The organism is Stenotrophomonas sp. 2619 (assembly GCF_040548725.1).
Lineage (GTDB): Bacteria > Pseudomonadota > Gammaproteobacteria > Xanthomonadales > Xanthomonadaceae > Stenotrophomonas > Stenotrophomonas maltophilia_AP.
Genome location: NZ_JBEPSF010000001.1, coordinates 173,015 through 395,726, shown reverse-complemented (window position 1 = coordinate 395,726; position 222,712 = coordinate 173,015). Strand labels below are relative to the sequence as shown.

The window sequence follows — 222,712 nt, the reverse complement described above, 5'->3', positions numbered from 1 at the left end:
CCGGCCAGCAGCGTGGCCTGGCCCAGTGCGGGCACGGCGTACAGGTCGGCGCGGCAGGCGGCTTCGATCGGGCCGAGCGCCGCCGCCGGAATCACCGCGCAGCGCACCTGGGCACGTGCGAGCGCGGCTTCCACGTCGAGCATCGCCTGCAGGCGTGCGGTGTCGGTGAACACCGCGTCCACCTCCGGCGCACCGAACAGGCCGCCAAGCAGCGCGTGGGAATCGCTCATCAAACGCCATCCAGTCAAAGGAGGATCCAGCTTACCCGCGCACCGTCAGGCTGCGCGTGCAGGCCGGCCTCAGTAGTCGAAGAACACGGTTTCCAACTCGCCCTGCATGCGCACGTCCCAGTGGTACAGGTCGTTGCCCTGCGCCTGGGCGATGAGCGTGGCGCGGCGTTCGGCCGGCACCAGGGCCAGGATCGGGTCATCGGCGTTGCCCGGCGCGTCGCTGAAGTACAACCGCGCACTGGCCGCGCGCAGCAACCCGCGCATGAACACCAGCACCATCAGGTGCGGCGCCTGCGGCTGCCCCCTGGGACCGGCCACGCTGCCCGGGCGCACGGTGGTGAAGGCGAAGCGGCCCTGCGCATCGGTCGGCACCCGGCCCCAGCCATCGAAGGCCGGGTCATGCTCGGCGTGGCGCGGGTCTTCGGGGTGCGCGTAGATGCCCTGCGCATCGGCCTGCCAGATTTCCAGCACGGCATCGGACACTGGCACGCCCAGGCCGTCGAACACCTGGCCCTGCACCTGCACGCGCTCGCCCTGCGCCTGGGCGGGCGCGATGTCGGTGCGGTACAGCGGTTCCAGGCCCAGCCGGTAGTACGGGCCCACGGTCTGCCACGGAGTGGATTGGAAACTCATCTGCTTACTCCCACACGGTCATCTTGCGACCGCGCAACACGATGTCGAAACGGTAGCCGAGGGCGAATTCGTTGGCGGTGTTTTCCCAGTCGAACGAGGACACCATGCGTGCGCGGGCCTTGGCGTCGTCCACGCAGTTGTAGATCGGGTCGTAGTCCAGCAGCGGGTCGCCGGGGAAATACATCTGCGTCACCAGGCGTTGCCCGATGCCGTCGCCATGCAGCGAAAAATGGATGTGCGCCGGTCGCCACGCGTTGTAGTGGTTGCGCCACGGATAGGCGCCGGGCTTGATGGTGGTGAAGCGGTAATGGCCGTGGTCGTCGGTCAGCACCTGGCCGGTACCGGTGAAGTTGGGGTCCAGTGGCGCGTCGTGCTGGTCGCCCTTGTGCAGGTAGCGGCCCGCGGCGTTGCACTGCCACACCTCCACCACGGTGTTGCGCACCGGGCGGCCGTTCTCGTCCAGCACCCGGCCGCTGACCACGATGCGCTCACCCAGCGGCTGGCCCTTGAAGCCGGCGGTCAGGTCGGCGGCGTGTTCGCCCAGGGTGATGCGGTCCAGGGTGGGCCCAGTCACTTCGGACAGGGTGGCCGGGATCTGGATCGGGTCACGCCCGGGGCCGCGCAGGCGGGTGGAGGCATACGGCAGGTGGATGCGGTCCGGCTGGGTGCCGGGATAGGGCCTGCGGTAGCCGCGCAGGTCAGTGGGATCGCTCATGGCGTACTCCGGTTGGCGGGCGGCCGGTGGGGCCGCGGCTGAAAGGCAGTGGCACGCTGCCATGCGAAGGCGGCAGCGGCCGTGAAGCAGGACAAAACACGGGCGGTCACACGCGCTCGATGGCCAGCGCGACCCCTTGGCCCACGCCGATGCACATGGTGGCCAGGCCACGCCGGCCACCGCTGGCTTCCAGCTGGCGCAGCAGGGTCAGCGCCAGGCGCGCGCCGCTCATGCCCAGCGGATGACCCAGCGCGATGGCGCCGCCATTGGCGTTGACGTGCGCGGCATCGTCGGCGACACCGAGCTGGCGCAGGCACGCCAGCCCCTGCGAGGCGAACGCTTCGTTGAGCTCGATCGCATCGAAGTCGGCAATGGACAACCCGAGCCGCGCCAACAGGCGCTGGGTGGCCGGCACCGGGCCCATACCCATCACCGCCGGTTCGACCCCGGCACTGGCAAACCCCAGGATGCGTGCGCGCGGGGTCAGCCCCAGTGCGCGTGCCTGTGCGCCCGACGCCAGCAGCAACGCAGCGGCGCCGTCGTTGATGCCCGAGGCATTGCCGGCGGTCACGCTGCCGGGCTGGCGGAACAACGGCTTGAGTGCGGCCAATGCGGCCAGCGTGGTGTCCGCGCGCGGGTGTTCATCGCGCGCCACGCACACGGTTTCGCCGCGCTTGCGCCCGGGCGCATCGACCGCCACGATCTCGCCGTCGAAGAACCCACGTTGCTGGGCAGCGGCGGCGCGCTGCTGGCTGCGCAGCGCGAACGCGTCCTGGTCCGCGCGCGACACCGCGTAACGCTCGGCCACGTTCTCGGCGGTCTGGCCCATGGTCTCCACGCCGTACAGCGCGCGCAGCTGCGGGTTGATGAAGCGCCAGCCCATGGTGGTGTCTTCCATCACTTGGTCGCGTGCGAACGGCGTGCCTGCCTTGCCCATCACGTAGGGCGCGCGCGACATCGATTCCACGCCGCCGGCAATGGCCAGGCCAAGTTCACCGGCGGCGATGCCGCGCGCCACCGTACCGATCGCGTCCAGCCCCGAGCCGCACAGCCGGTTGACGGTGCTGCCCGGCACGCTCACCGGCAGGCCGGCCAGCAGCAGGCTCATGCGGGCCACATTGCGGTTGTCTTCGCCGGCCTGGTTGGCGCAGCCCAGGTAGACCTCTTCGATCAGCGCCGGGTCCAGCTGCGGATGGCGCGCCAGCAGCGCCTTGAGCGGGATCGCGCCGAGATCATCGGCACGCACGCCGGCCAGCGCGCCGCCGTAGCGGCCAATCGGGGTACGGATGCCATCGATGATGTAGGTGTCATGCAGGCTCATGTCAGGTTCCTTCGCCCATCTGCAGCGGCAGGCCGGTGAGCTCGCGCAGCTGCGCCAGGCTGACCCCGTCCACCATTTCCAGTACGCGCGCGCCCTCCTCGCCCAGGTCGAACACGGCCACGTCGGTGTACACGCGCGACACGCAGCGCAGCCCGGTGAGCGGGTAGCTGCAGGTGTCCACCAGCTTGCTCTGCCCCTGCTTGGTCAGCAGGTCCATCATCACGAACACCTGCTTGGCGCCGATGGCCAGGTCCATCGCCCCACCGACGGCGGGGATGGCATCGGCCGCACCGGTGCTCCAGTTGGCCAGGTCGCCCTGTGCCGACACCTGGAAGGCACCCAGCACGCAGATGTCCAGGTGACCGCCGCGCATCATCGCGAACGAATCGGCATGGTGGAAATAGCAGCCGCCGGTGAGCAGCGTCACCGGCTGCTTGCCGGCGTTGATCAGGTCCGGGTCCTCCTCGCCTGCGGCCGGTGCCGGGCCCATGCCGAGCAGGCCGTTCTCCGACTGCAGGAAGATCTCCTTGTCGGCGGGCAGGAAGTTGGCCACCGTGGTGGGCAGGCCGATGCCCAGATTGACGTAGGCACCTTCGGGAATATCGCGCGCCACGCGCGCGGCCATCTGTTCGCGGCTCAGGCGGTTCATGCGCGGGCTCCAGCAGTAGCGGTGGCATCCAGGGCAACCACGCGCTGCACGAAGATGCCGGGCGTCACCACGGCCTCCGGGTCCAGGTCGCCCAGCGGCACCACGGCGTCCACCTGCACGATCGCACAGCGCGCGGCCATCGCCATCAGCGGGCCGAAGTTGCGCGCGGTCTTGCGATACACCAGGTTGCCCCAGCGGTCGCCGTGGTGGGCCTTGATCAGCGCGAAGTCGGCGTGCAGCGGGTACTCCAGCACGTAATGGCGCCCGTCGATCTCGCGGGTTTCCTTGCCCTGCGCCAGTTCGGTGCCGTAACCGGTGGGGGTGAAGATCGCGCCCAGGCCCGAGCCGGCGGCATGGATGCGCGCGGCCAGGTTGCCCTGCGGCACCAGTTCCAGCTCGATCTCGCCGGCGCGGTACGCCGTATCGAAATGCTGCGAGTCGGCCTGGCGCGGGAACGAGCAGACGATGCGGCGCACGCGCTTGTGCCGGATCAGCGCGGCCAGCCCGGTGTCGCCGTTGCCGGCGTTGTTGTTGATGATGGTCAGCCCGCGCGCGCCCTGCGCGATCAGGGCGTCGATCAGGGCGTCGGGCATGCCGGCGGTACCGAACCCGCCGATCATCACCGTCGCCCCGTCGTGGATGTCGGCCACCGCTGCGTCAGCGTTGGCCACGGTCTTGTCGATCACTGCGTTGCTCCTTGCCGTGCCCTGCAGGCGGCGGCGACATACGGGGGAAAACGGGACCCGGACATGGTGCGCAGCGGCGACGACGCGGTCAATCCGATAATCGGACTCATGATGCGATAATCGCACAAGCGGCTATTCATGCCCGGCGACTCAGTTGCGCGTCTGGCCAACGCCGACGCGCAGGCCCAGGCAGGCCCACGCCGCCAGTGCCAACGGCAGCGCACACAGCACGTACAGCGCGGTGGGCGACCAGCCCGCATCGACCAGCAGGCCGACGGTGAGCGGCGACAGGATCGCGCCGACCCGGCCAATGCCGATCGCCCAGCCCAGCCCGGTGGTGCGCACGTCGGCGGCAAACACCACCGGCGCGGCGGCGTACAACCCGGCCATGGCACCGAACAACGCCGCACCGATCACGAACGCCACCGGGAACGCGATGCCCAGCTGGGTGTTGAAACCGGCGAAGGCCAGCATCGCCACCATCGCCAGCAGCAGGCTGGCCGCGGTCAGCCGCGACAACGCCCAGCGCGAGGCCAGCCAACCGAACAGGCTGCCACCGACAATCCCGCCCAGGTTGAGCAGCACGCCCCCGGTGATGCCCTGCTGCGCCGACACGCCGGCCGACACCAGCAGCTTCGGCGTCCAGCTCAGCACGAAATAGAACGCGAACATGTGCAGGAAAAACGCCAGCGCGATCAGCACCGAGACCCGGCGCAGGTCGCCGACGAACAGCGCGGCGTAGCCTTTACGGCCATCGGGGCGCAGCGGTGCCGGCGGCAGTGCCTGCAGCGCGGGCATGTGCATGCGCGCCAGCAACGCGTTGAGCCGCGGCAAGGCATCCGGGGGACGCCGGGCCACCAGGAAATCCAGCGATTCGGGCAGGCACTTGAGTACCAGCGGGATGCACAGCAACGACGCGCCGGCCCCGATCAGGAACACGCTGTGCCAGCTGAAATGCTGCAGCATCCAGGCCGCCAGCACCCCGCCCAGGGTGGCGCCGATGGGGTAGCCGGTGGCCTGCAGCGCCACCGCGGTGCTGCGCCATTTGGGGTTGGCGTACTCGGCGGTGATCACGCCCACGCCGGCCAGCATGCCGCCGATGCCCACGCCGGTGAACACGCGCAGCGCGCCCAGTTGCCACGCATTGCCGGCCAGTGCCGACAACGCCATGCCCACGGTCAGGATCACCAGGCACAGCATGATCATCGGCCGCCGGCCCCAGCGGTCGGCCAGCGGCGCAAGCAGGAACGAGCCCAATGCCATGCCGACCAGGCCGGCGCTGAGCATGATGCCCAGCAGCTTGCCCGACAGCGCCCAGTCGGCCGACACGTGTGGCGCGGTGAACGCCATGACCATCACGTCGAAACCATCGAGCATGTTCAACAGCACGCAGATGGCGATCGCCGTCCACTGGAAAGGACTCATCCGCTCAAGCACGAGCGGGGACGCGGCGGCGGTGACATGGCTCATACGGGAATCCTGCGACGACGTAGTGCGGGGGGCGTTCGGCGGGGAGGTCTCAACGACCGGCCTGGCTGGACGCATGGATGACCTGGAGCACCTGCTGCAGCTGCTCGACCTCGACCTGGCCCGGCGCCGACGGGGTGCCGATCATGCCGAAGGTCAGCGCCTGCCCGAACGTTTCCCCGGCCAGCCGCGAGACCACGCCGGTACCGCCCATGGACATGGTCAGCAGCGGCTTGCGGCTGCGCTGGCGCACCTGCCAGGTCGCATCCAGCAGCGCCAGCACGTCGCCGGCGTCGCGCGGCATCACCGCGATCTTCAACACGTCGGCCCCCATCGCTTCCTGGCGCAGCAGCCGCGCAACGATCTCCTCGCGCGCCGGGGTGGCGTGGAAGTCATGGCTGGACATCACCACCTTCACCCCGGCCGCGTGCGCCTGCGCGACCAGTGCCGCCACCCGCTCCGGATCGCGGAACATCTCCACGTCGATCAGCTGGGTGAAGCCGCCGCGCAGCAGCGTGGCGTACAGCGCGGCGTAGTCGGCGTCGCTGATCGGCTTGCTGCCACCCTCGGCCTGGGTGCGGAAGGTGAGGATCATCGGCTTGCCATCCAGCGTGCGCGCGATGCGCTTGCCGAGGGTTACCAGCGCCTTGCCGTCGGTAGCGATGTCCAGATAATCGATGCGCCATTCGGCCAGGTCGGTGGCCGGGCTGGCGGCGATCACGGCGGCCTGCTGCAGCGCCTGTTCGGCGGTGGCACCGGTGATCGGCACGATGGTGCGCGGCGCGCCCTCACCGATGCGCAGTGTGCCTACCTGCAAGGGCGTGACCGGTACCGGTGCGGCGTGGGCAACGGCCGCGGCGCCGCCGAGCACGGCGGCCAGCATGAAGGGAGTGAGCGGACGCATGCGGTTCACCAGGAACGAGGGAAGGAAGGCGCGCATCAGAAGGTCACCTTGGCCTGCACGCCCACGGCCCACGTGTTGTCGGTGCGGGTGTAGGCGAACGTGCCGGGGTTGACGATGTACTGCACGTCGGGGCGGACCATCAGCCAGGGATTCACCTGGATGCTGTAGGACAGTTCGAACAGTTCTTCGGCCTGGCTCAGCTGGTACAGCGGCGAGCCGGGCGGCACCCCCATGTCGGCCAGGGTGGCGCGGCGTGCGTCGACCAGGCGGCGGTTGATGTCCGCGCCCACGTAGCCGAGCGCGATGCTGTCCTGCGCACGCGTGCCGATGCCCTGGTAGACACCGCCCAGTGCATACCAGCGGCGGATCTGCGCGGTGTCGGTGTCCGAGACCATGTACTGCGCGAAGGCGGTCAGGCCGCGCTGCGGGTCGCCGGCTTCGCGGGTGAGGCGCTGTTCGGCAAGTACATACGCACCGTGGCGTCCGGTGGTGGGCGAGGTATCCAGCCCGCGCTGGTCCACGCGCGAGGTGTCGTAGTAACCGCCGAACTTGTACACGCCCGGGTGCGCCCCGCCCTTGTCCGGGGTCCAGGTCACCTCCAGCGGAATCAGCGAGCCGGTGGTGCCCGACACGAACGGGCGGAACGCATTGCGTTCGATGTTGCCGCCCAGGTTCGGGTTGACCTGGAACCAGCCGGTGCGCACGTTCAGTGCCGGGCTCACCTGCTGGGCCACTTCACCGCCCCAGCGCGCCGTGGGGTAGTTGTACCAGCCACTGTTGCCCGACATCGCCAGCGGATGGGCGCAGAAGGCGGCGTTGACGAAATGGGTCAGCAGGCTGTGCAGGCCGAACTGGTTGCCCATCGCGTAGTAGCCCAGCTTGAAATACGACTGCCCACCGTTGAAGGTCTGGTCATAGCTGGCCTCGGTGAGCCGGGTGTACTGGCCGCCGTAGGCTTCCTGGATCGGGAAGCGGTTGCCGACCAGGTCGGCCGAGGTGCTGTTGCCGCGGCGGTCGTTGAGGGTGACGTGGAAGGCACCGCCGTCCCAACCGGCCAGGCGGCCCATGTCCAGGTCCACGCCGACCCGCACCTGCTGTGCATAGCGCGCGCCGGTGCGGCCGTAGCCGCCGTCGACCACGCCCATCGCCTCGCCCACGTAGTCGCCCCGGAAGCGGATGCCCCGTTCCTCCAGCGCGGTACGTGTGCCGCCCCAGTCGCCGGTCAGGGTCTTGCCGTCGTAACGGTTGCTGTCCTGCGCGTGGGCCAGCGCGGGCGCCAGCACGGCCGCGGACAGCAGCAGGGTCAACGGAGTGGGGTTCGGAAATCGCATCGGAATCTCTCGGGGTCGACGGGTCAGCGCAGCGACAGCGGCGCGCTCAACGGGGAGGTGGCGCCCAGCGCGGAGGTCGCGGTGGCAGTGAGCGTGGCCATACCGGCAGCCTCGCCGGTGGCCGGCAGCGCCAGCGTGAAGCGGCCCTGCCCCTGCGCATCGGTGACGGCGTCGACGGTGCCGAGCAGGTACTCGGCTTCGTTACCGCCGGCCGCACGGTTGCCGAACACGTCCAGCTGGTAGCGCTGCCGCGGCGGGCCCTGGAATACGCCGTGCACGGTGCGCGCGCTGCCGCGGCCCTGCACCGCCTGCAACACCGGCGCGGCCTGACCGAGGTTGGGGGCCGGCTGGCACCCGGTGGTATCGGCGCCGCTGCAGATGCGCGCGCGCTTGGCCGGGTCGGTCTCCACCCCACGTCCGCGCGAGCCCACGAAACTGGCATGTTCCAGCCCCGGCACGCCGAACACGATCGCCCCGCGCGGCTGGCCGATGGCACAGGCGCCGCCGGCTTCGCAGCGCGCGATCTTCAGCCCGTTGCCGACCATCTGGTTGGCGCTGAACCGGTTCGGTGCGCTTACCGGCTGCGGACGCACCGCGATGCCGATCCCGTTGCCGGTGATCGTGTTGCCGTCCACCACGTTGTCGCTGCCGGTGACGCTGACCCCGATCGAGTTGCCGGTGAAGGTGTTGGCCGCGATGTAGTTGCGGTTGCCCCAGTTGATCTGCAGGCCATCGGAGTAGTCGACGAAGCGGTTGCGCACCACCGTGTTGTCGTTGCCCCACAGAATTTCGATGCCCTGCGACGGCTCCGGGTTGGCGGCGGTGGACTGGAACAGGTTGTCGGCCACCAGGTTCCAGGCCGCGCCGCGGGTCAATTCCAACCCGTCGCCGTTGTCGACGAACTGGTTGCGCACGATGCGGTTGTGCACGGTGGTGGTGGCGGTGGACTGGCCCTTGCCGTCGTCGCCGGTGAGCATGATGCCGGCGCCGCCCTTGTTGGCCACGATGCGGTTGTCGTGGATGTCGCTGTGGCTGCTGCGGTTGATCAGCATGCCGATGCAGAAGTTGCGGATCTCAAGACCGCTCAGCGCCACGCCGGTGGTGTCGCGCAGGACCAGGCCCGGCAGCGTGGTGGTGCGCACGTTGGTGCCGGACTGGCCCGGCTCGGCACCCGGGCAGGCATCGGTGCCGGTGCCGGTGACGTAGCCGGCGCCGTCGATGGCGACGTACTGGCCGGCGCTCGCCCATGGGGTGCCGACGATCTGCACCGGGCCGACGATCTCCGGCAGCGGCGAGGCCGGGCGGATCACATACGGCGCGCTGCCCACCGCGTCAATCTCGATGCGGTAGCGGCCCGGGGCCTGGTTGGCGGTGGTGATCGCCCAGCGCAGCGACCCGGGTGCGGCGTCGTCGGCGTAGCGGTCCACGTGCAGGACCTGAAGCGCCTCGCGCGGCGGCTCGGCCTGGTAGGCCAGCGCCAGCGACGGCAGCACCGCAAGCAGGGTCAGGGGAAGAACAGACAGACGGCAACGCATGCGCAGGCTCCGCACAGGGAAAGGGACTCCGGCGGTCTTTCCCCTGTACCTGGCTTCAGTACCGTGTGGGCACTGCCCTCGCCCGCCAGAGGTGGATCGCTTGGAACGGGATTGAAAGTAGGTTTATCGCACTGCACCATTCAAGTGCGTTTATCGACTACGTGTGCGATTATCGGATTTCACTACTACGACCATTGTCGTAGGCGCAGGCACGCCAACGGCCACCGCAGGCGCTGCGGCGTGCGATGGTGTGTCCGTCAGGAGACTCGCGGTGCAGGCGCGGCATGCCGCGCAGCCGGGCTCAGGAGCTGCAGGACAGCATCGAACAGCCGGCCTTGTCGCGCGCCCAGTCGGGGCGCTTGCCGGCGAAGTGCGCGCGGCCCGGTTGCACCTCGTAGGGGGTGCGCAGCACCTCCAGCAGCGTGTGCACACCGCTCATGTCGCCCTGCTCGGCCTGTTCGATGGCTTCCTGCGCCAGCCAGTTGCGCAACACATACACCGGATTGGCACCGGCCATCCGCTGCTGGCGCGTGGCCGCATCCAGCGGATCGGCGCGCAGACGCGCGGCGTACTGCTGCAGCCAGACCTGCAACGCGGGCAGCACGGCCTCGCGCCGCGCGTCGCTGTAGAAGGCCTCGGCCAGCACCTGCACCGACGGTGCCTGCGGATCGAGCGCCATCAAGCCGCGGAAGGCGAGCGTCATGTCCATTTCGCCGTCCTGCAGGATCTGCCGCCAGGCCGCCATCATCGCCACGTCGTCGTCGCTGCAGTGGGCCAGGCCGAACTTGGCGGCGATGTCCGCACGCTCGCGCTCGGCGTGCACGGCCTGGAAACGGGCCAGCCCGTCGTGCAGCGGCGCGACATCGTCAAACAGCGGCGAAAGTGCCTGCGCCAGCCGGGTCAGGTTCCAGTACGCCACCTGCGGCTGGGTGCCGAAGCGGTAGCGGCGGCCCTGCGCGTCGGTGGTGTTCGGGGTCCAGTCGGGGTCGTAGTCGTCCACCCAGCCATACGGGCCGTAGTCGATGGTCAGGCCCAGGATGGACATGTTGTCGGTGTTCATCACCCCATGCACGAAGCCGACCCGCATCCAGTGCGCCACCATGACCGCGGTGCGCTCGCAGATCTGCGCGAACCACTGCGCATGCCGCTGCGCGCCGGCATCTGCCAGCGCCGGGAAATCACGCGCGATGCAGGCGTCGGCCAACTGCCGCAGCAGCGCCACGTCGCCGCGCGAGGCTGGCAGTTCGAAGGTGCCGAAACGGATGAACGACGGTGCCACCCGGCACACCACCGCGCCGGGTTCGGCCTTCGGGTGGCCGTCGTAGAACATGTCGCGCACCACCGCATCGCCGGTGCCCACCAGGCTCAATGCACGCGTGGTCGGCACACCCAGGTGGTGCATCGCTTCGCTGCACAGGAATTCGCGGATGGACGAGCGCAGCACCGCGCGACCGTCGGCGCCGCGCGAATACGGGGTACGCCCGGCCCCTTTCAACTGCAGTTCCCAGCGCGCGCCGTCCGGGGCCAGTAGCTCGCCCAGTGAAATGGCGCGGCCATCGCCGAGCTGCCCGGCCCAGTGCCCGAACTGATGGCCCCCGTAGTTGGCCGCCCACGGCTGCATGCCGGCGTACAGCGCGTTGCCGCCGAACACCCGCGCGAAATCCGGGCTGCCGGTGAGGACCGGGCCAAGGCCCAGCAGGTCGGCAACGTCGGTGGAAAGCGCCAGCAACTGTGGCGCGGCCACCGGCGTGGGCATCACCGACGACCACGCGGCACCGCGCACCTCGCGCACGCGCGGGCCGGTTTCCTCGTCGCCGGGAAGGTCGCCGATGAATCGGTTGTCGAAGCGCAGGGGTTGGGTATCCATGCTCACCAGATGGGGGCGCGGCCACGCCCCCGCAAGTTCATGCCGCGCCCGCGCCCAGGTCCAGCGCCCCGCCGCGCTCGGTGGCGCGCTGGTAGGCCGGGCGCTGTTCGATGCGCTGCAGGAAGCCCTGCAGTTTCGGGTACGCGTCCATGCTGCCTGCGCGCGAGGCGGCCGCCTGGATCGGGAAGCTCATCTGGATGTCGGCGGCGGTGAAGCGTTCGCCGGCGAACCACGGCGACTGGCCCAGCTCGCGCTCCATCCACTGCAGGTGCAGCTTGAGCTGCGGGCCCACGAACCCCTTTATCACCTTGTCGGCGATGCCACGGGCAATCGGCTTGGCGAAGAACGGCATGGGTGCCTTGCGCACGCGTGCGAACACCAGGCTCAACAGCAACGGCGGCATCGCCGAGCCCTCGGCGTAGTGCATCCAGTAGCGGTAGCGCAGGCGCTCGGCGGCCTGGGCCGGCAGCAGTTCGGGCGACAGCTGGCGAGCGCTGTCGTAGCGGTCGGCGAGGTATTCCAGGATGGCCCCGGACTCGGCCAACACCAGGGTGTCGTCCTGCAGCACTGGCGATTTGCCCAGCGGGTGGATCTCGCGCAGCGCCTGCGGCGCCAGCCAGGTGGTGGGATCGCGCTGGTAGTTGACCAGCTGGTACGGCAGGCCCAGCTCTTCGAGCATCCACAACACGCGCTGCGAGCGCGAGTGGTCCAGATGGTGCACCTTGATCATTGACGGGTCCGCAGGTTCAAAGCGACATCGTAACGAGGTACGCGCCCTGCCGATGTCATTGGCCGCCCACGGATGAAAAAACACCACGCATAAAAAACGCCGGAAGCTTTCGCTCCCGGCGTTTCATTGCAACCTGACGGTAGCGGGGGGTCGATTAGACCGCCTGCACCTGATCAGCCTGCATACCCTTCTGGCCCTGCACGGCGACGAAGGTCACCTTCTGGCCTTCCTGCAGCGACTTGAAGCCGGTGCCCTGGATGGCGCGGAAGTGCACGAAAAGGTCCGGGCCGCTTTCCGGGGTGATGAAGCCGAAGCCCTTGGCGTCGTTGAACCACTTCACGGTGCCCTGCTGACGATCAGACATGTACTAACTCCTGAAACAATAGTTGAAATAATCGCGGCCGCCGCTTATCGGAGCCGAGACTGAGTTGCAGGCGTTGGTAAAGCGGATCGATGAGCAGATCGTGAGATCAACTGCACCAGGCCACGATTCACGGTGACCCTAGCAAACACAGTGTGGGTGACGATACTCGTGTTTTACCTAAAAAGCGATAGCTGGTTTATTCAGCCATCCCCCCGTCACGCCTGACGGGACAAGGGATTGGCGCATCCTACACGATTTCGCGCGCCCCATTCAGACTTTTCCTACCTTAAGATCAGCCAAATGCCCGATTCAAGTTCCGCCACATGCCGCATCTGGGTTGATGCGGACGCCTGCCCCGGGGTGATCAAGGAGATCCTGTTCCGGGCGGCCGAGCGCGTAAAGGTGCCGCTGACCCTGGTGGCCAACCACTGGCTGCGCACCCCGCCCTCGCGGGTGATCGAGTTCCTCCAGGTGCCGTCCGGGCTGGACGTGGCCGACAGCGCCATCGTCGAGCGGGTGGCCGCCGGCGACCTGGTGGTCACCCAGGACATCCCGCTGGCGGCGCTGGTGATTGCCAAGCACGCGGTGGCCCTGAACCCGCGCGGGCAGCTGTATACCCCCGACAACATGGCCGAGCGGTTGTCGATGCGCAATTTCATGGAGGAGCTGCGCGGTGCCGGCGTGCAGACCGGCGGCCCGCCGCCACTGGGCCCGCGCGAACGGCAGGCGTTCGCGGCCGAACTGGATCGCTGGCTGGCGAAGCGTTCAGGGCGCTGAACGGCACGCAGGTAAACGCATAATCCACACAGGTAGTGCCGGCCGCTGGCCGGCTCCCCATGAAAACCCGAGCGCCCCCGGTAGTGCCGGCCGCTGGCCGGCTCCCCATGAAAATCCGAGCGCCCCTGGTAGTGCCGGCCGCTGGCCGGCTCCCCATGAAATCCCGGCATCACGGGGAGCCGGCCAGCGGCCGGCACTACCGGGTTGGGCATCGCGGGGAGCCGGCCAACGGCCGGACCGGTTCGGGCATCGCGGGAGCCGGCCAGCGGCCGGACCGGTTCGGGCATCACGGAGAGCCGGCCAACGGCCGGACCGGTTCGGGCATCGCGGGAGCCGGCCAGAGGCCGGCGTTACCCGGCTCCTGTCAACGGTGGGTACCCACCGCGCCCCACCCGGCGTCCAGCTGCCGGCCGCTGCTGAAATGACGCGGTTCGCCGGTCAGCGGGTCGATGAAGGCCAGCGCCTGGGCCAGCAACTGCAAAGGTGGCTCGGCAGCGCCCTCGCCCACCGGGCGCAGGGTCGGGTACAGGTCGTCGCCGACGATCGGGGCGCCCAGCGCGGCCATGTGCACGCGCAACTGGTGCTTGCGGCCGGACTCGGGGTGCAGCCGGTAGCGCCAGATCGGGCCTTCGGCGTCGATGACCTCGACCCGGGTGCGCGCGTTCGGCTCGCCGGGGACCTCGGCCATGCGGAAGAACGGTTCACCTGCTACCAACCGGGTATGCCGCTCCAGCGGGAACGCCTGGCCGGGCAGCGCCGGCGCCAGCGCCTCGTACGTTTTGCCGATGCGCCGCTCGCGGAACAGCCGCTGGTAGGCGTCACGGGTGCCGGGGTGGGTGGAAAACAGCACCAGGCCGGCCGTGAGGCGGTCCAGCCGGTGCAGCGGCACCAGATCCGCATTGCCGGTGCGCGCCACCAGCCGCGCCAGCAGGGTTTCACGCACATGCGCCCCGGCCGGGGTTACCGGCAGGAAATGCGGCTTGTCGGCCACCAATAGATGCGCATCCTCATGCAGCACGGTTTCCAGGTACGGAATCACCGGTTCCTCGGCCACCTCACGAAAATACTGGATCTCCAGCCCCACCTGCCACGCCCGGTCCGGCGCCAAGGCCTTGCCCTGCGCGTCCAGCACCCGCCCACGCGCGAAGCGGCTTTCCCATTGCGCCCGGTCGATCCGCGGGAAACGCGCGCACAGGCCGTCGAGCAGCGTTGCCCACGTCCCCGGCGGCAATTGCAGTCGACTGGGCGGGGTCATGCCGCGCCCCCGCTGCGCGCGTCGGCGTCGGCGTCGGCAGGCAGCGCGGCCACCGCCAGCAGCGCCCAGCCATCACGCTCATCGCCCCGCGCATCGACGGCAGCCATTCCGGCGTCGATCAGCGCCCGCATCACCGCCGGCCGATAGAGGTTGATCCACTGACCGGCGGCGCTGCGCACGCTCCCCGTGGCCAGCCCTGCATCCCCTGACAGGCGACCGTTTGCCGGGTCGGCGTCGAAGCGGATACGCAGGCGGCGCCCGGCACCGTAGGCCGACAGCACCGTCCAGGCGGGGTCGGCGCTGACCGGCCCACGCCGGATGCTGCAGATGAAGGGCGCACCGTCGATGACCAGACGGCGTGGCGGAGAACGTGACATGCAGGGCGTACAACCGGACCGCGAAGTGCCCAGCGTGCCACCAAACGCCCTGCTTCAGAAGCATCGTCCCGGACACCCCCGGGGCAAACCACTATCATGGTCCTCTTTGCTCCCGGTATCCCCATGGCTCTCACCGCCACCATCCGCAAGGCCGAACTGCAGATCAGCGACATGGATCGCGGCTACTACGCGACCCATAACCTGACCCTGGCCCAGCACCCGTCGGAGAACGATGAGCGCCTGATGGTGCGCCTGCTGGCCTTCGCGCTGAATGCCGAGGACCGCCTGGAGTTTGGCCGCGGCCTGAGCACCGACGACGAGCCGGACCTGTGGCACCGCGACTACACCGGCGACATCCTGCAGTGGATCGACCTGGGCCAGCCCGACGAATCGCGCATCCGCAAGGCCTGCAACCGCAGCCGGCAGGTTCAGGTGATCACCTTCGCCGGGCACGCCGCCGATATCTGGTGGAGCAAGCAGGCCAAGGGACTGGAGCGCTTCGACAACCTCTCGGTGCTGGATCTGGACAGCACCTTCGTGGAACGCTGGGCCGAGCAGATCCAGCGCGCCATGCGCTGGAATGTGCTGATCCAGGATGGCGAAGTGCAGCTGATCAACGACCAGATGCAGCTGGACGTGATCCCGACCTGGCGTAAGCGCATCAAGGAATGAGCCAGGCGATGAAGCCCATTGCATGCGACGTGCTGGTGATCGGCGCCGGCGCGGCCGGGCTGATGTGTGCGCTCACCGCCGGCCAACGCGGCCGCATGGTGCAGGTGATCGACCATGCCAACAAGGTTGGCAAGAAGATCCTGATGTCCGGCGGCGGGCGCTGCAACTTCACCAACACCGGCACCACGCCGGCCAATTTCCTTTCGGCCAACCCGCACTTCTGCAAGTCGGCGCTGGCCCGGTATACCCCGTGGCACTTCATCGAGATGGTCGAACGCCACGGCATCGCCTACCACGAGAAGGAACTGGGCCAGCTGTTCTGCGACGTCTCCTCCAAGCAGATCGTGCGCATGCTGATGGACGAGTGCCAGGCCGCCGGCGTGCAGGTGCGCACCGACTGCGGGGTGACCCGGGTCGAGCGCGGCAGCGACGGTTTCCATGTCACCACCGCACAAGGGCAGTTCCATGCCGCCTCGTTGGTGGTGGCCACCGGCGGCCTGTCCATTCCCAGCCTGGGCGCCAGCGGCTTCGGCTACGAGCTGGCCCGCCAGTTCGGCCATGAGGTGCTGCCCACCCGCGCCGGGCTGGTCCCGCTGACCCTGAGCGGCAAGCACCAGGAACGCTTCAACGATCTCAGCGGGGTGGCCTTGCCGGTGACGGCGCGCTGCAACGACGTGGCCTTCAGTAACTCCATGCTGATCACCCACCGCGGCATCAGCGGCCCGGCGATCCTGCAGATCTCCTCGTTCTGGCAGCCCGGCGACGACCTGCGCCTGGACCTGTTGCCGGGCCAGGACGCGGAAGGCTGGCTGCGCGCGATGAAGCGCGACCGCGGCGCGGCGGAACTGCGCACGGTGTTGTCCGAGGTGCTGCCGCGGCGGCTGGCGCTGCGCCTGTGCGAGCACTGGCTGCCCGACCGCCCGGTCAAGCAGATCGACGAACCGCAGCTGCGCGAGGCCGCCGCATTGCTGCAGGGCTTCCCGCTGGTGGCCAGCGGCACCGAGGGGTACCGTACCGCCGAGGTCACCCTGGGCGGCGTGGACACCCACAAGGTGTCGTCCAGTACGTTTGAATCGCAGTTGGTCCCTGGCCTGCACTTCGTGGGGGAAGTGCTGGACGTGACCGGCTGGTTGGGCGGGTACAACTTCCAGTGGGCCTGGGCCAGCGGCCATGCGGCAGGCCAGGTGGTGTAAGCCGGCGGCGGATTCGTGACCGGCTACCGTTTGCCGCATGGACGTATCCACAGCCATCGTGTATCAAGTTTGCAGTCCGGGGAGTAGTGAATGCAGAACACGAATGACATGACCGTGCGCCTGCTGATCGTGGATGACAGCGGTGAAAACGCTGAAACCATCGTCAGCACGCTGCGCAACAGCGGCATCGCGGTGCGCCCGGCGCGCCCGCAGCACGCCGAGGAGCTGGCCCAGATCCTGGGCGCCCAGCCGATCGACCTGGTGCTGGCCGCGCCTGCGCAGAGCATTCCGCTGCTGCTGGTCACCCAGCAGATCGCGGCCAGCGGCAAGGACATCCCGATGATCCTGCTGGCCGAATCGATCAACGAGAACGAGTGGGTGGAAGCCGGGGCCAACGGCATCCGCGCCATCGCCCTGCGCAACCGCCCCGAGCACCTGCTGGCGGTGGTGCGCAATGAGTGGACCGACCTGCACGCGCGCCGCGGGCTGCGCCGCATCGAAGCGCAGATGCGCGAAACCGAACGCCGCTGCGATGCCCTGATCTCCTCCTCGCGCGACCCCATCGCCTATGTCCACGAAGGCATGCACATCCGTGCCAACGAGGCCTACCTGGAGATGTTCGGCTACGAATCCTTCGACGACGTCGAAGGCATCTCGCTGCTGGACATGGTGGCCCCGCAGCACGTGGACGGCTTCAAGCAGCTGCTCAAGTCGATGAGCAAGGGTGAGGCGCCGCCGCCGCAGTACCAGGTGGATGCGCGCAACCAGGATGGCGCGGTGTTCCCGGCCACCATGGAATTCACCCAGGCCAGCTACGAAGGCGAATCCTGCCTGCAGGTGGTGTTCCGCCGCCGGCGGATGGAGTTCGATCCGGAGCTGGCCCGCGAGGTCGAAGACCTGCGCCAGCGCGACCAGGTCACCGGCCTGCTCAACCGCCCCACCTTCATGCTGCACGTGGAAAACGCGGTGGCCCAGGCCGGCCGCAGCGAAGGCCAGTTCGGCCTGCTGCTGATCGAGCCGGACCACTACGCGCGCCTGCTGCCGGACATCGGACTGGATTCGGCCGATGCCCTGATCGGCGCGCTGGGCCAGGTACTGGCCGCCAGTGTCGGCGATGCGGCCCAGGTGGCCCGCTTTGGCGAGCACAGCTTCGCGGTCCTGACCGAAGGCGCCTATGCGCAGACGGTGGCCCTGGCCGACCAGATCCGCGATGCGTTCGCCGGCCAGGTGTTCAGCATCGGCGAGCGCTCGGCCACGGTCACGGTCAGCATCGGCGGCGTGCAGGTGGGTGAGAAGATCGCCAGCATCGGCCAGGTCCTGGCGCGCGCCACCGAATGCCAGCAGGCCGCCTCGGAACTGGGCAACACCACGCGCATCTTCGATCCGGCCGCGATCGACCGGGTGGAAGAAGAGCGCATCCAGCGCTGGGTCACCCGCATCCGCGAGGCGCTGGGCGGCGACGGCTTCCAGTTGCACTACCAGCCGGTGCTGAGCCTGCAGGGCGAGCCGCTGGAGCTGTACGAGGCGTACCTGCGCCTGGACAACAACGGCGAGCTGCTCAGCCCCACCGCGTTCCTGGGCATTGCCGAGGAACACGGGCTGCTGGCCGACATCAACCGCTGGGTGGTGGCGCACGCCATCGGCGTGCTGGGCGAGCGCGCGCGCGCCGGCCACGCCACCCACATGATGGTCAAGATCACCCCCGAATCGTTCAACGACCCGCAGATGGTGGCCACGTTGCGCCGCGAACTGCAGGCCCAGGGCGTCCCGGGCGAACGGCTGTGGCTGCATGCGCCGGAAGCGAAGGTGTTCACCCACCTGCGCAATGCCCAGCAGTTCCTGGCCGAGGTGGCGCCGCTGGGCTGCCGCATCGGCCTGGAGCAGTTCGGCTCGGGGCTGGATTCGTTCCAGCTGCTGGCGCACTTCCAGCCGCAGTTCCTCAAGCTGGACCGCGATTTCACCCGCGATGTGGCCAGCACCCGCGAGCACAGCGAGAAGATCAGCGAAATCACCGCGCGCGCGCAGTCGGCCAACATCCGCACGATCGCCGAGTTCGTCGCCGATGCCAACTCGATGAGCCTGTTGTTCAGTGCCGGCGTGGACTACGTGCAGGGCGACTTTGTCGGCCCTGCCGGGCCAGTGATGAATTTCGATTTCGCGTAAGGGACGTCACGACCAACGGTCGTGACCTACGCCGCCCACCGGACCCCCAGCGCCGCCCGTTATCGGGTGGCCAGCAGGCCGCGCAGCAGCAGATCCAGCGCGGCCTGTGCCTGGCCCAGGCGCTCCGTCCCCTCGGGCGCTTCGGCGATCCAGAACGCCGCTTCAGCCAGGCTGCCGTAAATCAACGAGGCCAGCGCCTGGGGGTTGGCGTCGGCCACCACGCCCAGGCGCATGAGGTTCTCGATCAGGCCCTGCATCGAGGCGACGCAATGGCGCTGCGCCTCCGGTGACGCCCCGCCCAGCACCGCGCGCGCATCGCGCAGCACGATGCGCTGGATGTCCGGCTCCAGGGCCATCTGCAGATAGGCATGGCAGCGACTGCGGAACCCGTCCCAGGGATCGGCGGCGGTCGCCGAGATCGTCTGCAGCCGGGCATCCATGGCGGCGTCCAGCTGCGCCACCAGGGCCTGCAGCAATCCCTTCTTGTCACCGAAGTGGTGATACAGCGCGCCACGGGTGAGCCCCGCCTGCGCGGTCAGATCGTCCATTGAGGCGTCCGCGTAGCCCTGCGCGGTGAACACCGCATGCGCCGTGGCCAGCAGGGCGGCGCGGGTTTCTTCCATCTCGGCACGGGTACGGCGGGCCATCCGGTCAGCTCCTTACATACGATGCGTATGATTATTTACATTCACGCCGTATGTATATAGGATTTTATTCATACGTGCCGTATGTATGTTCGTCAGCCCGTGCCAACCCACGGCAGAATCCTGGAGATCCCCCCCGATGCTTACCCCGTACCGAACCCTGTTCGCCGCCCCCGGAAACCGACGCTTCGCCCTGGCTGGGCTGCTGGCGCGCCTGCCCCTGCCGATGACCGGCATCGGCATCATCACCCTGCTCGCGCAGCTGCGTGGCAGCTATGCATTAGCCGGTGCGGTGGCTGCTACGTTCGTGGTTACCTACGCGCTGCTGTCGCCACAGATCTCGCGCCTGGTCGACCGCCATGGGCAATCGCGCGTGCTGCCGGTCGCCACGGCGGTCAGTGTGTTCGGCATGGCGCTTCTACTCGCCGCCGCCGCATGGCAGGCGCCGGCAGGCGTGCTGTTTGCCGGGGCGGTGCTGGCCGGCTGCATGCCGAGCATGTCGGCGATGGTGCGTGCGCGCTGGGCCACGCTGTACCGGGGGCAGCCGCGCCTGCAGACCGCCTACGCACTGGAAACCGTGCTGGACGAAGTGACCTTCATTGCCGGTCCGCCACTGGCGGTGGGACTGGCGGTGATGCTCGATCCCCTGGCCGGCCTGTTTACCGCCGCCGTGCTGTTGGCCCTGGGCGTGGCCGCGCTGGTCGTGCAACGCGGCAGCGAACCGCCGCTGCAGCCCATCGATGCGGGCAACCGCCACGGGTCAGCGATCGGCGTGGCGAACGTGCGTCTGCTGGCGCTGCTGATGGTGGCCATGGGCGTGATTGTGGGGACCGTGGACATCACCAATGTCGCCTTCGCCGCGCAGCGCGGCGTGCCCGGCGCCGCCAGCGTGGTGCTGTCCGCCTATGCACTGGGCTCATGCGTGGCCGGGCTGGTATTCGGTGCCGTGTCGCTGCGGTGGCCGCTGCGGCGGCTGCTGTTGCTGGGTGGCATGGCAACCGCGCTGTCCACCCTGCCCCTGCTGCAGGTGGATAGCATCGCCGCGCTTGCGGTGGCCGTGCTGGTGGCCGGGATGTTCTTCGCCCCGACCATGATCGTGGCGATGTCGATCGTGGAGCGGCTGGTGCCTGCGCATCGGCTGACGGAAGGCATGACCTGGCTGCTGGCGGGGCTCAACGTGGGCGTGGCGATGGGTGCGGCCGCTGCCGGCCAGGTCGTGGATATCGCCGGGGCACGCGCGGGGTTCGGGGTCGCCGCAACCGGCGCTGCGCTGGTGGTGCTCACCACGCTGTGGGTGCACCAGCGACTGCCCGCGAAGACAGGCGCCGCACCCGCTGCGGCCGACGCGCCCGCCTCCCTTGCTGCAGGATCCGACCGATGAGCCGCGTTGCCGTTGCCCCCGCCGGCGCACCGCGTCCCTGGCTGGCGGTGGTTGCCGCCGGCCTGGCCACGTTCTCGGTGGTCACCACCGAGATGCTGCCGGTGGGCCTGTTGTCCAGCATCGCCGAACAGTTGGACACCCGCACCGGTACGGTGGGCCTGACGCTCTCGCTGCCGGCGCTGCTGGCCGCGCTGTTCGCCCCGATCGCGGTGATCGGCGCCGGTGGTGTTGACCGCCGCGGGATCCTGGCGGGCCTGCTCGCCTTGCTGGTGGTCGCCAACATGGCCTCGGCGCTGGCGGTGGACATTTACTGGCTGCTCGCCGCGCGGGTGCTGGTGGGATTCTGCATGGGCGGCATCTGGGCCATCGCCGGTGGTCTGGCTGCGCGGCTGGTGCCGGCCGAGGGCGTGGGGCTGGCCACGTCGATCATCTTCGGCGGTGTCGCGGCGGCGTCGGTGCTGGGCGTACCGTTGGGCACCTGGATCGGCGACCTGGCCGGCTGGCGCTGGGCCTTCGCCGGGATGGCGCTGTTCAGCGCGGCGGTACTGGTGCTGCATCTTCTGGCGATGCCGGCGCTGCCGGTGGCGTCTTCGCCCACGCTGCGCCAGTTGCGTGGGCAGCTGGGCAACCGGGCGTTGCAGGCGGCGCTGCTGCTGACGCTGCTGCTGGTCGGCGCTCACTTCATGACCTTCACCTTCGTGCGGCCGCTGCTGGTCAGCGTGGCCGGCATCGATCCGCGCTGGATGGGGGCCGTGCTGTTCGGCTACGGCATCGCGGGCATCGGCGGCAATTTCCTCGCGGGCACCGCGGCTGCCCGTCGCACTGCACCGACGGTTGCTGCCATTGCGTTGGGCCTGCTGCTCACGCCGGTGCTGTTCGTCACCGTCGGCGATGGCCCGGTAGCCGGCACCGCCGTGCTGCTGCTCTGGGGGCTGGCCTATGGCGGGGTGTCGGTGGGGCTGATGACCTGGGTGATGCGGGCCGCGCCGCACGCGGTTGAAATGGCCAGCGCGTTGTATGTCGGCGTGTTCAACGTGGGCATCGCGCTGGGCTCATGGAGCGGCGGCCAGCTGATGGACGGGCCGGGGCTGACCGCCATGCTGTGGTCGTCGGCGGGCTGTGCCGGCGCCGCGCTGGCCTTGGCACTGGCGCTGACGGCACGCGGGCAACCGCCGCGGACAGAAACGACAAACGCCGGGTAATCCCGGCGTTTGCAGTGCACCTCAGGCGTGCCCCTGGTGGGGCGCCCCGGCTCAGGCCATGTCGACCAGGTTCGGGATCTGCACGTCGGTGGCCACGTCGGCGTCGTAATCCACGCCGTCCACGCCGAACCCGAACAGGCGCAGGAAGTCGGCCTTGTAGCCGGCCAGGTCGCTGATCTCGTACAGGTTCTCGTTGGTCACCTGCGGCCACAGGGCCACTACTTCGCCCTGCACGTCCGGCGCCATTTCCTTGTAGTCCGCACGCAGGCGGCCGGCGTCGTCGATCAGTTCCACCTGGCGGTCGCCGTCGGTGAGTTCATGGCGCAGGCGCTCGGTTGCGGTGCCGGTGGCCTTGCCGCCGTAGACGATGTCGTACAGCGTATCGAGCTGTTCGATGCAGCCTTCGTGGGTGCCCTTGGCCTTCATCACCTTGAACAGCAGCGACAGGTACAGCGGCATGGTCGGGATGGCCGAGCTGGCCTGGGTGACCACCGCCTTGAGCACCGACACGCGCGCATCGCCGCCGATCGCCTGCAGCTTCTCGCGCAGGCCCAGCACCTTGTTGTCCAGGTCCTTCTTGGCCGCGCCGATCGAGCCGTTCCAGTAGATGGCCTGGGTGATCTCTTCGCCGACATAGGTGAAGGCGGTGGTGGTGGCGCCGTCGGCCAGCACGCCTGCTTCCAGCAGCGCGTCGATCCACATCTGCCAGTCTTCGCCGCCCATCACCGCAACCGTGCCGGCCACTTCTTCCGGGGTCGCCGGTTCAATGGTGGTCTGGGTGATCACTTCCTTGTCGGTGTCCAGGCCGCGCAGGGTGATCGGCGCGCCGATCGGCTTGAGGGTAGAGCTGATGATCTCGCCGGTCTTGGGATGCTTGCGGCGCGGCGCGGCCAGGCTGTACACCACCTGGTCGACCTGGCCCAGGTCCTGCTTGATCAGTTCGATGACCTTGGCCTTCACTTCATCGGAGAAGGCATCGCCGTTGACGCTCTTGGCGTACAGGCCGGCCTGGTCGGCGTACTTGTGGAAGGCGGCGGTGTTGTACCAGCCGGCGGTGCCGGGCTTGGTTTCGGTGCCCGGACGCTCGAAGAACACGCCCAGCGTGGCGGCATCGCTGCCGAAGGCGGCGGTGATGCGCGCGGCCAGGCCGTAACCGGTGGAGGCGCCGAGCACCAGTACCTTCTTGGGGCCGTTGGCGATCTTCGGCTTGGACTGGATGTACTCGATCTGCTGCTTGACGGCCGCATCGCAGCCGACGGGATGGGTGGTGACGCAGATGAAGCCGCGCACACGCGGTTTGATGACCATGGAAACCTCGTTTGGACTGGCGCAGGCCGGGCCTGCGCGATGAAAAGGGGCGGTGCGCGCCACCGGGGCGGCTGCGCGGAACGCATGGGATCGTAGTGTGCGGGGCGGTGTTTCACAACCGACGGGGGTGTATGGCGCGTTGCTTGCCCCGGTGTTGCGAGGGGCGGGATGGGAGTGGCGGGACACGCCGTAAACCCATCCCTGGGGGCTCGTGGTCCGCATCCATGCGGCCCAACGGTCCCGCCACTCCCATCCCGCCCCTCGCCCGACAGTGGGCTGCGCGCGGAGAGAAAAGCAGCCGGGCAGAGCCCGGCTCTACGAGCTGTTGCGCCGCGTAGAGCCGGGCTCTGCCCGGCTGCCAAACATCCCGTAGCGCCGGGCTCTGCCCGGCTGCCGTACATCCCGTAGCGCCGGGCTCTGCCCGGCTGGGCGGTGCGGCCGCCCAAAAGAAAAGCCGCGCAGGGCGCGGCTTTTCAGGTACTTCATGCAGCCGGTGGCTTACGGGCGACGCTCGAGCGCCTCAATGTCCTTGGCCTTGGGCAGCAGGTCCTGCTTGGTCACGCGCAGGGCGCCGATGGTCAGCATCGGCACGGCCACCAGGATCGAGGACAACACAACGATCACCGCGCCCACCATGTGGGTTTCGGCCAGGCCTTCCATCGAGGTGCCGCCGTACATGTACAGCGCCAGTGCCGACAGGAAGAACATCACCGCGGTGATCACCGTACGCGACAGCGTCTGGTTGATCGACCGGTTCAGCACTTCCAGCGGCTCCACGCGCAGGCTGCGGAAGTTTTCGCGGACGCGGTCGAACACCACGATGATGTCGTTGATGGCAAAGCCCATCACCGACAGCAGGCCGGCCAGCACGGTCAGGTCGAACTCGCGGCCGGTGGCCGAGATGTAGGCCACCGTCACCAGCAGGTCGAACAGGGCCACGATGCTGGCGGTGATCGCGAACTTCCACTCGAAGCGGAACGCGATGTAGATCAGGAAGCCCACCAGCATGAACAGCGTGGCGTACAGCCCGTTCATCGCCAGGTCCTTGCCAACCTGCGGGCCAACGAACTCGTTGCGCTGGATGGTGGCCTGGTTGTCGCTCAGCGAGATCGCCTTGACCACCGCAGCGGCGGTGCGCTGGTCACTGGCCGAATTGCCGGTGCCCGGTGCGTGCTCGCCCTGCGGCGCCAGACGGATCAGCAGGTCGGTGTTGCCACCGAAGCTCTGCACCTGGGCACCTTCGAAGCCGTTGGCTTCGAGCTTGGCGCGGACGTCTTCGACGTCCACCTTGCGCTCGAAACGGGCCTCGATCAGGGTGCCGCCGGTGAAATCCAGCGCGTAGTTGAAGCCCTTGGTGGCGATCAGTGCGATCGAACCGATGAACAGCAGCAGGGTGACCACCATGGCGGCATGACGCCAGCGCATGAAGTCGATCTTGGTGTCGTTCGGGAGGATGTGCAGCGGAAACAGTTTCATTGTGCGAGTCGTCCCGTCAGATGGCCACGTTCTGGAGCTTCTTGCGACGGCCGTAGATCAGCGTCGCCAGGGCGCGCGATACGGTGATCGCAGTGAACATCGAGGCGAAAATACCGATGATCATGGTCAGCGCGAAGCCCTTCAGCGGACCGGTACCGAATGCGTACAGGGCCACGCCGACGATCAGGCCGGTCAGGTTGGCGTCGAGGATGGTGCCGCTGGCGCGGTCGTAACCGGTCACGATGGCGGTCTTGCCCGGCATGCCGGCCCGCAGCTCTTCACGGATACGCTCGTTGATCAGCACGTTGGCGTCGACCGACAGGCCCACCGACAACGCCAGGCCGGCGAAGCCCGGCAGGGTCATGGTGGCACCGAACATCGACATTACCGCCACCACGATCAGCAGGTTGAACAGCATGGCCAGCGAGGTGATCACGCCGAACATGCGGTAGTACACGCTGAAGAACACCAGGGTGAACAGGAACGCGTAGACCACGGCGGTGATGCCGTTCTGCACGTTCTCGGCACCCAGGCTCGGGCCGACCACGCGCTCTTCCACGAAGTCCATCGGCGCGGCGAGCGAGCCGGACTTCAGCAGCTTGGCCAGGTCTTCGGCTTCCTTCTTCTCCAGGCCGGTGGTCTGGAAGTTCTTGCCGAACACGCCATTGATGTTGGCCACCGAGATGACCTCTTCCTTGACGCGGAAGCTGCGCACTTCCTTGCCATCGACCATGGTCACGGTCGGGATGCGCTCGGTGTAGACCACCGCCATCGGCTTGTTCACGTTGGCGCTGGTGAAGTCGAACATGCGCTGGCCGCCGACGTTGTTCAACGTCACGCTGACCGCAGCCGAGCCGTTCTGGTCGGTGGTGGCCTGCGCGGCAACCATCTGGTCACCGGTAACGATCACGCGTTTGTTGAGCAGCACCGGGCCGCCGTTGTCACGGCGCTGGTAGACCTTGGCTTCCGGCGGGATGCGGCCACTGGTGATGGCGTCCTGCGCGTTGCCATCGACCACGGCGCGGTATTCCAGCGTCGCGGTGGCACCGATCATGCGCTTGGCTTCGGCGGTGTCCTGCACGCCCGGCAGCTGCACCACCACGCGGTCGGCACCCTGGCGCTGGATGATCGGCTCGGCCACGCCGAGCTGGTTGACGCGGTTGCGCAGCGTATTGATGTTCTGCTCGATCGCGCCGTTGGCGATCTGGTTCAGCTCGGTTTCCGGCACGGTGATGGCGATGCGGTTGCCGGTGACGTTGTAGCCCAGGGTGGGCTGCGCCTTGGCCATCACATCACGCGCCTTGGTGACCGCTTCTTCGCCGGCCGACGGGCTGATGGTGGCCACGATGCTGTTGTCCGGGCGACGCTCGACCGACTGGTAGGCCACGCGGGCATCGCGCAGGCTGGTCCGCACGTCTTCGGCGTAGGCATCCAGGCGCTTGTCCAGCGCGGCCTTCTGGTCGACCTGCAGCACGAAGTGCACACCGCCCTGCAGATCCAGGCCCAGCACCATCGGGCGACCGCCCAGCTTGGCCAGCCACTCGGGCACGGTCGAGGCCAGGTTCAGGGCCACCACGTAGTTTTCACCCACGCTGTCGCGCAGCGTGTCGCTGGCGGCGGCCTGCGCCTGCAGGTCCGGCAGGCGGACGATCAGGCTGTCGCCTTCCTTTTCCGCGCCCATGGTGGTGATGCCGGCCTTCTTGAGGTCGGCCAGCACCTTGTCACGCAGCGCGTCGTCGATCTGGCCGCCACGGTTGGCGGTGATCTGGACGGCCGGGTCCTTCTGATAGACGTTGGGCAGCGCATACAGGGTACTGAGCGCCAGCACGATCAGGATGAGGAAATACTTCCAGCGTGGAAATTCGAGCATTGCTTGGGTCCCGCGCGGCGCCCATCCCGGCGCCGCGGTTGTGCTTCGGAAAGGAGTGGCTTAGTTGGCCGACTTCAGCGTGCCGGTGGGCAGCACGTTGCCGACGGCGCCCTTCTGCACGCGGATGCGCACGTTGTCGGCCACTTCCAGGGTGATGAAGTTGTCGCCGATGTCGGTGACCGTGCCGGCGATGCCGCCGTTGGTCAGCACTTCGTCGCCGCGCTTGATCTTCTCCAGCATCGCCTTGTGTTCCTTCTGGCGCTTCATCTGCGGGCGGATCATCAGGAAGTACATGATCGCGATCAGGATGATCGGGAACAGCAGCGTGGTCAGACCCATGCCGCCCTGCGGTTGGCCGCCGGCAGCTTGGGCGTGGGCGGCGGGAATCAGGAAAGCGATCAGGTTCATGTTGTGTCCTTGGGTTGGGAGGCGCCCCGCCCAGGTGGGCCGGGGAGTCGCCGCGAAACGGGGGTCAGCCACGAAGTATGCCATGGCCCCGGGAGTTCGTCCTTGGGCCGTTTGGCAGGGTTTGCGCGCCGATTTGAACTGCGCCGGGCCCTTACAGCGCCGGTGTGGCCATGCCACGGGCCGCGTAGAAGGACTCACGGAAGGCGGCAAAGGTTCCCGCCTCGATGGCCGCGCGCATGTCGGCCATCAGTTTCTCGTAGTAATACAGGTTGTGGATGGTGCCCAGCATCGGGGCCAGCATTTCGTTGCAGCGGTCCAGGTGGCGCAGATAGGAACGCGTGTAGCCACTGGTGCAGGCGTGGCAGCCGCAGCCCGGCTCGATGGTGTCCATGTCGCGCTGGTAGCGCGCGTTGCGGATGCGGATGGTGCCGGCCGAGGTGAAATAGTGGCCGTTGCGGGCATTGCGGGTGGGCATCACGCAATCGAACATGTCCACGCCACGGGCGACGCCTTCGACCAGATCCTCCGGGCGGCCCACCCCCATCAGGTAGCGCGGGCGGTCGGCCGGCAGGATCGGGTGCATGTGGTCGAGCATGGCATTGCGCTCGTGCTCGGGCTCGCCCACGGCCAGCCCGCCGATGGCGTAGCCGTCGAAGCCGATCTTCTGCAGGCCCTCGGCCGACCGGCTGCGCAGGTCGTGGTGCACCCCGCCCTGGACGATGCCGAACAGCGCGGCGTCGTTGCCCAGTTCGTCATGCGCGTTGCGGCTGCGCTGGGCCCAGCGCAGGCTGAGCTCCATCGAGGTGCGCGCCACCGGCACGGTGGCCGGGTACGGGGTGCACTCGTCGAAGATCATCACCACGTCCGAGTCGAGCACCTTCTGGATGCGCATGCTTTCTTCCGGCCCGAGGAAGACGCGTGCGCCGTCGTTCGGCGAGGAGAAGGTGACGCCCTGTTCGGTGATCTTGCGGCGATGGGCCAGCGAGAACACCTGGAAACCGCCCGAGTCGGTCAGGATCGGGCCATCCCAGCGCGCGAAACCGTGCAGGCCACCGTGGTCGGCGATGACGTCCAGGCCCGGCCGCAGGTACAGGTGGAAGGTGTTGCCCAGGATGATTTCCGCGCCCAGCGCCCGGATCTGCTCCGGCAGGATGCCCTTGACCGAGCCATAGGTGCCCACCGGCATGAAGGCCGGGGTTTCCACGGTGCCACGGGGGAAGGTCAGGCGGCCCCGGCGGGCACGGCCGTCGGTGGTCTGGAGCTGGAACTGGAGTCGGGACATGGAGCGGGATTCGGGCAAATAATTGCCGATTATCGCCGAAAAGCGGCCGACATGGCCGACGGGGCCCGGACGAAGACGGATCGACCCGCCAACCGTACCGGCCAGCGGCCGGTACCTACCCGTCCCCGTGGACCTGGCCGTTGGCCGGTCGCCCACCCACGCACGTGGACCTGGCCGTTGGTCGGTCGATCGGCCGCTCGCCCACGCACGCGCACCTGACCGTTGGTGGGTCGCGCGCCCACCGACGTAGAGCCGACCGTTGGTCGGCTGCCGGTTGGTCGGCTGCCGGTCGGCCGGCTGCCCTCAGCTCACGCCTGCGGGAACAACAACATCGCATCGCCATAGCTGAAGAAGCGGTACTTCTCGGCGATGGCGGCCCGGTACGCCTCGAACACCCGCTCCTGCCCGGCAAATGCCGAAATCATCATCAGCAACGTGCTTTCCGGCAGGTGGAAGTTGGTCACCATCGCGTCCACGCTGCGGATGCGGTACCCGGGCGTGATGAAAATCTGGGTCTCGCCGGCGTACGGCAGCAGCTCGCCGTCGCGCATCGCGCTTTCCAGCGCGCGCACCACCGTGGTGCCCACCCCGATCACCCGCCCACCGGCAGCGCGTGTGCGGCGGACCTGCTGGACCAGCTCGGCGCCGACGTTCAGCCATTCGCGGTGCATCACATGGTCGGTCAGGTCATCCACCCGCACCGGCTGGAAGGTGCCGGCACCCACGTGCAGGGTCACGTGGCCGAAGTCGACCCCCTTGGCCTTCAACGCCGCCAGCAGCGCTTCGTCGAAATGCAGGCCGGCCGTCGGCGCGGCCACCGCGCCCACTTCACGGGCGAACACGGTCTGGTAGCGCTCGCGGTCGTCCAGCCCCGGCTCACGCTGGATGTACGGCGGCAACGGCAGCCGACCGGCATGCAGCAGCCACTGCTCCAGTGCCTCGGGCACATGGAACTGCAGCACATAGAACTCGCCGTCGCGCCCCAGCACTTCGGCCTCGCCGCCCGCGTCCAGCGCGATCCGGCTGCCGGGCTTGGGCGACTTGCTGGCGCCCACCTGGGCACGGGCCTGCTGCGCGCCCAGCAGGCGCTCGATCAGGATTTCGACGCGGCCACCACTGGCCTTCTGCCCGAACAGGCGCGCCGGAATCACCCGGGTGTCGTTGAACACGAGCAGGTCGCCCGGGTTGAGCAGGTCCGGCAGGTCGCGCACGTGGCGGTGGTCGAAGGCGGTCGGCGCCTGCGGCACCAGCATCAGGCGGCTGGCGGAGCGTTCGGCCAGGGGCGCCTGGGCGATCAGCTCGGGCGGCAGTTCGTAGTTGAAATCGGACTTCTTCAAGGCAGCGCACGGCAACGTGTAGGCAATGTCGGCCATTGTACGACTGGCCCTCGGTGGCAACGCAGCTTTTACCGAACGTCGCGCAAAATGCTGCTATGCAACAGTTTTTGACGGGGTTATCGCGCGAAAAACCGCGTGATAGCATCGGGCTGGAAGTCAGATGCACGAGCAGGAATACCCCGAGCGCGCGCGAATAGACGCGCGTTTTGCGTTTTGCGCCGTGCCGCCAATTGTTTCAGGAGATCTGCAATGAGCTTCATCGAACGCCTCGCCCCCCTTCGCGCCCAGCCCGGCACCCGCCTCACCGCCGGCCTGGATGACGCCACGCTGGAACGCCTGGCCGCTGGCCACCCGCACCTGGTTGCCGCGATCGACGCTGCCGCCGCCGAATTCGAGCGCGTGCGCGCCGACTTGGGCGCGCTGCTGGCCGCTGACGAACGCGCCCAGATCGATGCGATGCAGGACGGTTTCGTCAATTTCTATGCCGACGACGCGGTAACCCCGTATGTCGCCCTCGCCGCCCGCGGTTCCTGGGTGGTCACGCTGAAGGGTGCGGTGCTGTATGACGCCGGCGGCTACGGCATGCTCGGTTTCGGGCATACCCCCGAGGCGGTGATGGAGGCGATGGCCGCCCCGCAGGTGATGGCCAACGTGATGACCCCCAGCCTGTCCCAGCAGCGCTTCATCCAGGCCCTGCGCAAGGAAATCGGCCACCGCCGCGGCGGCTGTCCGTTCAGCCACTTCATGTGCCTGAACTCCGGCTCCGAGGCCGTTGGCCTGGCCGCGCGCATCGCCGACGTCAACGCCAAGCTGCAGACCGACCCGGGCGCCCGCCATGCCGGCGCGAAGATCAAGCGGGTGGTGATCAAGGGCAGCTTCCACGGCCGCACCGATCGCCCCGGCCTGTACTCCGATTCCAGCCGCAAGACCTACACCCAGCACCTGGCCAGCTACCGCGGCGAAGACAGCGTCATCGCCCTGGCCCCGTATGACGAGGAAGCGCTCAAGCGCGTCTTCGCCGAGGCCGAGCAGAACCACTGGTTCATCGAGGCGGTGTTCCTGGAGCCGGTGATGGGCGAAGGCGACCCGGGCCGTTCGGTGCCGCCGTCGTTCTACGCGCTGGCCCGTGAGCTGACCCGCCAGCACGGCAGCCTGCTGCTGATCGACTCGATCCAGGCCGGCCTGCGTGCGCATGGCGTGCTGTCGCTGGTGGACTACCCCGGCTTCGAGGGCCTGGACGCGCCTGACATGGAAACCTACTCCAAGGCGCTCAACGCGGCGCAGTTCCCGCTGTCGGTCCTGGCTGTTACCGAGCATGCCGCGCAGCTGTACCGCAAGGGCATCTACGGCAACACCATGACCTCCAACCCGCGGGCGCTGGACGTGGCCTGCGCCACCCTGTCGCTGCTGACCCCGCAGGTGCGCGAGAACATCCGCGAGCGCGGCGCCGAAGCCGTGCGCAAGCTGGAACAGCTGAAAACCGACCTGGGCGGGCTGATCACCAAGGTGCAGGGCACCGGCCTGCTGTTCTCCTGCGAGCTGGCCCCGCAGTTCAAGTGCTACGGCGCCGGTTCCACCGAGGAATGGCTGCGCAACCACGGCATCAACGTCATCCACGGCGGCGAGAACTCGCTGCGCTTCACCCCGCATTTCGGCATGGACAGCGAAGAGCTGGACCTGCTGGTGGGCCTGGTGGGCCGGGCGTTGAAGGAAGGCCCGCGCCGGGAGCAGTCGCAGGCGGCGTGAGGCCCGTGGCCGTGCGGGTGTGAACCCGCATGGCCGGTTCCGCGAGACGGCAGCCGACCAACGGTCGGCTCTACCGGCGATGGGCCGATTGGCCTCCGCGCTGGGAACGCGCGATAATCCCCTCCCGCATTCGCGGAACGAACCCCGTCACGAGGCCGGAACATCGGTCATCGGCGGGGCTTTTTCGTTTCCGCCGCACCCGTTCCCGAACACAGGAAGATCCAATGAAGTCGATTTGCGTTTACTGTGGCTCCAATCCCGGCAGCAAGCCGATCTACACCGAACGCGCCATTGCGCTGGGCGACCGCATCGCCCGCGACGGCCTGCGCCTGGTCTATGGCGGCGGCAACGTCGGCCTGATGGGCACGGTGGCCAATGCCGTGCTGGCCGGCGGCGGCGAAGTGACCGGCGTGATCCCGCAGCAGCTGGCCGACTGGGAAGTGGCCCACCGCGGCCTGACCGAGCTGGAGATCGTTGGCTCGATGCACGAGCGCAAGTCGCGCATGTTCGAGCTGTCCGACGCGTTCGTGGCCCTGCCCGGTGGCTTCGGCACCATGGAAGAAATCTTCGAGATGCTCACCTGGCGCCAGCTCGGCATCGGCAACAAGCCGTGCGCGTTCCTGGACGTCGACGGTTTCTACGCACCGCTGATCGGCATGATCGACCGCATGGTCGAAGAGCGCTTCCTGCACCCGGAACAGCGCGCCGACCTCTGGTACGGCTCGGACATCGACGCCATGCTGGACTGGATGCGCGCGTATGAGCCGGCGCAGGCATCCAAGTGGATCGACGAGAAGCGTCGCGCTGCGTTGGTGTGACCGTGTGATGCGTTGATGTGGGGGTGCCGGCCAGCGGCCGGCATCACCGCGCGAAGGTGTCCATGGGCGCGGGGCGGCCCAGCAGGTAGCCCTGTCCGTAGTCGCAGCCCAGCTGCAGCAGGGTCTGGCGTTGGGCATCGTTTTCGATGCCCTCGCCCACCGTCTCGATGCCCAGTGTGCGGGCCAGCGACAGCACGCCCTGCACCAGTGCGTAGGTGCTCTGCATGTCCTGGCCGTGCAGGCCGGCGATGAAGCTCTGGTCGATCTTCAACGTCGAAATCGGGAACCGGTGCAGGTAGGACAGCGCCGAGAAGCCCGTACCGAAATCATCCAGCTGCACCAGCACGCCGCGCTCGCGCAGCGCCTGCAGGATGCGCAGCGTGCGCGGGCCGTCGTCGAGCAGCGCCACTTCGGTGATCTCCAGGCGCAGGCGGTGTGGGTCGGCACCGGCCGCCTCGATCAGCCCGAACAGGCGCGCGCTGAAATCGGCCGAACGGAAATGCCGCGGTGACACGTTCACCGACAGATAGCCCTCGCCCCCCTTCGCGAGCTGCCCGATCACGTCTTCGTACAGCAGCCAGTCCACCTGCTCGATCAGCCCGCTCTCCTCGCCCAGGTCGAGGAACGCGCTGGGCAGCAACAGCCCACGGCGTTCGTGGCGCCAGCGCAGCAAGGCTTCATAGCCCACCACCGCGCCGTCGGACAGCCGCACGATCGGCTGGTAATACGGCAGGAAGTCGCGGTTGATGATCGCCCGGCGCAGATCCGCTTCCAGGTCCAGGCTGCGCAGGGCTTCCTCGCGCATGGCCTCGTCGAACACCGCGCAGCGGTCCTTGCCCTGGGCCTTGGCCCGGTACATCGCCGCGTCGGCATCGCGGACCAGTTCCTCGCCATTGCGGTAGCGCGGGTTCCACATCGCGATGCCCAGGCTGCCGGACGGAAACAGTTCGCGCCCCTTCACCCACATCGATTCTTCCAGCGCCACCAGCATCCGCTGCGCGAACTCGCGGGCCGAATCCAGGCCGTGGTCGCACTGCAGCACGATGGCGAACTCATCGCCGCCCAGCCGCGCCACCACGTCGCCGGGACCGATCATCGACACGATCCGCTTGGCCACCTCGACCAGCATCTGGTCGCCGGCCGCGTGGCCGATGCTGTCGTTGACCAGCTTGAAGCGGTCCAGGTCCAGGAACAGCACCGCAAAGCGCGGGCCGTCGGGCACTCGCGCGCGCGCGATGGCATCTTCCAGCCGGTCCAGCAGGTGCAGGCGGTTGGGCAACCCGGTCAGCGCGTCATGCATGGCCTGGTGGGTCAGGCGCTGCTCGGCGCGCAGGCGTTCGCCGATCTGCCCAAGCAGTTTGTCGTTCACTTCGGCCAACTCGCGGGTACGCTCGTCCACGCGTTTTTCCAGCTCGGCGTGCGCGTTGCGCAGGCGCTCCTGGTCGCGCTGGCGGGCCAGGCCGTTGCCGATGTTCTGCGCCACGAAGGTGAGCAGGCGCTGGTCGTGCGCGGTGAAACTCACCTCCGGCGAGTAGCTCTGCACCACGATCACCCCGACCACGTCGTCGTCGCTCAGCAGCGGCACGCCCAGCCAGCAATGCGAGCGGGCGCCGAACTCGCGCACCCGCCCGGCATCACGCAGGGCGTCGATGTGTTCGCGCGAGGCCAGCAGCGGCTGCCGGTTGCGCACGATGAATTCGGTCAGGCCCTGGCTGAACGGACGCGGCGCGCGCGACGCGTTGTACTCATCCACCGAGTACACGAAATCCAGCCCGTCCCCGACTTCGTTGACCAGCGCGATGTAGAAATTGCGCGCATCCAGCAGCGTTCCCACCACGCCATGCACCTGCACGTAGAACTGGGCCAGGCTTTCGGCGCTCATCGCCATTTCGGCGATGTTGAACAGCGCCAGCTGCAGCTTCTCGGCGCGGCGGCGTTCCACCACCTCGTCCTGCAGGCTGCGGTTGGCGCGCTGCAGTTCCAGGGTGCGCCGCTCCACCTGGCGCTCCAGTTGCACCTGGGCCTGGCGGCGGTCCATCGCGGTGAGGATGTGCTGGGCCACGTAGCCCAGCAGGGTGCGATCGGCCTCGTTGTAGCGCACCCGCTGCTCGTAGCTCTGCACCACGATGGCGCCGCACACGCGGCCCTCGCGCAGCATCGGCACGCCCAGCCAGTCCAGGCTTTCCGGCCCGCGGCTGGGGTCGTATTCGTCGTTCATCGCCGCCAGCAGCTCGTTGGACGGCCCGCTGAGCGGCTGGCCGTGGCGCAGCAGCGCGAAGGTCAGGCTGCGCGGCATTTCGTGTTCTTCGTAGCTGCGGTCCGGGTCGGCCACGAAGCTGTCGCGCTGGTCGGCGAAGTACAGGAAGCGCACCCGTCGGCGCACGTCGTCGTACTCGACGATGTAGCAGTTCTGCGCGTACATCAGCGAATTGAGCACGCGGTGGAAGTGGCGCAGCATGTCGGCCATTTCCAGGTCCGCGCCGGCCAGGTCGGCAATCTCGTACAGGGCCTGCTGCAGTCGTTTGGAGGTTTCCAGCGAGCGGATCTGCGCCCGCTGCCGGGCCAGCGCCACCGCGTCCTGCAGCGACTGCCGGGCGATGTCCCACCAGGCCTGGTCGGGCACGCCACCGTCGGCGGTCAGCGCCTGGACGGCCAGTTCGCTGCCGTGGTCCTGCCAGCGGCGCAGCGCGGTCTCGGCTCCGCTGGCACCGCCCAGCAGCAGCTCCAGCAGCTCGGCGGGGTCCTGCGCGGGGGCGGGATCGGCCTGGCAGCCTTCACCCAGGCCCGGGTCGGACCAGGCCAGCGCCACCTGCGCATCGCCGGGCAGCAGCGCGCCCAACGCCTGCGCAAGCGCAGCGGAAACCACCGCGTCATGATCGGAATGCCGCACGGATGTCGCTACCTGGCTGGACACGATGCTGATCTCTTCTGGCGCCGGATGCCCGGCACCTCCCCTGTGCCCTGAGCATAACGCGGCGGGCGGGGGGCAATGGAAGCCCACAACCCCGTTCAGCGCTTTCGGACGTTGAACAGGTCATGCCCCCCGTGCCCGCGCCCCTGTTGTCGCCTGCCGTCGCCGCCCCGCCCCGCTATGCGGACGGCCGCCCAGCGCTTACCCTGTGCGCCGTGGACGCCGCTGCCCTGCCAACCGACGAATCGCTGATGCTGGCCTGGGCAGGCGGGGAGCTGCGCGCGTTTGAAACCCTGTATGCGCGTCACCGCAGCCGCCTGTACAGCTTCCTGCTGCGCCAGCTGCGCGATGCCGCGCTGGCCGACGAGATGTTCCAGGACGTCTGGCAGCGGGTGATCGCCGCGCGCGCCGGCTGGCAGCCCGATGCCGCCTTCACCACGTGGCTGTTCCGGATCGCCCACAATCGGCTCAACGATCACTGGCGCGCCGCGCGCCACCGTCCACCCGCGCCCGGCGACGCCGACGAGCGGGTGGCACGGATGAGCGACACGCGCACCCCGGAAACCCAGCTGTCCGAGTTTGAAGAGCGCCGGCGCCTGCAGCTGGCGATGGAACAGCTGCCGGATGAACAGCGCGAGGTATTGCAGTTGCGGCTGGAGCAGGAACTGAGCCTGGAAGAGATCGCACAGATCACCGGGGTTGGCCGCGAAACGGTCAAATCACGGTTGCGTTACGCGATGGACAAACTGCGCGCGGGGCTGTCGGAATGAACCGCTCCGATCCGCTGACGCCCGAAGAACGCGCGCTGGCCCGCCTGCTCGGCCGTGCCGCGCCCAGCGCACCGTCGGCCGCGCTGGACGAAGCGGTGCTGGCCGCCGCACGGGCGGCCGTGCAGTCCGCACCGGTGGCCACGGCGGTCCCTGCCGGCGACCCGGACCTTGCACCGTCCCTGCCCAAGGCTGCCGCCCCCGTCACGCGCCGGCCGCGGTCGCGCCTGCCCGCCGCGCTGGGCCTGGCCGCGTCGGTGGTGTTTGCGGTGGGCATCGCCTGGCAGCTCAAGCCCGACGCCCCGACCCCGCCCGCGCTGGCAGAGGTCGCTCCCGCACCTGCCGCCGATGCTGCACAGGCACCGGCCGCCGAGGATGCCGCACCCGCGATGGCGGCCGCCGATGCGGTCGCCGCGCCGATGGCCCAGCCGCAGGCCAGGCAACGATCCGTGGCTGCCGCGCCGGCGCCCGCGCCCGCCCAGGACGTGCAACGGCAGGTGGCGGCGCAGCCCGCGCCGTCGGTGGTGACCCCGCCCATGCCGCCCGCTCCGCCGGCACCCGCGTCGGCCCCGATCCCGAGCGCCGCTGCCCCGCGTGCGGAGGCATATGTGATGGACAGTGCAGACGCGCGCCCCATCGACAGCGTGACCCCCACCGGCGAGCGGGCCCAGGCGCTCACCGCCGCACCCGCACCGATGGCGAACGACGCGGCGCGCACGATGAAGGGCGCACCCGGGGTGATGCGACGGGCCGCACCGTCTGCCGCGGCCGGCGCGTTGTCGGCCAGTGCGGTCGATGCCGCCGTAGCGGCCGATGCCATGCTGCCGCGCAAGCAGTGGCTCAAACGCATCCGCGAGCGTCGCGATGCCGGCGACCGCGATACCGCGCGGGCCAGCCTGGAACGTTACCTGCAGCAGTACCCGGAAGCGCGCGTGCCGCGCGACGTACGCCAGCTGCTGGACAACTGAGGGCGCGTGACGACCAACGGTCGTCACCTACAATGGTGGGAATGCCCGATACGCTCGCCACCGTCGTCAGCCACAGCCTGGAGATCAAGCACAGCCGCTTCACCGCACATGCGGCGCCGATCGACACGGCGGCAGGCGCGCTGGCGTTCCTGCAGCAGGTGGCGATCCCCGATGCCACCCACAACTGCTGGGCCTACCGGTACGGCAGCGAATACCGCTCCAGTGACGATGGCGAACCCGCCGGCACCGCCGGTCGGCCGATCCTGGCCGCCATCGACGGCCAGGGTTTCGATCGGATAATGGTGGTGGTGATCCGCTGGTACGGCGGGATCAAGCTGGGCGCCGGCGGCCTTGTCCGGGCCTATGGGGGCACGGCAGCCGAATGCCTGCGCACCGCGCCCCGCCTGCCACTGGGGGCCTTGGCGCAGTTGCACGTGCAGGCCGCGTTCGAGGACCTGGGCGCATTGCATGCCGCACTCGCCAGCCATGCTGCCGAGAAACTGGATGAATCCTTTACCCCGTCCGGGGTGGAACTGCGGATCGAATTGCCGGCCGACCAGGCCGAGCCGTTGAAAAACCGCCTCCGCGACGCCACCCGTGATCGTATCCGCATCCAACGATGCACCGAACCAGGCCCCCTTGATGACTGAGACCACCCCCGCCCCGACCCCCGCGCTGCGCCGCCTGGGCAGTCTGGGCACGCTGTGGCCGTTCGTCCGTCGCCATTCGGGGCTGTTCACCGCGTGGCTGGTCGCCTTGGCGATCTCGTCGGCGGCTACGCTGAGCCTGCCGCCGGCGGTCAAGCTGATGATCGACCATGGCTTCAACAACAACGGCCAGATCAATCGCGCGTTCGGCCTGCTGTTCCTGGTCGCGGTGGTGATGGGGCTGGCCACCGCCGCGCGCTTCTTCTTCGTGTCGTTGCTGGGCGAAAAGGTGGTGGCCGATCTGCGCAGCCAGCTCTACACGCACCTGATCACCCTGGGCGCCGGCTTCCACGACCGCAGCCGCAGCGGCGAACTGGTGTCGCGGCTGACCGCCGACAGCGAGCTGCTGCGCAGCGTGATCGGTTCCACCATGTCGGTGGCCCTGCGCAGCAGCGTGACCGTGGTGGGCAGCCTGGTGATGTTGTTCGTCACCAGTCCACGGCTGGCGGTGTGGTCGCTGCTGGGCATTCCCCTGGCCGTGTTGCCGGTGATCATCGGTGCACGCCGCCTGCGCAACATCGCCCGCGCCAGCCAGGACCGCGTCGCCGACGCCAACAGCCTGGCCGCCGAAACCCTGGGCGCGGTGCGTACCGTGCAGGCGCATGCGCGCGAGCCCTATGAACGCGGCCGCTTCAACGTCGCGCTGGGCGAATCGATCAAGGCCGCGCGTCGTCGCATCGGCGCGCAGTCGATCGTCACCGCCACCGCCATCGTGCTGGTGTTCGGGGCCATCGTGGGGGTGCTGTGGCTGGGCGCGCACGATGTCAACGACGGCCGGATGACGGCAGGCACGCTCGGCCAGTTCGTGCTGTACGCCATGATCGGCGGCGGCTCGGTCGGGGCGCTGGCAGAGGTATGGAACGAGCTGCAACGCGCCTCCGGCGGCATGGGGCGGATCGCCGAACTGCTGCAGGAAGACATCGAGATCACCGCACCGGCCAACCCGGTGCCGATGCCCCTGCCGCTGCGGGGCGAGATCCGCTTCGACAACGTGGTGTTCCACTACCCGCAGCGCCCGGACACCGCGGCACTGGAAGGGTTCGACCTGCATGTACGGCCCGGCGAGACCGTTGCCCTAGTCGGCCCGTCCGGCGCCGGCAAGAGCACGGTGCTGTCGATGCTGCTGCGCTTCCACGACCCGGCCACGGGCAGCATCCTGGTCGACGGCGTCGATGTGCGCCACGTCGACCCGGCCCAACTACGCGCGCAGATGGCGCTGGTACCGCAGCAACCCACGCTGTTTGCCGCTACCGCGCTGGACAACATCCGGTACGGCCGATTGGAGGCCAGCGATGAGGACGTGCAGCGCGCCGCCGAAGCGGCCGAAGCCGACGAGTTCCTGCAGGCCCTGCCCGACGGTTACCTGAGCGAGCTGGGTGAACGCGGTGCACGCCTGTCCGGCGGCCAGCAGCAGCGCATCGCGATCGCACGGGCGCTGCTGAAGGATGCGCCGATCCTGCTGCTCGACGAGGCCACCAGCGCGCTCGACGCGCAGAGCGAGCGCGCGGTGCAGCAGGCGCTGGAGCGTTTGATGGCCGGGCGTACCACGCTGGTGATCGCCCACCGGCTGGCCACCGTACTCAAGGCCGACCGCATCGTGGTGATGGACCACGGCCGCATCATCGCCCAGGGCACCCACGCACAACTGCTGGCCGAGGGCGGGCTGTACGCGGAGCTGGCACGCCTGCAGTTCATCGATTGATGACGCACCGCTAACGCGGTCGGTTGCATGGTGCGCACGTCACAGGTCCATGCCACTGCAGGAGGTGCTTCATGTCGTTTCGACAGTTTCCCGCAACCGACGCCACGGGCGAAAGCTACGTCATCATCGAATTCAAGCAGGACCCGGCGTCTGCCGACGCGTCGGCTGCGCCCGCAGACGGAAACGTGCGTTACGAGCTGGCCGATGGCCGCCACCTGGTCCGCGATGGCCGTCAGTTCCGCACCGCCGGCGGTGAGTTGACCCTGACCACCTGAGCGCGCAACGCGGCTGGTCGGGGCCACTGAAAAAAGTTTGCGACAGGCTGGTCATTTTATGACCAGCCATCTTGACAGCCTTTGCCTGCAACGGCTGCGCGCGGTTATCCACATGTTTGTGCGCAACTCATCCACACCCCCTGTGGATGAATGCGGCGTTGCAGCACGTCAGCGCGGCAGGACCCGGCCGATGCCCGTGGCATCAATTTCCACGGCAGCGCGCTGCAGGGCCTGCACATCGCTGCCGGCCACGAAGCCGACACGGAAATGCACTTCCCCACCCGGCGTGCGCGAGGAATGGATCGAGGCCAGGCTCACCGCATGCCGCTCGAAGACGTGCAGCAGTTCGCGCAGCGAACCGGGCCGGTCTTCGGGCAGGTGCACGCTGATCGCATTGCGCTCGGTCAGGTCGGCCAGCAGATAGCCCACCCGCTCGAAGGTGTAGTTGCCCTCGGCCAACACCGCCTCGCCCTGGCTGTCACGGTTGTCCAGCAACAGCTGCTGGCGGAACGCCGCACGCGCGGCGTCGTCGCCCTGCCCGACCTGCGCGCGCAGCTGCTGCAGCTGGGCCAACAACCGGTCCAGCATGGGCGCCACGTGCGGGTTGCCGAACTGGATGTCCTCGTAGATCGCCGGGTTCAGCGACAGGATCCGCGCGATGATCGCCGTGTCCAGCTCGAACGACGCCGAACGGTACGGCATCAACGCGGGCAGCGCGGCCAGCAGCGGCGCGTATTCGCGCAGGACGCCGGCCTGGGCCAGGTGAGTGGCATGCACCATCGCCTGCACCAGCGCCATCACCTGGTCATGGTGCTCGGGCGTGGCGCGTACGCATTCGGCTTCCAGGGCGTCGCAGAGTTGCTGCACCCACGGCTGCCAGCGTGACAGGCGCGCCTCGCAGACCACCATTACCCGGCCTTTGAGGGTTGGCGCCTTGGGCGGCGCGGTCATCGGATGCAGGCCCACCACGTCGGCCTGCGAAGCCAGCATCGCGCCCACCGGCGCGCTTTTCACCGAGGTCACGTCCAGCCACAGGCGGCCCGCTTCGCGCCCGGCCGACCGCGCGACGTAGTCGGCGATCAACGCCGGCGTATGCCGGATCGGCGCGGAGAAGACCAGCACGTCGGCCTGCTCCAGCAGCTGTTCGGGCGTGTGCGACTGCGGGTCAGCCGGATCGTGGCCGATCACCTCTACGCCCATGCGCTGCTGCAGGAAATCCCGCAGCCAACGCCCATACGCGCCGGCGCTGCCGACGATGCCGACTACCCGTGCGCTCACGCGATGCGCTCGGGCACGAAGCGCTGCGGCAGTGCCAGTGCAGCCGGTGCGGCGGCCAGCACGTCGAACTCCTCGTGGCCATTGGCCAGCGTGGTTTCCAGCGCGACGTGGACGCCGGCGATGGCGCGCGAAATCGACTGTTCGAAGGATTCGCCGCGCAGCAGGAACGCCACCAGCAGCGACATCAGCACGTCACCGGTGCCAGCCACGTCCACCGGCAGGTGCGGCGAGGACCAGCGCCAGATCGCCTCGCGGCTGACCGCCAGCGTGACCAGCTGGCCGGGCTCGCCGCCCACGCTGTGCGCAAGCACCCACTGCGGACCACGCGCCAGCAGCGCCTGCGCGGCGGCAATGGCATCGTCCTCGGCCAGGCTGGGCATGCCGGTCAGGCGGCCCAGCTCGAACGCATTGGGGGTCACCAGCCACGCATGCGGCAGCAGCCGCTCGGCGAAGATGGTTTCCAGCCCGGGTTCCACATAGGGGCCGGTGTGGGTGTCGCCGATCACCGGGTCCAGGCAGTAGCGCAGCTGCGGCGCGGTGGGCAGCACCTGGTCGAGCCAGTCGGCGAACGCCGCGCCATTGCCGACGCTGCCGAAGTAGCCGGACACCAGCATGCGCGCGCGCTGCGGCAGGCCGCGCTCACTGGCGCCCAGCAGCAGCTCGGCAAACCAGTCGGCCGGCAGCACGCGACCGCGCGTGGTCGGATAGAACGGCGCATTGCTGAGCAGCGTGGTGGGCACTTCAGCCACGCGCACGCCCAGCGCGCGCAGCGGCGGCACCGCCGCGCTGTTGCCGGCATAGCCGTACACCAGCTGCGACTGCACCGAGATGACGTCGACCGGCGACGGACCGTCCGGACGCTGGCGGCGGCCGTGGACCAGGTGGCTTTCGAGGGATTCGTTCATGGGACCGGCACTGTGGGGGCTCTATTGCCATTATCCCCCAACCGCCACGCCGCATCCCGCCCGTTTACTCTGCCGAATCTGCCCGTTCCGGGATGTGGGGGTGACGCTGCAACACGAACTCCCAGGTATCGTTAAAGACCAACGGGTAATGCAGCGGTCGGCGATCGGCGAACCGTTGCGCGTGGATGGGCTCCCCTTCCACTCGGCAGCTTCCCGGCGATTCGAAGGCTACCAGCTCTGTGACGATGACATCGCGGGAGTTGCCCTCTGCCGAGAGATAGAGGGCATACGACGGATGCGCGGTGATGCTGCGCTTAAGCACTACCCGCCCCATGGCAGGCACGTACCAGCTGATACTGCGCTCCAGTCCCTCGACGGCCTCCCGCCCCTGCCAGCGCATGCCGGTCATATCATTCGACCTGGGGTTGGACTTTCGCCAGTGTGCACTCCTCTCGATGCGGTACGCACGGACGTTGCCGACCCCAATTTTGATTGTCTCCATGGCCACCACACGACTGCTGCCTTTCTCTTCGTAGTCGTAGCGGTAGCCCCAATTCTCGCTCACGACTGCACCGGGTTCGGCGAACTCATCGTTCCACGCTGCACCCACCGCAAGTGGGAACCGCAGGATTTCCTTTCGCCCCTGACGAAGCGGATTTACATCCGCATAGGTGTCGGCGTGTTCCACTCGCTGCAGACCGTGCCCCACCGTCAGCCGCGTCAGACTCTCCGCCATCCCATCCAGGCGAAGGGTCGACACAGGATGGTCGGCACCCACCGAATACGTCCATCGCGTGCCAGGCGCCAACTGCAGAGGACGCTCGATCGTCCCGTCAATCGCATCCAGCTTGCATGCATCCAATGTCTTGGCGGACACCGCTCCTGCAGTGAGAGAGGCAGCCACCAGGGCCACCGACAATGCGCAGCGTACAGCGGAAGGCAGTGGTCGAGCGGCGGCGTGGGCGATACGGGTGGGTTTATTCATCCAGACAGGGTAGTGATCGCTGCAGGCGCGGTCACCCACACCTGTCGAGATCAACACCAGAAGCAAGCGTCTTGTATCGGACGGCGATGCGATGCTCTTCGCAGATGCCGGGATGCCCTCATTTGCAATTGGCCCTCCGCGTCACAACGACGGGAACGACAAAAAAGGCCCGCTGTTGCCAGCGGGCCTTGGGTACATCGCAGCAACCGGCCTCGCTTACGAGGTCATCCGGTCCCAGAAGCCCTTCACGCCGTCGATGAACGTCGCCGACTTCGGCGAGTGCTTGCGCGCTTCTTCGCCGGTGAAGGTGGTTTCAAACTGTTCCAGCAGCTTGCGCTGTTCGGTGGTCAGGTTGACCGGCGTCTCCACCACCACGCGGCAGTAGAGGTCGCCTTCGCTGCGGCTGCGCACCGAACGCACGCCCTTGCCACGCAGGCGGAACAGCTTGCCGGTCTGGGTTTCGGCCGGAATGCGGATCTCCGCATACCCGCCCAGGGTCGCCACGCGCACGGTATCGCCCAGTGCGGCCTGCGAAATCCGGATCGGCACCTCGCAGTGCAGGTCGTCGCCGTCGCGCTGGAAGATCGCGTGCTCGCGCACCCGCACTTCCACGTACAGGTCGCCCGGCGGCGTGCCGGCCGGACCAGCCTCGCCTTCGCCCGACAGGCGGATGCGGTCGCCGGTATCGACGCCCGCAGGCACCTTCACCGACAACACCTTGTCTTCCTCCACACGGCCATTGCCGTGGCAGGTCTTGCACGGGGTCTGGATGATCTTGCCGCGCCCGTTGCAGTTGTGGCACGCCTGCTGCATGGCGAAGATGCCACGCTGGATGCGCACCTGGCCGTGGCCATGGCACACGCTGCAGGTGTCCACCTTGCCGTCTTCGGACCCACTGCCATCGCAGTCGTCGCACTCGGCCAGGGTCGGAATCTCGATGCGGCGCTCCACGCCCATCACCGCTTCTTCCAGGTCCAGTTCCATCACGTAGCCGACATCGGCGCCGCGACGCGCCTGGCGCTGGCCACCGCCGGCGGCACCGCCGAAGATGTTGCCGAAGATGTCACCGAAGATGTCGCCCATGTCCGGACCACCGGGGCCACCGCCGCCGCCCATGCCGTGCTCGAACGCAGCGTGGCCGTGGGCGTCGTACATGCGGCGCTTGTTGGTGTCAGACAGGGTTTCGTAGGCTTCCTTGCACTCCTTGAAGGAGGCTTCGGCCGCCGCATCGCCCGGATTGCGGTCCGGGTGGTACTTCATCGCACAGCGGCGATAGGACTTCTTCAGCTCTTCTTCGCTGGCGGTGCGGGACACGCCCAGCACTTCGTAATAGTCGCGCTTGCTCATAACTTGAATCGGTATCCGGAGGTCGGGATTCGTCAAAGCGGAAGAGCGGAACCACGTCCGCTCTTTCGTCGGGCGCCCCGACAAACCGTGCTACGGCTGCCAGGACCCAGGGGAAACGACAACGGGACGTTGCCTGCGCAACGCCCCGTGTCTGGGCCGGATCAGGACTTCTTGTCGTCCTTGACTTCGGTGAACTCGGCATCGACCACATCGTCGTGCGCGCCGTTGTTGGCACCGGCGTCCGGGCCCGGGGCGGCACCGCCCTGGTCGGCCGCGGCCGAGGCAGCGAACAGCGACTGGCCGGCTTCTTCAAGCACCTTCGACTTGGCTTCGATCTGCGCCTTGTCGTCGCCCTTCATGGCGGTTTCCAGGTCGGCCAGGGCCGACTCGACCTTGCCGATCACATCGCCACCGACCTTGCTGCCGTGTTCGGTGATCGCGGTACGGGTACCGTGGATCAGCGCGTCGGCCTGGTTGCGGGCCTGGACCAGCTCATGGAACTTCTTGTCTTCTTCGCGGTTGGCTTCGGCGTCGGCGACCATGCGCGCGATCTCGTCCTCGGACAGACCCGAACCGGCCTTGATCTCGACCTTCTGTTCCTTGTTGGTCTTCTTGTCCTTGGCCGACACGTGCAGGATGCCGTTGGCGTCGATGTCGAAGGACACTTCCACCTGCGGCATGCCGCGCGGCGACGGCTCGATGCCGGACAGGTCGAACTTGGCCAGCGACTTGTTGAAGCGGGCCTGCTCGCGCTCACCCTGCAGCACGTGCACGGTCACGGCCGACTGGTTGTCCTCGGCGGTGGAGAACACCTGCGAGGCCTTGGTCGGGATGGTGGTGTTCTTTTCGATGATCTTGGTGAACACACCGCCCATGGTTTCGATACCCAGCGACAGCGGGGTCACGTCCAGCAGCAGCACGTCCTTGACGTCGCCGCCCAGCACGCCGCCCTGGATCGCCGCACCCAGTGCCACGGCTTCGTCGGGGTTGACGTCCTTGCGCGGTTCCTTGCCGAAGAACTCGGTGACGGCCTGCTGCACCTTCGGCATGCGGGTCTGGCCGCCGACCAGGATCACTTCGCTGATGTCGCTCGAGCGCAGGCCGGCGTCGTTCAACGCCACGCGGCACGGCTCGATCGACTTCTTGATCAGCTCTTCCACCAGCGCTTCCAGCTTAGCGCGGGTCAGCTTGATGTTGAGGTGCTTCGGGCCCGACGCGTCCGCGGTGACGTACGGCAGGTTCACTTCGGTCTGCTGGGCGCTGGACAGCTCGATCTTGGCGCGCTCAGCGGCGTCCTTCAGGCGCTGCAGGGCCAGCGGATCCTTGCGCAGGTCGATGCCCTGGTCCTTGTTGAACTCGTCCACCAGGTACTCGATGACGCGGTTGTCGAAGTCTTCGCCGCCCAGGAAGGTGTCGCCGTTGGTGGCCAGCACTTCGAACTGCTTCTCACCGTCGACGTTGGCGATTTCGATCACCGACACGTCGAAGGTGCCGCCGCCCAGGTCGTACACCACGATCTTGCGATCCTTGTTGTCGCCCTTGTCCAGGCCATAGGCCAGCGCCGCGGCGGTCGGCTCGTTGATGATGCGCTTGACGTCCAGGCCCGCGATGCGGCCGGCGTCCTTGGTGGCCTGGCGCTGGCTGTCGTTGAAGTAGGCCGGCACGGTGATCACCGCCTCGGTGACGGTCTCACCCAGGAAGGCTTCGGCGGTCTTCTTCATCTTCTCCAGCACGCGGGCGGAGATTTCCTGCGGGGCCATCTTCTTGGCGTCGCTGGTCTGCACCCAGGCGTCGCCATTGTCGTGGGCCAGGATGCCGTAAGGCACGTGCGCGATGTCCTTCTGGACTTCAGCGTCGGTGAACTTGCGGCCGATCAGGCGCTTGACGGCGTAGAAGGTGTTCTTCGGGTTGGTCACGGCCTGGCGCTTGGCCGAGGCGCCGACCAGCACTTCGCCGTCCTTGGTGTAGGCGACGATGGACGGGGTGGTGCGGTCACCCTCGGCGTTTTCGATGACGCGGGCCTTGCCGCCGTCCATGATCGCCACACACGAGTTGGTGGTGCCGAGGTCGATACCAATGATCTTGCCCATGAGGGAGACTCCTGAAATGTCGGGGAACATCCGGCAGTTGCCGGGTTATGAATGGGATGTGTGGGACGCCGGGAGAACTTTCAAGCCATCCACCAAACACAGTGTCCGATGGCGGCCCAACGTGTTCAGCGTCGGTAGAGCCGGGCTCTGCCCGGCTGACCGATACCCGGCTGGCCGACGACCGGCTGGCCGAAGACCGGCTGGCCATCGCCCAGATCAGTCGCGGGCCACAACCACCAGGGCCGGGCGCAGCAGACGATCGTTGAGCAGGTAGCCCTTCTGGAACACCTGGACCACGCTGCCGGGCGCCGCGCCGGGCGCGTCGACCTGGCTGATGGCCTGGTGGTGGTCGGGGTTGAAGGCCTGGCCGGTCGGGTCCAGCAGGGTCAGGCCGTTGTCGGCGGCGACCTTGAGCAGCTGCTTGTAGGTCAGCTCCAGGCCTTCGCGCAGCGGGCTGGGCTCGGCACCGGCGCTGTTGAGGCCGGCGTCCAGGCTGTCGAACACCGGCAGCAGCTCGCCCAGCAGTTTTTCGTTGGCGAAGCGGCGCGCCTGTTCGACGTCGCGGGCCACGCGCTTGCGCTGGTTGTCCAGGTCGGCACGCTCGCGCAGCGATTCGGCGCGCAGCAGGGCCACTTCATTGTGCAGGCTGTCCAGCTGCTGCTGCAGGGACGGCTCGGCAGCCGGTTCACCGGCGGGATTCTGGGATGCGATATCAGGCTGATCTTGGTTCATTTCCGGATCCTTGGCGGTGACTCTCCGCCTCCACCCACCCCTATGTGGGCGCGGGGTGCCGTTTCAAGAGTCCAGTCGCGGGTTTTATGCGCGATCGCGGGACAATCCACCGCCGGCCGGGTCGGCCAGCGCCGCGCCCAGCACCTGGGCGGTGGCCTCCACCAGCGGAATCATGCGGTCGTACGCCATGCGCTTGGGTCCGATCACCCCCAGCACGCCCAGCACCTGGCCGCCGGCCGAATACGGCGCAGTGACCAGCGACACGCCTTCCAGCGGCATCACCCCGGTCTCCTCGCCAATGAAGATGCGTACCCCCGGCGCCTGGATGGTGCGCTCGAGCAGCTGCAGGATCTCGCGCTTGCTGGCGAACACCTCGAACAGCTCGCGCAACCGCTCCAGGTCGGACAGGTCCTGCACGCCCATCAGCCGGGTCGCGCCGGCCAGCACCATGTCGTCGGCCGGCGGCACCAGCGCCTGTTCGGCCAGTTCGATGCCATGGGCCAGCAGCTGTTCCATTTCCGACTGCGCGTCGCGCAGCTCCAGCAGCAGCCGCTGGCGGATCTCCGACAGGGGCCGCCCGGCGCAGTTGGCGTTGAGGTAGTTGGCCACCTGTTCCAGCTCGCCGGGGCCGAAGCTGCGGCGGGGCTCGATCACCCGGTTCTGCACTTCGTTGTCGGCAAACACCAGGATGGCCAGCACCCGGCGCGCGTCCAGCGCCACGAAATCGATATGCCGGAAGGCGAACTGCTCGCGCCGCGGCGCGCTGACCACGCCGACGAAGTGGCTCATCGCCGACAGCAGCTCCGAGGCACTGCCCAGCAGGGCCTGGGTGCCGCTGCCGCTGGCCAGTTCGGTGCGCAGCCGGCTCAGCTCGCCCTCGCCGGGCGGCTGCATCTTGACCAGGCTGTCCACGAACACCCGGTAGCCGTGCGCGGTAGGCACCCGCCCGGCCGAGGTATGCGGGGAGCTGAGCAGGCCCAAGTCTTCCAGGTCGCCCAGGATGTTGCGGATGGTGGCCGGGCTGACATCCAGCCCAGCCAGCCGCGCCAGTGTCTGCGAGCCCACCGGCTCGCCGTCCTGGATGTGGCGGGCGATCAGCGTCCGCAGCAGGTGGCGGGCGCGGGGCGCAAGATGTGACGCAGTGGGATGCATGGAATCAGCCTGTGAGACGCCATCCTAGATAATGGCTCCGGGGACCGAAGGCAAGTTATTGGAGCTGTCCCCGCCCCATGCTAGCGTTGCGCGGCTCAAGAACAGACAACCATGCTCAAACATCTATCGATCAAGGATTTTGCCGTCGTCCGTGCTACCGAACTCGAATTCGGGCCGGGCATGACCGTGGTGTCCGGCGAAACCGGCGCCGGCAAGTCGCTGATGGTGGACGCCCTCGGCTTCCTGTCCGGGCTGCGCGCCGACAGCGGCGTGGTCCGCCACGGCGCCGCCCGCGCCGAACTGTCGGCCGAATTCGCCCCCGGCGAGGACGCCCCGGCGCGGCGCTGGCTGCGCGAGAACGAACTGGACGACGAGGACCAGTGCCAGCTGCGCCGGATCATCCGCGCCGACGGCGGCTCCCGCGCCTGGATCAACGGGCGCCCGGTCACCCTCACCCAGCTGACCGAACTGGCCTCGACCCTGGTCGAAATCCACGGCCAGCACGAACAGCAGGCCCTGCTGGCGCGGCCCTCGCAGCTGGCGCTGCTGGATGCGTTCGCGCGCAACGACGCCGAGCGCGGCCAGGTCCGCCAGGCCGCCGCACGCTGGCAGGCGCTGGTGGACGAAGCCGAAGCGCTGTCGCGCCAGGGCGATGTGAGCGACCGCATCGGCTACCTGGAACACCAGTTGGGCGAGCTGCAGCGCGAAGACCTGGAGCCGGCCTCGATCGCCCAGCTGGGCAGCAGCCACCGCCGCCAGGCCCATGCCAGCGCCCTGATCGCCGCCTGCGATGTCGCCGTGGCCCGCCTCAATGGCGACGAGGACACCTCGGCACTGCAACTGCTGCAGCAGACCCGCCACGAACTGGCCCGCGTGGCCGAACACGACCCGCGCCTGGGCGAGGTGGACGCCCTGCTCGACAGCGCGGCCATCCAGCTGGACGAGGCCTTGGCGTTGCTGGACCGGGTGCATGACGACCTGGACGCCGACCCCGAGCAGTTCGAGGATATCGAACGCCGGCTGGGCCGCCTGCATGATCTGGCGCGCAAGCACCGGGTGCCGATGGAGACGCTGGGCGAGCACCGCGACGCCATGGAAGCCGAGGTCGAGCAGCTGCGCGGTGCCGACACCCGCCTGCAGGCGCTGGCCGGGCAGATCGAGCGCGCCGCCGGCCAGTGGCAGACCGTGGCCGACACGCTCAGCGCCAGCCGGCGCAAGGCGGCCAAGGCGCTGTCGGACACCACCACCACCCTGATCGGCGAGCTCGGCATGGGCGGCGGCCAGTTCCTGATCGATATCGAGCCGCAGGCCGTGGCCAAGCCCGACCCGAACGGCGCCGAGCGCGTGGAGTTCCTGGTGGCGGCCAACGCCGGCCAGCCACCGCGCGCCCTGCGCAAGGTCGCCTCGGGCGGTGAACTGTCGCGTATTTCACTGGCCATCGAGGTGGCGGCGCTGGGCCTGGACGCAGTGCCGACCATGGTCTTCGACGAAGTGGATTCGGGCATCGGTGGCGCGGTGGCCGACATCGTCGGGCACAAGCTGCGCGCCCTGGGCGAGAAACGTCAGGTGCTGTGCGTCACCCATCTCCCGCAGGTCGCCTCCAAGGGCCACGCCCATTACCGGGTCAGCAAGGCCCCGGTGGACGGCATGACCCAAAGCGCCGTGGAAAAACTGGACCCTAAGGCCCGCGAGGAAGAACTGGCGCGGATGCTGGGCGGCGTGGAAGTCAGCAAGGAAGCCCGCGCGGCAGCCCGCAAGCTGCTGCAGGTTTGAGGCGGGGTACCGACCACCGGTCGGCATCTACCGGCGCGACCCGGTAGTGCCGGCCGCTGGCCGGCTCCCCGCGATGCCGGCTCCCCGCGGACCCGGCTCCGCCCGCTGCCCCCTACCCCCTCACCCCAACGGCTTGGCCAGATCCACCCGTTCCACCAGGTAATCCAGCAGCGCACGCACCCGCAGCGGCAGGTACCCGCCCTGCCCCTGGAACACCGCATGCACCTCTTCCAGATCGCCCGGATTGGCCGGCTCCAGCACCGGCAGCAACCGCCCGGCCGCGACATCGGCCTGCACCTGGAACGCCGCCAGCCGCGCCAGCCCCACGCCCCCCAGCACCAGCCGGCGCAACGCCTCGCCGTCGCTGGCACGCGCACTGCCGCCGGTCTGCACCACCCGCCGCTCGCCGTCGACCAGCAGCGGCCAGCCGGACTGCGCACGCGGGTGGGCGATATCCAGCCGGTTATGCACCAGCAGGGCCTCCACGTCCTGCGGCATCCCGTGCCGCGCCACGTAGGCGGGCGCGGCCACGATCATCATGCGGGTCGCCCCAAGCCGCCGCGCCACCAGGCTGGAGCTCTTCAAGGGTCCGGCGCGCACGGCCACGTCGGTGCGCTGCTCCAGCAGGTCGATCACCTCGTCGGTCAGCACCACGTCCACACCCACCTGCGGATGCGCGGCCAGGAAACCGGGTAGCAACGGCAGCAGAAAGTGGTGCCCGAACGGCACATTCGCATTGACCCGCAGGCGCCCGCGCGGCGCGGCATGGGCACTGGCGCAGCGTTCGGCCTCGTCCAGGTCGGCCAGCACGCGCAGTCCGCGCTCATAAAAGGCACAGCCTTCGGGGGTCAGCTGCAGCTGCCGGGTGGATCGCTGCAGCAACCGCGTGCCCAGCCGCTGTTCCAACCGGGACACCAGCTTGCTGACCGCCGAAGGGCTCAGTTCCAGCGAGCGCGCCGCGGCCGAGAAGCCGCCGGTTTCGATGACCCGGACGAACACTTCCAGTTCGCCAGAACGGTTGATGTCGGTTCCTGCCATGAGGTGAATCCAGTTCACAGATGATTGTCCGCGAGCAGTCTAGTTCACAGATGCAGCGAAGATCACGATGGCCGTCCCCTCCAATGGATTGCCCGATGAACGCCCTCACCCGCCTCACCGCCGCCGCCCTGCTCGCCGCATCGACCCCGGCGTTCGCCCAGGCACCCGCCCCCTGGGTGGCCAGCTGGCAGGCCAGCCCGCAGCCGGTCTGGGACGCGTCGTTCCTGTTTCCCACCCTGATCCCGGCCGCCCTGGAAGCGCAGACCGTCCGCCAGACCGCCCGCCTCAGCCTCGGCGGCAACCAGTTGCGGATTCGCCTGAGCAACGCCTACGGCACCACGCCGCTGCGGATCGGCGCGGCCAGCGTGGCCGGTGCCGACGGCCAGGCACCGCTTGCGCTGACCTTCGAGGGCCACGCCGGCACGCAGATCGCCCCGGGCCAGGCGCGCCTGAGCGACCCCGTGACGCTGCCCACCCACGACCTGCAGGCGGTACAGGTCAGTGTCTACGTGCCCGCGCACACGCCGCTGCACACCTTCCATTGGGATGGCCGCCAGACCGCGTTGATCGGGGTCGGCGACCAGACCCTGGCGCCGCGGATGGACACGGCGTCCACCACCACCGCGCGCCTGTTCGTGACCGGAATCGAGGTGCAGGCCGCCGCCGCTGCCCGCAGCGTGGTGGTGATCGGCGACTCCATCACCGATGGCGCCACCGCCAGCCTGGACCGCGACCAGCGCTGGACCGACCACCTGGCCGCACGGCTGGCCCCGCGGGGCGTGGCGGTGGTCAACGCCGGCATTTCCGGCGGACGGCTGCTGCGCGATGGCATGGGCGATGCGGCCACAACCCGCTTCCAGCGCGACGTACTGGACGTGCCCGGCGTTGCCAGCGTGATCGTGCTGATCGGCATCAACGACATCGCCTGGCCGGGTACCGCGTTTGCCCGCGGTCAGGCCCGGCCCGGCCTGGACGAGCTGCAGGCGGGCTACCGCACGCTGGTCGAACAGGCCCATCGCCGGGGGTTGCGCATCCTGGGCGCTACCCTGCCGCCCTTCGCCGGCGCCCTGCCCGGCACGCCGTTGGACGACTACTACCAGCCGGGCAAGGACGCCCTGCGCCAGCAGCTCAACGACTGGCTGCGCACGGACAGCCCGTTCGATGCGGTGATCGACCTGGACGCGGCGCTGCGTGATCCGGCCGATCCCTCACGGATCGCGGCGGCCTACGACTCCGGCGACCACCTGCACCCGGGCGACGCGGGCAACCGGGCGATGGCCGAGGCGGTGGATCTGCAGGAACTGCTTCCCTGGGCGCAGCCTGTGGCACCGCGCTGACAACGAAAAACCCCGGGGCAGCAACGAAAAACCCCGGGCTAGGGCCCGGGGTTCGATCACGCACAGTGCCTGGCAAGGGTGGCCTCACGGCCACCCAACGGGCCGTTACTTGCGCTTCTTGCGCACGTACAGCACCAGCGAGTGCTCTTCCAGCTCGTAACCGTGGTCAGCCGCGATCTTGCGCTGCAGCTCCTCGATTTCGTGGCTTTCAAATTCGATGATCTTGCCGCTGTCCACGTCCACCATGTGGTCGTGGTGGCCGCCGCGGTCCAGCTCGTAGACGGCCTGGCCGCCCTCGAAGTTGTGCTTCAGCACCAGGCCGGCGGCCTCGAACTGGGTCAGCACCCGGTAGACCGTGGCCAGGCCGATCTCGTCACCGTGCTCCAGGAGCTGGCGGTAGATGTCTTCGGCGGTCATGTGGTGCTGATGATTCTGGGCATTGCGCTGCTCAAGCAACGCCAGGATCCGCATCCGCGGATGGGTCACCTTCAGGCCGACTTTGCGCAGGTCGTGGGTTTCCATAGTTCTCCGTTCATTGGCGATTTAGCGCCAGCTGCCTCGGATTGGGTCGCGGCGACGCGTCGTGAGTGTATCATCGACTGGATTTCCCCAAACGCCATTCCCGATGCGCAATCTCCTGCTGGTCGCCGCCGTTGCCCTGTCCACCACGGGCTGCGGCATCATCTATAAGCAACCCATCTATCAGGGCAACCTGATCCGGGAGCAGGCCGTCGGTCAGCTGCAGGTGGGCCAGAGCAAGCAGCAGGTCAACGCTCTGCTCGGCACCCCCTCGATCCCGGACCCGTTCCACGCCCAGCGCTGGGACTACACCGCCAGCGAGCGGGTCAACCGCCTCGGCCAGACCGAAGTGAAGAACTTCACGGTCTACTTCGAGAATGACCAGGTCACCCGCTGGGACGGCGAGTACTTCCCCAACCGGGATGCCGAGCTTGCCAAGTCCAGCGTGCGCCAGTTCGGCCGCAACCTGGCCAAGGACAAGAAGAAGCGCGGCCGCTGAGCCAACCTGACCCGGCGTCAGCTGCTGGCGCGGGCGCGCCGGCGGCGGTTGTCCTTGGGGTCGGCCAGCAGCGGGCGCAACAGCTCGACCCGGTCTCCATCGCGGAGCAGCTGGGTCGGTTGCGCCAGCACCCCATGCACGGCCACCGCCGGGCACAGCGCACTGCCCTCCAGCGCAGCGGCAGCGATGGCCTCGCCCACCGTGGCCGTCGCGGGCAACTGCAGCGGCCGCGACAGCACCCGGTCTGGCCAGGCCAGCACCACCTCCACCGCAATCACGGCTCAGTCCTGCGCATCGGCGACGCTGACGAAGTCGTTGACCATGCGGTCGGCCAGGCCCTGGAAGCCCAGCGCCAGCGCCGGCCCCAGCAGGCGCGAGGTGGGTTCGAACTCCAGGGTCAGGCTGACCTTGCAGGCATCCTCGGCCAACGCATGGAATTCCCAGCGCCCGTGCAGGCGCTTGAACGGCCCGTCGCGCAGCTGCATATCAATGCTGCTCGGGCGCTGCAGGGTGTTTTCGGTCATGAACCAGGTCGAGAACGCGCCCAACCCCAGGTCCAGGCGCGCCACCAGGCGGTCCGGTCCGGATTCCAGGATCTGCGCAGCCGAACACCAGCGGAAGCGGCGCGGATAGGCATCGATATCATTGACCAGGTCAAACATGCGGGCAGCCGAATGTTCGACCAGGGCACTACGGCGGATAGTTGGCATTTCGATTACTGATTGCTGATGAATCGACCGGGGAGGCCCGAATCGGAGACAATACGGACATGAGCAAGAACAGCGGCAAGGATAAAGCAAAGAGCGCGACGGCCAACAAAACCATCGCGCTCAACAAGCGTGCCCGCCACGAGTACCACATCGAAGATCGCTTCGAGGCCGGCCTGGCCCTGCAGGGCTGGGAGGTCAAGTCGATCCGCGCCGGGCGCGGCAACATCGTCGATGCATACGCCTACGTGCGTGACGGCGAGATCTTCCTGATCGGGGCGCAGATCACCCCGTTGATCCAGGCCTCCACCCACGTGGTGGCCAACGACCGCCGCGAGCGCAAGCTGCTCCTGCATCGCAGCGAGATCGACAAGCTGATCGGCCGGGTCCAGCGCGACGGGTACACGATCGTGCCGACGGCCATGTACTGGAGCAAGAACAAGATCAAGCTTGAGGTCGCGCTGGCCAAGGGCAAGCAGACCCACGACAAGCGCGACGCCGAGAAGGACCGCGACTGGGCCCGCGAGAAGTCCCGCACCATGCGCCGCCACAACCGCGACGCGTGACCGCCCCTGCCCCGCCACCCCGTATCGAACCGGCCACGGCCGACGACGCGGCGGCGGTGTTTGCGGGGCTTCGCGCGTTCAACGACGCCGCCTGCGGCAGTGCACTGGACGACCGCCCCCTGCATCGGGTGATCCGCGACGCGGACGGGCAGCCCTGTGCCGGCCTGGTGGCCGATGTCTACGGCGGCTGGCTGATGGTGCACGCCCTGTGGGTGGACGCCAGCCAGCGCGGCCGTCGGCTGGGCCAGGCCCTGCTCGCCGATGCCGAGCAGCAGGCGGCCGCGATGGGAGCGCATTCGGTCATGCTCGATACGTTCTCGTGGCAGGCCGAGGGCTTCTACCTCAAGCAGGGCTATGAGGTGTTCGGGCGGCTGGAGGACTTCCCGCCGGGGCATCATCGAAGCTACCTGCGCAAGCGGCTGGCCAGCGCCTGAGCGCACCCGGCCGGGCGCCGTGCGCACTGCATTTTCCCGCAGCGCACCCACAAGTGTCAGAATCCCCGCTTATTACCCAGGCTGGAGCGTTGCGTGACACAGGAAATCCCCCAGGAAACCACCGCGAGCGCGGACCCGATCGACGAAATCAAGGCCGATATCGCCGCCTATGAGTCGATCTTCGCCGAGCTGACCCGCGCGATGGATCCGGCCGCCCTGCTCAAGGTGCTGACCTACCTGGGTCGCAATGCCAAGCGTGACGCGTCGGAAAAGCAGACCTTCGACACCCTGGAGCACCGCCGCCTGATCGCGCGCGTGGACGCGCTGATGGCGCAGGTCCAGCCGGAAGCCCGCAAGCAGGCCATTTCCCAGCGCAACGAGCAGAACCACCAGCGCAAGCTGAAGGCCAAGCACCAGGCCGACAGCAAGCGCCAGCGCGAAGGCAAGCGCTGAACCAGCGCGGCAAGCAGACAAGACAGGAACGGACCCCTGCCGGCACCCCATGGAAAAGAGTTACTTCGCCACGCTGCTGGCCCTGATCGCGCACCAGATCGACGCCGCCTACTGGCATGAGTGGGACCTGTTCCACCTGCCGGGCGGCGTGCAGGGCTACCTGCTGTTCAACCTGCTGGCCCTGCCGGTGCTGCTGCTCGGTTACCGGCATGTCGTGCTGGGCAGCCCGCAGGCGCGGATGTACGCGCGGACCTGCGCCGCGCTCGGGATCGCCACCTTCCTGATCCACGCCAGCTTCGCCGCGGCCGGCGAGCGCAGTTTCCACCTTCCCCTGTCCATCGCGATCATTGCCGCCTGCCTGCTGGCCGGCCTATGGCTCGGGTGGCGCAGCCGGCGCACCGCGTCGGCCTGAGCCAGACCACGCCCCCCCCCGGCAACGGCAGGCGCTGTACGAACTACCGGTGGCCCTTTCGGGATGCACCCCATGCCGCAAAGGACATTCACGATGCGCACGTTGACCCCACTGCTGTTGTTCTGTGCGTTGGCCGCCACGGCGACCGCGGCGACGGCCGCCAAGCCCGCCGCCATCCCCGCGATGCACGCCTGCACGGCCGACGAAGCGGACCGCCGACGCATTGGGGACGACCGCATGGAAGCCCCCGATGACGCCGCCAGCATGAAAGGCACGGCCCTGCAGGAACCCGACGGCGCCCTGGCCGAGGCCCATCTGTTCGGACGGGGCACGCCGCCCGACCTGACCCGCGCGATCACCCTGTACCGCCAGGCCGCAGCGCAGGGCAATGCGGAGGCGATGCGCCGGCTGGGTGACATCCACGCCATCGGCGGCCCCATCAACCGCTACAACCGCTACCCCGCCGGCGCCCAATGCATCGCGGTCGACCTTCCCGAAGCGGCGCGGTGGTACGTGAAGGCGGCCGAGGCGGGCGACGCACTCGCACAGGAACAGCTGGCCATCGCCTACCTCGCCGGGCTGGGCGTCGACCCCGATCCGGTGCAGGCCGAACGCTGGCTGGAGGCGATCGGCAAAGAGCGCCGCGCCCATGCGGTGTTCTACCTGGCCGACCAGTACCTGTATGGCCGCGGCGATGTCGTGCCACGGGACCTGGCCAAGGGCGCGCATTACACGTTGATCGCCGCCGAACTGGGCCACCCGCCCGGTCTGGCGCAGCTCGGCGCGCTGCACGAGCACGGCACGGGCGTCGAGCAGGACGACGTGAAGGCCTACGCCTACGCGCTGGCGGCGCACGACCAGGGGCTTCCGATCGAGGACCACCAGTTCGCCAACCAGGTGGCCACGTTCCAGGCCCGCATGACCGAGGCCCAGCAGGCCGAAGCGCTACAGCTGTTCCGCAGCATCCGCCAACTGCTGCACAGCGACGGGACCTACCTGTAAGCCCACCCCGCGCGCACCGACGTGCTCGCGTGACTGTTCAGCTGGAGTGGAGTAGCATTGGCCCCGTCAAGTAGCGTCTGGGTCGCCAGATGTCTTGCGGTTCTTGAAGAAACCGGGGGTGCATTGGTTTCGACGGGGGTTGTGAAGTTACTTGGTGCATGCCGAGGGGGCAGCTTTCCTCGTTAATCCAGCAGCAAACTTTTAGTTGCCAACGACGACAACTACGGTTCGGACTTCGCAATCGCCGCCTAAACAGCAGCAGTTGCTTTAGTTCTACAGCCGCCTAAGGCGAACCCCCGAACCTACTTGTGCCCGTGCTCGTAGATGTAGGGTCATTATCACGGAACCGGTTGTGATGGCTGCCTGTCAGTCACGACTTAACTAAAGCAGGCTGGTCCTGGGGTGCGCTTTGCACGCCGTGCTGCCACAGGGCGAGATTCAACGGCGAGCTAAGCATGTAGTACCGGGGATGGAGTGCCTTCGGACGGCGGTTCAATTCCGCCCACCTCCACCATTAGACGGTCCCACAAGGACCACAGAAAGCCGGAACTTCCCGTCAAACAGGGGTTCCGGCTTTTTTGTTGTCCGATCGCAAATATGACGAACTTGGCAGTCTGAACGTAGAAAACACGTACAGCGCCAATTTCTCTACCTTTTATGCAGTCGCGCGTGCCACGCCCTTCCCCGCGCCCTGACGACACCAAGGCAATGCTGCTGGCCAGCGAGCCGCAGGAGACGGAGGCCTACCGCCTCAGCCGCGGGGTGAACACGCCGCGGAACGACGCCGAGGAACTGCTGGACACAGCAGCCTGACATTCGGCTCCTGGAGACGCGTTGGGTCCTCGCCCAGGCAGCAGGGGAAGTTCGGCGATAAGCTTGAGTTGTGCGAACCACAACACAAGGAGAGCGTTATGCGCGCATTTCTGTTGACCGTACTTGCTGGCGTTGCCACCGCATTTTTTGCCCCAGCGTGGGCTCAGCAGCCGACTTCCGTGCCGCAAGCCCGACACCCGGACCCCGACGCCTTCAACGATGCACATGCTCGGTTCGAAGCGGAAGACGCGGCTCGGGGAAAGCCGGAGAAAACCTGGCTCTATACAGAAGTATCCATCCCTGGCGAGAGAGTTGATGCGTTCGTCATCCGGGTGGCGCCTCGCGCACTAAAGGCGTCGCAGTCAGCCAAGGCGACGCTGTGTGGCGAAATCATAGGAGCCCGTCTTTTTCAGATCTACTTCAAAACTGATGGATACGTGAGCACCTGCGATGTGCCGAAGAGTACCCTGCCCTACGTACTGGTGAACGGAACTGCTGCCGACGCACGCGAGAATCACTTTTCCCAGGAGAACTGGACGCGCCCCGGATACCTGATCACCCCGTGGTCGGTGGAGTATCAGGACGGCGTCAGCAAGCGGCCGCGCGCCCTGCGCTAGTGGTTGCGCCTGTCCAGGATGAGCGCTGCCGGCGAGCACGTTGGCCATCTGCAGCGCACGCAGGTACTTGTATCGCGAGTCGAATATCACCCGGTCATTGGCGGGGTTGCGGAGCAATGGTCCGGGCTTCATCGCCAGACACTCCCAGCCGGGGTCGATCTGATCAACGATCCGCCTTCACCCCGAATGCGTGCACCGATGGCGATGTTTCAGTACCTCCCATAGACCAACGTGCCGCTCCGACTATAAAAGGGGGTTCGCCAATGAATAAGATCAAGTGATCGTGTTTCCATCGTCTGAGAACACAGGCGAGGCGTTGTAATCCGGTTCTGTCGTCGAACCATTGAACCGGGAGCGCGCCCTTTCGCCCGCAGCCTCAACACCCCGCACGCCCTCCATCAGGTCCAATCAAACGAGAACAACACAGTGCGGCTGTCCGGCTCATACAGCATCACGATGGCATCCGGGCCGGTGGCACACCAGTTGTAACCGGCAACCGTGGCGACCGCAAAGAACGGCCTGCCCGCTCGGGTGATCCGCACATTCTCTGCATCGGCCGCTTGATCACGTTCGTACATCAACGGATCCAGCCACAGCTCGAACGCAGACGGAATGGGCGAGGTCTCGGTCCAGTTCCCGTCGGGGATCTGTCCACCGAGCGTGTCCAGGTAGGCCTGCTCGTTCGGCCCGCCGTCACCAAAGTGCGAATAGCTGGCCAGGCGCCCATGCTCCTTGAAGTAGGCCTTCGCCCTTGCGTAGCTGTCGCGCATTTCGCCGATGTGCTCCACCAGTTCTGGGTCCTGCACCTTGTCCCCCAGGAAGTAGCCCGCTTCGCCAAGGAAACGCATACGGTTGTCGGTCGTCAGCTCGAACGCGATCCAGTTGGTGCCGATGCACGCGTTGTGATGCGCCTCGGTCTCTTCGCCGAGGCATCCTTCATAGGGTTCGACCGGGCACAGCATCGTGGCCACGGTACCCGTCAGTTCCGGACGCAGAATGCCCAGGTCCACGGAGATCAGCGGCAGTAAATGCGCCGCCAACCAGGCCTGCCCCGGAACGAATACGTCGACAGGAAATGGGGTGAGGCCCGGCTGGAGCTCGCGGATATCGGTCTGGTAGAACATGGCGGTCCCTGCATGAGAAAAAGGCGAACGATACGTCGTAGTGTGCACCCTGCCGGCGAGCGCCGGAAACGCGGCGGCTGTGACTGCGCGAAAAGCACCGGGCCGCGCAGCCCGATGGTGTGGCGTCCGAAGATGGCGAGCAGCACCCGCCGCATCGCATCAGGATGGGGTCACACCAGGAGACCCCCATGCACCGTTGGCATCTGAGCGGCCTTGACCACCGCCAATTCGAACACCTCTTTGAGGGGAATGACCGCGACCTCGCAGCGCGCGGGATCGTGCGCTGCGTGGCCACGCAGGACCACGGATTTCCCTGCCGCATCAGCCTGGTCGACGCGCGCGTTGGCGAAGAGCTGTTGCTGCTTCCCTACACGCACCTGGCATCCAACTCGCCCTACCGCGCATCGGGACCGGTGTTCATCCGGCGCCAGGCAGTACGCTGCGTATTGCCACCCGGTGTGGTGCCGCCCTATGTGCACCGCCGGCAGATGTCGGTACGCGCCTACGACGTCCGTGCGTTCATGCTCAGCGGGCAGATCTGCGACGGCAGCGAGGTAGCCGCGGCGCTGGACCAGCTGTTCGATGATCCCCACGTGCATCAGGTCCATCTGCACAACGCCGGGCGCGGCTGTTTTTCCTGCCGCGCCGAACGCAGCGATACCGAGGATCAGCGCGACTCGATGCCACCGTCGGCCGCGATCAACCCATAAACGTCGAAGTCACGGGCAACACCCCGTACCTGCCGGAAGTGGCGCAGCCGGCCTTCGTGCTGGAAAACACAGCGGCGCAGCACGGCGGCGGAAGCCATGTTGGTGTCCAGCACGCAGGCCTGTATGCGATGCCAGCCGAAGGCCGCCAACGCCCATCGGCTGACCGACTGGCACAGTGCGCTGGCGATCCCACGCCCCCAATACGCAGGGCAGAGTTCGTAGGCGATTTCTGCGGTGCCATGCGGCCACTGGATGCTGTGGAAGCCGATGCTGCCCACCAAGGCACCGGCGCGGTCCACGACTGCCATGCGAATCTGGGTGGGCGCGCGGGGTGTTTCCAGCGCGTCGAACAGCGGCGCCAGATCGTCTACGGAGGAGAGCTGCCAGCTGGTATGTTCCAGTACGCCCGGTTGCGTCAGGCAGGCATACCAGTCGTCGGCGTCGCCCCGCACCAGGGGACGCAGGCTGACCTCGGGGTGTCCGGAAGGTGGAATGCGGTTGCACATGATGCGGAGTGCCGATGCGGTGTCCCTCAATCTGCCCTCGACACACCCAATGGGTCAACCGGCAGCGGCGCTCAGGTGCTTGTGGAACAGCCGCATTTCTTCCGCGTGCGGCACGTGCTCCAACAGCGCCTGGTAGCGCGCCTGCAGCGCGTCGTGCGCTGAGCGGCGGTTCAACAGATACAGCGCGGGATAATCGGTATTGGCTTCAATCCAGTCCACTGCGTCGACGCTGCGAAACCAATGCAGCGACAGCGTGACGCTCGCCGACAGCTGCGCCTGCCAATCGGACAGTTCCTCGAGGCTGTCGAACGCACGCAACCAGATCCCGAAACGTGCGTTGAAGGCCTCCAGCGTCTCCGCGTCATCCCGGAGGCTCCGCCAATCGGTCAGCTCCGCCACCACCGGGTTGGACACACGCGCCTTGATCGTGGATTCGACGAGTGCGGGCGGCCAAGTCTCCGGATAGTGGAATGCCTCGTCGCGCAGCGCCTGCTCCAGCACGGCGTTCACCCCCGCCATCAGCCCGCGATCGAGCAGGCCAAGGGTGAGGTGGAGTGAGTACCACCCTTTCTGTTTGGACAACCCCACCGTGTAGCGGTGAGTCCGGCCGGACGCACTGACGCGCTCGAAATGCCGCCCGCGCTTCAGCACGAATCCCGCGGCGGCGAACTCGGCGGCGACGGCATCGGTCAGCGTCTTCAACATAGCCTGGGGGGCCTGGGTCACGCGTTACGCGCCTTGTGACGACGCCGACGCTTGCTCATGGCAGGGTGAACTTCCGGGCCATGCGCAGCGGCCACACCGAGGTGAACTGCGCGCCGCCCACCAGCCGGTAGGCCGCCGAGACGCTGTGCAGCACCCCAAGCCGGTCCAGCACGTCCTTGGCCCGCCGGAAGACCGAGCGCGGGTCATCGGTGAACATGAACAGGTTGATCTCTTTGGCGCTGATGTCGTGGCCGTCCAGCGCCGCCGTCGCGCCCAGAACCTGGCTGAGTTCGGCCTCCAGGGTGGCCAGGAAGGCCTCGTCGTCCAGCGACTTTCTCCAGAACTTGATCACAAGCTGGTAATCCATCGGGGGCCTGCCGTTCAAGAAGGGAACCGCCAAGGTTACCCTCCCTGGCGTCATCGACAACACCTTGATGTGCGGGCGATCATGCTCCGGTCATCCCCTCCCGGACAGCGAAGATTGCCATGGCCCCCTTCCGTTCGATTCTGTTGACCGCCCTGCTCGCACTGACCCCGGCCCTGGCCGGCGCGGCCGACAAGGTGACCACCACGCCCGTGCAGTTCGCCAAGGGCACCAGCAGCGCCACGCTGCGCGGCACCGTTGCCGGCTACGACACCGTCCGCTACACAGTCGTCGCACGCGCCGGCCAGACCATGACCGTCACGCTGGCGGGCAGCGCCAACGCCAATCTCAACGTGTACGCGCCGGGCGTGGTGCCCGGCCAGGGCGAGGCACTGGGCAGCACCGATGAGACGCGCCGCTGGACCGGCACCCTGCCCGCCTCCGGCACCTATGTGGTCCAGGTTTACCAGATGCGTGCGCAGGCACGACGCGGCGAGAAGGCACCGCATACGTTGACCATTACCATCCGCTGACCATGGATTTCCTGAAACTGCTCCGGTCGCTGGAAGAGTTTCTGTACGAACTCTGCACGTGGTTTCTGTTCTTTCCGCGCACGTTGTACCGGGTAATCGTGCACCCGCGGCGCATGGCGCAGTACGTCAACACCGAACTGACCCAGAAGCTGGACAAGCAGTTCGACGATGCGATCAGCCCGCCGATGTTCCTGATGCTGGCGGTGCTGGTCGCGCACGGCGTGGAGCTGCTGATGCACCAGCAGGTCACCGGTACCGGGCAACTGTCGCGCACGGTGTTCGGCAATGAGGAAAGCCTGCTGCTGTACCGCTCGATCACCTTTGCGGTGTGGCCGCTGATCAGCAGCGTGCACCTGCTGCGGCGCAAGAAGGTGGCCATGACCCGTGAATCGCTGCGCCGTCCATTCTTCATGCAGTGCTACCTGACCGCGCCGTTCGCGGTGGCGCTGTCCACCAGCATGGTGTTCGTGCGGCTGCCCGGCGCGCTGTCCACCCAGATCGGCATCGCGGTGTCGGTGCTGTCGCTGGTCTGGTATGCGGTGGTGCAGGCCGGCTGGCTCAAGGTGGCCCTGCAGCGGTCGTGGCCGAACACGGTGCTGTCGACCGTCTGGGTGCTGATGCTGGGGGTGGCCATCAACAGTCTGATTGGCTGGATCCTGCTGGCCAACTGAATGTGCGGCAGCGCGAACGGAGGGTTTCGCGCGCTCACCCACTGCAGGCGCAGGGCCCCACCCAGCTGAGGCCCTGCCGCGACCTATCCGCCGCAGCTTTCGGTGCAGCGCTCGCGCGCTTCAGCGCACACTGCGGCATTCTCGCCGCTGTCCATGCAGGCAAAATACGCGCGGGTGCACCCCCAGTTGCACGGGTTCGCCGGAAGGGCGTAGGCCGTGGCGCCAAGACAGGCGGAAGAGAACACAGCGACGGCGACCAGACGTTTGAATCTGCGCATTGCGTATCACTCCTTGATAGGCCCAATGGTTGAGCGAATCAAAACTAGCGCATCGCGCTGACCGCATATGGAATGGGCGTCACGAAAGGTTGTAAGTAACTTCCTACCCCAGCCCTCGACGGGCGCCGCGGGCCTCGCCCTTCACGCGCGACGCGGACGCCGGTTGATGAGCGCACTGCCACGGGGTAGCCTCGACCTTGCCCAAGGAGGGCGGACAACGGAAGAGCGCATGAAAATTGGACTCAGGCTGTCTGTTGCGATTGCTTCAATTGCATTTACGTTGGGAATGGCCACGGCCACGGCCCAGCCCTATCCGTGCAGTATCTGCTACACCAACTACCGGGCCTGCCAGGCCGCGGGAACCGGTGAAGGCATCTGTTTCGGCACATTTTCTCGCTGCATGAGGGGCGCCGGGTGCGCGCTTCCGTAAGGGATTGATACGCCGTCACGCCAGCCCTCGTCTGAGAGGGCTGGCGTCAGTTATCACTCCTGCTCATCCACCGCTCTGCAGCCTGGCCTTCGCACATGGATTGCCCCGCCCGTAGCTGCATGCTAAACAGCGCAGGCGCATGTGCGCTGCAGAAGCAAGGATGATGCTGATGAAACTGCATTTGGCCGCGATGGCCACATTGGTAATCACGTTGGCCGCCAGCGGCACCGTGGGCATGGCCGACGCCTCGGCACAGGATGGGTATTTCACCGAGTGCGTCCCGTTCATGGTTGCCAAGTATGTCTACCACCAGCGATGCACTACGTATTATCTGGACGAGAATGGCAATCGCCAGGTAGCCAGCGTCTACCACATCGACCAGGACGGGCAGTGGTACGTGCCCAACGAGTAAGACGGCGGCGTTGAGCCGCACGGGGCAGGCGCACGCTGCCTGCCCCTCCAGCCGCCAACAGGTGCAATTCCCCCGCGGCCCCGTTCCATGCGACCCTTCGGGGAAACGTTTTCATGGGATGGAGGGATTCCAATGTTGTCTCGTTTTCGTCGTACCGCGCTGCTGGCCCTGATGGCCCTGTCATTGCCCGCTGGCCACGCACTGGCCGAAACGGCCGCCCCGTTGCGGGTGATGTCATTCAACGTGCGCACCCCTGTGGATACCGAGCCCGGCCGCCGCTGGGACGACCGCCGCGATGCGATGGTCAGCCTGCTGCGCGAGCAGCACCCGGCGGTGTTCGGCACTCAGGAGCTGGTGCAGAAGCAGGCCGACTATCTGGTTGAACACCTGCCCGGCTACCGCTGGTTCGGCAAGGACCGTCGCGGCGGCACGGGCGATGAACACATGGGCGTGTTCTACGACAGCGCGCAGCTGACGGTGATTGAATCGGGGGATTTCTGGTTGTCCGATACGCCCGATGTGCCGGCCAGCATCACCTGGGGCAACCTCATGCCGCGCATGGTCACCTGGGCGTTGTTCCAGCGCCAGGCCGACGGCAAGCGCTTCTACCTGCTCAACACCCACCTGCCCTACCGCGACGAGGACGAACCGCGCCGCGTGCTGGGCGCCAAGCTGATCGCCACGCGCCTGGCCACCCTGCCCAAGGACATTCCGGTGGTGGTCACCGGTGACTTCAACAGCGAACCGGGCAGCACTACCTACCAGGCATTCACCGCGGTATTGGGCGATGCCCGCAAGATGGCCGCCAAGGTCGAGGGCCCGCGCCTGACCTTCCACGACTTCACCGGCAAGCCGACCGTGGAACTGGACTGGATCCTGGTGCGCGGCTTCAAGGTCGACCGTTTCCAGACGCTCGACGATGCGCCCGGCGGCGTGCTGCCCTCGGATCATTATCCGGTGCAGGCCGAACTGGTCTTCCCGGCAACGACGGCGCGCTGAGCCGCCCCCCCTCTGGCCACGCCGCACGCCGCGGCGCGGCCAGGTCGTCGCGGCAGCGGCAGCGGCGTGAAACGACGCGGGCGGGGCTACGTCACGCCACGTCGATGCCAGCGGTGCGATACCGGCAGCCTCGCACCCTCGGAGCTTTCCACCATGGCACACCGCAGCCGCCTGGCCGGTTTCATCATCGATTGCCACAACACCGCCGCCGACGAAGCCGCCGCCTTCTGGTCGGCCGCACTGGGCTACCGCGCCCAACCGGCCTACAGCGAAGAAGGGGCCGAGTACGCCGATCTTGTTGGCGCACCGGCCGGTCTGAATGTGGAGGTGCAACGCGTCGAGCACGCGTCACGCGTGCACCTGGATATCGAAAGCGACGACATCGACGCCGAGGCCTCGCGCCTGGAGGCGCTGGGCGCGCGCCGGATCGGCTTCGTCAAACGCTGGTGGGTGATGGAAGCCCCCACCGGACACCGGTTCTGCATCGTGCGCATGCGCGATGGGCAGGAGGGCGCGGCGGTCAACCACTGGGACTGATTCACGGCCTGCGGTGGCTGGCGTGCTCCCCCAGCAGTCGGCACACCGCCAGATGCTGGTCGCGCGCCTGGCAGATCCTCGCCACGACGGCGATGAACACGCCGATCACGAGCACGCCGATGTCCAGCAGCGTGTCGGGCAGCCTGGCAAAGCCCAGTGCCACCATCAGGGCGGCCAGCACCAGCAACGTGATCGCGCCGGGCGACAGTGCCGCCTGCCCGTTCTGGGCGGGGGTGGCGTCGCCCCGCCACGGGTTGGGTTTGATCATGGGAGCGTTCCCGGCAGAAGGGGACGCTTTGTATCATCTGCACTGATGTGTGCGGCAGTGGCAACGCCGCCAATGGCCGCTTTTTGGGCTCCCATCGCGGCAAACTCTGACGCTGCGCACATGTGAGGGCGGCCAGGCCGCCCTCACCTGCCAGGTCAGCGGAGTGTGCCGGCCACTGCCGGCGGTGCTGCATCCTGCTGCTGGCCCCAGCCGCCCAAGGCCTTGTATACCCCGACCACGCTGACGTTGACCGTGGATTCGGCCGCCGCCAGTGCGTCATCCGCCGCCAGCTGGGTGCGTTGCGCATCCAGCAGGGTCAGGAAGTCTTCGGAACCTTCCCGATAGCGGATCTGCGCCAGCTGTTCTGCACGCCGCGCGGCCTGCGCCTGCTCGGCCACGATGGCCAGCCGCGACTGCTGCTTGGCATACCGGGTGAGCGCATTCTCGGTGTCTTCCAGCGCCAACAGCACCGCCTTTTCATACTCGGCCGCTACGCCGTCGGCCTGCGCCTTGCTGGCACGCAGGCGCGCCCGCACGGTTCCGAAATCGAACGCGGCCCAGCTGATCGACGGGGTCACCGACCACGCCTTGTTGGCACCGTTGACCAGGCCGCTGGCGTCGCCGGACAGGAAGCCGACGAAGCCGGTCAGGCTGATCCGCGGGAACAGGTCGGCCGTGGCCACGCCCACGCGGGCAGTAGCGGCGGCCAGGCGGCGTTCGGCACTGCGTACGTCGGCACGCTGGCGCAGCAGGTCGGTGGTGTCACCCAACGGCAGCTGCTTGGCGTAGGCCGGTACCTCGCGCGGCTGCAGCAGTTCGTCCAGCGCATCCGGACGCTGCCCCAGCAACACCGCCAGCCGGTGCCGCGACTGCACTTCGGCCACTTCCAGCAGCGGGATGTCGGCCTCGATCGCCTTCAGGCGTGCGCGGCTGCTCTGCACATCCAGCTCGCTGCCGGCACCCAGTTCCCAGCGTGCCTCGGTCAGGCGCTGGGTATCGCGCAGGTTGACCAGGGTGCGCTTGGCCACGTCGATGCGCTTCTGCGAGCCACGCAGTTCGAAGTAGTTGCGCGCCACTTCGGCGGCCACGGTGACCTGGGCGTCGGCCAGGTTGTCCTGCTCGGCACCCAGGTCTGCGCGCGCCGCTTCGGCGGCACGCCGCTGGCGACCGAACAGATCCAGCTCCCAGCCGGCGTCGAAGCCGAGCTGGTAGGTTTCGCTGAAGACGCGCTCGCCGCCCACGGTGGCATCGGGCTGCTTGCGGCGGTCGTAGCTGCCGCCGGCGGTGACGTGCGGCAACTGGTCCAGGCGCTGTTCGACGAACACCGCGCGCGCTTCCCGCACGCGGGCCATCGCAATGCGCAGGTCCAGGTTGGTGCCGAGTGCGTCATGTACCAGCTGTTCCAGCACCGGGTCATCGAACTGCGCCCACCAGCTGGCGACCGGCGAGGCAGAGGTGAATACCGGCGCGGCGGCGCCCTGCAGGGTCACCGGCGTAGCCGGTGGCGCCTGGTAGTTGGGGCCGACGCTGACGCAGCCGGCCAGCAGCGCGCTGGTCACGGCCACGGTCAACAGGCGGATCACCATGGCAGCACCTCGCCGAGGTAGGTGAAGCTGCCGTTCGGGCCGTCGGCGCCGATCAGCGCCATGCCCACGCTGGAGCGTGCGCCTTCGCTGATCTCGATCTCGCCTTCGCCACCGTTCATGTCGGTTTTGACGTAGCCGGGGTGCACGGTGTTGACCTTGGTGGTGCCGTCGCGCAGCTCGTAGGCCAGCTGCACGGTCCAGGCATTCACCGCGCTCTTGGAGGCGTTGTAGGCCGGCACGGCGAAGCCATAGATCGGCGATCCCGGCTGGCTGTGCAGGGTGAGCGAACCGAGGATGCTGGACACGTTGACGATGCGGCCCGCCGGCGAAGCGGTGATCAGCGGCAGGAACGCCTGGGTCACGGCGATGACCGCGAACACGTTGGTGTCGAAGGTGTCGCGCCAGGTCTGCAGGGTCTGCGCCGACGGGGCCAGCTTGATGTCATCGAGCAGGATGCCGGCGTTGTTGACCAGGATGTCCAGGCGACCGTGACGTTCGGTCACGGTCTGCACGGCGGCGGCGATGCTGGCGGCATCACCCACGTCCAGCTGGATCGCCTCGACCGGCAGGCCTTCGGCCTGCAGCTTCAGTGCCTCGGCCACGGCGACGTCGCGCTTGCGCCCGGCCAGCAGCGTATGCACGCCGGCCTGGGCCAGCTGGCGGACGGTTTCCAGGCCGATGCCGCGGGTGGCACCGGTGACCAGGGCGATCGTTTGGGTAGCGGTATTCATGTACGAAACCTCGCGGGGGATGGGATCAATGGTGGATGGTGGGTTCGCCGTGGGTCACCAGCTGCCCGCCGCCGTTACGGCTGACGAACTTGCGCAGGGCCACGTAGAACACCGGGGTCAGGAACAGGCCGAACAGGGTCACGCCCAGCATGCCGGCGAACACCGTGATGCCGGTGACAGAGCGCACCTCGGCGCCAGCGCCATGCGAGAGCACCAGCGGGATGGTGCCGGCGATGAAGGCGATGGAGGTCATCACGATCGGGCGCAGACGCAGGCGGCAGGCTTCCAGCGCGGCCTCCACGATGCCCTTGCCGCCCATCTCCAGCTCCCGGGCGAATTCGACGATCAGGATCGCGTTCTTGCACGCCAGGCCCATCAGCACCACCAGGCCGACCTGCACGAACACGTTGTTGTCGCCACCGGTCATCCACACGCCGAACAACGCCGACAGCAGGGTCATCGGCACGATCAGGATCACCGCCAGCGGCAGCGACCAGCTTTCATACAGCGCAGCCAGCACCAGGAACGCCAGCAGGATGGCCACCGGGAACACGATGAAGGCGGCCTTGCCCTGGGTGGCCTGCTGGTAGCTCAGGTCGGTCCATTCGGTGGCCATGCCAACCGGCAGCACCTTGGCGGCGATGGCGGTGAGGTTGGTCATCGCTTCAGCCGACGACAGCATGCGCGGATCGGCTTCACCGGCCAGGTCGGCGGCCGGGTAGCCGTTGAAGCGCAGCACCGGGTCCGGACCGAAGGTTTCCTTGACGGTCACCATCGAGCCGATCGGCACCATCTCACCGCGGTCGTTGCGGGTACGCAGCTTGCCGATGTCCTCGACGCTGTCACGGAACTGCCCGTCGGCCTGGGCGATCACCTGCCAGGTACGACCGAACTGGTTGAAGTCGTTGACGTAAGACGACCCCAGGTAGGTCTGCAGGGTGTCGAACAGCTCGGTGAGCTGCACGCCCTGCGCCTTGGCCTTGACCCGGTCCACTTCGGCATCCAGCTGCGGCACGTTGGCCTGGTAGCTGGTGATCGGGAACGCCATGCCCGGCGTCTGCGCGACCGCACCCTGCATCGACTGCACCGCGTTCTGCAACGCGCCGTAGCCCAGGTTGCCACGGTCCTGGATGAACATCTGGTAGCCGTTGCCGTTACCCAGGCCGAGGATCGGCGGCGGCATCATCGCGAAGGCAAAGCCTTCCTGCAGCCCGGCGATCTTCTGGTTGATCTCGGCATTGATCTGCGCAGCGGTGCGGCCATGCCGCTCGTTGAACGGCTTGAGCGGAATGAACGCCACGCCGGTGTTGGGCGTGTTGGTGAACTGCAGCGCGTTCAGGCCGGGGAACGAGATGGTGTGCGCCACGCCATCGGTTTCCTGGGCGATCTTGGCCACCTTGCGCAGCATTTCATCGGTACGCGCGATCGACGAGCCTTCCGGCAGCTTCACGCCGGCGATCAGGTACAGCTTGTCCTGGGTCGGGATGAAGCCCGGCGGGACCAGCTTGAAGATGAAACCGGTACCCACCAGCAGCACCGCATACACCACGAACACCGCACCGCGGCGACCGAGGATCTTCGACACGCCGCGCTCGTACTTTTCCGAGCTGGACTTGAAGAAGCGGTTGAACGGACGGAACACCCAGCCGAACAGACGGTCGATGATGCGGGTCGGGGCATCCTTCGGCGCGCCGTGCGGCTTGAGCAGGCGGGCGGCCAGGGCCGGCGACAGGGTCAGCGAGTTGATCGCCGAGATCACCGTGGAGATGGCGATGGTGACCGCGAACTGCTTGTAGAACTGGCCGGTGACGCCCGACAGGAATGCCATCGGCACGAACACGGCACACAGCACCAGCGCGATGGCGATGATCGGGCCGGACACTTCGCGCATCGCCTGATGCGCAGCGGCCAGCGGGGTCAGGCCTTCTTCGATGTTGCGCTCAACGTTTTCCACCACCACGATCGCGTCATCGACCACGATGCCGATGGCCAGCACCAGGCCGAACAGGCTCAGCGTATTGATCGAGAAGCCCAGCAGGTACAGCGCACCGAACGTGCCCACGATGGACACCGGCACGGCGATCAACGGAATGATCGAGGCGCGCCAGGTCTGCAGGAACAGGATCACTACCAGCACCACCAGCGCGATGGCTTCCAGCAGGGTGGAGACCACCGCCTTGACCGAGTCGCGCACGAAGATGGTGGTGTCATACACCGCTTCGTACTTCACATCGGCGGGCATGGTCTTCTGCATTTCGTCCATGCTGGCCATCACCGCATCGCGGATCTCCAGCGCGTTGGCGCCGGGGGCCTGGAAGATACCGATGCCCACCGCGTTCTTGCCGTCCAGCTGCGAGCGCAGGGTGTAGTCGCCGGCGCCCAGTTCCACGCGGGCCACGTCCGACAGGCGCACCACTTCACCGTCGGTACCACTCTTGAGCACGATGTCGCCGAACTCCTTCTCGCTGCGCAGGCGGCCCTGGGCATTGATCAGGGTCAGGAACTGGCTGTTGGGCATCGGCTCGGCGCCGAGCTGGCCGGCCGAGACCTGCACGTTCTGCTCGCGCATGGCACCGACCACGTCGCTGGCGGTCAGGCCGCGCGCGGCCACCTTGTCCGGGTCCAGCCAGGCGCGCATGGCGTAGTCACCACCGCCGAAGATCTGCGCGTCGCCCACGCCCTGGATACGCGCCAGCGCGTCCTTGACGTGCAGGCGGGCGTAGTTGCGCAGGTACAGGGTGTCGTACTTGCCCTTGGGCGAGGTCAGGTGCACCACCATCAGGAAGGTGGGCGACTGCTTCTGGGTGGTCACGCCCTGGCGGCGGACGTCCTCGGGCAGGCGCGCCTGGGCCTGGGCGACGCGGTTCTGCACCTTCACCGCCGCTTCGTCCGGATCGGTACCCGGGCGGAAGGTGATGGTCATCTGCAGTACGCCGTCAGAGCCGGCCACCGACTTGAGGTAGATCATGCCTTCGACGCCGTTGATGGCTTCTTCCAGCGGGGTGGCCACGGTTTCGGCGATCACCTTCGGGTTGGCACCCGGGTACACGGTGCGCACCACCACCGACGGCGGCACCACTTCCGGGTACTCGCCGATGGGCAGCATCGGAATGGAGATCAGGCCGGCGGCGAAGATCACGATCGACAACACCGCCGCGAAAATCGGCCTGTCGATGAAGAAACGGGAAAAGTCCATGGGTGGATTCCTGGGGTTTCACCAGCGCCGGCGTGCACGACCCCGGCCGCTGTCGCAGGCGACAGCGGTGGCGGGTTCCCCTGCACGGGGCGATGGCAGTCACGGTAGAGCCGACCGTTGGCCGGCTCCTACGTAGAGCCGACGGTCAGTCGGCTGCTCTTCAGTTCTTTGCAACAACCGGCGCGGCTACCGGGGCGGCAACCGGCTGCATGGCCACGGCCTTGGCCTGCACCGGCATGCCGGGCATGAAGACCTTCTGCACGCCGTCGATGATCACGCGGTCGCCGGCCTTCAGACCCTGCTGCACGATGCGCAGGCCGTCGGCGTTGCGGCCCAGCGTGATGTCCTGGCGCTGTGCCTTGCCGTCCTTGTCGACCACGTACACATACTTGCGGTCCTGGTCGGTCAGCACGGCCTTCTCGTCGATCAGCATGGCCTGGAACTGGCCGCTGCCCAGCAGTTGCACGCGCGCGAACAGGCCCGGGGTGAAGGTGCGGTCGGCATTGTCCAGCAGCGCGCGAACGCGGATGGTGCCGGTGCTGCGGGTGACCTGGTTGTCGAGGAAGTCGACCTTGCCTTCATGCGGGAAGCCGTCCTCGCCCGACAGGCCCACCTTCACCGGCAGGTCGCTGTCACGCTCGCTCGGGCGCTCGCCCTTGCGGGCCATCTGTGCGTACCGCAGGAAGGTCGCTTCGTCGGCATCGAAGTACACGAACACCGTGTCCAGCGACACCAGCGTGGTCAGCACGCTGGCGCTGTCGCCGGCGGTGACCAGGTTGCCGGCGGTCACCATCGCGCGGCCGGCGCGGCCGTTGATCGGGGCGCGGACCTTGGTGAACTCCAGGTTCAACGCGGCAGCATCCAGCGCGGCCTGCGCGGCCTGCACGCTGGCACCGGCCTGGTCGGCCGCGGCGCGCCGCTGCTCCCAGGTTTCGGTGGAGATGGCCTGCTGATCGGACAGCTTCTTGGCGCGCTCGGATTCGCTGCGGGCCAGGGTGAACTGGGTGCGGGCACGCGCCAGTTCGGCGCGGGCGCGGTCGTACTCGGCCTGGTAGCTGCGGGCGTCGATGGTGAACAGCACGTCACCCTTCTTCACCTCGTCGCCTTCGACATAGTTGACCTTGTCGATGTAGCCGGACACACGCGGACGCAGCTCCACGCTCTGCACGGCTTCAACGCGGCCGCTGAAGTCGTCCCACTGGCTGACCGGCTTGATCAGCACCGGCGCTGCGCTCACCTGCGGCGGCGGCGGCATGCCGGCTTCTTCTGCGTGGCCACCGCTGCAGGCAGCCAGCACGGCGGCGGCGAGGATCGAGACGCCGGCCATGGCCAGCCGTCGGGTAAGACGATGCGGAGTGGAATTGGGGGAGGTCATGACATGCATCCGTACGGAGGGGTGGTATTCGAAAATCGGGGTAGTGCAGAACGTGGGTGGCGCATCCTGAGACCTCAACCTTGGTAAAGGTCAAGCAGCGCCAGCGGTGTCGCGCGACATCGGGGGAGGCCAATCCCGGTGCAGCAGGCCGCGCGGCAGTTCGGCATCGCGCGCGTCGCAGCGGACGATGGCGCGGTTGTCGGTACAGGTGTCCAGCAGCGAGACCAGGCGGCGGCCCACCAGCAAGGCGCTGGGCCACTCGATGCAGGCATTGGCTGCATTGGCCGGGGTGCAGACCGGGTTGCACACTTCCAGCATCTGCGCGCGCACGCCCAGCGCCTGCGCTTCCTGGTGCAGCACCTGCGCGTACATGCGCGTGGCAGACATGGTGATGGACGATTCACCGTGGCCGGCCCACGGCTTGAAGCCGGCCGGACCGCCGATCAACACGTAGCGCTGCGGATGGCTGCCACCGCGCAGCATCGGCAACAGGTGGCGACCGGCATGCACGTGCGGCATCACGTCGGCCTGCAGCGCCTGCAGCAGCGCGTCGCCACTGCGATCGGTCACCCGGCCGCGGTGGTACGGGCCGCCCATCGCATCGACCACCGCCGACAACGCGCGCCGGCGCGGCGCGATGCGCTCGGCCACCGTCTGCGCCGAGGCGTCGTCGCCGAAGGAACCCAGCAGGGTCTCCAGACCGGGCTCATCGGCGAACTGTTCCTGCAGGGCCGCCAGCCGACCGGGGTCGCGGCCGACCACCAGGACCGGGCTGCCGGCCTCCAGCAGCGCAGCCACGATGCCCTGGCCGACACTGCCGGTGCCGCCCAGGACAAGGACCTCGGGGGCCAGCGTCCCACTCATGGGACTTTCACTCCCGCCGCCGGGATAATCCCAATCCGGCCCAGTCGGCCCAGATCACGATTGCCCAGGCGCAGGCTGCCGCCGCGCTGCATCTTGGCGGGCGGGGTGAACTCTCTGAAAGCCTTGTAGGACAACGACGAGGGCCGCTTCTCAACGGTCATCGCCAGGTCCAGCGGGGCTGTGCGGCCGGTCAGTACGCGGCCAAGAATGTTCCGCAACCACATGGCGGAGGTCCTTCAATTCGGGAATGGCGCCAGATTAGTCCTCAAACTCCCACTTGATTAGTCCGGATTAAGGGGAATAATCGTCCCGTACCCGGCACAATCTTTCGGGCACCCTATCCCCTCCCCCGACTTCGGACCCGTCATGGCCCACGATCTCAACGACACGCTGATCTTCGTCAAGGTGGTCGAGCAAGGCAGCTTCATTGCCGCCGCCACTGCGCTTGGCCTGCCCAAGACCACGGTCAGCCGCAAGGTGCAGGAACTGGAGACGCGCCTGGGCGCGCGCCTGCTGCACCGGACCACGCGCCGGCTGGGCCTGACCGAGGCCGGGTCGGTGTACCACGAACATTGCCAGCGCATCGCGCGCGAACTGGAAGAAGCCGAAGGTGCGGTCAACCAGCTGCAGTCCGGCCCGCGCGGCTGGCTGCGTTTCACCGTGCCCTACTCCATCGGCATCACCTGGATCGCACCGCTGCTGGGCGAGTTCCATGCGCAGTACCCGGAAATCCAGCTGGACATGCACCTGGGCAACGAGAAGCTGGACCTGATTGCCGGCGAAGCCGATCTGGCGTTGCGCGTGGGCACCCTGCCCGACTCCAACCTGGTGGCGCGCAAGCTGGGCAGCCTGCGCACCCAGGTATTCGCCAGCCCGGCCTACATCGAACGCTACGGCGAGCCGCTGCATCCGGACGAACTGCAGTTCCATCGCATCCTGGCGATGCGCAAGGCACGCAATCTCAACAACAACCGGTTCTTCTGGCAGCTCGGCGAAAACGGGGGCGACCTGCGCGACTTCCCGGTCAATCCGCTGCTGGTGGCCAATGATCCGTCCGCGCTCAATGGCGCACTGGTCTGTGGCGAAGGCTTGCTGCTGACCGGTGACGTGATGGCCAAGCCGTTCGTCGAATCGGGCATGGTGCGCCGCGTACTGGCCGGCTGGACCGGCCCGGAAGTGGACTTCAACGCGGTGTTCGCCGGCGGCCGGCTGGTCTCGCCGAAGGTGCGTGCGTTCGTCGACTTCCTGGTGGCCAAGCTCGACTTCGACGCCAACTACATGCTGGCGCAGTGCCCGAACGCGAAGTTCGCCAAGCAGCAGAGCGCGCAGGCCGAAGAGGAACTGCAGGCCACCGGCAAGCGGATTCTGGAAACCGTGACCGCGCCCTGACAGCGCGCTGTCCCACCGGTGGATTAACGATCCACTTCCACGCATGGCCGCCTTCGGGCGGCCATGTCGTATCTGGCCCTGTCTGCGCGAATTGTCGTCATTGACGTCCTTGCGCACTGCATCCATTGCACTCCTGCCGATGCGTTCACCGCGATCTGCATCACGTCTTTGATCATTCCAATCGCTGTTTCTCCGACCCCCGTCACATTGGAGCGCACTGCCGCGAACCACTGCGCACTTCCACTGTCTACGCGGCGTTAGGTTCCGCCCTCGCGACCTGGCCAGCCCGGCCGGATGCACTGGAGGCGAACCATGCACCACCCGTTCCGCGCACCGATCCAACCGCGCAAGACCCCCCTCTCCCTGTTGCTGGTGGCCCTGCTGTCGCCGCTGCCGGCGTTGGCACAGAGCACGGTCGGCGACATCCTCGGCCATGTTCCCGGTGCCACCCAGGGCACGGTGCAGATCCGGCACCTGGACGCCGGCACCACGCGTGAGACCCGGATCAACCCTGACGGCCGGTTCCGCCTGCCGGCACTGTCCACCGGCCCATACGAGGTCCGCATCACCCGCGCCGATGGCAGCACCGAGCAACGCCAGGTGACCGTGGTGGCGGGCCAGACCACGCAGGCGGACTTCGCCCGGGCGGCCACGCTGGAGACGGTCACAGTGCGCGCCAGCGGTGCCTCGCCGATCGATCTGGGCAGCGTGGAAACGCGCACCACCTTCACCGCCGAGCAACTCAACGCGCTGCCGGTGGCACGCGACATCACCAGCATTTCGCTGCTGACACCGGGCACGGTGGCCAGCAGCAGCTTCTTCGGCCCGGCCTCGTTCGGCGGCGCATCGGCTGCTGAGAACAGCTACTACGTCAACGGCTTCAACGTCACCAACCTATTCGACAGCCTGTCCTTCGCCGAAGTGCCGTTCCAGGCCATCGACCAGTTGGACGTGCAGACCGGTGGCTATGGCGCGCGCTACGGGTTTTCCACCGGCGGGGTGACCAGCGTCAACGTCAAACGCGGCACCAACACCTGGAAAGGCGGCTTCAGCTGGACCACCGTGCCCTCGTCGCTGCGCGAGAATGCACCCGATACGCTGCGCAGCGACGGCAGCATCCTGCGCTCATACGACAACAACAGCAGTTCCAGCGACGTGGCCAGTGCCTGGGCCGGTGGCCCGCTGATCGAGGACAAACTGTTCGTGTTCGCGCTGGGCAGCCTGTCCCGGTCGGACAGCACGACGTTCGGCGGACGGACGGCCAGCGGCCCGCGTCGTGCCGGCGATCCAGACACCCCGGTAGCTCCCGCCTCACTGTCGGCGTCGTCGCAGGACTACCGCTCGCGCGACCCGTACTGGCTGTTGAAGCTGGACTGGTACCTCAATGATCGCAACCACCTGGAATACACGGGTTTCGACAACCGCCAACGCTACCGCTACGACTATTACGACGCCGAGTACAGCAGCGACCAGCCCGATGGCGAGCCCGGCAAGCGCGACTACCGCGGGCGCAAGGAAGGCCGTGCCGGCGGTACCACCCACGTCTTCAAGTGGACCAGCCAGCTCACCGACGACCTCACCGCCAGCGTGCAGCACGGCCGCATGCGCAATCACACCGGCGAGTACACGATCAGCCCGGATGGCAAGCGCGGCGACTACGACGGCGATATCAACGCCCCCGACGGCGAATGCCCGTACGTGGTTGACCGCGTGCTCGGCAAGCAGGTCGGTTGCGCGGTCGCCAGTCAGCTGGGCCTGGGTAGCGGCAGCAACGAGCGCCGCAACACCCAGGCCGACCTGGTCTGGCAGGTGGGCAACCACCAGCTGGGCGGCGGCTACAGCAAGGAAGACTGGACCTCGGTCCAAGGCACGGCGTATTCCAGCGGTGCCTACTGGAACCTCTATCCGAATTACGCCCAGCGCATCAATTTCCGCACCGGCGGCACGATCGGCGTCAAGCAGGCGTCGTGGTACCTGGAAGACCACTGGCAGGTCAACGACCGGCTGATGCTGTACGCCGGGCTGCGCAATGACTCCTTCGACAACCGCAACGGCAGCGGCGCCACGTTCGTCAAACAGGACAACATCTGGCAGCCGCGGCTGGGCCTGTCGTGGGATCCCACGGGCACCGGCGACAGCAAGCTGTATGCCTCGCTCGGCCGCTACTCGTTGCCGATCGCGGCCAACGTGGCGCTGCGTGCGGCCACGGCCTCGTACTACACCATGGACTACTTCACCTACGACGGGTATGACCCGGTGACCGGCAAGCCGAACATCACCGGCTCCTACCGCGACGGCAGCGCCGACGGCGTGGTCAACGGGGCCGATGGCAGCACGCCCAACCCGCGTGCGGTCGCCTCGCAGGGTCTCAAGCCGTACACCCAGGACGAACTCATCCTCGGCTATCAGAAGCAGCTGCGCTCGGATACCGACTGGGTGGACGGCTGGACCCTGGGCGCCAAGCTCACCCTGCGCCGGATCAACCAGGTGATCGATGACACCTGCGATTCGCGTGCGCTGTACAACGCTGCCAAGGCGGCCGGCTATGACGTCTCGCATTGGGACAGCCAATGGGAGGTGCCCAGCGGCCTGCCCGGCTGCTGGCTGTACAACCCGGGCAGCGACCTGGTGCTGGACATCGACGTGGACGGCGACGGCACGCCCGACAGCATCCGGGTTCCAGGCGAGGACCTGGGGCCGAAGGCCAAGCGTCGCTACACCGCGTTGACCCTGTCGGCGGAAAAGCGCACCGACCGGTGGTATGCCAGCGCCAGCTACACCTGGGCCAAGCTGCACGGCAACTACGAAGGGTTGGTGAAGAGCACCAACGGCCAGGATGACACCGGCACCACGTCTGACTTCGATTTCAAGGAGCTGTCCTACGGCGCCGACGGCTACCTGTTCAACGACCGCCGCCACAGCATCAAACTGTTCGGCAGCTACCAGCTGAGTCCGCAGTGGCAGGTGGGCGCCAACCTGCTGGTGCAGTCGGGCACGCCGATCAGCTGCCTGGGCGGCGGCAACGGCACCTTCGGTACCGACTTTGGCTACCGCGGGGTGTTCCACACCTGCAACGTGGGTGAGGACGACATCGCCAGGCTGGGCAGCAGCGGCCGTACCCCGTGGACGATGACGTTCAACCCGAACGTGGTGTATTCGCCGGCGGCGCTGCCGGGGCTGAGCGTACAGCTGTCGGTGATCAACCTGTTCAACGCGGTCAAGCCGGTGCAGGTGTACGAGCGGCGCTACGACGTCAATGCCGCCGGGACAATCACCGACTACTTCGACTACGGCAAGGCGCGCTACAACACCACGCCGCGTTACGCACGGTTGCAGGTGCAGTACGACTGGTGAGGGATGCGCAGGTAGATGCGCGTGATGTACCGGCCAGCGGCCGGCACCCACAAAAATGCCGCCTGCAAGGGCGGCATTCTGCTCCGGCCTTCAGCCGGACCCGTCAACAACGCGTTCCGCGTTATTGACGCAGCGGAATCACCCGGATTTCCACGCGGCGGTTCTGCGCGCGGCCGGCGTCAGTGCTGTTGTCGGCGATCGGGTAGGCCTTGCCGGCACCCAGCGTTTCGATGCGGGCACCCTGAACGCCCTGGGCGGTCAGGTAGGCGGCCACCGAATCGGCACGCTCCTTGGACAGGCGGTTGTTGACCGCATCGCTGCCGATGCTGTCGGTATGGCCCACCACTTCGATCATGGTCTGGTTGTACTCGGCCAGGGTGCTGGCCACGCCATTGAGCGAGCTGTAGAACTGCGGCTTCAGCGTGGACTTGCCGAAGTCGAAGGTGATGCCGTCCGGCAGGTTCAGGGTCAGGTTGTCGCCGTCGCGGGATACGTCGATACCGGTGTTGGCGGTACGTTCGCGCAGGGCGCGTTCCTGACGGTCCTGGTACTGGCCGATGGCCGCACCGCTGAGCGCGCCGATACCGGCACCGATCATTGCGTGCTGGCGGCGCTCGGTGGCGCTGTTGCCACTGAGCAGGCCGGCGGCCACGCCCACGGCAGTACCGATCAGCGCGTTGCGGCCGGTCTTGTTCTGCTGCTGGGTGGGGTTGCCGTACTGATCGGACTGGGTATACGAGCCGCCGGTGGCGCAGGCCGTCAAGGCAGCGGCGGTCATCAGGGCCAGGGCCACGTTACGGGTTGCGGGTCGAATCATGGTGTTCTCCTTGGTTACCGGTCTACCGGCTTGCGAGCGCCCAAAGGATAAACACGCAGACGCGATGCCGGCATGACGATGCGAACGCCTGCCGGCTCCCCGTTCAGCTTTCTGAGCGGGGCCCGCGCGGCCGGGTTTACACGCTGCCGGTGTGACGGTAGGCGGCCAGTGCGGCATCGCGTCCCGCGGCCAGGTCGACCAGTGGCAGCGTGGGATAGGTCGGCGCGTGCTCGGCCAGCAGGTGCGGATGCTGCCACGGCGCAAAGCGGGCCTTGAGCGGCAGGGAGGCCAGCTCGGGCACCCAGCGGGTGATGTAGCGCGCCTGCGGATCGAACTTCTCCGACTGGGTGACCGGGTTGAAGATGCGGAAATACGGCGCGGCGTCGGCACCGGTACCGGCCACCCATTGCCAGCCCATCGTGTTGTTGGCCAGGTCGGCATCCACCAGGGTGTCCCAGAACCAGCGCGCGCCGTCGCGCCAGTGCTGGCGCAGGTGCTTGCACAGGAAGCTGGCCACCAGCATGCGCACCCGGTTGTGCATGTAGCCGGTGGCCCACAGTTCGCGCATGCCCGCATCGATGATCGGAATGCCGGTACGGCCCTGCTGCCAGGCCTGCAGCTGTGTGGCGTTGGGCGGCGCCCAACCGAACCCGTCGAAACGCGGGTTGAGGTTGTGGTCCGGGGTCTGCGGGAAGTGGTGCAGCAGGTGGTAGGAGAACTCGCGCCAGCCCAGCTCGCGGATGTAACCGTCGATGTCGGCATCACGGCTGGCACTGCGCTCGTCCTGCAGCCGGCGCACGATCTGCCAGGGCGCGATCTCACCGAAATGCAGGTGCGGCGACAACAGCGAGGTGCCCACCCGGTCGGGCAGGTCACGTTGCTGGCGGTACCCGTTGAGCGCGCCGTCGATGAACACCGTCAGTGCCTCGTGCGCGCCGGCTTCACCGGGCTGCCAGTGGTCCCAGAACTGCGCGTCCCATGGCAGCAGCGCGGCCAGCTGCAGCGCGTCCAGTGCAACGCCCTGCACCGCGTGCGCGGGCAAGGTTGCCGGCAGCGGCGTGGGGGACGGCACCTGCAGGCGGGTCAGCGCGTTGCGCCAGAACGGGGTGAACACCTTGTACGGGTTGCCCTGGAGCGTGGCGATATCCCACGGCTCCAGCAGCAGGCTGCCGTTGTGGCTTTCGGCGTTGATGCCCTGCTCGCGCAGCGCGCGCTTGATGGCCGCATCACGCGGCTGGGTGGCCGGTTCGTACTTGCGGTTCCAGTACACGGCCACCGCCCCGGTCTGCGCGATCAGGCGCTCCAGCTCGGCTTGGCTGTCGCCCTGGCACAGCACCAGCGCCGAGCCGCGGGCGCGCAGGTCGGCGTCCAGTGCCGCCAGCGAACGGTGCAGCCAGGCATTGGATGCGCCGCCCGGCGCCCAGTCGCCTTCTTCGTGCGGCGCATGGATGTAGACCGGTACCGGCACATGGCCGGCATCCAGCGCGGCCTGCAGGGCCGGGTTGTCCTGCAGCCGCAGATCACGGCGAAACCACACCAGCGCTACCGTCACAACCATCACCCAGGCGAAAAAACCGTGGCCATGATAGCCAGCAGCGGTGAAGAACACGCACTGGCCGGGCGCCACGCAGGGTTTGTGTGCCGCATCGATGCTGGCTAGTCTTCGCAGTCCCGCTCCGGATGGACCCGCACCATGCACGCACTGCACGCTTCGTTTGCCCGCTTCGGCCCACTGAAGGCGCAATCGCCCGACCTCTGGCAAGGCGACGTCGCGCTGCCGCCGGCGCTGGCCGCGTTCTATGCGCAGGTCGGTCCGTGGGGCGAGACGGTGCATGCAAGCGTGGGACCGGTCGGCATCAGCGTGCCCGGCGTGAACGTCGAATTCCCGCCGCTGCATCGCTTGTGGGCGTTGCAGGCGGGCTATCGCTGGGAAGGCGATACCGGAGCGCGCATCGCGGACTGGCCCGAACAGTGGCTGGTGTTCGCCGACCAGAACGCCGATCCCTTCATCCTCGACACCCGGACCGGCCAGGTCCTCTTCGCCTTCCACGGTGCAGGGACGTGGGACGCCGCGGTGCTGGCCGATGACCTGCCCACCTTCCTGGCCGTCCTCGCCTCGGTGGGAAACGTGTACCAGGCGGCCGGAGAGGCGCTGGAAGACGACGACGGCGAGCTTCGCCCCGAGCATCGCGACGCGGCCCTGCAGGCAGCGGCGGCCGTCCTGGGCGACGACGAGGCGGCCGGTACCTTCTTCGACACGCTGGAGTGGTGATTCCAGCAGGGGGCGCCGGGTAACGGGCCGCGTCCTTCGCACGGCAGCCATGCGCCGTGCACCGCCCTTGCACGCGGCGGCGTCCAAGGTGGCGGCATCCCATGCCCCAGCCGGCTGCTGCCAGGGCGTCATCCATGGTCACGCCAGCCGGCACCTCCTCCCGTTGCCAGGATGCCGCCCCATGACCCCGTTCGCGCCCGCCGTTGCCTACTCGCCCGACGTTGAACATCGCGCACCGGACGAAGAAGAGACCATCACTGCCCTGGCCAAGCTGTTCACCGACATGGCCAGCACGGTCGCCGAGCATGAAGGCCATGCGCATCGGGCGGTGCACGCCAAGGGCCACGCGCTGCTGCGCGCCCGCTTCCAGGTGGCGCACGACCTGCCCGCTGACCTTGCCCACGGGCTGTTCGCCCGCCCCGGCGCGTATGACGCCCTGGTGCGGCTGTCATCGCCGCCGGCCGAGCAGCTGCCCGACAGCGTGTCCACGCCGCGCGCGATGGCAGTGAAGATCCTGGGCGTGCAGGGCGAGCGCGTGGAGGGTGGCGATGAGCAGCACAGCCAGGACTTCCTGATGGTCAACGGACCGGCGTTCACCACACCGGGCGTGCAGGGCTTCCTGCGCTCGGCGAAACTGCTGGCCGCCACCACCGAGCGCATGCCGCGCACCAAGCAGGTGCTGTCGGCCACGTTGCGCGGCGCCGAGGCCGCATTGGAAGCGGTGGGCGGGAAAAGCGCCACCCTGAAGGCACTGGGTGGCGAACCGCAGCATCATCCGCTGGGCGAAACCTTCTTCACCCAAGTGCCGTTCCTGTACGGGCCGTACATGGCCAAATTTTCCTGGGCCCCGGTGTCGCCCGCCCTGCTGGCGCTGACCGGGCAACCGCTGCCGTCCGGCGAGGACGCCCAGCGCGACGCCATTGCCGCGTTCTTCGCCACTCTGACCGCACCGGTAGCATGGGAACTGCGCGTGCAGTTGTGTCGCGACCTGGCACAGATGCCGATTGAAGATGCGTCCGTGGTCTGGCCGGAAAGCGTCAGCCCGTTCGTTCCGGTGGGGCGCCTGTTGATCGATGCACAGCCGGCGTGGAGCGCCGACGCAGCCGCGCGCGAGGATGCCCTGGCCTTCGCCCCGTGGCACGCGCTCGCTGCGCACCGGCCGCTGGGCAGCCTCAACCGCGCGCGCCGGGTGGTGATGGCGGCTTCGCGGCAGTTCCGTTCGCAGTTCAACCGTTGTCCTATCCACGAACCGTGACCGGCCACGGCACCGGCACCGGCGACCCACCGATGGCTGAATCCCTGCGCCAGCACGCTTGACCTCAACCGCGCTTGAGGTCCGAAGATGCCGCCTCCCCTCACGGAGTTGTCTCGATGCCCTACACCCTGCCCGCCCTGCCCTACGCCTACGACGCCCTGGAGCCGCACTTCGACGCGCAGACGATGGAGATCCACCACGCGCGCCATCACCAGACCTACGTCAACAACCTCAACGCCGCGCTGGCCGACGCCGGCATCGCGGCGATGCCGGTGGAACAGCTGATCGCCGATATCGAGGCGCTGCCGGAAAGCGTCCGCACCGCCGTGCGCAACAACGGCGGCGGGCATGCCAACCACAGCCTGTTCTGGACCGTGCTCAGCGCCGACGGCGGCACGCCCAGCGGCGCGCTGGCCACAGCGATCGAGCGTGATCTGGGCGGCTACGATGCCTTCAAGGATGCGTTCACCAAGGCCGCGCAGACCCGCTTCGGCAGCGGCTGGGCCTGGTTGACGCTGGGGCGCGACGGTCGCCTGCTGGTGGAAAGCAGCCCCAACCAGGACAGCCCGTTGATGGGCGCGTACGCCAACCTGTCCGGCGGCACCCCGATCCTGGGCCTGGACGTGTGGGAGCACGCCTACTACCTGCACTACCAGAACCGCCGCCCCGACTACATCGGCGCGTTCTTCAACCTGATCAACTGGGCCGACGTGGCACGTCGCTTCGAGGCGGCGGGCGGGCGCTGATGCGCACCGGCCCGGCATTGGACGCGGCGGCCATCGCCGACGCCGCCGACGGGACCGGGCCGGAACCGGCGGCGTTGCGCCACGTCTTCGGACAGTACCCGACCGGCGTGGCGGTGGTCGCCGTGCATGGGGCGGCGGGCAATCCGGTGGCGATGACGATCAACTCGTTCACCACGCTGTCGCTGCGGCCACCGTTGGTGGCATGGAGCATCGGCGAACACGCCGTCGACCTGCCGAGGTTCCGCGACGCGCCGCACTTCGGCATCAGTGTCTTGTCTTCAGCGCAGGAAGCCGTGGCGCGCCACTTCGCCGATCCGCGGCGTCGCCGCACGCCAACCGGGACGGACGTGCTCGACATGGGGGGTGCCGCCCCCCGGGTGCGCGACGCGGTCGGCTGGCTGCTGTGCACGGTGGAGCGCAGCGTGCCGGTGGGCGACCACCTGTTGATCCTGGGCCGGGTGGTCTGCGTGGAGGCGGCACCGGGCGCGGCGCTGGCCTACCACCGCAGCCGCTATACCCCTATCGATGGCCGCGCCGACGTGGAGGCTTCGCCATGGACATGACGGCCCTGCAGCGCATGCTCGACGCCGGCCGCGACAGTGCACTGCTGCGCTTCAGCCTGGGCAAGGGCCTGCTGGATGCGGGCGAGCCTGCCCAGGCGGCCGCGCACCTGCAGCGCTGCGTGGCACAGGACCCGGCCTATTCGGCGGGCTGGAAACTGCTGGGCAAGGCCTGGCTGGCTGCCGGCGATGCCGATGCGGCGGCGCGGGCGTGGCAGGAAGGCATCGCCGTGGCGCAGCGCAACGGCGACAAGCAGGCGGAGAAGGAAATGACGGTATTCAAACGCCGTGCGGACAAGGCGGTCGCCGCGCGCGGTTGAGCGCGGCTAGGGCAGCGGCGGGGGCGTGGGCACGCGCTGGGATACCACCAGCATGTGACCCAGCGGCACCATCACCGGCAGGCCAAGCACACCGACGAAGGCCAGCGCGTTGAGCCGGTTGAAGAGGCTGGCCACCAGCAACGCTCCCAGGCACAGCAACACGCCGGTGCCGGTGCACCAGCGTGCCCAGCGCGGTGCACCGCGCAGGGTCAGGCCATCGAGCAGGAAGCCGAACGCAAGTCGCCAGAAGCCGACCAATGCCACGCTGGCCAGCAGCACGCCAACCAGCATCGGTGCGTAATCCGGGTGGCCGGTGGGGCGCGACAGGAACAGCAGGCCGATGCCATCGAGCACGGTCACGGGCAAGGCCAGCACCAGCAGTTCGAGTATCAGCAAGGTCACGCCACACCCGTCTGCCCACTGCGACTTGCCCATCATCCGCCCCCCGGCCATAGAGCGCCGAGCATACAACGGCTGAGATGCCTCAATCGCCCTTGCGGCGCTGCTGCTGCAGGTCGAAGCGCTGCATCGAGGCGCGGATCAGCGCCTTGGCCTCGGCGGCATTGCCCCAGCCATCCAGCTGCACCGGATTGCGCCCTTCGGGCAGGTCCTTGTACACGCGGAAAAAGGCTTCGATGCGCTGGCGTTCGATCAGCGGCAGGTCCTGCAGGTCGCGGATGCCGGCGTAGGTGGGGTCGAGCTTATCGGTGGGTACGCCGATGACCTTCTCGTCATGTTCGCCGTTGTCGAGCATCTTCAGGAACCCGATCGGACGGAACCGCACGATCACACCGGGATGCAGCGGCTCGCGGGTCAGCACCAGCGCGTCGAGCGGGTCGTTGTCGCCGGCCAGTGTGCGTGGCATCGACCCATAGTTGGCCGGGTACGCCACCGGCATCGACTGGAAGCGGTCCACGTGGACCAGACCGTCTTCCTTGATCTCGTACTTGGTGAAACTGCCGGCCGGGATTTCCACGGCCAGGTTGGCCTCGTCCGGGGCCTCCCTGGGCTGGGCGGCCAGGAACGGGTGCAGCACGGCATTGGTGGCGCCGCCGGCGCCGGCCAGCAGCAGCAAGGCGGCGGCGATGGCGGCCAGGGGCAGAACGCGTCGGGGGGTCATCTTCTTCTCCAGCAGCGGCCGGGCGCGTCGCAACGGCCCGGACCGGGGGTCATTCCCAGCAACGGTCGGCGCGGCCCTTCAGGGTCTGTGCGCGCGTGCAGTCGCGGGGGGCGATGCGTCCCTGCGTCAGTTCGGTCTTGCGCTTGCGTCCATCGGCAGCACGGGTCAGTTCGAAGCCGTCGTACAGCTGGCCGGTGACCGTGCGTGCTTCGTAGCGCAGGTGCTGCGGGTCGATCTTCAGCACCTGGTAGAGCTGGGTGTCTTCGCCCACCGGCGCCATCGTGGCGCGCGCTTCGTCCGACAGGCGGTACTGCTTGGGACCGGCCACGGTGACCACGAACTGCGGGGTGGCGCCCTGCCCCTCGCCGCGACGGCCATAGGTGTGATCATGGCCCTGCAGCACCAGGTCCACCTGGTGGCGGCGCACCACCGGCAGCAGCACGTCACGCAGCTCGGTGTTCTCGCGGCCCTCGCGCGGTGAATAGAACGGCTGGTGCAGCAGCACGATGCTCCACGGGTGCGGGTTGTCGGCCAGCACCGTGTCCAGCCAGGCGGCCTGCGCCTGCGCGGTGCCCAGGTCCAGTGCCGAGGTGCCATCAAGCACGGCGATGCGCACGCCCTGGTAGTCGAACCAGTAGGTGCTGGTGTCGGCCGCGTCCACGCCATTGCGCGGCAGCGCGAAGGTCACCGGCCAGTGCCGACCCAGCACGCGCCGTTCCTGCGGGGTGTCTTCGAACTCCTCGACGTACTCGTGGTTGCCGATGGCCGGGGCCACGGCGGTTTCCTGCGGCAGCCAGCCGGCGGCGGCGAACCACTCGCCCCACTCGCTGTCGTCCTGGCCGTCGCCACCGCTGACCAGGTCGCCGGCGAACAGGCTCAGGCGCGCATCCGGTGCGGCCTTGATGCCCGCACGCAGCACGCGCGAGACGTGGCTGAGGTTCTTGTTCTGGGTGTCGCCGAAATACAGCAACGTCAGCGGCTGCCGGGCGGTGCCTGCGGTGCGCAGCTGGTGCCACGCGCTCCAGGTGCTGTTGCCCTGCACGCGCCAGAGATACAGCGTGTCCGGCTGCAGCCCGGCCACGTCGGCGCGATGGTAGTGCGCCGTGCCGTTCTCGGTCTCCAGCACGCGCGTGGCCGCCGTGATGCGGGTGGGCGTGCCCACGTCCGGCGAATCGCCCGCGACCACCCACTCCAGCGTGGGCGTACTGACCGACGCATCGGTGCGCCAGGACACCCCGAAGCCGCGCGCGGCGTCCTGCGCCGGCGAGGCCACCATGCGGTCCGGGAAGCCGGTGGCCGCGTAGTGGCGGTTGCCAACCGGCACCTGGGTGTTGGGTTCGGCGGCGCTGTCCGGTGTGTTTGCCGCGGCCGGGCCGTTGCCCAGTAGCAGCACCACCAGCAGCGCCGCCGCGGCGAGCATGGCGCGGGTCATGGCGCGCACTCCAGCGGCAACGACAGCTGCCGGGCGACGTTGGCCCAGTCGAACGCCACCACGCCCTGGTCGTCATGCACGGCATACAGCACGCCGTGCGGGAACCGCGCAGAGGCTCCCTGGTCGAGCCAGATGCCGTCGGTGTTGGCCACCGTGTTGCCCTGGAAGGCGCCGACGTGCTTCAAGGTGTGGCGGTCGAACAGGTGGAACACGCTACGCTGCTTGCCCTGCTCGGTGGTGATCCACCAGCCGTCCTTGCCGCAGGTTTTCAGCATCACGCCTTCGGCCTGCGCCTTGAAGGCATCGCGGCCGAAGGTCGTGCCGGTGAAGCGGCCTTCCAGTGTGTACACCTTGATCTCGCTGGCGTAGGTCTCGTCTTCCTCGGCAATCAACAGGCGGTCGTTGGCCGGATCGCCCCAGATCGATTCGACCACGCGCAGGGCGCCGGCTTCGCTGGTGTCACCGATGCTGCCCACCAGCGTTGCGTTCAGCGCGTTCCCTTTCAGCGTGAGTGCGTAGCGACGCACGCGCTTGTCCAGTTCGGACAGGGGCGGCAGCACGTCATTGCCCTGCGCATCTTCGCCGGCATCGTAGGAGTCGGTGACGTAGACGTCGTAGCCTTCGCGCTGTTTGTTCACCCAGAGCCCATAGGGCTTGCGCAGGTCGTCGGCGGCGAACACCCCCAGCGGAGCGAAATCGGGCAGGTGCAGCACCTGCACGCGATGGTTGTCGCGCTCCACCACCAGCACCAGGTCGTCGATCACGGCGATGCCGTTGGGGCGGTCGAACTGGCCCGGCGCGGTGCCCTGGCTGCCGACGTCACGCAGGTGCGCACCGGTCTGGCCGTCATAGACCACCAGCTTGTGGGTGGTCTTGGCGGTGGCGATCAGCCACTGCTTGCCGTCAGGCGCGGTCCAGCTGGCCGGCGAGTCGATGTTGTCGGCCGGGGTCATCGGGGTAAGGAAGGCTTCGGCCACGGTGGCTATCGAACGGGCTGCGGCGGCGCTGGCGGGCGCATCGGCGGTCGGGGCGGACGCCGGTTTGCACGCCGCCAGCAGGGCCAGGCTCACCACCGCCACGGCATGACGTGCGCGCATCACAGCGCCACCTTCAGGCCCAGCGCATAGGTGCGGCCGTACTCTTCCATCTGCAGGGTGCGCGCGCGCGTGCCCTGGTACAGCTCCAGCGGCTTGTCGAGCAGGTTCTGCGCTTCCAGGTACACGCTCACGTTGGCGGTGATCTTGTAGTCCAGGCTGAAATCCAGCTGGGTGTTGGGTGCCACGTAGATGTCGTAGGCCGCGTTGTCACCCAGCGTGTCCAGGTACTCGCTGCGGTACACCGCTGCCACGCGGGTGCTGAAACCGGCCTTCTCATAGCCGACATGCGCGGTGTAGACGTGCTTGGAGGCGCGCGGCAGCATGAAGTCGTCGCGCTCGCGCCCGGCCAGGCCCGGGTCGAAATCGGTATCCAGCCAGGTTCCGCTGGCGCCCACCAGCAGGCCGTCCCAGCCGGCCGGCAGGAACGCCAGCTGCTGCTGCCAGTTGAACTCGGCGCCCTTGACGGTGGCCTTGTTGCCGTTGATCACGCGGGTGACCGTGAAGTCCGGGTAGGCCGGGTCGGAGGTGCTCACCGTGTTGACGATGTAGCCGTCGATCGACTTGTGGAACAGGCCCAGCGACAGGATGCCGGTGGTGCCGATGTACTTTTCGATCGACAGGTCGATGTTCTTCGATTCGTACGGGTCCAGCTGCGGGTTGCCGATGCGCACTTCCTCGTCGCCCCGGCTCAGGCCGACGCGCGGGGCGATGTCGCCGAACGACGGACGCGACACGGTCTTGTTGGCCGCCGCGCGCAGCACCCAGGCATCACCGGCGTCGTAACGCAGGTGCAGGCCGGGCAGTACGTTGCTGTAGCTGCGACTGACGGTGAGCGGGGTCACGGTGTAGGTGCGGCCGTTGCTGGCCACGTCCACGCTGTTGCCGGTGGCGCTGAACTGGGTGTTCTCCACGCGCACGCCGCCGATGATGCGCAGCGCGCCGATGTCCCAGGTGCCCATCGCGTAGCTGGCGAAGATGTCCTCGCGGGCGGTGTAGTCTTCTTCCAGCGAGGCCAGCGCATTGCCGCCGGCATCCTGCGGGCGCGCACTGTACTGGCCGCCGAACTGCGCCCAGTAGCGGCGCATCGCGTCCGAGCTCATGCCCTGCCCCAGCGTGCCGCCGCGGTGCTCGGGCGTGCCGGTGGTCCAGTCGGACAGGGCGATGTCCGGTCCAACCCGCAGTTCACGCTCGTTGCTGTCCACGTCGCGGTCGCGCCAGCGGCCGAGCAGGCCGAACTTGTAGCTGGCGTTGTCGCCGTCGAAGCGCAGGTTGACCTGCGCGCTGTGTTCCTTGTCGTCCACCCGCTTGGGCGACAGCACCACGCGGTCGAAGTCGTAGTTGCCGTTGTCCATCCAGCCCGCATCGCTGAGCGCGATGCGCGGCACCCGGCTGTTCTGGTCGACGGTGGCGGACAGTTCGTCGCCGGCGTACTCGAAACGCGCTTCCATCTCGTCGTTGACGCGCTCTTCAGTGCGCGTATAGCCCACCTTGTAGTCGACCACAGCGCCGCTCAGGCGGTTCTCACCGCCGACGCTGGCGGCGAAAGTGTTTTCCTTCTTGGTGCGGTAGCGCATGCGCTTCTGGATGCTGTCGGCGGACAGGTCGTCCACGCGGTACTGGTTGCCGCCCAGCGCGGTGATGCCTTCGTCACCGAAATCGAAAATGGTGCGCTGGCGCGTTTCGGCGTCGTCGAACTGGCTGTACAGCGTGCGCAGGTAGTAGCGGTTGTCCTCGTCGGGATGCCAGTCCAGGTTGAGGTTGGCACCGATGCGCTTGCGTTCGATCTCGTACTTGCGGCGCTGCAGGCTGGTGGCGAACAGGTCGTCGTCGGCACCGCCCTCGAAATTGCCGTACTCCACCTCGGTATTGTCCGATTCGAAGGTGCGCTTCTGGTAGTTCACGCCCACCGCCACGCCGAAGGTATCGGCGAACACCTCGCTGTAGTTGAAGGCCGCCTTCGGGCTGGTCTGGCCGGACAGCTGCTGGTGGCTGGCTTCGATCTTGCCGCGCAGGCTGCGCCCGTCGCGGTCGAAGGCCGAGGCCGACTCCACCAGGATCGCGCCGCCGATGGCGTCGCCGGGCATGTCCGGGGTGGGCGACTTGACCACGCGCAGGCGCTCGGTCGAATCGGAGGGGATCACGTCCAGCGGCGCGGCGCGGCTGGAATCTTCCGGGGTGCCGATGGCAATGCCGTCGACGCTGACGCTGTTGAGGTTGGCGTCCAGGCCACGGATCACCACGAACCGGCCCTCGCCCTGGTCACGGGTGACGCTGACGCCGGGCAGGCGCTGCAGCGACTCGGCCACGTTCTTGTCCGGGTACACGCCCATGGCGTCGGACGATACCGCGTCTTCGATGGCGTCGCTGCTGCGCTTGAGGTCGACCGCGCGGGTCTGCGACTCCAGCTGCGGGCGCACTTCGACCCGGTCCAGGTCGACGGCCCCGGCGCCGCTGGCCCCGGCGCCCACCGCGGTCTCGGCGGCGAATACCGACGGACTGGCCATCACCAGCAACGACAGGCTGATCGCCCGGCCCAACACGCTCTTGTTCTGCACGGCATTCCCCAGCGGCGTAAAGATTGGGTCAGCACGGTATGTCCGGGAGGTTGCATGGGCGTGACACGCGGGCGGCCGGGAGGGTCGCTGGCCCCGGATGGGCTTTGGCTTCGGGTGGGGTTGCGGCACACTAGCGGCCTTCCTGCTTCCCTTGCCTTTCCCCATGAAAATCGTCGAAGTGCGCCATCCGCTGGTGCAGCACAAGATCGGCCTGATGCGCGATGCGTCCCTGAGCACCAAGGATTTCCGCGAACTGGCCAACGAGCTCGGCGGCCTGCTGGCCTATGAGGCCACCGCCGACCTGGACACCGAAGCCCACACCATGGCCGGCTGGGCCGGTCCGGTGACGGTGCAGCGCATCGCCGGGGCCAAGATCACCGTGGTGCCGATCCTGCGTGCCGGGCTGGGCATGCTCAGCGGCGTGCTGTCGCTGATCCCGGCCGCGCGGGTCAGCGTGGTGGGCCTGCAGCGCGATGAGGAAACCCTGCAGCCGGTGCCCTACTTCGAGCGCCTGACCGGTCGCCTGGAAGAGCGTGATGCGTTGATCCTGGACCCGATGCTGGCCACCGGCGGCACCCTGATCGCCACCATCGACATGCTCAAGCGTGCCGGCGCGCGCCGCATCAAGGGCATTTTCCTGGTGGCTGCGCCCGAAGGCATCGCCGCGGTGCAGGCCGTGCACCCGGACGTGGAGATCTTCACTGCCGCCATCGACGCCCAGCTCAACGAAAAGGGCTACATCCTACCGGGCCTGGGCGACGCGGGTGATCGCATCTTCGGTACCCGCGTAGTCGGCTGATCCACAGGTTCGTCGGCGGCCATCCACGGCCGCCGGCCTCTTCACGCGGCCTGCTCATCGGTGGGCAGAAGCTGCGCGCAACCCTACCCATGCGTGGAGTGTTGCCATGAAGACTGTGTCCCTGCTGGCCTGCCTGCTGCTGATTGGCAGCCCCGTGCTGGCCCAAGCGGCTACTCCGCAGCAGCAGCGCATGGCCGACTGTTCGGCCAAGAACAAGGGCAAGACTGGCGAGGCCTACAAGTCCGCGCAGAAGGCGTGCCTGAGCGGGCCGGCCCCGGTGGCGACCACGCCGCAGGAACGCATGAAAACCTGCAATGCCGATGCCGCCGCGAAGAAGCTGGCCGGCGATGCACGCAAGACCTTCATGAGCGGGTGCCTGAAGGCGCATTGAGGATTACGCCGGGGCGGCCCGCTGCGTGGATCGGGGTGCCGTGCCGACCAACGGTCGGCACCCACCGGCGCGGTTGGACGGATTGCGCCCGATGGTAGTGCCGGCCGCTGGCCGGCTCGTCATGAGCGTCGGTGGTGTCGCGGGGAGCCGGCCAGCGGCCGGCACTACCTGTATCGGCACCGGTGCCCGACGGCTCAGGCCAGCGCGCGGGCCTTCAGTTCGCCCTGCTCGTGGACGGTGCCGAAGCGGCCTTTGTCGTCGCGCACGACCTGCGCCAGCGCGCACTGCGGGTCGTGGGTAAAGAACAGGTGCACGTTGCGCGCCAGTTTGTCTTCCAGGAAGCTGCGCTTCTCGTCGATCAGCAGTTCGGCGTTGCGGTCGTAGCCCATGGTGATCGGCACGTGCACCCACGACCGCCCGGGAATCAGGTCGGCACAGAACACGACGCCGCCCCGCGACTCGCCATCGACCTGCTCGGGGCCGACAATTTCGGCCAGCATCAGGCCCGGGGTATGCCCGTCGCTGAAGCTGAAGCGCACGCTGTTGCCCAGCGCCTTGGAATAGGGCCCGTCCACAATCTCCAGGCGCCCGCTGGCCTGCAGCAGGCCGGGCAGCTCGGGAATGAAGCTGGCGCGGTCGCGCGGGTGCGGGTGCAGCGCCCGCTGCCAGTGCTCGGCGCCCACCAGGAAGGTGGCATTGGGAAACAGCAGCTCCAGCTCGCGCCCCTCGCTCCACTGTGCCAGCAGGCCACCGGCGTGGTCGAAGTGCAGGTGGCTCAGCACCACAACGTCGATATCCTCATGCTCGAAGCCGGCCTCGCGCAGCGATTCCATCAGCACGTGGCGCGGTTCCTGCACCCCGTAACGGTCGCGCAGCTTCGGCTCGAAGAACGCGCCGATACCGGTTTCAAACAGCACCGTCTTACCGGCCAACGGACTGGCCAGCAGCGCGCGGCATGCCAGCTCGATCCGGTTCAGATCATCCGGTGCCGCCCATTTTTCCCAGACCGCGCGCGGTGCATTGCCGAACATCGCACCGCCGTCGAGCTTCTGTGAGTTACCGCGTATCGACCATAGTTTCATGCGCAAATTATCCGGCGCGACGCGTTAAATATTCGCTAGGCGCATCGGTTCATACAACGAAAAACCCCGCCGGCGGGCGGGGTTTTCGCGAGAACGGTGACGCCGGCTCAGCGCGCGGCGGCAGGGGTTACCGCCGCACTGCCCACCGGGTTGCGCGGGTCGCTGCCGCCACTGAGCACGTTGGTCGCGCGGTTCCATTCCACGGTCTGCAGGTTGCCCCACACATGGCTGGAGCCACGACCGCCTTCGGCGCTGTCGCCGGGCAGTTCGATCTTGTGGCCCATCGCCTGCAGCTGCTTGATGGTGTCCACCGACAGCGCGCCGGTTTCGGCCGAGATCTCGTCGGGCAGCCACTGGTGGTGGTAACGCGGCAAGGCGGCGACCTGCTGAGCACTCAGGCCGTCGTCGTAGCCCAAGATGCCCAGCAGCACCATGGTGATGATGCGGCTGCCGCCCGGGGTACCCAGCACCACCACCTTGTCGGGCGATTCCATGAAGGTCGGGGTCATCGAGCTGAGCATGCGCTTGCCCGGCTTGGGCGCGTTGGCTGCATAGCCCATCACGCCGAAGGCATTGGGCGTGCCCGGCTTCAGCGCGAAATCGTCCATTTCGTTGTTGAGCAGCACGCCGGTGCCCTTGGGAATCAGGCCCGAGCCGTACAGCAGGTTCACCGTCTGGGTGGCGCCCACGCGGTTGCCGTCGCGGTCGATGATCGAGAAGTGCGTGGTTTCGTCGTCTTCCAGCGGGGTCGGGTTGCCCGACAGCAGGTCGCTCGGGGTGGCCTTCTCCGGGTGGATCGTGGCGCGCAGGCCCTGAGCGTAGTCCTTGCTGGTCAGCACCTTCTGCGGAATCTGCACGAAGTCCGGGTCGCCCAGGAAGAACGTGCGGTCACGGTAGGCGCGGCGCATCGCTTCCACCACCAGGTGGGCGCGGTGGGCCTGGTCCATCGATTTGAGATCCCAGCCTTCCAGGATCTGCAGCATCGACGCCAGCGCGATGCCACCGGACGACGGCGGCGAGGCGGTGGTGATGGTCCAGTCGCGGTACTTGAACACGATCGGTTCGCGCAGCTTGACCCGGTAGCCGGCCAGTTCGTCGGCGGTCCACTTGCCGCCGGCCTGCTTCACGCCGGCCAGCAGCGCCTTGCCGGTCTGGCCGCGGTAGAAGCCGTCGAAGCCCTTGTCGGCCAACCGTTCCAGCGTGGCAGCCAGTTCGGGCTGGCGGAACAGGTCGCCTTCGGCGATCGGCTTGCCGTTGCGCAGGTACACCTCGCGCGTGCCGGGGTAGCGTTCCATCACTTCGCGGCGCGATGCATAGCCCTTGGCCATGCGCGCATACACCGGGAAGCCTTCGCTGGCGATCCGCATCGCCGGGCCCAGCGACGTGCGCAGCGGCAGCTTGCCGTGCTTGGACGACAGCTCCACCAGCGCCGCCGGCAGGCCGGGGATGCCGGCCGACCACGGGCCGTTGACCGAGCGGTCGCGGTCCAGTTCGCCCTTGCTGTCCAGGAAGGCGGCCTCGGTGCCGGCCTGCGGCGCGGTTTCGCGCGCGTCCAGCATCACGTCCTTGCCGGTGCGGGCGTCATGCAGCAGGAAGAACCCGCCGCCGCCCAGCCCCGAGCTGATCGGCTCGACCACCGCCAGGGTGGACGACACCGCCACCGCCGCATCGAACGCATTGCCGCCCTTGGCCAGGATCTCCATGCCGGCCTCGGTGGCCAGGTGGTGGCCGCTGGCAATGGCCGCGCCGTCCGGATGGCTGGCCAGGGAACCCTGTGCGGGTGCGGCGGACCATGCCACCGGGGACCACAACAGGACGAGCAGCAACCAACGACGCGACAACATGTTCATTCGGATGGGGGCTCCGCATAAAGTTCGGGATGGTCGCGCTGCAGCCCGAACAACTTGGCCAGCAGGGCGTCCTGGGTTTCCGGGATGTCCGGATCGGGATCGATGCATTCCACCGGGCAGACGACCACGCACTGGGGTTCGTCGAAATGTCCCACGCACTCGGTGCAGCGGGCCGGATCGATCACGTAGATGGTTTCACCCATCGAGATGGCCTGGTTGGGACAGGCCGGCTCACACACGTCACAGTTGACGCAGAGCTCATTGATTTTCAGCGACATGGCGTTACTCCACGCCCGCGCCGGCGGATGAAGACCGGCCAGCGCACGGGCGCCGGCCGGTCATCGGCAGCTTCCTCGCAGAAGCCGCCCGGGCCACGCGGAACGCGCGGCCGCCACTGCACGGGTTACTTGGCTTCTACGAAGATGTACTCGGCGCCGGTCGGCTGGATGATCGACTGCACGCGGGCGTTGTCAGCGGCCTTGCCGATGAACACCACGCGCACGTTCTTCATCGAGTCCGCCGGCACGTCCTTGAACACGGCCTGGATCATGTCGGCCATCTTCGAGGACGCCGACGAACCGAAGGCCAGCATGTTGCCCGGCTGGATGCCGCGCGCGACGGCCTGGGTGGCGCTCTCGACCTGACGCTCGTACTTGGCGGCGAACTCCGGGTCCGATTCCGGGGACAGGTAGTACAGGAACGGGCTGTTGGTGATGTTGCCCATGTTCTGCACGGCCACGGCCTGCAGGTACTTCTTCCAGCCGGCGTCGTCATTGGCGTCCGGGGCGACCAGCGCCTGCTGGGCCTCGGCGACCGGAGCAGCCTCTTCCTTCTTGCAGGCGGTGAAGGCCAGCGCGAACGACGCGATCAACATGGCACGCATGGTGTTGTTCATGGAATTCCTCCCTTGGTGATTCTTGGTATGTGTGGATCTGACAGGTGGTTACGACTGGCCCGACTTCGCTTCACGGACCTTGCGCAGCGCCTCGAGGACCGAGGCGGGCACGAAGCCGGACACGTCGCCGCCCAGACGGGCGATCTCGCGGACCAGCGAAGACGAAATGAAGCTGTGCTGCTCGGCCGGGGTCAGGAACAGGGTCTCGACCTCCGGGATCAGGTGGCGGTTCATGCTCGCCATCTGGAATTCGTACTCGAAATCGGAGACCGCGCGCAGGCCGCGCAGCAGCACCCCGCCCTGCACCGAGCGCACGAAATGCGCCAGCAGGGTATCGAAGCCGATCACCTCCACGTTGCGGTTGTGGCCCAGCGCATCGCGCGCCAGCTGCACGCGCAGCTCCAGCGGCAGCGTCGGGCCCTTGGACGGGCTCTGCGCCACGCCAACCACGACCTTCTCGAACAGCGGCGCGGCCCGGTTCACCAGGTCGATGTGACCGTTGGTGATCGGATCGAAGGTGCCCGGGTAAACGGCAATGCGGCGGTTGGCCACGGTCATACGTCAGCTACACGTTGTGATCTGGTGAAAGTGTAGCAGTGGCGCGGCGGTACAGGGCAAAACGCACCTCCCGGGTACCGCCCTCGCGGTGCAGCAGCCACGGCGCGGGCACCCGCGGCGCCTGCTCGGCCGGTGCCTCCAGGTACAGCCAGGCATCGGCGGCCAGGTGCGGCCCCAGCCCGGCCAGCACCTGCTCCCACAGCCCGGCGGCGAACGGCGGGTCCACGAACACGATATCGGCCTGCCCCGCCGGCGGCTGCGCCAGCCACTGCAGCGCATCGGCCTGCACGACCGCCACCTGCCCCTGCGCGCCCAGCTTGGCCACCGATTCGCGCAGCTGGCGGGCCAATGCGGCATCGCGCTCCACCAACGTCGCCTGCCCGGCCCCACGCGACACCGCCTCCAGCCCCAGCGCCCCGCTCCCGGCAAACAGGTCCAGCACCCGCGCCCCGCCAATCCGCGGCATCAGCCAGTTGAACAGCGTCTCCCGGACCCGGTCGCTGCTGGGCCGCAGCCCCGGCGACAGCGGCACCGGCAACTTCGTCCCGCGCCATTTGCCGCCAATGATCCGCACCTGGCCCACGGCCGCCGCCACCGGCGGGCGCGGCTTCATGCGGGGCACCGGAAGGAACACACGGACGTGTCGAACGGAAGGAAGCAGGTCATGGGCACAGGGATCAGGCGATTCAGGGCGCCATTCTAGGCGGTCCAGCCACCCTCACCACACACATGCCAATGGCGGAACGAAAAGCAGCCACGCATGGCGTGGCTCTACCGGACGCTACCAACACCCCTGCCCCGTGAGAGCAGCCACGCATGGCGTGGCTCTACCGGCATCGCAGGCATCGCAGGCGTCACGAGCGTCGCAGGCGTCGCAGGCGTCGGAGGCGTCGGAGGCTTCGCAGACATCATCCGCGCCACCCGGAACGTCTGCCAGAGGTTGGCGGGGGCGCGGTCCCGGGACCGTTGGGCAACATGGATGTTGCCCACGAGGCTCCAGGGATGGATTTACGCCGTGTCCCGGGACCGCGCCCCCGCCAACCTCCCACGCAGACAGGCAGGCGCCGCGATCCAGGCTTCATGCTTCATGCTTCGGCTTCGGCTTCGGCTCCGGCTCCGGCTCTTGAAAACCACCCCCACCACCCCTACCCCTTGAGCCAGCCGCCGCGCCGGGCGCGGCATCGTCCAAGGAGCATCGTCACCGTGACCGAGCAGACCCAAAAACAAACCCTGGGCTTCCAGACCGAAGTCAAACAGCTGCTGCAGCTGATGATCCACTCGCTGTACTCCAACAAGGAAATCTTCCTTCGCGAGCTCATCTCCAACGCCGCCGATGCCTCCGACAAACTGCGCTTCGAAGCGCTGACCCAGCCGGCCCTGCTCGAAAACGACGGCGACCTGCGCATCCGCGTCAGCGTCGATGCCGACGCCCATACCCTCACCATCGACGACAACGGCATCGGCATGAGCCGCGAGGATGCCATCGCGCACCTCGGCACCATCGCCAAGTCCGGCACCGGTGACTTCCTGCGCCAGCTCTCCGGCGACCAGAAGAAGGACTCCCAGCTCATCGGCCAGTTCGGCGTCGGCTTCTACAGCGCCTTCATCGTCGCCGACCAGGTCGACGTCTACTCCCGCCGCGCCGGCCTGCCCGCCAGCGAGGGCGTGCACTGGTCCTCGCGCGGTGAAGGCGAGTTCGACGTCGAAGCCATCGACAAGCCCGAGCGCGGCACCCGCATCGTCCTGCACCTCAAGGACGACCAGCACGACTTCGCCGATGCCTGGCGCCTGCGCGGCATCATCAAGAAGTACTCCGACCACATCGGCCTGCCGATCCAGATGGTCAAGGAACACCACGGCGACGACGCCCCGGCCGAGGTTGAATGGGAAACCGTCAACCGCGCCAGCGCCCTGTGGACCCGCCCGCGCACCGAGATCAGCGACGCCGAGTACCAGGAGTTCTACAAGCACGCCGCCCATGACCACCAGGATGCGCTGGCATGGAGCCATAACAAGGTTGAAGGCAAGCTCGAGTACACCTCGCTGCTGTACGTGCCCGGCCACGCCCCGTTCGACCTGTACCACCGCGACGCCCCCAAGGGCCTGAAGCTCTACGTGCAGCGCGTGTTCGTCATGGACCAGGCCGAACAGTTCCTGCCGATGTACCTGCGTTTCATCAAGGGCGTGGTCGATTCCAACGACCTGTCGTTGAATGTCTCGCGCGAAATCCTGCAGTCCGGCCCGGTCATCGACTCCATGAAGTCGGCCCTGACCAAGCGTTCGCTGGACATGCTCGACAAGCTGGCCACCGACAAGCCCGAGGTCTATGCCAGCTTCTGGAAGCAGTTTGGCCAGGTGCTCAAGGAAGGCCCCGCCGAAGACTTCAACAACCGCGAAAAGATCGCCGGCCTGCTGCGCTTTGCCTCCACCCATGACGCCAGCGGCGAGCAGAGCGTGTCGCTGGCCGATTACGTGGGCCGCATGATCGAGGGCCAGGACAAGATCTACTACCTGACCGGCGACAGCTACACCCAGGTCAAGGACAGCCCGCACCTGGAAGTGTTCCGCAAGAAGGGCGTCGAAGTGCTGTTGTTCACCGACCGCATCGACGAATGGCTGATGGGCTACCTGACCGAGTTCGACGGCAAGTCGTTCGTCGACGTCGCCCGCGGCGACCTGGACCTGGGCGCGCTGGAAAGCGCCGAAGACAAGCAGGCACAGGAGGAAGCCGCCAAGGACAAGCAGGGCCTGGTCGATCGCATCAAGGCCGCGCTCGGTGAGGATGTGGCCGACGTGCGCGTGTCGCACCGCCTCACCGACTCCCCGGCGATCCTGGCCATCGGCGAACAGGACCTGGGCCTGCAGATGCGCCAGATCCTGGAAGCCAGCGGCCAGAAGGTACCCGACAGCAAGCCGGTGTTCGAGTTCAACCCCGGCCACCCGCTGATCGGCAAGCTGGACCAGGAAGCCGACAGCGCCCGCTTCGACGACCTCAGTCGCGTGCTGTTCGAACAGGCCGCGCTGGCCGCCGGTGACACGCTGAAGGACCCGGCCGCCTACGTACGCCGGCTCAACAAGCTGCTGCTGGAATTGTCGGCGTAAGGCGACCGCTGCCGGACGGGTGCGTGCCGACCAACGGTCGGCATTCGCCCACCCGGTTGATGGCTGCAATCGCACCCGGTAGTGCTGGCCGCTGGCCGGCTCCCAGGAAACCATGCCGGTGCGAGGAGCCGGCCAGCGGCCGGCACTACCGTGCAGTTCGGGGTCAGGCGCGCTCGTCCAGCAACGCGCCCAGCATCTGGTCGTTGCGGCGAATCATCGTGGCATTGGCAGCAAAGGCCAGCACCGCCTCCTTCGCGGCGAGCAGGTCCGCCACCGGCGCAGCGGGATCGGCCGCCACCTCGACCAGGCGGGCGTCCACCCCGCCCCCGGCCGCCGCGGCCCCGGACACGCCGATCCGGGTGGCATCGGCCACCGGCAGGCGCGCCACGTTCGACGCGGCCGCCTGCACCCCGAGGGTGGCGGCGCGCAGGCCTGAGCTGGCGATGGACATCACGTTCATGGTCCTGCACTCCACGATGTATGACTGCGTCTGACTGACGCAGTGCTTCACAGCTGTTAGCGGCTGCCGTGTTGCGGGCTTTAGGAGCCGATCAGCGGCAGCCGACCAACGGTCGGCTCTACCCGCAACCGATCCGTGGCAGCCGGGCAGAGCCCGGCTCTACGCGGGTGGCGGGCGGCGGCCCGTAGGGCCGACCGTTGGTCGGCTGCCCATAACAACGCCCACCGCCGACGTTCGCACTGCCGTCCAAGGGCGCAGTGGTAGCATATCCCCCTGATTTCAGCGCCGAATCCAATGCTCAGTTTCTTCCGTCGCAAAAAGACCCAGGACGCTCCCCAGGACGCGCCCAAGACCCAGCACTATTCGGCCGAAGAACTGGCCGCAGCGTTCCCGCAGGCCAGCCAGGACGGTCCGACCGCCCCGGCACCGATCGAGACGCCCGCTGCTGTCGAGGTGCCTGCTGCCGAGGCACCCGTTGCGCCGCCCGCCGCGCCGCTGCCGCCGGTTGTACCGGTTGCACCTGCCGCGACCGTGTCGCCATCGCCGGTCGCGCCCGAAGCGCCGCTGGCCGCCCCTGTCGCCGCACCGGCCGTAGTCCCCGCCGCCGTGCCCGACACGGCCGCTGCCGTGGCGCCCGCCGTGCCCGCACCAACCGTCGCGGCCCCGCTGGTGGTGGCCGAACCCATCGCCGCGCCGTTGCCGCCGCCGGTACTGGTCGCCAACCAGATCACCCAGGAGGCCGCACAGCCCCTGGCCACCGAGCCGGCCGAAGGCACCGCGGCCGCGGCGCCGGGCAAGCTGGGCTGGCGTGACCGCCTGCGCAACAGCGTCATCGCGCGCAGCTTCGGCGGCCTGTTCTCGCGCAACCCCAAACTCGACGACGACCTGCTGGACGAACTGGAAACCGCGCTGATCACCGCCGATGTCGGCGTGGGCGCCACCACCGCACTGGTCGAAGGCCTGCGCAAGCGCATGAAGGCGCGCGAGTTCGCCGACGCCAATGCGCTGCTGGCGGCGCTGCGCAGCGACCTGATCGCCATCCTGCAACCGGTCTCCAAGCCGCTGGTCATCGACCGCAGCGCCAAGCCGTTCGTGGTCCTCACCGTCGGCGTCAACGGCGTCGGCAAGACCACCACCATCGGCAAGCTGGCCAAGCGCTTCAAGGACGATGGCCACAGCCTGATGCTGGCCGCCGGCGATACGTTCCGCGCCGCCGCCGTGGCCCAGCTGCAGATCTGGGGCGAACGCAATGGCGTCACCGTGGTCGCACAGGGCCAGAACGCCGATGCCGCCTCGGTGGCATTCGACGCCCTGCAGGCCGGCAAGGCCCGTGGCACCGAAGTGCTGATCGCCGACACCGCCGGCCGCCTGCACACCCAGGGCGGGCTGATGAACGAACTGGGCAAGATCCGCCGCGTGCTGGGCAAGATCGACCCGGCCGCACCGCACGAGGTGCTGATGGTGATCGACGGCACCACCGGGCAGAACGCGCTGTCGCAGCTGCGCCAGTTCCACGCCGCGGTCAACGTGACCGGACTGGTGGTGACCAAGCTGGACGGCACCGCCAAGGGTGGCGTGGTATTTGCCCTGGCCCGCGAATTCGGCATTCCGATCCGCTTCGCCGGCATCGGCGAGCGCCCGGAAGACCTGCGCGTGTTCGACCCGGAAGCCTTCGTCGACGCATTGCTGCCCGAAGCACTGGGCAGCTGATCGAACGGCGCGGCGGGCATCCCGCCGCACGCCGCCGGTGAATGCATCGCCGCACCCGGGCGGGTAGAGCCACCCCATGGGTGGCTGCGCGATCCGGACGGGTAGAGCCACCCCATGGGTGGCTGCGCGATCCGGCCGGGACAGCGCAAGCTGCCGACGACGCATCCCCGTCCGATACAGCCACCCATGGGGTGGCTCTACCCCATTTGCGGACCTCCCCATGCCACGCCAGCCCATCGCCAGCGCCCCTGTCCCCGCCGACGATGCCTTCGTCGCGCGGCTGCTGCCGTGGTTCGACGGCCATGGTCGGCACGATCTGCCGTGGCAGCATCCGCGTTCGCCGTATCGGGTGTGGCTGTCGGAAATCATGCTGCAGCAGACCCAGGTGGCCACGGTCATTCCGTACTTCCTGGCGTTCCTGCGCGTGTTCCCCACCCTGCCCGACCTCGCTGCGGCCAGCAACGATGCGGTGATGGCGCAGTGGGCCGGGCTGGGCTACTACGCCCGCGCCCGCAACCTGCATGCCGCCGCGCAGCGCTGCGTTGAACGGCACGACGGCGCGCTGCCACGCGATGTCGAGGCGTTGAACGCGCTGCCCGGCATCGGCCGCAGCACCGCCGCGGCGATCCTGAGCCAGGCCTGGAACGACCGTTTTGCGATCCTCGACGGCAACGTCAAGCGCGTGCTGACGCGCTACCACGGCATCGACGGGTTCCCCGGCCTGCCCAAGGTAGAGAAGGCGCTGTGGGCCCTGGCCGACGCGCACGTAGCGCACGTGCCGGACGGGCGCATGGCCGACTACACCCAGGCGCAGATGGACCTGGGCGCCACGGTCTGCACCCGCAGCCGGCCGGCCTGCGTGATCTGCCCGCTGCAGGCGGACTGCGTGGCGCGCCGCGAAGGCCGAACAGACCAGCTGCCCACGCCCAAGCCGTCCAAGACCCTGCCCGAACGCGAGGCCACCGCGCTGCTGCTGCGCGACGGTCAGGGCCGCGTGCTGCTGCAGAAGCGCCCGGACACCGGGATCTGGGCGCAGCTGTGGACGCTGCCGCAGGCCGACACCGGCAGCGACCTGCAGGACTGGTTCGATGCCCATGTGCAGGGCGCGCTGGATGACGCCACTGCGTTGCCGGTGCTGGAACACACCTTCAGCCACTACCGCTTGCACCTGCAGGTGCTGGTGCAGCGCGTGGACGGCCTGCTGCGGGATGACCCCACGCTGCGCTGGGTGGCCGCGGCGGACCTGCCCAGCCTCGGCCTGCCCGCGCCGATCCGCAAGCTGCTGGACACCGGTACGCCGCCGGCCCGGCCCAAGCGCCGTACAATGCGGGGCGCACCACCTTCACCCGAGTCCGAGTAAGCCATGCCCCGCACCGTTTTCTGCCAGTACGAACAACGCGACACCGAAGGCCTGGACTTCGTGCCCTACCCCGGCGAGCTGGGCCAGCGCATCTTCAACGGCATCGGCAAGAGCGCCTGGAGCGCCTGGCTGGCGCACCAGACCATGCTGATCAACGAAAACCGGCTGTCGCCGCGCGACCCGAAGCACCGCGCCTTCCTGGAAACCGAACTGGTGAAATACCTGTTCGAGAAGGATGCCGAAAAGCCGGCCGGTTTCGTCCCCGAAGCGTGATTGCGGCCTGCCGGCCAACGGCCGGCAGCTACCGGGATGGTCGACCGTTTCCCTACGCCATCATTTCGCCGGTACGTCCTGGGCGTCCTGGCGTTCCTGCACCTGTGCCTGGCGCAGTTCCTTCTCGGTCGAACGCAAGGCCTGCACATCCAGCTTGCGGATGCTGCCGATGAAGCACGGCAGGGTGGGCCCGGGCGTCGGGTCACGCACCAGCACCTTGTCGAAGCGCGCTGACACCCGCCCCATCTGGCTGGTCAGGCCGATGGCCGCGGCGTAGTCCAGGCCCTGGCACGGACCACGCAGTTCCAGCAGATACGCCTCGCTGGGCCGGGTCCAGACCGCCAGCGCACTGTCGCCCAGCTCGGTCCAGCCATTCAACGATCCGAAGTTCTGCAGGCTGTCCTGCGGCGGGCCGGCGTGGGCCCGGTACAGCTCCAGCCGCTGCTGGCTGGACAGGCGCCCGGTGGTGGCGCACGCCACCAGGGCAAGGCACACCGCCGCTGCGCCGATCAGGGTCTTCATGGCACCACCTTCAAGGATGAACATGCCGATGATGCACCTGTCAGGTGAGGCCGGCCAGACGCCCGCGCCGGCCATTCAGCGGCCAGCTCAGACCTCGCTGTTGGCCAGCTCGTGCAGGCGTCCTTCGCGCAGCTCCAACACGCGGTCCAGCTTGCGCGCCAGGCTGCGGTCGTGGGTCACCAGCACCAGGCTGGTGTGGTGCGCGCGGTTCAGTTCGAGCATCAGCTCGAACACCGTCGCAGCCGTCTTGTCATCCAGGTTGCCGGTGGGTTCGTCGCCCAGCACGCAGGCCGGCTTGTTGACCAGCGCGCGCGCTACGGCCGCACGCTGGCGCTCGCCGCCGGACAGTTCGCCCGGCTTGTGCTCAAGCCGATGGCCCAGGCCAACCGACTCCAGCAACAGCTGCGCGCGCTCCTTGGCGGCCGCTACCTCCTGGCCGCCCAGCAGCACGGGCATCATCACGTTTTCCAGCGCGGTGAACTCCGGCAACAGGTGGTGGAACTGGTACACAAAGCCCAGTGCCCGGTTGCGCAGCAGACCGCGCTGGCCGTCGGTGAGACCGGACATGCGATGCCCGATCACGAACACCTCGCCTGCCGTGGGCGTGTCCAACCCGCCCAGCAGGTGCAGCAGCGTGCTCTTGCCGGCGCCCGACGCGCCAATGATGGCCACCGTCTCGCCGGCCGACACCGTCAGGTCCAGCCCGTTGAACACCGGGGTGTGCATCCGGCCTTCGGCGTACACCTTGGCCAGCCCCTGGGCACGGATCACTTCGTCGCCGCGATAGATCGGCTCATTCATAGCGCAGGGCCTCCGCCGGCTGGGTGCGGGCAGCACGCCACGCGGGATACAAGGTGGCCAGGAAACTCATGGCCAGCGCGATGAGCGTAATGACGATGATGTCCGGTGCCTGCATGTCGGTGGGCAGGCCGGTGATGTAGTAGACGTCTTCGGGGAGCAGCTTGACGTTGAACACCGTCTCGATCGCACCGAGGATGCGTTCCAGGTTCAAGGTAAGGGTGATGCCGCCGATCACGCCGGCGACCGTGCCGATGATGCCGATCAGCGAGCCCTGCACCATGAACACCTGCATCACCCCGCCCGGGGTCAGGCCGAGGGTGCGCAGGATGGCGATGTCGGCCTGCTTGTCGGTCACCAGCATCACCTGCGAAGACACCAGGTTGAACGCGCCCATGGCGATGATCAGCGAGAGCAGGATGCCCATCACCACTTTTTCCATGCGCAGCGAGTGGTACAGGTTGGCGTTCTGCTGGGTCCAGTCACTGACCCGGTACGCGCCGCCCAGACCGTGGGCCAGGTCCACGCCGACGTCCAGCGCCTTGTCCATGTCATGCAGCTTGAGCCGCACCCCGGTGACACCGTCCATGCGCAGCACGCGTTCCATGTCAGTCATGTTGGCGAAGGCCACGCCCTTGTCGATTTCGTTGTAGCCCGCCTCGAAGATGCCGCTGACGGTGAAGCGCTTCAGCCGTGGCATCGCGCCCACCGGGGTGCCCTGCACTTCGGCCAGGGTGACCAGCACGGTGTCGCCGACATCCACGCCCAGCCAGAGCGCCAGTTCCTTGCCCACCAGCAGGTTGTAGCTGCCCGGGGTGAGGCTGTCGAAACTGCCCTTGACCAGCTTCTGGTTGATCACCGACACGCCCGGCTCCAGCGCCGGGTCGATGCCCTGCACGATCGCGCCCTGCACGCGCGGACCGCTGAGCATGGCCTGGATCTCGATGTACGGCGCGGCGCCGGCCACGCGCGGATCCTTCTTGGCCGCGTCCACCGCACGCTGCCAGTCCGACATCGGCGCGCCATCGCTGGTGATGGTGGTATGGGCGGTCATCTGCAGCAGGCGGTCGCGGATCTCCTTCTGGAAGCCGCTCATTACCGCCAGCGTGGTGATCAGCACGGTCACGCCCAGCGCGATGCCGAGGATGGAGGCCATCGAAATGAAGGAGATGAAGCCGTTGCGGCGCTTGGCGCGCAGATAGCGCAGACCGATCGAAACAGGTATGGGTTTGAACATGCAGGTGCGCCGGACAATTCAGGCTATGGTGCCACTGCTGGACGTGAACGGGAAATGCAGCGTGCGCGCACGGCCAGTCGCAGTTCACGTCGTTGCGCCGGGGTGAGCGTATCGGGCCAGAACAGCCGCCAACGGCGGCGCCCCTGCTGGCGCCAGGCCAGTTGCAGCAACACGCCACGATCGGACAGCTGCAGGTCGTCAACCGGCTGCCCATCCACCTGCACCAGGGCGTCACCGGGCGGTATCACGATCGCCTGGGCGGGCATGCGCCCGTAGCGCCACGCCCCGGTTGCGCCGATGGCCACGGCCAGCAGGGCGGTCGGCCAGTGCCAGCGGTCGGCCAGGTCCGTGCTGCACACCGCCCAGGGCAGCAGCGCGGTGATCAGCCAGTGCGCAGCGCACTGCCAGCGCGAGGGCCGCCACTCAAGCCGGCAGGGCGCGGATCCGGGCGATGAGCGCGGCAGGCTGGGCATGCGGGCACTCCTCGTAACCCATGAACCAGCGCCACAACCTATCGTCTTCACTTTCCAGCAGGAACAGGAAAACCTCCCGCTCTTCAGTGGGTGCCTGCAGCCAGCAACGGTCCAGGTAACGCCCGAACAGCTGGTCCAGTTCACGCATGCCACGCCGGCACCGCCAGCGCAGCTTCTTCAGTTCAGTGGCTTCGTCCATCGACATCGCATTCCTCAAGGTGCCGGCCACCCAGGGCCGGAAACAACAGCGGCACCGGACCTTCCGGTCGGTGCCGCCGCAATCGTCGCCGCAGTGGCGGCGACAACATGAACCGCAGGATCAGGCGCGACGCGCCATCATCAGCTTCTTGATCTCGGCAATGGCCAATGCCGGGTTCAGGCCCTTCGGGCAGGTGCGCGAGCAGTTCATGATGGTGTGGCAGCGGTACAGCTTGAACGGATCTTCCAGTTCGTCCAGGCGCGCACCGGTGTCTTCATCGCGCGAGTCGACGATCCAGCGGTAGGCCTGCAGCAGGATGGCCGGGCCCAGGTAACGCTCGCCATTCCACCAGTAGCTCGGGCAGCTGGTCGAGCAGCACGCGCACAGGATGCACTCGTACAGGCCGTCCAGCTTCTTGCGGTCTTCCGGCGACTGCAGGCGCTCGCGATCCGGCGGCGGCGGGGTCTGCGTGCGGATCCACGGCTTGATCGAGGCGTACTGCGCGTAGAAGTGGGTCAGGTCCGGCACCAGGTCCTTGACCACGCTCATGTGCGGCAGCGGGTAGATCGGCACTTCGGCCTTGCCGCAGTCGGCAATGGCGCGGGTGCAGGCCAGCGTATTGGTGCCGTCGATGTTCATCGCGCACGAACCGCAGATGCCTTCGCGGCACGAACGACGGAAGGTCAGGGTCGGATCGACTTCGTTCTTGATCTTGATCAGCGCGTCCAGGACCATCGGGCCGCAGGCGTCCAGATCGATCTCATACGTATCGGTCCGCGGGTTGCTGTCGTCGTCGGGACTCCAGCGGTAGATCTTGAACGTACGGGTGTTCTTCGCACCGCTCTTGGCGGGGAAGTGCTTGCCCTTTCCGATCTTGGAATTCTTGGGGAGGGAAAACTCGGCCATGGCTGTTCTCGTTGGCTCAGGCGGCTCGCGCTGCGGTGCAGGCGCGGGTAGCACGGAAGATGAGGAAGTCGACACCACCGGCCAGCGGCGCACGCGCCCCCCCACCCATGCGGGTGGCGGTGGTCGCGGGCGCTGCGTGGACGGAGGTCATGCCGCAGGTCTCTTAGTAAACGCGCGGCTTGGGCGGGACGACGTCCACGTCCTTGCTCAGCGTGTACATGTGGACCGGGCGGTAGTCGAACTCGCACTTGCCGTTCTCGTCGACGTTCACCAGCGTGTGCTTCTGCCAGTTGACGTCGTCGCGGTCCGGGAAGTCCTCATGCGCATGCGCGCCACGGCTTTCCTTGCGCTGTTCGGCCGAGTTGATGGTCGCCACCGCGTTGAGCAGCAGGTTGTTCAACTCGTAGGTTTCGATCAGGTCTGAGTTCCACACCAGCGAACGGTCGGTGACCTTGACGTCCTGGAAGGAGTCGAAGATCTCGGCCATCTTGCTGCAGCCCTCTTCCAGGGTCTTGCTGGTCCGGAACACCGCCGCGTCGTTCTGCATGGTGCGCTGCATGCGATCGCGGATGACCGAGGTCGGGGTGTCGCCGTTGGCGTAGCGCAGCTTGTCCAGCAGGCCCAGCGCCTTGTCGCACGCATCGGACGGCAGGGTCTTGTGCGGCGCGCCGGACTTGATGGTCTCGGCGCAGCGGTTGGCCACCGCACGACCGAACACCACCAGGTCGAGCAGCGAGTTGGAGCCCAGGCGGTTGGCGCCGTGCACCGACACGCAGGCCGCTTCGCCGATGGCGTACAGGCCCGGCACGACGGCATCGGGGTTGTCGCCGACCTTGCGCACGACTTCGCCGTGGTAGTTGGTCGGGATGCCACCCATGTTGTAGTGCACGGTCGGAATGACCGGGATCGGCTGCTTGTGCACGTCCACGCCGGCGAAGATGCGGGCGCTTTCGGCGATGCCCGGCAGCTTGTCGTCGATGACGCCCGGGCCGAGGTGGGTCAGGTCGAGCAGGATGTGATCCTTGTGCTCGCCGACGCCGCGGCCTTCGCGGATTTCGATGGTCATCGAACGCGACACCACGTCGCGCGAGGCCAGGTCCTTGTAGTGCGGTGCGTAGCGCTCCATGAAGCGCTCGCCGTTGCTGTTGCGCAGGATGCCGCCTTCGCCACGCACGCCTTCGGTGATCAGGCAGCCCGCGCCGTAGATACCGGTCGGGTGGAACTGCACGAACTCCATGTCCTGCATCGGCAGGCCGGCACGCATGACCAGACCGCCGCCGTCGCCGGTGCAGGTGTGGGCCGAGGTGGCGCTGAAGTAGGCGCGGCCGTAACCGCCGGTGGCCAGCACCACGCCGTGGGCGCGGAACAGGTGCAGCGAGCCGTCGGCCATGTCCAGCGCGAGCACGCCGCGGCAGACGCCTTCATCATCGAAGATCAGGTCGAGCGCGAAGTACTCGATCATGAAGCGCGCGTTGTGCGCCAGCGACTGCTGGTACAGCGTGTGCAGCATGGCGTGGCCGGTACGGTCGGCCGCGGCGCAGGTGCGCTGCGCGGACGGGCCTTCGCCGTACTTGGTGGTCATGCCACCGAACGGGCGCTGGTAGATCTTGCCCTCTTCGGTACGGCTGAACGGCACGCCGTAGTGTTCCAGCTCGATGATGGCCGGAATCGCTTCGCGGCACATGTACTCGATGGCGTCCTGGTCACCCAGCCAATCCGAGCCCTTGATGGTGTCGAAGAAGTGGTAGCGCCAGTCGTCTTCGCCCATGTTGCCCAGCGCGGCGGAAATACCGCCCTGCGCGGCCACGGTGTGCGAACGGGTCGGGAAGACCTTGGTCAGGCAGACGGTCTGCAGGCCCTTGGCGGCAAGACCGAACGTAGCGCGCAGGCCAGCGCCACCGGCGCCGACCACGACCATGTCGTACTTGTGTTCCGTAATCTTGTAAGCGGACATCTAATCTGGATTCCTGTCTTGGTGCCTGGACTCAGGCAACGCCGAGCGCAATGCGGGCGACCGCAAAAACACTGACGATCGCGCCGAGCACGGCGATGAACTTCACCGTGGTCTGCAGCGCCAGGGCCAGCAGCGAGTTGTGGATGTAGTCTTCCAGCACGACCTGCAGGCCGAGCTGGGCGTGCCAGAACATCGCGACCAGGAAGCCGACCAGCAGCACCGCGTTCCACGGCTTGGACACCGCGTCGGTGGCGGTCACGTAATCGGCGCCGATCAGGCTCAGCACGAAGACCAGGAACCACACGGTCAGGCCGACCAGCGCGGTGGCGGTCAGGCGCTGCATCACGAAGTGTTCGGTACCGGTCTTGGCCGCGCCAAGGCCGCGCACGTTCTTCAGCGGGGTACGGTACTTGTTCATGCGGCGGCTCCGGCGAAGACGTAGGCCCAGACCAGGGCGGTGATCACCAGGCTGGCGAAGACCGAGATCCAGCTGCTGCGCACGAAGGCAGGAATGGAGAAGCCGATGGCGAAGTCCTGCACGATGTGGCGGATGCCGTTGCACAGGTGGTAGGCGAAGGCCCACGTCCATGCAAACAGGAACAACTTGCCGTACCAGCTACCGGCGTGGCCGGTGAAGCAGTTCCAGGATTCAGGACCCATCATCAGGGCGAGCAGGCCGCCGGCGATGATCAGGGCTCCAACAGACAGAAAGATGCCGGAGGCTCGATGCAGGATCGAGGTGGCCATCTGAATCTGCCAGCGATACACCTGAAGGTGCGGGGAAAGGGGACGTTCTCTGGCGGCCATTCGCTGGGCTCGTTGTCTCGGCTGGGCGGCGCAATGCCGCGTTGGCTCAATGCTGATCAAAAATCGATGCAGCGTCCGTTTTTCTCCCAGTCTCCATACCGCACCGGATCGAGTCCGCCGCGGCCACCAATCTCCACGGGCACCACAGGGGTCTGCGGAAGCGGCTGCTTCTCATCGACCTGCGGGGCTTCGGAGTCGGAATCTGGAGTGGGGGTTGTTTGGCCTATCATGGGTGGTCTCGCAACGCACAAATTTTAGACCCCGTTCACGTGCCTGACAACCTGCCCATGGATTTCAACGGTTTTCCGCGCCTCTCCGGTCACCAGCTGCTCAGTCTGGATGGTCCCGATGCGGCCACGTTCGCCCACGCCCAATTTTCCAGCGACGTTACCGCCCTGCCCGTCCGGCATTGGCAGTGGAGCGCCTGGCTGAGCGCCAAAGGCCGCACCATTGCTGTGTTCCAGCTGATCCGGGTGGACGAAGAACGGATCGTGCTGGTGCTCGCCGACGGCGACGCCGATGCGATTGCGTCGCAATTGCAGCGTTTTGTGTTCCGCCGGAAGGTCACGATCGCGGTGCGCGAAGACCGGATCGTGGCCGGCAGCTTCACCGCGCCAGAAGCCGCATCAGGTGCCGCAATCGCGGTGCATGGTGAGACGCTGGAGCTGGATGTGGGCAGCGACGCCCTGCCGCGGACGCTGCGGATCGCGCCGCTGGACGATCACCCGGCCAGCGACGATGCCGGCTTCGTGCTGGCCTGGCGCCAGTCGGACCTGCGCTTCGGCGTGCCGCGCCTGGCCGCCGACCAGCGCGAACAATGGACGCCGCAGCAGCTCGGGCTGGACCGGTTGAACGGCTACAGCGTCAAGAAGGGCTGCTATCCCGGCCAGGAAATCGTGGCGCGCACGCATTTCCTGGGCAAGGCCAAGCGTGCCTTGCAGTTGCTGCGGGTGGGCGATGGCACGCCCAGCGGTGCACAGGTGCAGCAGAACGGCGCGGCGATCGGCACCGTGGCCAGCGTGGCCGGTGACCTGGCGCTGGCGGTGCTGCCGTTGGAGATCGCCAGCGATCCGTTGTCGGTGGACGGCGTTGAAGCCGTGCACCTGCCGCTGCTGGATGGTCTGGCCCGGTAGGCATCGGATCACGCGGCACCGGGAGTGCCGGCCGCTGGCCGGCACTCCCGGACACCCGCCCGCCACCTCAGGCCGCGTTCAACCGCTCGCCGCTCTCTGCGTCGAAGAAATGCAGGCCCTGCGGGTGGATCGCCACGCGGATGGTCTCGCCCACCGCCGGCAACGCCTGCGGCGCCACGCGCATCACCAGCGGCTGGCCGCCGCCGGTCATGTTGACGAAGATTTCGTTGCCTACCGGCTCGATGCCATCGATGGTCGCCACGAACGCGGTGGCATCGTCGGCGGCGGCCGGCTGCAGGTGCTCCGGGCGCACGCCCACGGCCACGGTACGGCCAATCCAGGTCGAATCGATCGCGGCCTGGCCCAGCGGCGCGGTCAGCTGTGCGTCCTGCACCACCACGCCACTGTCGTTGCGCTGCAGGGTGCCGCGCAGCACGTTCATCGCCGGGCTGCCCAGGAAGCCGGCCACGAACAGGTTGGCCGGGCGGTCGTACAGCGCCATGGGCGTGTCGATCTGCTGGATCACCCCGTCCTTGAGGACCACGATGCGCTGGCCCAGGGTCATCGCCTCGACCTGGTCGTGGGTGACGTAGATCATGGTGGTGCCCAGCTTGCGGTGCAGCTGCGCGATTTCCGTCCGCACGCTGTGGCGCAGCTTGGCGTCCAGGTTGGACAGCGGCTCGTCGAGCAGGAACACCGCCGGCTCGCGCACCAGCGCACGGCCCAGTGCCACGCGCTGACGCTGGCCGCCGGACATCGCCTTGGGCAGCTTGTCGAGCATGTCGGTCAGGCCCAGCGTCTCGGCCGCCTCGGTCACCCGCTTGCTGATCGTGGCCTTGTCGTGGCCGCGCAGCTTCAGGCCGAAGGCCAGGTTCTCGGCCACGGTCATGTGCGGGTACAGCGCATAGCTCTGGAACACCATGGCGATGTCGCGGTCTTTCGGCGCCACGTCGTTGACCACCCGGTCGCCGATCGTCAGCGTGCCGCCACTGATTTCTTCCAGGCCGGCCACCATGCGCAGCAAGGTCGACTTGCCACACCCCGACGGCCCCACCAGCACCATCAATTCGCCATCGGCCACTTCGAAGGTCGCGCCCTGGACGGCCACCTGGCCGTTGTCGTAGACCTTGCGAACGCCCTGCAACTGCACTTTTGCCATATCACCCATTCCAGTCCGCCCGCTGCCGGGCTGTTGATGCGGAACTGCCTTCGGCCCTCCCGATGGCAGGTCGATGGCGTGGTGCCGCATGACGGCGACCACTGCAATCGAATACAGTCTGCTCATTCTGCCATGTAAACGTTTTCACGTGGCAGTATCCGTTGGTCGGTCATGACCGCGACGCATCGGGAGCTGCACAGTCTCCCGATTCGCCCCGTGCATGCCCCATGATGCGCTGGCCCGGTGCCTGTTCATGTTGCATCTGCAGCACTGGACACCATGCCCAGCTGGACCCCCGAGAACATAGACGAGAAGCGATTGACAACGATGTCACCCGGATCTGAAACTCGAGCGATGCACGACACCCTCTTCCTGTTCGGCGCCACCGGCGACCTTGCCCAGCGCTACCTGTTCCCTTCGTTGCTGCGCCTGCTCGGCGACGGCCTGCTGCCGGAGGATTTCAAGATCCGGGCGCTGGCCTTGAGCCCGCACGACACCGAGGGTTTCCGCGACATCCTGCGCCCGCGCCTGCAGCAGGCCATGCCGATGGCCAGCCAGGACGACATCCAGTCGCTGCTGTCGCGCATCGACTACCGCTCGGTGGACCTGCGCAACCCGGACTCGGTGGCCGAGTCGGTCAGTGACCTGGTCAACCGCCACTGCGTGAGCTACCTGGCCATCCCGCCGGGCCTGTACATCTCCACCTGCGAAGGCCTGGCCAAGGGCGGCGCCCTGGCCGCACCGCACCGCCTGATGCTGGAGAAGCCGATCGGCAGCGACAGCGCCAGCGCCGAGGAGATCATCTCCACCATCGGCCAGTGGATCGACGAAGACCGCGTGTTCCGCCTGGATCACTACCTGGGCAAGGCCGCGGTACAGAACCTGATCGCGCTGCGCTTCGGCAACACGCTGCTGGAAGCAGTGTGGAACCGCAACTACATCGAGTCGGTGCACATCCTGGTGGCCGAGAGCGAAGGCGTGGACGGCCGTGACGCCTACTACGCCCGCTCCGGCGCGCTGCGCGACATGGTCCAGAGCCACATCCTGCAGCTGCTGTGCCTGGTGGCGATGGAGCCGCCGGCCTCGCTGGAAGCCGACCGCATCCGCGACGAGAAGGTCAAGGTGCTGCGCGCCCTGCGCCCGCTGGACGCCAAGCACGCCGCCCGCGACAGCGTGCGCGGCCGCTACACCGCCGGCACCATCAACGGCCAGCCGGCCCAGGCCTACCAGCCGCCGGAAGGCAGCGACGTGGAAACCTTCGCCGGGGTCACCGCGCACATCGACAACTGGCGCTGGTCCGGGGTGCCGTTCCACCTGGTCACCGGCAAGCGCCTGGCCGAGCGCACCACCCGCGTGGTGGTCACGCTCAAGCCGGTCACCCACTGGCTGTTCGAGCGGCCGCATCGCCGCAATGCCACGCCCAACCGCATCGTCTTCCAGCTGCAGCCGCAGGAAAACATCGAGCTGGGCCTGATGAGTTCGCTGGCCGGCCCCGAATGGGGCGCGCTGGAACTGCATCCGCTGGAACTGGAACTGTCCGTGCCGACCGGCCTGCACCGTCGCATCGCCTACGAACGCCTGTTCCTGGATGCGTTCAACGGCAACCACGCGCTGTTCGTGCGTGACGACGAAGTCCGCGCCGCCTGGGCCTGGATCGACAGCGTCAGCGATGCCTGGAAGGCCGCGAGCCTGCCGCTGCAGCCCTACCCGGCCGGCGAATGGGGTCCGGCCGAAGCGGCCGGCTTCCTGCCTGCCGAAGTGGATGCCGACGCCGGCCGCAAGGACGGCGACGCATGACGCTGCAGAACCAACCGGTCCTGGTTGCCGACATCGGTGGCACCAACGCCCGCTTCGCCCTCGCCGACACCAGTCTCGAGGCCCCGCTGCAGCAGGACAGCATCCGCGAATTCGCGGTCGCCGATTTCCCCTCGCTCGGCGACGCGGCGCGGCACTACCTGGAACAGGTCGGCGCCTCGGCCAAGCGCGGCGTGTTCGCCGTGGCAGGCCGCGTGGACGGCGATGAAGCGCGCATCACCAACCACCCGTGGGTGATCTCGCGCAGCCGCACCGCGCACATGCTCGGCTTCGACGAACTGCACCTGATCAACGACTTCGCTGCCCAGGCAATGGCCATTTCGCTGCTGCAGCCGCAGGACGTGGTCCAGGTTGGCGGTGCGGCATGGGTGCCGGGCAAGCCCGGCCAGCCGCGCAACTACGCGGTGATCGGCCCGGGTACCGGGCTGGGCGTCGGTGGTCTGATCCTGCGCCACGGCCGCTGCTATCCGCTGGAAACCGAAGGCGGCCATGTCAGCTTCCCGCCGGGGACGCCGGAGGAAATCCGCATCCTGGAAATCCTTTCCGAGCAGTTCGGCCGCGTCTCCAACGAGCGCCTGATCTGTGGCCCGGGCCTGGTCAACATCCATCGCGCGGTCTGCGAGATGGCCGACATCGATCCGGGCCAGCCGCAGCCGGTGGACGTGACCGCCCGTGCGCTGCACGGCGACCCGCAGGCCATGCGCGCGGTGGATGTGTTCTGCGCGGTGTTCGGCGCCATCGCCGGCGACCTGGTGCTGATGCAGGGCGCCTGGGACGGCGTGTTCCTGACCGGCGGGCTGACCCCGAAGATGCTCGATTCGCTGCAGCACTCCGGGTTCCGCCAGCGCTTCGAGCACAAGGGGCGCTTCTCTTCGATCATGGCGCGCGTGCCCTCGCTGGCGGTGATGCACCCGCATGCCGGCCTGCTGGGCTCGGCTGCCTACGCCGCCGATGTTGAACGCGACCTGCAAGGAAACAACGCATGAACAGCCTGGATACGTCCGATCGCTTCACCCTGATCCGCCACGGCGACGCCGATGCCTGGATCGAAGCCATCGCCGCCGAAATGGCGCAGGCGTTGAACAACGACATCGCCACCTTCGGCCGCGCGCGCATGCTGCTGTCCGGCGGCACCACGCCGGCGCCGGTGTACCAGGCGCTGGCCGAACTGGACGTGCACTGGGACCGGGTGGAAGTCAGCCTGGTCGATGAGCGCTGGCTGTCGCCGCAGGACCGCGACAGCAACGCGTGGCTGGTGCGCGAGAGTTTCCTCGGCCGCGCCGACGGTGCGCATTTCGATCCGCTGGTGCGGGTCGGCAAGCCGCTGCCGGAATGCGTGTATACCGCCAACCTGCAGGCCCAGCACAGCCAGGCGCCGTGCCTGAGCGTGCTGGGCATGGGCAACGACGGCCACACTGCGTCGCTGTTCCCCGGTTCCAAGGACCTGGCCCGGGCGCTGGAAAGCACCCTGCCCTACGCCGCCCTGGACGCCACCGGTTGCCCGGGCGCGAACCAGTGGCCGCTGCGCATCACGCTGACCCCGCACGGGCTCAGGCAGAGCGGCCAGCGCCTGCTGCTGCTGCGTGGCAAGCAGAAGCTGGAAGTGCTCAAACAGGCACTGGAAAGCAACAACCCGCAGCTGTATCCCATCCTCAACGCGATCGATCTCGACGGCGCGAAACTGCGCGTCCACTGGTGTGACTGACCTGTCCCCGGTGTTGTTCGTCCGCCCTCTCATAGCCGGTAGCCAATGAGCCTGCATCCCCAACTTCATGCCATCACCCAGCGCATCGTCCAGCGCAGCGTCGCCTCGCGCGCGGCCTACCTGGCCGGGATCGATGCCGCGCTGCGCGACGGACCGTTCCGTTCGCGCCTGAGCTGCGGCAACCTGGCCCACGGGTTCGCCGCGTGCGGCCCGACCGACAAGTCGCGCCTGCGCGGCGGGGTCACCCCGAACCTGGGCATCATCACCGCCTACAACGACATGCTGTCGGCGCACCAGCCGTTCGAGTCGTACCCGGAGATCCTGCGCGCCGTTGCGCGCGAGATGGGCGCCACCGCGCAGGTGGCCGGCGGCGTGCCGGCGATGTGCGACGGCGTCACCCAGGGCCGCGGCGGCATGGAGCTGTCGCTGTTCTCGCGCGATGTGATCGCGCAGTCCACGGCGATCGGCCTGAGCCATGACATGTTCGACGCCACCGTGTACCTCGGGGTGTGCGACAAGATCGTGCCGGGCCTGCTGATCGGCGCGCTGGCGTTCGGCCACCTGCCGGCGATCTTCCTGCCGGCCGGGCCGATGACGCCGGGCATTCCGAACAAGCAGAAGGCCGAAGTGCGCGAGCGCTACGCGGCCGGTCTGGCCAGCCGCGAAGAGCTGCTGGAAGCCGAAGCGGCGTCGTACCACGGTGCAGGCACCTGCACGTTCTACGGCACGGCCAACTCCAACCAGACGCTGCTGGAAGCAATGGGCGTGCAGTTGCCGGGCGCGTCGTTCGTCAATCCCGATACGCCGCTGCGCGATGCACTGACCCGCCGCGCCGGCGAGCGTGCGCTGGAGATCTGCGCGCTGGGGGACGATTTCCGTCCGCTGGGCCGGCTGATCGACGAGCGTGCGATCGTCAATGCGGTGGTGACGTTGATGGCCACGGGTGGGTCGACCAACCATACGATCCACTGGATTGCGGTGGCGCGGGCGGCCGGCATCGTGCTGACCTGGGACGACATGGACGAGCTGTCGCAGCTGATTCCGCTGCTGGCGCGGGTGTATCCGAACGGCGAGGCCGACGTGAACCGCTTCGCGGCCGCCGGCGGTACGGCGTTCGTGTTCCGCGAGCTGATGGAGGCCGGGCTGATGCACGCCGACCTGCAGACGGTGGCCGAGGGCGGGATGGCGCAGTACGGGCAGGAGCCGGCGCTGCGCGATGGCGCGCTGGCCTATTTCGACGGGCTGCGCGAGAGCGCGGACCCGGACGTGGTGCGCGGTGTGGCCGCTCCGTTCGAGGCACAGGGTGGGCTGCGGTTGCTGCGCGGCAACCTGGGCCGTTCGTTGATCAAGCTGTCGGCGGTGAAGCCGCAGTTCCGTACGATCGAGGCGCCGGCGGTGGTGGTGGATGCGCCGCAGGTGTTGAACAAGCTGCATGCCGCAGGTGTGCTGCCGCACGATTTCGTGGCGGTGGTGCGTTTCCAGGGGCCGCGCGCGAACGGGATGCCGGAGCTGCATTCGCTGGCGCCGTTGTTGGGGCTGCTGCAGAACCAGGGACGCCGGGTGGCGCTGGTGACCGATGGTCGTCTGTCGGGCGCGTCGGGCAAGTTCCCGGCGGCGATCCACATGACGCCGGAAGCGTCGCGCGGCGGTCCGCTGGCGCGTGTGCGCGAGGGCGACATGATCCGTCTGGATGGCGAGGCGGGCACGCTGGAGCTGCTGGTGGACGCGGCGGAGTTCGCGGCGCGCGCGCCGGCACCGAACACGGCACCGGCGGCGCACGACATGGGGCGCAATCTGTTCGCGCTGAACCGGCGCGTGGTCGGTCCGGCCGACCAGGGCGCGATTTCGATTTCGTGCGGGCCGGCAACGGCCGATGGCGATATCTGGAATTACGACGCGGAGTACGACCTGGGGCGTGATGCGGCGGCGGCCGAAGCGCCGCATGAAGCCAAGGACGCCTGAAGCGGACAGCAACCGCAGCGGCGGGTACACGGCGCGGAGGGAGCGGCTGGCCCCCTTCGCGACACGCCGTAAACCCATCCATGGGGGCTCGGCCAAAACATCCTGTTTTGGACGGTCCCGAAGGGGGCCAACCGCTCCCTCCCGACATATCGCGGCGCCTTGCGGGCGTCGCCCGACATCAGATAAGGAAGAGCAACGATGAGCATCGAACAACACCAGAAGCGCGCAGCCGAGCTGCTGCATGCTGCCGGCATCCTGCCGGTGGTGACCGTGCATACGCTCGACCAGGCCCGCGCGGTCAGTGCGGCGTTGCTGGAAGGTGGGTTGCCGGCGATCGAGTTGACGCTGCGTACGCCGGTGGCAATGGAGGCGCTGGCGATGCTCAAGCGTGAGCTGCCCGATGTGGTGGTGGGTGCCGGCACGGTGCTGACCGTGGAGCAGATGCAGCAGTCGATCGATGCGGGCGCGGATTTCCTGGTGACGCCGGGTACGCCGGCGCACATGGCCGATGCATTGGCGCAGGCGGCACTGCCGGTGGTGCCGGGTGCGGCCTCGCCGACCGAGATGCTGGCGCTCTACGCGCGCGGCTTCCGGGTGTGCAAGCTGTTCCCGGCCTCGGCAGTCGGCGGGCTGGCGATGATCAAGGGTCTGGCCGGTCCGATTCCGGATCTGAAGCTGTGCCCCACCGGTGGCATCACCGAGGATACGGCGGCCGAGTACCTGGAGCAGAAGAACGTGGTCTGCATCGGCGGCTCGTGGATGGTGCCGGGCAGCTGGATCGAACACGGTCAGTGGGACAAGGTGCGCGACAGTGCCGCGCAGGCGGCGAAGATCGTGGCGCGGGTGCGCGCGCACTGAGGCAGTGTCGGCGGAGCCCGCCACGCGTGGCGTGGCTCTACCGGTAGGATGGCGCACCGAAAAAGGCCCGGCTTGCCCGGGCTTTTTTTTGCAAAAACGGCGACCACCTTTACGTCCGGCGCGCGGGGCCCATGAAGGTCAAACAGCAAAAGTCCTGACTAGTGGGCCCCGAGTCACTTCGGAGCGATCTTCGTGAATGAAGGTCCATAGCTCCGACGGAACTGGTCATCCCTCAATCAGCAGCGACCACGCTGCTGGCGGAACGCCGAACTCTTCTTCGGCCTGCTCCATCGCCTCTTCCAATGATTGATGCCACGTGTCAGCCAGGTGCGACATATCCATGCCGAACCTGTGAAGAAAATAGCCGACCGACTCTTCTTCGATCCGAAGAATCCTCGTATAAACATCTGCATCTAGGTTCACGATACCCGCGCCACCCGATGTGTCGGCTCCGAAATGCGCGACATTGAGAGACCTGCCGCCAAAATTACTGAAGTCCGTCTGCCAAATTCTCACGGCGTCACACCCAGATGTAAGTTCTCCGTGACCTTGCCAGCCTGCCTGACGACACTTCCCTGATCGACATCGCTCTTATCCTCAGAACAACCAAATTCCTTGTTGACTGCTTCAGACTTACCGAGTGCATCAATTCAACGCAAGTGTGGCGCTTCCGGACGCACACCGTCAGACTTGTCACGGTTCAGCCACCGGTAAAGATCTCACCGACAACGCGTTACATCGGCCGTGCCGGATCCACCAGACCGTACTGGCTGGCCATGCGGGCCAGCGCGATGTTGTCGTGGATGCCCATCTTCTCGAACAGGCGCGCCTTGTGCGTGTTGACGGTTTTGGCGCTCAGGCTCAAGCGCTTGGCGATGTCTTCCTGGCGCAGGCCCTGGGTGAGCAGCAGGGCCACTTCCAGTTCGCGCGGGGACAGGGCGTCGAACGGCGACTGGGTGCCTTCCACGTTGGACAGCGCCAGGTTCTGCGCGATGCTGCTGCCCAGGTAGCGCCGGCCCAGCGCGGCGTCGCGCACGGCACGCAGCAGTTCCTGTGCATCGCAGCCCTTGCCGATGTAGCCGGAGGCACCCGCTTCGAGCAGGCGCTTGGGCATCGGGCCGTCTTCGAGCACCGAGACGATCACCACGCGGGTGCCGTGGTCGCCACGCACCACCCGCTCGGTGACTTCCATGCCGCTGACGCCCGGCAGGTGCAGATCGCACAGCACCACGTCCGGTCGCAGCTGACGGATGTCAGGCAACGCGTCTTCGCCGGAGTCCGCTTCACCGACTACCTCGATATCGGTCTCGTTGGACAGGATCATCTTCATGCCGGTTCGCACCAGCGCATGATCGTCCACCAGATACACTCGAATCGTCATCCACGTACCTCTTCAAACGCTGCGAACGGGGGCAAGCCTAGCGGCGGGATGTTGCGATAACAAGGAAGAAACCTTCCTGTCGGCGCATTCTGGTGCCCGCATCACAACCACGCCGGATTGCCCCTCCCCCTAAGCCTTTCACCCCAGGCCATATCGGTTTACTACGCCTATTACTGTACGCCTATACCCCGTCGCGATCGGCCTGTGCTGCCGATACCCCGGCGCGGGGTCGGTGGCGCCAGGGATGCCGGCGCCGGAACATGACAAGGAAGCACCCTACCACCCAAACCAGGGCGGCACACCAACCGGCCAGGATGTCGGAGGGATAGTGCACCCCCAGGTACACCCGGGATACGCTGACCAGCACGCTGAACCCGGGGGCCAGCACCAGCACCGGCCAGCGCCAGCGGGTGTTCCAGGCCAGCAGGGCCACCGTGACCGCCAGGGTCATCGAGCCCATCGCGTGGCCGCTGGGGAAGCTGAACGTGCTTTCCGGGGCGATCGATTCCCACAAGCTGGGCCGGTCGCGCTGGAAGAACTGCTTGCTGCCCAGGTTCAACAACGCCGAACCGACGAAGCTGATGGCCACGAAACTCGCCTCGCGCCACCGTTTGCGCCACAGCAGCGCCAGCACGATCAGTACATCGGCCGGGATCAGGAACCACTCGTAGCCGAGCTTGGAGAGCAGCGTGAAGAACTGGTCCAGCCCCGGCGAATGCAGGCCATGCATCTTCCACAGCAGCGGCGCGTCGAAGTGGAACGATTCAAATTCGTGCACTTCATCGGCCAATGCCACGAAGCCGGCCAGCGGCAGCAGCACGCCGGCGAAGAGCAGGACGAACCGCCACGCGTTGTGCGCCATCCAATGGCGGAACCCGGCGACCGGCTCCTGGCCGGCCAGAACGTCGGGCTTATCCGACGCTGCGGACATACTTTCGCTCGACGTACTCGTCGATGAGCGCCACGAAATCCTGGGCGATGTTGTCGCCGCGCAGGGTCACGGCCTTCTCGCCATCGACGAACACCGGCGCAGCCGGGGTTTCACCCGTACCGGGCAACGAAATGCCGATGTTGGCGTGGCGCGACTCGCCCGGGCCGTTCACGATGCAGCCCATCACCGCCAGCGTCATGTTCTCGGCACCCGGGTGGCTGACCTTCCAGACCGGCATCTTCTCGCGCACATGGTTCTGCACCACCTTGGCCAGCTCCTGGAAGAACTCGGAGGTGGTGCGGCCGCAGCCCGGGCAGGCGGTGACCAGCGGGGTGAAGGCACGCTGCCCGGTGGTCTGCAGCAGTTCCTGGGCCACGATCACCTCGGCGGTGCGCGACTGGCCTGGCTCGGGGGTAAGCGAAATGCGGATGGTGTCGCCGATGCCTTCCTGCAGCAGCACGGCCAGCGCCGCCGACGAGGCCACGATGCCCTTGCTGCCGATACCGGCCTCGGTCAGGCCCAGGTGCAACGCGAAATCCGAGCGCTGCGCCAGGTCGCGGTAGACCGCGATCAGTTCCTGCACGCCGCTGACCTTGGCCGACAGCACGATGCGATCGCGCGGCAGGCCCAGTTCGACCGCGGTATGCGCCGAATCCAGCGCCGAACGGATCAGCGCCTCGCGCAGCACCCGGCCGGCGTCCCAAGGCTGGGCGCGCTGGCTGTTCTCATCCATCAGGCGGGCCGCCAGCGACTGGTCCAGCGAGCCCCAGTTGGCGCCGATGCGGACCGGCTTGCCGTAGCGGATCGCGAACTCGATCAGCTGCGCGAACTGGGTGTCCTTCTTCTTGCCGAACCCCACGTTGCCGGGGTTGATCCGGTACTTGGCCAGGGCTTCGGCACAGGCCGGCTCCTGGGTCAGCAGCTGGTGGCCGTTGTAGTGGAAGTCGCCGATCAGGGGCACATCGATGCCCATCATCTGCAGCTTTTCCACGATCCGCGGAATGGCCGCGGCCGACTCCGGGTTGTTGACCGTCAGGCGCACCATCTCCGACCCGGCCCGCCACAGTTCGGCCACCTGCTTGACGCTGGCGGCGATGTCGGCGGTGTCGGTATTGGTCATCGACTGCACCACCACGGGGCTGCCCCCGCCCACGACCACGCCGCCGATGCGGACGGCCTGGGTCTGGCGGCGGGCCCACACGGTGGTGTCGGACGGTTGGGTCGGTTGGGTCACGGCGTCATGCATTCCCCATTTTAGCGCGCCACGCGTGTTCACGCGCGCGGGGTGGGTGCCGGCCGTTGGTCGGTGCTCATTCAACCGATGCGGCCGATTGTCGCAGGCAGGCCAGCCCCCGAGCGCATAGGATGTGCGCAATGACCGGCACCGACGCCCCCTTCCTCCGAACCCTGTGCAGCCTGCGCTGGCTGGCCGTGGCCGGCCAGGCCGCCACGATCCTGGTGGCCACCTCGGTGCTGGGGCTGGAACTGCCGCAGCTGCCGCTGTGGGCCGGCGTGGCCGCGCTGACCCTGTTCAACCTGTACGCGCAGCTGCGGGTGAACGACGCCGACACCGCGCCGGTGACCGCCTTCGGCCACATCCTGGTGGACGTCTGCGTGCTCACCTGGATGGTGGGCTGGAGCGGCGGCATCGGCAATCCGTTCGGCTCCCTGTTCCTGATCCTGATCGCCCTGGCCGCGCTCGCCCTGCCCCTGCGCTGGACCCTGGCGGTGGCCGCGACCTGCCTGATCGGCTACGCGGTCAGTGGCATCTTCGGGCTGCCCCTGCCGGCCGGCTACTTCACCGCCATGCAGATGCACCAATGGGGCGTGGTCTGCAACTTCCTGTTGTCGGCCACGGTAGTGCTGGTGTTCGCCACCCGCCTGGCGATCGCCCTGCGCCACCGCGAGCATGAGCTGGCCCTGCTGCGCGAACGCTTCGTGCGCAATGAAGGCATCGTGGCCCTGGCCACCCACGCCGCGTCGGTAGCCCATGAGCTCAACACCCCGCTGGCCACCATGACCCTGCTGGCCGACGACATTGCCGACCAGACCAACAGCAGCGAAGTGCGCGACGACGTGGACACCCTGCGCGAACTGCTGGTGCAGTGCCGCGAGCGGGTGTTGGCGCTGGCCCGCCCGGCCGCCGGCGATGCCCCCGGGCGCGACGTGGTGACGCTGCCGCAGGTGCTGGAACAGTGGCGGCTGGTGCGCCCGACCATCACCCTCAAGCGCAACGACGACGCACCGTTGAAACTGCCGCTGGACCCGGGCATCGGCCACCTGCTGATGGTGCTGCTCAACAACGCCGCCGACGCCGGCGAGAAAGCCGAGCGCCCGCAGGTGGACCTGACGCTGCGCATCGAAGGGGACACCCTGATCGGCGAAGTGCGCGACTACGGCCACGGCTTCGATGCCCGCCAGGCGGTCCTGCCCGGCACCCTGTTCAACAGCGGTAAGGCGCAGGGCATGGGCGTGGGCCTGGCCCTGTCGCACGCCACCATTGAACGCCTGGACGGCGAACTGTGGATGCGCCCGGCCAATGGTGCCGGCACCCGCGTCGGCTTCCGCCTGCCTTTGACGTCTTCGGAGACTTCCGCATGAACATTCCCGCCCTGCCCGCTGCCAGCCATGGCCTGCTGGTCGACGACGACGAGCTGTACCTGCGCACCCTGCAGCGCAGCCTGGGCCGCAAGGGCCTGGAAACGGTGACCGCCAGCGACATCGCCTCGGCGCTGTTGCTGGCCCGGCAGAACCCGCCGGCGTATGCGCTGATCGACCTGAAGCTGGGCGCCGAATCCGGCCTGTCGCTGATCCAGCCGCTGCGGGCCCTGCGCGAAGACATGCGGATCCTGCTGGTCACCGGCTACGCCAGCATCGCCACCGCGGTGGAGGCGATCAAGCTGGGGGCCGACGACTACCTGCCCAAGCCGGCCACCGTGCCGATGATCCTGCGCGCGCTGGGCGAAGAAGACGATGGCCCGGCCGACGATGGCGACCTGGAGCCGCCGGACGCGATGACCCCGATCAGCCGGCTGCAGTGGGAACACATCCAGCAGGCCATGCACGAAACCGGCGGCAACGTATCCGCCGCCGCGCGCCTGCTCGGCATGCACCGCCGCTCGCTGCAGCGCAAGCTGGCCAAACGCCCGAGCCCGGAACGCGACCCCAGCCGGTAACGCCGGGCGCAAGAACCGGTAGAGCCGACCGCTGGTCGGCTGCTCGTCATCGAGATAATCAACCCCGCGCGCCGCGCGCGACAGCCGACCAACGGTCGGTTCTACCTGCCCATTAGCCGACCGACGGTCGGCTCTACCGCCCTTCAGCCGACCGACGGTCGGCTCTACCGCCCTTCAGCCGACCGACGGTCGGCTCTACGCGACGGTCAGGCCGTCAACCGCCCCAGCAGCTCCAGCGTCACCGCATCGGTGATCGCATGCGCTTCACCCTGCAGCGCCGGCAGCAACTGGCTGGCCAGCTGCTTGCCCAGCTCCACGCCGAACTGGTCGAAGGCGTTGATGTTCCAGATGATCGACTGCACGTACACGGCGTGTTCGTACATGGCGATCAGCGCGCCAAGCGCCTGCGGGGTGAGCGCGTCGAGCAGGATCAGCGTGCTCGGGCGGCCACCGGGATACGCACGGTGCGGGTCGTCGCTGCCCTGGCCGTTGGCCAGCGCTTCGGTCTGCGCCAGCAGGTTGGCCATCAGCGCCTGGTGGTTGACCACGTAGGGGTCATCGTTGCGCACGCAGCCGATGAAATCGGCCGGGATCACGCTGGTGCCCTGGTGCAGCGCCTGGAAGAAGCTGTGCTGCACATCGGTGCCCGCCCCGCCCCACCACACCGGCACGGTGTCGCTGGCCACCGGGCTGCCATCGAGCTGCACGCGCTTGCCCAGGCTTTCCATCACCAGCTGCTGCAGGTAGGCCGGCAGCAGCGCCAGGCGCTGGTCGTAGGTCATCACCGCATGGGTGGCATGGCCCAGCAGGTTGCGGTTCCAGATGTCGGTCAGGGCATGCAGGACCGGCAGATTCTGTGCGAGCGGCGCGGTGAGCGCGTGTTCGTCCATCTGCGCGGCACCGGCCAGCAGCTGCTCGAAACGCTCGAAGCCGATCGCCAGCGCGATCGGGAAGCCGACCGCCGACCACAGCGAATAGCGCCCGCCCACCCAGTCCCACATCGGCAGCACGCGGCCGGCGGCGATCGAGAACGCCTTGGCCGCCCGCTCCGGGTTGGCGCTGACCGCATACAGGCGCTCGCTGCCGCCCAGCCAGTCATGCAGGATCTGCCCGTTGAGCAGGGTCTCCTGGGTACCGAAGGTCTTGGAAATCAGCACGCCGGCGGTGGTGGCCGGGTCGAGCGTAGCCAGCGTGCGCTGCATGGCGGCGCCGTCCACGTTGGAGACGAAATGCACGCGGAAGCGCGCGCCACTGACCGGACGCAGCGCGTCGGCCACCAGGCGCGGACCGAGGTCCGAGCCACCGATGCCGACACTGACGATGTCGGTGACGTTGGTCTTTTCCAGCGCGGCGATCAGTTCGCCCATCTGCGCGCGGACCTGGGCGGCGGTGGCGAAGGCTTCGCCGGCCACCGGTGCGCCGCTGAGGTCGCCACGCAATGCGGTATGCAGCGCCGCGCGACCTTCGGTCAGGTTGACCGTTTCACCGCGGAACAGGCGCTGGAAGCCGCCGGCGACATCGCGCTCGGCGGCCAGCTGCAGCAGTGCGTCCAAGGCCGCGCGGTCGTACTTCTGCCGCGCGAAATTGACGTACAACGGACCGACCCGCAGCCCCAGCGATTGTGCGCGGCCCGGTTCGGCGGCGATCAACGCGGGAATGCTTGCGCCACGCAGGCGCTGGGCATGGGAGTGGAGCGGGTCGAATCCGTTGTGCTGTGTCATGCGGCCTGGGTCGGGATGCTGTCGTTGGTGTGGGAGATCTGGTTCTTGCCGTCCACATATACCAACTTCGGCTTGAAGCTGTCAGCTTCTTCTTCGCTCATGCTGGCGAACGCCGCGATGATGATGATGTCGCCGACCTGCACGTGGCGCGCCGCGCCGCCGTTGAGCGACACCACGCCACTGCCGGCCTCGGCACGGATGGCATAGGTGGAGAAACGCGCACCGTTGGTGACGTCCCAGATGTGCACCTGTTCGAACTCACGGATGCCGGTGGCCTGCAGCAGGTTGTCATCGATGGCGATGGAACCTTCGTAGTTCAGCTCGGAGTGGGTGACGGTGGCGCGGTGGATCTTGGTCTTGAGCAGGGACAGATGCATGGCAACGGGACAACGGTAAAGGAAAGGGAAATTCTAGCACCCGCCGGATCGGCGGCAGGGCAAGGCGCACGCGCCCGCCCCGGAGGCTGCCAGCGGTTCAGCATCGTCATGGCCCACCCCCGGCCCGGAGGTAGAGCCACCCCATGGGTGGCCGCGCGGGATCGCGGGCTTCATCCCCGGGACGGTGGGCGCCCCGGGGGGGTAGAGCCACCCCATGGGTGGCTACACGATCATCTCGGCACACCCGCAGGATGGTGGACGCCCCAGGGTAGAGCCACCCCATGGGTGGCTACACGGTCATCTCGGCACACCCGCAGAATGGTGGGCGCCCTGCAGCAGCCACCCGTGGGGTGGCTCTACCCGCCTCACCCCCAGGGGTGCCGCCTCAGAACTCCAGGTTGTCGATCAACCGGGTGTTGCCGATGCGCGCGGCGATCAGGGCCACACGGGTGCCGTCGTTGGCGTCGGCCGGCTCGGACAGGTCCGGCTTGCGCACCACGGCATAGTCCACCTGGAACCCGGCCGCCTGCAGGGCGGCGGTGGCCTCGGCCTCGATCAGGCTGCGGGTCTTGCCGGCAATGAAGCCCTCGCGCATGCCCAGCAGCACCTGGTGGATGGTGGTCGAGACCGGGCGCTGCTCGGCGTTGAGGTACTGGTTGCGCGAGCTCATGGCCAGGCCATCGCTTTCACGCACGATGTCCCCGCCCACGATCTGGATCGGGAAGGCCAGGTCTTCCACCATCTGGCGGATCACTGCCAGCTGCTGGTAGTCCTTCTTGCCGAAGGCGGCCACGTCCGGCTGTACCTGGTTGAACAGGCGCGAGACCACCGTGCAGACGCCATCGAAATGGCCGGGGCGGTGGGCGCCTTCCAGCAGGCCACTGATGCCGGGCACGTTGACGCTGGCCGCCAGTTCGATGCCGAACGGGTACATCGATTCAACCGTGGGCAGCCACAGCACATCGCAGCCGGCCTGCTCCAACCCGGAGGTGTCGGCTTCCGGGGTGCGCGGGTAGCGGGTGAAGTCTTCGTTGGGGCCGAACTGGGTCGGATTGACGAAGACACTGGAGACCACGCGGTCGGCGTACTGCCGCGCCAGCGTGACCAGCGAATAGTGGCCCGCATGCAGGTTGCCCATGGTGGGGACCAGCGCGACGCGCAGGCCCTCACGCTTCCAGCCGTTGACGACGGCGCGCAGGCGGGACAGTTCGGTGACGGTTTCGATCATGAGGCGTAGGCGTGTTCTGCGTCGGGGAAGGAGCCGTCGCGCACGGCGTCGGCGTAGGCACGGACAGCACCGGCAACCGACCCGCCGTCGGCAAGGAAATCCTTGACGAACTTGGGTCGGCGATGGCCGCTGTCCAGGCCAAGGAAGTCATGCAGCACCAGCACCTGGCCGTCGCAGCCGGGGCCGGCGCCGATACCGATGGTGGGCACGGACACATCGGCGGTGACCTGGGTGGCGACCGGGGTGGGCACGCACTCCAGCACGATCAGGGTGGCACCGGCGTCGACCGCGGCCTTGGCGTCGTCACGCAGCTGCTGGGCAGCGTCGCCCCGGCCCTGCACGCGGTAACCGCCGAGGCGCAGCACCGACTGCGGGGTCAGGCCCAGGTGCGAGCAGACCGGGATCTCGCGCTCCACCAGGTAGCGGATGATGTCCAGCTTGAACCCGGCGCCTTCGATCTTGACCATCTCCGCGCCGGCCTGCAGCAGGCGCAGCGAGGCATCCAGCGCGCGCTCGGGGGTGGCGTCGGCACCGAACGGCAGGTCCGCCACCAGCAGCGCACGCTGCAGCACGCGAGCCACGGCGCGGGTGTGGTAGACCATGTCGTCGGTGGTGACCGGGAGGGTCGAATCATGCCCCTGCACCACCATGCCGAGCGAGTCGCCGATCAGGATCAGGTCCACGCCGTTGGCGTCGAACGCACGTGCGAACCCGGCGTCATAGGCGGTCAACATCACCAGCTTCTGGCCGTTGCGCTTGGCCTCGGCCAAGGCGGGAACGGTCCAGGGCTTGCTGTCTGCGTGGGTACTCATGAGCTGATAACCGGTGGCGATAAGCCCCGCATTATCCCCCTATTGGCGCGATCCCGCAGGCCTCGACCCGCATCACAGCATCCCGCACACGGCCGTGACCGGGAATCACCGCGTCGGCGGCGATATCGGCCAGCGGCAGCAGCGCGAACGCACGCTCGTGCAGGTGGGGATGCGGGACCTTGAGCTGTGGCAGGTCGATGATGTCCTCGCCGAACAGCAGCAGGTCCAGGTCCAGCGTCCGCGGCCCCCAGTGCACGCCCGGCTCGCGGACCCGGCCGAAATCACGCTCGATGCCCAGCAGCGCCTCCAGCAGTTCCGGACCGTCCAGCGCGGTGTCGAGCAGCGCGGCCGCGTTGACGAACGCCGGCTGGTCTTCATTGCCCCAGGCCGGCGTGCTGTACAGCAGCGAGCGCGCGCGCAGCGTGGTGCGCGGCAACCCTGCCAGGGCCTGGAACGCATCGCGCAGGGTCTGCGCGGCGTCCCCCAGGTTGGCGCCCAATCCAATGCAGGCAGCGGTCACGTCTTACTCGCCCGTGGCGGCCCCGCCCGGCCGACGTCGCCGGCGCCGACGCTTGCGCGGTGCCCCGTCTTCGTCGACTTCGCCCTCGACATGCGCCGCATCCAGCGCCGAATCCAGCTCCGGGCCGGACTGCAACTGGGCTTCGCGCCAGAACTCGACATCGGCGCTGTGCTCACTGGAGGCCACCTGGCGCAACACCAGGAAGTCGTAGGCGGCGCGGAAGCGCGGATGGGTCAGGGTGCGGATCACGCGCTTGCGCTGGCGCGAGCTGAAACGCCCCTGCAGCAGCCAGATCTCCTGCATCGGCAGCGAGAAGCGGCGCGGCAGCGCGATGGTGGTCAGCTGGTGCAGGGTGACCCGGTCGGCGGCGCGACGCTGTGCCTCTTCCAGCGCCACGCCCTGCTTCTGCAGGCTGGCCAGGGCGCGGCAGAACGCCGGCCACAGCAGCAGCGCGAACAGGAACGACGGCGACACCGGCTCATCGTTGGCCACGCGCAGGTCGGTGTTGTGCAGGCCTTCGATGACCATGCGGCGCAACGCACCGCTGCGGTTGCTGCGCAGTGCGGCGGCACTCTCGGGGAACATCACATCGAGCAGGCCGTAGCGCTCCAGGCCTTCGAAGCTGGCCACACCGTGCCCGGACAGGAACAGCTTGAGCACTTCTTCGAACAGGCGCGCCGGCGCGGCTTCGGCCAGCAGGCCGGCAAGCCGCGGCAGCGGTTCGGCGCTGGCGTCGTCGATCTGGAAGCCGAGCTTGGCGGCCAGGCGCACCGCGCGCAGCATCCGCACCGGGTCTTCCTGGTAGCGCTTTTCCGGGTCGCCGATGAGTTTCATCAGGCGCGCCTGGACGTCTTCGAAGCCGCCGGTGTAGTCGCGCACCGAGAAGTCCTCGATGGCGTAATAGAGGGCATTGCAGGTGAAGTCACGGCGGATCGCGTCGTCTTCGATGCTGCCGTAGACGTTGTCGCGGACCAGCATGCCGTTTTCCATCTCGCGGTCGCCGCTGCCATCGTCGATGTTGGCGCGGAAGGTGGCCACTTCGATGATTTCGCGACCGAACACCACATGTGCCAGCCGGAAGCGGCGGCCAATCAGGCGGCAGTTGCGGAACAGCGCCTTGACCTGTTCCGGGGTGGCATCGGTGGCCACGTCGAAGTCCTTGGGGTTGCCTCCGACCAGCAGGTCGCGCACGGCGCCCCCTACAAGGTAGCCAGCGAACCCGGAATCACGCAGCCGGTACAACACGCGCAACGCGTTGGGGCTGATGTCCTTGCGGGAGATGGTGTGCTGGTCGCGCGGAATCACGCGCAGGCTGAACGGTGATGTAGCAGAAGAATTGATGTTGGCGCTTCCGGTTGAGTTTTCGGGATTGCCCAATGGCATCTAGGTCCATATACTAGCGCGCTGCGCAGTTCGCGACAAAGCCTGCTCCCTTCGTCTAATGGTTAGGACGTGGCCCTCTCAAGGCTAAAACAGGGGTTCGAGTCCCCTAGGGAGCACCAGTCGCGCTGCACGGAAGCCAAAAACCCCGCCACGGCGGGGTTTTTTGCGTTCCAGGCCCAGGACCGCCGGTCCCTGCCCTGCCAGGCACGCAGCGGGGAGCACGTGCGGCCCGCTGCACCGCCCGACCCGCTCGGCCCGGCCAGGCGCGCCTTCAGCCCTCCATCTGCTCCAGTTCCTTGCCCTTTGTCTCCTTGACCAGGCGCAGCACGAAGAACACCGACAGCACGGCGGCCACCGTATAGATGCCATATGCACCGGCCAGGCCGATGCTGCCCAGCAGGACCGGGAAGGACACGGTGATGGCGAAGTTGGCCGTCCACTGCGCCGCGCCGGCTACCGCCAGCCCCGAGCCACGGATCTGGTTGGGGAACATCTCGCCCAGCATCACCCACATCACCGGGCCCCAGGACATGTTGAAGAAGATCACGTAGACGTTGGCCGCCACCAGCGCCAGCACGCCCATGCGGTCGGACAGCTGCAGCGTGCCACCGGCGTCCAGCGAACCGCTGGCGAAGGCGAACGTGACCAGCGCCAGCGCGAGCGACATGCCCACCGAGCCGATCCACAGCAGCGGCTTGCGGCCGATACGGTCGATCAGCATCACGGTGACCAGGCAGGCCCCGATGCTGAGCGCCCCGGACAGCACGTTGATCAGCAGCGCGTCATTCTCCGAAAAGCCCACCGCCTGCCACAGCACCGCGCCGTAGTAGAAGACAACGTTGATGCCGACCAGTTGCTGGAACACCGCCAGGCCGATGCCGATCCAGACAATCGGACGCAGCTTGCCGGTGCTCCTGCTGACCAGGTCGGCGAAGGTGGGCCGGTGCTGGTCCTGGGCCAGGGACCCCTCGATCTCGCCGATCTTGGCCTGGGCCTCGGCCGGACCATACAGACGGGTCAGCACGGCCAGGGCCTGGTCGCGGCGGCCCTTCACCACCAGGAAGCGCGGGCTTTCCGGGATCACCAGCAGCAGGCCCAGGAACAGCAGCGAGGGAATGGCCTGCATCCAGAACATCCAGCGCCATGCAGCCTGGCCCAGCCACAAAGACTCGGTGGACGCTCCAGCCGCCTTGGCCAACAGGTAGTTGCTCAGGAAGGCGCAGAACAACCCGCTGATGATCGCGATCTGCTGCACCGTGGCCAGCCGCCCGCGGTACCGGGCCGAGGCGACTTCGGCGATGTAGGCCGGCGACATCACACTGGCCGCGCCGACCGCGAACCCGCCGATCACCCGCGCGATGATGAACACCGTGGAGCTGTCCGCAGCCCCGGCCCCCAGGGCGGAAAACAGGAACATCACCGCGGCGATGATCAGCACGCCGCGGCGGCCAAGCCGGTCACCGAGGCGGCCGGCGAAGAACGCGCCGATCGCGCAGCCGAGCAGCATCGAGGCCACCTCGAAGCCGATCCCGGCCGAGCTGGACTGGAAGGTGTCCTTGAGGCCATCGACGGTGCCGTTGATCACGCCGCTGTCGAAGCCGAACAGGAAGCCGCCGATGGTGGCCACGCAGCTGATCAGGATGATGAAGCCGGTGTTCTCGCCGCTGCCGGCATGTGTACTGCTGAGCGAAGCACGGGTCATGGGAATACCTGGGTCGAAGGGGCGCTGTCCAACACCACAGCCGGTAGGAATGGACAGGTTCTCACACCTTTCGCGCCTGCTGGGCGGCGGTTCGGCCACGGCCTGCCCGGGCGACAGGGCGTTGCCTGGCTCGGCAACCGGTTGATCACCGGCGCCCTCCACTGCGACCATGCCCGCCTCGCCGCCTGCCCACTCCCGGGCATGGCGCGGCAGTGTCAAGGAGCGCCTGCACCATGCCCATGAACCTTCGCCGGACCGGCACATTCCGCTACCGCACCACGCCGAGGGTGCCGATGTCGCAGGAGGTGTCGCGATGAGCCTTGAACGCGCGCCGGCCACGCTGGCGGTGGACAGCCGCTGCACCCACGGCGAGGGAGTGCTCTGGTGCGACCGGCGGCAGAGCCTGCTCTGGATCGACATCGCCGAACGGCGGCTATGGCAGCACAGGCCGGGCAGCGGCAGCACGCGCCACTGGGTATTGCCGGACCGGCCCGGCTGCATCGGACTGTTCGACGATGGCACGCTGCTGGTGGCATTGGCCAAATCCCTGCACCGCGCCGACCTGGCGGCCGCCACCGACACTGCGCTGCCGCTGCAGTGGCTGGCCGACGTGGAGCCCCACCAAGCGTACACACGCAGCAACGATGGGCGCGCTGACCGGCACGGCAACTTCGTGTTCGGCACCATGAACGAACACCCGGCGCGCGCCGCCGACGGCCGCTTCTATCAGTACTCCAGCCGCCACGGCCTGCGCGAACTGCCGCTACCGGGCATTGTGATTCCCAACGCGGTCAGCTTCAGCCTGGATGGCCGCACGCTGTACTGGTGCGACTCGGTGACGCCCCGGATCATGGCCTGCGATTACGACCCCGAGCGCGCCCGCACCACCAACGTGCGCGTGTTCGCCACGCTGGCCAATCGCGCCGCCGAGCCCGACGGGTCGGCGGTGGACGCCGACGGGCGGGTCTGGAACGCGCAGTGGCGCGCCGGCCAGGTGAGCTGCTATGGCACCGACGGCGCACTGCTGCAGGTGCAGCCGGTGCCGGTGAAGAACCCCACCTGTGTCGCCTTCGGTGGGCCCGATCTGCGCACGTTGTACGTGATCAGTTCGCGGCTGGACCACACGCCCGAACAGTTGGCGGCCAGCCCGCAGGCCGGCAGCCTGTTCAGCGCGCCCCAGGCGCATCCCGGCCTTCCGGAGAGCCGGGTCCGCCTGGACTGACCGGCTGCGGTGCTGCGTAGAACCCGCAACGCCTTGCTGCACAAGGGCTGCGCGTGCCCGCCCGGGCATCAGGGCGGGCCGACTGCGTACGCCACGCCAGCATTCGGCCACAACCTGTTCTAGAATTACGCGGCTTAACGCCGGATTTCCCCATGCCTTTCGTTGTCACCGAAAACTGCATCAAGTGCAAACACACCGATTGCGTGGAAGTGTGCCCCGTGGATTGCTTCCATGAAGGCCCGAACTTCCTGGTGATCGACCCGGACGAGTGCATCGACTGCACCCTGTGCGAACCGGAATGCCCGGTCAACGCCATTTTCCCCGAAGACGACGTGCCCGCCGGGCAGGAAGTGTTCGTGGGCCTCAATGCCGAGCTGGCCAAGGCCTGGCCGGTGCTGACCGTGCGCAAGGACCCGCCCGCCGACGCCGGCGAATGGGACGGCAAGCCGGACAAGCTGCCCCTGCTGGAACGCTGAGCCGCTATCGCGGTGGCAACGAAAAAGGGCGCCATGGGCGCCCTTTTTCGTATCTCTGACAGATGACGGGTAGTGCCGGCCGCTGGCCGGCTGCTCCCGGGCCCGACGCACTCAGCGTCGGACCCGACCGGACCTACCGCTTGTCTTCCTTACTGAGCCAGCTTCGCCTTCAGCTCGCCCAGCAGCTTGGTCGGGGCGGCGCCGGTGGCCGGCAGGCCGCGCGGATCGACGGCCGACACGTAGGCGCCGGCTTCCACGCCCACCACGCGCACCAGGAAGTCGCTGCCTTCGTAGGCCACGTCATAGGAGCCCAGCAGCTGTGCCTTGCTGGCGATCTTCACGCCGGCCACCGATTCCAGCGCGGTGCCGACCTTGCCGAACACCTCGTCCTTGCTGCCCGGCACGGTGAAGCCTGCCGCATTGGTCGGGGCCTGGGTGGACGCTGCGGCCGGCGCCGGCTTGGCCGCCTGCGAGGCCAGCACCGGGACCTGGGCGGCCGGGCTGGCGCCCGGGGCGTTCAGGTCCGGCGGCACTTCCAGCGGACGCACTTCCGGCGCCAGCGCGTAGTCGCCCTTGGCCCCGCGCTTGAAGCAACCGGTGGTACCCACGAGGGTGGCGGTGGCCAGGATCGCGAAGGACAACACGCGGATGGCGGAAACGGATTGACGCATGGGAATCTCCTGGGTGACCACGGGTGGTCAGTGGTTGGATAGTGCTTCCAGCGCACCGATGTCGGTGGCCAGGTGTTCGGCAGCGGCATGGTGCGCCGCAGACAGGGACAGCAGCGGCAGGCGAAGCCCGTGGCCGATGCCGATCCGGCGCAGCAGGTCCTTCACCGGGATCGGATTGGACTCCACGCCGCAGAATTCATGGAACGGTTCCAGGCGGGCATCCCACGCCTCGGTCGCCTCGCGCTCGCCGGCTGCGGCCAGGTCGCACATGCGTCGGTATGCCCCCGGCAGGGCATTGGAGCCCACCGAGATCAAGCCATCGACCCCGGACAGGATCGAGCGCGCCGCGGTGCCGTCGTCGCCACTGAGAATGGCGAAATCGGCCGAACGCAGCGCCAACAGGGCCTGCACGCGGCCCACATCACCCACCGCTTCCTTGATGCCCACGATGTTCGGGTGCGCGGCCAGCACGGCCACGGTCTCGGGCAGCATGTCGCAGCCGGTGCGCCCGGGCACGTTGTACAGGATCACCGGCAGCCCGCCCTGGTCGGCGACGGCGCGGTAGTGGGCGATGAGCCCTTCCTGGGTGGGGCGCACATAGGGCGGGGTCACCACCAGCGCATGGGTGGCGCCGCTGGCGGCGGCCCGGCGGGTCTGTTCGATGGTTTTCGCCGTGCCCGACAGGCCGGTCCCGGCCAGCACCGGGATGCGCCCGGCCACGGTTTTGACCGCGCTGCGCAGCAGCTGGTCGTACTCGTCGTCGGACAGGGTAGCGGCCTCGCCGGTCGAACCGGCCACCACCACCCCGTGAACGCCACCCTCCAGTTGCAGGTGCAGCAGGCGCTGCCAACCGTCGGGATCCAATGCGCCATCGGCCTTGAAAGGCGTGGCCAGCGCGGTGATGAGACCGGAAAGGGACAAGGAAACGTTGCTCGGAAGAAAGGGGGAACCCAGCGGGCCTAAACGCCGGCCGGATGTACGTTGCATGTTACTTGCGGGTCGAAAGCACGGGCAAGTATGCTGGACTCCGGCGAACGTGCCGTCGCCGGCCGTTCAGACTCACCTTGCATCACCCGGAACCCTCTTGACCGACACCACGCCGCGGCCTGCGCCGACCGAAAACCATCTCCTGATCAACGCCTACACGACGCATCCGGAGTCCCCCCTGCTGCCTGTCACCCGGCGTATCTCCGACAGCGGTTGCAACCTGGTTGATGCACGCCTGGCCACGGTGGGCCGCGACGTCTCGGTGACCGCGCTGGCCACCGGCTCGTGGGACGCGGTGGCCAAGCTGGAAGCCATGCTGACCCGGCTCGAGCGCGAAGAGGGCCTGAAGCTGGTGTGGTACCGCACCGGTGCCAAGCAGGCGCAGTCCAACCTGCTGCCGTACATCGTGGAAGTGATCGCCGCCGACAAGCCGGGGATCCTGTTCCAGCTGGCCGATTTCTTCGACCGCCAGGGCATCACCATCGAAAACCTGCAGAGCACCCGCTACCGGGCGATGCAGACCGGGGCGGAGATGTTCTCGGCGCAGGTCACCATCGGGGTGCCGGCCAACATGCACATCGCCGCGCTGCGCGACGATTTCCTCGAGTTCTGCGACCACCTGAACCTGGATGCCATCATGGATCCGATGAAGTTCTGATCGTTCGCGCGTTCGTCACGGGCGCGCGGCGTTTCATGCAGTTGTAATGGCACGACCCCAGGATCCGGAAAGGAACCCATGAACGACGGCGACACCCTGGACAGCACCACCCTCGCACTGCCGCTGGCGTTGTCCGGCGGCGAGCACACCTCCCTCGGCGCACTCGCCGGCCAGTGGCTGGTGCTGTATTTCTACCCGAAGGACAGCACCCCGGGCTGCACCACCGAAGGCATCGACTTCAACGCGCTGCTGCCCGAATTCACCCGCCTCGATGCGTGCGTGTTCGGCGTTTCCCGCGATTCGGTCAAATCCCACGACAACTTCTGCGCCAAGCAGGGCTTCGCCTTCCCGCTGATCAGCGACGGCGACGAAGCGCTGTGCACCGCCTTCGACGTGATCAAGCTCAAGAACATGTACGGCAAGCAGGTGCGCGGCATCGAGCGCAGCACCTTCCTGATTTCGCCTGACAGTCGTATCGTGCAGGCGTGGCGCAAGGTCAAGGTGGCCGGCCACGCAGATACCGTCCTTGAAGCCCTGAAGGCCGCGAAAACCCAGTGACCAACCTGCACACCCCAATGGCCATCACCCTGCCCTGCAGGCTGTGATGGCTTGTCCCTGTTCTGCCACCAGGAAATGACGATGACCCGAGGCAAGCGCATCTACGTTCTGGATACCAACGTGCTCATGCACGATCCGACCGCGCTGTTCAAGTTCGAGGAGCATGATGTCTACCTGCCGATGCAGGTGATCGAAGAGCTGGACAACGGCAAGAAGGGCACCACCGAGGCCAGCCGCAACGCGCGCCAGGTCAGCCGTTTCCTCAACGAGCTGGTGCAGGCGTCGGGCCTGGACAACCTGGCCGACGGCATTCCGCTGCAACGGCCCAACGGGCTGCAGCTGCGCGGCAAGCAGAGCGTGGGCCTGCTGCGGTTCCAGACCAGTCACTTCGATGCGGGCAAGAGCTTTGGCGCGGTCATCCCGGACAACGCCATCCTCGGCGCGATCCTGGCGCTGAAGGAACAGATTCCCGAGATCCCGGTGGTGTTCGTCTCCAAGGACATCAACCTGCGCATCAAGGCGGCCATCGCCGGCATCGTGTCCGAAGACTACGAAAACGACCGCGCGCTGGACGATTTCAGCCTGCTCTACACCGGCGCCACCGAACTGCCGGAAGATTTCTGGAAGAAGCACACCGACAACCTGCGCAGCTGGAGCGACAAGGGCCGCACCAGTTACGAAATCATCGCCAGCGAAGACGAGAGCTGGCACCCCAACCAGTACGCCTACCTGCCGGGCGACGATGAAGTCGAACTGCGCGTGGCCAAGGTGGACGGCGACAAGATCACCCTGTCGCTGGTCAACGATTTCCGCCACGGCAGCCACGCGGTGTGGGGCATCAGCGCGCGCAACCGCGAGCAGAATTTCGCCCTCAACGCACTGATGGACCCGGAGATCGACTTCGTCACCCTGCTCGGCACCGCCGGTACCGGCAAGACCCTGCTGGCGCTGGCGGCCGGCCTGGCCCAGACCATGGACCAGCAGCGCTACCGCGAAATCATCATGACCCGTGCCACCGTCAGCGTTGGCGAGGACATCGGCTTCCTGCCCGGCACCGAGGAAGAAAAGATGACCCCGTGGATGGGCGCGCTCACCGACAACCTGGAAGTGCTCACCCACACCCAGGAAGGCGGCGCGTGGGGCCGTGCGGCCACCAACGACCTGATCGCCAGCCGGATCAAGATCCGCTCGCTGAACTTCATGCGCGGGCGCACCTTCCTGTCGCGTTACCTGATCCTGGACGAAGCGCAGAACCTCACCCCCAAGCAGATGAAGACCCTGATCACCCGTGCCGGCCCCGGCACCAAGATCGTCTGCCTGGGCAACGTCGAACAGATCGACACCCCGTACCTGACCGAAACCACCTCGGGCCTGACCTACGCGGTGGACCGCTTCAAGAACTGGCCGCACAGCGCCCACGTCACACTGCGTCGTGGCGAGCGCTCGCGCCTGGCCGACTACGCCTCGGAGGTGTTGTGAATCGTCCCCTGTCCCGTGCCGTCCTGCCGCTGGCGCTTGCTGCGCTGGCGGCGGCCTGCACGCCCGCCAACGTCCGCCCGGGCGCCAGCGTGCCCACCGCGGTCAAGACCGGCCAGTCCTGGGTGGTCACCCGCCCGGTGATTGCCGCCCAGGTACTCGACACCTGCTCACGTTCCAGCCCCGGCCGCGAGGCCGGGGCGGTCACCGGGTACTGGGCGCCCAGCCGCCAGCAGGTGGAACAGCTGGAAGCCCAGCTGCCCCAACTGGAGGCCCAGGTGCCCAACGCCGCCGATTTCGACCGGCAGTACGTCGGCATCGAGATGGGCGGCAGGCAGGTGATCTACCTCAACGCCTTCCATCTGCCGGACGACGCCGATATCGACCCCTCCCGCGACGCCATCCGGGTGTGTGACGGCGGCGCGCAGTTCTGGGGTGCGGTGTTCGACCCGGCGACCGGCACCTTCTCCGACGTGCAGTTCAACGGCCCGCCGAAGGGCCGTTGAGCATGGCGCTGACCGTGCCGCGATGAGCCGCCCGCACGCCGGATGAGCATCCGGCTTCCGACCTGGGTATGGATCGGTGCGATCGCGCTGTCCTGCGTGGCCGGCATGGTCAACGTGGTCGGCTTCCTGGGATTCGAACACCAGGCGGTAAGCCATATGACCGGCACCACCAGCCAGCTCGGCATGGCGCTGGCACAGGGCGACTGGCGCGTGGTGGGCCACCTGTGGGGCCTACTGATCGCGTTCTGCCTGGGCGCGATGCTCAGCGGCATGATCGTGCAGGACAGCACCCTGCAGCTGGGCCGCCGCTACGGCGCGGTGCTTACGCTGGAATCGCTGTTGCTGCTGGCCGCCATTCCGCTGTTCAAGCAGCAGCAGATCTGGGGCGCATTGGCCGCGGCGATGGCCTGCGGCTTGCAGAACGCCATGGCCACCACCTTCAGCGGCGCGGTGGTGCGCACCACCCACCTCAGCGGCATGTTCACCGACCTCGGCATCGGACTGGGCCACCTGCTGCGCGGGCTGCCGTTGCCGATCCGGCGCCTGACCCTCAGCGGGCTGATCGTCAGCGGCTTCCTCGCCGGCGGCATCGTAGGCGCCTGGCTGTTCCTGCGCTGGGGGTACGACGCGCTGCTGGCCCCCGCCCTGCTGACCGGCTGCACCGGCCTGGGTTACATGCTGTTCCAGCAATGGCGGCGCTGGCGCCCGCACTGAGCAGCACGCCTGCGGCAAACATTGCACAATCGCCGCATGACTCCTTCTTCTCCCGTTTCCGCCCTCACCATCGCCGGTTCCGACTCCGGCGGTGGCGCCGGCATCCAGGCCGACCTCAAGGCGTTTGCCGCCCACCGCGTGCATGGCCTGTCGGTGATCGCCGCGCTGACCGCGCAGAACACCCGGGGCGTCACGGCGGTCCACGTGCCGCCGCTGGCGTTCCTGCAGGCACAGATCGACGCCTGCTTTGCCGACTTCGACATCCATGCCGTGAAGCTGGGCATGCTGGCCAATGCCGAGGTGATCGGGCGGGTGGCCGATGCGCTGGAGAAGTACCGCCCCACGCACGTGGTGCTGGACCCGGTGATGGTGGCCACCAGCGGTGCCAAGCTGCTGGAAGACAGCGCGCTGCACGCGATGCGCACGCGCCTGTTGCCGCTGGCCACGCTGCTGACTCCGAACATCCCCGAAGCGGAGCTGCTGCTCGGCCGCCCCATCACCACCGCTGACGAAGCCGAAGATGCCGCGGCGGCCCTGCTCGACCTGGGCACCGGTGCGGTGCTGCTGAAAGGCGGCCACCTGCACGAGGGCGCCCGCGTGGTTGACCGCTACTTCGACGGCGTCACCCGCGACGAGTTCATTCACGCGCGCCTGCCCGTGGACGCGCACGGCACCGGCTGCACGCTGGCCTCGGCGATCACCGCGCAGCTGTGCCAGGGCCTGTCGTTGCCCAACGCCTGTGAAGCGGCCATCGACTACGTCGCCCGCGGCCTGCAAGGCGGGTACTACCCGGGGCGCAGCGAGGTGCTGGTGATCGACCACTTCGGCGCGGCGCGCCCGGCATGATCGAGGCACTGACGTTGCCGGTCGTGGCCGCCGACGGCCACCGCTTCGACCTGCTGGCCCGCGTGCCAGCGCAGCCACGTGCGCGACTGCTGTGGTTGCCGGCATTGGGGGTGGCCGCGCGTCATTACCTGCCCCTGGCCGATGCGCTGGCCGCGCGCGGCATTGCCGTGTACCTGCACGAGTGGCGCGGCAACGGCAGCAGCAGCCTGCGCCCGTCGCGCGGGCAGGATTGGGGCTATCGCGAGATCCTCCACCACGACCTGCCGGCCAGCCTGGCCGCGCTCGGCGGTGACAACGGCGCGGCGGCGATCATCGGCGGCCACAGCCTGGGTGGGCAGCTGGCGTGCTGCTTTGCCGGACTGCATCCCACGGTATTCCAGCGGCTGTGGCTGGTTGCCAGCGGTACGCCGTACTGGCGCACCTTCCCGGCGCCACGCGGCTGGACGCTGCCGCTGATCTACCGGTTCCTGCCCTGGCTGGCGCAGCGCCAGGGCGTGCTGCACGGACGCCGGCTGGGTTTCGGTGGCACCGAAGCGCGCGGCCTGATCCGCGACTGGGCCCGGGTCGGGCTGAACAATCATTACGCGGGCGTCGGCATCACCGAGGACCTGGAGGCCGGCCTGCGCCACGTACGCGGCCGTGCCACGGCCGTGGTGATGGCACAGGACTGGCTGGCGCCGGTGCCTTCGATGCAGGGCCTGCTGGCCAAGCTCCCGCAGGTACAGGCCTCGCTGCACGTGCTGGATGCGGCGACGCTGGGAACCGGTGCGGATCACTTTGCGTGGATGAAATCGCCGCCGTGGCCGCGCTGCTTTTTCATTCATTTGAATGAAGTTCTTCACAAAGGCGTTGACGAATGCGGCCCACATCCGCATAATTCCGCTCCTGTTGACGCGCCCGTAGCTCAGTTGGATAGAGTACCTGGCTACGAACCAGGCGGTCGGGAGTTCGAATCTCTCCGGGCGCACCATCAACAGGTTGCCAACTCCGCCGTTGGCATCAGCAGTACAACGTGATGTAAATGCGCCCGTAGCTCAGTTGGATAGAGTACCTGGCTACGAACCAGGCGGTCGGGAGTTCGAATCTCTCCGGGCGCACCATTACATCGCAGCAGGCTCGCCTGCCCTCCCGTCGAACGTGGCAACACGTGCGGCAGGACGCAAAACCAGACAATGCAAATGCGCCCGTAGCTCAGTTGGATAGAGTACCTGGCTACGAACCAGGCGGTCGGGAGTTCGAATCTCTCCGGGCGCACCATTGCATCGATGAAAAACGGCAGCCATGGGCTGCTGTTTTTTTTTGCGTGCTGCAGCGGGGTGCGCATGCCGACCGGCTCGTCATAACCCTCGAACGATCACGCGTAGTGCCGGCCGCTGGCCGGCTCGCCATGACCCTCGAACGATCACGCGTAGTGCCGGCCGCTGGCCGGCTCGTCATGACCCTCGAACGATCACGCGTAGTGCCGGCCGCTGGCCGGCTCGCCATGAACGTTGGAAGATCTGCCTGGAGCCGGCCAGCGGCCGGCACTACCGCATGGTGGGAGATCTGCCTGGAGCCGGCCAGCGGCCGGCACTACCGCATGGTGGGAGATCTGCCTGGAGCCGGCCAGCGGCCGGCACTACCGCATGGTGGAAGATCTGCCTGGAGCCGGCCAGCGGCCGGCACTACCGGCGGGATCGGCCGGCGCTACCGGATTGGCGGCGACGTCTATCGCGGGATCATCCGCGCGGCGTTTGCGCCTGCAGCCGCGCCATCACCAGCCGGTCGGCTTCATGCGGCATCTGCGGCGCGGCGCAGCGCGCGCCGGCCTGGCCCTCCTGCGCGAGCCAATCGTCCACCACGCCACCCAGCAGGTCCAGCCGCAACGGCAACGTGATGTGGTCTTCGCCCCGCATTTCGATGTAGTGCACGCGCGGGCTGGCCACTGCCAGCCGGCGCCCTTGGTCGACCCGCACGTGCTGGTCGTTCTGCCCGTGCACCAGCAGCACGCAGGCCCGCGTATCGGCCAGCGCGCGCGCCACATCGACACGGTCCAGGTCCAGGTCCAGGCGTTGACTGGCCGCAGCAATCACCGCGTCGATATCCTGCCCGCCATAGCGCCAACGCCCATAGGCCGCCATCGCCTGCGCCTTCCAGGCGGTCGGCTGCAACGCCATCAAGTGCGGGATCATGCTGCGGATGGCATCGCCGGCATTGGCGAAGGACTCCATCGCCACCACCCCACTGACCCGGTCGCCCAGCTTGTCGGCGGCAAACACCGCCGTGGCCGCGCCGTAGGACACCCCGAACAGGTACAGCGGCCCCACCACTTCACCGCGTGCCTGCAGCGCATCGATCACGTCGATCACATCGTCCGACTCGAACGTGCCATAGCCCGACGGACCCGCACCGGACTGGCCATGGTTGCGCAGGTCGATGGTGACCACGCGGTAGCCAGCCTGGGCCAGTTGCAGCGACCATGGCAACATCGCATCGCCATTCATCATCCAGCCGTGCAGCAGCACCACAGTACCGCGCGGCGGCTGCGCGCGGAACGGCGTGGGCAGCGCCAGCGCAAGGCCGGTCTGCAGCGGCTCCCCGTTCTCGTGCGGCTGGGCCAGGTACTGGTAATGCAGCCCGTACTGGCCCGGGTCGAACGCCCGCCAGAAGATCGGCACGCCGGCACGGCTGGTGACCCGACCATGCCGGTTGGGCACGCCGTCCACGGCGGCGGCAATGCGTGCGGTGTCGAGCAACGTGGACACGCCGCCCGGCGCGACCAGCCGATCGCTGAGCGAGGTCGAGGCAGCGGTGGAGGTGAGCGAGGAGCAGGCAGCCAGCCACAGGCCGGCCCCGGCCAGCAACAACAGCAGCAGGCGCTTCATAGGGGACACAGGGGAAACCAGAGTGAGCCGCGCAGGTTACCGACCGCCGGCCGGGCGCTCTATCGCATCCACATGACCGTGCGATGACAGCGCAGCGGCGATTCAGTTTGGTTCCGTCATGCCCGGCCCCTCACCCCAGCCAGCCCTGCATCGTCGGCCACCAGCCCGCCATCACCTGCGGGCCCTGCATCCGCGCCCGCCACCAGCGCAACGCGGCGCCCTCCTCGCCCGGCCGCCAGGCCAGCCAGAAGGTCTCGTCGGGCTTGGGCTCCTCCACCTGCTTGATCACCAGCCGGCCCTGCTGCACTGCCTGCTGCACATACGGCGCCGGCAGGAAACCGAAACCGAGCCCGGCGCACTGCAGGCGGAACTTGCTGACCGTATCGGGCACCGTCACCGTCTCCTGCCCCATCAGCAGGCCGACCGTACGCGGCAGCAACCGGCGCGCCGAATCGGCTACCGCGATCGCACAGTGCGCAGCGAGCTGCTCGCGCCCCAAGGGCCCGGGCGCGGCGGCCAGCGGATGCGAAGGTGACACCGCGAACACGAATTCCACCACGCCCATCGGCTCCACCACGTAGCCGCCGCCGCTCGGCCCTTCGCCGGCCGCGCCCACCAGCAGGTCCGCACGCCGGTCCAGCAGCGCCTCCCAAGTGCCCGACAGCGACTCGCTGATCAGCCGCACGCGGGTCTGTTCGGCCACCGCATTGAAGGCGCGCACGTCCTCGGCCAGCAGCGCCGGCTGGAACATCGAATCCACCGCGACGGTCAGCTCCGCCTCCCAGCCCGAGGCCACCCGGCGCACCCGCATCTCCAGCTCGCGCGCGGCCCGCAGCAGGTGCCGCCCCTCTTCCAGCAGCGCCTGCCCGGCCTGGGTCAGCTGCGCACGCGGACCCACCCGGTCGAACAGCTGCACGCCCAGGTCCTGTTCCAGCTTGGACACCGTGTAGGAAATGGTCGACGGCACCTTGTGCAGCGCCTTGCCGGCAGCGGCGAAGGAGCCGCGGCGGTCGATGGCGTCCAGGATCTGCAGGGCATCCAGGCTGAGCTTGAGCATTCGAATTTTTCGATGATGGCTTGCGAAACTATCCGTTTTTCAAACCCCAGGTGCAAGCGGATACTGGCGCCAACAGGAAAGGGACGCCGCAAACGCCTGCCCGCCCATCATCGAAACCATCGAATGCCCGAGGAGATCCACCATGCTGCAGATCCGCAAGAGCACCACCCGTGGCAAGGCCGACCATGGCTGGCTGAACTCCATGCACACCTTCTCCTTCGCCAACTACTACGACCCGCGCTACACCAGCTTCGGCCCGCTGCGGGTGATCAACGAAGACCGCGTGCAGGGCGGCCAAGGCTTCGGCACCCATAGCCACGCCAACATGGAAATCATTTCCTACGTGCTCGGCGGCGCACTGGAGCACAAGGACTCGATGGGCACCGGCTCGGTGTTGCGCTACGGCGACGTGCAGCGCATGAGCGCCGGCAGCGGGGTCAGCCACAGCGAGTTCAACCATTCGGCCGACGAGACCGTGCACTTCCTGCAGATCTGGCTGTTCCCCGACCAGGAAAACATCGCCCCGAGCTACCAGGAAACCCATTTCGCCCCCGAGGCCAAGCGCGGCCAGCTGCGCCTGATCGCCTCCCGCGATGGCCGTGACGGTGCCCTGCTGATCCACCAGGACGCCAACATCTACGCCACGATCCTGGACGGCAACGATCGCGTGCAGCTGCCGCTGGCCCCGCGTCGCGGTGCCTATGTGCAGGTAGCGCGGGGCCAGGTGCAGGTCAACGGCATCACCCTGGACACCGGCGACGCGCTGCAGATCAGCGACGAGGCCCAGGTGACGCTGGAAAACGCCAGCGATGCCGAAGCGCTGGTGTTCGACCTGCCGCTGTAAGGCGATGCAATGCACACAGGCGACCCCGAACCGATCGGGGCCGCCTGCTGCGCGTCAGGCCGCAGGCACCGGCGCGTCCGCGGCGATCAACTGCTGCTGCTTCAGTTCGGCCCAGAACGCGGCAGGGATGGCCACCGACATCGACGCGACATTGGCCAGTACCTGTTCGGGGGTGCGCGCTCCAGGAATTACTGCCGACACCACCGCCGGCGCATCGGCGAACTGCAGCGCCGCGGTGCGCAGATCCACCCCGTGGCGATCGCAGATGGCCTGGACACGAGCGCGCTTGTCCGGCGCCCAGGCAGGCACCGTGCCGTCGTACAGATACCGCTCGCGCCCGGCCAGGTAACCGGCCAGCAACGGCGACCCCACCACCACCGACGCGCCGTGCGCGGCGATCCGGGGGAAGGTTTCGTGCAGGGCCTGTTCGTGGTCCAGCAGCGAGTACTGGCACGCCAGCAGAAAGATGTCCGGGTCGGCCGCGTCGATCGCCCGGAGCGCAGGCTCGGGGCGGTTCACGCCAAATCCCCAGGCCTTGATCAGCCCTTCTTCGCGCATGCGGGTCAGCGCCGGCATCGCGCCCTTGGCCGCCTCGGCAAAGCGCTGCTCCCACGGCATGCCGAGGTCTTTCTCGTTGTCCGGGGACAGGTCGTGGATGAACACCACGTCCAGCTGCGACACGCCAAGCCGGTTGAGGCTGTCCTCCACCGAGCGCCGGGTGCCATCGGCCGAATAATCGTAGCGGTAGTGGAACGGCGACGGCTCCTGCCACATCGTTTTCTGCAGCGCGCCGCGCGTGGCCGTCAGCAGGCGGCCGACCTTGGTCGACAGCGTGTACTCGTGTGCCGGGTGGTTGTGCAGGTGATGGCCGTAGCGGCGCTCACTGAGGCCCAGCCCGTACCACGGCGAGGTATCGAAACAGCGCACGCCGGCCGCGTACGCCGCTGCCAGCGTGGCCTCACTGATGGCATCGGTGGTGGCCGCAAAGCCATTGCCGATCGCCACCCCGCCCAGCCCCAGCCGGGTGTGCGGCCGATAGCGCCCCGCCTGCCCCGCCGCATTGTTGGCCAGTGGGCGCGCACTTACCTGCCCGCGTGTGGGCAGTACGCTACCGGGACCGGCAGCCTGGGCGAGCAACGGGGATGCCGCCAATGCGGCAGTGCCGACAGCGGCAGCGGAAAGAAACTGGCGACGTGCGTTCACGACGACTCCTGCAGGGCGGACCAGTGCCCACCCTCGCATTCACGCGGTGCACGCCATGCGTGGACGGCGTCAACGCGACGGCAACGGCGGCCTAACGGGTCGTGGCAGCCGCGTCGTGTGGCCCCTCGCCTTGTGCCTGCATGGTGCGCAGGGCCGCATCGATGCGCTGCTGCACGATGCGCTCTTCGTCGCTCAACGGTCGCGCGATCAACGTGCGCCCGTCCACCACCAGGCCAGCCACCGTGCCATCCGCGGCGGTATCGCAACGGGCACGGACTTCCTGCAGTTCACCGCTGAGACGGACGAACTTCAGCCCATCCCCGGGCCGCCATTCGAACGTATGGCCATCGGCCTGATAGCGCCGTGCGGGAATCCGTGGCACCTGCGCGCCGTCGGCGATCGATGCCGTACGCAGGATCACCCCCTCGCATACCTGAAAGGCACGCACCTCGCCCGGTGCCGGTGAACCGGCCGCCGCCAGCGCCACGATCAATGCCACGCTCTGCACCATGCTTCTGCTCCCTGGATGCTGTCGGGGCAGTGTGCCACGGCCTCGCCGCACGCACTGCGCGCGGTCGCCTGCGGCACCCCGACCAGTGGGCCGGGGTGCCGCGCATCATCAGAACTTGTAGTTGAGGGTCAGCCGCACGTTGCGCGGTTCGCCCCAGGTGTAGGTGCTGTACCAACTGAAGATCGTGTAGTAATGCTTGTCCAGCAGGTTGTTGACGTTGAGCGTGGCCGACAGCTGGTCGTTGAACTCATACCGCGCCATCGCGTCCAGCAGCCAGTACGGCTCGGTGCGATGCACCAGGCTGGCACCGTTGGCCGGGTTGGTGATGGTGCCGAAGGTGCTGCCCTGCCAGCGCGCACCGCCGCCCACGCTCCAGCCCTGCAGCGCGCCGCCCTGCAGGCGGTAGCTGGTGTGCAGGCTGAACTGGTCTTCCGGCTCCAGCGTGGAGACCTTGACCGACTGCTGCCGCGCGATCTTGTGCGCGTAGCCGCCCTGGACCTGCCAGCCCGGCGCCACCTGGCCGGACATCTCCAGCTCGTAGCCCTTGGTGCGCACGCCCATCAGCCCGCGGTAGGCGATGCCACCGCTGGGGGTGCGGCCGCCGGTGGGTTCGGCGTAGTTGTCCTGGTCGAGCTGGAACACCGCCGCACTGGCGTTGAAGCGGCCCTCCAGGAACTCCGCCTTCAGGCCCGCCTCGTAGCTGCGCCCTTCCATCGGGTCGAGCGTCTTGCCCTGCTCGTCCTGGTTGCCCTGCGGCTTGAAGATGGTGCTGTAGCTGGCGAAGACCGAGAAGTTGCGGTTGAGGTCGTAGACCACGCCTGCGTACGGCACGATCACGCCGCTTTCGTCGGTGTCGGGCGATTTATAGTTGGCGATGCGGCTGCCGAGGATCAGCTTGAGCGGATCGGCCAGGTCGAAGCGGCTCACCACGTAGGCACCGCTCTCGCGGGTCACCTGGTTGTCGCCGTAGCCCCACTGCCAGTCCGGCTCGGGCACGTTGCCGGCCCAGCTGTAGTAGTCGGCCACATCGGTGACGTAGCCCGGCTGCGGCGAGTAGCCGTTGTTGATCCAATGCTTGCGCGACACGCTGCCACCGACCACCAGCTCGTGCTCGCGCCCGAACCACTGGAACTTGCCACTGACATACAGATCGGCCGCGTTGCTGGTGGTCTCGCCGACGTACTTGCCGACCCACATGCTCACGCCCTGGCCGGTGACCGGGTCGGGATTGCCGCCGGCGGCTGCACCGAGCGGGGCGTCGTAGCCATTGACCTGGTGGTTGAGCTGCAGCTTGGCCACCCAGTCGTTGCCGAAGGTGTGCTCCAGCGTGGCGAAGGCCGTGCGGCTGTACTGGCCCCAGCTGCTCCAGCGGGCGCCGTTGTTGAACGAGCGCGGCATGTCGTTGAAGGCGCCGGTACTGTCCAGCAGCGGGATGCCGCCCCAGCTGGAGCCCTGCGGGTCGCTGTCCTGGTAGTCGGCCCCGACGGTGAGCAGCGTGCTGTCGTCGATGTCGGCCTCCAGGATGCCGTAGAACACCTGGTTGCTGCGCTGGTAATGGTCAACGTTGGAATGCTTGTCCTGGTAGGCCCCGACCAGGCGGCCACGCACGCGGCCGCTTTCGGTCAGCGGCCCGCCGACGTCCACCTCGGCGCGGTAGCTGTCCCACGAACCCACGCCCAGCGTGGCGCTGCCGGACAGGTCGCGGGTCGGCTTCTTGCGCACCAGGTTGATGGTCGCGCCCGGGTCGCCCATGCCGGTAAGCAGGCCCGTGGCGCCCTTGAGCACTTCCACGCGGTCATAGATGGCCATGTCGCTGAGCGTGTTGCCGGCCGAGTACGCCGAGTCGCGCGCCATCGGAATGCCGTCGTACTGGAAGTTCTGCACCGCAAAGCCGCGCGCGTAGTACTCGGTGCGCTCGCTGTCGTAGGTGACGATGCTGATGCCCGGGGTGACCTTCATGACATCGTCGATGCCGTTGAGCGCAAAGTCGTTCATCTCCTGCCGGGTGATGACGCTGATCGACTGCGGCGTCTGCCGCGGGCTCAGCACCAGCCGGGTCGCGGTAGCGATCGTGCCGGGTGTGTAGGAATCACTGCCTTCGGTGACGGTGCCCAGCTGGTTGGCGGTGACCTGCACGGTCTGCAGCGTCTGCGCCGCGTCGTCCTTCGGCGGCGCAGGCGCATCCTCCGCCTGTGCGGACGTGGCGAACACGGCAAGGCCGAGTGCACTGGCCAGCGCCAAGCTCAGCGGGGACATCGACGGCGACGGCGCAATGCGAACGACGCGGGTGGGAACAACACGGAACGAAGCAACGGACACGGCAACGCCTCCAGCAAGGAAAGAAGTCCTCTGGCGGCGGCTGGAGGGAAAGGGGATCGAAGGCTGCAACGCCTTCAGTGCAGCGCGATTCTACTCGCGCAACCGGTCGCTGTCGCGGTCCCGACAATCCCGCGTTTCATGCACCTGGCATAGGTCCCGCCCCAAGGCCGGGCGGAAATTAGCAAAACTACTAACTCACCGGTAGACTGTGTGCCGGCATGCGTCTCCGCAGCGCATGCACTCACAACGGCCGACGAGGCACGCACATGATCGATTTCTCCCCCGCCCAGCGCGGCGGCCTTCCGCCCTTGACCGGCACCCGCTGGCCGATCCGGTGCGGCCATGGCTTTTCCGCTGAAGAACTGGCGCAGCTGCGCGACGGCCTGTGGCCCCGCGCAAGCGACGACCGCTGGGCGGTGTGGTTGGACGGCAGCACCCTGCGGTGCTGGCGCGCGCTGACCAGCGGCTGCATTTACGAGAGTGTGATCGTCATGGCCGATGACGGCAGCGGTACCGCCGTGGTCCTGGATGTGCTCGACGACCCGGCACAGTATCAGCGCGCCAGCACCGACAGCGGCGAACTGGAGCGATTCGAAGGCGTGGTCCGGCTGGCCCTGGCGCAGGCACGCGCCGCGTAACTTCCTGGCGGCGTGCCGTCGCGCCGCCACCACCGGACCGTGCCAAGCCACACCGGTGGCTCGACGACTCCCCGGGTTATGCGATCAGATCACCGGGCACCGCCGGGGCATCCTGCAGCCCGGCCAGGGCCTGCTGCAGCTCGCGCATCCGGAACGGTTTCTGCAACCCATGCCGTGCGCGGAAGTGCGGCGGAATCGCGGTGCCGTCATAGCCGGTGACGAACATGTACGGAATGCCACGCGCCTCCAGCGCTTCGGCAATCGGGAACGACGGTGTGCCGCCCAGGTTCACGTCCAGCATGGCGCAATCGATGCCGCCGCCCTGCAGTGCGGCAAGCGCAGCGTCGACGTTGGCCGCCACCGCCGCCACTTCATAACCGAGTTCGATCAGGCAGTCTTCGACCATCATCGCCACCAGCGATTCGTCTTCGACCAACAGGACTCGCGCCTTCATGGGTAAACCTCGTGTGCATCATCAGCCAGGGGGATGGAAACACGGAACGTGACGCCCTCGGGTTCGAAGGCCAGATTTACCGCTCCTCCCATGTCGTGCTTGAGTCCGCGCTCAAGCAGCCGCGAACCAAAGCCGCGCTGGGCCGGCGGCTGCACCTGCGGACCGCCGCGCTCGCGCCACACCAGCTCCAGCACCTCCCCTTCGCCACTGTCGTTGCGCTGCCAGGCGATATGCACCAACCCCTGCGGCGTGGACAACGCGCCGTGCCGGGCCGCGTTGGCACATAACTCGTGCAGCGCCATGGCCAACGCCATCGCACGGCGCGGGTCGATCCGGCACGATTCGCCCTGTACGTCGAACTGCCGTGCATCGAACCGGCCCTGTGCGGCGAGCCCACGGGCCAGCTCGGCGACGTCGGCACTGAGCCAGTTTTCCCGGGTAAGCACATCGTGCGCGCTAGCCAGCGCCAGCAGGCGTTCTTCGATCTTGCCGCAGGCGTCGTCCATGCCATCGGCATTGGCGAAGGTCTGCCGCGCGATCGACTGCACCGTGGCCAGCGTGTTCTTGACCCGATGATTCAGTTCGTTGACCAGCGACTGCAGGTGCTCGGCGTGGCGGGTGCGCTCGGTGATGTCGCGGGTACTCCCGGCAATGGCTTCGACCTGGCCGTCCGGCCCGAACACCGGCGTAAAGATGTAGTCGTAGACCCGGGTGCCTTCGGTGGTGTGCGCGAACGGCACCTCGCCACGTATCGGTCGCCCGGTGGCGATCACCTGTTCGATCTCGTCGTCATGCATGGCGGCATGCCAGGGTGCATAGCCCAGCTCCAGGCAGGTCTTGCCGGCGGCCTCCTCCCAGCGCATGCCCCACATGTCCAGCAACGCCTTGTTGGCATAGATGAAACGGTGCTTCAGATCGAAGACATACGACAGGTCAGGGGTCGCCTGCAGGAGAGCCTCGTAGATGCGCCACTTGGCAGTATCGTGTTCGTGCAGCACAGGGGGCAATCAGCAGGGCGGGTGAAGACCATAGTGGCCCATCCGTGAAAAACGGGTCAGCGGCGCATGGCGTGCGTTCATCTTGCACGGGGACCCAGCGACGGCGCTCCGCGAGCAACCCATGCCCTGCCCAGCGGGCGCCTCAGCCCGGACGCGCGCCTGCGGCGAGAAGCAGCGCTTCGATCTGGCGGTAGCCGCGCTGGCGTGCATGCTGCAGCGGGGTCCTGCCCTCGCCATCGGGCAGGTTCACGTCGGCCCTGGCTGCGATGAGCTGGCGGACGATCTGCACATGCCGAGGGCCCCCATCACTCAAGAGGATGGCCTCCAACAGCGCCGTCCACTGCAGGTTGTTGACGTGATCCACGTCCACGCCCGCGGCGATCAGCATCGCCACGGCCTCTGCATGGCCGCGCTCCGCAGCCGGAATGAGCGCGGTGCCCCCGTAACGATTGGTGCTTTTCAGGTCCGCGCCCGCGGCGAGCGTGGCGCGCAGGATCTCCAGATGGCCCCGGGCACCGGCATACAGGTACGGGCTGTCTTCGATGGCATCCTTGGCATTCACATCGGCACCGGCCTGTATCAGGGCATGCGCGGCATCGACGTGGTTGTGCCGGGTCGCCACCAGCAACGGCGTCGCTTTGGCCGGGTTGCGCGCATCCACCCGGGCGCCCTGCGCCAGCAACGTACGCACCGTCGCGGCATCCCCCTTCTCCGCCGCCCGATGCAGCCGCTCCTCCAGCGAGGCGGCACTCATCGGCGCGGCCATGCCCATGAGCATGCTCATGACCAGCCAGCAACGCAGCGCCCTCGGTCCCATCGACATGTGTTCTGTTCCTTGCGCGGACCACGTCCCGCTGGACGCAGTGGAACAACAACCGTAGTAGAACCGGCGGTCAGGCTCCAATGAAGAATCGTGATCGGCAGCATTTGCCCACCGAATGGTCGAGCAGATGCCTTCCCCGATCGCATGCAGGCGAGATCGGCGATCAGCCGGACGACTGATCGCCGCACCGATGGCGGCCATGCACAGGGACGGATTCGCGGACAAAAAAAAGCCCCTGAGCTTGCACTCAGGGGCTTTTCTACAACTGGCGGAGCGGGAGGGATTCGAACCCTCGATAGAGTTTTAAGCCCTATACTCCCTTAGCAGGGGAGCCCCTTCAGCCACTCGGGCACCGCTCCAGTGTTCTGGTTCCGCCGCTGCGTTGAATCATCTCAGCGGGGGCGCGAATAATAACGTTTTCCGCGCCCGAAGGTAAAGCCTTAATCCGAAGAATTTTCACTTCCGGATGCATTCGGCTCATCGCCGCGCTGGATGCGCTGGTAAATCTCTTCGCGGTGCACGGCCACGTCCTTCGGAGCAGTGATACCGATACGCACCTGGTTGCCCTTGACGCCGAGCACGGTCACGCTGACCGAATCACCGATCATCAGGGTTTCGCCTACGCGGCGAGTCAGGATCAACATTTTTGCAAGTCTCCAGGGAACCGGTGGATCTTCCCCACCGGCTCGGCGCCCAGCCAAGGAACGCCACACGACAAAGGGAAAGGATTAGCCATAGTACCGTCAGGCCTCCCGCCCCTTCAAGGAGCAGGAGGCTTCAGGTGTTCAGATACGGGGAGTGACCCAGTCGACAACGGCTGCGAGGGCAGAAGCAAGGGCGGGCCCGTCCTCGCCACCACCCTGGGCGAGATCCGGGCGGCCGCCGCCCTTGCCCCCGGTCTGACTGGCGATATGGGACAACAGTTCCCCGGCCTTGACCTTGCCCATTGCACTGCCGTTCACGCCGGCGACCAGGGCCGCCTTGCCGTCCTGGGTGCCGGCCAGCACGATCACCGCGTCGCCCAGCTGCTGCTTGAGGCGGTCGATTGCGTCACGAAGCGCCTTGGCATCGAAGCCTTCCAGGCGCGCGGCCAGGATCTTGATGCCGTTGACCTCGACCGCCGACGCGCCGAGATCGGCGGTGGCGCCCGCGGCCTGCTTGGCCTTCAATGCGTCCAGTTCGCGTTCGAGCTTCTTCTGGCGCTCGCCGAGCTGGCGGATCTTGTCCACCACGTCGCCGGCATTGCCGCCCAGCAGCGTCGCCGCTTCGCCAAGCACGGCTTCTTCCTGGGCTACGTAATCCAGCGCGCCCTGCCCGGTCACCGCTTCAATGCGGCGCACCCCCGAAGACACACCGCCTTCGGAGGTGATCTTGAACAGGCCGATGTCACCGGTGCGGCCCACGTGGGTACCGCCGCACAGTTCGGTGGAGTAATCGCCCATCTTCAGCACGCGCACGTTCTCGCCGTACTTCTCGCCGAACAGCGCCATCGCACCGAAGTCCAGCGCTTCCTGCATGGCCATGTTGTGCACTTCGACGGCGTTGTTGGCCCGCACCTGCGCGTTGACCTTGCGCTCGACGACCGCCAGGTCCTCGGCACTGATCGGGGCGAAATGCGCGAAGTCGAAGCGCAGGCGGTCCGGCGCGACCAGCGAGCCCTTCTGCTGCACGTGGGTACCCAGCACTTCGCGCAGGGCGGCATGCAGGAGGTGGGTCGCGGAATGGTTGAGGATGGTGGCGCCGCGGCGTTCGCCATCGACCTGGCCACGCAGCGAGTCGCCCACCTTGAGGCTGCCCTGGGTGATCGTTCCGACGTGACCATGGAACTGGCCGGCGAACTTCTGGGTGTCGCTGACCTTTACCTGCCCACCCGCACCGGCGAGTTCACCGGTGTCGCCGACCTGGCCGCCGGATTCGGCATAGAACGGGGTCTGGTCGGTGATCACGATCACCTCGTCACCGGCCTGCGCCGCGTCCACCGGGCGACCATCCTTGAGCACGGCCAGCACCGTCAGGCCGTCGGCCTGCAGGCGGTCGTAGCCCAGGAACACGGTCGGCTTGAGCGTGGCCACCAGATCGGCGGACAGGGTGACGCCGCCGCCGAACTTGCCTGCTGCGCGCGCGGTTTCGCGCTGGTTGTCCATGGCGGCGTTAAAGCCATCCATGTCCACGGTCATGTCACGCTCGCGGGCGATGTCGGCGGTCAGGTCGACCGGGAAGCCGTAGGTGTCGTACAGGCGGAAGGCATCCACGCCCGGGATCACGCCGTCGCTGACCCTGGCCGCGACGTCGTCGAAGATCTTCATGCCCGAATCGAGGGTTTCAGCGAAACGCTCTTCCTCGGCCTGCAGCGCGCGCACCACGGTGTCGGCCTGGGCCGGCAGTTCCGGATAGGCCACGCCCATCTGCTCGACCAGGGTCGGCACCAGCTTGCTGAAGAACGGCTGGCGCACGCCCAGCATCCAGCCATGGCGCAGCGCGCGACGGATGATCCGGCGCAGCACGTAGCCACGGCCTTCGTTGGACGGCAGCACGCCATCGACGATCAGGAACGAGCAGGCCCGGATATGGTCGGCGATGACACGCAGCGACTTGTTCTCCAGGGCGGCCATGCCGGTCAGTTCGCTGGCCTTGCGGATCAGCGCCTGGAACAGGTCGATTTCATAGTTGGTGTGCACGTGCTGCAGGATCGCGGCCAGGCGCTCCAGCCCCATGCCGGTGTCCACGCAGGGCGCCGGCAGCGGCACCAGGGTGCCGTCGGGCTGGCGATCGAACTGCATGAACACCAGATTCCAGATTTCGATGAAGCGGTCGCCGTCTTCGTCCGGCGAGCCCGGGGGGCCGCCAGCGATGTGGTCGCCGTGGTCATAGAAGATCTCGGTGCACGGACCGCACGGGCCGGTTTCAGCCATCTGCCAGAAGTTGTCCGAGGCGAACGGCGCACCCTTGTTGTCGCCGATGCGCACGATGCGCGCTTCCGGGATGCCGATCATGTCGCGCCACAGCGCGTAGGCCTCGTCATCGGTCTGGTAGACCGTGACCAGCAGGCGGTCGGCCGGCAGCTTCCAGACCTGGGTCAGCAGCTCCCATGCCCAGGCAATGGCGTCCTTCTTGAAGTAATCGCCGAAGGACCAGTTGCCCAGCATTTCGAAGAAGGTGTGGTGGCGCGCGGTGTAGCCGACCTGGTCCAGGTCGTTGTGCTTGCCGCCGGCGCGCAGGCAGCGCTGGACGTCTGCGGCGCGCACATAGCTGCGCTTTTCCGCGCCAAGGAACACGTCCTTGAACTGCACCATGCCGGAGTTGGTGAACAGCAGGGTCGGATCATTGCCCGGCACCAGGGGCGCCGACGGCACGATGGTGTGGCCCTTTCCCTTGAAGAACTCAAGGAAATCGCTGCGGATCTGGGAGGTAGTGAATGTGACGGATGCGTTCATGGGGGCTGGCTTTATGCGGGCCGGCCGGTCCATGGCACTCAGCCCCAATGGCCGGGTGTCGCTGCTGGACCGCCGAAACCATAAAGGGTATCAGGCCCGGGCCGCTCAGTCGTCAGGGTCGTAGCGGGTGGCGCGCCGAATGGTATCGCCGTCGAACCCGCGCCGGGCCAGCAGATCGGCCGCTTTACGGCGTTGCGGCAGCTCCTGGGGGCCGGCCTCGCCGAAACGGCGGCAGACCAGATCCCGGGCATTTTCGGCCCAATCGCCCTCGAAGGTGTCCATGGCCAGGGCGATCTGCTCGCTGTCCAGCCCGTGGGTGCCCAGTTCGGCACGGATATGGATGGGACCGTACCCGGTGTTGGCCCGGATCCGGACCAGGTTCTCGGCGAACCGGGTGTCGTCCTGCCAGCCGGCCTCGCTGAGCGTGTCGACCGCTGCCACGGCAGCGTCGGTCTCGATGCCCCGGGCCTGCAGCTTGCGGGTCAATTCCTTGCGCGAGTGCTCGCGGCGCACCAGCAGGCCCAGCGCCCGTTGGACCGGGGTCTGTTCACTGACACGGCGTTTACGGCGGGGTGCCGGGCTGTCGGAATCCTGCATGGCCACCTTTACTCAATCAAATGCGCCGTCCCTGGCGCTCCCCCCGTCGGGGGAATACGGAAACCGCGGTGCAGGGCGAGCGTCACTGACGGCGCTGCCCTGCCCCGCAGGAAACTCACTCGACGTCGTCTTCCACGTCGTCGCCGCCTTCGCGGGCTGCCTCTTCCGGCTGGAACTTCTCGCGCAGCTCGGCTTCCAGGCGCTGGGCGATCTGCGGGTTGTCGCGCAGGTAACCGCGGGCATTGTCCTTGCCCTGGCCGATGCGCTCGTCGCCGTAGCTGTACCAGGCGCCCGCCTTCTCAACCAGCTTGGCTTCCACGCCCATGTCGATCAGTTCGCCTTCGCGGCTGATGCCTTCGCCGTACAGGATCTCGGTGATGACCTGCTTGAACGGAGGCGCCAGCTTGTTCTTGACGACCTTGATCTTGGTCTGGTTGCCGATGATCTCGTCGCCCTTCTTGATCGCGCCGATGCGGCGGATGTCCAGGCGTACCGAGGCGTAGAACTTCAGGGCGTTGCCGCCGGTGGTCACTTCCGGGCTCTGGCCCGGCATCATCACGCCGATCTTGTGGCGCAACTGGTTGATGAACACCACCAGGGTATTGGAGCGCTTGATGTTGCCGGTGAGCTTGCGTAGCGCCTGGCTCATCAGACGGGCCTGCAGGCCCGGCAGCTGGTCGCCCATTTCGCCTTCGATTTCGGCCTTCGGGGTCAGCGCGGCGACCGAGTCGACCACCACGATGTCCACCGAGCTGGACCGCACCAGCATGTCGGCGATTTCCAGCGCCTGCTCACCGGTATCGGGCTGCGACAGCAGCAGGTCGTCGACGTTCACGCCCAGCTTGGCGGCGTAGATCGGGTCCAGTGCATGCTCGGCGTCGATGAAGGCCGCGGTGCCGCCCTTCTTCTGGCATTCGGCAATGGCCTGCAGGGTCAGGGTGGTCTTGCCCGAGGACTCCGGACCGTAGATTTCAACGACACGCCCCTTGGGCAGGCCACCAATGCCGAGTGCGATATCCAGCATCAGCGAGCCGGTGGGGATGACCTCGACCGCTTCGACGACGCGGTCGCCCATGCGCATCACGGCGCCCTTGCCGAACTGCTTTTCGATCTGGCTCAGGGCGGCGGTGAGGGCACGCTTTTTGTTTTCGTCCATCGGAGTGGTCCTTGCAGAGGTCATGTCGGTGGAGGTGCTGTCTTTGGAAGTCTTCTTGGCCATGGGTTCACTTTAAGGCTGGCGTATCGCACAGGCTGAGATTCTGCCCGGCGTTCGGAAAAAAATTATCGGACATCCGTACCAACCTCAGCGGAACCAGAGAATCGCCACAAAAGACCGTGCAGGTATTACGTAGTAGAAGGGGGTCAGCGGTTGGGCCGCAGCAGGCCGCAATAGAGGCCTTCGATGGCAAAGTCCTGGTCGGGCAGCACTTCGATCGGCTTGTAATCGGGATTGCGCGGCAACAGCCGGATACGGTCCTTGCCCATCTTGAGCAGCTTGACCGTGATCTCGTCATCGATGCGCGCCACCACGATCTGGCCCGAGCGGGCGTCGCGGGTGCGGTGCACGCCGATCAGGTCGCCATCGAAGATGCCTTCGTCGATCATCGAATCGCCCTGCACCTTGAGCAGGTAATCCGGCGCGGGCGAGAAGAACACCCGGTCGAGCACCACGAAATCATCAGACCCGATGTCCGCGCCGATCGGCAGACCGGCGGCCACCCGGCCCAGCACCGGCAGGCGCAATACGTGGTCGGGCAATGCGGGCACCGACAACGAGGCCGGCAGGCCGTCCTGCAGCGGCGGTGCCTGCACCAGCCGGATGCCGCGGGCCTGCCCGGGAATGCGACGGATCGCCCCCGCCTGCTCCAGCGCTTCCAGGTGGTACTGGGCTGCGCGCACGCCCTTGAAGCCGAACGCGCGGGCGATTTCCGTCTGCGACGGCGGTGCGCCGTCGGTCTCTATACGCTCGGCGATCAACTGCAGGATCGCCTGCTGGGTATCGGTCAGGTCCATGGTTAGTAGTATTACTACTAACGATGTGGGCACGCAAGTGCCCACAGAAGAAGAGAAGGGGGAGCAGCCACCCATGGGGTGGCTCTACCGCGGATTACCCTGTCCGGTAGAGCCACCCCATGGGTGGCTGCGCGCGGTATCTGATCGCTCGGAAACCCCACATTCCCCGCCCCACGCGCTGCACGCTGGGAGGGGGAAGCCATCGAACGTTGGTCGGTGGACCCCAATGATTCGTTCATGGCCGCAGAACGAAGGGCAGCGACGAAGCTGGAGGGTCATGACGGCGGCCAGGTCGAGCGGCCGACCAACGGTCGGCTCTACGCGCAATGTGCCGCGCTCGCGGCAGATTGCGGGGATCCTTCGGATCCCAGCGGCAAGAACCCTACGGGTTCTTGCCGCTGCGCCAGATCGAAAACAGTATCCACACGCCGCAGAATCCCGCGCCGATGAAGCCGGCCACGCCCAGCGCGAGCAGCCAGCGGCTGGAAACGCCGCCTACGCTGTGCATGACGATGGACGAGCCGATGATCAGTGCGGCGGTCACGATGCCCATCACCAGCCGGTTGGCGGCGCGGTTGACCTGGTCGCCGAAGCCTTGCAGCGCGGTGGTTTCCACTTTCAGCTGCAGGCGCCCGCGGCGCGCCATCTGCAGCAGTCGGCGCACGTCGCGCGGCAGGTCGCCGAGCAGGTCCATCACCCCGACCAGGCTGCGCTTGCCGCGTTTGAGCACCGCGCCGGGAGCGTAGCGCTGCCACATTACCCGTTCCAGGTAGGGTCGCGCGGCGCTGGCCATGTCGAACTGCGGATCGAGCTGACGACCCATGCCTTCCAGGGTCAGGAACGTCTTGATCATCAGCGCCAGGTCGGCCGGCAGGGTCAGCGAGTACTGGCGCAGCAGCGTGGTGATGGTGCCCAGCATCAGGCCCATGTGCAGGTCCTTGAGCGGCACGCCACGGTACTGATCGACGAAGGTGCTGATGTCCTGCTGCAGCCGCGATTCGTCCACGTCCACGCCACCGGCCCAGTCCAACAGCACGTCCGACACCGCCTCGGGCTCCTGGCTGACCAGCCCGTGCAGCAGCTGCGCCACCTGGAAGCGCCGCTGCTCGGAGATGGCGCCGACCATGCCGAAATCGATCACGCCGATCCGCCCGTCACGCAGGTAGATGATGTTGCCGGGGTGCGGATCGGCGTGGAAACACCCGTCCTCCAGCACCATCTTGAGCACGATGTGGGCGCCACGACGCGCCAGCTGCACGCGGTCCAGACCGGCCGCATCGACACCGGCCAGGTCACGCCCGGGAATGCCGTCGACGAAGTCCTGCACGTTGAGGCTCTCGCAGGTCCACTGCCAGTGCACGCTCGGTATCAGGATGTCCTGGCGCCCCTGGAAGTTGCGGGCGATACGCTCGGCATTGCGGCATTCGGCAGCGAAATCGAGCTCGCGCCGCAGCGATACCTGGAACTGCTGCACCACTTCGGCCGGGCGATAGCGCTGCAGGTCGGGCAGGCGTGCTTCGACGATCTCGGCCAGCCGGGCCAGCAGGCGCAGGTCGGCCTCGATCACCTCGCGGATGCCGGGCCGGCGGATCTTCAACACCACGGCGGTGCCGTCGTGCAGGGTCGCGCGATGGGCCTGGGCCAGCGAGGCGGCCGCCATCGGGGTTTCATCCAGCCACGCGAACACCTCGGTGGCCGGCGCGCCCAGGTCGGCTTCCAGCTGCTCGCGCACCTGCGCATACGGCAACGCGGGCACGGCGTTCTGCAGTTCGGAGAATTCGGCGATCCAGTCCGGCGGGAACAGGTCCACGCGGGTGGCCAGCACCTGCCCGAGTTTGACGAAGGTGGGGCCCAGGTCCTCCATCGCACGACGCACCCGCACCGGGGCGGTCATGCGCAGCATCTGCGTGTCGTTCCAGTGCAGCAGCCGGCCGGCCCGCTCCAGCACGTCGGCCAGGCCGATCCGGCGGACCAGATCGCCAAAGCCATAGCGGATCAGGACCGAGGCGATTTCCTGCAATCGCCCCAGGTCGCGCACGGTGCCCAGTGTTTCCCACATCGGTACAGCTCCTGTCGACGCACGCGCTCAGGATGTCACACCGGGGCGAAAATTCCCGTCAGGGCCTGCTGCACGGTCTGGCGGCGGATGGCATCACGGTCGCCATCGAACTGGAACAGCTGCGCCCGGGCGTAGCCGCCGCGTTGCTTCCAGCCGATCCAGACGCTGCCCACCGGTTTGTCCGGGCTGCCGCCGCCGGGACCGGCGATGCCGGTCACGGCCACGGCCATGCCCGCGCCGGAATTGATCAACGCGCCGGAGACCATTTCGAGCACGGTTTCGCGGCTGACCGCGCCGAACTGTTCCAGCGTGTGCGCGCGCACGCCAAGCAGGCGCTGCTTGGCCTCGTAGCTGTAGACCACCATGCCGCAATCGAAGAAGGCCGACGAGCCGGCCACGTCGGTCATCGCCTTGGCGATCCAGCCGCCGCTGCAGCTTTCGGCGGTGACCAGCTGCAGGGCCGCCTGCTGCAGGCGTTGGCCGACATCACGGGCGAGGACGCCGAGTTCGGCATCGGTGGGGACGTGCATGGGGATCCTGGAACCGGGGGATGAATGCCCCTGTTTTAGCCGATATCGACGGCGGTGTCGTGTGCTGGGCGTGCGGCGTGGCGCCGGCCTGATGCGGGTAGAGCCGGGCCGATGCGGGTAAAGCCGGGCAGAGCCCGGCGCTACGGGGGCGCGAACAGCCGGGCAGAGCCCGGCGCTACGGTGCGCGTATAGCCGGGCAGCGCCCGGATTTACCGGTGCGCGTGTAGCCGGGCAGCGCCCGGGTTTACCGGGCGCGGTGCCGGCCCGGGGCCGGCATTACCACTCCGGCAGTTTTTCCGGCAGCAGGGCGCGGATCGGTTCGCCGCCCTCGCCCGCCGCCAGTTTCTCGGCTTCGGCGATGGGCAGGTCGACATCCAGCAACCAGCCGTCTTCGTCGGCCTGTTCGCTGCGCACCACTTCCAGCTGGTGCAGGCGCGAACGCAGCCGGCCGGCGCTGGACGGCAGGCGCAGTTCGCCGGTGACATGCTGCAGGCCCAGCCGCTTGCCCAGTACGGACTGCAGCAGCGGCAGGCCAAGCCCGTCGCGTGCGGAAATCCATACGCGCTCGCGGCGCGCCTCATCGGGGATGCCGTCCTGCGCGTCGTGACGCACTTCGGCACCGTCGATGCGGTCGATCTTGTTGAAGACCAGCAGCTGCGGCAGGTCACCGGCGCCGACCTCGGCCAGTACTTCGTCGACCTGGGCGATGCGCTCCTCGCGGTGCGGATCGGCCGCATCGACGATGTGCAGCAGGAAATCGGCCTCGCGCGCTTCGCTCAGGGTCGAGCGGAACGCGGCCACCAGCTCATGCGGCAGATCGCGCACGAACCCGACGGTGTCGGCCAGCACGACGCTGCCACCGGGCACGATGATGCGGCGCACAGTCGGGTCGAGGGTGGCAAACAACTTGTCGGCGGCATACGCCTCGGCACCGGTCAGCGCATTGAACAGCGTCGACTTGCCGGCGTTGGTGTAGCCCACCAGGGCCACGCGCGGCAATTCGCTGCGCACGCGTGCACGGCGCATCTGGGTGCGCTGCACTTCCACTTTTTCAAGCTTCTTCTGCAGCTGTTCGACCCGCTTCTGGAGCAGCCGGCGATCGGTTTCCAGCTGGGTTTCACCCGGCCCACGCAGGCCGATGGCACCACCGCGCTGACGCTCCAGATGGGTCCAGCCGCGGACCAGCCGCGTGGCCATGTGGCGCAGCTGCGCCAATTCGACCTGCAGCTTGCCTTCGTGGCTGTGCGCACGCTGGGCGAAAATGTCCAGGATCAGACCGGTACGGTCGATCACCCGGCGCTCGAGGAACCGCTCCAGGTTGCGCTCCTGTACCGGCGACAGGGAATGGTTGACCAGGATCAGGTCGGCCCCGGTGGCATCGGCCGCGGCTTTCACCTCGTCCAGCTTGCCGGTGCCGATCAGGATCGACGGGTTGGGCCGATCGATGCGCGCGGTCAGCGTCGCGGCGATGCTGGCCCCGGCAGAGCGGGCCAGATCGGTGAACTCTTCAAGCACATCTTCTTCCAGCCGGCCGGAATGCGGCTGGATCAGGAGTGCGTGTTCGCCTCGCTTGGAACGGTCAAACACGCAGTTCTCCGGAAATACCGAACGTATTACTCAACGTCGTCTTCACCTTGGACGCCTTCGGCGCCACCTTCATTGGACTGTACATAGCCGCCGCCCGGACCGACCCGCACGTTGCGTGCCGGCACCACGGTCGAAATGGCGTGCTTGTACACCATCTGGCTCACCGTATTACGCAGCAGCACCACAAACTGGTCGAACGATTCAATCGTTCCCTGCAGCTTGATGCCATTGACCAGATACACCGAAACCGGCACGCGCTCGCGCCGAAGTGCATTGAGAAACGGATCCTGCAGCGATTGCCCCTTGGACATTGCCAACTCCTGATTATTGTTTTTATGGTCTTCCGGCAGTTCCACGGCCCCCGCCGCCCACCGGAATCCTTGATGGTACACGGGCCGGAGGGGAGAAGGCGTGGAGTCAGCGTGCGACGAAGGTCGACACCGCGTCCGCCAGGGAAGCCTTATCCAGATGGGGGTCGAACCAGCGCACATCAAGCTCGCCCCGCAGCCAGGTCAGCTGGCGCTTGGCCAGCTGGCGGGTGGCCTGGATGCCCCGCTCGCGGAACTGGCTGGCACTGCCCTGCCCGTCCAGGAACTCCCATGCCTGGCGATAGCCGACCGCGCGGATGGCCGGGAGGTCCAGCGGGGCCGCCACCCGGCCCATGTCCGGCAGCGCGCGCAGGGCGCGCACCTCGTCCAGGAAGCCGTGCGCCAGCATGGCGTCAAAACGGGTCTCGATGCGCTGGTGCAGCACGCTGCGCTCGCGCGGGGCCAGCACCAGCTTGAGGGTACGCACCGGCAGGCGATCCACGCCGGGCAGTTTCTGCCATTCGCTGATCGGGGTGCCGCTCAGCCGGTACACCTCCAGCGCACGCTGGATGCGCTGCGGGTCGGTGGCGTGAATGCGCGCCGCGGCCACCGGGTCGATCCCGGCCAGTTCGGCGTGCAGCGCCGCCCAGCCCTCGGCGGCCGCCTGCGCGGCAATCTGCGCGCGGGTGTCCGGATCGGCCGGTGGCATCGGCGACAGTCCCTGCAGCAGCGCACGGAAATACAGCCCGGTGCCGCCGGCCAGGATCGGCATGCGACCACGGGCCACGATGTCGGCGACGGCGCGCGCGGCATCGGCGGCGAACTCGGCCGCTGAATAGGTCTGCCACGGATCGCGCAGGTCCAGCAGGTGATGCGGGGCCTGCGCGCGTTCGGCCGCATCCGGCTTGGCCGACCCGATCTCCAGGCCGCGGTAGACCAGCGCCGAATCGACGCTGACGATTTCCCCGCCCAGCTGCCGTGCCAGCGCGATCGCGGTGGCGGTCTTGCCCGACGCGGTCGGGCCCATCACCGCGATCGCCAGCGGACGCTGGTCTACGGCCATCAGACGTCGTCCGGCCAGCGCGGCATCGCCGGCGCGGCGTCCACGCGCGGCATCGGCACCGCATCCACCGCGGCCCACACCTTGAGGGCATCGACCGTGGCGGCCACGTCGTGAACGCGCAGCAGCATCGCGCCGCGCTGGGCGGCGATCAGGTGCGCGGCGACCGAGCCGGCCACGCGGTCGCGCGGCTGCTCGCGGCCGGTCAGCTCGCCGATGCTGCGCTTGCGCGACAGGCCCGCCAGCATCGGCACGCCCAGGTCAAGAAAACGCGACGAACGCGCCAGCAAGGTCATGTTGTGCTCGGTGGTCTTGCCGAAGCCGAACCCCAGGTCGATGACCAGGTGCTTCTTGGCCACACCGGCCATCTCCGCCTGGAACATGCGCTCGGTGAGGAAACGATGCACCTCGGCCACCACGTCGTGGTAGTGCGGGGTGTCCTGCATGCTGCCCGGCTCGCCCTGCATGTGCATCAGCACCACCGGCACGCCGAGGTCGGCGGCCGCATCCAGCGCACCCGGCTGACGCAAGGCATGGATGTCGTTGATCATGCCGGCGCCGGCCGCCACGGCGGCACGCATCACGGCCGGCTTGAACGTATCGATGCTGATCGGCACCGCGGTTTCCGCCGCCAACCGCTGAATCACCGGGATCACCCGACGCAGCTCTTCGTCCTCCGGCACCGGCGCGCTGCCGGGACGGGTGGACTCGCCCCCGATGTCCAGCAGGTCGGCGCCCTCGGCGACCAATTGCAGGCCATGCGCGACCGCGGCCTCGACGGTGTCGTGCGCGCCGCCGTCGGAGAAGGAGTCCGGGGTGACGTTGACGATGCCCATCACGCGCGGTCGGTCCAGCCGCAGCACGCGGCCGCCGCAATCGAGCTGGGGGGAAATGTCGAACATGGGCAGGTCCACGGAATACGCCAGCGCGTAGTTTACGCCGGCCGTTCGCCACCGGCCCGGGAATGCGGGGTACTGCGCGGCAACCCGCTCGCTCAGCGTTGCTGGCGGCGCTTGCGATCCACGTAAAGGGTCTTGGCAATGCTCAGCAGGATGCCCACCGCAATGCCGATGCCCGCCCCCAGCAGGAAGTTGTCACGGAACAGGCCGATGCCGACGCCCACCACCGTGGCGATCACCATTTCGGCGGTGTGCGACACCGGGGTCGGGGGCGGGATGGACATGGCAACTCCGGAACGGACGACGGAAACGAGGCGGTCATTATGGCGCGGAAACGACGAAGGCCGGGTTGCCCCGGCCTTCGTCATTCACCTCACTGCCTGCTTACAGCTGCTCGGCAGGACCGGCGATCGGCGGCACCGGACGGGCGTCGCCGCCCTTGTCGTTGTTGCTGCCGTTGCCACCGTCCTTGTTGGACTTTTCCCAGCCCATCGGCGGCGGCGGATCGCGACCTTCCATGACCGCATCGATCTGCGGCACATCGATGGTCTCGTACTGCAGCAGCAGCTGCGACATGGTGTGCAGCTTGTCCAGGTTGGCGGTCAGCAGCTCGGTGGTACGGGCGTAGGCCTTGTCCAGGATGCTGCGCACCACTTCGTCGATGCGGCGCGCGGTGTCGTCGGAGACGCTCTTGTGCTGGGTGACCGAACGACCGAGGAACACTTCGTCGTCTTCCTCGCCGTAGGCGATCGGACCCAGCTCATCGGACAGGCCCCACTTGGTGACCATGTTGCGGGCCATCTTGGTAGCGCGCTCGATGTCGTTGGACGCACCGGTGGTGACCTTGTCGGTACCGAAGATCAGCTCCTCGGCCACACGACCGCCGTACAGCGAGCACAGCTGCGATTCGATCGCCACGCGGTTCATCGAGTACTTGTCGCCTTCCGGCAGGTACATGGTCACGCCCAGCGCGCGACCGCGCGGGATGATCGTGACCTTGTAGACCGGATCATGCTCGGGCACCAGGCGGCCAACGATGGCGTGGCCGGCTTCGTGGTAGGCGGTGAGCGTCTTTTCTTCTTCGCTCATCGCCATCGAACGGCGTTCGGCACCCATCAGGATCTTGTCGCGGGCGCGGTCGAAGTGGTCCATGCGGACTTCCTTCTCGCCACCACGCGCGGCGAACAGCGCCGCCTCGTTGCAGAGGTTGGCCAGGTCAGCGCCGGAGAAGCCCGGGGTACCACGCGCGATCACCATCGGCTCGACGTCGTCGGCCAGCGGCAGCTTGCGCATGTGTACCTTCAGGATCTGCTCGCGGCCGCGCACGTCGGCCAGGCCCACCACGACCTGGCGGTCGAAGCGACCCGGGCGCAACAGGGCCGGATCCAGCACGTCGGGACGGTTGGTGGCGGCGATGACGATCACGCCCTCGCCTCCCTCGAAGCCGTCCATTTCGACCAGCAACTGGTTCAGGGTCTGCTCGCGTTCGTCATGACCGCCGCCCAGGCCGGCGCCACGGTGGCGGCCGACGGCGTCGATTTCGTCGATGAAGATGATGCACGGCGCCTGCTTCTTGGCCTGCTCGAACATGTCGCGGACGCGGCTGGCGCCGACGCCGACGAACATTTCCACGAAATCCGAACCGGAGATCGAGAAGAACGGGACCTTGGCCTCACCGGCAATGGCGCGGGCCAGCAGGGTCTTGCCGGTACCGGGCGGACCGACCATCAGCACGCCGCGCGGGATCTTGCCGCCCAGCTTGGTGAACTTGGTCGGGTCGCGCAGGAAGTCGACCAGTTCGCCGACTTCTTCCTTGGCTTCGTCGCAGCCGGCGACGTCGGCGAAGGTGACCTTGATCTGGTCTTCGCCCTGCAGCTTGGCGCGCGACTTGCCGAAGGACATCGCGCCCTTGGAGCCGCCACCGCCGCCCTGCATCTGGCGCATGATGAACAACCAGAAGCCAATGATCAGGATCACCGGGAGGAAGTTCATCAGGATGGCGCCCAGCGAGATGCCGCTGGACGGCTCCTCCTGGACGATTTCCACGTTCTTGCCGCGCAGCACGTTGATCAGGTCACGATCGTAGGGCGCGGTGATGGTGGCCGACTGGCCACCACGGGTGGTGTAGGACAGCTGGCTGGTGCCGCCGCGCACGTCACCGGCAAAGGTGACCTTCTGTACGTTGCCGCTGTCCACCTGGTCCAGGAACTGCGAATAGGTCGCACCCTGGGCTCCCGCGCCGCTGCTCTTGGGCGAGAAGCTCTGGAAGACCACCATCAGCACCACGGCGACGACCACCCATAGCAGGAGGTTCTTGGTCAAGTCGTTCATCCTCATTGGCTCCGGTGTTCCTCTAATTCCTGACGCGATTCGTATGGTTGAGCTTACTTGATCTGCGCGCGTTTGCCCTGCCCCAAGGCATACACCTCGGGCGAGCGCTTGCGGGACGCTTCCGGCTTGCGGATGGCGACCTTGTCGTACCGGCGGCGCATCTCGCGCACGTAGTCGTCAAAGCCCACGCCCTGGAACAACTTGATCAGGAACGCGCCACCCGGCTTGAGATGGTTGTCGGCAAATTCCATCGCCAACTCCGCCAGGTGCATCATCCGCGGCTGGTCGACCGCGTCCATGCCACTTTTATTGGGGGCCATATCCGACAGAACAAGGTCTACCGGCTGATCCCCCAGCATCGCTTCAAACTGCGATAGGACGGTTTGCTCCCTGAAGTCTCCGTGAAGGAACTCCACGCCGGCCAGCGGCGGCATCTCCAGGATGTCCAGGGCCAGGACCCGGCCGGTGTCGCCGATCTGCCGGCGCACCTGCTGGGACCAGCCGCCCGGGGCCGCGCCCAGGTCGACCACGACCATGTGCGGCTTCAGCAACCGGTCACGCGCGAGCAGCTCCTCCAGCTTGTAAGCCGCGCGCGAGCGCATGCCCTCTGCCTGTGCCTTCTTCACGAAGGGGTCGGAAAAGTGTTCTTTCAACCAGCGTTGACTGCTCTTGCTGCGCGATACCATTGGTAATAGGGCCGGAACGGGTGGTCATGATACCCTGATCGCCCCAGATAACCGCTTGTTCCTGAATGTCTATTGCCCTGACCTCTGCCCAGACCCGCTTCCTCCGCGGCCATGCCCATGATCTGAAAGCCCTGCTGCAGATCGGCGGCAAGGGGGTCACGCCGGCCTTCCTGGCCGAACTGGAGGAAGTTCTGGAACGCCATGAACTGATCAAGGTGAAGGTGGCCGCCGAGGACCGCGACGCCCGTGACGCCATGATCGCCGAACTGACCACCGCCTCCGGCAGCGCGCTGGTGCAGCGCATCGGCCACGTGGCCGTGCTGTACCGCCCGAGCAAGGAAATGCGCCAGATCGTGCTGCCGCGCGGCTGATCGCGGACCCCCACGATGCAACTGAGTCACGAACTGCCCGATTACGCCTACGCCCTGCGCGCCGCCGATGGCCGTACCGCGAAGGTGAATGACCGCACCCTGGCCAGCAGCTTCGTGCTGACCCCGGACACGCTGATCGAGGCGTGGCCGGTGGCCGACATCAGCGCGTTGACCCCGGAGCACCTGCAGCCGGTGCTGGCGCTGAACCCGGCGCTGGTGGTGCTTGGCACCGGCGATACCCAGGTATTTCCGCCAGCGGCCGTGATGGCCGCCTGCCTGACCCGTGGGATCGGCCTGGAAGTGATGAACAACCCAGCGGCGGCCCGGACCTTCAACATCCTGGCCGGCGAAGGCCGCAAGGTGGCGGCCGCGTTCATCCTGAACGGCTGAAACCGGCGATTTTCGTTCAGGAAAGGCCGCCGCGAGCGGCCTTTTTTGTGTCTGCGTCCCAGGCCTCGGCAGCGACGCATGGCGTCGCTCTACCACCCGGGTCGCGGGATAGGTGCGGTAGAGCCACCCCATGGGTGGCTGCGCGGTGCGGCAGGGCCGACATTGGTCCGGCGCCCGACAGCGACACATGGTGTCGCTCTACCACCGGGGTTGCGGGATATGCGCGGTAGAGCCACCCCATGGGTGGCTGCGCGGTGCAATGGAGCCGGCATGGGTCCAGCGCCCTACAGCGACGCATGGCGTCGCTCTACCCCCCGGTTGGGATGTGCGTGGCGGTAGAGCCGACCGTTGGTCGGCTGCGCTGATTACCGCGGCGGCAGGTACAGCAGCGGGTCGACCGGCTTGCCGTTGTAACGGATCTCGAAGTGGAGCATGTCGCGGGTGGTGCCGGTACGGCCCATCTCGGCGATCTGCTCACCGGCCTTCACGCTCTGGCCCTCGTTGACCAGGCGCTTGCGGTTGTGGCCATAGGCCGACAGCCACTGGTCGCTGTGCTTGATGATGATCAGTTCACCGAAGCCCACCAGGCCGGCACCGGAATACACCACTACGCCCTGCGCGGTGGCGCGGACCGGCTGGCCGCTGCTGCCGGCGATGTCCACGCCCTGCTTGGTGACGTCGGCACCCACGAACTTGCCCACCACTGCCCCGTCGGCTGGCCAGCGCCAGCTGATGTTGCTCTTGATGGCGGTGGTCGGCGACGGTGCCGGCGTGGCCACCGGGGTGGTCGTGCCGGGACGCGGCGCGGTCACCACCGTGGTCGGTGCCCGACCCGGTGCGCCGCCACCCGGATACAGCTTGAGGGTCTGCCCCGGGTAGATGGTGTACGGCTCGGACAGGCCGTTCCAGGCGGCCAGGTCGCGCGGGGTGATGTTGTGGATGCGCGCCAGCGCGTACAGGGTGTCGCCCTTGCGGATCACCGCGGTCTGGCCCGGCTTGGCCACCGAGGCCTGCGGCGTGGTGTGCACCGTGCTGCCGCCGCGGCCGCCGGCCGGTTTCACCACCGTCGCGGTACCGCACGCGCCAAGCGTGGCCACCGCCAGCAGCAGCGCCGTGGCGCGCATTCCCTTGTTCAACCGATCAGCACTCATGCGAACTTCGACCTCCAGACAAGCCAGGCGACCAGCGCCACGACCAGCACGGTCGCGATCCAGCCCAGCGGTTCAATCCAACGCCGCAGCGCAGCTTCCGCGCGCGGTCCACCAATACGGATCACCGCGGCCAGCACGAACACGCGCTTGCCCCGGCCGATCAACATGCTCAGGAAGTACTGCGGCAACGGCACGCCGACGATACCCGATGCCCATGTGAAGACCTTCATCGGGATCGGCATGAAGCCGCCCAGCACCAGGAAGGTGAACACCGCCCACGGCGACTCGGCCATCTTCGCCTGCACGACCGCGATGCCGCTCTCGATGCTGCCCAGCATGCCCAGCGCGGCGAACACCGGCTTGAGCACTTCGAAGGCGTAATGCCCCAGCGCATAGCCGACCAGGGCACCGGCCATCGAGCCGGACAGGCTCAGGGTGGCGAACCACCAGCCGCGCTTGGGCTGGGCCACGCACATCGGCGCCAGCATCACCTCGGGCATCACCGGGAAGATGATGGCCTCGATGAAGCTGAGCACGGTGAGATAGGTCGGGGCGCGCTCGTGCGCGGCCCACTTCATCGCCCGCTCGTACAGCGGACCAAAGATCTTCATGACGTAACGCTCCTGGGAATCAATCCAGCATGCCAGACAGCAACGGCACGAACGTGACCGGCGCCAGTACCTGCTGTTCAATGCTGCCGTCGTCGCGACGGGTCAACTGCACCAGCGACTGCGCACCGGGACCACCCACCGGGGCCACCAGGCGACCGCCCACGGCCAGCTGTTCAACCAGTGCATCGACCAGTGCCGGTGCCGCGGCGGTCACCACGATCGCATCGAAGGGTCCGTGCTCGGCCCAGCCGGCGCGGCCATCGTCGTGCTTGGTGCGGATGTTCATGCCCAGCGCCCGGAAACGCTTACGCGCCTGCCGCAGCAGGTCGCCGATGCGCTCCACGGTGTAGACCTCCAGCCCAACCGCGCCGAGCACCGCGGCCTGGTAGCCCGAACCGGTGCCCACTTCGAGCACGGTCTTCGGTGCGCACTTCAGCACCGCCTCGGTCATGCGCGCCACCACCCACGGCTGGGAGATGGTCTGGCCGTGGCCGATCGGCAGTGCCGTGTCTTCGTAGGCGCGCGAGGCCAGCGCTTCGTCGATGAACAGATGCCGGGGCACCACGCGGATGGCATTGAGCGTGTCTTCGTCGGCGATGCCGGCCTCGCGCAGGCGCTCGACCAGCCGGTCGCGCACGCGCTGGGAGGTCATGCCGATGCCGACCGCTTCGGGCTGCAGGCGCAGGCGCGGGCTCATGCCGGCTGGTCCAGCGCGGCGGTCAGCCCACCCACCCAGCTGGCCACCTTCTCCAGTGCCTGGTAACGGGTGAGGTCGACCTGGATCGGGGTGATCGAAATGAAGCCGTTGCGTACCGCATGGAAATCGGTGCCGGGGCCGGAGTCCTGTTCGCGCCCGGCCGGGCCGATCCAGAACACCTCGTTGCCGCGCGGATCGCGCTGGGCGATGCAGCCCTCGGCACGGTGCCGGTTGCCCAGGCGGGTGACCTCGAAGCCGCGGATCTCGCTCCACGGCAGGTCCGGCACGTTGACGTTGAGGATGGTGTCGGCGGGCAGCGGGTCGGCCTTGAGGCGGGTCACGATCTCCACCGCGGCGCGCGCGGCGGTCTCGAAGTTGCGCGGCTCGTGGTTGCGCGTCACCAGCGACATGGCCACCGCCGGCAGACCCAGGAAACGCCCTTCCATGGCCGCCGAAACGGTGCCGGAATAGATGACGTCATCGCCCAGGTTGGCGGCGTTGTTGATGCCCGACACCACGATGTCCGGCTCGTATTCGAGCACGCCGGTCAGCGCCAGGTGCACGCAGTCGGTGGGGGTGCCAGCGACGGAACAGGTGTAGTGGTCGATGCGCTTGAGCCGGATCGGCAGGTCCAGGGTGAGCGAATTGCTGGCACCGGAACGGTCACGGTCCGGGGCGAACACGGTCACTTCATGACCGGCGTCACGCAATACCGACGCGAGCATCTTGATGCCGGGGGCGTCGACACCGTCGTCGTTGCTGACCAGGATCCGCATCTGCGATTTAACCGCTTGATTTTTCAAGACTTCGATTCCATCACTTTCCAGCGTTGGCGGGGCCGGCGCGTCCCCAGATGGGGCGGGTCGACCGCGCAAGTGCGTCAGCTATTGTGCCGCAAGCGGGCAGATCGTCCTACCCCGGAAACGGTAGGCAGCCGCCCTCGGCTGGCATTACGCTGTACGCATGTCACATCCTGAAGACGAAGACCCCGCCGCGCTGTTCCGTTCGGCCATCGGCGAGGTCAAACCGCTGCGCAAGCCCGCCGCTGCGCCGCCGCCCACGCCGAAGCCGAAGCCGCGTGCGCGCATGGCCGAACGCGATGACCACGAGGCACGCGGCGAGTTCGCGCGGCTGCTGCGCGACAGCAGCCCGCTGGAAGCCGGCGACACGGCCAGCTACCGCCGCGACACCCTGCCCGCCCGCATGTTCCAGCGGCTCAAGCGTGGCCAGTATTCGGTGCAGGACGAGCTGGACCTGCACGGCGCCACGGTGGCGCAGGCCGAAACGCTGTTGCGCCAGTTCCTGCTGGAAGCGCATGCGCACGAGCATGGCTGCGTGCGCATCATCCACGGCAAGGGCCTGCAGTCCGACGGTGGCGCGCCGGTGCTGAAAAACCTGGTCGACCGCCTGCTGCGCCAGCGCAACGACGTGCTGGCTTTTCATTCGGCACCGGCCGGGCAAGGCGGTACGGGCGCGGTGCTGGTGCTGCTGAGCAACCGGTAGCGCCGACCGTTGGTCGGCTGCATTCCAGCCCGGTACCGCGGAACCACGCAACGCGAAGCCGACCAACGGTCGGCTCCACCCGGGCGTGGATCTGGCCGCGTAGCGCCGACCGTTGGTCGGCTGCATTCCGGCCCGGTACCGCGGAACCATGCAGCTTGAAGCCGACCAACGGTCGGCTCTACCGGCTTCAGGCGTCGGGCTGGCTGGCGTCTTGCACCGGTCCAAGTTCGTGCAGCACCGCGGTGGCATAGCAGCCCGGCGGCAGCGCGAAGCTGAGTTCCAGCACGTCCGGCTGCAGCCACTGGTGCTGCAGCATCGCCGGGCGCAGGCGCAGCGCGCGGCGTTCCTGCTTCAGGCGCGCCCCTTCCAGCCCGGCACGCAACGCCAGCGACTGTTCGTCGCCGATCGCGCCCATTTCCAGCGCCGCCGCCGCATCGCTGCTGCGCAGTTCGCCCTCGCCCCACAACGGGCCGCTGGGATGGATGTCGAACCGTGCCAGGCGGTCGGCCAGCAGGTCGGTGAACGGCTCGGGGCCGAACACGCTGCGGCTGCCGTCCAGCATCCACACCTCGCCGTCCAGCGGTGCGTCCCAGTTGCCCTGCGCCACGCGCTCGGCGAGCACCTGGTTGAACAGCGCCGAACGCGCCGCCGACAGCAGCAGCGAGCGCTGGTCCGGGCGCATCCGCCGCCCGCCGAACATCGCCAGCGCGGCCGGCACGTTGCCGCCGTCGCGGCCGAAACGCTGCTCGCCGAACCAGTTCGGCAGGCCACGGGCGGCGATCAACGACAACCGCTCGTCGATCGCGGCCGCGTCACCCTGCACATCGCGCAACACCAGCTTGAAGCGGTTGCCGGCCAGCGCACCGCGCTGCAGCTTGCGGTTGTGCCAGGTGGACTCAACCACCTCGATCTCATCGGAGGCCAGCAGCGCCGGGTCCGGTGCGACCCGCTTGGGCAGGTGCACGCTGAAACGCTGGGTGGTGACCGCATGGCGATCCTTCATGCCGGCGTAGCTGACCGCCATGTCCGGCAGCCCGGCCCAGCGCGCGAGCACTTTGGCCACGTGCACGGTGTTGGCGCCACGCTTGCGGATCGTAAGCAGCAGGTGCTCGCCCTCCCCGCTCGGCTCGAACGCGGGCAGCTCGTCCACCTGGAAATCATCGGGCGTGGTGCGGATCTTCGCGGTCAGCAGCGGCGCGCCGAACGCCAGCGGCAGCGCGATCACAGCGCCACCAGCAGCACGACGGCCTGGGCGGCAATGCCTTCACCGCGCCCGGTGAAGCCCAGCTTCTCCGACGTGGTGGCCTTCACGCTCACGCAGTCCAGCGCCACGCCGAGCACGCCGGCGATGCGCTCGCGCATGGCGGCCGCGTGCGGGCCCACCTTGGGCCGCTCGCAGATCACGGTGATGTCGGTGTTGCCGACCTGCCAGCCGCGTTCGCGCAGCAGGCTGTTGCAGTGGTCGAGCAGGTGCGCGCTGTCGGCCCCCTTCCAGCGCATGTCGGTCGGCGGGAAGTGCACGCCGATGTCGCCCAGCGACAGCGCGCCCAGCATCGCATCGCACAGTGCATGCAGGATCACATCGCCGTCGCTGTGGGCCAGCACGCCGCAGCTGTGCGGCACGCGGATACCGCCCAGCATCACGTGGTCGCCCTCGCCAAAGGCGTGGACGTCGTAGCCCTGTCCGATGCGGACCGGCGGGAATGGTGCGGTGTTCATGGCAAAAACCTGCAGTTGTGGCGACGCGTGCGGGCTCAGTACCCGCGACGCGCCAGCTCGAATTCGAATCGGGACAGATCGGCCGGGGTGGTGACCTTGAAGTTGTCCTCGCTGCCTTCCACCAGCAACGGGCGCAGCCCCTGCCGTTCCATCGCCATGGCGTCGTCGGTGACCTCCACGCCGGCGTCGGCCGCTTCCTGCAGGGCCCGTGCCAGCTGGTGGCGGCGGAACAGCTGCGGGGTCAGCGCGCGCCACAGGCGTGCACGCGGCTCGGTGGCGTCGATACCGCCGTCGTCGCCGGCACGCTTGAGGGTGTCGCGCACCGGTGCGGCCAGGATCGCCCCGACCGGATCATTGCGCCCCACTTCCAGCAGCCGGCCAAGGTCGGCGGCAGCCAGGTTGGGCCGTGCGGCGTCATGCACCAGCACGAAATCATCGGCCCGCACGCTGTCCGGCAAGGCCTGCAGCCCCGCCAGCACCGATGCGGCGCGGGTGGCGCCGCCGATGCAGGTCAGGATCGGCTTGTCGGCCAGCGACTGCCAGCCCGGCCAGTCGGTGTCGCCGTCGGCGACCACCACCATCACCCCGGCCACGACCGGGTGCGACAGCAGGGCCTCCAGGGTATGGGCCAGCAGCACCCGGTCGCCCGCGACCAGGTACTGCTTGGGGGTCTCCCCGCCGAAACGGGTGCCGCGGCCGGCCGCGGGGACCACCGCCCAGACCGTACCCATCAGGGCACATCCTGGTGCGGGGCGTCGGGGTCGATGGCCACCGGCGCGCGCGCGGGCGCAACCGGGGCATCTTCCACCACGCGGTAGAACTTCTCGCCCGGCTTGATCATGCCCAGCTCGCTGCGCGCGCGTTCTTCGATGGCCGCCTGGCCTTCCTTGAGGTCCTTGACCTCGGCGGCCAGCGCGTCATTGCGCTGTTGCAGACCGGCGTTGTCGCGCTTCTGGTTGTCGACCTGGGCTTCCAGGGTCATCACTTCACCTGAATTGCCCGGGCCGAACCAGAAACGGTACTGCAGCCACGCCAGCAACAGCGCCAGCAGCAGCAACATCCAACGCCAGTTGCGCATGGGATCAGCGCTTCAGCGACACGAACGCATCACGACCGGCGTAGCGCGCACCCGCACCCAGCGCTTCTTCGATGCGCAGCAGCTGGTTGTACTTGGCCACGCGGTCGCTGCGGCACAGCGAGCCGGTCTTGATCTGGGTGGCGGTGGTGGCCACGGCGATGTCGGCGATGGTGGTGTCTTCGGTTTCGCCCGAACGGTGCGACACGACGGCCGCGTAGTTGGCGGCGTCGGCCATGGCGATCGCTTCCAGGGTCTCGGTCAGGGTGCCGATCTGGTTGACCTTGATCAGGATGGCGTTGGCGGTGCCCGAGGCGATGCCTTCCTTGAAGATCTTCGGGTTGGTCACGAACAGGTCGTCGCCGACCAGCTGCACCTTGCCGCCGATGCGGTCGGTGAGCAGCTTCCAGCCGGCCCAGTCGTTCTCGGCCAGGCCGTCTTCGATGGTGATGATCGGGTACTGCGCGGCCCAGTCGGCCAGGAAGTCGACGAACTGCTCGGAGGTCAGGCGCTTGTTCTCGCCCACCAGGTTGTACTTGCCGTTTTCGTAGAACTCGGTGGAGGCCACGTCCAGGCCGAGCATCACGTCTTCACCGGCGGTGTAGCCGGCCTTGCCGATCGCTTCCAGGATGGTGTCCAGCGCCTCGACGTTGCTGCGGAAGTCCGGCGCGAAGCCGCCTTCGTCGCCCACGGCGGTGCTCAGGCCATGGCCCTTGAGCACGGACTTGAGCGAATGGAAGATTTCGGTACCGGCGCGCAGCGCTTCGGAGAACGAGGTGAAGCCGACCGGCAGCACCATGAACTCCTGGAAGTCGACGTTGTTGTCGGCATGCGCGCCGCCGTTGATGATGTTCATCATCGGCACCGGCAGCGACGGGGTGACGCCGGTCTTGCCGGCCAGGTACTGCCACAGCGCCTGCTTGTTGGCAGCGGCGGCGGCGTGCGCGGTGGCCATGGACACGGCCAGCAGCGCGTTGGCGCCCAGGCGGCCCTTGTTCTCGGTGCCGTCGAGGTCGATCAGGCGACGGTCCAGGCCTTCCTGGTCGGCGGCGTCATAGCCCTTCAGCGCGTTGGCGATGGTGGTGTTGACGTTGGCCACGGCGTTGCGCACGCCCTTGCCCAGGTAACGGGTCTTGTCGCCGTCACGCAGCTCCACCGCTTCCTTGCTGCCGGTCGAGGCACCCGACGGAACCGCGGCGCGGCCGAACGAACCGTCCTCGAGGATGACATCGGCTTCCAGCGTGGGGTTGCCACGGCTGTCGAGGATTTCACGGGCGTGGATGCTGCGGATCGTGGTCATGGTGGGCCGGTTACCAGTCAGGAAGGGGAAACGCCAAAAAAGGTGCGCTGAAAAAGCTGCCGCGTGATTATCGCCATCCACCTGCCGCTTGCCAAATCGGCGTGCGGGCAGGCAGCGGCGACAGCGGCCTAGAACAGCGCCGGTACCAGCAGCGCCACCAGCAGCAGCGCCATCAACATCAGCGCGCATACGCCCCCGGCCGGTTGCCGGCGCAGGCGCAGGGCCAGAACGCTGGCGACCCCGCCGCCCAGCAGCAGGCCCACGCCCAGCGCCAGGGTGAAATACAGGTACGGGGCAGTGGCCTGCAGGGCGTGGCTGCCATCGCCGGGCATGCCCATGCTGGTCATCACCAGCACCACCAGCATGAAGGTGCAGGCCCAGGCGCCGATCGACAGCAGCAGCGCGGCCCAGCCCCAGGGCCAGGTGCGCCAGCGGCGGCGCACGTCCTGCGCCGCCCCCGGGTCCCGGCTCATGCCGGCCGCCCGGCAGGGCGACCGGTGCACGGCGCGATCAGGCGCCTGCGTCCAGCTTGGCGCCGGCCTTGCGCTCACGCGCGGCGCGGATGAAGCCGATGAACAGCGGATGGCCATCGCGCGGGGTGGACAGGAACTCCGGGTGGGCCTGGCACGCCAGGAACCACGGGTGCTGGTCGCGCGACAGTTCCACCACTTCCACCAGGGTGTCGTCCATCGACTTGCCGGCGATCACCAGGCCCGCATCTTCCAGCTGGGTGCGGTAGCGGTTGTTGAACTCGTAGCGGTGGCGGTGGCGCTCGGACACCACGTCCTTGCCGTACAGCTCGCGGGCCAGCGTGCCCGGCTTCAGGCGCTGCTCCTGCAGGCCCAGGCGCATGGTGCCGCCGAGGTCGCTCTTGTCGTCACGCTTTTCCACGTCGCCGGTGGCGGTGCGCCATTCGGTGATCAGGCCGATCACCGGGTTCGGCGACTGGCGGTCGTTCTCGGTGCTGTTGGCGCCTTCCAGGCCGGCCACGTGGCGGGCGAAATCGACCACGGCCGCCTGCATGCCGTAGCAGATGCCGAAGTACGGCACCTGCTGCTCGCGGGCGAACTGCGAGGTCAGCACCTTGCCTTCGAAGCCACGGTCGCCGAAGCCGCCGGGCACCAGGATGCCGTCGACGTCCTTCAGCGCGCCCATGTCGCTGCCTTCCAGGTCCTGGGCTTCCAGCCACTTCAGGTTGACCTTGGTGCGCTGGCGCAGGCCGCCGTGCTTGAGCGCTTCACCGACCGACTTGTAGGCGTCCTGGTGGTCGACGTACTTGCCGACCACCGCGATGGTGACCTCGTCCAGCGGGTGCAGGGTGGCGTCCACCGCCGCTTCCCACTCGTGCAGGTCGGCCGGGCCGGCCTTGTCGCCGAGCTTGAACTGGTTGATGACGATGTCATCCAGGCCCTGGGCGTGCAGGCCCATCGGGATGCGGTACAGCACGTCCACGTCGGGCACGCTGATCACCGCGCGCTCGGAGACGTTGGTGAACTGGGCGATCTTGCGGCGTTCCGAATCCGGCACCACCTGCTCGGACCGGCACAGCAGCACGTCCGGCTGGATGCCGATCGAGCGCAGTTCCTTGACCGAGTGCTGGGTCGGCTTGGTCTTCAGCTCGCCGGCGGCGGCGATGTACGGCACCAGGGTCAGGTGCATGAACAGCGCCTTTTCCGGGCCACGCTCGGTGCGCACCTGGCGGATTGCCTCCAGGAACGGCAGCGACTCGATGTCGCCCACGGTGCCGCCGATCTCGACCAGGGCCACGTCGAAACCTTCGGTGGCCTCGTCCATGCAGCGGCGGATCTCGTCGGTGATGTGCGGGATGACCTGCACGGTGGCGCCCAGGTAGTCGCCGCGGCGCTCCTTGCGGATCACGTTCTCGTAGATGCGGCCGGTGGTGACCGAGTTCTTGCGGCTCAGGCGGGTGCGCACGAAACGCTCGTAATGGCCCAGGTCCAGGTCGGTTTCGGCGCCGTCGTCGGTGACGTAGACCTCACCGTGCTGGAACGGGCTCATGGTGCCCGGGTCGACGTTGATGTACGGGTCGAGCTTCATCATCGTGACGGTGAGGCCACGGGCTTCAAGGATGGAGGCAAGTGACGCGGCGGCAATGCCTTTGCCGAGCGAGGACACTACGCCGCCGGTTACGAAGATCAAGGGAGTCATGGCTGGGGGTGTCCTGTCAGGAAGGGGGAGACGGCGCCGGCGCGCAGGGCGGCGGACGACGTGAAGGGGAAAGGGGGGCGGATCCGGTCGGCGGGGGCGGTGGACACACGCGCCGGGGACGGGATCGGGGAAGCAGCGCGGTGACCGGTCGGCGAGGTCGGGGTGGCCGTGCCGGTCGCCGTTGGGACCGTCACCTCCTGCCTACCCTGCTGGCGATCGCGCACGATCAGGCCAGTCCATTCGCTGATGGATGACACGCACTGCTCCCGGAAAGCGCTAGTTTACAGATTGAGGGCCGCAAGCCCAAGCACTGGATTGCGGTCCCCACAAAAAAAGGCGCCCCGGCAAGGCCGGGGCGCCCATGGCAGCAGAAGAAGGCTCAGCGCTTCTTTTTGGCCTCTTCCTCTTCTTCCTTCTGCGGGGCCTGCTCGCCCCGGGCCTTCATTTCGGCCGTGGCCTGGGCCCGGCGCTTGGCCTTGGCGTCCGCCTCGGACTGGGCCTTGTCGGCCTGCTCGCCCTGCTGCGGCGTGGGCTGGCCCTGTCCGGCGTTCTGGGCCATGGCCAGCGGCACGGCCACGACGGCGGCGGCAATGGCAACGATGGTCAGCAACTTCTTCATGGGCACTCCTCGCGGTATCGGCTTGGGATGGGGTCGCCGGGGTACGGTTTCCACCACGCACAGTGTATCCAACCCTGGTCGGCCGCCCCCTGAACGTGCGGCGTGCAAAAAAACCGTCCAGACCGCAAACTTCGCCGTCGCTTTGCGCTATATGAAAACAGATGAACGCCCGTTATAACGCCGCCGATATTGAAGTCCTGTCCGGCCTGGACCCGGTCAAGCGCCGCCCCGGCATGTACACCGACACCGCCCGCCCGAACCATCTCGCGCAGGAAGTCATCGACAACGCCGTCGATGAGGCCCTGGCCGGGCATGCCCGTACGGTCGAGGTCACCCTGTACAAGGACGGCAGCTGCGAGGTCAGCGATGACGGCCGCGGCATGCCGGTGGACATCCACCCCGAGGAGAAGATCCCGGGCGTCGAGCTGATCCTGACCCGCCTGCACGCGGGCGGCAAGTTCAACAACAAGAACTACACCTTCTCCGGCGGCCTGCACGGCGTGGGCGTCAGCGTGGTCAATGCGCTGTCGACCCTGGTCGAGGTGCACATCAAGCGCGATGGCAGCGAGCACCGCATCACCTTCCGCAATGGCGACCGCGCCACCCCGCTGGAAGTGGTCGGCAGCGTCGGCAAGAAGAACACCGGCACCCGCGTGCGCTTCTGGGCCGACCCGAAGTACTTCGATACGCCCAAGTACAACCTGCGCGCGCTGCGCCACCTGCTGCGCGCCAAGGCCGTGCTGTGCCCGGGCCTGACCGTGAAGCTGCGCGACGAAGCCACCGACGAGCAGGACACCTGGTACTACGAAGACGGCCTGAGCGATTACCTCAAGGCCGAGCTGGGCGAGCGCGAGATGCTGCCGGCGGACCTGTTCGTGGGCCACCTGAAGAAAGAAAACGAGATCGTGGACTGGGCCCTGGCCTGGATCCCCGAGGGCGAGCTGGTCCAGGAAAGCTACGTCAACCTGATTCCGACCGCCCAGCACGGCACCCATGCCAATGGCCTGCGCACCGGCCTGACCGAGGCGCTGCGCGAGTTCTGCGACTTCCGCAACCTGCTGCCGCGCGGGGTCAAGCTGGCCCCGGAAGACGTGTGGGACCGGGTGTCGTTCGTGCTGTCGCTGAAGATGACCGACCCGCAGTTCAGCGGCCAGACCAAGGAGCGCCTGTCCTCGCGCCAGGCCGCCGGGTTCGTCGAGGGTGCCGCCCACGACGCCTTCAGCCTGCTGTTGAACCAGAACGTGGAGATGGGCGAGAAGATTGCCCAGCTGGCCATCGAGCGCGCCAGCGCGCGCCTGAAGACCGAAAAGCTGGTGACCCGCAAGAAGGTCACCCAGGGCCCTGCCCTGCCCGGCAAGCTGGCCGACTGCATCAGCCAGGACCTGTCGCGCACCGAGCTGTTCCTGGTGGAAGGCGATTCGGCCGGCGGCAGTGCCAAGCAGGCGCGCGACAAGGACTTCCAGGCCATCATGCCGCTGCGCGGCAAGATCCTGAACACCTGGGAAGTGTCCTCGGGCAGCGTGTTGGCCTCCGAAGAAGTACACAACCTGGCCATCGCGATCGGCTGCGATCCGGGCAAGGACGACATCAGCGGGCTGCGCTACGGCAAGGTGGTGATCCTGGCCGACGCCGACTCCGACGGCCTGCACATCGCCACGCTGCTGACCGCCCTGTTCCTGAAGCACTTCCCGGCGCTGGTCGATGCCGGCCACGTGTTCGTGGCGATGCCGCCGCTGTTCCGTATCGACGTGGGCAAGCAGGTGTTCTACGCGCTGGATGAAGAAGAGAAGCGCACCATGCTGGACAAGATCGAGCGCGAGAAGATCAAGGGCACGGTCAGCGTGACCCGCTTCAAGGGCCTGGGCGAAATGAACCCGCCGCAGCTGCGCGAGTCGACCATCCACCCCGACACGCGCCGCCTGGTGCAGCTGACCATCGACGATGGCGAACAGACCCATTCGCTGATGGACATGCTGCTGGCCAAGAAGCGCGCGGGCGACCGCAAGCAGTGGCTGGAGAACAAGGGCGACCTGGCCTCGCTGGACGTCTGATCGCACCGCCCGCCACAGTCTGATGGGAAAGCCCGCCTACCGGCGGGCTTTTTTTGTTCTGCTCCCGGTGACCACAGGTACCCACCGTTGCTGGGGGTGGAAGACATCGCCGGGCGCGGACGTGTTCGGGAAAGGGCGATAATCGAACCACGTTCACCTGAAGACCCTCCGATGACCGGTATCCGCGCCGCCCTGCCCGCCGACTACGACGCCATCACCGACGTGTGGGAAGCGTCGGTGCGGGCCACGCACGACTTCCTGCCCGAACACGCCATCCAGACGCTGCGACCGCTGATCCGCGAGGTCTACCTGGCGGCGGTGGACCTGCATGTGCATGGCGATGCGCACGGGGGGATAGACGGCTTCGTCGGGGTTGCCGAAGGCCGGATCGAAATGCTGTTCATCCACCCGCAGCGGCGCGGCGATGGCATCGGCAAACACCTGCTGCGCCATGCCATCCAGACGCTCGGCGCCACCGCACTGGACGTCAACGAACAGAACCCGCAGGCGGTCGGCTTCTACCAGCATCAGGGCTTCGTCGTCACCGGGCGCTCGCCGCTGGATGGCCAGGGTCAGCCGTATCCCTTGCTGCACATGGCGCTGCCCGGCGCGGCCCGCCCCTCCACCTGATCGAGTGTTCCCATGTATTTCGACCCGACCCTGCAGCTTCACAGCGCGCGCCTGGTACTGAGCCCGATCCGCGCCGCCGACGGTGCGGCCCTGTTCGCCATCCAGTCCGACCCGGCGGTGATGCGCTACTGGAACCACCCCGCCTGGACCGACATCAAACAGGCCTACGCGCAGATCCTGGACGACCTGACGGCGATGCGCGCCGGCACCCAGCTCAAGCTGGGCATCCGCGAACACGCCGACGCGCCGTTGCTCGGCATCTGCGTGGTGTTTGCGATCGATGCCGAGTCACGCCGCGCCGAGATCGGCTACCACCTGGCGCCCGAGGCACAAGGCAAGGGCTACATGCGCGAGGCCCTGCAGTGTTTCATCGACCACCTGCTCGACGACCGTGGCCTGCGCCGGCTGGAAGCCGAGATCGACCCGCGCAACGTGCCCTCGGCCCGCGTGCTGGAGCGGATCGGGTTCCAGCGCGAAGGACTGCTGCGCGAGCGCTGGTGCGTGGGCGGAGAGCTGTCCGACTCGGCGTTGTACGGGTTGCTGGCACGGAACCGCAGCGCCTGACCCCTGCGCTGCGCGGGGGGCGCGACCCTGCCTGCTTTCTATTAAAAAACCCGCCTTTCGGCGGGTTTTTCGTGGCAGCCGGGCAGCTTGGCAGCCGGGCAGAGCCCGGCTCTACGGGGGGAGCTACGCCCAGCCGAACAGTTCGAACAGGCGCAGGATCAGGTACGCGCAGCCGCCTGCCGCCGGAATCGTGAGGATCCAGGCCCAGACGATGCGCTCGATCACGCCGAAGCGCAGCGAACGCGGGTTCTTGGCGTAGCCCACGCCCATGATCGCGGTGGAGATGCTGTGCGTGGTCGAGACCGGCATGCCGAAATGCGCCGCCAGGGTCAGGATCGTGGCCGAGCTGGTCTCGGCGGCGAAGCCGTGGATCGGGTGCAGCTTGACCATCTTGTGACCCAGGGTCTTGATGATCTTCCAGCCACCCGACGCCGTACCAGCCGCCATCACCACCGCGCAGGTCAACACGATCCACATGGCGATGCCGTCACCGGCACTGGCCTGCGGATGCATGAAGGCCAGCCACGACGGCAGGTCGTTCAGCGCACCGGTCGCCTCGGCGCCGATCAGGGTCATGGCGATGATGCCCATGGTCTTCTGCGCGTCGTTGTGGCCGTGGGCGAAGCCCATGTAGGCCGCCGACACGATCTGGGCCTTGCCGAAGAACGCATTGACGATGCGCGGACGCGCCAGGCGCCCGAGCCAGCCACCGGCCTTGGCCATGCCGGCGATGATCGCCCAGAGCAGCAGCATCACCACGATGCCCAGCAGGAAGCCGGCCACCGGCGAGGTGATCATCGGCAGGAACACTTTCCACAACAGGCCCTTGTTCTGGGCCCAGGTGCCGATCCGCTCGGACCAGATCAACGCATCCCAGTTGTTGTGGGCCGCGGCCAGGCCGGCGCCGCACAGGCCGCCGATCAGGGCGTGCGAGGACGACGAGGGCAGGCCTTTCCACCAGGTGATCAGGTTCCAGATGATGCCGCCCAGCAGCGCGCACAGGATCACCTGCGGGGTCACATCGACCACGTTGGTGTTGAGCAGGCCCGAGGCGATGGTCAGCGCCACGGCGGTGCCGGTCAGGGCGCCGATGAGGTTCATGAAGGCCGCGAGCATCACCGCCCAACCGGGCGAGAGCACTTTGGTCGCCACCACGGTGGCGATGGAGTTGGCGGTGTCGTGGAAGCCGTTGATGAACTCGAAGACGAGCGCGGCCAGGATCACCACCAGGACAAGGGTCAGCATGCTGTGGCGTCCGTCAGCTGTTCTTCAGCACGATCTGGTACGCCACCACACCGGCCTCGCGGCAACGGTCGATGGCTTTTTCCAGGATCTCGAAGAACTCCTTGAGCAGGAACATCTGCAGGTTGTCCAGGCGGCCGGAGTAGATGTCGCGGTACAGCTCGAGCATGAGGCGGTCGGCTTCATTCTCCAGCGAGCGCAGCTTCTCGTTGAGCGCGGTCATCCGGTCCAGGTTCATGTGGCGCAGGTCGTTGACCATCTCCACCACCACGCTGGCAGCCTGCTCGAGCATCGCCGCGCGCGGCGCGAAATCGATGTGCTCCAGGTGGGCGGTGGCCAGCGAGTAGCGGTCGGCGAACTTCTCGACCTGCTTGGGAATCTTGTACAGGGCCGAGCCCAGCGCTTCGATGTCCTCGCGCTCGATCGGGGTCATGAAGCTGTCCACCAGGGCCCGGCTGATCTTGTCCGAGGCGGCACGTTCGCGCAGGCGGGCCAGCTTGAAGGCGTCCAGCGCCGGCTGGCGGTCGGAATCGCGCAGCATGGCGTGCAGCGCCTTGGCGCTGTCCTGGGCGGCCTGGGCAGCCTCGTCCAGCAGGGTGTAGAACTGTTTGCCGGAGCCGAAAATGGTCTGCAGAGAGAACATTGAGAAACCTATTCGCCGTCGAGGAAGGACGGCACCGGGCGGAATTATGACGGTTTGATGTCCATTCCGGGTACTCCCCCCTGTCTTCACGCCGCCAAGGGCCTGCCTGAACGACTCTGTTTGCTTACCTGCCCCGGCCTTTTGTTAAGATGCGCGGGCGCCTTCGGGCGCACTCTATGGACGACGACCCTTACCCCCCGCCGCACCGCCGCGCTCACGCGCCCTACGGTAGCCGCCATCGCTTGAACACGCCCTCCCTGCCACCAACCGGGGACGACGCCCGTGTTTGAACTGATTATTGTCCTGGCCCTGATCCTGCTCAACGGCTTCTTCGCCATGTCCGAGATGTCGGTCATGACCTCGCGCAAGAGCCGCCTCAAGCAGATGGCCGGCACCAGCAAGCGCGCCGCACGCGCGCTGGAACTGTCTGAAAAGCCCGAAAGCTTCCTGTCCACGGTGCAGATCGGGATCACCCTGATCGGCATCCTGACCGGTGTCTTCGGCGGCGAGGCGATCGGCCTGGCCATCGCCGAGTGGCTGCACAGCGTTTTCCCCGCCTTTGCCTATGCCAGTGAAGTGGGCAAGGCACTGGCCGTGGCGCTGATCACCTTCCTGACGCTGATCTTCGGCGAACTGGTGCCCAAGCGGCTGGCGATCACCCGCTCGGAGGACATCGCCGGGCTGGTCGCCTGGCCGATGGGCTGGCTGTCCCGGATCGCCTTCCCGGCGGTGTGGCTGCTGTCGCACAGCACCCGGCTGGTGCTGCGGGTGCTGGGCCTGGGCAAGGACGAGGCCGCATCGGTGACGGAAGAAGAGATCCGCATGCTGGTGGCCGAAAGCCACGAGGCCGGCGTCATCGACGCGCACGAGCGCGACATGATGAACCGGGTGATGCGCCTGGGCGACCGGACCGCCGACAGCCTGATGACCCCGCGCAACCGGATCGCCTGGCTGGACACCGTGGCCGACCCGGAGAAGAACATCGCCACGATGCGCGAGAACGAGTTCTCGCGGTACCCGGTGTACCGGGACAACGACCAGGACATCGTGGGCGTGCTGGAAGTGAAGAGCCTGGTGACGCGCCTGGTGCGCGATGACCATTCGCTGTTCCAGCAGCTGCGCGAGCCGCTGTATGTCTCCGAATCCACCCATGCGATGAAGCTGCTGGAGATCTTCCGCGAGGAACAGCAGTCGATGGCGCTGGTGGTGGACGAATACGGCGAGATCCAGGGCCTGGTCACCATCAGCGACCTGATGGGCGCGGTGGTCGGCCGCCTGCAGTCGGTGGAGAACGTGGACGAGGACGCCCTGGTGGTGACCCGCGAGGACGGCTCCTACCTGGTGGACGGTTCGCTGTCGATCGAAGACCTGCGCGAACTGATGGGCAACGCCGAACTGCCCGACGCCGAGGACGGCGACTACTACACGCTGGCTGGCATGTGCATCCACTTCTTCGGACGCATTCCGCACGCGGGCGAGTATTTCGACTGGGCCGGCTGGCGCATCGAGATCGTCGACCTGGACGGTGCGCGGGTGGACAAGCTGCTGCTGCGCACGCTGTCCGAAGAAGAGACCGATGAACTCACCGGCTGATCCACCGCCGCCGGACGAGGGACGGCCGGCGTACCGCAACGAAGGCATCCGCACGTTGCTGGCGATGTTCGACCACGGCGACCCGGAGGAGCGGCTGCTGCTGGGCACCATTCTGCAGGACCTGCAGCAGAGCGCGTTCGGTGTGTTCCTGTTCGTGGCGATCCTGCCGGCGTTCATCCCGATCCCCGGCGTGGGCGGCGCGGTAAGTGGCCCGCTGATCCTGCTGATCGGCGGGCAGATGCTGTTCGGCCTGCGCCGGCCGTGGCTGCCGAAGTTCATTGCCAACCGCGGCCCGAAGCGCGGCACGATGCACCGTTTCCTGGCCCGTATCGACGGCGCCCTGCGGCGGCTGGACAAGCTGCTGAAGCCGCGCCTGCCCGCCCTGCTGGTGCCACGGCTGGCGCACGCGCTGACCGGCCTGTTGCTGATCCTGGTAGCGGTGCTGCTGTCGCTGCCGATCCCGTTCACCAACTATCTGTTCGGCTTCCAGCTGCTGCTGTTCGCGCTGGCGCTGCTGGAACGCGACGGCATGCTGATGCTGTTGAACTGGATCGGCGCACTGGCCGCGGTGCTGTTCTTCGGCTTCAGTTCCGGGCAGCTGGTGAGCTACACGTTGGAGCAGGTCCAGCGCTGGTTCTAAGGGGCGCGCCGGAGCGCGCCGACCAACGGTTGGCGCCTGCCGACGATTCGGGGACGCGCCGATTGCGCGCCGACCAACGGCCGGCGCCCTCCCCTGGTAGAGCCGACCGTTGGTCGGCTGCCCGGAGATCACCCGGCACTCACGCCCCGGGCTTGAGATCCACCGTACCGGTGTCGGACAACGCACCCGGGTCATCGGTGACGGCCGACAACACGAAATACAGCGCACTGCCGAGCAGGCCGCCGGGGCCATCCCAGTATTCGGCCGATTCGGCGCTGACGTGGATCAGGCGCAGGTTGGGGTCGTCCTTGCCACCGGGGAAGAACAGCTTCATCGCCGGCGACCACAGTTCCTCGATCTTCGCGCGGTCATCGACAAGACGCGCGGTGCCCGCGACGGAAACGTAGGTGTTGCCCGAGGGCGACGAATAGGACACGTTGACGCGCGGGTTGAGCGCGATCTCGGCCACCTTGGGGCTGTCGGCTTCGGTGGCGAACCAGAGGTCGCCATCGAACTCGACTTCCTGCGTGCCGAGCGGACGGCTGTAAAGCCGGCCGTCGACACCGACGGTGGTGAACATGGCGATGTCGACATCGCGGATCATGCCCGCCAGTTGTTTGATGTGCTGTTGGCGGTCGTGTTCTGCCATGGAACTAGCTCCTGAAACGGGAGCTCCCATCACAGCCGATCGGCAGCCACGGCAGCGTGAACCGTGCGGTCACGCAACCTTCGCGCGGACCCGTGGCGCTGGCCCTACGCGTTGGCCTTCCACGCCTGCATCGCCAGCCCGAACGAGCGCTTGCGCGCGGCATGATCGAAGATGTTGGCCGTGAGCAGCAGCTCGTCGGGCTTGTGGCGCGCAGCGAACGCCGCCATCCCCTCGCCCACCTGGCGCACGTCGCCGACCACGGCGCAGGCCAGTGCGTTCTGCACGCCCAGCTTTTCATGCGGCTGCCAGAAGTCTTCGATGTCGTTGATCGGCGGCGGAATCAGCCCCGGCTTGCCGCGGCGCAGGTTGACGAAGCTCTGCTGCTGGGTCGTGAACAGGCGCTTGGCCTCCGCCTCGGACTCGGCCGCCACCACGTTGATGCCCAGCACCGCATACGGCGCCTCCAGGTACTGCGACCGGCGGAACTCGCGGCGGTACACGGCCAGCGCCTCGTCCATCGCATCGGGCGCAAAGTGCGACGCGAACGCGAACGGCAGGCCCATCGCGGCGGCCAGGCGCGCGCTGAACAGGCTGGAGCCCAGCAGCCACACCGGCACCGGGATGCCGGCACCGGGCACCGCGCGCACCGCCTGGCCGGCCTGTGCCGGCTCGAAGTAATGCAGCAGTTCGCGCACGTCCTGCGGGAACTGGTCGGCGCTGTCGAAATAGCGGCGCAGGGCGCGCGCGGTGGGCTGGTCGGTGCCGGGCGCGCGGCCCAGGCCCAGGTCGATGCGGTCGGGGTAGAGCGAGGCCAGCGTGCCGAACTGCTCGGCCACCTGCAGCGGCGAGTGGTTGGGCAGCATGATGCCGCCGGCGCCCACGCGGATGCGCCGGGTGCCGCCGGCCACGTGGCCGATCAACACGGCGGTGGCGGCGCTGGCGATGCCCGGCATGTTGTGGTGCTCGGCCAGCCAGTAGCGGTGGTAGCCCCAGCCCTCGGCGTGCTGGGCCAGGTCCAGCATGTTGGCGAAGGCCTGGGTGGTATCACTGCCCTCGCAGACGGGGGCCAGATCAAGAATCGACAGTTGCATGGAGGGGTTCCGTCCAGAAGTCATCCCTTCCAGATGGGGCTGGCCACCGCCCCCCGCCAGTGCCGGTGGCGGGATGCTGATTCCTGCGGTTCGGCTTCGTGAGGGTGCCTTCCGGCCGCCGGTAGCGCCGCGCCCTGCCCTGCAAGCGGCGCTCAGGCGGCTTCGGTACCGGGTTGATCGACCAGCGGCTGCAACTGCGCATCGAGCGCCACGCGCTCGTCGAACACGAAGCACCGGCCCTCGTACCCGTCGCCGCCGACGGCCTCGAAGTAGCCCAGAATGCCGCCGTCCAGCTGCAGCACGTTGTCCATGCCGTCGTTGCGCATCCACAACGCGGCCTTTTCACAGCGGATGCCGCCGGTGCAGAAGCTGACCACGGTGCTGTCGCGTAGCGCCTCGCGGTGCGGCGCCAATGCATCGGGCAGGTCGGTGAACTTGGTGATCGGCAGCACCAGCGCATCCTGGAAGGTGCCGTAGGCGATTTCCTGGGTGTTGCGGGTGTCCAGCATCACCACCGGCTTGCCGGCATCGTCATGGCCCTGGCGCAGCCAGCGCTGCACCGTGGCCGGGTCCACCGACGGGGCGCGCGGATACGCCAGCGGCTGGCCGTCGTCGATACGGAAGCTGATGATCTCCGGCTTGACCTTGGCCTTGAGCCGCGCGAACGGCTGCATCTGGCTGTAGCTGGTTTTCACCCGCAGCCCGGCAAAGCGCGGGTCGGCGTGCAGGGCGGCGTAGAAATCGGCAATGCCGGCTTCAGCGCCGGCCAGGAACAGGTTGATGCCCTCGCCCGCCACCAGAATGGTGCCGCGCAGGCCAGCGGCGGTGGCGCGCTCCAGCAGCGTGGCGCACAGCGCCTCAGGGTCGGCGATGGGGGTGAAATGGTAGGCGGCGGTATTGGCGATCATCCGCGCAGTATAAATGCCGGCCGCCACGCTGCCGGACCGCGGGCCGCCGGCGGTTCAGCCGCGCAGCAGCACGAACGGCAGGAACACCAGCGCCGCTGCGGCGATCATGCCCAGCAGCACCGCAATCACGAACAGCGGCCGGCGCTGCAGCAGGCTCCCGAAGGTTTCGGCGGTGCCATCACGCAGCGCCGCCTCGCGCTCGGCCCGCACGCGCACCCCGCGGGCTTCCTGGTACGGCGCCATCAGGGCCTTGGCGCGCGGCAGGTCCTCATTGTCGCGGATCCAGATCCCGCCCCAGGAGATGCCCCACGGGCTGGGCTCGGTGCGGTAATGGGCGATGCCCGCCTGGTCCAGCAGGGCGATCACGTCCTGGATTTCATCGTCCGCGACATTGCGCAGGTTGAGCAGCAGTTTCGACATGCGCCCATGATAGCGCCCGGCGATGCGCTACCCTTGCGTCCCGTTTTTGCGATCCGGAGCCGCCATGCGCCGCCTGCCCTCCTATCTGCTTGCCCCCCTGATGCTGCTGGCGCTTGCCGGCTGCACCCCGCCCGGCCCGCCGCCGGGCGGCAGCATCGCCCGGTTCGAGAAGATCGACACCCAGCCGGGTACCGGCGCCGAAGCCACGCCCGGCAGCAAAGTGACCGTGCATTACACCGGCTGGATCTACGACGAACGCACCGCCGACAAACACGGCGACAAGTTCGACAGCTCGGTCGACCGTGGCGAGCCTTTCAGCTTCGACCTCGGCAAGGGCCAGGTCATCAAGGGCTGGGATGAAGGCTTCGCCGGGATGAAGGTGGGCGGCAAGCGCACGTTGATGATTCCCGCCGAGTACGGCTACGGCGACCGTGGTGCCGGACCGATCCGGCCCGGTTCGTCGCTGGTGTTCGATGTTGAACTGCTCGACGTCACCCCGCGCTGATTGGCCCGCATGACCGTTTCCAGCACTGCCACGCGACGTGTGGCGATCATTGGCGGTGGCCCGGCCGGGCTGATGGCGGCCGAAACCGTGCGCGCCGCCGGCCACCAGGTCGATGTGTACGAGGCCAAGGGCTCGCCCGGGCGCAAGTTCCTGATCGCCGGCAAGGGCGGGTTGAACCTGACCCACTCCGATGCGCACGACGTGTTCGTGGCGCGCTACCGCGAGCGGGCCGCCGAGGTGGGCGCATGGCTGGCCGATTTCGATGGCCAGGCGCTGCGCGACTGGGCGCTGGGTTTCGGCGTGGAGACCTACGTGGGCAGTTCCGGCCGGGTGTTCCCGGTGGACCGCAAGGCCGCCCCGCTGCTGCGTGGCTGGGTGCGCCGCCTGAAGGAACAGGGCGTGCGCCTGCATGTGCAGCATCGCTGGACCGGCTGGGCGGACGACGGCGCCCTGCGCTTTGAAACGCCTGAGGGGGAGGTCACCGTGCAGGCCGATGCCGTGGTGCTGGCGATGGGCGGTGGCAGCTGGCCACAGCTCGGCTCGGATGCCGCCTGGGTGGCACCGCTGTCCGCGCGCGGCATTGAGATGGCGCCGCTGCAACCGGCCAACTGCGGGTTTGACGTCGACTGGACCGCGTACTTCCGCGAGCGCCAGGCCGGTGCGCCGTTGAAGCCGCTGGTGGCCCATTGGGTCGCGCTGGATGGGCAGCCGCGCACGCTGCAGGGCGAGTGCGTGATCAGCGCCGACGGCATCGAAGGCAGCCTGGTCTATGCGATGGCCGCCGACCTGCGCGACACCCTCGCCCGCGATGGCGCGGTGACGCTGCATCTGGACCTGCTGCCCGGCCAGACCGAGGCGCAGCTGCTGGACAAGCTGCAGCGTCCCCGCCAGGGCCGCAGCTTCGGTGAACACCTGCGCCGCCAGCTGGGCCTGGGCGGGGTGAAGTCGGCGCTGTTGTTCGAAGTGCTGGGCAAGGACGCCGGCCAATTGCCCGCCGACCGCATCGCGGCCGCGCTGAAGCGGCTGCCGCTGTCACTGCTGCGCCCGCGCCCGATCGCCGAAGTCATCAGCACCGCCGGCGGCGTCCGCCTGGAGGCGCTGGACGCGCAGCTGATGCTGCGCGACCTGCCGGGTACGTTCTGCGCCGGCGAAATGCTGGACTGGGAAGCGCCCACCGGCGGCTACCTGCTGACCGCCTGCTTTGCCAGCGGGCTGCGCGCCGGTCGCGGCGTCATCGCGTACCTGCAGGCCCGGTAAGCGTCCCACGCCGAACCCGGGTAGTGCCGGCCGCTGGCCGGCTCCAGACACACCCCGACACGCCCAGGTAGTGCCGGCCGCTGGCCGGCTCCATGCACACCCGACACGCCCGGGTAGTGCCGGCCGCTGGCCGGCTCCATGCACACCCGACACGCCCGGGTAGTGCCGGCCGCTGGCCGGCTCCATGTACACCCGACACGCCCGGGTAGTGCCGGCCGCTGGCCGGCTCCATGTAGATCTTCAGGCATCCCGGGGAGCCGGCCAGCGGCCGGCACTACCTTGTGCTTTGGGCATCACGGGGAGCCGGCCAGCGGCCGGCACTAACTTGTGCTTTGGGCATCACGGGGAGCCGGCCAGCGGCCGGCACTACAGTGTGCTTTGGGCAGCTCGGGGAGCCGGCCAGCGGCCGGCACTACCTTGCACGGCATCCCCAGCGGCCGGCACCACCCGCACGGCGTCCCCAGCGGCCAGCCCGGCTCAGGGGCGTTGCATGCGCACCGAGGCGAGCGCGATGCCGCTGGGATGGGGGTAGCTTTCCTCGCGCAGCGCCCGGAAGCCACAGCGCTGGTAGAACGGGACCGCGTTGAGCGAGGCCGACAGCACCAAGGGTCTGCCGGGATCGGCCAAGGCCTGAAGGGCCTGCATCAGCATCTGGCCAATGCCGCGCCCGCCACAATCGGGGTCGACGAACAGCGCATCGATTTCATTGCCTGCTGCATCGAAGATGCCGTACCCCAGCAGCTGCCCGGCCCCGTCTTCGGCCACCACGCACCCGCCCTGCCCGATCAGGCCACGGTACTGCGCCGGCGGCGGCGAGGCGGCCCACGGCGCGATCACCTCCGGCGGATAGGCCGCACTGCACAGCTCACGCACGCAGCGGGTGCGCAGCGCCCACAGCCGCTCGGCCTCTTCGGCCGTCCCTACCCGTAGCGACGGGCGCTGGCCGGCAGCCTCGCCCTCGCCGACGGTTCCGGCCATCACCGCGACTTGCTCGTGCGCAGCGCCTGGATCCGCGCGGGCGGCTGGAACGAATCGCTGCGCGCATCGCTCCAGTAATCATGGAACACCGCGTGGTCGGGTACCTGCCGCAGTAGTTCGCCCGGCGCCAGATAGCGGTACAAGGACGCCAGCGAGCGGATCTCCACCGGCGATACGCGGCGCAGAATGTGCTCCGGGCCCAGTTCCGACGGGTGGTTCAAGCCGGCCGCACACAGCAGGTCGCGCAGCGCGCGCACGGTGTTGTCGTGGTAACTGTGCACGCGGGTGGCCTTGTCGGCGGCATCCAGGTGGCGCCAGCGGTGCGGGTCCTGGGTGGCGATACCGGTGGGACATTTGTCGCTGTGGCAGCTCAGCGACTGGATGCAGCCCAGCGCGAACATGAAGCCGCGCCCGGCATTGCACCAGTCCGCGCCCAGCGCGATGGTGCGTGCGATCTCGAACGCGCTGGTGACCTTGCCGGCCGCGCCTACCTTGATCCGGTCGCGCAGGTCCAGGCCCACCAGCGTGTTGTGGACCAGCAGCAGTGCTTCGTGCATCGGCACGCCGACGTGGTCGATGAACTCGGCGGGCGCCGCGCCGGTGCCGCCTTCGGCACCGTCGACCACGATGAAGTCCGGCAGCAGCTGGGTCTCGTGCATCGCCTTGGCGATGCCGAACCACTCCCACGGATGGCCGATGGCCAGCTTGAACCCGACCGGCTTGCCCCCGCTCAGTTCGCGCAGGCGGGCCACGAACTGCAGCAGCTCCACCGGCGTGCTGAACGCCGAGTGCTTGGACGGCGACACGCAATCCACGCCCATCGGCACGCCCCGGGTGACCGAGATTTCCGCGCTGACCTTGGCCGCCGGCAGCACGCCGCCATGGCCGGGCTTGGCGCCCTGGGACAGCTTGATCTCGATCATCTTCACCTGATCGGTGTTGGCATTGGCCACGAACTTCTCTTCGCTGAAACCACCCGCGTCATCGCGGCAGCCGAAGTAGCCCGACCCGATCTCCCACACCAGGTCGCCGCCCATCTCGCGGTGATAGGGCGAGATCGAACCTTCGCCGGTGTCGTGGTAGAAACTGCCGCGGCGCGCGCCTTCGTTGAGGGCGCGGATCGCGTTGGCCGACAGCGAGCCGAAGCTCATCGCCGAGATGTTGAACACGCTGGCCGAATACGGCTTGGCGCAATTGGGGCCGATCAGCACGCGGAAATCGCTGTGCGCGATCTCGGTCGGGGCCAGCGAGTGGTTGATCCACTCGTAGTCCACCGCATAGGTGCTGCGCAGCGTGCCGAACGGCACCACGTCCATTTCGTTCTTGGAGCGCTGGTAGATCAGCGCGCGCTGCTGCCGCGAGAACGGCACGTCCTCCAGGTCGCTCTGCACGAAATACTGGCGGATTTCCGGACCGATCGACTCGAGCCCGTAGCGGAAATGCGCCATCACCGGGTAGTTGCGGCGCAGCGTGCTGCGCTTCTGCAACAGGTCCCAGGTGCCCAGCACCACCAGCGCGAGGGTGCCGCCGACGCCCCAGTACCAGGCGGGCCAGATCGTGGCCAGCCACAGGCAGACCGGCAACAACAGGATGGCGAGCACGTAGACCAGGTAACGATGCATGGCTTTCCTCGATCAATAACGCATTCGAGTCTACAACCGGTCGTCGACAACGTCCCGTGGCCAGACCGATTTGACGTCGTACACCACCCCGTCCGGAGTGAGCAGCGCGCGGATGGTGGCGGCGTCGAACGCACGGAACTCGTCGTGGGCCACGGCCAGCACCACGGCATCGAACGCGCCGGGATCCGCCCGCTCCACCCAGTGCACACCGCTGCCCGCCAATACCGCCGGCCCCACCCACGGGTCCTGCACGTCCACCCGCGCACCGGCCGCCTGCAACGACTGCGCCAGCTCCAGCGCGCGGCTGTTGCGCAGGTCCGGGCAGTTTTCCTTGAAGGTCACGCCAAGCACCAGGATGCGGGCACCGGCTGGCGCCTTGCCGCGCCCCGCCAGCAACGCCAGTACGCGCTGGGCCACGTGTGCGCCGACCCGGTTGTTGACCTGCCGCGCGGTGTGGATCAGGTCCGGGTGGTAGCCCACGCTTTCGGACTTGTGCAACAGGTAGTAAGGATCCACCCCGATGCAGTGGCCACCGACCAGGCCCGGCCGGAACGGCAGGAAGTTCCACTTGCTGCCCGCTGCATCCAGCACGTCCTGGGTATCGATGCCGAGCCGGTCGAAGATCAACGCCAGCTCGTTGACCAGCGCGATGTTGACGTCGCGCTGGATGTTTTCGATGACCTTGGCGGCCTCGGCCACGCGGATCGACGGGGCCGGCCAGGTGCCGGCGGTGATGATGGTCGCGTACAGCGCATCGACCTGCGCGGCGATCGCGGGGGTTGAACCGGACGTGATCTTGCGGATGTCGGGCAGGCGGCGCTGGCGGTCGCCGGGGTTGATCCGCTCGGGGCTGTAGCCGCAATGGAAATCGTGGTTGAAGCGCAGCCCGGAACCGGCTTCCAGCAGCGGCACGCACACTTCCTCGGTGGTCCCCGGGTAGACGGTGGATTCGTAGATCACCAGATCGCCCGGCTTGAGCACGGCGGCGATCAGCGCAGACGCGCTCCGCAATGGGCCGAGGTCCGGCTGCTCCAACGCATCGATCGGCGTGGGCACCGTCACGATGTAGATCGTGCACGCGGCCAGCGCCGCGGGGTCCGCGGTGTAACGGGCGTGCCGTGCCGCGGCAAGCTCGTGCGGTTCCATTTCCAGGGTGTGGTCATGGCCCCGCTGGAGCTCCTCGACGCGCGCGTGGTCGATATCGAATCCCAGTGTTGGCTGGCGTGCACCGAACGCAACGGCCAGCGGCAGGCCCACATAGCCCAGCCCGATCACCGCGATGTGCGGCGCGCCTGCACCCTCTGCGCCAGCGGCCATCAACCGCGCCCCGGGGGCAGGCAGCAACGGCAGGTGGGGAGCGGCAAGGGGGCGGAATGACTCATGGGGGGCGGTGCCGGAAAGCGAAGGCCATAGCCTAACGCGGGAAGCGGCCTGCCACAAAGAACAAAGCCGCCGCCCGCGGAGAGTACGGACGACGGCCAACAAATGGTCCAGCTGCGGTTACTACCCTTTCAGACAGCCTGGCGGGGTTTCCGCAGGACCGGTCACAGCTGGTAGAGAGATAGTAGGCGCGGACCCGTGATGTTCTTGTTACGGGAAACGAACGGTTGCGTTACGAGCCCAGCGTGACCGCGGCCGGTTCCAGTTCACCCGATACCCCGGTCCACAGTTCCAGCAGGCGGGCGAACCCCAGCCGACCGTGGCCTTCGATGGGCGCCGCAGGGCTGAAGCCCTCCCACGCGGTCTCGATCATGGCGGTCAGCACCTGCGGTTCGATCGCCGCCGAGGCCATCGTCCAGCGGGGGAAGTGGCGGGTCAGGACCGCGCCACGCGCCAGCTCACGCAGGAACAGATGGCTGCGTGAATTCAGGACACGCTGGTACACCGAATCGACGCCGTCTTCGGGACCTTCGAAATACTGCAGGAAACGGGTGCCGTCGAACATGAGCACGCCGGTGACCCCGGCGACCTTGTTGAAGCTTGTCGCCGCGGCAAGGATGCGATCGATATCCGATGCTTGAATCCCTTCGAAGGCGACGCTGGTGTAGGCGATCGCACGCAACGGCATGCAGTCAGAACTCCCCTGAGAACTGCTTGGACTATGCCACGAACCTGCAGGTGTAGATAGATGATGACGGGGTGTCGCGGCACCGGCAGGCGTGCGTCCGCTTGTCGCAGGCTCAGGGCGCCTGGACCTCGAACCCGGCCTGCTGCAGGCGTGCCAGATAGCCACCGGGCTGCACCAGCAACGCCACCGGCACCACCGCGAAGGTGGTTGCGTTGCGCCCCAGCGCGGCCCGCGCCATCTGCACCCATTTGTCCGCCGCCTGCTGGTCCACCCCGGCCAGGCCGCGACGGCGCCCGAACTCGCTGTCGGCAATCGCGCCCACGCAGGCGTCGTACTGGCTCTGCACCGCCAGGTGCTGCAGCGCCTCGGTGTCGCCTACGGCCCAGGCGTTGGCCCGCTCAACCAGCAGCGGCAGCTGGTGTTCCACCACATCCAACGTGCGCTGGAAGCACGCGGCATCGGCCAGGGTGCTGCTCCGCATTTCCTTCAACGCCGCGCGCGGGTCCTCCACCCGGATCGCCACCCGGGTTGGCACCGGCTTCAGCCCCCGTGCCTTGTAGGCCTTCTCGAGCACGCGGGTTACCGGCGTGCCGCCCCCCAGCCCCACCGACTTCAACGCATCGCCATACAGGCGTGCGGCCGCCACCAGCGGCCGGTCCTTCTCCACGCCGCGGTCGCGCCCCATGTAGCGCTGCTTGAGCGTCAGCCAACGCGCATACAGCGCCGCCGGCAGGATCTCGTCCAAGCGCCGGCCCTGCGGATCGTGCGCGGCCTTCATCGCCGAGGGCAGCAGGGTCAGTCCCTTGAACACGCCGATATCGGCGTCGACCTTCCAGCCGGGCGGCCCCAGCACTTCATCGGCGCTGGCGATCACCGCCTGGACTTCATCGGCACGCCAATCCAGCTTGGCCGGCAACGGTGACACCGTGCCCAGAATCCAGAGTGCATGGCCGTCGCTGCCGGTCACCTTCCACATACCCGGACCGGGCTGCACACCGGACACCACCACCGGCGCCAGGTCCACCACCGCCGGGCCATCCGTGGGGACTTGGGCCTGCGCGGCAACCGCGCACCACACCGCAAGTGCCAGTACCGCCACCGCCTTCCCTGCCCGTGCCGCGCTCGCCATGCTGCCTTGCCTGTGTTGGGGTCGAACGCAGCCTACGGGGACATCGGCGGGCCTGCGTAAAGTTTGCGTTTGGCCGCTGCCCGCATAATGCAGCCATCGGTCCCCAGGAGAACGTGCCATCGATACCCTTCGCAGTGCCGAGACGCTGGCGCGCCGCGCCCATGCCAGCCAGATCGACAAGGCCGGCCACCCGTACATCGGTCATGTCGCGCGCGTGGCCGCCCGTGTGCGTGGCGACGCCGACGCAGAAGCGGTGGCCTGGCTGCATGACGTGGTGGAAGACTGCCCGGACTTCGCGGCCGAGGTGGAGCAGTTCCCCGCCCACATCCGCGCGGCGGTCGCCTGCCTGACCCGGCGCAAGGAGGTACCGGCAGACGACTACTACGCCGCCATTGCGCGCAACCCGCTGGCGCGCAAGGTCAAGCTGGCCGACATTGCCGACAACAGCGATCCGGCGCGGCTGCAGTACCTGCCGGTGGAAGTGGTGCAGCGGTTGACGCAGAAGTACGCGCACGCCCTGCTTGCCCTGGGTGCGGGGCCGCTACCCGCCTCGCGCTGACCGGCCCGGTCAACTGCTCGCAACGCGATCTGCAGGCACGCCTTCCAGGCAGCCGCCCAGCCCCAGCGCGTCGAACCGGCCCCGATCCGGCACCGCGCCCTGCGTGACCAGCGCGCATAGCACCTGCGAAAAGCGCGTTGCGTCGCCCACGTAGTCGCGCAGCCGCAGCGCCGCCTCGGGCGTGTGGCGCAGCACATGCTGGCCGTAGTGCATCAGCACAAGGCGAGACACCAATCCCGCCGCCGGACTCGCCTGGGGTGACGTCGCATCGAACAGCGCGTCGAAGATGCGCGTTTCGTCGTCCCGCAGCGTCGCCAGGAAGACATCCGGATGCGCCAAGGCGGCATCGGGTTCGTCCAGGGCCAGGCGCCAGGGCTGCGGCGCTGGCGTTTCCAGCCAGTGCACCCAGCCCAGGTGAAACGCGCGGACCACCTGCAGGAACGGTGCGAAACGCCGGCCTGGGCGTACCAGGCAGTCATGCATCGCGCCGACGGCCACCGACAGCGGGTGCGGGCCCAGCCGCTCGGCAGTGAACAGCAGACCTCCTTCGCCGACGTGGACGCGGTCCCGTGTCTCATCGTCGATATCCAGCTCGAACAGCAGGAAGTACAGCGCGTGATTTCGCAGCGCCAGGTGTTCGTCTGTCTGCTGCGTCAGCGTCAACAGGTGCAGCACGTGGCCGAACAGGGCGTACTCCTTGTTGCTGCGCTGCCCGGCGTCAACGGCGAACAGGTTCGCTACCCGCGTCACCATGAGCAGCACCGCATGCAGATCCGCATCGGTGTAGCCACGGTCGGCCATGCGGCGCGCCAGCGCGGGCACCCGGATCACGTCGTGCCAGCGCACCAGTGGGATCGGACGGCCATGGTGGTCACGGGCCGACAGGTGCCAACGCCCGGGCTGCCCGTCGTCCTCGACATGGAACAGCGGCCCCGGCGCGCGCGCAGGCGGCCCACCCTGCACGAACACCGCGATGCGCTGGTTGAACAGGGCGTCCAGGGTCATTGCTGCGTGGCGCCCCTGGCGGTGCACCGGCGACGGTCACTCACTGCCGTCGCGCACGTGGGGCGCCTGCCGGTACGGCTCCTCGAACGGGCGGAAGTCGTGTTCGGCCAGCGCCCCCGCCACCCACTGCTGCACGCCGTGCAGCGCCAGCACTGCCTCCACGTAGCGCTGCACGCGTGGGCTGACCGGCACCGCATAGGTGGTCAGGCGCATCACCACCGGCGCGAAGAAGGCATCGGCGATACTGAACCGGTCGAACAACAACGGGCCGTCGTGGCGCGCCAGCAGGTTTTCCCACAACGCCTGCAGGCGTTGCAGATCTTCCACCACGGCCGGCTGCTCGCGCAGCACGCGTGCGCCCACCTCCGGCAGCACGGCCTCGATGTTCATCGGAAAATGCTGGCGCAGCGCGCCGAATCCACTGTGCATGTGCGCGCACACGCTGCGCGCCAGGGCACGCGTCTCCACCGCCTGCGGCCACAGCGCGCGGTCGGGGAAACGTTCGGCCAGGTACTCGGCGATCGCCAGCGTGTCCCACACCACCAGGTCGCCATCCACCAGCACCGGCACCGTGCCCGACGGCGACAGCGCCATGGCCTGCCGCTTGAACTGCGAGCCGGGATCGAAGCTGTCGAACCGCAGCAGCACTTCATCGAATGGGATATCCGCCTGGGTCATCAGCACCCACGGACGCATCGACCAGGACGAGTAGTTCTTGTTGCCGATATGGAGGGTAAGCATGGCGGCGGCGCAGGCTGGCAAGGGAGCGCCCATGCTAACGGTAATCGGCGCGGACCCGGCGGCGTTGCGCCGCCTGTCCAGCGTTGGTGCCCGGAGCCGGAATCGAACCGGCATGGAGTTGCCTCCGGCGGATTTTAAGTCCGATGCGTCTACCAGTTTCGCCATCCGGGCAACGCGGGGCATAGGGTGCCTGATCGCGCCCGGTTTGGGAATGCGCGGGCGTTTCAGAGGTCCGGCATCAGCACCTGCGACGGGTCATCGGGGTGGTACAGGATGCGCGCGTGCTCACGCGGCACCCGGGGCAGGTCCAGCAGGCTCACCACCTTGCGCAGGGTGGCCGTGTGGGTGGTGCCCTGCCGGTCCTCGAAGGCCAGCTGGAACTCCAGCTGCGGCTGGGCGTTGACCTCGGCGCCGGTCTGGCGCACGTGCAGTACCCGGGCCTCGACCCCGATGCCGCGGTAGTTCAGAGCGTCGGCGCGCCGGTCGATGCCCACCATGCGGGTGAACAGGCGGCCCAGCACCAGATAGCCGCACAGGCAGGCCGGCATGACCAGCAGCGGATGCCACGGGGCCAGGAACGTCCAGCCCTGCCCGTTCCCCTGCCCCGCGTCGTTCCAGCACCAGGCGTAGTAGGCGGCCAGCGCAGCCAGCAGCAGCACGCCAATCAGCGCGCGGCGCAGCAGCCGGCCCCGGTCGACCTCCGGCATGGCCCCTTCCAGCACCACGTTGGGATACCCGCCCGGATCATCGCTGAGCAGCGCATCGAGCTGGTTGTCGGCCACGAAGCGCTGCAGGTGCGGTTGGCTGTCCACCGCCAGCATCTGGTCCTGGATCGGCGTGCCGGACAGATTGTCGAAAGCCAGGGTGAGGTTCCACACGCGCCACCCCCGCCGCATCCGCCCGGTATCCTGCGCCTGCACCACGCGTGCGCGGCGGCGGATCGCGGCACGCTGGATCGCCTGGGTGCGCGCCTGTGCGCGGAAGGGTGCCCGCAACAGCGTATGCACGTAGGCCACCGCCAGCAGCGCCCACAGCAGGATCGACAGCCCCAGCCACACGGTGGCCATGGCCGGCGACGTGCGGTCGGCCGCATCGACCGGGTAGCCGATGCTGTAGTACAGGATGCACGGGAACGGAAGGGCGAAAAACAGCAGGTACGCTGCCCAGAAATACAGCATTTTCTTCATGCAGCAATCCACTGGCCAAGGCCAGCGGAGGGTACTACACGCGCATCACTGCGCCGGTGACACCGCCCTCAGATGGCGCGCGAGTAGCGCACCGGCTGGTCCGGGCGTGCCAGGTAGCGGTCGAAGCACATCGCCAGCAGCCGCAGCAGCGGGCGGCCACGTTCGGTGGCGCGCACCACGCCGTCGGCATACTCGGCCAGGCCGTCGTGCTGCAATGCCTGCAACGCCACCAGTGCATCGGCGAAGTAGTGGTCGAAATCCAGCCCATGGCGCGTGGCCAGCGCGCGACCGTCCACCTCGCCCTGGCACATCAGCTGGCCGATCAGTTCGGCGCGCACCACATCGTCTGCATCCAGCTGCAGGCCGCGCCACACCGGCAACCGCCCTGCATCCACCGCCGCTTCCCAGCCCGGCAGGTCGCGCGGATTCTGGCTGTAGCTGTCACCGATATGGCTGATCGCGCTGGCGCCGAGCCCCACCAGGTCGGTGTCGGCATGGGTGGTGTACCCCATGAAGTTGCGGTGCAGCTGGCCGGCACGCTGCGCCTGCGACAGGTCTTCGTCGGGCAGCGCGAAATGGTCCATGCCCACGTACTGGTACCCGGCCAGCGACAGGCGCCGCACCGCCAGCCCCAACAGGGCCAGCTTCTGCTCCGGGCTGGGCAGCGCCGCATCGGGAATTTGCCGCTGCGCCTTGAACAGGTGCGGCAGGTGCGCATAGCCGTACACAGCCAGCCGGTCCGGTCGCTCGCGCAGCACGGTTTCCAGGGTCTGCGCGAAGCCGGCCGGGGTCTGGTGCGGCAAGCCGTAGATCAGGTCCACGTTGACCGAGCGCAGCCCGTGCGCACGACAGGCGCGCAGGATGTCCAGGGTCTGCTCGACGCCCTGCTCGCGGTTGATCGCCCGCTGCACCACCGGGTCGAAGTCCTGGATGCCCAGGCTGGCCCGGTTGAAGCCAAGCGCGGCCAGCGTGGCGATGTCCGCAGGGCTGACGAAACGCGGGTCCAGTTCGATGGAAAAGTCACGGTGTGCAGCGGTGCTGAAGCGGAACCGCTCGCGCAGCCCATCGACCAGTTCGCGCAGCTGCGCGGCGGCGAGGAAGTTGGGCGTGCCGCCGCCGAGGTGCAGCTGGATCACCTCGCGCGCGTCATCGAACAGCGGCGCGATCTGGTCCGCTTCGCTCAGCACGCGCGCCACATAGGCCACGCCCTTGCTGTGATCGCGGGTGATCACCCGGTTGCAGCCGCAGTAGAAGCACGGGCTGCTGCAGTACGGCACGTGCACGTACAGCGACAACGGACGGGCGCCGGCATTGCTGGCGCCGATGGCCGCGCGAAGTTCGTGCGCGCCGAAGCCGTCGTGGAAATGCGGGGCAGCCGGATAGGAGGTGTAGCGCGGGCCGGGCCGGTCGTGGCGGCGCAGCAGGTCCGGGTCGAAGTGCCAGGCAAGCCCGGCGGCAGCAGGCGAGAGGATATCCATGCCCCCAGCGTGCGCGCAGGCGGCGCCGCGCGCATTGAGCCAGATCAATCCAGGCGCGCGGCGCCGGCGATGGGCAGCTGCGGCCAGCGCAGCATCTGGAAGCGGCGCCAGAAGGTATCGGCAATCCGGGTGGCCACGTCATCGGCCAGGCGCTGCATCGGCGGGTTGGCGCACTCGGCGGTGGTCTGGCGGAACAGCTGCAGCCAGCGGTCGAACAGGTCCCGGTCCAGCTCGTCCATGGCCATGTGCTTGGGCATCGGGGCGCCACTGAAGCGACGCGTACCGCGCAGCATCGCCGACCAGAAATCGACCAACTGCGCCAGGTGCGCATCCCAGTCGTGCACGCGGGCGGTGAACACCGGGGCCAGGCGCGGTTCTTCGCGCACGCGCGCGTAGAAGTCATGCACCAGCCGGGTGACCTCCTGCTCGCTGCACAGGTCCAGCGATGGCGTGGGCAACGGGGTGGCGGGCGGATGCTGCATGCGGTTTCTCTACGGCCGGTGGGGTGCTGCGCGTGGTAAAGAGCATGCGCGCGCAGGCGGTGCGGCGTCTTGATCAGGATCAATGTCGGCGCAGTGGGTGCGCTCTAGTCTGTGAGTCAAACACTGACCGTGGCTGCAATGACCGACCTGCACGACCCGCCCGGGGCCCGCCGCCGCCGGCTGTTGATCCAGCAATGGGGCGCCATCCTGTGGCCCAGCTTCGTGGCCGCAGGCGTGGCCAGCATGGTGTTCTTCGCCATTGTGGATCCGCTGCGGCTGCGCGACATCAGCTTTCCACAGCACGCACTGAGCCGTGAGCTGGGCTACACGCTGGGCTTCTTCATGTTCTGGGCGGTAACCGCCGCTGCCAGCGGCCTGACCTGGTACCTGTCCCGGCCGCCGCGCCGCGACGATGACGACGAGCTGTTGGGGTGACCATGCCAGACCGCCTTCACCTGCATCTGGTCGACCCTGCCCCGCCGCCGGTTCCGCCGACGCGCAGAGGGCGGGTGCCGCATTGGCGTCCGCTGTTGTCGGCGGTCCTGCTGGCCGCCTTCTACGCACTGCCGTGGTTGCGCTGGAACGGTCGCCAGGCGCTGCTCTTCGACCTGCCCGGGCGCCGCTTCGACCTGTTCGGGCTGACCCTGTGGCCGCAGGACCTGGGGGTTCTGCTGGGGCTGCTGGCGGTGATGGCCACCAGCCTGGTGTTGCTGACCTCCCTGGCCGGGCGGGTGTGGTGCGGCCACGGCTGCCCGCAGACCCTGTGGAGCCGTCTGTTCCGCTGGATCGAGCAGGCCACGGCGCGCCATCTGCATCATCCGGCGCTGGCCCGCGCGGCCAAACACCTGCTGTGGGCAGTGGTGGCGCTGTGGACCGGGGTGACCTTCGTGGGCCTGTTCAGCCCGATGCAGGCGCTGGTGAGCGCCCTGTGGCCGCCGGCCTGGAGCGGCTGGGAAACCTTCTGGGTCGCGTTCTACGCGCTGGCCACCTGGGGCAACGCCGGCTTCCTGCGCCAGCAGGTCTGCATCGACCTGTGTCCGTTCGCGCGGATCTGCCCGAGCCTGTGTGACGCGCACACTCCGCAGGTGCAGTACGACGCACGGCGTGGCGAGCCGCGGGGTCCGCGCGCGCCCGGGCTGGGCGCGGTGATGCAGCGCGGCCGCGGCCTGCTGGATGCGGTCAGCGCCAGCGATTACGCCTTCCGCGCCGCGCATCCCGCGCTGGCCGGGCCGATGCCACGCTTTCCCGCCGACCGGCTGGGCGACTGCGTGGCGTGCGGGGCCTGCGTGGCCGTGTGTCCGATGGCATTGGATGTGCGCAGTGGGCCGCACGCAGACTGCATCGCCTGCGGTGCATGCGTGGACGCCTGCAACACGCAGATGCGCGCGTGGCAGTTCCCGGCAGGCCTGCTCCGCCATGCCAGCACGGCCCACATGGACCAGCGCCGCACGCGCTGGCTACGGCCACGCACGCTCGCAGCATTGATCACCCTGCTGGTGCTGCTGGGTGTCGGACTGCATCGGCTATAGACCACTGACCCCTTGCCCCACGGCCGCCATTCCCCCGAATGGCACCGGTCCCCCGACCGGAAACTCAGCGCAGGCGGGTACTGCGTGGCGGCACCATCTGGGCGCGCCGCACGATCCCCAACTGCTCGATGATCAACGCCAATTCGTTGGTGACCTGGGTACGGCTGCGCCCTTTGGGCACCAACCGCTCAAGCACCTGCTGGTAGGTGGTCCAGAATTCCGGGCCGCAGCCATGTTTGCTGTAACTGGCTTCCAGCTCGGTGCGCACGCCATTTGCCAAGTCATGTACGTCGTAGTGCATACGACCTCCCTTGGACTTGCCTTGCATCGGAGACGAGCTACCACCCTGCGTGGTGCAGATTCACTTGCGCTTCACCCAAAATTTGCACGGTCCTCGCACCAAGTCAATCGGCATGAGGCACTTTGGCGAGGACATCGCTGAATGGTTCAGATGCGCCCCGCCCTTTCCGCCCCGGCAGGATGGGCTGGCAATGTTGACAGCGTGATGTCAGAACCGCAGCCGCGGCGGCGCTAGGACGCCAGCCGCCAGATCCCGTAGGCGCAGATGCCGACCCCGACTGCAAGCAGCGCCCATACCAGCCCATTGAAACGCTTGAGCGCCCTGGCCAGCACCAGCGAGAACCCGATGCCCGCCAGGCCGATCGCCAGCCAGAGCACGCCATTCACGTTGCTGGGCGACGCCCAGAACGAACCCGGCGCCCCGGTGGCGGCAAACAGCTGGGGCAATGTCATGGCAGGACCTCGGAAGTGAACGAGCCTGCATCGTGGTCAACCGGTCGTGCCGGCGCGGTGAAGACCGGGGCGCCCGTGGCGGCGATTTACCGGGCCGCCGCCGGCATGGCCGGGGGCGCGGGCACGGTATGCGCCAGCAGGTCGAGCAGCCGGTCCAGACCGGTGCTTACCGCCGCGCCGTCATTGACCCGGCGTGCAAATCCGGCCCAGTCGCCGGCCGACAGCTGGCGGATCAGGGCCGGCTCGACACCCAGCCAGCGCATGCCCCAGAACGGGAAGTAGCGCTGGGGCACGCGGCCCCGGCTCAGCTCCACGATGCCATGGTGGCTGCGGGCCTGCAGGATGCGCTCGTGCACGGCGGCCATGCCGTCTTCCGGGCCTTCGAAGTACTGCAGGAAACGGCCGCCATCAAACAGCAGCACGCCGGTGACGCCGGCCACGGTGTTGAAGCGGGCGGCATCGTCGACCAGCGTATCCAGCACGGTACTGGACAAGCCGGCCGACGCCTCACTGACATAGGCAATCGCGCGAAGGGGCATGGGCGTGTCCTTGGATTGAAGGGAGATGCTGTCACTTTCAGCGGTCCGGATAAACCACCTGACTGAAGCGTTCAGATGAGACCCGACCCGGCGGAAACGATAAAGCCCGCTTTCGCGGGCTTCATGCGTCAACAATTTGGAGGCCTGGACGGGAATCGAACCCATCTCAACGGATTTGCAGTCCGGTGCATAACCACTCTGCCACCAGGCCGGTGACCCTACAGCTTACCGGGCAATGATACCCCGATAAAACAAGACCCCGAGAACGGGGCCTGGTCAGGATTTGGAGCGGGAAACGAGACTCGAACTCGCGACCTCAACCTTGGCAAGGTTGCGCTCTACCAACTGAGCTATTCCCGCAAAATCAGGCGCGTATCTTACCGAAACCGCAGGTAACACACCAGCCTTTTCACACTTTATTTCACATCCCCGCCGGCATTGCCGATCAGGATGCCCGCGTGCCACCGCGGAGAAAAACAAGGCCCCAAGGGGGCCCTGTCGAAATCTGGAGCGGGAAACGAGACTCGAACTCGCGACCTCAACCTTGGCAAGGTTGCGCTCTACCAACTGAGCTATTCCCGCAGACTTTCGCTTGCCCCGGCTGCACCGCACCGTGAGGTGCTGGAGGCTGCCGGCCCATCGACCTGCGTCGAAGGAGCGCTATTGTGTCGGGATTCCTTCACGCCGTCAACATGCTTGTTCATCGGAACGCGGGGACGCTACACCCGCATCCCGCGCCGATGGAAATACACCTGTTCGGCCACCCGCCGCATCGCGCCGGAGTGCAGCACCAGATCCAGCGGCCAATCCATCTGCAGGTGGTCCATCGCCCAGCGCAGCAGGCGTTTGCGGCGGAAGGTGGGTGCCGCCTTGCGTGCCACCGCTTCTACGGGCGGCCCCTTCCCGCGCAGGTGCAGGCCGGCGGCATCACCAATCGCCCAGCCATGCCGCCAGGACGAATGAATGCCGCCGGCCGACAGCGGCGAGACGATGCCTGCCGCGTCGCCGGTCAGGATCACCCCCGGTGCGGTGATCGGGCCGTCGGGCAGGCCGCACGGCACCAGCCCGGCGCGCGTGGCGGTCGGAACCGCTGCGGCCGGCAGGCCGACCACGTCGCGTACATGCTGCAGAAATCCCTCCATATCGGGCTGCCGTGCATGGGTCGGATCATGGCGCAGCGCCAGCCCTATCTGCACGCCGGTCGGATTCTGCGCCGCCCAGCCGATGTAACCCGGGGCGAAGCGCTTGCTGGCAAAGCAGTGCAGCGCCCCGGCTTCGGCCAGCTGGACGCCGGCAAACTCCTGCTCGACGCCGTATAGATTGTCCTGCACGCGGCCCAGCCCGGTGCGCTGCGCCACCCGCGAGGTGGCACCGTCGGCACCGATCAGATACCGCGTGCGCCCTGCTCCCTCCACCTGCCAGCCATCCCCGTCGCGCCGGGCCTGGGTGAACGGCTGCTGCAGGCGCAGGTCCACTCCATTGGCGCGCAGCTCGGCCGCCAGCCAGCGCAGCAGGTTGGGCGTGTCGGTGGTCATGAAGTAGTAGCCCGGCGCCGCCAGCAGCACGCTGCGCAGGCTGGGCGCATACAGACGCACCCGCTCTACCCGCTGCAGCAGTTCGGCCGGCGCCCGGCCCAGCCAGGTCTGTTCAATGGCCTCTTTGACGATGATGCCGGTGGTGTGCAGGCGCGCGCCGGGATCGGCCTTGCGCTCCAGCACGCACACCCGCAGGCCGTACTGGACGGCAGCGAGCGCGCAGGCCGCGCCGGCGAAGCTTGCACCGACGACGACAAGGTCCCAGTCGTAGGCGGTAGAAGACGTCTCCATCAACGGGGGGTCCTGTGCGGTCGAGGGGCACAGGATCGAATGCATGCAGGGGGAGGCCATGAAGTGCCGGTGAAGCGGGCATGAAGTAGCACGGGCGGATGTGGCCACGCCCGCCACGTGGAAGAATGTCTGCCATGAAAGCCCGATTGAACACGTGGCTCGGCTGGTGCACCGCCGCCCTGCTGGCAGCAGCGCTCACCTGCAGCCTCTCAACGCAACTCGCCTCGAACGCGATGATGCTGCTTTTGGACGGCAGCAATGCCATCCCGGCCGAATCGTCGATATTCTTTTTCGAGCCCTACGTGATCAACCAGGGCTCATCCAACTACTGGCTATACGGCCGGGATCGGCGCAACTACTACCATTTCATTCATCGACCAGACGCCGCCTACGTGTACATCCCCATCCACAACAGCTGCCCCGGCTTCGATGACACCAATGCACGCACCTGGTGCGAGGTCCGGACCGGAGGGGGGCGATGAGCCGGTTGCCGTGCACGTTCGAGCGCGATGTGGGGCGCAGGCTGGGCGTGGCGTTGCTGTTGCTCGCCGGCACCTGCACGTTGTCGTCGACGGCCGCGCCGGCGCCCATCACCGTGCCACTGACCGATGGCAGCGATGCACGCCTGCGCATCGACAGCAGCCACGGCAGCGCGCGGCTGCTGTCTGCGTCCGGGGAAACCGATCTCCGGGTGAACACGACACTGCGCGACGCACTGTCCAGATCAGACACCGTGATGGTGATCGGCCGGCACCGCCTCGCCACCGATCCCGACAACAGCGTGTTGCTGTTCGTCAGCGCGCCGTCCAATCCCGCTGCCCCGATGGGCTACTGCGGCGCAGGGCAGGAAGACGGTTTGCTGCTGCTTGCAGTACGCAACGGCGCGCTGGTCATGCACGATTTCGTGGTGCTGCAGAGCTGCCTGCACTCGATCGAGCAGGCCGTGGAGCTGGGTGCCGACCCTGCAGCTGCCTTCCATCCCCTGCCGCCCCCTTGGCTGGCGGGCTTTGCGGCCATGCAGGGCGACAGGCGGGTGGAGCGTTGCGTCGGCATCCGCGACGAACGACTGACCTTCCGCGATGATTGCAGGGCCGTGGCCGCCCCCTCGCCATGATCGAGCGGGGCCAAGTGCAGAAACAGAAAAAGCGACCTTCCGGTCGCTTTTTTCTGTTGGCATCCAACGCGATGTTTCGCCTTGGAAACCTGTATCTGGAGCGGGAAACGAGACTCGAACTCGCGACCTCAACCTTGGCAAGGTTGCGCTCTACCAACTGAGCTATTCCCGCTTGGGAGGCGAAATTCTACAACCAAATGCGCAGGTGTCAACAGCCCTTACGCATTCTTTTTCGCACGCGCGGTTTCGCGGGCCAAGCGCTCGTCTTCACGCAGGCTCGGCCAAGCGGCATGCAGGTACTGCAGACCCGAGAACAACGTGAGAATCGAGGCGATGGCCAGCGTCCAGTCGCCGATGTGGAAGACCTGCACGCCCATCCAGATGTCCTGCATCGGCGTATGCGGCGCTACCGAGTACAGCAGGCACAGCAGCGCCACCATCTGCGCGGTGGTTTTGATCTTGCCGATCAGGGCCACGCGCACCTTGGCGCGCTGACCGATCTCGGCCATCCACTCGCGCAGTGCCGACACGGCGATTTCGCGGCCGACGATCACCGCCGCCCACACCGCCATCCACGCGGTCGGATGGCCCTGCACGATCAGGAACAGCGCCACGGCCACCATCAGCTTGTCGGCGACCGGGTCCAGGAACGCGCCGAACGCGGACGCCAGGTTGTAGCGGCGGGCGATCCAGCCATCCAGCCAATCGGTGATGGCGGCCAGGCCGAAGATCGCCGCGGAGGCGAAGTTGGTCCATTTGTAGGGAAGGTAGAACACCAGTACCAACACCGGGATCATCAGGATCCGCAGCAGGGTGAGCCAGGTGGGGAGGGTCAACTTCATCGCATCTCTCTACTCGCCCGCCGCGTCGGGCGCGGGCAGTCCATGAAGGTTAGCGTAGATGCGTGCAGCGAGGGCGTCATTGATGCCTTCGACTTTCGCGATTTCGGCTTCGCCGGCCGCTTTCAGGCCGACCAGACCCCCGAAATGCTTGAGCAGGCTGGCGCGGCGGCGCGGGCCGATGCCGGCGATATCCTCCAGCTTGCTGGTCATCCGGGCCTTCTGGCGGCGCCCGCGATGGCCGGTGATGGCGAAGCGGTGGGCTTCGTCACGCACCTGCTGGATGAACTGCAGGGCCGGGGAGGCCGCCCCGGGACGCAGTTCGCGGCCATCGGGCAGCACCAGGGCCTCGTGCCCTGCCCGGCGCTCCACGCCCTTGGCCACGCCCACCAGCATGACCCCTTCCACGCCCAGGTCGGCCAGCGCCGCCTGGGCCTGGCCGAGCTGGCCGGCGCCACCGTCGATCAGCAGCAGGTCCGGCAGCACGCCGTCTTCTTCCACCGCACGGCGGAAGCGTCGCTCGATCGCCTGACGCATCGCCGCGTAGTCGTCGCCCGGCTCGATGCCGCTGATGTTGAAGCGGCGGTACTGGCTGCGTACCGGGCCGGCGGCATCGAACACCACGCACGAGGCCACGGTGGCTTCGCCCATGGTGTGGCTGATATCGAAGCACTCCACCCGCTTGACCTGCTCGGCCAGGCCCAGCATCTGCCGCAGGTCTTCGCTGCGCGCATGCTGGGCGCTGCGGCTGGTGAGCTCGCTGACCAGGGTGATCTGGGCGTTGCGGCTGGCCAGTTCGACATACCCGGCACGCTCGCCGCGCACGTTCCATTTCAACTGCACCTTGACCTCGGCCGAGGCCGAGAGCGCGGACTCGATCAGGCTGGCGTCGGGAATTTCGCGGTCCAGCAGGATTTCGCGGGGCGGCGAGTGCTCGGCGTAGTACTGCGACACGAACGCCGCCAGGATCTCCTCGGCGCTCTCTTCGCCGTTGGTCCGCGGGTAGAACGGCCGCGTGCCCAGGTTTCGGCCGTCACGGAAGGCCAGCAGCATCACGCAGGCGTTGGCGCCGCGGGTGGCGCAGGCCAGCACGTCCAGGTCGGCAGCGCGGCCGTCCACGTACTGGCGGGTCTGCATGCTGCGCAGCGCGGTGACCAGGTCGCGCAGCCGTGCCGCCTGCTCGAACTCCAGCGCATCGCTGGCCGCCTGCATCTGGGTGCCCAGTTCGCGCGCGAGCAGGTCGCTCTTTCCCTCCAGGAACAGCGAGGCGCGGCGCACCGATTCGGCATAGTCCGTCGCACTTACCAGATCTACGCAAGGCGCACTGCAGCGGCCGATCTGGTACTGCAGGCAGGGCCGCGAGCGGTTGCGGAACACGCTGTCTTCGCAGCTGCGCAGCTTGAACAGCTTGTGCATGAGGTTGAGCGTGTCGCGCACGGCGGTCACGCCCGGATAGGGACCGTAGTACCGGCCCGGCACCGCACGCGGCCCGCGATGCAGCGCGATGCGCGGCCAGTCTTCGCGGGTGAGCAGCACGTGCGGATAGGTCTTGTCGTCGCGCAGGGACACGTTGTAGCGCGGCGACAGCGACTTGATCAGCTGGTTTTCCAGCAGCAGCGCTTCGGCTTCCGAGCGGGTCACGGTGACGTCCATGCGCGCCACCTGCGACAGCATCGACATGATCCGGGTGGTCTTGGGCGTGCCGTTGAAGTAGCTGCCCACCCGGTTGCGCAGCGCACGCGCCTTGCCGACATACAGCAGGCTGTCGTCGGCGGCGTACATGCGGTAAACGCCGGGCGCGGTACTCAGGTGGGCCGCGAATGCCTTGCCATCGAAGGCGGGTGCGGTGGAAACAGTCATTCGCTGATCGGGACTTCGCTCAATACGCCACTGACAGGGTCGAAACGCAGCACGGCATGGGCGTCGGTCTCGGCGATCCACACCGCCCCACCGCCCAGCGCCAGCCCGGCCGGGCCGTGCAGGCGGCGCGGCAGTTCCAGCGTGCTCAACTCACCACCGCCCAGGCGCAGCGTGCGCAGGCGGCCATTGCCGGCATCGGCGATCCACAGCAACGGCGCGTCCGGGCTGAGGGCGATGGCCTGCGGGTGCTGCAGTTGGGCGATCGTACGCGGGCCATCCTGCTCGCCGAACGACCACGGGCCCTGCCCGACCAGCGTCTGCACCAGGTCGCCGCGCAGCTGCATGGCGCGGATCGAGGAGCCCAGCGCATCGCAGACGTACAGCACCTGCTGTACGGCCGCCAGCGACGTCGGCTGCGCGAATGCGGCCAGGTGGCCGCTGCCGTCGCGCTCGTCGATCGCGCCCGAACCGGCGCGCCAGTGCAGGCTGCGCTGGCCCAGGTGGTAGGTCCAGATGCGGTTGTCGCCGGCCATGGCGATGTGGATCTGGTTGTCGGCCACCGCCAATCCCTGCGGATGGTTGAGCGCGGTCTGGCGCGGCTGCGCCACCGGCCCCTCGATCGGCTCGCCGGGGCGGCCGGTGCCGCACAGCGTGTCGACCTGGCCGGTCAGCAGGTGGATGCGGCGCAGGGCATGGTTGCCGGTGTCGGCCACGTACAGCGACTCGCGCTCCAGGGCCAGGCCCTGGGGACGGTTGAAGGCCGCCTCGGCCGGCCCGCCATCCATGAAATCGGCGGTGCCCAGCCCGAACTGGCGCAGCACGCGCCCGCCGTGGCTGCATTCAAGCACGCGGTGATGGCCGGTATCGGCGATGTACAGGCGTTCGGTGGTGGCCACCAGACCGGTCGGGAAGGACAGCGGCAGCCGCGGCTCGGGATGGAGCTCGCGCGCCAGCGCCATGTCACCGTCGACCGGTCGGGCGCCGCCTTCGCACAGTGCGTTGAGCGCGCGTTCCAGCTCGCCACCGAACCCGACCAGGCGGTCACACTCACGCCCTTGGGCGTCCAGCAGCACCAGCGTGGGCCAGGCGGTCACGCCGAAGCGGCGCCAGCCGTCCCAGTCCGCGTCGAGCAGCGCCGGGCCACTCAGGCCCTGCCGGCGCAGCAGCTTGAGCGCCTGCGCGGGGTCGCGTTCGCAGTCGAAGCGAGGCACCTGCAGGATCAGCAGCTGCAGCTTGCCCGGGTTGCGCGACTGCCATTGCGCCAACTCGGCCAACCGCTGCGCGCACCACACCGAGGCGGCGTTGACGAAGGCGAGCACTACCGGCCGCCCCCGTAGTTCGGTCAGGGTGGTCGGCGTGGCGTTGAGCCACGTGGCGAATTCGGGCAAGTCCTGGACGGGCTGTACGTTCATGCCCTGATTATGCCGGAGTCGGCGTCATGCAATCGTCGTGCCGCGTCAATCCGACGGCGGCCTGCGCACGGCGGTCAGCCCTGCGCTGCCAGCCAGGCTTCGGCCCGGGCCAGGTCTTCCGGGGTGTCGATGCCCGGCGGGAACTCGGCCGGGGTCAGCGCCACGCTGATGCGATGGCCCGCTTCCAGCGCGCGCAGCTGCTCCAGCGACTCCAGCTGCTCCAACGTGCCCGGCGGCAATGCCGCGAATTGGCGCAGGAAGCCGGCACGATAGCCGTAGATGCCGATGTGACGCAGCCAGTGCGGCCCCGCCAGGGTGTCGCGGGTGCGTGCGAAGGCGTCGCGGTGCCACGGAATCGGGGCGCGGCTGAAGTACAGCGCATCCAGGTTCTCACGGCGCACCACCTTGACCGCATTGGGGTCGAACAGCGTCTCCGCGTCTTCCACCGGGGTGGCCAGGGTGGACATCTCCGCCCCGCTGTAGACCAGCGCCTCGGCCACCGCGCGAATGCCTTCGGCGGGGGCGAACGGCTCGTCCCCCTGCAGGTTCACCACCACCGTGTCGTCGCTCCAGCCCGCCTGCGCGGCACATTCGGCCAGGCGGTCCGTGCCGGAGGCGTGATCGGCCGAGGTCATCGCCACGCGCACGCTGGACAGGCCCTGCAGCGCATCGGCAATGCGCGCGTCGTCGGTGGCCACCCACACCTCGCGGGCGCCGGCCAGCAGCGCGCGCTCGGCCACACGCAGCACCAGCGGCTGGCCACCGAGCAGTCGCAGCGGCTTGCCCGGCAGGCGCGAGGCCGCGTACCGGGCCGGGATGGCAACGACGAAATCGAGGGGCTGGCTCATGTGGACACTCGCGGAAATGACGGGGGAATCGACGTGGCGCGCGAAACGCTCAGCGCTTGCCCAGCTTGTCGACGCGGTCGAGCAGGTTCACCCAGAACGCAGCAGGCAGATCGGCCGCCAGCGGCACGGCGAAATGCCACTCGTTGGCAAACACCTTGCACTTCACCGCATCCTTTTCGGTCATCAACACGGGCAGCTCGCTGCCAAACCGCAGGTCGGCGGCCTGGTACGCGTGATGATCGGGAAACGCGTGCGGCACCACGCCGATACCCTGCGCGCGCAGCATGTCGAAGAAGCGCTGTGGGTGGGCGATGCCGGCCACCGCATGCACGCGCTGGCCACGGAAATGCGCCAGCGTGCGCGGGCGGCCACCGCTGAGCGGTTGGGCGCTGTCGATGTGCAGCTGCATCGGCCATTCACCGAAGCCGCACGCCGGCTGCGCGCCAACGCCATCGCTGGCCTGGCCCATGTTGACCACGCGGAAATCGCAGTCGTTGGCGCGACTGACCGGCTCGCGCAATGGGCCGGCCGGAATCATCCGCCCGTTGCCGTAGCGACGCTGCGCGTCAACCACTTCGATCTCGATATCGCGGGCCAGCCGATAGTGCTGCAGGCCGTCGTCGCAGACGATGATGTCGCAGCCGGCGTCGACCAGTGCTTTGCCGGCCGCCACGCGATCGGCATCCACGCGGACCGGCACGCCGGTCTTCCACGCGATCAGCACCGGCTCGTCGCCGCCGATGGCGGTGGACGTGGTGGCCTCGACCCAACGTGCCGTGCCCGCCTCGTCGCGGCCGTAACCGCGACTGGCCACGCCGGGCTTCCAGCCCGCGTCACGCAGGCGCTTGACCAGCGCGATGGTCAGCGGGGTCTTGCCGGTGCCACCGGCGGTGACATTGCCCACCACCACCACCGGCACCGGCAGCGCATGGCGTTTCAGCCAGCCCCGCCGATACAGCAGCCTGCGCAGCGCAATGGCGCCGCCGTACAACGGCGCAAGCAGCCGTGCCGGCAACGGGATGGCGCTGCCGTCATACCAGTACGACGGCGTCCGGGTGCCCTTGGCCGCCATCAGGCCTGCCTTTCGCGGAACTGCATCTTGTGCAGGTGCTCATACAGCCCGCCGAGGGCCAACAGCTCCTGGTGGGTGCCCCGTTCGACGATGCGGCCGTGGTCCATGACCAGCACCTGGTCGGCGTGCTCGATGGTGGACAGGCGGTGCGCGATCACCAGCGTGGTGCGCTCGGGCATCAGCCGCTGCAACGCGTCCTGGACCAGGCGTTCGGATTCGTTGTCGAGCGCGGCGGTGGCTTCGTCCAGGATCAGGATCGGTGCATCGCGCAGGATTGCGCGTGCGATCGCCAGGCGCTGGCGCTGGCCGCCGGACAGCAGCGCGCCGTTCTCGCCCACCGGCGTCTGCAGCTGCTGCGGCATGCGCTCGATGAACTCCCAGGCATTGGCCGCTTCGGCGGCGGCGCGGATCTGCTCTTCGCTGGCGTCCATGCCGTAGGCGATGTTGGCGCCCACGCTGTCGTCGAACAGCATCACCTTCTGCCCCACCATCGCCACCTGGCGACGCAGGTCGGCCAGCGGGTAGTCCTCCAGCGAAACGCCGTCCAGGGTAATGCGGCCCCCGTTGGGTTCGTAGAAGCGCGGCACCAGACGGATCAGGCTGGTCTTGCCACTGCCGGAACGCCCGACGATGGCGGTGACCGTGCCCGGCTTGGCCACGAAACTGATGTCGTCCAGGGCAATGCCGGTGTCTTCACGGTAGCGCAGCATCACGTGCTCGAAGGCGAGCTCGCCACGCGCACGGCCGATCTTCTGGAGGCCTTCGTCACGCTCGACCGGCAGGTCGAGGATGCCGAACAGGCGCTCGGCGGCGGCCACGCCGCGCGAGATCGAGGTCTGCACGCTGGTCAGCCGGCGCAGCGAGGGAATGATGGCCATCATCGAGGTCATCAAGCCCATGAACTGGCCCGCATTGAGCTTGCCGGCCAGGGCTTCGCGGGTGGACACCCACACGATCACGGCCAACGCCAGCGCGGCCAGGAACTGCACCGTGCTGGACGCCAGCGCACGGGTGGTCTCCACCTTCATGTTGAGGCCGAGCATGCGGTTGGCCAGGCGGGCATAGCGCGCGATTTCATGCGCCTGGGTGCCATGCACCTTCACTTCCTGCTGCGCGGCCAGCGACTGTTCGGCGGTCTGCGCCATGCTGCCCATGCCGTCCTGGATGCCGCGACTGATACGTCGGTAGCGCTTGCCCACGAACGACACGATCACACCGATCAGCGGCACCACCACCAGCATCGCCACGGTGACCTTGACGCTCATCTGCAGCATCACCACCAGCATCGCGATGATGGTCAGGGTGTCGGCCACCAGTGTCTTGAGCGCATCGGCGCTGGCCTGGGTCACCTGTTCGGTGTCGTAGTTGAGGCGGCTGACCATCACCGGGGTCGCCTCGCTGTCAAAGTGCGAGGACGGCAGGTGCAGGTACTTTTCCAGCACCTGCTCGCGCAGGTCGCGCACCACGCTGCGGCCGGTGCGGGCCAGCGCATAGTCGCTGACCAGCGTGGCCAGGCTGCGCATCATGAACAGGCCGAGGATGGTCAGCGGCAGGATCACCGCCATGCGCGGCTCGGGGTTGACGAAGCCGCGGTTGACCAGCGGTTCCATCAGCTTGGTGAAGTGGTAGCCGGCCAGCGCTTCGACGACCATGGCGATCACCGCGGCCACCATGAAGGTCCAGTAGGCGCGGGTATAGCCGAGCAGGCGCTTGTAGATCGGCCAGATCGGGGCGTGTTGTTTACTCATGGATGCACCTCCGGCGCAGTAGCGATGGCGATGCGGCGGAAGCCGAGCTGGCCCAGGGCATCCTGGGCAGTGACAACGGCCTGGTAAGGCGTGCGCGCATCGGCGCGCAGCAGCACGGTCTGTTCACGGTCGCTGCCAGCCACCGCGGCGATGGTCTGTTTGACCGCCTCCACGTCGGTACGCAGCACTTCCTGGTCGTTGATGAAGTAGCGCCCCTCGGCGTTGACCAGCACGCTGAGCGAACGCGGCGGCTCGCTGTTGTCCTGCTGGCTGGCGGTCGGCAGCTGCAGCTGCAGGGTCGAGCGCGCGTCGAAGGTGGTGGTGACCACAAAGAAGATGATCAGCACGAGGATCACGTCGATCAGCGGTACCAGATCGATATGCGGCTCGTCCTGGACCCGGTCATTGCGAATGCGCATCCGTCAGCCCTTGGCCGTGACGGGCGCGGCCGGTGCCGCGGTCGGCGCACGGGCGCCGCTGTTCATCACCCCGGGGCGACCATCCAGTGCGTCCAGCAGCGCGCTGGCTTCCTGCTCCATCTCGATCACGTAACCGCCGATGCGGCCCTTGAAGTAGCGATGGAACATCAGCGCGGGAATCGCCACGATCATGCCGGTGGCGGTGCACACCAGCGCCTTGCCGATGCCGCCGGCCAGCTGGTTCACATCACCCACGCCGTGGTCGAGGATGCCCAGGAACATCTGGATCATGCCCACCACGGTGCCCAGCAGGCCCAGCAGCGGGCCGGCCGAGGCAATCGTGCCCAGGGCGTTCAGGAAACGCTCCATGCGGTGCACCAGATGCCGACCGGCATCCTCGATGCGCTCGCGGATCTGGTCGCGCGGGCGGTTGCGTGCTTCCAGCGCCACGGCCAGCAGCGCGCCCAGCGGCGAGTTGGCGCGCAGCGACTGGATGTGGCTGGGGTCGAGCTTGCCGCGCGCGGCCCAGTTGCGCACTTCCTGGCCCAGCCCGGGGGGCAGGACCTCGTTACGCCGCAAGGTCCAGAAACGCTCCAGGACAATTGCCAAAGCCAGTACGCCCAACAGCAGCAGCGGCACCATCGGCCAGCCACCGGCCTTGACCAGTTCCCACACGTTTCAACCCTCCGGCCCATCAGCCGCTTGTTTGACCGCCGATAGGATAGCAGCCGACCGCGCCCGCTCCGCGGCATCCCACCAACGCGGCTGAAAAACCCGCTGTTCACGCACCTGCAGGCCTTCACGCCCAAGCCAGGCGCGCAGCGCGCCACTGTCGGCGGTGCCCAGCACTTCGGCACCGACGCCTTGCCAGCGCGCCACCACGGCCGGGCGCGGGTGCCGGAACCGGTTGCCATGCCCGGCCGAGACGATCGCCAGCCTGGGCGCCACCGCGGCAACCCAAGGGGCGCTGGACGAGCCGTCACTGCCATGATGCGGCACCACCACCAGCTCGGCCCGCAGCGCGGGCGGTGCCTGCAGCAGCTGCGCCTCGCTGCGCGCGCCGATATCGCCGGCCAGCAGGATCACGCCATGCGCGGTCACGATACGCAGCACGCAGCTGCTTTCGTTGCCCTGGTACGGGGTGCCTGGCCGGGGATGCAGAACCTGGAAGTCGACCCCGTCCCAGCGCCAGGATTGCCCGGCATGGCAGGGCGCATCGATACCCGGCAGCGCTCCCTGCGGTGCCAGCAACGGTGTCTGCGGGAAGCCGCGCCTGACCGCCGCAACCCCGCCCGCGTGGTCGCGGTCGGCGTGACTGAGCACGAGGCGATCCAGCCGCCCCTCGCCCAGCGCGTGCAGGGTGGGGACGACGATCCGCTCGCCGGCATCAAACCCGCCCGCCGCCGCAGGGCCGGTGTCGTACAGCAACCGGTGGGTGCGGGTCCGCACCCATATCGCCATGCCCTGCCCCACGTCCATCACCAGCAGCTCCACCTCACCCTCGCCGGGCCGCGACTGGGCCGGCCACAGCAACGGCAGGCACAGCACGACCGCCGGCAGCCGACCACCGCTGCCGCGCGGCAGCAGCAGCCAGCCAACCCCGAGCAACGCCACCAACAGCGCCGCGTCGCGGGCCTGCGGCAGCCACCACAGCGCCAGCGGGCTGCGTGCCGCATAGCCGAGCAGCCACCAGCTGCCCTCGAAACCCCATGCGGCCAGCTGCCAGGGCCAGCGACCCGCCCCCTCTACCACCGCTTCCAGTGCCGTACCCAGCAGCGCCAGCGGCACCACCACCAGACTCCACCAGGGAATGGCCAGCAGGTTGACCAGCGGACCGGCACGCGATGCCTGGCCGAACAACGCCACGGTGAGCGGCAGCAGCGCCAGCGTGGCCACGCCCTGCGCCGCCAGGAAGGTGCGCAGCCAACGCGGGTCGCGCCCCGGCAGGCACCACACCAGCCACAGCACCCCGGCGAAGCTGAGCCAGAAGCCGGGCGCCAGCACCGCCAGCGGATCCACCAGCAACACCACCAGGGCGGCCAGTGCGAGGGCCTGGCCGACAGTCACCCGGCGCCGGCTGCAACGGGCGGCGGCCAACACGGCAATCATCAAGACGGTGCGCACCGTCGGCAGCGCGAAGCCTGCGACCGCCGCATACAGCGCTGCGCCCGACACCGCAGCAACCGCCATCCCCAGCGGGCGAGGCCAGTACCGTCCCAGCGGCGGCCACACGCGCCAGACGCAGCCGGCCAGCCAGGCTGCAAACCCGGCGACCAGGCCGACGTGGAAGCCGGAGATCGCGATGAGATGGGTCAGCCCCAGTGCGCGCAGGTCGTCCCAGTCGCCTTGGGTGAGCGCGCGGGTGTCGCCCAGTGCAAGGGCCTGCACGAAGCGCGTGCCGCCCCCGGTCACCTGGGCAGCGACAGCCGCCGCCATGCGTTCACGCCAGGCGACGACCCCGCTGGGGGACGCCAACAAACGTGCCCGGGCCGGTTCACGAACCTGCCCCGACCCTGCCACCCCCTGCAACAGGGCATGGCGTTCCGCATCGAAGCCACCGGGATTGCGCAGCCCCCGTGGCGGACGCAGGCGTGCATGCAGGCTCCAGCGCTCACCTGCCCGCACGCGTCTGCGCGGATCGTCGTTGCCGTCGGGTTGGGCATGCCATCCCATCGCGAACACGCGGCCGCGCACATCAACCGGCAGCGCCGCGTCGTCGTCAACGCGAAACAGGAATCGGCTGCTGCGCCCGCCGTGGTCGGGCAGGCTGATCACCCTGCCCTGCAGCAGGTGATCGACCGCCGTTGCCGTGGCCGGCAGCTGCCGCGCAAGCGCCACATGCCCGTGCAGGCAGGCGCAGCCCGCCCCGAGCAGCGCCGCGCCCAGCCAACGCCATCGCGACGGGCAGCACCACACCAGCAGACCCACGCAGAGCGCCGCCGCCCCCATCCCGCGCGGCAGCAACTGCGGCGCAAACACGATGCCGCACACGCCACACAGCAGCGCTGCAGCGCACGCCTTGCCGAACAGGGGAAGCGGAACCGCCGCTGGCGCACCGGCACGGCCTGCCGCGATGACCATGCAACGCTCCGGGCACAAAACCCGATGTTGGGCCGGGCCGGGTACCTGCGCTATCGGGCAGGTCGTTGCCCGGATGTCGGTGAATGTCGCGGGTGCCGCCATGGCGACCCGGCCAACGCCGGCACAAACGAAAAAGCCGACCTGATGGCCGGCTTTTCTGTGGGTGCCACTGCAGTCTCTGCGACTGGAGTGGTGGGCGGTACAGGGTTCGAACCTGTGACCCCTACCATGTCAAGGTAGTGCTCTACCGCTGAGCTAACCGCCCGTTTCTTGCGTCTGCGCCGTTGCGAATGCGTCGGTGCAGGCCGCGTATATTACGGACGTCCCCCGACAAGCGCAACACTTTTGTGAAGGTATTTCACAACGCGCTGTTCAGCCCAGGCTGGCCTCCTTCAGCTGCCGGATCTGGTCGCGGACGTGCGCGGCATCCTCGAATTCGAGGTCGCGGGCGTGCTGGTACATCTTCTGCTCCAGCGCCTGCAGCCGCTTGGCGATCTGCGCCGGCCCCAGCGTGCGGTAATCCACCGCCTCTTCGGCCACCTTGCCACCGCGCCCCTTGCCCTTGCCGCGCGACTCCTTCTCGGCCGCATCCGACCGTGCGCCTTCGAGAACATCGGTGATCGGCCGCAGCACCGATTTGGGTGTAATACCGTGCAGCTGGTTGTATTCGACCTGCTTGGCGCGACGACGGTCGGTTTCGTCGATTGCCGCCTGCATCGAGCGCGTGATCTTGTCGGCGTACAGGATCGCCTTGCCACGCAGGTTGCGCGCTGCCCGGCCAATGGTCTGGATCAGCGAACCGGTGGACCGCAGGAACCCTTCCTTGTCCGCGTCCAGAATCGCCACCAGCGACACTTCGGGCATGTCCAGGCCTTCGCGCAGCAGGTTGATGCCCACCAGCACGTCGAACTTGCCCAGGCGCAGGTCGCGGATGATCTCCACCCGCTCCACCGTGTCGATGTCCGAATGCAGGTAGCGCACGCGGATGCCGTGTTCGGTGAGGTAGTCGGTGAGATTCTCCGCCATGCGCTTGGTCAGCGTCGTGACCAGCACCCGATCGCCGAGCTTGATCCGCTCGTTGACCTCGCTCATCAGGTCGTCGACCTGGGTGCCCACGGGGCGGATCTCCACCACCGGGTCGATCAGGCCGGTCGGGCGAACCACCAGTTCGGTGATCTCATCGCCGGCTTCGCGCAGCTCGTACGGGCCGGGCGTGGCCGACACATAGATGCTGCGCGGGCAGCGCGCCTCCCACTCCTCGAAACGCAGCGGGCGGTTGTCCAGCGCCGACGGCAGGCGGAAGCCGAACTCCACCAGGGTTTCCTTGCGCGAGCGGTCGCCCTTGAACATCGCGCCGATCTGCGGAATGGTCACGTGCGACTCGTCGATCACCAGCAGCGCGTCGGGCGGCAGGTAGTCGAACAGGGTCGGTGGCGGCTCGCCCGGGGCCTTGCCGGTGAGGTGGCGCGAGTAGTTTTCGATGCCGTTGCAGAAGCCGACCTCGGCCATCATTTCCAGATCGAACTGGGTGCGCTGCGCCAGGCGCTGCGCTTCCACCAGCTTGTTCTGTTCGTACAGCTGCTCCAGGCGCGGCTTGAGCTCGGCCTTGATGGTTTCCACCGCCGCCAGCACGCGCTCGCGGGTGGTCGCATAGTGGGTCTTGGGGTACAGCGTGTAGCGCATCAGCTTGCGCAGGCTTTCGCCGGTGAGCGGGTCGAACATGCTGATCTGCTCGACCACCCCGTCGAACAGCTCGATGCGTACCGCCTCGCTGTCCGACTCGGCCGGGAACACGTCGATGACTTCACCCCGCACGCGGAAGGTACCGCGCTGCAGCTCGTACTCGTTGCGGGTGAACTGCAGCGAGGTCAGATGGTTGATCAGGTCGCGCTGCTCGATGCGCTCGCCGGTGGACAGGATCAGGCGCAGCGACAGGTAGTCTTCCGGCGCGCCCAAGCCGTAGATCGCCGACACCGTGGCCACCACGATCGCGTCCGGGCGTGACAGCAGGGTCTTGGTCGCAGCCAAGCGCATCTGCTCGATGTGCTCGTTGATCGAACTGTCCTTCTCGATGAAGGTGTCCGACGCGGCCACGTAGGCCTCGGGCTGATAGTAATCGTAGTAGCTGACGAAGTACTCGACCGCGTTGTTCGGGAAGAACGACTTGAACTCACCGTACAGCTGCGCGGCCAGCGTCTTGTTCGGCGCCATGATCAGCGTCGGCTTCTGGACGTTCTGGATCACGTTGGCGATGGTGTACGTCTTGCCCGAGCCGGTCACGCCGAGCAGGGTCTGCTTGGCGATGCCCGCCTCGAAGTTGGCCGTCAGCTTCTCGATCGCCGCGGGCTGGTCGCCGGCCGGCGAGTACGGGGAGACAAGTTCGAAGCGATCGCTCATGGTGCCGCCATATCCGGGGCCTACCAGTATACCGGGGGCAATAGTGACGGCCGGCTGAGGGGAAGGCTGAGGGGCAGGCGGGGGCCGCGGCGACAGCGCCGGACGGTCTGGGCCGCCACCCTGTAGCTCCCTTCCGCCGCGCCTGGAGTCCCACCGTGCCCCTATCCCCCCGGCTGGCGCCACAGCAGGCCGGCGCTGGACTACCGGAAGTGCTGATCGTCGTGCTGATCCTGGCGATACTCTGCGCCATCGCCCTGCCGTCCCTCCGGGAGACGTTGGCACGCCTGCGTGCGGAAACCCTGCGGGGGCAACTGGTCTCGGTGTTGTCGACCGCGCGGAGTACCGCGATCACCCAACGACGCGTCATTGGCGTCTGCCCAAGCAGCGACGGCAGCACATGCGGAGGCGACTGGAGCCACGGCTGGCTGCTATACGTGGCAGCGCCTCCTTCAGCACCCGACGGCACGCCCATCGAGCTTCTTCTGGTCGAGCAGCGCTCGCGCGTCGCACTACAGGCCGCTGGCAACCGGGATCGCGTGGAATTCCGCGCGGACGGCCGCACCCGGGTCAACAACCTCACCATCCAGATCTGCATGGGCCCTGCCCTGCACAGTGAAGTGGTGGTCAGCGTGCCGGGTCGGGTACGTAGCCAGCGGCCGAGCGGCCCTGCCTCGTGCAGCGGAAACTGAAAACGACAAAGGCCGCGATTTCTCGCGACCTCTGCAGTATTTTGGCGCCCGAAGTTGGACTCGAACCAACGACCCCCTGATTAACAGTCAAGTGCTCTAACCGGCTGAGCTATTCGGGCGGGGGTGCGAATTCTATCCAGTTTACCGAGGACAACGCAAGCCCCCTGTCACCGGCGGATGGCGATTACCAGCAACCCGCCACTTTGCTTTCCACCGGGGTCTTCCGCCCTGCCTGGTCCAGGGTCAGCGTGCCGCATTTGTCCTTGGCCTGCGCGCCACCTGAGGTAGGCACGGCCTGCAACGTGAACGAGGTCGCGTTGGTGGTGCCACTCAGGCTCACCGTGTACTGCGATGTGCCTTCGCGTGGGGACTGACTGAACGGCAAGGTGGCGCCCGCGTACGTGTTCTGCACCGTGTGGTGCCGCTCGAGTATCT

Annotated in this window: 224 protein-coding genes, 12 tRNA genes, 1 other RNA gene and 1 pseudogene (2 of these 238 cut by a window edge); 82 read left to right on the top strand and 156 right to left on the bottom strand. The window is 67.8% G+C overall.

Going from position 1 to position 222,712, the window contains the following annotated elements:
* The 13 genes from ABIA71_RS01905 to ABIA71_RS01845 form a co-directional block, all read right to left on the bottom strand.
* Window positions 1–230, bottom strand: the 5' end (the start) of a protein-coding gene (locus tag ABIA71_RS01905; RefSeq protein ID WP_354282640.1) for a 3-carboxy-cis,cis-muconate cycloisomerase. Its footprint begins 1,114 nt before the window's first position; only the first 230 of its 1,344 coding nucleotides appear in the window; it begins with the start codon at window positions 228–230; its stop codon lies beyond the left edge, outside the window.
* Window positions 231–299: 69 nt separating this feature from the next.
* Window positions 300–863 (bottom strand): protocatechuate 3,4-dioxygenase subunit alpha, encoded by a 564-nt coding sequence (gene pcaG, locus ABIA71_RS01900; RefSeq protein ID WP_354282638.1) that lies wholly within the window; start codon window positions 861–863, stop codon window positions 300–302.
* A 4-nt stretch (window positions 864–867) separates the two neighbouring features.
* Complete coding sequence (gene pcaH / locus ABIA71_RS01895) at window positions 868–1,578, bottom strand: protocatechuate 3,4-dioxygenase subunit beta (protein ID WP_354282636.1); 711 nt, start codon at window positions 1,576–1,578, stop codon at window positions 868–870.
* Between the two features lie 106 nt (window positions 1,579–1,684).
* Window positions 1,685–2,899 (bottom strand): 3-oxoadipyl-CoA thiolase, encoded by a 1,215-nt coding sequence (pcaF, locus tag ABIA71_RS01890; RefSeq protein WP_502960639.1) that lies wholly within the window; start codon window positions 2,897–2,899, stop codon window positions 1,685–1,687.
* A gap of 1 nt (window position 2,900) precedes the next feature.
* Window positions 2,901–3,548, bottom strand: coding sequence for a 3-oxoacid CoA-transferase subunit B (locus ABIA71_RS01885; RefSeq protein WP_354282634.1), 648 nt, complete (start codon window positions 3,546–3,548; stop codon window positions 2,901–2,903).
* Window positions 3,545–4,234, bottom strand: coding sequence for a 3-oxoacid CoA-transferase subunit A (locus tag ABIA71_RS01880; protein WP_354282632.1), 690 nt, complete (start codon window positions 4,232–4,234; stop codon window positions 3,545–3,547). Before ABIA71_RS01880 ends, ABIA71_RS01885 begins: the two co-directional genes overlap by 4 nt.
* Before the next feature lie 150 nt (window positions 4,235–4,384).
* Complete coding sequence (locus ABIA71_RS01875) at window positions 4,385–5,704, bottom strand: MFS transporter (protein ID WP_354282630.1); 1,320 nt, start codon at window positions 5,702–5,704, stop codon at window positions 4,385–4,387.
* Window positions 5,705–5,753: 49 nt separating this feature from the next.
* Complete coding sequence (aroD, locus tag ABIA71_RS01870) at window positions 5,754–6,641, bottom strand: type I 3-dehydroquinate dehydratase (RefSeq protein ID WP_354282628.1); 888 nt, start codon at window positions 6,639–6,641, stop codon at window positions 5,754–5,756.
* Window positions 6,641–7,936 carry a carbohydrate porin gene (locus ABIA71_RS01865; protein ID WP_354282626.1) on the bottom strand — a complete coding sequence of 432 codons (1,296 nt, stop codon included), beginning with the start codon at window positions 7,934–7,936 and terminating at the stop codon, window positions 6,641–6,643. Before ABIA71_RS01865 ends, aroD begins: the two co-directional genes overlap by 1 nt.
* Window positions 7,937–7,959: 23 nt before the next feature.
* Window positions 7,960–9,471, bottom strand: coding sequence for a right-handed parallel beta-helix repeat-containing protein (locus ABIA71_RS01860; RefSeq protein WP_354282624.1), 1,512 nt, complete (start codon window positions 9,469–9,471; stop codon window positions 7,960–7,962).
* A gap of 301 nt (window positions 9,472–9,772) precedes the next feature.
* Window positions 9,773–11,338 (bottom strand): protein adenylyltransferase SelO, encoded by a 1,566-nt coding sequence (locus ABIA71_RS01855; RefSeq protein WP_354282622.1) that lies wholly within the window; start codon window positions 11,336–11,338, stop codon window positions 9,773–9,775.
* 37 nt (window positions 11,339–11,375) lie between these two features.
* Entirely contained in the window at window positions 11,376–12,068 is a 693-nt protein-coding gene (locus ABIA71_RS01850) for a glutathione S-transferase family protein (protein WP_354282620.1), read from the bottom strand.
* Between the two features lie 154 nt (window positions 12,069–12,222).
* Entirely contained in the window at window positions 12,223–12,432 is a 210-nt protein-coding gene (locus ABIA71_RS01845) for a cold-shock protein (RefSeq protein ID WP_017356920.1), read from the bottom strand.
* Between the two features lie 300 nt (window positions 12,433–12,732).
* Between ABIA71_RS01845 and ABIA71_RS01840 the strand changes: the two genes are divergently transcribed.
* On the top strand, window positions 12,733–13,209 hold the full coding sequence (locus ABIA71_RS01840; protein WP_354282618.1) for a YaiI/YqxD family protein: 477 nt from the start codon (window positions 12,733–12,735) through the stop codon (window positions 13,207–13,209).
* 364 nt (window positions 13,210–13,573) lie between these two features.
* On the opposite strand, the gene ABIA71_RS01835 is transcribed toward ABIA71_RS01840, so the two are convergent.
* Together ABIA71_RS01835 and ABIA71_RS01830 are read right to left on the bottom strand one after the other, a co-directional pair.
* On the bottom strand, window positions 13,574–14,464 hold the full coding sequence (locus tag ABIA71_RS01835; protein ID WP_354282616.1) for a pseudouridine synthase: 891 nt from the start codon (window positions 14,462–14,464) through the stop codon (window positions 13,574–13,576).
* The gene (locus ABIA71_RS01830) at window positions 14,461–14,841 is read right to left on the bottom strand and encodes a hypothetical protein (protein ID WP_354282614.1); all 381 of its coding nucleotides are present in this window, start codon (window positions 14,839–14,841) and stop codon (window positions 14,461–14,463) included. The genes ABIA71_RS01835 and ABIA71_RS01830 overlap by 4 nt, the downstream gene beginning before the upstream one ends.
* 123 nt (window positions 14,842–14,964) lie before the next feature.
* Here ABIA71_RS01830 and ABIA71_RS01825 point away from each other — a divergent pair, with 123 nt between their 5' ends.
* From ABIA71_RS01825 to ABIA71_RS01815, 3 genes are all read left to right on the top strand, one after another.
* Complete coding sequence (locus ABIA71_RS01825; protein WP_354282612.1) at window positions 14,965–15,513, top strand: YaeQ family protein; 549 nt, start codon at window positions 14,965–14,967, stop codon at window positions 15,511–15,513.
* Between the two features lie 8 nt (window positions 15,514–15,521).
* Entirely contained in the window at window positions 15,522–16,706 is a 1,185-nt protein-coding gene (locus ABIA71_RS01820; RefSeq protein WP_354282610.1) for a BaiN/RdsA family NAD(P)/FAD-dependent oxidoreductase, read from the top strand.
* Between the two features lie 90 nt (window positions 16,707–16,796).
* Window positions 16,797–18,869 carry a GGDEF/EAL domain-containing response regulator gene (locus ABIA71_RS01815; RefSeq protein WP_354282608.1) on the top strand — a complete coding sequence of 691 codons (2,073 nt, stop codon included), beginning with the start codon at window positions 16,797–16,799 and terminating at the stop codon, window positions 18,867–18,869.
* Window positions 18,870–18,928: 59 nt separating this feature from the next.
* Here the strand turns inward: ABIA71_RS01815 and ABIA71_RS01810 are convergent, their stop codons facing one another.
* Window positions 18,929–19,516 (bottom strand): TetR/AcrR family transcriptional regulator, encoded by a 588-nt coding sequence (locus tag ABIA71_RS01810; RefSeq protein WP_354282606.1) that lies wholly within the window; start codon window positions 19,514–19,516, stop codon window positions 18,929–18,931.
* Window positions 19,517–19,652: 136 nt separating this feature from the next.
* On the opposite strand from ABIA71_RS01810, the gene ABIA71_RS01805 reads away from it, so the two are divergent.
* Window positions 19,653–20,894: an MFS transporter gene (locus ABIA71_RS01805; protein WP_354282604.1), complete on the top strand. Its 1,242-nt coding sequence runs from the start codon at window positions 19,653–19,655 to the stop codon at window positions 20,892–20,894.
* A complete protein-coding gene (locus ABIA71_RS01800) occupies window positions 20,891–22,096 on the top strand; it encodes an MFS transporter (RefSeq protein ID WP_354282602.1) in 1,206 nt (401 codons plus the stop codon). The genes ABIA71_RS01805 and ABIA71_RS01800 overlap by 4 nt, the downstream gene beginning before the upstream one ends.
* 51 nt (window positions 22,097–22,147) lie before the next feature.
* On the opposite strand, the gene fabV is transcribed toward ABIA71_RS01800, so the two are convergent.
* From fabV to queA, 6 genes are all read right to left on the bottom strand, one after another.
* The gene (fabV, locus tag ABIA71_RS01795; protein ID WP_354282600.1) at window positions 22,148–23,404 is read right to left on the bottom strand and encodes an enoyl-ACP reductase FabV; all 1,257 of its coding nucleotides are present in this window, start codon (window positions 23,402–23,404) and stop codon (window positions 22,148–22,150) included.
* 498 nt (window positions 23,405–23,902) lie between these two features.
* The gene (gene secF / locus ABIA71_RS01790; protein ID WP_038688893.1) at window positions 23,903–24,880 is read right to left on the bottom strand and encodes a protein translocase subunit SecF; all 978 of its coding nucleotides are present in this window, start codon (window positions 24,878–24,880) and stop codon (window positions 23,903–23,905) included.
* Window positions 24,881–24,896: 16 nt separating this feature from the next.
* The gene (gene secD / locus ABIA71_RS01785; protein ID WP_354282597.1) at window positions 24,897–26,750 is read right to left on the bottom strand and encodes a protein translocase subunit SecD; all 1,854 of its coding nucleotides are present in this window, start codon (window positions 26,748–26,750) and stop codon (window positions 24,897–24,899) included.
* Between the two features lie 60 nt (window positions 26,751–26,810).
* On the bottom strand, window positions 26,811–27,158 hold the full coding sequence (yajC, locus tag ABIA71_RS01780; protein ID WP_128096753.1) for a preprotein translocase subunit YajC: 348 nt from the start codon (window positions 27,156–27,158) through the stop codon (window positions 26,811–26,813).
* A 151-nt stretch (window positions 27,159–27,309) separates the two neighbouring features.
* Window positions 27,310–28,440, bottom strand: coding sequence for a tRNA guanosine(34) transglycosylase Tgt (gene tgt, locus ABIA71_RS01775; RefSeq protein WP_354282595.1), 1,131 nt, complete (start codon window positions 28,438–28,440; stop codon window positions 27,310–27,312).
* 308 nt (window positions 28,441–28,748) lie between these two features.
* On the bottom strand, window positions 28,749–29,813 hold the full coding sequence (queA, locus tag ABIA71_RS01770) for a tRNA preQ1(34) S-adenosylmethionine ribosyltransferase-isomerase QueA (RefSeq protein ID WP_128096751.1): 1,065 nt from the start codon (window positions 29,811–29,813) through the stop codon (window positions 28,749–28,751).
* A gap of 213 nt (window positions 29,814–30,026) precedes the next feature.
* Here queA and ABIA71_RS01765 point away from each other — a divergent pair, with 213 nt between their 5' ends.
* Together ABIA71_RS01765 and ABIA71_RS01760 are read left to right on the top strand one after the other, a co-directional pair.
* Window positions 30,027–31,523 (top strand): aminotransferase class III-fold pyridoxal phosphate-dependent enzyme, encoded by a 1,497-nt coding sequence (locus ABIA71_RS01765; protein ID WP_354282592.1) that lies wholly within the window; start codon window positions 30,027–30,029, stop codon window positions 31,521–31,523.
* Window positions 31,524–31,747: 224 nt separating this feature from the next.
* A complete protein-coding gene (locus ABIA71_RS01760; RefSeq protein ID WP_038688904.1) occupies window positions 31,748–32,341 on the top strand; it encodes an LOG family protein in 594 nt (197 codons plus the stop codon).
* A gap of 43 nt (window positions 32,342–32,384) precedes the next feature.
* On the opposite strand, the gene ABIA71_RS01755 is transcribed toward ABIA71_RS01760, so the two are convergent.
* Window positions 32,385–35,231, bottom strand: coding sequence for a bifunctional diguanylate cyclase/phosphodiesterase (locus tag ABIA71_RS01755; RefSeq protein ID WP_502960622.1), 2,847 nt, complete (start codon window positions 35,229–35,231; stop codon window positions 32,385–32,387).
* Window positions 35,232–35,503: 272 nt separating this feature from the next.
* On the opposite strand from ABIA71_RS01755, the gene ABIA71_RS01750 reads away from it, so the two are divergent.
* The 5 genes from ABIA71_RS01750 to ABIA71_RS01730 all read left to right on the top strand — a co-directional run bounded on the left by ABIA71_RS01750 (window position 35,504) and on the right by ABIA71_RS01730 (window position 39,671).
* A complete protein-coding gene (locus tag ABIA71_RS01750) occupies window positions 35,504–36,022 on the top strand; it encodes an RNA polymerase sigma factor (RefSeq protein ID WP_354282903.1) in 519 nt (172 codons plus the stop codon).
* Window positions 36,019–36,987, top strand: a complete 969-nt coding sequence (locus tag ABIA71_RS01745) for a hypothetical protein (protein WP_354282589.1) — start codon at window positions 36,019–36,021, stop codon at window positions 36,985–36,987. The genes ABIA71_RS01750 and ABIA71_RS01745 overlap by 4 nt, the downstream gene beginning before the upstream one ends.
* A 41-nt stretch (window positions 36,988–37,028) precedes the next feature.
* Window positions 37,029–37,637 (top strand): IMPACT family protein, encoded by a 609-nt coding sequence (locus ABIA71_RS01740; protein ID WP_354282587.1) that lies wholly within the window; start codon window positions 37,029–37,031, stop codon window positions 37,635–37,637.
* Complete coding sequence (locus tag ABIA71_RS01735) at window positions 37,630–39,396, top strand: ABC transporter transmembrane domain-containing protein (protein ID WP_354282585.1); 1,767 nt, start codon at window positions 37,630–37,632, stop codon at window positions 39,394–39,396. The genes ABIA71_RS01740 and ABIA71_RS01735 overlap by 8 nt, the downstream gene beginning before the upstream one ends.
* A 71-nt stretch (window positions 39,397–39,467) precedes the next feature.
* A complete protein-coding gene (locus ABIA71_RS01730; protein WP_354282583.1) occupies window positions 39,468–39,671 on the top strand; it encodes a hypothetical protein in 204 nt (67 codons plus the stop codon).
* A 168-nt stretch (window positions 39,672–39,839) separates the two neighbouring features.
* On the opposite strand, the gene ABIA71_RS01725 is transcribed toward ABIA71_RS01730, so the two are convergent.
* From ABIA71_RS01725 to hrcA, 7 genes are all read right to left on the bottom strand, one after another.
* Window positions 39,840–40,949, bottom strand: coding sequence for a prephenate dehydrogenase (locus tag ABIA71_RS01725; protein WP_354282581.1), 1,110 nt, complete (start codon window positions 40,947–40,949; stop codon window positions 39,840–39,842).
* A complete protein-coding gene (gene pdxY / locus ABIA71_RS01720) occupies window positions 40,946–41,854 on the bottom strand; it encodes a pyridoxal kinase (protein WP_038688917.1) in 909 nt (302 codons plus the stop codon). The genes ABIA71_RS01725 and pdxY overlap by 4 nt, the downstream gene beginning before the upstream one ends.
* 64 nt (window positions 41,855–41,918) lie before the next feature.
* Window positions 41,919–42,731, bottom strand: a complete 813-nt coding sequence (locus ABIA71_RS01715; RefSeq protein WP_354282579.1) for a hypothetical protein — start codon at window positions 42,729–42,731, stop codon at window positions 41,919–41,921.
* 324 nt (window positions 42,732–43,055) lie between these two features.
* Window positions 43,056–44,186: a molecular chaperone DnaJ gene (dnaJ, locus tag ABIA71_RS01710; protein ID WP_159496494.1), complete on the bottom strand. Its 1,131-nt coding sequence runs from the start codon at window positions 44,184–44,186 to the stop codon at window positions 43,056–43,058.
* A gap of 161 nt (window positions 44,187–44,347) precedes the next feature.
* The gene (dnaK, locus tag ABIA71_RS01705) at window positions 44,348–46,276 is read right to left on the bottom strand and encodes a molecular chaperone DnaK (protein ID WP_354282577.1); all 1,929 of its coding nucleotides are present in this window, start codon (window positions 46,274–46,276) and stop codon (window positions 44,348–44,350) included.
* Window positions 46,277–46,492: 216 nt separating this feature from the next.
* Window positions 46,493–47,008, bottom strand: coding sequence for a nucleotide exchange factor GrpE (grpE, locus tag ABIA71_RS01700; protein ID WP_038688923.1), 516 nt, complete (start codon window positions 47,006–47,008; stop codon window positions 46,493–46,495).
* 84 nt (window positions 47,009–47,092) lie between these two features.
* Window positions 47,093–48,160, bottom strand: coding sequence for a heat-inducible transcriptional repressor HrcA (gene hrcA / locus ABIA71_RS01695; RefSeq protein ID WP_159496492.1), 1,068 nt, complete (start codon window positions 48,158–48,160; stop codon window positions 47,093–47,095).
* A gap of 111 nt (window positions 48,161–48,271) precedes the next feature.
* On the opposite strand from hrcA, the gene recN reads away from it, so the two are divergent.
* Entirely contained in the window at window positions 48,272–49,933 is a 1,662-nt protein-coding gene (gene recN / locus ABIA71_RS01690; RefSeq protein WP_159496491.1) for a DNA repair protein RecN, read from the top strand.
* A 120-nt stretch (window positions 49,934–50,053) separates the two neighbouring features.
* Here the strand turns inward: recN and ABIA71_RS01685 are convergent, their stop codons facing one another.
* Window positions 50,054–50,971, bottom strand: coding sequence for a LysR family transcriptional regulator (locus tag ABIA71_RS01685; RefSeq protein WP_354282574.1), 918 nt, complete (start codon window positions 50,969–50,971; stop codon window positions 50,054–50,056).
* 95 nt (window positions 50,972–51,066) lie between these two features.
* Between ABIA71_RS01685 and ABIA71_RS01680 the strand changes: the two genes are divergently transcribed.
* Window positions 51,067–52,308, top strand: coding sequence for an SGNH/GDSL hydrolase family protein (locus ABIA71_RS01680; RefSeq protein WP_354282572.1), 1,242 nt, complete (start codon window positions 51,067–51,069; stop codon window positions 52,306–52,308).
* 105 nt (window positions 52,309–52,413) lie between these two features.
* Here ABIA71_RS01680 and fur read toward each other — a convergent pair whose 3' ends face one another.
* Window positions 52,414–52,830, bottom strand: coding sequence for a ferric iron uptake transcriptional regulator (gene fur, locus ABIA71_RS01675; protein WP_038688936.1), 417 nt, complete (start codon window positions 52,828–52,830; stop codon window positions 52,414–52,416).
* Window positions 52,831–52,933: 103 nt separating this feature from the next.
* Between fur and ABIA71_RS01670 the strand changes: the two genes are divergently transcribed.
* The gene (locus ABIA71_RS01670; protein WP_128096165.1) at window positions 52,934–53,326 is read left to right on the top strand and encodes an outer membrane protein assembly factor BamE; all 393 of its coding nucleotides are present in this window, start codon (window positions 52,934–52,936) and stop codon (window positions 53,324–53,326) included.
* A gap of 17 nt (window positions 53,327–53,343) precedes the next feature.
* Here ABIA71_RS01670 and ABIA71_RS01665 read toward each other — a convergent pair whose 3' ends face one another.
* Together ABIA71_RS01665 and ABIA71_RS01660 are read right to left on the bottom strand one after the other, a co-directional pair.
* The gene (locus ABIA71_RS01665) at window positions 53,344–53,604 is read right to left on the bottom strand and encodes an RnfH family protein (protein WP_128096164.1); all 261 of its coding nucleotides are present in this window, start codon (window positions 53,602–53,604) and stop codon (window positions 53,344–53,346) included.
* Window positions 53,605–53,607: 3 nt separating this feature from the next.
* Window positions 53,608–54,036, bottom strand: coding sequence for a type II toxin-antitoxin system RatA family toxin (locus tag ABIA71_RS01660; RefSeq protein ID WP_128096163.1), 429 nt, complete (start codon window positions 54,034–54,036; stop codon window positions 53,608–53,610).
* A gap of 59 nt (window positions 54,037–54,095) precedes the next feature.
* Here ABIA71_RS01660 and smpB point away from each other — a divergent pair, with 59 nt between their 5' ends.
* The 8 genes from smpB to ABIA71_RS01620 all read left to right on the top strand — a co-directional run bounded on the left by smpB (window position 54,096) and on the right by ABIA71_RS01620 (window position 58,330).
* Window positions 54,096–54,599, top strand: coding sequence for an SsrA-binding protein SmpB (gene smpB, locus ABIA71_RS01655; RefSeq protein WP_038688943.1), 504 nt, complete (start codon window positions 54,096–54,098; stop codon window positions 54,597–54,599).
* Window positions 54,596–55,033, top strand: coding sequence for a GNAT family N-acetyltransferase (locus ABIA71_RS01650; RefSeq protein ID WP_354282568.1), 438 nt, complete (start codon window positions 54,596–54,598; stop codon window positions 55,031–55,033). The genes smpB and ABIA71_RS01650 overlap by 4 nt, the downstream gene beginning before the upstream one ends.
* A 93-nt stretch (window positions 55,034–55,126) precedes the next feature.
* Complete coding sequence (locus ABIA71_RS01645) at window positions 55,127–55,486, top strand: hypothetical protein (RefSeq protein WP_159496485.1); 360 nt, start codon at window positions 55,127–55,129, stop codon at window positions 55,484–55,486.
* 49 nt (window positions 55,487–55,535) lie between these two features.
* Window positions 55,536–55,898 (top strand): DUF6713 family protein, encoded by a 363-nt coding sequence (locus tag ABIA71_RS01640; protein ID WP_354282566.1) that lies wholly within the window; start codon window positions 55,536–55,538, stop codon window positions 55,896–55,898.
* Between the two features lie 93 nt (window positions 55,899–55,991).
* Window positions 55,992–56,900 (top strand): tetratricopeptide repeat protein, encoded by a 909-nt coding sequence (locus ABIA71_RS01635; RefSeq protein WP_354282564.1) that lies wholly within the window; start codon window positions 55,992–55,994, stop codon window positions 56,898–56,900.
* A 114-nt stretch (window positions 56,901–57,014) separates the two neighbouring features.
* Window positions 57,015–57,414: a transfer-messenger RNA gene (gene ssrA / locus ABIA71_RS01630) on the top strand.
* Window positions 57,415–57,569: 155 nt separating this feature from the next.
* Window positions 57,570–57,713 carry a hypothetical protein gene (locus tag ABIA71_RS01625; protein ID WP_354282562.1) on the top strand — a complete coding sequence of 48 codons (144 nt, stop codon included), beginning with the start codon at window positions 57,570–57,572 and terminating at the stop codon, window positions 57,711–57,713.
* A gap of 98 nt (window positions 57,714–57,811) precedes the next feature.
* Complete coding sequence (locus tag ABIA71_RS01620) at window positions 57,812–58,330, top strand: hypothetical protein (protein ID WP_354282560.1); 519 nt, start codon at window positions 57,812–57,814, stop codon at window positions 58,328–58,330.
* Window positions 58,331–58,728: 398 nt separating this feature from the next.
* Here ABIA71_RS01620 and ABIA71_RS01615 read toward each other — a convergent pair whose 3' ends face one another.
* Complete coding sequence (locus tag ABIA71_RS01615; protein ID WP_354282558.1) at window positions 58,729–59,454, bottom strand: enolase; 726 nt, start codon at window positions 59,452–59,454, stop codon at window positions 58,729–58,731.
* Between the two features lie 119 nt (window positions 59,455–59,573).
* On the opposite strand from ABIA71_RS01615, the gene ABIA71_RS01610 reads away from it, so the two are divergent.
* A complete protein-coding gene (locus tag ABIA71_RS01610) occupies window positions 59,574–60,164 on the top strand; it encodes a DUF1203 domain-containing protein (RefSeq protein WP_354282556.1) in 591 nt (196 codons plus the stop codon).
* Here ABIA71_RS01610 and ABIA71_RS01605 read toward each other — a convergent pair.
* From ABIA71_RS01605 to ABIA71_RS01595, 3 genes are read right to left on the bottom strand one after another with little or no spacing between them, the layout of a single operon-like run.
* Window positions 60,122–60,670, bottom strand: a complete 549-nt coding sequence (locus ABIA71_RS01605) for a GNAT family N-acetyltransferase (protein ID WP_354282554.1) — start codon at window positions 60,668–60,670, stop codon at window positions 60,122–60,124. The two genes, ABIA71_RS01610 and ABIA71_RS01605, sit on opposite strands and share 43 nt — an antisense overlap.
* 54 nt (window positions 60,671–60,724) lie before the next feature.
* Window positions 60,725–61,375 (bottom strand): hypothetical protein, encoded by a 651-nt coding sequence (locus ABIA71_RS01600; RefSeq protein WP_354282552.1) that lies wholly within the window; start codon window positions 61,373–61,375, stop codon window positions 60,725–60,727.
* 55 nt (window positions 61,376–61,430) lie between these two features.
* Window positions 61,431–61,742: a hypothetical protein gene (locus tag ABIA71_RS01595; protein ID WP_038688959.1), complete on the bottom strand. Its 312-nt coding sequence runs from the start codon at window positions 61,740–61,742 to the stop codon at window positions 61,431–61,433.
* Window positions 61,743–61,861: 119 nt separating this feature from the next.
* On the opposite strand from ABIA71_RS01595, the gene ABIA71_RS01590 reads away from it, so the two are divergent.
* The 5 genes from ABIA71_RS01590 to ABIA71_RS01570 all read left to right on the top strand — a co-directional run bounded on the left by ABIA71_RS01590 (window position 61,862) and on the right by ABIA71_RS01570 (window position 65,599).
* A complete protein-coding gene (locus ABIA71_RS01590; RefSeq protein WP_354282550.1) occupies window positions 61,862–62,272 on the top strand; it encodes a g-type lysozyme inhibitor in 411 nt (136 codons plus the stop codon).
* A gap of 2 nt (window positions 62,273–62,274) precedes the next feature.
* Window positions 62,275–62,943 carry a hypothetical protein gene (locus ABIA71_RS01585; RefSeq protein ID WP_354282548.1) on the top strand — a complete coding sequence of 223 codons (669 nt, stop codon included), beginning with the start codon at window positions 62,275–62,277 and terminating at the stop codon, window positions 62,941–62,943.
* Window positions 62,944–63,820: 877 nt separating this feature from the next.
* Complete coding sequence (locus ABIA71_RS01580) at window positions 63,821–64,063, top strand: hypothetical protein (RefSeq protein WP_354282546.1); 243 nt, start codon at window positions 63,821–63,823, stop codon at window positions 64,061–64,063.
* Between the two features lie 132 nt (window positions 64,064–64,195).
* The gene (locus ABIA71_RS01575; RefSeq protein ID WP_354282544.1) at window positions 64,196–65,062 is read left to right on the top strand and encodes an endonuclease/exonuclease/phosphatase family protein; all 867 of its coding nucleotides are present in this window, start codon (window positions 64,196–64,198) and stop codon (window positions 65,060–65,062) included.
* 153 nt (window positions 65,063–65,215) lie between these two features.
* Window positions 65,216–65,599 carry a VOC family protein gene (locus ABIA71_RS01570; protein ID WP_354282542.1) on the top strand — a complete coding sequence of 128 codons (384 nt, stop codon included), beginning with the start codon at window positions 65,216–65,218 and terminating at the stop codon, window positions 65,597–65,599.
* Between the two features lies 1 nt (window position 65,600).
* Here the strand turns inward: ABIA71_RS01570 and ABIA71_RS01565 are convergent, their stop codons facing one another.
* From ABIA71_RS01565 to ABIA71_RS01535, 7 genes are all read right to left on the bottom strand, one after another.
* The gene (locus tag ABIA71_RS01565) at window positions 65,601–65,867 is read right to left on the bottom strand and encodes a hypothetical protein (RefSeq protein ID WP_354282540.1); all 267 of its coding nucleotides are present in this window, start codon (window positions 65,865–65,867) and stop codon (window positions 65,601–65,603) included.
* A gap of 155 nt (window positions 65,868–66,022) precedes the next feature.
* A complete protein-coding gene (locus ABIA71_RS01560) occupies window positions 66,023–67,453 on the bottom strand; it encodes an efflux transporter outer membrane subunit (RefSeq protein WP_320488147.1) in 1,431 nt (476 codons plus the stop codon).
* On the bottom strand, window positions 67,447–68,184 hold the full coding sequence (locus tag ABIA71_RS01555; protein ID WP_128096148.1) for an SDR family oxidoreductase: 738 nt from the start codon (window positions 68,182–68,184) through the stop codon (window positions 67,447–67,449). Before ABIA71_RS01555 ends, ABIA71_RS01560 begins: the two co-directional genes overlap by 7 nt.
* 25 nt (window positions 68,185–68,209) lie before the next feature.
* The gene (locus ABIA71_RS01550) at window positions 68,210–71,380 is read right to left on the bottom strand and encodes an efflux RND transporter permease subunit (protein ID WP_354282538.1); all 3,171 of its coding nucleotides are present in this window, start codon (window positions 71,378–71,380) and stop codon (window positions 68,210–68,212) included.
* A 160-nt stretch (window positions 71,381–71,540) separates the two neighbouring features.
* Window positions 71,541–72,755: an efflux RND transporter periplasmic adaptor subunit gene (locus ABIA71_RS01545; RefSeq protein ID WP_354282536.1), complete on the bottom strand. Its 1,215-nt coding sequence runs from the start codon at window positions 72,753–72,755 to the stop codon at window positions 71,541–71,543.
* A gap of 90 nt (window positions 72,756–72,845) precedes the next feature.
* A complete protein-coding gene (locus tag ABIA71_RS01540; RefSeq protein ID WP_354282534.1) occupies window positions 72,846–73,619 on the bottom strand; it encodes an SDR family NAD(P)-dependent oxidoreductase in 774 nt (257 codons plus the stop codon).
* Window positions 73,616–73,843: a hypothetical protein gene (locus ABIA71_RS01535; protein ID WP_038688981.1), complete on the bottom strand. Its 228-nt coding sequence runs from the start codon at window positions 73,841–73,843 to the stop codon at window positions 73,616–73,618. Before ABIA71_RS01535 ends, ABIA71_RS01540 begins: the two co-directional genes overlap by 4 nt.
* A gap of 142 nt (window positions 73,844–73,985) precedes the next feature.
* Between ABIA71_RS01535 and ABIA71_RS01530 the strand changes: the two genes are divergently transcribed.
* The gene (locus ABIA71_RS01530) at window positions 73,986–75,008 is read left to right on the top strand and encodes a LysR family transcriptional regulator (RefSeq protein ID WP_128096144.1); all 1,023 of its coding nucleotides are present in this window, start codon (window positions 73,986–73,988) and stop codon (window positions 75,006–75,008) included.
* A gap of 312 nt (window positions 75,009–75,320) precedes the next feature.
* Window positions 75,321–78,362, top strand: coding sequence for a TonB-dependent receptor (locus ABIA71_RS01525; protein ID WP_354282531.1), 3,042 nt, complete (start codon window positions 75,321–75,323; stop codon window positions 78,360–78,362).
* 121 nt (window positions 78,363–78,483) lie between these two features.
* Here the strand turns inward: ABIA71_RS01525 and ABIA71_RS01520 are convergent, their stop codons facing one another.
* Both ABIA71_RS01520 and ABIA71_RS01515 read right to left on the bottom strand, forming a co-directional pair.
* Window positions 78,484–79,179, bottom strand: coding sequence for a YiaD family glycine zipper/OmpA-like lipoprotein (locus ABIA71_RS01520; protein ID WP_128096143.1), 696 nt, complete (start codon window positions 79,177–79,179; stop codon window positions 78,484–78,486).
* A gap of 136 nt (window positions 79,180–79,315) precedes the next feature.
* Complete coding sequence (locus ABIA71_RS01515; protein ID WP_354282901.1) at window positions 79,316–80,731, bottom strand: cryptochrome/photolyase family protein; 1,416 nt, start codon at window positions 80,729–80,731, stop codon at window positions 79,316–79,318.
* A 141-nt stretch (window positions 80,732–80,872) separates the two neighbouring features.
* Here ABIA71_RS01515 and ABIA71_RS01510 point away from each other — a divergent pair, with 141 nt between their 5' ends.
* The 5 genes from ABIA71_RS01510 to ABIA71_RS01490 all read left to right on the top strand — a co-directional run bounded on the left by ABIA71_RS01510 (window position 80,873) and on the right by ABIA71_RS01490 (window position 84,332).
* Complete coding sequence (locus tag ABIA71_RS01510) at window positions 80,873–81,451, top strand: SMI1/KNR4 family protein (RefSeq protein WP_354282529.1); 579 nt, start codon at window positions 80,873–80,875, stop codon at window positions 81,449–81,451.
* 181 nt (window positions 81,452–81,632) lie between these two features.
* Window positions 81,633–82,706 carry a catalase family protein gene (locus ABIA71_RS01505; protein WP_354282527.1) on the top strand — a complete coding sequence of 358 codons (1,074 nt, stop codon included), beginning with the start codon at window positions 81,633–81,635 and terminating at the stop codon, window positions 82,704–82,706.
* A 116-nt stretch (window positions 82,707–82,822) separates the two neighbouring features.
* A complete protein-coding gene (locus ABIA71_RS01500) occupies window positions 82,823–83,452 on the top strand; it encodes a superoxide dismutase (protein WP_354282525.1) in 630 nt (209 codons plus the stop codon).
* Window positions 83,452–84,015: a flavin reductase family protein gene (locus ABIA71_RS01495; RefSeq protein WP_354282523.1), complete on the top strand. Its 564-nt coding sequence runs from the start codon at window positions 83,452–83,454 to the stop codon at window positions 84,013–84,015. Before ABIA71_RS01500 ends, ABIA71_RS01495 begins: the two co-directional genes overlap by 1 nt.
* Window positions 84,006–84,332, top strand: coding sequence for a tetratricopeptide repeat protein (locus tag ABIA71_RS01490; RefSeq protein ID WP_354282521.1), 327 nt, complete (start codon window positions 84,006–84,008; stop codon window positions 84,330–84,332). Before ABIA71_RS01495 ends, ABIA71_RS01490 begins: the two co-directional genes overlap by 10 nt.
* 6 nt (window positions 84,333–84,338) lie before the next feature.
* Here ABIA71_RS01490 and ABIA71_RS01485 read toward each other — a convergent pair whose 3' ends face one another.
* The 5 genes from ABIA71_RS01485 to ABIA71_RS01465 all read right to left on the bottom strand — a co-directional run bounded on the left by ABIA71_RS01485 (window position 84,339) and on the right by ABIA71_RS01465 (window position 90,485).
* Window positions 84,339–84,734: a hypothetical protein gene (locus tag ABIA71_RS01485; RefSeq protein ID WP_354282519.1), complete on the bottom strand. Its 396-nt coding sequence runs from the start codon at window positions 84,732–84,734 to the stop codon at window positions 84,339–84,341.
* 82 nt (window positions 84,735–84,816) lie between these two features.
* Window positions 84,817–85,452: an inorganic diphosphatase gene (locus tag ABIA71_RS01480; protein WP_128096533.1), complete on the bottom strand. Its 636-nt coding sequence runs from the start codon at window positions 85,450–85,452 to the stop codon at window positions 84,817–84,819.
* Window positions 85,453–85,501: 49 nt separating this feature from the next.
* Complete coding sequence (locus tag ABIA71_RS01475; RefSeq protein WP_502960586.1) at window positions 85,502–86,884, bottom strand: purple acid phosphatase family protein; 1,383 nt, start codon at window positions 86,882–86,884, stop codon at window positions 85,502–85,504.
* A complete protein-coding gene (locus ABIA71_RS01470; protein ID WP_354282517.1) occupies window positions 86,881–87,981 on the bottom strand; it encodes an NHL repeat-containing protein in 1,101 nt (366 codons plus the stop codon). The genes ABIA71_RS01475 and ABIA71_RS01470 overlap by 4 nt, the downstream gene beginning before the upstream one ends.
* The gene (locus tag ABIA71_RS01465) at window positions 87,981–90,485 is read right to left on the bottom strand and encodes a TonB-dependent receptor (RefSeq protein WP_502960736.1); all 2,505 of its coding nucleotides are present in this window, start codon (window positions 90,483–90,485) and stop codon (window positions 87,981–87,983) included. The genes ABIA71_RS01470 and ABIA71_RS01465 overlap by 1 nt, the downstream gene beginning before the upstream one ends.
* Window positions 90,486–90,699: 214 nt before the next feature.
* On the opposite strand from ABIA71_RS01465, the gene upp reads away from it, so the two are divergent.
* A complete protein-coding gene (gene upp / locus ABIA71_RS01460; protein WP_019183235.1) occupies window positions 90,700–91,335 on the top strand; it encodes a uracil phosphoribosyltransferase in 636 nt (211 codons plus the stop codon).
* A gap of 106 nt (window positions 91,336–91,441) precedes the next feature.
* Entirely contained in the window at window positions 91,442–91,726 is a 285-nt protein-coding gene (locus ABIA71_RS01455) for a PsiF family protein (protein ID WP_354282513.1), read from the top strand.
* 194 nt (window positions 91,727–91,920) lie between these two features.
* Here ABIA71_RS01455 and ABIA71_RS01450 read toward each other — a convergent pair whose 3' ends face one another.
* The 6 genes from ABIA71_RS01450 to rsmD form a co-directional block, all read right to left on the bottom strand.
* Entirely contained in the window at window positions 91,921–92,808 is an 888-nt protein-coding gene (locus ABIA71_RS01450; protein WP_354282511.1) for an MBL fold metallo-hydrolase, read from the bottom strand.
* A gap of 107 nt (window positions 92,809–92,915) precedes the next feature.
* A complete protein-coding gene (ggt, locus tag ABIA71_RS01445) occupies window positions 92,916–94,658 on the bottom strand; it encodes a gamma-glutamyltransferase (RefSeq protein WP_354282509.1) in 1,743 nt (580 codons plus the stop codon).
* On the bottom strand, window positions 94,655–94,936 hold the full coding sequence (locus ABIA71_RS01440) for a YfhL family 4Fe-4S dicluster ferredoxin (protein WP_038689019.1): 282 nt from the start codon (window positions 94,934–94,936) through the stop codon (window positions 94,655–94,657). Before ABIA71_RS01440 ends, ggt begins: the two co-directional genes overlap by 4 nt.
* Window positions 94,937–95,061: 125 nt before the next feature.
* Window positions 95,062–95,553, bottom strand: a complete 492-nt coding sequence (locus ABIA71_RS01435) for a hypothetical protein (RefSeq protein WP_038689021.1) — start codon at window positions 95,551–95,553, stop codon at window positions 95,062–95,064.
* A 48-nt stretch (window positions 95,554–95,601) separates the two neighbouring features.
* Window positions 95,602–96,111: a pantetheine-phosphate adenylyltransferase gene (gene coaD, locus ABIA71_RS01430; RefSeq protein WP_159496448.1), complete on the bottom strand. Its 510-nt coding sequence runs from the start codon at window positions 96,109–96,111 to the stop codon at window positions 95,602–95,604.
* 7 nt (window positions 96,112–96,118) lie between these two features.
* Window positions 96,119–96,724 (bottom strand): 16S rRNA (guanine(966)-N(2))-methyltransferase RsmD, encoded by a 606-nt coding sequence (gene rsmD, locus ABIA71_RS01425; RefSeq protein ID WP_354282506.1) that lies wholly within the window; start codon window positions 96,722–96,724, stop codon window positions 96,119–96,121.
* Between the two features lie 590 nt (window positions 96,725–97,314).
* Here rsmD and htpG point away from each other — a divergent pair.
* Window positions 97,315–99,213: a molecular chaperone HtpG gene (gene htpG, locus ABIA71_RS01420; RefSeq protein ID WP_354282504.1), complete on the top strand. Its 1,899-nt coding sequence runs from the start codon at window positions 97,315–97,317 to the stop codon at window positions 99,211–99,213.
* A 163-nt stretch (window positions 99,214–99,376) separates the two neighbouring features.
* On the opposite strand, the gene ABIA71_RS01415 is transcribed toward htpG, so the two are convergent.
* A complete protein-coding gene (locus ABIA71_RS01415) occupies window positions 99,377–99,673 on the bottom strand; it encodes a hypothetical protein (protein ID WP_354282502.1) in 297 nt (98 codons plus the stop codon).
* 294 nt (window positions 99,674–99,967) lie between these two features.
* Here ABIA71_RS01415 and ftsY point away from each other — a divergent pair, with 294 nt between their 5' ends.
* The 3 genes from ftsY to ABIA71_RS01400 all read left to right on the top strand — a co-directional run bounded on the left by ftsY (window position 99,968) and on the right by ABIA71_RS01400 (window position 103,016).
* A complete protein-coding gene (gene ftsY / locus ABIA71_RS01410; protein WP_354282500.1) occupies window positions 99,968–101,383 on the top strand; it encodes a signal recognition particle-docking protein FtsY in 1,416 nt (471 codons plus the stop codon).
* Between the two features lie 220 nt (window positions 101,384–101,603).
* On the top strand, window positions 101,604–102,743 hold the full coding sequence (mutY, locus tag ABIA71_RS01405) for an A/G-specific adenine glycosylase (RefSeq protein ID WP_354282498.1): 1,140 nt from the start codon (window positions 101,604–101,606) through the stop codon (window positions 102,741–102,743).
* Between the two features lie 3 nt (window positions 102,744–102,746).
* Window positions 102,747–103,016, top strand: coding sequence for an oxidative damage protection protein (locus tag ABIA71_RS01400; RefSeq protein WP_038689032.1), 270 nt, complete (start codon window positions 102,747–102,749; stop codon window positions 103,014–103,016).
* Window positions 103,017–103,076: 60 nt separating this feature from the next.
* On the opposite strand, the gene ABIA71_RS01395 is transcribed toward ABIA71_RS01400, so the two are convergent.
* The 10 genes from ABIA71_RS01395 to ABIA71_RS01350 all read right to left on the bottom strand — a co-directional run bounded on the left by ABIA71_RS01395 (window position 103,077) and on the right by ABIA71_RS01350 (window position 110,142).
* Complete coding sequence (locus ABIA71_RS01395; RefSeq protein ID WP_354282496.1) at window positions 103,077–103,538, bottom strand: DUF6491 family protein; 462 nt, start codon at window positions 103,536–103,538, stop codon at window positions 103,077–103,079.
* Window positions 103,539–103,625: 87 nt separating this feature from the next.
* Window positions 103,626–104,339, bottom strand: coding sequence for a lipoprotein-releasing ABC transporter ATP-binding protein LolD (lolD, locus tag ABIA71_RS01390; protein ID WP_354282494.1), 714 nt, complete (start codon window positions 104,337–104,339; stop codon window positions 103,626–103,628).
* Window positions 104,332–105,573: a lipoprotein-releasing ABC transporter permease subunit gene (locus ABIA71_RS01385; protein ID WP_354282492.1), complete on the bottom strand. Its 1,242-nt coding sequence runs from the start codon at window positions 105,571–105,573 to the stop codon at window positions 104,332–104,334. Before ABIA71_RS01385 ends, lolD begins: the two co-directional genes overlap by 8 nt.
* Before the next feature lie 23 nt (window positions 105,574–105,596).
* A complete protein-coding gene (locus ABIA71_RS01380) occupies window positions 105,597–106,046 on the bottom strand; it encodes a hypothetical protein (protein WP_354282490.1) in 450 nt (149 codons plus the stop codon).
* Complete coding sequence (locus ABIA71_RS01375) at window positions 105,997–106,245, bottom strand: FAD assembly factor SdhE (RefSeq protein ID WP_038689039.1); 249 nt, start codon at window positions 106,243–106,245, stop codon at window positions 105,997–105,999. The genes ABIA71_RS01380 and ABIA71_RS01375 overlap by 50 nt, the downstream gene beginning before the upstream one ends.
* A 120-nt stretch (window positions 106,246–106,365) precedes the next feature.
* Window positions 106,366–107,151, bottom strand: a complete 786-nt coding sequence (locus tag ABIA71_RS01370) for a succinate dehydrogenase iron-sulfur subunit (RefSeq protein ID WP_128095618.1) — start codon at window positions 107,149–107,151, stop codon at window positions 106,366–106,368.
* Window positions 107,152–107,314: 163 nt separating this feature from the next.
* Entirely contained in the window at window positions 107,315–109,105 is a 1,791-nt protein-coding gene (sdhA, locus tag ABIA71_RS01365; protein WP_128095619.1) for a succinate dehydrogenase flavoprotein subunit, read from the bottom strand.
* Window positions 109,106–109,136: 31 nt separating this feature from the next.
* Window positions 109,137–109,523, bottom strand: a complete 387-nt coding sequence (gene sdhD / locus ABIA71_RS01360; RefSeq protein ID WP_159496437.1) for a succinate dehydrogenase, hydrophobic membrane anchor protein — start codon at window positions 109,521–109,523, stop codon at window positions 109,137–109,139.
* A complete protein-coding gene (sdhC, locus tag ABIA71_RS01355; RefSeq protein WP_038689047.1) occupies window positions 109,520–109,912 on the bottom strand; it encodes a succinate dehydrogenase, cytochrome b556 subunit in 393 nt (130 codons plus the stop codon). The genes sdhD and sdhC overlap by 4 nt, the downstream gene beginning before the upstream one ends.
* 56 nt (window positions 109,913–109,968) lie before the next feature.
* Complete coding sequence (locus ABIA71_RS01350; RefSeq protein ID WP_081797234.1) at window positions 109,969–110,142, bottom strand: DUF1674 domain-containing protein; 174 nt, start codon at window positions 110,140–110,142, stop codon at window positions 109,969–109,971.
* A 39-nt stretch (window positions 110,143–110,181) separates the two neighbouring features.
* Here ABIA71_RS01350 and ygfZ point away from each other — a divergent pair, with 39 nt between their 5' ends.
* Window positions 110,182–111,045 carry a CAF17-like 4Fe-4S cluster assembly/insertion protein YgfZ gene (ygfZ, locus tag ABIA71_RS01345; protein WP_354282486.1) on the top strand — a complete coding sequence of 288 codons (864 nt, stop codon included), beginning with the start codon at window positions 110,182–110,184 and terminating at the stop codon, window positions 111,043–111,045.
* Window positions 111,046–111,112: 67 nt separating this feature from the next.
* On the opposite strand, the gene ABIA71_RS01340 is transcribed toward ygfZ, so the two are convergent.
* Window positions 111,113–112,204: an ABC transporter ATP-binding protein gene (locus tag ABIA71_RS01340; RefSeq protein WP_354282484.1), complete on the bottom strand. Its 1,092-nt coding sequence runs from the start codon at window positions 112,202–112,204 to the stop codon at window positions 111,113–111,115.
* A gap of 354 nt (window positions 112,205–112,558) precedes the next feature.
* Between ABIA71_RS01340 and zwf the strand changes: the two genes are divergently transcribed.
* The 5 genes from zwf to ABIA71_RS01315 all read left to right on the top strand — a co-directional run bounded on the left by zwf (window position 112,559) and on the right by ABIA71_RS01315 (window position 118,544).
* Window positions 112,559–114,001 (top strand): glucose-6-phosphate dehydrogenase, encoded by a 1,443-nt coding sequence (zwf, locus tag ABIA71_RS01335; RefSeq protein WP_137189170.1) that lies wholly within the window; start codon window positions 112,559–112,561, stop codon window positions 113,999–114,001.
* Window positions 113,998–115,005, top strand: a complete 1,008-nt coding sequence (glk, locus tag ABIA71_RS01330; RefSeq protein WP_354282482.1) for a glucokinase — start codon at window positions 113,998–114,000, stop codon at window positions 115,003–115,005. Before zwf ends, glk begins: the two co-directional genes overlap by 4 nt.
* A complete protein-coding gene (gene pgl, locus ABIA71_RS01325; protein WP_159496432.1) occupies window positions 115,002–115,724 on the top strand; it encodes a 6-phosphogluconolactonase in 723 nt (240 codons plus the stop codon). The genes glk and pgl overlap by 4 nt, the downstream gene beginning before the upstream one ends.
* A gap of 45 nt (window positions 115,725–115,769) precedes the next feature.
* Window positions 115,770–117,686: a phosphogluconate dehydratase gene (edd, locus tag ABIA71_RS01320; protein ID WP_354282479.1), complete on the top strand. Its 1,917-nt coding sequence runs from the start codon at window positions 115,770–115,772 to the stop codon at window positions 117,684–117,686.
* 198 nt (window positions 117,687–117,884) lie between these two features.
* Complete coding sequence (locus ABIA71_RS01315; RefSeq protein WP_128095761.1) at window positions 117,885–118,544, top strand: bifunctional 4-hydroxy-2-oxoglutarate aldolase/2-dehydro-3-deoxy-phosphogluconate aldolase; 660 nt, start codon at window positions 117,885–117,887, stop codon at window positions 118,542–118,544.
* 225 nt (window positions 118,545–118,769) lie between these two features.
* Here ABIA71_RS01315 and ABIA71_RS01310 read toward each other — a convergent pair whose 3' ends face one another.
* From ABIA71_RS01310 to ispG, 4 genes are all read right to left on the bottom strand, one after another.
* Window positions 118,770–119,060, bottom strand: a complete 291-nt coding sequence (locus ABIA71_RS01310) for a hypothetical protein (protein ID WP_128095760.1) — start codon at window positions 119,058–119,060, stop codon at window positions 118,770–118,772.
* A 217-nt stretch (window positions 119,061–119,277) separates the two neighbouring features.
* Window positions 119,278–119,925 carry a response regulator gene (locus ABIA71_RS01305; RefSeq protein ID WP_038689063.1) on the bottom strand — a complete coding sequence of 216 codons (648 nt, stop codon included), beginning with the start codon at window positions 119,923–119,925 and terminating at the stop codon, window positions 119,278–119,280.
* 181 nt (window positions 119,926–120,106) lie between these two features.
* Window positions 120,107–120,856 (bottom strand): phosphatase PAP2 family protein, encoded by a 750-nt coding sequence (locus ABIA71_RS01300; RefSeq protein ID WP_159496429.1) that lies wholly within the window; start codon window positions 120,854–120,856, stop codon window positions 120,107–120,109.
* Window positions 120,837–122,102, bottom strand: coding sequence for a flavodoxin-dependent (E)-4-hydroxy-3-methylbut-2-enyl-diphosphate synthase (gene ispG, locus ABIA71_RS01295; protein ID WP_159496428.1), 1,266 nt, complete (start codon window positions 122,100–122,102; stop codon window positions 120,837–120,839). Before ispG ends, ABIA71_RS01300 begins: the two co-directional genes overlap by 20 nt.
* A 128-nt stretch (window positions 122,103–122,230) precedes the next feature.
* Here ispG and ABIA71_RS01290 point away from each other — a divergent pair, with 128 nt between their 5' ends.
* Both ABIA71_RS01290 and ABIA71_RS01285 read left to right on the top strand, forming a co-directional pair.
* Window positions 122,231–123,457, top strand: a complete 1,227-nt coding sequence (locus ABIA71_RS01290) for an ATP-binding protein (protein WP_354282476.1) — start codon at window positions 122,231–122,233, stop codon at window positions 123,455–123,457.
* Window positions 123,454–124,032 carry a response regulator transcription factor gene (locus ABIA71_RS01285; protein WP_128097693.1) on the top strand — a complete coding sequence of 193 codons (579 nt, stop codon included), beginning with the start codon at window positions 123,454–123,456 and terminating at the stop codon, window positions 124,030–124,032. The genes ABIA71_RS01290 and ABIA71_RS01285 overlap by 4 nt, the downstream gene beginning before the upstream one ends.
* A gap of 206 nt (window positions 124,033–124,238) precedes the next feature.
* Here ABIA71_RS01285 and pgi read toward each other — a convergent pair whose 3' ends face one another.
* The 6 genes from pgi to pcnB all read right to left on the bottom strand — a co-directional run bounded on the left by pgi (window position 124,239) and on the right by pcnB (window position 130,067).
* Window positions 124,239–125,753 carry a glucose-6-phosphate isomerase gene (gene pgi / locus ABIA71_RS01280; protein WP_354282473.1) on the bottom strand — a complete coding sequence of 505 codons (1,515 nt, stop codon included), beginning with the start codon at window positions 125,751–125,753 and terminating at the stop codon, window positions 124,239–124,241.
* A complete protein-coding gene (gene panD / locus ABIA71_RS01275) occupies window positions 125,750–126,130 on the bottom strand; it encodes an aspartate 1-decarboxylase (protein ID WP_038689075.1) in 381 nt (126 codons plus the stop codon). The genes pgi and panD overlap by 4 nt, the downstream gene beginning before the upstream one ends.
* Before the next feature lie 385 nt (window positions 126,131–126,515).
* Entirely contained in the window at window positions 126,516–127,358 is an 843-nt protein-coding gene (gene panC, locus ABIA71_RS01270) for a pantoate--beta-alanine ligase (RefSeq protein ID WP_354282471.1), read from the bottom strand.
* Entirely contained in the window at window positions 127,355–128,170 is an 816-nt protein-coding gene (gene panB / locus ABIA71_RS01265; RefSeq protein WP_354282469.1) for a 3-methyl-2-oxobutanoate hydroxymethyltransferase, read from the bottom strand. Before panB ends, panC begins: the two co-directional genes overlap by 4 nt.
* 31 nt (window positions 128,171–128,201) lie before the next feature.
* Window positions 128,202–128,690 (bottom strand): 2-amino-4-hydroxy-6-hydroxymethyldihydropteridine diphosphokinase, encoded by a 489-nt coding sequence (folK, locus tag ABIA71_RS01260; protein ID WP_354282467.1) that lies wholly within the window; start codon window positions 128,688–128,690, stop codon window positions 128,202–128,204.
* A gap of 3 nt (window positions 128,691–128,693) precedes the next feature.
* The gene (gene pcnB / locus ABIA71_RS01255; protein ID WP_038689084.1) at window positions 128,694–130,067 is read right to left on the bottom strand and encodes a polynucleotide adenylyltransferase PcnB; all 1,374 of its coding nucleotides are present in this window, start codon (window positions 130,065–130,067) and stop codon (window positions 128,694–128,696) included.
* A gap of 50 nt (window positions 130,068–130,117) precedes the next feature.
* Between pcnB and ABIA71_RS01250 the strand changes: the two genes are divergently transcribed.
* Window positions 130,118–130,192: transfer RNA gene (locus ABIA71_RS01250), tRNA-Glu, on the top strand.
* Between the two features lie 152 nt (window positions 130,193–130,344).
* On the opposite strand, the gene ABIA71_RS01245 is transcribed toward ABIA71_RS01250, so the two are convergent.
* Entirely contained in the window at window positions 130,345–131,775 is a 1,431-nt protein-coding gene (locus ABIA71_RS01245) for a sugar porter family MFS transporter (RefSeq protein WP_354282465.1), read from the bottom strand.
* 313 nt (window positions 131,776–132,088) lie between these two features.
* Between ABIA71_RS01245 and ABIA71_RS01240 the strand changes: the two genes are divergently transcribed.
* Both ABIA71_RS01240 and fdxA read left to right on the top strand, forming a co-directional pair.
* Window positions 132,089–132,997, top strand: coding sequence for an SMP-30/gluconolactonase/LRE family protein (locus ABIA71_RS01240; protein ID WP_354282463.1), 909 nt, complete (start codon window positions 132,089–132,091; stop codon window positions 132,995–132,997).
* A 152-nt stretch (window positions 132,998–133,149) separates the two neighbouring features.
* Window positions 133,150–133,473: a ferredoxin FdxA gene (gene fdxA / locus ABIA71_RS01235; RefSeq protein WP_108764771.1), complete on the top strand. Its 324-nt coding sequence runs from the start codon at window positions 133,150–133,152 to the stop codon at window positions 133,471–133,473.
* A gap of 149 nt (window positions 133,474–133,622) precedes the next feature.
* Here the strand turns inward: fdxA and ABIA71_RS01230 are convergent, their stop codons facing one another.
* Window positions 133,623–134,144 carry a hypothetical protein gene (locus ABIA71_RS01230; protein ID WP_354282460.1) on the bottom strand — a complete coding sequence of 174 codons (522 nt, stop codon included), beginning with the start codon at window positions 134,142–134,144 and terminating at the stop codon, window positions 133,623–133,625.
* 27 nt (window positions 134,145–134,171) lie between these two features.
* On the bottom strand, window positions 134,172–135,065 hold the full coding sequence (gene dapA, locus ABIA71_RS01225) for a 4-hydroxy-tetrahydrodipicolinate synthase (protein WP_313243836.1): 894 nt from the start codon (window positions 135,063–135,065) through the stop codon (window positions 134,172–134,174).
* Between the two features lie 163 nt (window positions 135,066–135,228).
* Here dapA and ABIA71_RS01220 point away from each other — a divergent pair, with 163 nt between their 5' ends.
* The 10 genes and pseudogenes from ABIA71_RS01220 (at window position 135,229) to ABIA71_RS01175 (ending at window position 141,146) form a co-directional block, all read left to right on the top strand.
* Window positions 135,229–135,789 (top strand): glycine cleavage system transcriptional repressor, encoded by a 561-nt coding sequence (locus ABIA71_RS01220; protein WP_038689096.1) that lies wholly within the window; start codon window positions 135,229–135,231, stop codon window positions 135,787–135,789.
* A gap of 78 nt (window positions 135,790–135,867) precedes the next feature.
* Window positions 135,868–136,347: a peroxiredoxin gene (locus ABIA71_RS01215; RefSeq protein WP_354282457.1), complete on the top strand. Its 480-nt coding sequence runs from the start codon at window positions 135,868–135,870 to the stop codon at window positions 136,345–136,347.
* A gap of 81 nt (window positions 136,348–136,428) precedes the next feature.
* Window positions 136,429–137,826, top strand: a complete 1,398-nt coding sequence (locus tag ABIA71_RS01210; RefSeq protein WP_354282455.1) for a PhoH family protein — start codon at window positions 136,429–136,431, stop codon at window positions 137,824–137,826.
* A complete protein-coding gene (locus ABIA71_RS01205; RefSeq protein ID WP_354282453.1) occupies window positions 137,823–138,329 on the top strand; it encodes a hypothetical protein in 507 nt (168 codons plus the stop codon). The genes ABIA71_RS01210 and ABIA71_RS01205 overlap by 4 nt, the downstream gene beginning before the upstream one ends.
* A gap of 42 nt (window positions 138,330–138,371) precedes the next feature.
* Entirely contained in the window at window positions 138,372–139,043 is a 672-nt protein-coding gene (locus tag ABIA71_RS01200) for a YoaK family protein (RefSeq protein WP_354282451.1), read from the top strand.
* 36 nt (window positions 139,044–139,079) lie between these two features.
* Entirely contained in the window at window positions 139,080–139,889 is an 810-nt protein-coding gene (thiD, locus tag ABIA71_RS01195; protein ID WP_354282449.1) for a bifunctional hydroxymethylpyrimidine kinase/phosphomethylpyrimidine kinase, read from the top strand.
* Window positions 139,886–140,314, top strand: a pseudogene (locus ABIA71_RS01190) (alpha/beta fold hydrolase); the annotation flags it as partial. The gene thiD and the pseudogene ABIA71_RS01190, both read left to right, overlap by 4 nt.
* 468 nt (window positions 140,315–140,782) lie before the next feature.
* A tRNA-Arg gene (locus ABIA71_RS01185) sits at window positions 140,783–140,859 on the top strand.
* 53 nt (window positions 140,860–140,912) lie between these two features.
* Window positions 140,913–140,989: transfer RNA gene (locus ABIA71_RS01180), tRNA-Arg, on the top strand.
* Between the two features lie 80 nt (window positions 140,990–141,069).
* Window positions 141,070–141,146: transfer RNA gene (locus ABIA71_RS01175), tRNA-Arg, on the top strand.
* Between the two features lie 461 nt (window positions 141,147–141,607).
* Here the strand turns inward: ABIA71_RS01175 and ABIA71_RS01170 are convergent.
* Together ABIA71_RS01170 and ABIA71_RS01165 are read right to left on the bottom strand one after the other, a co-directional pair.
* Window positions 141,608–142,753: an alpha/beta hydrolase family protein gene (locus ABIA71_RS01170; protein WP_354282897.1), complete on the bottom strand. Its 1,146-nt coding sequence runs from the start codon at window positions 142,751–142,753 to the stop codon at window positions 141,608–141,610.
* Between the two features lie 130 nt (window positions 142,754–142,883).
* Entirely contained in the window at window positions 142,884–143,810 is a 927-nt protein-coding gene (locus ABIA71_RS01165; RefSeq protein WP_354282447.1) for a LysR family transcriptional regulator, read from the bottom strand.
* Window positions 143,811–143,952: 142 nt separating this feature from the next.
* Between ABIA71_RS01165 and ABIA71_RS01160 the strand changes: the two genes are divergently transcribed.
* Entirely contained in the window at window positions 143,953–144,654 is a 702-nt protein-coding gene (locus ABIA71_RS01160; RefSeq protein ID WP_354282445.1) for a pirin family protein, read from the top strand.
* Between the two features lie 54 nt (window positions 144,655–144,708).
* On the opposite strand, the gene ABIA71_RS01155 is transcribed toward ABIA71_RS01160, so the two are convergent.
* The 3 genes from ABIA71_RS01155 to ABIA71_RS01145 form a co-directional block, all read right to left on the bottom strand.
* Entirely contained in the window at window positions 144,709–145,857 is a 1,149-nt protein-coding gene (locus tag ABIA71_RS01155) for an aldo/keto reductase (RefSeq protein ID WP_354282443.1), read from the bottom strand.
* Window positions 145,858–145,948: 91 nt separating this feature from the next.
* The gene (locus tag ABIA71_RS01150) at window positions 145,949–146,368 is read right to left on the bottom strand and encodes a hypothetical protein (protein WP_354282441.1); all 420 of its coding nucleotides are present in this window, start codon (window positions 146,366–146,368) and stop codon (window positions 145,949–145,951) included.
* 108 nt (window positions 146,369–146,476) lie between these two features.
* The gene (locus tag ABIA71_RS01145; RefSeq protein ID WP_354282895.1) at window positions 146,477–148,624 is read right to left on the bottom strand and encodes a TonB-dependent siderophore receptor; all 2,148 of its coding nucleotides are present in this window, start codon (window positions 148,622–148,624) and stop codon (window positions 146,477–146,479) included.
* Window positions 148,625–148,953: 329 nt separating this feature from the next.
* On the opposite strand from ABIA71_RS01145, the gene ABIA71_RS01140 reads away from it, so the two are divergent.
* Window positions 148,954–149,325 (top strand): hypothetical protein, encoded by a 372-nt coding sequence (locus ABIA71_RS01140; RefSeq protein ID WP_354282439.1) that lies wholly within the window; start codon window positions 148,954–148,956, stop codon window positions 149,323–149,325.
* 76 nt (window positions 149,326–149,401) lie between these two features.
* Here the strand turns inward: ABIA71_RS01140 and ABIA71_RS01135 are convergent, their stop codons facing one another.
* The 18 genes from ABIA71_RS01135 to rlmE all read right to left on the bottom strand — a co-directional run bounded on the left by ABIA71_RS01135 (window position 149,402) and on the right by rlmE (window position 167,104).
* The gene (locus tag ABIA71_RS01135; RefSeq protein ID WP_354282437.1) at window positions 149,402–149,779 is read right to left on the bottom strand and encodes a response regulator; all 378 of its coding nucleotides are present in this window, start codon (window positions 149,777–149,779) and stop codon (window positions 149,402–149,404) included.
* Window positions 149,776–150,777: a sensor histidine kinase gene (locus ABIA71_RS01130; RefSeq protein WP_354282435.1), complete on the bottom strand. Its 1,002-nt coding sequence runs from the start codon at window positions 150,775–150,777 to the stop codon at window positions 149,776–149,778. The genes ABIA71_RS01135 and ABIA71_RS01130 overlap by 4 nt, the downstream gene beginning before the upstream one ends.
* A 142-nt stretch (window positions 150,778–150,919) precedes the next feature.
* Window positions 150,920–151,549: an ankyrin repeat domain-containing protein gene (locus ABIA71_RS01125; RefSeq protein ID WP_354282433.1), complete on the bottom strand. Its 630-nt coding sequence runs from the start codon at window positions 151,547–151,549 to the stop codon at window positions 150,920–150,922.
* A gap of 317 nt (window positions 151,550–151,866) precedes the next feature.
* Window positions 151,867–151,959 (bottom strand) — tRNA-Ser (locus ABIA71_RS01120).
* A gap of 81 nt (window positions 151,960–152,040) precedes the next feature.
* Window positions 152,041–152,244: a carbon storage regulator CsrA gene (gene csrA / locus ABIA71_RS01115; protein WP_019183311.1), complete on the bottom strand. Its 204-nt coding sequence runs from the start codon at window positions 152,242–152,244 to the stop codon at window positions 152,041–152,043.
* Between the two features lie 141 nt (window positions 152,245–152,385).
* On the bottom strand, window positions 152,386–155,034 hold the full coding sequence (gene alaS, locus ABIA71_RS01110; RefSeq protein ID WP_354282431.1) for an alanine--tRNA ligase: 2,649 nt from the start codon (window positions 155,032–155,034) through the stop codon (window positions 152,386–152,388).
* 105 nt (window positions 155,035–155,139) lie between these two features.
* Entirely contained in the window at window positions 155,140–155,631 is a 492-nt protein-coding gene (gene recX / locus ABIA71_RS01105; RefSeq protein ID WP_354282429.1) for a recombination regulator RecX, read from the bottom strand.
* 115 nt (window positions 155,632–155,746) lie between these two features.
* Window positions 155,747–156,787, bottom strand: coding sequence for a recombinase RecA (gene recA, locus ABIA71_RS01100; RefSeq protein WP_038689120.1), 1,041 nt, complete (start codon window positions 156,785–156,787; stop codon window positions 155,747–155,749).
* 206 nt (window positions 156,788–156,993) lie between these two features.
* A complete protein-coding gene (lexA, locus tag ABIA71_RS01095) occupies window positions 156,994–157,644 on the bottom strand; it encodes a transcriptional repressor LexA (RefSeq protein ID WP_128096926.1) in 651 nt (216 codons plus the stop codon).
* Between the two features lie 382 nt (window positions 157,645–158,026).
* Window positions 158,027–159,703 (bottom strand): 2-polyprenylphenol 6-hydroxylase, encoded by a 1,677-nt coding sequence (gene ubiB, locus ABIA71_RS01090; RefSeq protein ID WP_354282426.1) that lies wholly within the window; start codon window positions 159,701–159,703, stop codon window positions 158,027–158,029.
* 35 nt (window positions 159,704–159,738) lie between these two features.
* On the bottom strand, window positions 159,739–160,233 hold the full coding sequence (locus ABIA71_RS01085; protein WP_354282424.1) for a CinA family protein: 495 nt from the start codon (window positions 160,231–160,233) through the stop codon (window positions 159,739–159,741).
* A 276-nt stretch (window positions 160,234–160,509) separates the two neighbouring features.
* Complete coding sequence (hflX, locus tag ABIA71_RS01080; RefSeq protein WP_354282422.1) at window positions 160,510–161,820, bottom strand: ribosome rescue GTPase HflX; 1,311 nt, start codon at window positions 161,818–161,820, stop codon at window positions 160,510–160,512.
* 26 nt (window positions 161,821–161,846) lie between these two features.
* Complete coding sequence (hfq, locus tag ABIA71_RS01075) at window positions 161,847–162,131, bottom strand: RNA chaperone Hfq (protein WP_137190031.1); 285 nt, start codon at window positions 162,129–162,131, stop codon at window positions 161,847–161,849.
* Between the two features lie 106 nt (window positions 162,132–162,237).
* Window positions 162,238–163,191, bottom strand: coding sequence for a tRNA (adenosine(37)-N6)-dimethylallyltransferase MiaA (gene miaA, locus ABIA71_RS01070; protein WP_354282420.1), 954 nt, complete (start codon window positions 163,189–163,191; stop codon window positions 162,238–162,240).
* Window positions 163,191–164,090, bottom strand: coding sequence for a dihydropteroate synthase (folP, locus tag ABIA71_RS01065; RefSeq protein WP_354282418.1), 900 nt, complete (start codon window positions 164,088–164,090; stop codon window positions 163,191–163,193). Before folP ends, miaA begins: the two co-directional genes overlap by 1 nt.
* A gap of 92 nt (window positions 164,091–164,182) precedes the next feature.
* Window positions 164,183–164,371, bottom strand: coding sequence for a hypothetical protein (locus ABIA71_RS01060; protein WP_128098108.1), 189 nt, complete (start codon window positions 164,369–164,371; stop codon window positions 164,183–164,185).
* Window positions 164,372–164,471: 100 nt separating this feature from the next.
* Entirely contained in the window at window positions 164,472–166,418 is a 1,947-nt protein-coding gene (gene ftsH, locus ABIA71_RS01055; protein ID WP_038689135.1) for an ATP-dependent zinc metalloprotease FtsH, read from the bottom strand.
* A 53-nt stretch (window positions 166,419–166,471) separates the two neighbouring features.
* Window positions 166,472–167,104: a 23S rRNA (uridine(2552)-2'-O)-methyltransferase RlmE gene (gene rlmE, locus ABIA71_RS01050; RefSeq protein WP_354282415.1), complete on the bottom strand. Its 633-nt coding sequence runs from the start codon at window positions 167,102–167,104 to the stop codon at window positions 166,472–166,474.
* Between the two features lie 65 nt (window positions 167,105–167,169).
* On the opposite strand from rlmE, the gene yhbY reads away from it, so the two are divergent.
* A complete protein-coding gene (gene yhbY, locus ABIA71_RS01045) occupies window positions 167,170–167,475 on the top strand; it encodes a ribosome assembly RNA-binding protein YhbY (RefSeq protein ID WP_128098110.1) in 306 nt (101 codons plus the stop codon).
* Between the two features lie 15 nt (window positions 167,476–167,490).
* The gene (locus tag ABIA71_RS01040) at window positions 167,491–167,865 is read left to right on the top strand and encodes an Mth938-like domain-containing protein (protein ID WP_354282413.1); all 375 of its coding nucleotides are present in this window, start codon (window positions 167,491–167,493) and stop codon (window positions 167,863–167,865) included.
* Window positions 167,866–168,230: 365 nt separating this feature from the next.
* Here the strand turns inward: ABIA71_RS01040 and ABIA71_RS01035 are convergent, their stop codons facing one another.
* From ABIA71_RS01035 to surE, 4 genes are read right to left on the bottom strand one after another with little or no spacing between them, the layout of a single operon-like run.
* A complete protein-coding gene (locus ABIA71_RS01035; protein ID WP_354282411.1) occupies window positions 168,231–169,016 on the bottom strand; it encodes a peptidoglycan DD-metalloendopeptidase family protein in 786 nt (261 codons plus the stop codon).
* Window positions 169,013–169,627, bottom strand: coding sequence for a YqaA family protein (locus ABIA71_RS01030; RefSeq protein ID WP_128098113.1), 615 nt, complete (start codon window positions 169,625–169,627; stop codon window positions 169,013–169,015). Before ABIA71_RS01030 ends, ABIA71_RS01035 begins: the two co-directional genes overlap by 4 nt.
* Window positions 169,628–169,646: 19 nt before the next feature.
* Entirely contained in the window at window positions 169,647–170,324 is a 678-nt protein-coding gene (locus tag ABIA71_RS01025) for a protein-L-isoaspartate(D-aspartate) O-methyltransferase (protein WP_038689147.1), read from the bottom strand.
* Window positions 170,321–171,100, bottom strand: a complete 780-nt coding sequence (surE, locus tag ABIA71_RS01020; protein WP_038689150.1) for a 5'/3'-nucleotidase SurE — start codon at window positions 171,098–171,100, stop codon at window positions 170,321–170,323. Before surE ends, ABIA71_RS01025 begins: the two co-directional genes overlap by 4 nt.
* A gap of 187 nt (window positions 171,101–171,287) precedes the next feature.
* Here surE and ABIA71_RS01015 point away from each other — a divergent pair, with 187 nt between their 5' ends.
* Window positions 171,288–171,827, top strand: coding sequence for a Smr/MutS family protein (locus ABIA71_RS01015; protein WP_354282409.1), 540 nt, complete (start codon window positions 171,288–171,290; stop codon window positions 171,825–171,827).
* Window positions 171,828–172,014: 187 nt separating this feature from the next.
* Here ABIA71_RS01015 and truD read toward each other — a convergent pair whose 3' ends face one another.
* The 8 genes from truD to ABIA71_RS00975 all read right to left on the bottom strand — a co-directional run bounded on the left by truD (window position 172,015) and on the right by ABIA71_RS00975 (window position 178,709).
* Window positions 172,015–173,052, bottom strand: coding sequence for a tRNA pseudouridine(13) synthase TruD (gene truD, locus ABIA71_RS01010; RefSeq protein WP_354282407.1), 1,038 nt, complete (start codon window positions 173,050–173,052; stop codon window positions 172,015–172,017).
* On the bottom strand, window positions 173,049–173,546 hold the full coding sequence (gene ispF, locus ABIA71_RS01005; RefSeq protein WP_354282405.1) for a 2-C-methyl-D-erythritol 2,4-cyclodiphosphate synthase: 498 nt from the start codon (window positions 173,544–173,546) through the stop codon (window positions 173,049–173,051). The genes truD and ispF overlap by 4 nt, the downstream gene beginning before the upstream one ends.
* Window positions 173,547–173,581: 35 nt before the next feature.
* On the bottom strand, window positions 173,582–174,280 hold the full coding sequence (gene ispD, locus ABIA71_RS01000) for a 2-C-methyl-D-erythritol 4-phosphate cytidylyltransferase (protein WP_038689158.1): 699 nt from the start codon (window positions 174,278–174,280) through the stop codon (window positions 173,582–173,584).
* Window positions 174,277–174,624: a cell division protein FtsB gene (gene ftsB, locus ABIA71_RS00995; protein WP_354282403.1), complete on the bottom strand. Its 348-nt coding sequence runs from the start codon at window positions 174,622–174,624 to the stop codon at window positions 174,277–174,279. The genes ispD and ftsB overlap by 4 nt, the downstream gene beginning before the upstream one ends.
* 4 nt (window positions 174,625–174,628) lie before the next feature.
* Window positions 174,629–175,921, bottom strand: coding sequence for a phosphopyruvate hydratase (gene eno / locus ABIA71_RS00990; RefSeq protein WP_159496396.1), 1,293 nt, complete (start codon window positions 175,919–175,921; stop codon window positions 174,629–174,631).
* Window positions 175,922–176,049: 128 nt separating this feature from the next.
* Entirely contained in the window at window positions 176,050–176,394 is a 345-nt protein-coding gene (locus tag ABIA71_RS00985; RefSeq protein WP_354282401.1) for a hypothetical protein, read from the bottom strand.
* 37 nt (window positions 176,395–176,431) lie between these two features.
* Complete coding sequence (gene pyrG / locus ABIA71_RS00980; RefSeq protein ID WP_354282399.1) at window positions 176,432–178,090, bottom strand: CTP synthase; 1,659 nt, start codon at window positions 178,088–178,090, stop codon at window positions 176,432–176,434.
* 379 nt (window positions 178,091–178,469) lie between these two features.
* Entirely contained in the window at window positions 178,470–178,709 is a 240-nt protein-coding gene (locus ABIA71_RS00975) for a hypothetical protein (RefSeq protein WP_128096690.1), read from the bottom strand.
* A gap of 161 nt (window positions 178,710–178,870) precedes the next feature.
* Here ABIA71_RS00975 and parE point away from each other — a divergent pair, with 161 nt between their 5' ends.
* The 3 genes from parE (at window position 178,871) to ABIA71_RS00960 (ending at window position 181,954) form a co-directional block, all read left to right on the top strand.
* Window positions 178,871–180,760 carry a DNA topoisomerase IV subunit B gene (gene parE / locus ABIA71_RS00970; protein ID WP_354282396.1) on the top strand — a complete coding sequence of 630 codons (1,890 nt, stop codon included), beginning with the start codon at window positions 178,871–178,873 and terminating at the stop codon, window positions 180,758–180,760.
* A gap of 171 nt (window positions 180,761–180,931) precedes the next feature.
* Complete coding sequence (locus tag ABIA71_RS00965) at window positions 180,932–181,390, top strand: GNAT family N-acetyltransferase (protein ID WP_354282394.1); 459 nt, start codon at window positions 180,932–180,934, stop codon at window positions 181,388–181,390.
* Window positions 181,391–181,402: 12 nt separating this feature from the next.
* The gene (locus ABIA71_RS00960; RefSeq protein ID WP_354282392.1) at window positions 181,403–181,954 is read left to right on the top strand and encodes a GNAT family N-acetyltransferase; all 552 of its coding nucleotides are present in this window, start codon (window positions 181,403–181,405) and stop codon (window positions 181,952–181,954) included.
* Window positions 181,955–182,077: 123 nt separating this feature from the next.
* Here ABIA71_RS00960 and ABIA71_RS00955 read toward each other — a convergent pair whose 3' ends face one another.
* Complete coding sequence (locus ABIA71_RS00955; protein WP_038689173.1) at window positions 182,078–183,199, bottom strand: inorganic phosphate transporter; 1,122 nt, start codon at window positions 183,197–183,199, stop codon at window positions 182,078–182,080.
* A 13-nt stretch (window positions 183,200–183,212) separates the two neighbouring features.
* Complete coding sequence (locus ABIA71_RS00950) at window positions 183,213–183,839, bottom strand: DUF47 domain-containing protein (protein WP_354282390.1); 627 nt, start codon at window positions 183,837–183,839, stop codon at window positions 183,213–183,215.
* Between the two features lie 282 nt (window positions 183,840–184,121).
* Here ABIA71_RS00950 and ABIA71_RS00945 point away from each other — a divergent pair, with 282 nt between their 5' ends.
* Window positions 184,122–185,432: a hemolysin family protein gene (locus ABIA71_RS00945; protein ID WP_128096694.1), complete on the top strand. Its 1,311-nt coding sequence runs from the start codon at window positions 184,122–184,124 to the stop codon at window positions 185,430–185,432.
* Complete coding sequence (locus ABIA71_RS00940; RefSeq protein WP_354282388.1) at window positions 185,416–186,072, top strand: exopolysaccharide biosynthesis protein; 657 nt, start codon at window positions 185,416–185,418, stop codon at window positions 186,070–186,072. Before ABIA71_RS00945 ends, ABIA71_RS00940 begins: the two co-directional genes overlap by 17 nt.
* Window positions 186,073–186,211: 139 nt before the next feature.
* Here ABIA71_RS00940 and ABIA71_RS00935 read toward each other — a convergent pair whose 3' ends face one another.
* The 4 genes from ABIA71_RS00935 to ABIA71_RS00920 form a co-directional block, all read right to left on the bottom strand.
* Window positions 186,212–186,721, bottom strand: a complete 510-nt coding sequence (locus ABIA71_RS00935; RefSeq protein ID WP_313424632.1) for a pyridoxamine 5'-phosphate oxidase family protein — start codon at window positions 186,719–186,721, stop codon at window positions 186,212–186,214.
* 104 nt (window positions 186,722–186,825) lie between these two features.
* A complete protein-coding gene (locus ABIA71_RS00930) occupies window positions 186,826–187,812 on the bottom strand; it encodes an LLM class flavin-dependent oxidoreductase (protein WP_354282387.1) in 987 nt (328 codons plus the stop codon).
* Window positions 187,813–187,964: 152 nt separating this feature from the next.
* The gene (locus tag ABIA71_RS00925; protein WP_354282385.1) at window positions 187,965–188,720 is read right to left on the bottom strand and encodes a sulfurtransferase; all 756 of its coding nucleotides are present in this window, start codon (window positions 188,718–188,720) and stop codon (window positions 187,965–187,967) included.
* Between the two features lie 54 nt (window positions 188,721–188,774).
* A complete protein-coding gene (locus ABIA71_RS00920) occupies window positions 188,775–189,140 on the bottom strand; it encodes a DUF6164 family protein (protein WP_354282383.1) in 366 nt (121 codons plus the stop codon).
* 64 nt (window positions 189,141–189,204) lie between these two features.
* Between ABIA71_RS00920 and ABIA71_RS00915 the strand changes: the two genes are divergently transcribed.
* Both ABIA71_RS00915 and ABIA71_RS00910 read left to right on the top strand, forming a co-directional pair.
* Window positions 189,205–189,645 (top strand): FKBP-type peptidyl-prolyl cis-trans isomerase, encoded by a 441-nt coding sequence (locus ABIA71_RS00915; RefSeq protein ID WP_354282381.1) that lies wholly within the window; start codon window positions 189,205–189,207, stop codon window positions 189,643–189,645.
* 9 nt (window positions 189,646–189,654) lie between these two features.
* Window positions 189,655–190,902 (top strand): TIGR03862 family flavoprotein, encoded by a 1,248-nt coding sequence (locus ABIA71_RS00910; protein WP_354282379.1) that lies wholly within the window; start codon window positions 189,655–189,657, stop codon window positions 190,900–190,902.
* Between the two features lie 477 nt (window positions 190,903–191,379).
* Here the strand turns inward: ABIA71_RS00910 and ABIA71_RS00905 are convergent, their stop codons facing one another.
* The 5 genes from ABIA71_RS00905 to ABIA71_RS00885 form a co-directional block, all read right to left on the bottom strand.
* A complete protein-coding gene (locus ABIA71_RS00905; protein ID WP_354282376.1) occupies window positions 191,380–191,880 on the bottom strand; it encodes a GNAT family N-acetyltransferase in 501 nt (166 codons plus the stop codon).
* A complete protein-coding gene (locus tag ABIA71_RS00900; protein WP_038689193.1) occupies window positions 191,880–193,502 on the bottom strand; it encodes an FMN-binding glutamate synthase family protein in 1,623 nt (540 codons plus the stop codon). The genes ABIA71_RS00905 and ABIA71_RS00900 overlap by 1 nt, the downstream gene beginning before the upstream one ends.
* A 30-nt stretch (window positions 193,503–193,532) precedes the next feature.
* A complete protein-coding gene (locus ABIA71_RS00895; protein WP_354282373.1) occupies window positions 193,533–194,819 on the bottom strand; it encodes a nucleotide sugar dehydrogenase in 1,287 nt (428 codons plus the stop codon).
* Window positions 194,820–195,114: 295 nt separating this feature from the next.
* On the bottom strand, window positions 195,115–195,570 hold the full coding sequence (locus ABIA71_RS00890; protein WP_354282371.1) for a BLUF domain-containing protein: 456 nt from the start codon (window positions 195,568–195,570) through the stop codon (window positions 195,115–195,117).
* A gap of 112 nt (window positions 195,571–195,682) precedes the next feature.
* Window positions 195,683–196,699: a TraB/GumN family protein gene (locus ABIA71_RS00885; protein ID WP_354282369.1), complete on the bottom strand. Its 1,017-nt coding sequence runs from the start codon at window positions 196,697–196,699 to the stop codon at window positions 195,683–195,685.
* Window positions 196,700–196,913: 214 nt separating this feature from the next.
* On the opposite strand from ABIA71_RS00885, the gene ABIA71_RS00880 reads away from it, so the two are divergent.
* Window positions 196,914–197,258 (top strand): phosphohydrolase, encoded by a 345-nt coding sequence (locus tag ABIA71_RS00880; RefSeq protein WP_502960561.1) that lies wholly within the window; start codon window positions 196,914–196,916, stop codon window positions 197,256–197,258.
* A gap of 9 nt (window positions 197,259–197,267) precedes the next feature.
* Here the strand turns inward: ABIA71_RS00880 and ABIA71_RS00875 are convergent, their stop codons facing one another.
* The 6 genes from ABIA71_RS00875 to ABIA71_RS00850 all read right to left on the bottom strand — a co-directional run bounded on the left by ABIA71_RS00875 (window position 197,268) and on the right by ABIA71_RS00850 (window position 202,151).
* Complete coding sequence (locus ABIA71_RS00875) at window positions 197,268–198,263, bottom strand: hypothetical protein (protein ID WP_354282367.1); 996 nt, start codon at window positions 198,261–198,263, stop codon at window positions 197,268–197,270.
* Window positions 198,264–198,299: 36 nt separating this feature from the next.
* Window positions 198,300–199,004 carry a glutathione S-transferase family protein gene (locus ABIA71_RS00870; RefSeq protein WP_354282365.1) on the bottom strand — a complete coding sequence of 235 codons (705 nt, stop codon included), beginning with the start codon at window positions 199,002–199,004 and terminating at the stop codon, window positions 198,300–198,302.
* Window positions 199,005–199,088: 84 nt separating this feature from the next.
* Window positions 199,089–199,175, bottom strand: a tRNA-Leu gene (locus ABIA71_RS00865).
* 53 nt (window positions 199,176–199,228) lie between these two features.
* Window positions 199,229–200,191: a hypothetical protein gene (locus ABIA71_RS00860; RefSeq protein WP_354282363.1), complete on the bottom strand. Its 963-nt coding sequence runs from the start codon at window positions 200,189–200,191 to the stop codon at window positions 199,229–199,231.
* A gap of 68 nt (window positions 200,192–200,259) precedes the next feature.
* On the bottom strand, window positions 200,260–201,669 hold the full coding sequence (hemN, locus tag ABIA71_RS00855; protein WP_354282361.1) for an oxygen-independent coproporphyrinogen III oxidase: 1,410 nt from the start codon (window positions 201,667–201,669) through the stop codon (window positions 200,260–200,262).
* 44 nt (window positions 201,670–201,713) lie between these two features.
* Window positions 201,714–202,151, bottom strand: a complete 438-nt coding sequence (locus ABIA71_RS00850; RefSeq protein WP_354282359.1) for a group III truncated hemoglobin — start codon at window positions 202,149–202,151, stop codon at window positions 201,714–201,716.
* Between the two features lie 138 nt (window positions 202,152–202,289).
* Here ABIA71_RS00850 and ABIA71_RS00845 point away from each other — a divergent pair, with 138 nt between their 5' ends.
* Complete coding sequence (locus ABIA71_RS00845) at window positions 202,290–202,586, top strand: hypothetical protein (protein ID WP_354282357.1); 297 nt, start codon at window positions 202,290–202,292, stop codon at window positions 202,584–202,586.
* A gap of 2 nt (window positions 202,587–202,588) precedes the next feature.
* The gene (locus ABIA71_RS00840; RefSeq protein WP_354282355.1) at window positions 202,589–203,680 is read left to right on the top strand and encodes a 4Fe-4S dicluster domain-containing protein; all 1,092 of its coding nucleotides are present in this window, start codon (window positions 202,589–202,591) and stop codon (window positions 203,678–203,680) included.
* 64 nt (window positions 203,681–203,744) lie between these two features.
* On the opposite strand, the gene ABIA71_RS00835 is transcribed toward ABIA71_RS00840, so the two are convergent.
* The 7 genes from ABIA71_RS00835 to ABIA71_RS00805 form a co-directional block, all read right to left on the bottom strand.
* The gene (locus tag ABIA71_RS00835) at window positions 203,745–203,981 is read right to left on the bottom strand and encodes a hypothetical protein (RefSeq protein WP_128095908.1); all 237 of its coding nucleotides are present in this window, start codon (window positions 203,979–203,981) and stop codon (window positions 203,745–203,747) included.
* Between the two features lie 230 nt (window positions 203,982–204,211).
* Entirely contained in the window at window positions 204,212–204,433 is a 222-nt protein-coding gene (locus tag ABIA71_RS00830) for a hypothetical protein (RefSeq protein ID WP_354282353.1), read from the bottom strand.
* 86 nt (window positions 204,434–204,519) lie between these two features.
* Window positions 204,520–204,972: a BLUF domain-containing protein gene (locus ABIA71_RS00825; protein ID WP_354282352.1), complete on the bottom strand. Its 453-nt coding sequence runs from the start codon at window positions 204,970–204,972 to the stop codon at window positions 204,520–204,522.
* 137 nt (window positions 204,973–205,109) lie between these two features.
* Window positions 205,110–205,183: transfer RNA gene (locus ABIA71_RS00820), tRNA-Cys, on the bottom strand.
* Window positions 205,184–205,256: 73 nt separating this feature from the next.
* A tRNA-Gly gene (locus tag ABIA71_RS00815) sits at window positions 205,257–205,332 on the bottom strand.
* Window positions 205,333–205,478: 146 nt separating this feature from the next.
* Window positions 205,479–205,554: transfer RNA gene (locus ABIA71_RS00810), tRNA-Gly, on the bottom strand.
* A gap of 137 nt (window positions 205,555–205,691) precedes the next feature.
* Window positions 205,692–206,798, bottom strand: a complete 1,107-nt coding sequence (locus ABIA71_RS00805) for an NAD(P)/FAD-dependent oxidoreductase (RefSeq protein ID WP_354282351.1) — start codon at window positions 206,796–206,798, stop codon at window positions 205,692–205,694.
* Window positions 206,799–206,932: 134 nt separating this feature from the next.
* Between ABIA71_RS00805 and ABIA71_RS00800 the strand changes: the two genes are divergently transcribed.
* Both ABIA71_RS00800 and ABIA71_RS00795 read left to right on the top strand, forming a co-directional pair.
* The gene (locus tag ABIA71_RS00800; protein ID WP_354282350.1) at window positions 206,933–207,280 is read left to right on the top strand and encodes a hypothetical protein; all 348 of its coding nucleotides are present in this window, start codon (window positions 206,933–206,935) and stop codon (window positions 207,278–207,280) included.
* Window positions 207,277–207,912 (top strand): hypothetical protein, encoded by a 636-nt coding sequence (locus ABIA71_RS00795; RefSeq protein ID WP_354282348.1) that lies wholly within the window; start codon window positions 207,277–207,279, stop codon window positions 207,910–207,912. Before ABIA71_RS00800 ends, ABIA71_RS00795 begins: the two co-directional genes overlap by 4 nt.
* 96 nt (window positions 207,913–208,008) lie before the next feature.
* Here the strand turns inward: ABIA71_RS00795 and ABIA71_RS00790 are convergent.
* The 12 genes from ABIA71_RS00790 to uvrB form a co-directional block, all read right to left on the bottom strand.
* A tRNA-Gly gene (locus ABIA71_RS00790) sits at window positions 208,009–208,084 on the bottom strand.
* 46 nt (window positions 208,085–208,130) lie between these two features.
* Complete coding sequence (gene pgsA, locus ABIA71_RS00785) at window positions 208,131–208,754, bottom strand: CDP-diacylglycerol--glycerol-3-phosphate 3-phosphatidyltransferase (RefSeq protein ID WP_128095903.1); 624 nt, start codon at window positions 208,752–208,754, stop codon at window positions 208,131–208,133.
* Between the two features lie 9 nt (window positions 208,755–208,763).
* The gene (uvrC, locus tag ABIA71_RS00780) at window positions 208,764–210,611 is read right to left on the bottom strand and encodes an excinuclease ABC subunit UvrC (RefSeq protein ID WP_354282346.1); all 1,848 of its coding nucleotides are present in this window, start codon (window positions 210,609–210,611) and stop codon (window positions 208,764–208,766) included.
* Window positions 210,608–212,023 (bottom strand): hypothetical protein, encoded by a 1,416-nt coding sequence (locus ABIA71_RS00775; protein ID WP_354282344.1) that lies wholly within the window; start codon window positions 212,021–212,023, stop codon window positions 210,608–210,610. Before ABIA71_RS00775 ends, uvrC begins: the two co-directional genes overlap by 4 nt.
* A gap of 74 nt (window positions 212,024–212,097) precedes the next feature.
* Complete coding sequence (gene kdsB / locus ABIA71_RS00770) at window positions 212,098–212,871, bottom strand: 3-deoxy-manno-octulosonate cytidylyltransferase (RefSeq protein ID WP_354282342.1); 774 nt, start codon at window positions 212,869–212,871, stop codon at window positions 212,098–212,100.
* 49 nt (window positions 212,872–212,920) lie between these two features.
* Window positions 212,921–213,943, bottom strand: a complete 1,023-nt coding sequence (gene lpxK / locus ABIA71_RS00765) for a tetraacyldisaccharide 4'-kinase (RefSeq protein WP_354282340.1) — start codon at window positions 213,941–213,943, stop codon at window positions 212,921–212,923.
* Window positions 213,943–215,691 (bottom strand): lipid A export permease/ATP-binding protein MsbA, encoded by a 1,749-nt coding sequence (gene msbA, locus ABIA71_RS00760; protein ID WP_354282338.1) that lies wholly within the window; start codon window positions 215,689–215,691, stop codon window positions 213,943–213,945. Before msbA ends, lpxK begins: the two co-directional genes overlap by 1 nt.
* Complete coding sequence (locus tag ABIA71_RS00755) at window positions 215,688–216,110, bottom strand: ExbD/TolR family protein (RefSeq protein ID WP_038689239.1); 423 nt, start codon at window positions 216,108–216,110, stop codon at window positions 215,688–215,690. The genes msbA and ABIA71_RS00755 overlap by 4 nt, the downstream gene beginning before the upstream one ends.
* Window positions 216,111–216,113: 3 nt before the next feature.
* On the bottom strand, window positions 216,114–216,785 hold the full coding sequence (locus ABIA71_RS00750; RefSeq protein ID WP_354282336.1) for a MotA/TolQ/ExbB proton channel family protein: 672 nt from the start codon (window positions 216,783–216,785) through the stop codon (window positions 216,114–216,116).
* A gap of 3 nt (window positions 216,786–216,788) precedes the next feature.
* Complete coding sequence (locus tag ABIA71_RS00745; protein WP_502960560.1) at window positions 216,789–219,191, bottom strand: DNA internalization-related competence protein ComEC/Rec2; 2,403 nt, start codon at window positions 219,189–219,191, stop codon at window positions 216,789–216,791.
* A 190-nt stretch (window positions 219,192–219,381) separates the two neighbouring features.
* A tRNA-Val gene (locus tag ABIA71_RS00740) sits at window positions 219,382–219,456 on the bottom strand.
* A gap of 107 nt (window positions 219,457–219,563) precedes the next feature.
* Window positions 219,564–221,588 carry an excinuclease ABC subunit UvrB gene (gene uvrB / locus ABIA71_RS00735; protein WP_354282334.1) on the bottom strand — a complete coding sequence of 675 codons (2,025 nt, stop codon included), beginning with the start codon at window positions 221,586–221,588 and terminating at the stop codon, window positions 219,564–219,566.
* 209 nt (window positions 221,589–221,797) lie between these two features.
* Between uvrB and ABIA71_RS00730 the strand changes: the two genes are divergently transcribed.
* Window positions 221,798–222,277, top strand: coding sequence for a GspH/FimT family pseudopilin (locus ABIA71_RS00730; RefSeq protein WP_354282332.1), 480 nt, complete (start codon window positions 221,798–221,800; stop codon window positions 222,275–222,277).
* Between the two features lie 42 nt (window positions 222,278–222,319).
* Here the strand turns inward: ABIA71_RS00730 and ABIA71_RS00725 are convergent.
* Window positions 222,320–222,396, bottom strand: a tRNA-Asn gene (locus tag ABIA71_RS00725).
* Between the two features lie 65 nt (window positions 222,397–222,461).
* Window positions 222,462–222,712 carry the 3' portion of a type IV pilin protein gene (locus tag ABIA71_RS00720; RefSeq protein WP_354282330.1) on the bottom strand. It continues 169 nt past the right edge of the window, so 251 of the gene's 420 nt are visible here — the last part of the coding sequence; its start codon lies beyond the right edge, outside the window — the gene reads right to left on this strand; it ends in the stop codon at window positions 222,462–222,464.

Coding starts and splice junctions, on each gene's coding strand:
- dnaK (WP_354282577.1), bottom strand. CDS start 46,276: ATGGGCAAGATCATTGGTATCGACCTCGGCACCACCAACTCGTGTGTG.
- ABIA71_RS00895 (WP_354282373.1), bottom strand. CDS start 194,819: ATGGCCGCTGGCGCAGAGGGTGCAGGCGCGCCGCACATCGCGGTGATC.
- ABIA71_RS00920 (WP_354282383.1), bottom strand. CDS start 189,140: ATGTCGAAACTGCTGCTCAACCTGCGCAATGTCGCGGACGATGAAATC.
- ABIA71_RS01730 (WP_354282583.1), top strand. CDS start 39,468: ATGTCGTTTCGACAGTTTCCCGCAACCGACGCCACGGGCGAAAGCTAC.
- ABIA71_RS01285 (WP_128097693.1), top strand. CDS start 123,454: ATGAACATTCCCGCCCTGCCCGCTGCCAGCCATGGCCTGCTGGTCGAC.
- fabV (WP_354282600.1), bottom strand. CDS start 23,404: ATGGTCATCAAACCGCGTGTGCGCGGCTTCATCTGCGTCACCACCCAT.
- secD (WP_354282597.1), bottom strand. CDS start 26,750: ATGCTCGAATTTCCACGCTGGAAGTATTTCCTCATCCTGATCGTGCTG.
- hrcA (WP_159496492.1), bottom strand. CDS start 48,160: ATGCATCCCACTGCGTCACATCTTGCGCCCCGCGCCCGCCACCTGCTG.
- ABIA71_RS01680 (WP_354282572.1), top strand. CDS start 51,067: ATGAACGCCCTCACCCGCCTCACCGCCGCCGCCCTGCTCGCCGCATCG.
- ABIA71_RS01575 (WP_354282544.1), top strand. CDS start 64,196: ATGTTGTCTCGTTTTCGTCGTACCGCGCTGCTGGCCCTGATGGCCCTG.
- panB (WP_354282469.1), bottom strand. CDS start 128,170: ATGAGTACCCACGCAGACAGCAAGCCCTGGACCGTTCCCGCCTTGGCC.
- ABIA71_RS01850 (WP_354282620.1), bottom strand. CDS start 12,068: ATGATCAAGGTGCACCATCTGGACCACTCGCGCTCGCAGCGCGTGTTG.
- mutY (WP_354282498.1), top strand. CDS start 101,604: ATGCCACGCCAGCCCATCGCCAGCGCCCCTGTCCCCGCCGACGATGCC.
- miaA (WP_354282420.1), bottom strand. CDS start 163,191: ATGGCCGTAGACCAGCGTCCGCTGGCGATCGCGGTGATGGGCCCGACC.
- tgt (WP_354282595.1), bottom strand. CDS start 28,440: ATGTCCCGACTCCAGTTCCAGCTCCAGACCACCGACGGCCGTGCCCGC.
- pdxY (WP_038688917.1), bottom strand. CDS start 41,854: ATGAACGAATCCCTCGAAAGCCACCTGGTCCACGGCCGCCGCCAGCGT.
- pgsA (WP_128095903.1), bottom strand. CDS start 208,754: ATGAAGTTGACCCTCCCCACCTGGCTCACCCTGCTGCGGATCCTGATG.
- folP (WP_354282418.1), bottom strand. CDS start 164,090: ATGTTCGACATTTCCCCCCAGCTCGATTGCGGCGGCCGCGTGCTGCGG.
- hfq (WP_137190031.1), bottom strand. CDS start 162,131: ATGTCCAAGGGGCAATCGCTGCAGGATCCGTTTCTCAATGCACTTCGG.
- ABIA71_RS01495 (WP_354282523.1), top strand. CDS start 83,452: ATGCGCACCGGCCCGGCATTGGACGCGGCGGCCATCGCCGACGCCGCC.
- recX (WP_354282429.1), bottom strand. CDS start 155,631: ATGCAGGATTCCGACAGCCCGGCACCCCGCCGTAAACGCCGTGTCAGT.
- ABIA71_RS01540 (WP_354282534.1), bottom strand. CDS start 73,619: ATGAGTGGGACGCTGGCCCCCGAGGTCCTTGTCCTGGGCGGCACCGGC.
- secF (WP_038688893.1), bottom strand. CDS start 24,880: ATGAAACTGTTTCCGCTGCACATCCTCCCGAACGACACCAAGATCGAC.
- ABIA71_RS01510 (WP_354282529.1), top strand. CDS start 80,873: ATGCACGCACTGCACGCTTCGTTTGCCCGCTTCGGCCCACTGAAGGCG.
- ABIA71_RS01830 (WP_354282614.1), bottom strand. CDS start 14,841: ATGTCACGTTCTCCGCCACGCCGTCTGGTCATCGACGGTGCGCCCTTC.
- fdxA (WP_108764771.1), top strand. CDS start 133,150: ATGCCTTTCGTTGTCACCGAAAACTGCATCAAGTGCAAACACACCGAT.
- ABIA71_RS01605 (WP_354282554.1), bottom strand. CDS start 60,670: ATGTGCAACCGCATTCCACCTTCCGGACACCCCGAGGTCAGCCTGCGT.
- ABIA71_RS01450 (WP_354282511.1), bottom strand. CDS start 92,808: ATGAAACTATGGTCGATACGCGGTAACTCACAGAAGCTCGACGGCGGT.
- ABIA71_RS01685 (WP_354282574.1), bottom strand. CDS start 50,971: ATGGCAGGAACCGACATCAACCGTTCTGGCGAACTGGAAGTGTTCGTC.
- ABIA71_RS01125 (WP_354282433.1), bottom strand. CDS start 151,549: ATGGGCATGGCCGCGCCGATGAGTGCCGCCTCGCTGGAGGAGCGGCTG.
- ABIA71_RS00840 (WP_354282355.1), top strand. CDS start 202,589: ATGCCAGACCGCCTTCACCTGCATCTGGTCGACCCTGCCCCGCCGCCG.
- aroD (WP_354282628.1), bottom strand. CDS start 6,641: ATGCGCGCCTTCCTTCCCTCGTTCCTGGTGAACCGCATGCGTCCGCTC.
- thiD (WP_354282449.1), top strand. CDS start 139,080: ATGACTCCTTCTTCTCCCGTTTCCGCCCTCACCATCGCCGGTTCCGAC.
- ABIA71_RS01210 (WP_354282455.1), top strand. CDS start 136,429: ATGACCCGAGGCAAGCGCATCTACGTTCTGGATACCAACGTGCTCATG.
- ABIA71_RS01165 (WP_354282447.1), bottom strand. CDS start 143,810: ATGCTCAAGCTCAGCCTGGATGCCCTGCAGATCCTGGACGCCATCGAC.
- ABIA71_RS01810 (WP_354282606.1), bottom strand. CDS start 19,516: ATGGCCCGCCGTACCCGTGCCGAGATGGAAGAAACCCGCGCCGCCCTG.
- fur (WP_038688936.1), bottom strand. CDS start 52,830: ATGGAAACCCACGACCTGCGCAAAGTCGGCCTGAAGGTGACCCATCCG.
- ABIA71_RS01215 (WP_354282457.1), top strand. CDS start 135,868: ATGAACGACGGCGACACCCTGGACAGCACCACCCTCGCACTGCCGCTG.
- ABIA71_RS01490 (WP_354282521.1), top strand. CDS start 84,006: ATGGACATGACGGCCCTGCAGCGCATGCTCGACGCCGGCCGCGACAGT.
- ABIA71_RS01615 (WP_354282558.1), bottom strand. CDS start 59,454: ATGTTCTACCAGACCGATATCCGCGAGCTCCAGCCGGGCCTCACCCCA.
- ABIA71_RS00830 (WP_354282353.1), bottom strand. CDS start 204,433: ATGACATTGCCCCAGCTGTTTGCCGCCACCGGGGCGCCGGGTTCGTTC.
- sdhA (WP_128095619.1), bottom strand. CDS start 109,105: ATGTCCGCTTACAAGATTACGGAACACAAGTACGACATGGTCGTGGTC.
- ABIA71_RS00745 (WP_502960560.1), bottom strand. CDS start 219,191: ATGGTCATCGCGGCAGGCCGTGCCGGTGCGCCAGCGGCGGTTCCGCTT.
- ABIA71_RS01305 (WP_038689063.1), bottom strand. CDS start 119,925: ATGACGATTCGAGTGTATCTGGTGGACGATCATGCGCTGGTGCGAACC.
- ABIA71_RS01660 (WP_128096163.1), bottom strand. CDS start 54,036: ATGCCAACTATCCGCCGTAGTGCCCTGGTCGAACATTCGGCTGCCCGC.
- ABIA71_RS01340 (WP_354282484.1), bottom strand. CDS start 112,204: ATGGCAAAAGTGCAGTTGCAGGGCGTTCGCAAGGTCTACGACAACGGC.
- ABIA71_RS01765 (WP_354282592.1), top strand. CDS start 30,027: ATGAGCTTCATCGAACGCCTCGCCCCCCTTCGCGCCCAGCCCGGCACC.
- ABIA71_RS01240 (WP_354282463.1), top strand. CDS start 132,089: ATGAGCCTTGAACGCGCGCCGGCCACGCTGGCGGTGGACAGCCGCTGC.
- ABIA71_RS00915 (WP_354282381.1), top strand. CDS start 189,205: ATGCGCCGCCTGCCCTCCTATCTGCTTGCCCCCCTGATGCTGCTGGCG.
- ABIA71_RS01200 (WP_354282451.1), top strand. CDS start 138,372: ATGAGCATCCGGCTTCCGACCTGGGTATGGATCGGTGCGATCGCGCTG.
- ABIA71_RS01525 (WP_354282531.1), top strand. CDS start 75,321: ATGCACCACCCGTTCCGCGCACCGATCCAACCGCGCAAGACCCCCCTC.
- ABIA71_RS01440 (WP_038689019.1), bottom strand. CDS start 94,936: ATGTCGCTGAAAATCAATGAGCTCTGCGTCAACTGTGACGTGTGTGAG.
- ABIA71_RS01570 (WP_354282542.1), top strand. CDS start 65,216: ATGGCACACCGCAGCCGCCTGGCCGGTTTCATCATCGATTGCCACAAC.
- ubiB (WP_354282426.1), bottom strand. CDS start 159,703: ATGTGGGAAACACTGGGCACCGTGCGCGACCTGGGGCGATTGCAGGAA.
- ABIA71_RS01160 (WP_354282445.1), top strand. CDS start 143,953: ATGCTGCAGATCCGCAAGAGCACCACCCGTGGCAAGGCCGACCATGGC.
- ABIA71_RS01750 (WP_354282903.1), top strand. CDS start 35,504: ATGCTGGCCTGGGCAGGCGGGGAGCTGCGCGCGTTTGAAACCCTGTAT.
- glk (WP_354282482.1), top strand. CDS start 113,998: ATGACGCTGCAGAACCAACCGGTCCTGGTTGCCGACATCGGTGGCACC.
- parE (WP_354282396.1), top strand. CDS start 178,871: ATGAACGCCCGTTATAACGCCGCCGATATTGAAGTCCTGTCCGGCCTG.
- ABIA71_RS01735 (WP_354282585.1), top strand. CDS start 37,630: ATGACTGAGACCACCCCCGCCCCGACCCCCGCGCTGCGCCGCCTGGGC.
- ABIA71_RS00965 (WP_354282394.1), top strand. CDS start 180,932: ATGACCGGTATCCGCGCCGCCCTGCCCGCCGACTACGACGCCATCACC.
- ABIA71_RS01140 (WP_354282439.1), top strand. CDS start 148,954: ATGATCGATTTCTCCCCCGCCCAGCGCGGCGGCCTTCCGCCCTTGACC.
- smpB (WP_038688943.1), top strand. CDS start 54,096: ATGAGCAAGAACAGCGGCAAGGATAAAGCAAAGAGCGCGACGGCCAAC.
- ABIA71_RS01030 (WP_128098113.1), bottom strand. CDS start 169,627: ATGAAGATCTTTGGTCCGCTGTACGAGCGGGCGATGAAGTGGGCCGCG.
- ABIA71_RS00975 (WP_128096690.1), bottom strand. CDS start 178,709: ATGAAGAAGTTGCTGACCATCGTTGCCATTGCCGCCGCCGTCGTGGCC.
- ftsY (WP_354282500.1), top strand. CDS start 99,968: ATGCTCAGTTTCTTCCGTCGCAAAAAGACCCAGGACGCTCCCCAGGAC.
- ABIA71_RS01620 (WP_354282560.1), top strand. CDS start 57,812: ATGCGCGCATTTCTGTTGACCGTACTTGCTGGCGTTGCCACCGCATTT.
- ABIA71_RS00845 (WP_354282357.1), top strand. CDS start 202,290: ATGACCGACCTGCACGACCCGCCCGGGGCCCGCCGCCGCCGGCTGTTG.
- ABIA71_RS01150 (WP_354282441.1), bottom strand. CDS start 146,368: ATGGTGCAGAGCGTGGCATTGATCGTGGCGCTGGCGGCGGCCGGTTCA.
- ABIA71_RS01505 (WP_354282527.1), top strand. CDS start 81,633: ATGACCCCGTTCGCGCCCGCCGTTGCCTACTCGCCCGACGTTGAACAT.
- ABIA71_RS01385 (WP_354282492.1), bottom strand. CDS start 105,573: ATGTTCAAACCCATACCTGTTTCGATCGGTCTGCGCTATCTGCGCGCC.
- ABIA71_RS01805 (WP_354282604.1), top strand. CDS start 19,653: ATGCTTACCCCGTACCGAACCCTGTTCGCCGCCCCCGGAAACCGACGC.
- ABIA71_RS00850 (WP_354282359.1), bottom strand. CDS start 202,151: ATGCAGCATCCGCCCGCCACCCCGTTGCCCACGCCATCGCTGGACCTG.
- ABIA71_RS01840 (WP_354282618.1), top strand. CDS start 12,733: ATGCCCGATTCAAGTTCCGCCACATGCCGCATCTGGGTTGATGCGGAC.
- ABIA71_RS00935 (WP_313424632.1), bottom strand. CDS start 186,721: ATGGCAGAACACGACCGCCAACAGCACATCAAACAACTGGCGGGCATG.
- sdhC (WP_038689047.1), bottom strand. CDS start 109,912: ATGGCCGCCAGAGAACGTCCCCTTTCCCCGCACCTTCAGGTGTATCGC.
- pcaH (WP_354282636.1), bottom strand. CDS start 1,578: ATGAGCGATCCCACTGACCTGCGCGGCTACCGCAGGCCCTATCCCGGC.
- ABIA71_RS01400 (WP_038689032.1), top strand. CDS start 102,747: ATGCCCCGCACCGTTTTCTGCCAGTACGAACAACGCGACACCGAAGGC.
- csrA (WP_019183311.1), bottom strand. CDS start 152,244: ATGTTGATCCTGACTCGCCGCGTAGGCGAAACCCTGATGATCGGTGAT.
- ABIA71_RS01600 (WP_354282552.1), bottom strand. CDS start 61,375: ATGTTGAAGACGCTGACCGATGCCGTCGCCGCCGAGTTCGCCGCCGCG.
- ftsB (WP_354282403.1), bottom strand. CDS start 174,624: ATGCGCAACTGGCGTTGGATGTTGCTGCTGCTGGCGCTGTTGCTGGCG.
- pcaF (WP_502960639.1), bottom strand. CDS start 2,899: ATGAGCCTGCATGACACCTACATCATCGATGGCATCCGTACCCCGATT.
- ABIA71_RS01560 (WP_320488147.1), bottom strand. CDS start 67,453: ATGGTGATCCGCCTGTTGACCGTGGCCGTGACCAGCGCGCTGCTGGCC.
- ABIA71_RS00900 (WP_038689193.1), bottom strand. CDS start 193,502: ATGCATCGTTACCTGGTCTACGTGCTCGCCATCCTGTTGTTGCCGGTC.
- pcaG (WP_354282638.1), bottom strand. CDS start 863: ATGAGTTTCCAATCCACTCCGTGGCAGACCGTGGGCCCGTACTACCGG.
- surE (WP_038689150.1), bottom strand. CDS start 171,100: ATGCGGATCCTGGTCAGCAACGACGACGGTGTCGACGCCCCCGGCATC.
- panD (WP_038689075.1), bottom strand. CDS start 126,130: ATGCATCTGTCCCTGCTCAAGACCAAGATCCACCGCGCCACCGTCACC.
- ABIA71_RS01015 (WP_354282409.1), top strand. CDS start 171,288: ATGTCACATCCTGAAGACGAAGACCCCGCCGCGCTGTTCCGTTCGGCC.
- ABIA71_RS01740 (WP_354282587.1), top strand. CDS start 37,029: ATGCCCGATACGCTCGCCACCGTCGTCAGCCACAGCCTGGAGATCAAG.
- ABIA71_RS01465 (WP_502960736.1), bottom strand. CDS start 90,485: ATGGCCAGTCCGTCGGTATTCGCCGCCGAGACCGCGGTGGGCGCCGGG.
- yhbY (WP_128098110.1), top strand. CDS start 167,170: ATGTCTATTGCCCTGACCTCTGCCCAGACCCGCTTCCTCCGCGGCCAT.
- pgl (WP_159496432.1), top strand. CDS start 115,002: ATGAACAGCCTGGATACGTCCGATCGCTTCACCCTGATCCGCCACGGC.
- ggt (WP_354282509.1), bottom strand. CDS start 94,658: ATGAACATGTTGTCGCGTCGTTGGTTGCTGCTCGTCCTGTTGTGGTCC.
- ABIA71_RS00890 (WP_354282371.1), bottom strand. CDS start 195,570: ATGCCGTTGCGTGCGATCGCCTACACCAGCGTCGCCTTCGAAGGGATT.
- ftsH (WP_038689135.1), bottom strand. CDS start 166,418: ATGAACGACTTGACCAAGAACCTCCTGCTATGGGTGGTCGTCGCCGTG.
- ABIA71_RS01290 (WP_354282476.1), top strand. CDS start 122,231: ATGACCGGCACCGACGCCCCCTTCCTCCGAACCCTGTGCAGCCTGCGC.
- ABIA71_RS00985 (WP_354282401.1), bottom strand. CDS start 176,394: ATGAGCCGGGACCCGGGGGCGGCGCAGGACGTGCGCCGCCGCTGGCGC.
- ABIA71_RS01035 (WP_354282411.1), bottom strand. CDS start 169,016: ATGAGTGCTGATCGGTTGAACAAGGGAATGCGCGCCACGGCGCTGCTG.
- ABIA71_RS01395 (WP_354282496.1), bottom strand. CDS start 103,538: ATGAAGACCCTGATCGGCGCAGCGGCGGTGTGCCTTGCCCTGGTGGCG.
- ABIA71_RS01480 (WP_128096533.1), bottom strand. CDS start 85,452: ATGACCCCCCGACGCGTTCTGCCCCTGGCCGCCATCGCCGCCGCCTTG.
- ABIA71_RS01820 (WP_354282610.1), top strand. CDS start 15,522: ATGAAGCCCATTGCATGCGACGTGCTGGTGATCGGCGCCGGCGCGGCC.
- ispG (WP_159496428.1), bottom strand. CDS start 122,102: ATGCATGACGCCGTGACCCAACCGACCCAACCGTCCGACACCACCGTG.
- ABIA71_RS00925 (WP_354282385.1), bottom strand. CDS start 188,720: ATGATCGCCAATACCGCCGCCTACCATTTCACCCCCATCGCCGACCCT.
- ABIA71_RS00795 (WP_354282348.1), top strand. CDS start 207,277: ATGAGCCGGTTGCCGTGCACGTTCGAGCGCGATGTGGGGCGCAGGCTG.
- sdhD (WP_159496437.1), bottom strand. CDS start 109,523: ATGAACAAGTACCGTACCCCGCTGAAGAACGTGCGCGGCCTTGGCGCG.
- ABIA71_RS01635 (WP_354282564.1), top strand. CDS start 55,992: ATGCGCACGTTGACCCCACTGCTGTTGTTCTGTGCGTTGGCCGCCACG.
- ABIA71_RS01040 (WP_354282413.1), top strand. CDS start 167,491: ATGCAACTGAGTCACGAACTGCCCGATTACGCCTACGCCCTGCGCGCC.
- yajC (WP_128096753.1), bottom strand. CDS start 27,158: ATGAACCTGATCGCTTTCCTGATTCCCGCCGCCCACGCCCAAGCTGCC.
- pyrG (WP_354282399.1), bottom strand. CDS start 178,090: ATGACTCCCTTGATCTTCGTAACCGGCGGCGTAGTGTCCTCGCTCGGC.
- ABIA71_RS01350 (WP_081797234.1), bottom strand. CDS start 110,142: ATGATAGGCCAAACAACCCCCACTCCAGATTCCGACTCCGAAGCCCCG.
- ABIA71_RS00960 (WP_354282392.1), top strand. CDS start 181,403: ATGTATTTCGACCCGACCCTGCAGCTTCACAGCGCGCGCCTGGTACTG.
- ABIA71_RS01380 (WP_354282490.1), bottom strand. CDS start 106,046: ATGCCCAGCCTGCCGCGCTCATCGCCCGGATCCGCGCCCTGCCGGCTT.
- grpE (WP_038688923.1), bottom strand. CDS start 47,008: ATGAACCAAGATCAGCCTGATATCGCATCCCAGAATCCCGCCGGTGAA.
- ABIA71_RS01875 (WP_354282630.1), bottom strand. CDS start 5,704: ATGAGCCATGTCACCGCCGCCGCGTCCCCGCTCGTGCTTGAGCGGATG.
- ABIA71_RS00950 (WP_354282390.1), bottom strand. CDS start 183,839: ATGTTCTCTCTGCAGACCATTTTCGGCTCCGGCAAACAGTTCTACACC.
- dnaJ (WP_159496494.1), bottom strand. CDS start 44,186: ATGAGCAAGCGCGACTATTACGAAGTGCTGGGCGTGTCCCGCACCGCC.
- ABIA71_RS01815 (WP_354282608.1), top strand. CDS start 16,797: ATGCAGAACACGAATGACATGACCGTGCGCCTGCTGATCGTGGATGAC.
- ABIA71_RS01315 (WP_128095761.1), top strand. CDS start 117,885: ATGAGCATCGAACAACACCAGAAGCGCGCAGCCGAGCTGCTGCATGCT.
- ABIA71_RS01670 (WP_128096165.1), top strand. CDS start 52,934: ATGCGCAATCTCCTGCTGGTCGCCGCCGTTGCCCTGTCCACCACGGGC.
- ABIA71_RS01060 (WP_128098108.1), bottom strand. CDS start 164,371: ATGTCCATCCCGCCCCCGACCCCGGTGTCGCACACCGCCGAAATGGTG.
- ABIA71_RS00940 (WP_354282388.1), top strand. CDS start 185,416: ATGAACTCACCGGCTGATCCACCGCCGCCGGACGAGGGACGGCCGGCG.
- ABIA71_RS00955 (WP_038689173.1), bottom strand. CDS start 183,199: ATGCTGACCCTTGTCCTGGTGGTGATCCTGGCCGCGCTCGTCTTCGAG.
- rsmD (WP_354282506.1), bottom strand. CDS start 96,724: ATGAAGCCGCGCCCGCCGGTGGCGGCGGCCGTGGGCCAGGTGCGGATC.
- pgi (WP_354282473.1), bottom strand. CDS start 125,753: ATGACACAGCACAACGGATTCGACCCGCTCCACTCCCATGCCCAGCGC.
- ABIA71_RS00870 (WP_354282365.1), bottom strand. CDS start 199,004: ATGCTTACCCTCCATATCGGCAACAAGAACTACTCGTCCTGGTCGATG.
- ABIA71_RS00805 (WP_354282351.1), bottom strand. CDS start 206,798: ATGGAGACGTCTTCTACCGCCTACGACTGGGACCTTGTCGTCGTCGGT.
- ABIA71_RS01825 (WP_354282612.1), top strand. CDS start 14,965: ATGGCTCTCACCGCCACCATCCGCAAGGCCGAACTGCAGATCAGCGAC.
- ABIA71_RS01435 (WP_038689021.1), bottom strand. CDS start 95,553: ATGAACAACACCATGCGTGCCATGTTGATCGCGTCGTTCGCGCTGGCC.
- ABIA71_RS01580 (WP_354282546.1), top strand. CDS start 63,821: ATGAAACTGCATTTGGCCGCGATGGCCACATTGGTAATCACGTTGGCC.
- ABIA71_RS01470 (WP_354282517.1), bottom strand. CDS start 87,981: ATGCGCGCACGTCATGCCGTGGCGGTGGTGAGCCTGGCCCTGCTGGCG.
- ABIA71_RS00875 (WP_354282367.1), bottom strand. CDS start 198,263: ATGACCCTGGACGCCCTGTTCAACCAGCGCATCGCGGTGTTCGTGCAG.
- ABIA71_RS01025 (WP_038689147.1), bottom strand. CDS start 170,324: ATGAGCCCGCGCCTGCGCCTGCAGCCCGAAGCGGTCGGCATCGGCATG.
- ABIA71_RS01555 (WP_128096148.1), bottom strand. CDS start 68,184: ATGAATACCGCTACCCAAACGATCGCCCTGGTCACCGGTGCCACCCGC.
- ABIA71_RS01860 (WP_354282624.1), bottom strand. CDS start 9,471: ATGCGTTGCCGTCTGTCTGTTCTTCCCCTGACCCTGCTTGCGGTGCTG.
- ABIA71_RS01865 (WP_354282626.1), bottom strand. CDS start 7,936: ATGCGATTTCCGAACCCCACTCCGTTGACCCTGCTGCTGTCCGCGGCC.
- ABIA71_RS01170 (WP_354282897.1), bottom strand. CDS start 142,753: ATGAAGCGCCTGCTGCTGTTGTTGCTGGCCGGGGCCGGCCTGTGGCTG.
- ABIA71_RS00825 (WP_354282352.1), bottom strand. CDS start 204,972: ATGCCCCTTCGCGCGATTGCCTATGTCAGTGAGGCGTCGGCCGGCTTG.
- ABIA71_RS01245 (WP_354282465.1), bottom strand. CDS start 131,775: ATGACCCGTGCTTCGCTCAGCAGTACACATGCCGGCAGCGGCGAGAAC.
- ABIA71_RS01545 (WP_354282536.1), bottom strand. CDS start 72,755: ATGACCTCCCCCAATTCCACTCCGCATCGTCTTACCCGACGGCTGGCC.
- lexA (WP_128096926.1), bottom strand. CDS start 157,644: ATGGACCTGACCGATACCCAGCAGGCGATCCTGCAGTTGATCGCCGAG.
- ABIA71_RS00910 (WP_354282379.1), top strand. CDS start 189,655: ATGACCGTTTCCAGCACTGCCACGCGACGTGTGGCGATCATTGGCGGT.
- edd (WP_354282479.1), top strand. CDS start 115,770: ATGAGCCTGCATCCCCAACTTCATGCCATCACCCAGCGCATCGTCCAG.
- uvrB (WP_354282334.1), bottom strand. CDS start 221,588: ATGAGCGATCGCTTCGAACTTGTCTCCCCGTACTCGCCGGCCGGCGAC.
- upp (WP_019183235.1), top strand. CDS start 90,700: ATGAAAATCGTCGAAGTGCGCCATCCGCTGGTGCAGCACAAGATCGGC.
- uvrC (WP_354282346.1), bottom strand. CDS start 210,611: ATGACTGTTTCCACCGCACCCGCCTTCGATGGCAAGGCATTCGCGGCC.
- ABIA71_RS00885 (WP_354282369.1), bottom strand. CDS start 196,699: ATGGCGAGCGCGGCACGGGCAGGGAAGGCGGTGGCGGTACTGGCACTT.
- ABIA71_RS00775 (WP_354282344.1), bottom strand. CDS start 212,023: ATGAACGTACAGCCCGTCCAGGACTTGCCCGAATTCGCCACGTGGCTC.
- ABIA71_RS01550 (WP_354282538.1), bottom strand. CDS start 71,380: ATGGACTTTTCCCGTTTCTTCATCGACAGGCCGATTTTCGCGGCGGTG.
- kdsB (WP_354282342.1), bottom strand. CDS start 212,871: ATGAGCCAGCCCCTCGATTTCGTCGTTGCCATCCCGGCCCGGTACGCG.
- queA (WP_128096751.1), bottom strand. CDS start 29,813: ATGGCCGACATTGCCTACACGTTGCCGTGCGCTGCCTTGAAGAAGTCC.
- ABIA71_RS01135 (WP_354282437.1), bottom strand. CDS start 149,779: ATGAAGGCGCGAGTCCTGTTGGTCGAAGACGAATCGCTGGTGGCGATG.
- ABIA71_RS01585 (WP_354282548.1), top strand. CDS start 62,275: ATGGATTTCCTGAAACTGCTCCGGTCGCTGGAAGAGTTTCTGTACGAA.
- ABIA71_RS01885 (WP_354282634.1), bottom strand. CDS start 3,548: ATGAACCGCCTGAGCCGCGAACAGATGGCCGCGCGCGTGGCGCGCGAT.
- ABIA71_RS01590 (WP_354282550.1), top strand. CDS start 61,862: ATGGCCCCCTTCCGTTCGATTCTGTTGACCGCCCTGCTCGCACTGACC.
- ABIA71_RS00930 (WP_354282387.1), bottom strand. CDS start 187,812: ATGCAACTGTCGATTCTTGATCTGGCCCCCGTCTGCGAGGGCAGTGAT.
- ABIA71_RS00905 (WP_354282376.1), bottom strand. CDS start 191,880: ATGGCCGGAACCGTCGGCGAGGGCGAGGCTGCCGGCCAGCGCCCGTCG.
- ABIA71_RS01565 (WP_354282540.1), bottom strand. CDS start 65,867: ATGATCAAACCCAACCCGTGGCGGGGCGACGCCACCCCCGCCCAGAAC.
- ABIA71_RS01640 (WP_354282566.1), top strand. CDS start 55,536: ATGGAAAAGAGTTACTTCGCCACGCTGCTGGCCCTGATCGCGCACCAG.
- recA (WP_038689120.1), bottom strand. CDS start 156,787: ATGGACGAAAACAAAAAGCGTGCCCTCACCGCCGCCCTGAGCCAGATC.
- coaD (WP_159496448.1), bottom strand. CDS start 96,111: ATGACCGTGGCCAACCGCCGCATTGCCGTTTACCCGGGCACCTTCGAT.
- rlmE (WP_354282415.1), bottom strand. CDS start 167,104: ATGGTATCGCGCAGCAAGAGCAGTCAACGCTGGTTGAAAGAACACTTT.
- hemN (WP_354282361.1), bottom strand. CDS start 201,669: ATGGATATCCTCTCGCCTGCTGCCGCCGGGCTTGCCTGGCACTTCGAC.
- panC (WP_354282471.1), bottom strand. CDS start 127,358: ATGATCGAAACCGTCACCGAACTGTCCCGCCTGCGCGCCGTCGTCAAC.
- ABIA71_RS01500 (WP_354282525.1), top strand. CDS start 82,823: ATGCCCTACACCCTGCCCGCCCTGCCCTACGCCTACGACGCCCTGGAG.
- ABIA71_RS01370 (WP_128095618.1), bottom strand. CDS start 107,151: ATGGCCGAGTTTTCCCTCCCCAAGAATTCCAAGATCGGAAAGGGCAAG.
- ABIA71_RS01085 (WP_354282424.1), bottom strand. CDS start 160,233: ATGCACGTCCCCACCGATGCCGAACTCGGCGTCCTCGCCCGTGATGTC.
- alaS (WP_354282431.1), bottom strand. CDS start 155,034: ATGAACGCATCCGTCACATTCACTACCTCCCAGATCCGCAGCGATTTC.
- ABIA71_RS00860 (WP_354282363.1), bottom strand. CDS start 200,191: ATGAAGAAAATGCTGTATTTCTGGGCAGCGTACCTGCTGTTTTTCGCC.
- zwf (WP_137189170.1), top strand. CDS start 112,559: ATGCACGACACCCTCTTCCTGTTCGGCGCCACCGGCGACCTTGCCCAG.
- ABIA71_RS01855 (WP_354282622.1), bottom strand. CDS start 11,338: ATGGATACCCAACCCCTGCGCTTCGACAACCGATTCATCGGCGACCTT.
- ABIA71_RS01800 (WP_354282602.1), top strand. CDS start 20,891: ATGAGCCGCGTTGCCGTTGCCCCCGCCGGCGCACCGCGTCCCTGGCTG.
- ABIA71_RS01455 (WP_354282513.1), top strand. CDS start 91,442: ATGAAGACTGTGTCCCTGCTGGCCTGCCTGCTGCTGATTGGCAGCCCC.
- ABIA71_RS01760 (WP_038688904.1), top strand. CDS start 31,748: ATGAAGTCGATTTGCGTTTACTGTGGCTCCAATCCCGGCAGCAAGCCG.
- ABIA71_RS00800 (WP_354282350.1), top strand. CDS start 206,933: ATGAAAGCCCGATTGAACACGTGGCTCGGCTGGTGCACCGCCGCCCTG.
- lolD (WP_354282494.1), bottom strand. CDS start 104,339: ATGAATGAGCCGATCTATCGCGGCGACGAAGTGATCCGTGCCCAGGGG.
- ABIA71_RS01145 (WP_354282895.1), bottom strand. CDS start 148,624: ATGTCCCCGCTGAGCTTGGCGCTGGCCAGTGCACTCGGCCTTGCCGTG.
- recN (WP_159496491.1), top strand. CDS start 48,272: ATGCTCAAACATCTATCGATCAAGGATTTTGCCGTCGTCCGTGCTACC.
- ABIA71_RS01415 (WP_354282502.1), bottom strand. CDS start 99,673: ATGAACGTGATGTCCATCGCCAGCTCAGGCCTGCGCGCCGCCACCCTC.
- ABIA71_RS01230 (WP_354282460.1), bottom strand. CDS start 134,144: ATGCGTCAATCCGTTTCCGCCATCCGCGTGTTGTCCTTCGCGATCCTG.
- ABIA71_RS01300 (WP_159496429.1), bottom strand. CDS start 120,856: ATGTCCGCAGCGTCGGATAAGCCCGACGTTCTGGCCGGCCAGGAGCCG.
- ABIA71_RS00755 (WP_038689239.1), bottom strand. CDS start 216,110: ATGCGCATTCGCAATGACCGGGTCCAGGACGAGCCGCATATCGATCTG.
- ABIA71_RS01535 (WP_038688981.1), bottom strand. CDS start 73,843: ATGTGGTTGCGGAACATTCTTGGCCGCGTACTGACCGGCCGCACAGCC.
- ABIA71_RS01845 (WP_017356920.1), bottom strand. CDS start 12,432: ATGTCTGATCGTCAGCAGGGCACCGTGAAGTGGTTCAACGACGCCAAG.
- eno (WP_159496396.1), bottom strand. CDS start 175,921: ATGACCACGATCCGCAGCATCCACGCCCGTGAAATCCTCGACAGCCGT.
- ABIA71_RS01475 (WP_502960586.1), bottom strand. CDS start 86,884: ATGACCCGCGCCATGCTCGCCGCGGCGGCGCTGCTGGTGGTGCTGCTA.
- ABIA71_RS00835 (WP_128095908.1), bottom strand. CDS start 203,981: ATGCACTACGACGTACATGACTTGGCAAATGGCGTGCGCACCGAGCTG.
- msbA (WP_354282338.1), bottom strand. CDS start 215,691: ATGAGTAAACAACACGCCCCGATCTGGCCGATCTACAAGCGCCTGCTC.
- lpxK (WP_354282340.1), bottom strand. CDS start 213,943: ATGGCGGCCAAGGGCACCCGGACGCCGTCGTACTGGTATGACGGCAGC.
- ABIA71_RS01595 (WP_038688959.1), bottom strand. CDS start 61,742: ATGGATTACCAGCTTGTGATCAAGTTCTGGAGAAAGTCGCTGGACGAC.
- ABIA71_RS01530 (WP_128096144.1), top strand. CDS start 73,986: ATGGCCCACGATCTCAACGACACGCTGATCTTCGTCAAGGTGGTCGAG.
- ispF (WP_354282405.1), bottom strand. CDS start 173,546: ATGAACACCGCACCATTCCCGCCGGTCCGCATCGGACAGGGCTACGAC.
- ABIA71_RS01745 (WP_354282589.1), top strand. CDS start 36,019: ATGAACCGCTCCGATCCGCTGACGCCCGAAGAACGCGCGCTGGCCCGC.
- ABIA71_RS01520 (WP_128096143.1), bottom strand. CDS start 79,179: ATGATTCGACCCGCAACCCGTAACGTGGCCCTGGCCCTGATGACCGCC.
- ABIA71_RS01375 (WP_038689039.1), bottom strand. CDS start 106,245: ATGGACGAAGCCACTGAACTGAAGAAGCTGCGCTGGCGGTGCCGGCGT.
- ABIA71_RS01835 (WP_354282616.1), bottom strand. CDS start 14,464: ATGACCCCGCCCAGTCGACTGCAATTGCCGCCGGGGACGTGGGCAACG.